We start from the raw sequence: 230686 nt of genomic DNA on the forward strand, positions 1-230686 counted from the left end.
CCAGGTGTGCCCGCACTCCACAACACCAGCGTGGAGCCCACCGCCATGAATTCCCAGAACAGAAACACAGTCACCAGATCACCGGCCAGGGTGACACCTACTGCCGACCCGGCATACAAAAACGCCGCCGGAATCTCAAGCTTGCTGGTTTGGCCCAGAGCAAACAAGCCGCCCACGGCACTCATGAGCAAGAAGATGGTGGCAAACAGCCGTGAGAGTTTGTCCACCACGAGTGGCGCCAGTGTGTAGTCAAGCCACTGCACTTGCCAGAGTTTGCCCTCGGGCAGCAGCCACAGGGCGACCAAGGCCAGAATAGGCACACCCAGCACGGCGCTGTTGCGTGCTGTGCCACGCAGCAGCGGCAGCAGCATGGCCCCCAGGATCAGCACCAAGGCCGGGTGCACAAAGAAGCTGATTCCGATGGTGTTACTCATCGGACTCATCCTCGGCGTAATGGGTGTCAGGGCGCTTCAACAGCAGCCCCAAACCCTTGGCCACCAAGATCATCAGCAGGCAGGCGAAAAAACCAAAAGCAGCGTTGAAGCCCGGCCAGTTTTCAATCTCAAAATGGGGATGCAGGTCGACAAAAAAGCCCGCCAGCACCGTCAGTGCCAGTACCACGAGAAAGCCGCGCCAAAGCTGCTTCACGTGACGTGGGTCGTCCAGCCAATGCTCGTATTTCATGGTGCAACCAACAACTGGTGAGCGAGTGCCAGCGGCACATCGGGGAAAAAGAACAGCGCCACCGTACCAGTGGCAGTCAGGGTCAGGGCCATCACAATCGGCCAGGGCGCTTCACCATGGGGGTGGGCCTGTGCCTCGGCGGACAGTGGTCGGAAAAAAGCGCGGTAAATGATGGGCAGGAAATACCCGGCGTTGAGCAGGGTCGACAGCAACACCACCGCCAAGGCCACCCAAGCCTCCTGACTCACAGCGCCCGACACCAGGTACCACTTGCTGACAAAACCAGCGGCTGGTGGCAAACCGATCATGGACAACACGCCAATAGCGAAGGCGCCCATGGTCCAGGGCATGCGTCGGCCGATGCCATTCAATTGACTGACCTCGGTCTTGTGTGCTGCGGTGTAAATGGAGCCGGCGGCAAAAAACAGCGTGATCTTGCCAAAGGCGTGGGCGGCGATATGTAATGCTGCCCCGACCACGGAGAGTGGCGCCAAGATGGCGACGGCCAGGATGATGTAAGACAACTGGCTCACGGTGGAATAGGCTAGGCGGCGCTTCAGATTGTCGGCCGAGAGCGCCACCACCGATGCCGCCACGATGGTGAAGCCCGAGATGGCCACCAGCCAGTCGGTGGCCCCCACGAGAGCGTCCAGACCAAAAACGTAGATCACCACCTTGATCACCGAGAACACACCGGCTTTGACCACCGCCACCGCATGCAGCAGGGCGGACACCGGCGTGGGCGCCACCATGGCTGCTGGCAACCAGCGGTGAAAAGGCATCAGTGCCGCCTTGCCAATCCCGAACATGAAGAGGGCCAGCAAAATAGCCACAGCACCTTTGTCCATGCCTGCGGGCAAGATGCCCCCGAGTCGGAAATCGGTGGTGCCGCTGACATGCCAGACATAGATGACAGCGGGCAGCAGGAACAACACCGATGTCCCCATCAAGATGCCGAGGTAGGTGCGCCCACCTTGTTTCGCCTTGTCAGTACCCGCATGGGTCACCAGCGGATAGGTGATCAGGGTCAGCACCTCATAAAAGAGGAACAGGGTCCACAAATTGGCGGCAAAAGCGATGGCCAGGGCCGCGCCAATCGCCAAGGCAAAGAACACGTAAAACCGGGTTTGGTTCGCCTCCACATTGCCGCGCATGTACCCAATCGAGTAGATCGAATTGATGATCCACAGGCCCGAGGCCACCAGCGCGAACAACATGCCCAAAGGCTCAACCCTGAACGCCACGGGCAGACCCGGCAAGGGCTCGGTCAGAAGCCATTCAGGGCGCTGACCCGCCAGCACCGGGGCCAGCAATTGCGCTACGCAGAAAAACAGCAGCCCAGCCGTGACCAGGGTCACCGTTTCACGCAGGTTGGGTTTTTTCCTGGCCAGCACGATGCCTACAGCACCCACCAGGGGCAACACCAGCGCCGCAAGAATGAACATGTTCGCGTTCATTGAACCACCCTGATCAGTTGCTGCGCCGCATCGGCTGCTGTGCCAACTGTGAAGGACGTGTCAAAACCAAACCACAGGGTGGCCAACACCAGCAGCCAGGCCGGGATCAGGGTCGACAGCGGCGGCTCGTGAGCCTCGCTGTGTGCAGGCGGTGCCCGGAAATAAGCCACTTCGACAAAACGCCAAACATAGGCCACAGCCAGCAGCGAACTCAGCACAATGGCTCCCACCAGCCAGAACTGTCCCTTTTCCATGGCTGCCAGAATCAGGTACCACTTGCTGATGAAGCCGACGGTGCCAGGTACACCAATCAGTGACAGCCCGGCCACGACGATGCCAAGACAGGTCAGTGGCATACGTTTCGCCAGCCCATTGAGGCGATCAAAACTTGGTGCGGGAGGTATGGCTCCATTTTTTGTCAAACCCAGCACCATGGCGCCAATCAGCAGAAAAATCGCGCCCTTGGCCAGCCCGTGGTTGAACAGATGCACGATGGAGGCGGTCAAACCACTGACCGAGTCAAACGACAGACCCAAGGTGATGTAGCCGATTTGCCCCACACTCGAATAGGCAAACAGGCGCTTGAGGTTGTCCTGAAAAATGGCGATGAAGCTGGCCGCAAACATGGCCAGCAGCGACAGGCCCAGCATGATCTTGGGCAAGGGTAACTTGTCAAAAATCAGGCTCTCACCAAAGACCGTGAAGTAAAACCGGATCAACACATACACGGCGACCTTGGTCGCTGTTGCGGCAAGAAAGGCTGTCACCGCCGATGGCGCATAGGTGTAGGCGTTGGGCAACCACTGATGCAGGGGGAACAACGCGAGTTTGAGCGAGATGCCCACGGTGATAAATGCCAGTGCTGCCAACACCGGCTTGCTGCTCTGAACGTCACGCAGGCGAATAGCCATGTCGGCCAGATTGAGCGTACCTGTCGTCAGGTACAGAAAACCGATGCCGATCACAATGAAGGTGGCACCAATACTGCCCATGATCAGGTAACGATAAGACGCTGCCAGTGCCCGGCGATCACGCCCCAGCGCAATCAGCACATAGGTGGACAGCGAGGACACCTCCAGAAAGACAAAAATATTGAACGCGTCGCCGGTGATCGTGATGCCCAGCAGACCGGTGAGGCACAGCCCGAACATCGCGTAATACAGGTAGTGCACGTTGCGGGGGATTTCACGGGCAATACTGGCCCGACCCCAGGGCAACACGATGGCGGCCATGCCCGATACCAGCAGCAGCACAAAGCTCGACAGCCTATCAACACGGTATTCAATACCCCACGGGGGTGCCCAGCTACCCAGGTGGTAGGAAATGGTGCCGCTGGCATCCACCTGGAACCAGAGGGCAATGGCGGTTGCAAAAGCCAGCCAGGCACCTGCGGTCACCAGGCCAAAGGCCAGCCCGCCATGGCGCAGTAACACGGCCAAGGGCGCGGACATCAGCGGCACAATGACCTGCAACGCTGGCAGATGCTGAGCCAGGGTCACGCCACATTCCCTTCGGACTCATCCGCCTGGTTGTCCAGATCGGTGATGTCATCTTCTTCAATGCTCCCGTAGGCTTCACGGATGCGTACCGCCAGTGCCAGCCCCAGCGCCATGGTGGCCACACCCACCACGATGGCTGTCAGAATCAGGACGTGGGGCAATGGGTTGGAGTACACCGAGTACTGCGCAGACAAAATCGGCGCTGTGCCCCCCAGCAGCTTGCCGGGGATGATGTAGAGCAGGTAGACCGAGGTCTGGAAGACAGACAAGCCCACCAGTTTTTTGATCAGGTTGCCACGAGCAATCACGATGAACAAACCTGTCACCATCAAAAAAACCGTGACGATGTAGCCGAAATGGTTGAGAAACTGACTCAGCATCATCATTCGTCGCTCGGGCCATCAGCGTGTCCGCGCGATGCGAACATGTAGAAAATCTTCAGCATCACCCCACTGACGGTGACAGCGACACCCACCTCAACCCAGAAAATACCGCGGTGCTGGCCGTGCACTGGGTCATGCGCCAGCACCGAGTAGTCCAGGAAATTGCCTCCCAGCAGCAAGCCGGCAACCCCGACGCCCGCGTAGATCAACACACCTGCGGCGAGCATGGTTTCCACCAACCAATCCGGCATCACCTTGCGGGTGTTGACCAGGCCAAAGATCAGCGCATACAAGACCATACCGGCCGCAAAAATGACACCCGCCTGAAAGCCCCCACCCGGGCCAAAATCCCCATGAAACTGCACGTACAGGGCAAAAAGCAGAATGAAGGGAATCAACAGCTTGCCGACAATGCGCAAGACCAAGTCACTTTTCATCACGACCCCGATTGTTCCCACGGCGCCGCAGCAAGGCGATGATGCCGGCACCCGCCGTGAACACCACCGTTGTTTCTCCAAGCGTGTCATAACCGCGAAAACTCGCCAGCACTGCGGTGACCACATTGGGCACATCCACTTCGTTTTGCAAGTAACGTGGCACAACCTGCTGATGGATGGCGGCTTGCGGATCAGCAAAGTCTGGCAGACCCAGACCGCCATAGATCAGAAGCGCCGCTGTCGACAAGGACAGTGCCAGCGCAAGCCAGGGCTTGTGCGCGGGCCGTGCCTCATGACTGCGACACAAATACAGCGCACCTAACAACAGCACGGTTGACACCCCCGCACCCACGGCAGCCTCTGTCATGGCGACGTCCACCGCATCCAGGGCCACCAGCACCAGGGCCATCAGAAAGCTGTAGACGCCAGACAGCACCACCACCGCAAACAGGTTGCGCGACCTGGCCATGATCAGCGCGGTGACCACCATGAACACGAGTACCACGTGAATGATCAAGGTTTCGATGGCAGCCTCGCTTCGTTCGACAACACCGGCTTCACACCCCGAAAGAAGGCCGACCTTGCCAAGGCATGACTGACAGTGGGGCTGACAAAGAAGATCAGCACACCCATCATCACCAGTTTGACGGTGACCAGGGTCAACCCGCCCAAGAACATCAACCCCAGAAGAATGAACCCGACGCCGAGTGTTTCGGTCACACTGGCAGCGTGCATGCGGGTGTAGAAGTCGGGCATGCGCAACAGCCCAAGGCTCCCAACCAGGCAAAAAAAGCCGCCGATCAGCAGGAAAAATCCGCTGAGCACATGGGTTGCGTCGATCATGAGCCTCCGTCGGTTTTGGTGGGTGGGAAGTCGTCCCCGCCCAGGTCGCCTTGACGCATGAACTTCAACACCGCAAACATGCCGATGGCGTTGAGCAATCCATAGGTCAGGGCCAGATCCAGAAAGTCTGGCCGCCCGCTCAGAAACCCCAATACCGCCAACAGCAGCATGGCCACGGTGCCCACGGTATTGGCCGCCTGTAGGCGGTCAAACACCGAGGGGCCCAAAGCAGCCCTCACCAATGCCATAGCGATGGTGACCAACAGAGCAATGGCGGCAACCGAGAGCAAACTAACGCCCCTCCAATGCAAGACAGCGGCGGTCCATGTCGCTACCGGCCAGCCCGCAGGCATTGCTTTGTGTGAGCGCATGCACCAGAAATCGGTGTGGCTCCACCTCGACGGCAATCGTGCCAGGCGTCAGGGTGATCGAATTGGCATGGATCACCAACCCGACATCGGATGTTTGTGAAGGTTTGAATTCAACCAGCGCAGGAGAAATGGGCAGTGCCGGATTCAGAATCCGTTTGGAGACATCCCAACCGGACTTGATGATCTCTATCAGCAACCAGGGTATATACGACAGAGCGGCAGGCCAGACCAGATGCATCGACCGACCGGCATGGTCAGCCCGGTTCATGCGCCGGGCAAGGAGGCCAATGGCGATGGCACATCCCGCACCAGCGGCCACAAGGAACGGCGTGAACATGCCTGACAACAGCAACCAAAACACAAAAAGAGACAAGAACGCACCGACTAGACGAAACATCCGCGCATCGTAGCCAGGGGACGCCGTTTTGAAAATGAGGGATCAAACGTAAGTGGAATGACAAAAAATCTCAGTATCTTGCGGAGGAAAAAACTCAGACAAATCAATGCACTTGCTTATCTATACGTGATTCACGTACGTGTCATTCCCAGTTACATCTTGGGCCTTGCTCAAGCAAAATAACCCTTTGTTGTTCTCGAGAAACCGATCTTGTCTATTTCTCCTACGCCGCAGCTTGGCGGGCGTCATGTCCTGATCCTGATCTTTGGCTATATCGCGCTGGATTGGGTGAGTTATATCCACGCGCTCCATGGTCTCAATATCACCCCGTGGAGCCCCGCGCCAGCCTTGGGTCTGGTGTTCCTGATTCGGTTTGGCAAAAAGGCCGTATTGCCCTTGATGCTGTCGATTTTGCTGGCCGATCTTTGGGTACGCCAGTTGTCGGCGCCATTGCCCGGCGCCATCGGAATGTCCGGGCTGTTGGCGCTAGGTTACTGGGGCATTGCAGAGGGGATGCGACGCAGGTTGGGGCATCTGGACATCTCCAGGATCCGTCAGGGTTTGCTGGAATGGGTCAGCATCATTGCGCTGGGAACACTGGTTGTCAGTCTGCTGTTTGTCTCGCTGCAGTTTTGGCGGGGCCTCATTCCGGCTGGTGGCTGGCTCCAGGCACTGGTCCACTACTGGGTGGGGGATGGTGTTGGCATCTTGATCACCATGCCGATGATCTGGATGCTGCACGATGATCGTGGTAGGGCACATATCGCCAGTCTGCTTCGGTCAAAACACACCTGGATCTACCTGATGGGTACTGGCATGGCCATGTGGGTGGCTTTTGGGCACGGTGATCATGGGCAGGCCAGCTATTTTTATGTCCTGTTCCTGCCGGTGGCGTGGGCCGCAGCGCGGCAAGGCTTGTCAGGCGCGGTGTTCAGTGCCGTGGTGGTCCAGATCGGCATCATTGGCTCGGTGCAGTTGCAGGGGTTCCCGGCCATCACGGTCCTGGAAATCCAGATATTGATGGTGGCACTGGTGTTGTTTGGCTTTTTCATGGGCATTGTGATCGATGAAAAACAACGGGTCAGTTTGGAGTTGCGGGAGTCTTTGCGTCTGGCTGCGGCAGGAGAGATGGCTGGGGCCCTGGCCCACGAGCTCAACCAGCCACTTTCGGCCTTAACAACCTACGGCGCGGCCTGCGAAAAGCTGATTGAACGAGGCGCATCGACCGAGCAGTTGCGAGACACCGTCTCTCGCATGGTGGAGGAGTCCTACCGGGCCGCCGAGGTTCTGCGGCGGCTGCGGGATTTTTTTCGCAGTGGCGCCACCCGGTTGGAACCGGTCCAGCTCGATACCCTGCTGCGCCAGGCCAGTGCCCCTTTTTTGGCCAAGTCGCAGAGCCTGGGTATTGACTTGATTGTGGACGTTGGGCCGCCATGCACCTTGCTGGCCGACAGTCTCCAGCTGGGGGTTGTTTTTCGCAACCTGCTGTCCAACGCGGTCGATGCGGTGTCAACCCAGCCAGCGGGGCAGCGCCACATCATCCTGTCAGCCGCGCCTGCTGGTGCAGGACGGGTCAGGATTTGTGTCGAAGACAGCGGAGACGGCTTGTCGGCTGAGTCGGTGGTGGCGTCATTCGAGGCCTTTCAATCCACCAAGTCAAACGGACTGGGGCTGGGGCTGTCCATCAGCCGTGCGATGGTTGAGGCGCACGGCGGCAGCCTGCGAGCGGAAATCGCCGATTTTGGCCTGTTCATTGTGGAGCTACCCACAGGAGGAGACACTGAAAATGACACGCAGCATCTACATCGTTGAGGACGATCCATCGGTTCGGGATTCATTGAGTCTGCTGCTTGGACTCGAAGGCTACACCGTGGCACTTTTCGCCAATTCAGAGAGTTTGCTCAAGGCCTACAAGCCGAGCTGGCGTGGTTGTTTCCTGATCGACATTCGTATGCCCGATATGGATGGCCTCTCCCTGCAAAAGCACTTGCTGAACATGCGCTGCCAGATGCCCGTCATTGTGATGACCGGACACGGCGACGTCTTTTCTGCCCGCGAGGCCTTTCGTGCACACGCGGTGGATTTTTTGGAAAAACCGATTGACCACGAAAAACTCAGAGTCGCTCTGGACGATGCCTTCACGCGCTTGTCCGAAAGCCAGCATGTCAAGGAGCAGGAACTGGGACTGGAACACCTCTTGTCGAGCCTGACACCGCGTGAAAAAGAAGTCATGGACCTGGTGGTTGCAGGCAAACACAACCGTGAGATCGCCGACCAGCTGGGCATCAGCGTGCGTACGCTCGAAGTCCACAAGTCCCGCATGATGAGCAAGCTCAACGTCAACGGCATTTCACAGCTGGTGAGGCTCAGTCTGGGTTTGAGCAGCACCAACAGCGCATAAAAGCACAGCTCGCCCCGAGCTTGCCCGCACACGCGCCAGATCTCAGCGGCTGCGCCCGCCCTTGTAAGCCGCCTTTTGGGTCTGTTGCTGTACACCGCCCACGCCTTTGGCCTGGGCCAGGCGGGCCATCGAGGTGGCGGCGTGGGCGTGGGTGATGGCCAGGCCCAGGGCATCGGCTGCATCTGGTCCGGGCAGGCCGGGTAACACCAGCAGGCGGCGCACCATTTCCTGGATCTGGGTCTTGTCGGCACGGCCATAACCCACCACCGCCTGTTTCATCTGCAAGGCGGTGTATTCGGCCACCGGCAGGTCGGCCGACACCAGCGCCGTCACGATGGCGCCACGCGCCTGACCCAGCAGCAGGGTGGACTGCGGGTTGACGTTGACAAACACAATCTCGACCGAGGCCGCATCTGGCTGATACCGTGCCACCACCTCGCGCACGCCGTCAAACAGCACCTTCAGGCGTGCGGGCAGCTGGTCTTTTTCGATGTGGATGGTGCTGATGGTGCCGCTGGCCACATAACTCAGCGTGCCGCCATCGCTGTCCACCACACCAAAACCGGTGGTGCGCAGGCCCGGGTCAATGCCGAGGATTCTCATGGTGATGGGGCTCTGGTTTGCTGCAGGATATATAGCTATCTGCCCTTATTGAATAAGGGCTATAGCTTGAAATACCATCTGGCGGAGTAGAAAAACACGGGCGCTGCAAAACACAGCGCGTCGATGTGGTCAAGCATACCGCCTGCGCCAGTGACGGCGGTGCGCTGGCCGCGCCACATCGGGATGCCCCGGTCGCGTTTGAGCGCCTTCATCACCAGGTGCCCCATGCTGCCTGCGGCACACGCAATGAAAGACAGCGCAAACGCCTGGCCCGGCACAAAGGGGGTGATGCCCGACAACAAGGCTCCCATCAGGCTGCCTGCGGCCATGCCTGCACGCCAGGCGCGCCAGATGAAGCTCTGGCTGATGGCGGGCACCGCCGGGCGTTTGCCCAGTTGCATCAAACGGTGTGACACCAGGTGCTGGGTGACCATGCAGGTCTGCACCACCAGCACCAGAAACAGCACCAGAAATGCGTTTTGGTGGTTGTAGTGCGGGAACTTGAGCAGCAGCAGCGCCGGCACATGGCTCATGCCGTAGATACACACCATGATGCCCCACTGCAGCTTGGCGTTGCGCTCCAGAAACTGTTTGGGGTCGTTGGCCAGCACGCTGGTCACTGGCAGCGCCAGAAACACATACACCGGGATGAACACCGTGAACAGCGCCACCTGCCCGGTGCCCACCAGCCAATACTGGCACGGCAGGATGACAAAAAACGCCAACACCAGGCTACGGTGGTCCCCATGGCGGGTGGGTGAGAGTGTCAGAAACTCGCGCAGCGCAAAAAACGAACCCAGCGCAAACAAGACCAGGCGCGAGATGTCCCCGGCCAGCCAGGCCAGCCAGAACACAAACACCAGCAGCCAGCTGGTTTTGAGCAGCTGGGTCAGCCGGTCGAGCTCGTCGCGGTGTTGTGCGCCCTGCTGCGGGTCATCAAACTCGCGCATGGAGCGCAAAAAAATCACCAGCCCGCCGACCATCAGCAGGCCAAACACGATGATGAACAGCGCACCGATCTGTTCGGTGGGGTTGAGGTTTCTCAGGGCCCGATGCATGGTTCTGACACTTTCAAACGTCGCGCAGCGCCAGCACCGCCAGGCGGGCACGCTGCAAAAAAGTTGGGCAGTCTTCGCCGGGCAAGACCTGCATCGGCACCCCAAAGGTCACCGAACACAGCACCGGCACCGGCACCACCTCACCCTTGGGCATGACTCGCTGCACATTGTTGATCCAGGCCGGTACCAGCTCCACCTCGGGGAACTTGAGCGCCAGGTTGTAGAGCCCCGCCTTGAAGGCCTGGGGTTCGTCGGCAAAACCGCGGGTGCCCTCGGGAAACAGGATCAGAGAGTCGCCATTGCTCATGGCCTCGATCAGCGGCTCCAGCGGGTCCTCACTGGCCTGGCGATCACGTGACACGTAGATCACATTGAACACCGCACTGGTGAGCCAGTGTTTGAACGGGGTGCGTGTCCAGTAGTCGCGCGCCGCCACCGCACGGGTGTTGTGGCGCAGCTCCTTGGGCAGCGCGGCCCAGATCATCACCAGGTCGGCATGGCTCTGGTGGTTGGCGAAATAGATGCGCTGCAAGGCCTTGGGCGGGCAGCCCCACCAGCGCGCCTGGGAGCCGGTCAGGATGCGGATCAGCCCGAGCAGGAAATAACTCACGAGCACCGCCACCCAGTCGAGCACAACACGTTTCATCATGACAAAGTTTCCGTTACCGCCGTGTGTGCCGGGTCAGGGCAGTTCGGCGTTGTCCAGCCGGTTGGCGATCACCCGGGCCCGCCCGGCCACATAACTGGAGTTGGGCAGCTTCTCGAAATACTTCGGGCGCGGCAACATCACCGCCAGCCGCGCCGCCTCGTAACTGCTGAGCTGGGCCGCGGGTTTGCGAAAGTAGTGCTGGGCTGCGGCCTCGGCGCCAAACACACCGTCACCCCACTCGACGTTGTTGAGGTAGATCTCGAGGATGCGCTGTTTGTCGAGCATCGCCTCCAGCAGCAGGGTCAGCGCAAATTCCTGGCCCTTGCGCAACAAGGTGCGTTCACCCGACAACAACAGGTTTTTGGCCAGCTGCTGGGTGATGGTGGAGCCACCAATCACCTTGGGCGCTTTCACGGGTTTGGGTGGTGTTGCGGCGGCGTGGGCCGGGTTTTTGCTGGCTGAGCGGGCCTGGGCCTTGGCCGCTTGTTCCTGGGCCTTGGCCAGGCGTTGTTCGGCGAGGGCGTTTTTTTGCCAGGCTTTCTCAAGCGCGTCCCAGTCGACGCCGTCGTGGTTGACAAAACCATCGTCCTCGCTGGCAATCACCGCCCGTTTGAGGTGGTTGGAGATGGCGCTGTAGGGCACCCATTGCTGGCGCCAGCGCAGTTCACCCTTTTCCGTGAGCAGACGCCAGGCCTCCGAGCGTTCAAACGCGGTCGACTGCGGGTCGATCACCAGCATGGCTGCAATCCGGACCACAAAAAACAGCTGCAGCAGCAGGCCCGCCAGCAGCACCAAGAACAGCCATCGCCACAACGCCTTCATGTCACTCAGATACCCATGTGTGCCCGCAGTTCAGCCAGCACCTGCGCCGCAGGCGGCATCACACCGCGCCAGATGGCAAAAGCCTCGGCGGCCTGTGCCACCAGCATGCCCAGACCGTCGCGCGGCACCGCACCGTGGCTGTGTGCCCAGTCCAGGAAGGGTTTGGCAGCGGCGCCGTACATCATGTCGTAGGCCAGTGCGCCGGGCGCCAGCACATGCGCGCTCACCGGGACGCCGTGGCCACCCAGGCTGCTCGCTGTGCCGTTGATGATGATGTCGAATTGTGCCTCTAGCCCTTTTAGATCTTGGGCTAGTAGCTCTACATTGTGTAGCGCGGCGAGGGGCAGGTGGCGCGCCACCAGCTGTTCGGCTTTGGGCAGGGTGCGGTTGGCCACGCAGATCTGGGCGGGCTGGGCTTGGATCAGCGGGCCCAGCACGCCCGCAGCGGCCCCGCCGGCCCCCATCAGCAACACGCGCTTGGCTTTGAGCGACACCCCGGCGTTTTGTTCGATATCGTCGACGAGACCAATGCCGTCGGTGTTGTCGCCCAGGATCTGCCCGGGTTTGAAGCTCAGGTGGTTGCAGGCCTGGGCCAGCTTGGCACGTTCGCTGGTGTGGGTGGCCAGCAGGGCCGCCTCAAACTTGAACGGCACGGTGATGTTGCAGCCGTGCCCGCCTTCGTCGATGAAGGCCTGCACACTGCCGGGAAAATGGTCCAGCGGGATCTCCCGCTTGGTGTAGAGCATGTCCTGCCCGGTGAGTTCGGCAAAGCGGGTGTGGATCCAGGGCGACTGGCTGTGCGCCACCGGGTGGCCCATCACGCAGTAGAGGTCGGTGCTCATGGGGGAGGTCTTTCTTGAGGGAGACGGTGTCTCAAGGGGCATTGAGCCGGGTTTGCAGGGTGTCGTCGCGGGTGAACTTGAAGCGTGACACCACCGCAATCTGGTCGGCCTGGCGGCGCATCTCGCGGTTGAAGTTGCCAAACGGCCCGGCGCTTTTGGCAATGGCCTGGGCGCGCCGGTCCAGCAGTTTGTTGCCCGAGCTTTGCACCACCTCGGTGGCCAACACTTTGCCATCGTGATTGACGGTGACGATCATGGTCAGCTCGCCATAGAGCTTCTGGCCATTGGCCTCGGGGAAATTCTCTGTGCCTTTGTCTTCGATGGCGCGACGCAGCCGGTCGTAGTAGATGGCGTAGACCGCTTCACGCGTGGCCGGGCTGATGTAGCGCTTTTTCGGGCGCTCGTTTTCCATCTGGATACGCCGCTCGATCTCGGCCAGCAGGTCAATCAGCTGGCGGCGTTTTTCCTCGCGCTGGATATCGTCGGGGCTGAGTTTTTGTTGCAGCGGGTCGGTCGGCGGCATCGCGGCCAGCACCGATTTGACCTTGGACAACAACACCCTCTGCTGCTCCTGCATTTCGCGCACCTGGCGTTCGCGGTCGTGTTCGCTGGCCTCACCGGGCATCGCCACCAGGGCGGGCGGCAGCGGGCTGGTGGCGCGGCCCTTGGCCGCATCACCGCCACCGGCCATGTTGGCTTGGGCGATGGCGCGTGCCTTGCTCGGTTTTTCGTTGGTCTGGGCGTTGACCAGGATCACCTCCAGCGGGGTGTCTTCAAACACCCGGTTGAAGGCCTCGGGGTCGACCACCCGCACCGTCAGCAGCGCGGCGTGCACGGCAATGGACACGCCCAGGGCGAGTTGGAGGGTGCTGAAAGACCGCAGTTTCACGGGGCGGAATTATCGCCGGGTGCCGGGTCGCCTTCGCCCAGGTCCACCGCAATCGCAATCGGGCCGGCCAGGGTGTCGTCGTCGGACTCGTCGTCTGGCGCCTCGGCCGTGTCGCCTGCGCTTTTGTCGTCCGGGCCACCGTCGAGTCGCGCGGTCACGGTGCCGTGGATGTCGAGCGAGACCTCGTCGATGTCACCCAGGCGCACCATCACCTGCGCCCAGCGTGGCAGGCCCTGGGCACCAGCCACCGGCAACACCAGCGGCAGGTGGTCGGCGCGCACCAGGTTGTCCTTGAACAGGCTCGCGGGCAGCTCGGTGATGCCTTGCTGTTGCACATATTTGAGCACCCAGAAACGCTCCATCGCGTTCTGGAAGCCGTTGTAGGCGGCGTAGGTGGCATCAAAGCTGGAGATGATCGAAAACAGCTCGGCGTCCTTGGGTTTGAACGGCGCGGCCAGCGCGGCGGTGTGCCCAAAGCGCGCGCAGGCAATGATCTGCCACTGGTTGACCAGGTCGGTGTAACGGCGCAGCGGCGAGCTGCTCCAGGCGTAACTCTTCACCCCGATCCCGGCGTGCGGCAGCGCCTTGGTGCCCATGCGCACCTTGACACCTGGCGCCAGGCTGGCCTGGCTGCGGTAAATGCCAGGCACGCCCAGGTCTGCCATCCAGCTGCCCCAGCTGCTGTTGGCCAGAATCATCGCCTCGGAGACGATCAAATCCAGCGGTGCGCCACGCTGGCGCACACTGATCTCGACCTGTTCATCACCCTTGGGCTCGGCGCCGTTGTTGCCGACCAAGCGGTAGTTGTAGTCAGGCCGGTTGAAGGTCTCGGGTTTGCCACGCACGACTTCGCGCTTGGCTTTGAGGTCTTTGGCGAGCCGGTGTAAAAAAGAGAGCGACTCGCGCTTATCCAATAAGGGCTTAGGGTCGATTTCATGCTCAAAGGCCGGGTTTTCCAGCCAGTCGGTGGTGACCACCGCGTCGAGCTGATCGTGGCGCAGGTTGGCTTCGATAAAGACGCGCTCAAGCTTCGTTTCGCTGCTTTTGATCTCGAGCGTGGCCTCATCCAACGTGACATACAGCGACACCGCCGGGCAGTTCTGCCCCTCCATCAAGGTGTAGGCCTGCACCACCTCGTCGGGCAACATGGTGATCTTGTAACCGGGCATGTAGACGGTGGACAGCCGGGCGCGGCCCAGCTGGTCGATTGCGCTGCCGGGCTGGATCGCCAGACCGGGTGCCGCGATGTGGATGCCCAGCAGCACCGTGCCACTGCCCAAGCCTTGTACCGACAGGGCGTCGTCAATTTCGGTGGTGGCCGAGTCGTCGATGGAGAACGCGCGTGCGCTGGAGAGCGGCAACTCGTCGGTGATGCGCGGTGCTTCGAGTTTGGGGAAAGCCGTGCCTTTGGGAAAGTTTTCCAGCAAGAAGCGTTTCCAGTGGAACTGGTAGGGCGAGTCGATGGCGCCCGCCTTGATCAGCAGCTCCAGCGGGCCCAGATGGGTGGCGCGGGATGCTTCCACCACCGCCTTGTATTCGGGCGCGTTTTTGTCGGGTTTGAACAGAATTTTGTAGAGCTGTTCACGGATCGCGGCCGGGCAGGACCCTGCGCTGAGCTCCTTGACCCAGGCCTCGATCTGCAGCGCAATCTGTTTCTTTTTCTCGATGGCGGCCAGCGCCTGTGCCAGGATCTCTTTGGTGGCCTTGCGAAAACGCCCTTTGCCCGCACGGCGGAAATAGTGCGGCGCCTCAAACAGCGCCAGCAGCATGCCGGCCTGTTCACTCAGGGTGGCTTGTTCAGAAAAATAGTCGCGCGCGAGCTCGGCAAAACCAAACTCGTCTTCGGGGGCAAATTCCCAGGCCATGTCGAGTTCAATGCCGCTGGCCACGGCCTGGGCGGAGGCCATCAGCTGGGCCGGTTCGGGCTTCTCAAACTTGAGCAGGATGTTGGCCGCTTTGACCTTGACACGTTTGCCGCTGTCGAGCTCGACCTGCGCCGAGGCGTCGGCCTCGGACAGGATCCGGCCAGCGAGGAATTTGCCGGTTTCTTCAAATAATAGGTGCATGCGCCGGATTGTCCCATGGGTGCCTGCTGTCTGGCCTGGGGTCTGACTTGCGTAGGCGTATATTGGCCGGACAAGCTTTGCACCAAGCTCCCGCACCAGAAAGGACAAGCATGAACGAGCGCATCAGCCAGCTACTGGCCCAAATGGCCACTCTGGAGGCCGAACTGGTCACCGCGATGCACGAGCAGCAAAGTCGCATGTTTTTCCAGATCAAGGGCAAACGTGTCGAGTTTGAGGGTTCGGTCAAAGCCGCGCACCGCAAGCTCAAGATGAATTTTTTCAGATGGCTGGTGAGTTTTCGCCCACAAAACCTGATCACCGGCCCGATCATCTACGGCATGATTGTTCCGCTGGTGCTGCTGGACCTGTGTGTCAGCTTCTACCAGTGGAGCTGCTTTCCGATTTACGGCATCACCAAGGTGCGCCGCGCCGACTACCTGGTGTTTGACCGCCGCCAGCTGCAGTATCTGAACTTCATCGAGAAGTTTCACTGCACCTACTGCGAATACGGCAACGGGCTGGTGGGTTATTGGCGAGAGATTTTGGCGCGCACCGAAGCCTATTTCTGCCCGATCAAACACGCCAAAAAAGTCTTAGGCACCCATGCCCGCTACAGCCAGTTTCTGGACTATGGCGACGCCACCGACTACGAGGCGCGGCTGGAGGCGATCCGGGTATCTCTGGGCAAACTCAAATAGCCCGCGTCTGAGCGTTCCGGGCGGCGCACCATTCGGCTCAGTCTGATGCGTCTTGAGTGAACACCGCAGGCAGCTTGGTCGGGGCGGTGATGCGCAGCTGTTTGTTGACGTTTTCCTGGCCAAACACCACCTCGACGGCCGACACACTGACCCCAAACAACGGCGCCAGAAAACGCACCATGTGGTCTGTGGCTTTGCCACCCAGCGGTTTGGCGGTCACGCTGACCTTGAGCTGGGTGCCGTGGGGTTTGCCAATCGCGTCCTTGGCCGCACTGGGTTTGCCCAGGATGTTGACCACCAGAACGTTGCCGTCCCAGGCAAAAAAGGAGTCGCCAGTGATGTTTCTGATCTGGCCCCGGCTCATGGGGCAAAACCCAGCACCACACGGCGGGTGCTGGCAGACTTTTTCTCGATCTTGGTGACGATGACCGGGCCAATTTCCGCCGTGTTGGCCACATGGGTGCCGCCGCAGGGTTGCAGATCAATCAAGGTCTCGTCGCCAATCCGTATCGTGCGGATCTGTCCACTGCCGCGCGGTGGTTGCACCGACATGCTTTTCACCAGCGCCGGGTTGGCATCGAGTTCGGCATCGGTGATGGCGCCCACCGTCACCGGGTGGGCGGCGCCCACCAGCTTGGCTATTTCGGCTGTCAAAACCTCTTTGTCCAGCGCGTCGGTCATGTTGAAGTCCAGCCGCGCGTAGTCGGGGGTGATGGAGCAGCCGTTCACCAGCTGCGGCACGATGTGGCACAACAAATGGGTGGCGGTGTGGAAACGCATCATCCGGTGGCGCCGCGCCCAGTCGATGCGTGCCGTCACGCAGTCGCCCACCACGAGTTTGGTTTGCTCTTGAGTTAATAGCTGCTCAAGCACGTCTGGCGAGGGCAGGTGGCAGATTTCTTGTGTAAAGCTGCCATCCTCGGCCTTGCCCTTGCGGGTGTCCACGATGGTGATTTCGGTGCCATCGGCCAGCACTATCACACCACTGTCCCCCGCCTGACCACCACCCAGCGGGTAAAACACGGTGCGGTCCAGCACAATGCCCTGCGGTGTGATCGCAGTCACTGTGGCGGAGGTCTCTGTCAGATAAGCGTCGGTGCGGAAGATGTCTTGTGTCATCCGCACATGATACTGAAGCGTGACCCACGCGCCCAGCAGCTGAATTGGCCTCGTACACTTGTCACCCTTGGGTTGAACCCACCTTTTTTCTGAATTTTCACTATGTCTCAGTTTCCCGCCTGCCCCCAATGCACCTTAGACAACACCTACCCGGATGGGGACAACTACATCTGCCCGGACTGTGGCTTCGAGTGGCCCCAAACCGCTGCGGTGGACGAGGGTGAGGCCACCAGCGGTCCGGTGGTGGACGCCAATGGCAACCCGCTGGCCAGTGGTGACACGGTGATCCTGATCAAGGACCTGAAGGTCAAGGGCTCGTCGATCGTGCTCAAAAAAGGCACCAAGATCAAAGGCATCCGCCTGCCCGAAGGCGCGGGTGACCACGAGGTCGATTGCAAGACCGACCAGGGCGCCTTCATGCTCAAGGCCGAGTTCATGAAAAAGGCCTGAACTGCCTGCGACTTCCTCTTAATCAGCACCCACCATGAGCACCTTTTCACGCTACTGGGCCGACCTGAGTACCCGTGACTTTGCCGCCTTGTTGGCCAGTGGCGAGGCGGCGCGCACCATCGCGGTGTTGCCGGTGGCCGCCATCGAGCAGCATGGGCCGCATTTGCCGGTGAGTGTGGACTCGGTGCTGGCGAACGGCATCGTGGCAGCAAGCTTGCCGCACTTGGCCCCAGACCTGCCGGTGCTGTTTTTGCCGACCCAGGCCATGGGACTGAGTCCTGAACATGCCCGCTTCCCCGGCACGCTGACCCTCAAAAACGAGACCATTCTGCGGCTGTGGACCGACATCGGCGAGTCTGTCGCCGCCAGCGGCATCACCAAGCTGGTGCTGTTCAACACCCATGGTGGCCATGTGAGTGTGATGGACCTGGTGGCGCGCGATCTGCGTGCACGGCTGGACATGCTGGTGTACAGCGTGAGCTGGTTCAATCTGCCGCTGCGTGATACCCAAGGGCAAGACGTGAACGCCTTGTTCTCTGCTGATGAGCACCGCTTTGGCATCCACGCCGGTGACATCGAAACCTCGATGATGCTGGCGCTGGACCCAGCGCATGTGGTGATGGATCAGGCGCAGAACTTCGCGTCCACCTCACACACCCGCGCCCAGCAATTTGAGATTCTGGGTAATGGCAAAAGCGCCAAGCTGGGTTGGCAGATGCAGGACTACAACCCGGCGGGTGCGGTGGGCAACGCCGCCGCTGCTACGGCCGACAAGGGTCACGCGCTGGTAGATGCCGCTGGCCGGGCGCTGGCGCAGCTGCTGGCTGAAATCGATCAGTTGCCGCCAGACACCCTGACGAACCGGACCGCCCCGCGCTGACTTTCCCCATGCTTGCTTACGATTTGTTGGCGCTGGGCGCCGCCGCCTGCTGGGCGATGGGCAGTGTGATGTCGGTCACACCCTCGCGCCACCTCGGGGCGTTTGCCTTCACCCGCTGGCGCATGGCCATGGTGGCGGTGATGTTGTGGTCGGTGGTGGCCGTAACCGGTGGCTGGTGCGGTTTTGGGCTGGAGGCCTGGGGCGCGATGGCCATCAGTGGGCTGATCGGTATTTTTGTCGGTGACACCGCCTTGTTTGCGGCCATGAACAGCCTGGGGCCACGCCGCGCCGGGGTGTTGTTCGCCACCCATGCGGCTTTCAGCGCGGCGTTGGGCTTTTGGCTGCTGGACGAGCGCATGAGTGTGCAGGCCTTGGTGGGTGCGGCACTGACGCTGGCCGGGGTGATGACCGCGATGGCCCTGGGCCGACGCAAGGACGAAAACCACGCCTGGGAGGTCGACCGTGGCCATGTCGGGCTGGGCGTGGCGCTGGCGCTGCTGGCCGCCTTGTGCCAGGCGGTGGGTTCGCTGGTGGCCAAACCGGTGATGGCTTTGCAGGTGGACCCGATGATGGCCTCGGCGGTGCGGGTGACGGTGGCCACCGCCGCGCATGGGGTGCTGCTGCTCTCAGGTTTTCGGGCGGCGCGCGCCACCACAGCGCCGACGGCGCGCGTGCTGTTGCAGACCGGGCTCAACGGTTTTGTCGCCATGGGGGTGGGCATGACGCTGGTGCTGCTGGCGCTGGAAAAGGGCGATGTGGGCATGGTCGCGATCCTGTCCTCGGTCTCGCCGATCTTGGTGTTGCCCTTGTTGTGGTTCCAGCTCAAACGTGCGCCAGCACCGGGTGCCTGGCTGGGGGCGCTGATGACGGTGGTGGGCACCGGGCTGCTGCTCTGGCGCTGACCACGGTTTTAGAGCTTGTCATCTAGTTTATTTGTTGCGGTGCAGCAAAAAGTGCTTGTTTTGGGCTTGGGTGTCCCTATAATTTAGTCATGCTGCACTGCAACATAAGTTTGCAAAGCATCCCTGGTTCATCAACCTCTTCCTGAAAGACGCCGCCATGTTTATCACCGCTGACCAAATCACCGCCGCCAACAAGACCAACCTGGACGCTGTCACCGGCCTGTCCACCAAGGCCTTCTCTGGCTTCGAAAAACTGGTTGAACTCAATCTGGCCGCTGCCAAAGCGGTACTGACCGAGTCCTTCAGCCACGCCCAAAGCCTGCTGGCAGCCAAAGACCTGCAGCAAGTGATGGCCTTGCAATCCGGTCTGATTGGCCCCAGCGCTGAAAAAGCAGCTGCCTACAGCCGCCACGTGTACGGCATCACAGTTGAAACCAGTGCCGAGTTCACCAAGGCATTTGAAGCCCAGGCCGCAGAGAGCCAAAAGACTTTCACCAAGGCCATTGACAGCCTGGCCAAGAACGCACCGGCTGGCACCGAGTCGGCCGTGGCGGTGCTCAAAAGCGCTCTGGCATCCAGCCAAAACGCCATCGAGTCGGCCCAAAGCACCGCCAAAAAGGCACTCGCCCTGGCTGAAAGCAATGTCGCTGCGGTCACCGAACACGCCCTGAGCGCCGCCGCTGCGGTCAGCAAAAAGGCCTGATGTGCCGCAGGCCTCGTGCCTGTCGGCCCACGCGGACACAAAAAAAGCACCTTCGGGTGCTTTTTTCGTGTCTGATGCAAGCGTAGCGTCGGGTGGGTCTACTCCGAGAGCATGGCCTTGGCCTGCCTGACACGCAGGTTGGCGGGCATGGTCAGTGTGGCCCGGTCCCATTTTTCGAGGGTCAAGATCTGGTCCAGACAGTCCTGCAGGTGGGCATGGGCGTGGATCGCGCTTTGGGCAATGGTCTGGTGCACCTCGGACTGGTTGTCCGGGTCGTTGATGCAGTGGTACTGGTAGCGGTAGAGGGCGCGGAGTTTGCGGATGGCATCGGCCACCTGCGCCGGGCAGGCGCACATGTAAATCAGGCCTTCATCAACGATTTTTTCCAAATCGCGGTCGGTAAATCGTTCTTGGTAGTCCATGTTTGTGTTGCTCTGAGTGCTTTCCATGAACAGCAGTTTGCGCCGACACCGGTGCTGAAGTGTGGCGCGCACTGCCAGTCAGCAACTTTGATTTTGCATCCTTGTGATGTTGTTGGGGTCACTTTTTGGTGACCATCACCTGAAAAATCACCGCACCCGGGCCATCCCAGGCGCTTTTTGGGTGCAGGTCTACAGCGTCACCGTCCCGTCGATACAGGTCACCACATCGCCCCCCACCCAGACCTGGCCTTGGCCGTCTTGTGACACCATCACCTGGCCGTGTCGCCCCAGGCAGGTGCCCTGGGTGGCGATGTAGCTACTGGGGGCCAGCCCCTCGGTGATGAGCCACTGGGCCAGGCTGGCGTTGAGGCTGCCCGTGACTGGGTCTTCGTTGACACCGATCGGTGCCGCAAAAGCGCGCACCTGTGCCTGGGCCACACCCGGGGCTGCGCCGGGTGTGCTGGTGCGTGGACCAAAGGCGCGTGCCTCGCGGTTGGAGCGCGCTATCAGTGGTGTAGCTGTTGACCCTTGATCTATATGGGCTACACCCACTTTTTGCCCCAAAGCCTTGAGCGCGGCGTGGTCAGGCTCCAGCGCCAGAAGCAGCTCCTCGTCATCGAGCAACAGGCCCAACCACAGTGGCCCGTTGTTGAGCAACTGGCTGGCCAGAATGTGCTGCGGCGCCAAGCCGAGTGCGGCGCTGACATCGGCCAGCAGTTGGGCACTGGGCAGACTGCGTTGCAACGGCGGCGCGGCAAAAACCAGGCGGCGGCCATCGCGGCGGATGCGCACCAGCCCCTGGCCACATTCCTGCACCACATGGTCAGGTGACTTGGGCTGGCCACCCGCTTGCAGCCAGGCGTGGCAGGTGCCCAGTGTCGGGTGACCAGCAAACGGCAACTCACCACCGGGCGTGAAGATGCGCACCTGGTAGTCGGCACCTTTTGCCGCAGCTTCTGGCGTGGGTGGCAGCAAAAAAGTGGTCTCGGACAGGTTGGTCCAGCGTGCAAAGTGCTGCATGTCGCTGGAGTCCAGCCCCGAGCCGTCCAACACCACGGCCAGCGGGTTGCCGAGGTAGGCGGTGTCGGTGAAAACGTCGACTTGTTTGAAGGCTCTGGTGATCATGGGCACAACTCCAAGGTGTCAAGCCAGGGGCAAGTCCAGCACCCCCCGAGTTGCCGGGCGGGCCATGATCTGGGCATACCAGCGTTCCAGGTTGGGCAACTCTGGGCGGGTTTGGGGCAGGCCAAACCAGCGGTGTACATCACAGGCCACCGGGATGTCGGCCATGCCGAAGCTGTCACCCCCCACGTAGGCGCGTTGTGACAGATGCTGGTCCAGCAGTAGCAGCAACGGGGTCATGGTGGCCACCGACTTGGTGATCACACTCTGGTCGCGCTGCTCTGGCGCGGTGCGAAACCACTGGATGAAGGCCGGGCTGCCGGCGGGGTTGAGGCTGGTTTGTTGCCAGTCCATCCAGCGTTCGGCATCAAAACGCGCGGCCAGCTCCTGCGGGTACAAGGCCGGGGCGTAGCGTGCACACAGGTAACGCACGATCACGTTGGACTCCCACAACACCAGCTCACCGTCCTGCAGCGTGGGCACCTGGGCGTTGGGGTTCAGGCGCAGGTAGTCAAAGGTTTTCACCACCCCAAAAGTCAGGCCCGCGTCGGTGCGGGTGAAGGGCACACCGGTTTCCTGGGCGGCCCAGACCACCTTGCGCACGTTGATGGAGCTCAACCGTCCCCAGATGTGCACCATGTTTATGCTCCTGTCTGTTGTTGCGCGATGGCGCGGGCCAGTGCCGCCACCCCACGATGGATCTCTTCGACACTGGGTGTCACAAAACTCAGGCGCAGTGTGCGCTCGTCGCCGTGATCGGCGTAAAACGGCGCGCCCGGCACAAAGGCCACGCCTTGGTCCACCGCGAGGGGCAGCAGGTCCACCGCACGTTGGCCCTGGGGCAGGCGTGCCCACAAGAACATGCCACCGGCCGGGCAGTTCCAGGTGAGGCGGCTGTCGAGCGTGGCCGCACTGGCCTGGGTGGGCACGGGGCCAAAGTGCTGCGCCAGCGCCTCCAGCATCGCATCACGCTGGGCCTTGTAGAGCGCACGGATCTTGGGCACATGGCGATCCAGAAAACCGCCTTGCATCACCTGGGCAATCATGCGCTGGTTAAAGCCCGGGCTGTGTAAATCGGCCGCCTGTTTGGCCTCCAGCAGTTTGGGGTAGACCGCTTTGGGTGCCACCAGAAAACCGAGGCGCAGCCCGGGTGCCAGCACTTTGGAGAAAGATCCCAGGTAGATGCAGCCGTCCGGGTTGCGGGCGGTCAGGGGCGCAGGGGGTGGGGTGTCAAACCACAGGTCGCCGTAGGGGTTGTCCTCGATCAGCGGCAGGTTCAGCTCGGCAGCGACTGTGCTGAGCGCAGCGCGGCGGGCCTCACTCATGGTGTTGCCGGTCGGGTTCTGGAAATTGGGCAACACATAGAGGAAACGCGCCCCGGCGGCCTTGGTCCGCAGGTCGCTGATGTCCACACCTTGCTCATCGCTGGCCACACTCACCACGTCCGGTTCCATCGGGATAAAGGCCGACACCGCCCCCAGATAGGTCGGCGACTCCACCAGAATCTTGCTGCCCGCATCCACCAGCACCTTGGCCACCAGGTCCAGCCCCTGCTGGCTGCCGGTGGTGATCAGCACCTGCGCCGGGTCCACCTCCCAGGTGTGGCCCGCTGCGGCGGCCTTGGTCCGCAGTTGTTCGGCCACCATCTGGCGCAGCGGGGCGAAACCTTCGCTGGCGGCGTATTGCAGTGCACCCGCCGCGTCGTCCTTGAGCACCTGGGCGCAGGCGGCCTCAAACTCGGCCACCGGGAAGGTTTTGCTCGACGGCAGGCCACCGGCAAAACTGATGATGCCGGGGCGCTCGGTCACTTTCAGGATCTCACGGATCACCGACGGGTTCATGCGCTCGGCGCGGCGGGCGAGTTGCCAGGGTGAGTTCAGACAATCTGGGGGCAGGGGTGCGTTCATACAGGTTCCTTTGAGGCGACGAGGGTAACAACAACAGGGGCAGGCCTGGCAAAACGCCTGCCCAGAAAAACGGTGGTGATCACGGCCAGGGCAAAGCCCAGGGTGGCCAGTTCCAGCGGCTCACCCAACAAGGGCACGGCGGCCAGGATACTCAAAAATGGTTGTAACAGCTGGGTCTGGCTCACGCGCAGTGCGCCACCCATCGCCATGCCGCGGTACCAGGCAAAAAAACCGGCCCACATCGAAAACACACCCACGTACACCAGGCCCAGCCAGGCTGAGCTGGGCACGCTGTGGCTGGGCCAGGTCAGCAGCGCACCGGGCACGGTGAGTGGCAGCGCCATCACACAGACCCAGCAGATCACCCGCTCGGCGCCCAATGCATGCGTCACCTGCGCACCGTAAACATAGCCCACCGAGGCAGATAACACCGCACCCAGCAGCAACAGGTCGGCCCAGGCCAGGCCAAAACCGTGGCCCTGGCTGTGGCTGCGCCACAACACAAACACCAGCACCAGGCCACTGCCCAGCGCGGCAAACAACCAAAAACCCAGCCGCGCCCGCTGGTGCAACACCAGAGCGGCCACCGCCGCCGTGCTCAGCGGCAGCAGCGCGGTGATCACCGCCGCGTGGCCGGAGCTGACATGCAACAACGCAAACCCCAGCAGCAGCGGGTAACCGATGGCATTGCCCAACAGCGCCATCACCAGCGGCTTGCGCTGCGCCGGGGTGGGCAGGGGCGAGCGGGTGGCCAGCAAAAACACCAGGGACAAGGCCCCTGCCAGCACCGCCCGCCCAAAGGTCACAAACCAGGGCGAGAGGTAAGGCGCCTGCGCGGTGCCGGTGGCCAGGCGCGTCATCGGCAGCGTCACCGCAAAGATGGCAACACCCAGCACACCGAGCCACATGCCCAGGGTTTCGTGGTGGGTGTTTTTCAAAAGCAAACTTTCAAGACAGCGCCCACAACGCAGCGCTGCGGGCGTGCAGGGCGGTGGTGTCAAACAGAGGCAGGCTGAGGTGCTGTGGCTGCAGGCTCATGGCCAGTTCGGTGCAACCCAGGATGATGGCTTGTGCGCCCTGCGCTTGTAGTTGCGCGGCAATGTGCTGCAGGGTGTGTTGCGAGCCCGCTTGCACCTGGCCCAGGCACAACTCATCAAAGATGATCCGGTGCACCTCGTTGCGCGCCTCAGGCGGCGGTGTGAGCACCGTCAGGCCAAAACGGCTCTCGAGGCGGGCGCGGTAAAAGTCCTGCTCCATCGTGAAACGGGTGCCCAGCAGCCCGACAGTGTTCAGCCCGGCTTGTTGAATGGCCTGTGCGGTTGGGTCGGCGATGTGCAACAAGGGGATGTCGACCGCAGCCTCGATGGCCGGGGCCACCTTGTGCATGGTGTTGGTGCAGAGCACCAGCGCGTCGGCCCCGGCGTGCGCCAGCTTGCGCGCCACATCTGCCAGCAAAGCGCCCGCCGCATCCCATTGACCGCTTGCCTGCAGTTGCGCAATCTCGGCAAAGTCCACGCTGTACAGGATCAGTTTGGCCGAATGCAAGCCCCCCAAGGTTTCTTTCACCGTTTGGTTGATGTGCTGGTAATAAGGCAGCGTGGACTCCCAGCTCATGCCACCGATCAGGCCCAGCGTTTTCATGGGTGTGCTCCATTTGTCATAGCTATTGGTCCTTTTGTCGTAAGGGCTGGAGGCAAATTTGGCTTGAATCCTGCTGATCCGTGCAGCATCGTGCCGTCACAGCGCGGCGCTTGGGGTGGTGATCAGCGGGGGGAGAAAAGCCCATCATGGCCACAAATGTAGTGCCAAAAACAATACAGCTGCAGTACACTTAAAAAGACATTTCAGACTACTGTATTGTCTGTATTGGCAACACAGCTGCCGCCACCGTGTGGTGGCAAGCCAGCTGGGTTGAAGTGTTGGCAACCTTGGAGGGAGTACACACGATGTTGGTCAGAACCCGGTCACAGTCCTTGTCCGCACAACTCGCGGCGCGCCTGGCAGAGCGCATCAACAGCGGTCTGCTGGCTGCGGGTAGCCGCCTGCCTTCGGTGCGTTTGTGTGCGCAGCAGCAGGACGTGAGCCCGAGCACGGTGGTGGCGGCCTACGACCAGTTGCTGGCGCAGGGCCTGGTGGAGGCCCACAAAAACCGCGGCTTTTTTGTCAGAAATCGCACGCTGGCCCTTGTAGATAAAGGGCAGGTTGCTACAAAAAATGTGGATCTGATGCCGCCCGGTGCCAGCTCGGTTGGCAGCGTTTTTGCGGCGCAGCATGTGCCGGTCAACGCCACCGCACTGATCCGTGGCATGTTCCAGCGTGGCAGCGACAAACCCCAGCCCGGCCTGGGCGCCTTCCCGCCGGACTGGCTGGAGACCGGTTTTTTGCCCGCCGCCATCCGCCGTGTCAGCAGTGGTGCGCAGCTGCGCGCCTTGTCGCTGCAGTATGGTGAACCCGCCGGAGACTCGGGGCTGCGCCAGGCGCTCTCGGCCCGGCTGGCGGCGCTGGCGATTCCGGCCACCGCGCAGCAGATCATCACCACCGTGGGGGCCACCCACGCGCTCGACATCGTCAGCCGCACCCTGCTGCGCACCGGTGACTGTGTGATGGTGGAGGAGCCCGGCTGGGCCATCGAGTTTGCCCGGCTCGACGCCCTGGGCATGCGCATCCTGCCGGTGCCACGCGGGCCGGACGGGCCGGACCTGGCGGTGATGGCGCGGTACTGTGAGTTGCACCAACCCAAGCTCTTTGTCAGCGTCAGTGTCTTGCACAACCCGACCGGTTTTTGCCTGAGCCCGGGCAGTGCGCACCGCTTGTTGCAGTTGGCCAGCGCGCACAACTTTGTGATTGTGGAGGACGACACCTACAGCCACCTGGCGCCCGAACACGCCACCCGGCTGAGTGCGCTGGACGGTCTGCAGCGCACCATCTACGTCAGTGGTTTCTCCAAAATCCTGGCGCCCGGCTGGCGCATCGGTTTTCTCGCCGCACCCACCCATCTGTACGAACAACTGCTCGACACCAAGCTGCTGGCCACCCTGACCACCCCGGCGCTGCTCGAGAAAGCGCTGGCCTGGTGCATCGAACAGGGCCAGCTGCGCCGCCATGCCCAGCAGGTGCGCACCCGGCTGGCCCAGGCGCGGGGGCGCAGTGCGACGCTGGCGCTGGCGGCGGGGTGCCACTTTGTCGCGCCACCGGCGGGCCTGTTTGGCTGGGTCGACACCGGGGTCGACACCGACGCGCTGGCACAACGCATGCTGGACCTGGGTTACCTGCTGGCGCCGGGCTCGCTGTTTCATGCCAATCGGGCGCCCGGCACGCTGATGCGCATCAACTTCTGCACCACACAGGACGCGGTGTTCTGGCAGGTGTTTCAGGAGATGCGCGCCAGCTTGTGAGCAGGAAAGCTTGATCTGCAGCAACAGCAACAAGGGTAAGCCCGCATTGTTTGGGTGTTTTATTAATTAACAATTAATTAATTCGGGTGGCGCTGTGCGTCTGCCTGGATCGATTTTCAGGAGTGGACATGGTCAAACGAATCCCGACAGCGCTTGCCGTGTTGTGCCTGCTGGCTGGTAGATGCGTGCTGGCGGGTGAGGTGGAGGTGCTGCACTGGTGGACCTCGGGCGGCGAGGCCCGGTCCATGGCCGAGTTGAAGAGGACCATGCAGGCCCAGGGCCACAGCTGGAAAGACTTTGCGGTGGCCGGGGGCGGTGGTGACAACGCCATGACCGTGCTCAAAAGCCGCGTGATCGCGGGCAACCCGCCCGCAGCCGCCCAGATCAAGGGTCCGGCGATCCAGGAGTGGGCGAACGAGGGCGTGCTGGCCAACCTGGATGCCACCGCCAAAGCCGAAAAGTGGGACAGCCTGCTGCCACCGGTGGTGGCCAACGGCATGAAATACCGGGGCAGTTATGTGGCCGCACCGGTCAATGTGCACCGCGTCAACTGGATCTGGGCCAACACGGCGGTGCTCAAAAAGGCCGGTGTGGCAGGCATGCCCAAGACCTGGGACGAGTTTTTTGCCGCCGCAGACAAGGTCAGAAAAGCCGGTTTGATCCCGTTGGCGCATGGCGGGCAGAACTGGCAGGACCTCACCGTCTTCGAGTCGGTGCTGCTGGGGGTGGGTGGGCCTAAGTTTTACCAGGACGCGCTGGTCAAGCTCGACCCTGCCGCCCTGAACAGCCCGACCATGGCCAAGTCGCTGGAAACCTTTCGCAGGCTCAAGGCCTACACCGACCCGGCCGCCCCGGGGCGCGACTGGAACCTGGCCACCGCACTGCTGATCCAGAACAAGGCCGCCTTCCAGATCATGGGGGACTGGGCCAAGGGAGAGTTCAGCGCCGCAGGCAAGTTGCCCGGCAAGGACTACCTGTGTGCCGCCGCGCCGGGCAGCACCAATGCCTACACCTTCAATCTGGACTCGTTTGTCATGTTCAAGCTCAAAAGCGCCGGGGCGCAACAAGCCCAGGCCGATCTGGCGGCCGCCCTCATGGGCACCACCTTCCAGCAGACGTTTAACCTGAGCAAGGGCTCGATTCCGGTGCGCCTGGGCATGGACATGAGCAAGTTTGACGACTGCGCCAAGCTGTCTGCCAGAGACTTTGCCACCTCTGGCAGGGCGGGCTCCCTGGTGCCATCCATTTCCCACGGCATGGCGGTCAAACCCGCCATCGAGGGCGCGATCAAAGACGCGGTGAGCCAGTTCTGGAACAACGACAAGATCAGCGTGGCCGAGGGTGTCAAAAGCATCGCCAAGGCGGCGGCGACGCAGTGAATCGAGCACACATGTTGAGACAACGGTTTTTGCGGCGTTTGCTCCCGGCGATGGTTGGTGGCGTTGGTGGTGATCGCCCGCTGCAGGGCTGGGGTATGTGTCACCGCTCATGTCCCCCGCCCTGCGGGCTCCTCCTTGACTTCGCTATGACACGCACCCCATCCCTGCAGCTGACAGCGTGGTGTGCAAGTCTGGCAACTCCAGCGTATCGGACCGAGTGGGTTGGGTGTTCTGCGAAGCGAGGTAAAGGGGGAGGCCGAAGGCCGGAGGACACGAGCGCAGCAGAGCACCCAGCCCGCGCGGTCTTGTGCAGACGCAGCGCGAACAGGCCCTCCAGGCTCGGCACAGTGTGCTGCCTATGAAGTCCCTTGAAAACCTATTGCCCAAACTGGTGGTTGCGCCAGGCTTTGTGCTGGGGTTTGCCTTCATCTACGGGCTGATGATCTGGAACGGTGTGCTGTCGGTCACCAACTCACGCATGTTGCCCAACTACGATGAGTTTGTTGGGCTGGAACAGTATGTGCGCCTGTGGGACATGGAACGCTGGCACGTTGCGCTCCAAAACCTGGTTCTTTTCAGCCTGCTGTATGTGGGCGGCTCGATGCTGCTGGGCCTGCTGCTGGCGGTGTTTCTGGACCAGAAGATCAGGGGTGAAGGCGTGTTACGCACCATCTACCTGTACCCCATGGCGCTGTCCTTCATCGTCACCGGCACCGCCTGGAAATGGATTCTGAACCCCAGCCTGGGCCTGGAGAAACTTTTGCACGACCTGGGCTGGACATCGTTCGGTTTTGACTGGCTGGTGCAGAGCGACACCGCCATTTACTGCGTGGTGATCGCCGGCATCTGGCAGTCCACCGGTTTTGCCATGGCCCTGTTCCTGGCGGGCCTGCGGGGTATTGATGACAACATCATCAAGGCCGCGCAGATCGACGGCGCCAGCTTGCCGCGCATTTACTGGCGCATCATCCTGCCGATGTTGCGCCCGGTGGTGTTCTCGACCATTCTGGTCTTGTCCCATCTGGCGATCAAGGCGTTTGACCTGGTGATGGCGCTCACCGCGGGCGGGCCGGGTTATGCGTCGGACCTGCCCGCCACCTTCATGTACACCATGAGTTTCACGCGTGGCCAGATTGGCCTGGGGGCAGCCAGCGCCACCATGATGCTGGCCACTGTGGCGGCTATCGTGGTGCCTTACCTTTACAGCGAGCTGCGCGAAAAAAGATGAGCCCCCTGAGCCGCTTCGCGTCTTCCCCCCTGACGGGGGGACGCACCCTATGGCCAGGCGTAGCCAGTTCCATGGGTGCTCCCACACATACCCCATGCTCGGGCAAAGACGCATGAATGCCAAATTGTTGCTGTTGTCGCGTCTGCTGGTGTACGGCGTGTTGCTGCTGGCGGCGCTGTTTTTTCTGGCGCCTTTGTATGTGATGTTGGTCACCAGCTTCAAAGATGCCGAGCAAATCCGTTCCGGCAACCTGGTGAGTTTGCCGAAAGGGCTGAACCTGGATGCTTGGCGGTTGGCCTGGTCCAGCGCCTGCACCGGGGTCGACTGCCGGGGTCTGCAACCCTATTTTTTGAACTCGGTGACGATGGTGGTGCCTGCGGTGCTGATCTCCACCGCCTGGGGCGCGGTCAACGGGTATGTGCTGAGTCTGTGGCGTTTCAGGGGCTCGGAGTTCTTGTTTGGCTTGCTGCTGTTTGGTGTGTTCATGCCGTTCCAGGTGGTGCTGTTGCCGATGAGCCAGGTGCTGGGGGATCTGGGCCTGTCGAGCTCGGTGTTCGGGCTGGTGCTGGTGCACAGCCTGGCGGGCATGGCGGGCACCACGCTGTTTTTCCGCAACTACTACAGCGCCATCCCGCGCGAGCTGGTCAACGCCGCACGTCTGGACGGTGCGGGTTTCTGGCGCATCTTCTGGCGCATCGTGTTGCCGATGTCCACACCGATTTTGATGGTGACGCTGATCTGGCAGTTCACCAACATCTGGAACGATTTCCTGTTTGGGGTGGCCTTCAGCGGTGCCGACAGCCAGCCGATCACGGTGGGCCTCAACAACCTGGCCAACACCAGCAGCAGCGTCAAGAACTACAACGTGGACATGGCCGCCGCCATCATTGCCGGCCTGCCCACCATGCTGGTCTATGTGCTGGCTGGCCAGTATTTCGTCAAAGGCTTGACTGCTGGTGCCGTCAAAGGATAAGAACATGGCAGCTTCACTCCACATTGCGGGCATTCGCAAGGTGTTCGGCAAAGGTCCCCGCGCGATTGAGGTGCTCAGCCACATCAACATCGATGTGGCGCCGGGCGAGTTTCTGATTCTGGTCGGGCCCTCGGGCTGTGGCAAATCGACCCTGCTCAACATCCTGGCCGGGCTGGAGGCGCCCACCGAAGGGGAGTTGTGGATCGGTGGCAAAAACGTGGTCGACATGCCACCGGCGCAGCGCGACATCGCCATGGTGTTCCAGAGTTATGCGCTGTACCCGACCATGAATGTGGCGCAGAACATCGGCTTTGCGCTCGAGATGCGCAAGATCCCGCTCGATGTGCGCACCCGCCGTATCCACGAGGTGGCCGCCTTGCTGCAGATCAAGCACCTGCTGGAGCGCCGCCCGGCGCAGCTCTCGGGTGGTCAGCGCCAGCGGGTGGCCATGGGCCGGGCGCTCGCGCGTGACCCGCAGCTGTTCCTGTTTGACGAGCCGCTCTCCAACCTGGACGCCAAGTTGCGCGTGGAGATGCGTGCCGAGATCAAACGCCTGCACCTGCTCAGCGGCATCACCAGCGTGTATGTGACGCACGACCAGATCGAGGCCATGACGCTGGGCAGCCGCATCGCGGTGTTGAAGGACGGCACACTGCAGCAGATTGGCACCCCCTACGAGATTTACCGCCAGCCAGTCAACACCTATGTGGCCGGGTTCATTGGTTCACCCACTATGAATTTCATAACAGGTAACGCAAGTGGTACAAGGGCTGATGGCCAATTTTCCTTTGAAGGAGGGGTTTTGCAGCTGCCCGCACCGGTGGCCGGGGCGGTGACCCTGGGCCAGCGCCCGGAGCACATCCACCTGGCTGATGATGCGCCCTGGCGCGGTGAGGTCACGCTGGTGGAGCCGACCGGCGCTGACACCTATGTGGTGGTCCAAACTGGTGCCGGGCTGATCAATGTGCGTGTGCCGCCGAGCACCCCGGTGGCCGTGGGTGACAACGTGGGCCTGACCATCAGCAGCCGCCACAACAACTGGTTTGATGTCCAGACCGGTGTGCGACTCGGCTAAGGTGAACACCTGGCCCGCCGCCTGGCTCAGAGCGCGGCGTTGACGGTAGGTGGGTGGACGTGGATCTGGCCACAGATCTGTTCAAACTCGGCCGCACTCACCGGCCTCGAGAAGAAATAACCCTGGCCAAAGTCACACCCCGCTGCGGCCAGCAGCGCGCGCTGCTGCTCGGTCTCGATGCCCTCGGCCACCACCTGGATGCCCAGCGCATGCGCCATCGCGATGATGCCTTGGCACAGCGCCAGGTTGGTGGACTGCGGCGCCAGTTGGCGCACAAACGACTGGTCGATCTTGATCACGTCGATGTGGAACTTCTGCAGATAGGCCAGCGACGAGTAGCCGGTGCCAAAGTCGTCCAGCGAGACCTGGATCCCGTCATCCCCCATGGCCAGCAGCTGTTCGGTCACCCCGGCGCTGGTGGACAGCAGCAGGCCCTCGGTGATCTCCACCACGATGCTGTCGCCACCGAGCCCGCGTGCACGTAGCTGCTCGATCCAGGGTGTGGCTTGTGGGTCAGGGTTTTCAAACTGCACCGGTGACTTGTTGATGCTGATCTGGAAGTGCGGGTGCAGCTGGGTGCGCCAGGCCTGCACCTGGTCGGCCGCCTGCTGGAATACCCATTCACCCAGGGCACCAATCAGCCCACTGCTTTCGGCCACCGGGATGAATTCACCCGGGTTGATCAGGCCGCGTGTCGGGTGTTGCCAGCGCAACAAGGCCTCGGCCTTGTGGATGACCCCCGTGGCTAGGGTCACGATCGGCTGGTACACCACCCGGAACTGCTGCTCAACCAGCGCCAAGCGCATGTCCCGGGTGAGCTGGGCCCGCCACTGGGCGGCTTCTTGCAACGCGGGTGTGAAAAAGCTGAAGCGGTTGCGCCCGGCGGCTTTGGCCACATAGAGCGCCTGGTCCGCATTTTTGAGCAGGCCTTCAATCTCCAGCGCATCATCGGGGTAAACCGTGACACCGATGCTGGCCGAAATGAACACCTGGTCGAGCCCCAACTGGAACACCCCGCCGAGCGAGCCCAGCAACTTGTGCAACACCGCTTCCAGGTCAGCCACCTGCGGCAGTTCGGTCACGATCACCATGAATTCGTCACCCCCCATGCGCGCTACGGTGTCAACTTCGCGCAGGCAGTGGCTGATGCGTTGGGCGGCCTCGGTCAGCAGCAGGTCGCCGCGGTCATGGCCCAGGGTGTCGTTGACTTCCTTGAAGCGGTCCAGGTCGATGAACAGCAGCGCCAGTTTCAGCCCATCCCGTCGGCATTGCTTCATCTCCTGCGCCAGACGTTCACGCATCAGGCGGCGGTTGGGCAAACCGGTCAGCGTGTCAAAGTGGGCCTGTTGCCAGATGGTGGCCTCGGCCGCCTTGCGTTCGCTGATGTCGGTGTGGGTGCCAATCATGCGCAAGGCGCGGCCCTGGGCGTCCCGGCTGATGACCATGCCGCGCGATAACACCCATTTCCAGCTGCCGTCTTTGCACAACACGCGGTGTTCGTTGCTGTAGGTGGCGGTGAGCCCGTCCAGGTGGGCTTGGCGGTCGCGCCGCACCCGCTCCAGGTCGTCGGGATGGGTGTGTCGGTCACGGTCTGCCAGGCTGGCCCGCAGGTCACCCTCCTCAAAACCGTACATGCGCAGCAGGCCTGGCGACAGGTACTCTTCGCCGGTGGGTACGGTCAGGTCCCACAGGCCGTCGCCAGTGCTCTCCAGTGCCAGGCGCCAGCGTTCTTCGTTGGTCTGCAGCGCTTGTTTGGCGCGGAAGTAGTCGGTGACGTCGGCAAAGGTGCGCACCATGCCACCGTCTTCCAAGACCTTGCTTTTGACCTCGAGCATGCGGCCTTGGCGTGTCTCGCGCACATAGTGGGCCGGAGGTTCACCCAGGCCGTCGCTGCGCACGTAGGCGCGTGCGTTCTCACTCACAAACAGCTCACGTTCACCAAAGTCACCCCGATTGAGCTGAAACGCACTGAACTGCGTCAAGGTGGGGCGGGTCATCAATAACTCAGGGGGCACCTCCAGTAACTCACACACACGTGGGTTAAAGCCGACGATGCGCTTGTTGGCATCCAGCAGAAAAATGCCCTGGCTGATGTTGTCCAACGTGGTCTGCAGCATGCTGGACTTCTCGTGCAACTCGGCATTGAGCCTGGCCAGCTCCTGCTCGGTGGCTTTGCTCTGGGAGATGTCGGTGTGGGTGCCCATCATGCGCAGTGGCTGGCCATCGGCACTGCGGGCAACCATCATGCCGCGGGTGGCAATCCATTTCCAGCTGCCGTCCTTGCAGCGCAAGCGCATGTCGACGGCGAAGTAGGGTGCCTGGCCACGTTGGCAGGCGTTGGCCTGGGCTTCCAAGTGATCGATATCGTCCGGGTGAATGAGAGCCACAAACGTCGGGTAGTCCAGCTTCAGTTCATCGCCGGCGTAACCAATCAAATGCTCCCACTGCGGTGAATGGGTTTGCTGGCCGGTGACCAGGTTCCAGTCCCAGAAGCCAGCACCAGAACCCAGCAGCGCCAGCCGCCAGGGGTTGTTGTCCTCCTCTGTGCTTTGGGGGTCAACCGCACTCGGCATGGTGCTTTTCACCACGGTGGACGGGGTCGGGTTGACGGCTGGATGTTTCACTGGCGGCTGTGGTGGAGGCTATCCAGTCTGAGGAATGGCAACGTGGGCTTCACGACAATTCAGTATCTCATGAGCTCAGCGCGCGTCCCGCAGTGAAGGTCAAGCGGCCAAACTCAAGGCTCGGGCGCAGGGGGTGTGGTGATGCGTGGCAACAACAGCTGCACCCGCAGACCATGGGGCTGCGCCGCCAGCGCCAGGGCCTGCCCACCGTGGCGCAGGGCAATCTCTTTCACAATGGCCAGGCCCAGCCCGCAGCCGCCCGGCAACTCGTTGGCGCGCCAGAACCGGTTGAACACCTGCGGCAAGTCCTGTTCAGACACCCCGACGCCGTTGTCTTGGACCTCCAGCACCACCTGGTCGGCTACGGTGCGGGCACTCAGGGTCACCTCCGCGCCCGGGCCGGCATAGGTCAGGGCGTTGTCGATCAGGTTGCTCAAGGCTTCGTGCAAGAGCAGGGCTGCACCAGCCACCATCAGGTGCTCTTCGCCTTCATAACCCAGGTCGATGTTCTGTTTGAGAGCGCGTGGTGTCCACTCGCGTGCCACCTCGCGCGCCAGCGCCGCCACATCCAGCGGTTGCAGCTTGACCTCGACCTCGTTGCGCGCCAGTGACAGCAACTGGTGCACCAGGTGGGCACTGCGCTGGGCGCCTGAGAGCACCTTGTTGAGCCGGTCCTGTCGCGCCTGCGGGTCGGTCTCGGTCAGGGCCAGCTCGGTCTGGCTGATCAAACCCGCCAGCGGGGTGCGCAGCTGGTGCGCCGCATCGTTGAGAAAACGTTTTTCCTGGCTCAGGCTGCGTCGTACCGCCGACAGCAGCTGGTTCACCGCCGTCGCCAGGGCATGGACCTCTTGCGGGGCTTGTGTCAGCTCGATCGGCGACAGCGCGTGCACGCTGAGCGACTGGCGGTCACCCAGCTGCGCCTGCAGGCGTTTGAGCGGCTGCAGCCCGCGCGAGATACCGGCGTAGACCAGAAAACTCATCAATGCCACCAGCAGCATCAGCGGTGCCAGCATGTCGGCAATCAGCTCACTGGTCAGGCGTTGTTGCAGGGCCAGGCTTTTGGCCACCTGCACGCGCAGGCGTTGCGGCGCATCGGCCTCGCCGTAGTCCAGCTCCAGCAGGGCCAGGCGCATCGGTTTGCCATCGATGTGGGTGGTGTAGAGCAGGGCGTCACGGCTGTTGGCCGCCACCGTGATGGCGGGGTCGGGCAGCTTGGCGTTGCCCAGCAAAAAATGCCCGGGTGGGCTCGACACCATGTAGCTGACTCGGTCTTGCGGGTCCTGTTCGATGATGTCCTGCGCCGCACGCGGAAAGTCGATCAAGAGCCCGGAGCCAATCGGTTTGACCTGGCGTGCCAGCGAACGCACTGACTGGGTCAGCGACTGGTCGGTGGCTTTTTCGGCGTAACTCAGGGCGATACGGTAGGCCAGTGCGCCACCCACCAAAAACAGCACCAGTTGGGGCAGTAGCAGCCACAGCAGAAGCTGGCGTTTGAGTGACAGACCCTGCCCGGCAGGTCTGGCCTCGGTGTTCATTGCGGCGTGGTTTCCAGCATGTAGCCGAGGCCGCGCACATTGCGGATGTTCAGGCCCGAGTCGACCAGTTTGCGGCGCAGGCGGTGGATGTAGACCTCCAGTGCGTTCGAGGCGGAACTCAGGCTGTCGCCGGGTTCGGCCTGCCAGGTTTCCAGCACATCCTCACGGCTGACCACCCGCCCGGCGTGGGTCACCAGCAGCGACAGCAGGGCCCATTCACGCTGGGTCAGGTCCAGCGGCTCGTCCCCCAGCCAGGCTTGTGGCAGGGTGGCGTCGACCCGCAGGCGCCGGGTGCTTTGGCTGGCCACTTCCAGGCTGCCACCAAAGGCCGGCAGCGCGGCACGGCGCAGGAGCGCGCCGAGCCGGGCCTGCAATTCGGCCATGTCGAAGGGTTTGGTCAGGTAGTCGTCGGCACCTGCGTTGAGGCCCTGTACCCGGTCATCCACATCGTCGCGTGCAGTCAGGATCAGCACCGGCAGCGCGGGCAGACGTTTGCGCAACCAGCGCAGCAGTTCCATGCCACTGATCTTGGGCAGGCCCAGATCCAGCACCACACCGTCAAAGCGGTCGGACTCCAGCAGCCGTTGTGCCAGTTCGCCATCGGCCGCCGTGGTCACTGCATGACCGAGTTGACGAAGCTGGGCGCTTAAACCATCACGCAGCAGTTCGTCGTCTTCAATAATCAGCAAACTTGACATGTTGCAAGCATAACCCAGCGGATTTCGCCCAAGTTTGATCTGTGAGGGGTTTTCTGGCCGGTGTGTCAGTCTGTGCAGCGCCCACGGTGCCCGGTTTCAGTCGGGCAGGGCGGCAAACACCGCCGCGACCCGGGCCTGGTGCATCAGTTCACCAATTTTTGGGCCGCTAGCTCCCGTATTCATTGCTTTTTTAGCTATCTCTTTTGTATCAACGTCTTGCATCAGCGCCAGCACCTTCAGCAGCCGTGGGCGCTGTGGGTAGCGGGCCTGCGCATGCCCGAGTCGGCCACGGGCATCACATTCGCAGGCCAGCAGCATCTCGGCAAAACGCTGCGGTTTTCGCAGCGCGTCGCAGCGTTCCAGCAGACGCACCAGGGCGCTGGCGCTGACATCGGTGCTGCGGTGGATGTTGCTGTGTTCCCGCGCCACCACGTCGGCGAGTTCGCGGCATTCGGTGGGCACACGCAGGCGCTCACAGACCCCTTTCAGCAACCGGGCGCTGCGCTCTTCATGGCCGATGTGGCGCGGTAACACGTCGGCCGGGGTGTTGCCCTTGCCCAGGTCGTGGCACAGGCAGGCAAAACGCACCGGCAGCGGGGCTTGCAGGCGCGCGGCCATGTCCAGCACCATCATCAGGTGTACACCGGTGTCGACCTCGGGGTGGTAGTCGGCGCGCTGGGGCACGCCCCACAGGCGATCCACCTCGGGCAGCAAGCGCGCCAGCGCGCCACAGTCGCGCAGCACCGCGAACATGCGTGAAGGTGTGGCCTCCATCAGCCCGCGTGAGATTTCCTGCCAGATGCGTTCTGGCACCAGGTGATCCACCTCGCCGTCTTCCACCATCTCACACATCAGCGCCTGGGTTTCAGGTGCCACGGTGAAGTCGGCAAACCGTGCAGCAAAACGGGCCACCCGCAGGATACGCACCGGGTCTTCGCGAAACGCCGGGCTGACGTGGCGAAACACTTTGGCCGCCAGGTCCTGCTGGCCGTGGAACGGGTCAATCAGGGTGGTTTTAGTATCAAACTGGCCGTTGGCCCTTATGGCATATGGGTGAGTAGCTATGGCGTTGATAGTGATGTCACGCCTGGCCAGATCGTCTTCGAGTGTCACGTCGGGTGCGGCGTGGATGACAAAGCCGTGGTAGCCGGGCGCGGTTTTGCGCTCGGTGCGTGCCAGAGCGTATTCCTCGTGGCTTTGTGGGTGTAAAAACACCGGGAAGTCTTTGCCCACTGGCACATAGCCCTGGTCAAGCATAGCCTGCGGCGTGGCGCCCACCACCACCCAGTCGCGGTCACTCACCGGCAAGCCCAACAGGGCATCGCGCACCGCACCACCTACAAGGAAGATTTTCATGGCCGCAGTTTACTGAGCTTAGGCGCCGTCAGACACGGCTTTCGCCGCTTTAGAATGTTACAAATCCGGCACAAGAACCGGTCAACTTTGGTAAGAAAGTGAGCAGGGCGGATGGTGATGTCGACATGTCGGTGGAATCTGTTCTGGCGCAGTGGCTTGTTTCTGTTGGCCGCTGTGCTGCCTTGGCTGTCGCAGGCACAGTCCTTGGCCAAACCGGTGGGGCCTGTCATCCTGACCATCAGCGGGAACATCGCGCACAAAAACTCGGCCAATGCCGCCGTGTTTGACGCGGCCATGGTGGATGCGATGGCCGTGAGTCAGATCAAAACGTCCGCATTCTGGCGCAAAGGGTTGCGTACCTTCACCGGGCCGTCTCTCCAATCCGTGCTGGCGCTGGTGGGTGCCAAAGGCCAGTCGCTGCGCTTGATCGCCCTGGACAACTATGAGGTGCGTGTTCCCATTCAGGACGTGACGCAATTCAACCCGGTGCTTGCCCGAAAAATTGACGGGGTGAGCTTGAAAGTCAAGGACCAAGGCCCCCTGTTCTTGATCTACCCTTTTGACGATCTGCCCGAGCTTAAAAGTGAGGTCCATTACGGACGATCCGTCTGGCACCTGACACAGATGGTGGTGGAATGAGTTGCCCGGGGCTTTGAAGTGACAGCCTGGTTGCTTGGATGGTTGCGCTGTGAAGGTGATGTCAAGGCGAGCGCCCGGGTAAGGCGCGGGGCCTTGGTGATCTTTTTGCTGATCTTGCTGGGTATTCCCATTTTTGGATGGCTTCAAGACCGGCAGGCACACAGCCTGGAGCGTTTGACCCGCCCAAGCTTCAGCGGTTTTGAATGGAATGCTTTCAAGCTTGAACTGCGGGTCTTGTCTTTGCGCAGTGCCTTGTTTGAAGCACTGATGCGGCCGGATGCGCCGCAACTGATCGAGCGGGCGAGCACCCAGTACAACCTGTTTTTCGCACAGTTTTCGATGATTGACAACGGTGCGAGCCGGGAAACGATGCAGGACGCGCCCATCTTTCAGACGGTGTTGGCGCAAGCGCAGGCCTTGATCAAGCAAGCCGATCCGGTGCTTGAATCGGTGAGTCCAGTGCCCGATTACCCCGCCATGCAGCGGCTGTTGGACCAGGTCGACAGTTTGCACATCAATGTGCATCGTCTCGTCATTGAGGCCCATGAACGACGTTATTTGCAGTCAAGCCAACTGATCCAAGAGGTGACCGGCCTCGGTAACTACCTTCTTGTGCTGTCGTCTGTTGTGCTTGTGCTGGGGATCGGCTGGGGTGTCTCAGCCATGCGCAACTTGAGCCTGACTTTGCAGCGGCAGCAGCAGTTCAAAGAGTTGTACCTGCATTCGAGTTTTCATGCCTCACACGACTTTCTGACCGGTTTGGCCAACCGCAGACTGCTCTACGACCAGTTGCAACACGCCCTGGCCAGCAGCAAGCGGCACAACGCCCATGGTGCCGTCATCTTGATTGACCTCGACAATTTCAAGCCCATCAACGACACCTATGGCCATGATGCCGGGGACATGTTGCTGGTTGAAGTGGCCAAACGGATGAAGAACTGTGTGCGTGATGTAGATACGGTCGCCCGGCTGGGGGGTGACGAGTTTGCGGTCTTGCTCGGGCAGATCGATGGCCCGGCGGCGGATGTGAATGGCACCGTCAGCATGGTCTCGCAGAAGCTGCTTGACGCCTTGTCAGCCCCCTATCTGCTGACCCCGTTGGGTCAGAAAGCCGAGCCAGGCGGTATTCGTCACGTGTGTACGGCCAGCGTGGGTGTTGCGGTGTTTTTCAGGGACGAGCTCAATGCCGATCAAATTATCAAAGTTGCTGATGCCGCCATGTACCGCGCCAAGCAACTTGGCGGAAACCGCATCGAACTGGCGACTTAAGCCTATGGCTTGTTGGCCTGGCTGGCCAAGCGGTACGGCTCTTCAAAGTCCAGAAAATCCTGCTCGGCGCAGGCACCATCGATCCAGGCTTGAACGCCTGCCAGGGCGCAGACGCGCTGCACATAGGTCGCGATGTCCTCTGGCAACGGCAGCGCATAGGTGAGCAGGCGGGTGCAAATTGGCGCAAAGTAGGCATCGGCCACTGTGAAGTGGCCAAACAGCAGCGGTCCGCCGTGTGCCTGTAGCAGCGGTCGCCACATCTCAATCAGGCGCGCTACATCGGCACGCACACCGGGCTGGTCGCGCCAGAGCAGGGCGCCGGTGTCGGGCAGGTGGGCTTCGATGTTCATCGGGCAGTGGTTGCGCAGGCTGGTGAAGCCGCTGTGCATCTCGGCGCAGATGCTGCGCGCCCGGGCTCGCGCCGCCTTGTTGGTCGGCCACAGCTGTTTGTCGGGAAACTGCTCGGCAACATACTCTGCAATCGCCAGGGTGTCCCACACCACCAGATCACCGTCCACCAGCACCGGCACCTTGCCGGTAGGCGAAATCGGTTTGAGCGCCGCCTTGAATTGCGAGTCGGGTGTGAAGGCGTCAAAACGCACCATCACCTCCTCAAACGGGATACCCGCCTGTTGGAGCAGCACCCAGGGCCGCATCGACCAAGACGAGTAGTTTTTGTTACCGATATAGAGTTGGATCATGGCAGGTCGCGGTTGTCTGGTGTGCTGATGTCGGCTGGGCCAATGTGCCCCAGCCGTGCCTTGAGGGACTGGGTCTGCCCGGTGATCATGGCGGCGTAAATGGTGGTGTTGGCCAGCACTTTCTTGACGTAATCACGGGTCTCGGTGAACGGGATGTTCTCCGCCCAGATGGCGGCTTCTACCGACGGGCTGCCTGCCTGACCGCGCCAGATACGTGGGCGCCCTGGCCCGGCGTTGTAGGCCGCTGCTGCCAGAGGCATGGAGCCAGCAAAATCGTCCAGCACCAGCTTGAGGTAGCCGGTGCCAATGGCGATGTTGGTGTCGCGGTCGTTGAGTTGCAGGGGGTTGAAGTTGCTCAAGCCAATTTTTTTGGCGGTCCAGCGCGCGGTGGCGGGCATCACCTGCATCAGGCCTGAGGCGCCCACGCCTGAGCGCGCATCGGTGATGAAACGGCTTTCCTGGCGGATCAGGCCGTACACATAGGCCGGGTCGAGGTTGATGCTGCGGCTGCGTTCAATCACCGCCTGGCGGTAGGGCATCGGGAAACGTTGCACCAGATCGATCACGTTGCGGGTGCGCTCACTGGTGTTGATGCAGCGGTCCCACACTGCGTTTTGGCAGGCCAGATCAGCGGCGGCCAGCAGCTCGCGGTCATTCATGCCGCCGGGGGCATGCAAATTGGTGCTGTAGTTCCACTCACGCACACCCTCGCTGCGCAGGCCCAGGGCGATGGCTTTGAGGGCGCGTTGCAGCCCTGGGTTAGCCTGTGCGCGGTCTTTTTCCTGGGCGGTCAGTGGCGTGGGAGCGAGTGGTGGCGTGATTGGCTGGCCCAGTTCTTCCAGGGCCAGCAAAGGGTAAAAACCGCGCACGCTGGCAATGCTTTGCAGCAACTGGCGCGCCTGTGTCTGCTCAGCCTGGCTTTGGCCCGGTTGCATCAAGGCGCGGGCACGCCAGTAGACCCAGGTGGGGTCGCTGGCGGCGTCCGGGCTCATGGCGTTGATGGTCTGCAGCGCGTCATGCCATTGGTGCTGGCGCAAAGCGGCGCGGGTGCGCCAGGCCAGATGTTCGTCACTCATGGCCTCGGGGCTGGCGTGTTGGAAATAGGCCAAGGCGCTATCAGAGAGTTTTTGTGCGGCTTGTTTGCCAATCGCGCCCCAGGCCCAGGCACGCTGGGCGTAGGTGAGATGTTTGCTCCAGCGCTGCTCCAGCGCCTGGGCCGCGCTGTCGGGCGCTGTGTCGGCCCAGCGGATCAGCGCCAGCACCGCCAGCTCCTGGTTCAGGCGTTGGTTGGACACCGGGCGTTTGATGAGAATTGTCTCGGGTTTTTTCAGGGCATCAGCCAGGGCTGCGCTGGCGTCGGGCGCCACGATGGCGACCACCTGGCGTGCCGCATCGAGCTGGCGCGCCTCCACCAGCAGCCGTGCCTTGCGCCAGACATCGGCCTCGGACAGCTGGCCCGCGGCAAAGTGGCTTTGCGCGGCCAGGGTGCAGCCGTCACCCGCATCCTTGGCTGCATACCACTGGGCTTTGACCTCGTCAGCCAGGTCCACCTTGGCCAGGATGTTCTCCATGGCCAGGGTGTAACAACGCACCTCGCGGTCATCGTTCATACGGAAGTCGGGCGCGGCCTCGGCAAAACGCGCCCAGTCGCGGCGCTGGCCCAGCAGCAGCAGCCAGTCGTTGCGCAGGCGGTCCTCCTGGTAGGTGCCGCGGTACTGGTTAAAAAATATGTTGACCTCGTCCGACGTGGCGGTGTCCAGCCGGGCGCGCAGGGTCCAATACGCGGCCCAGGGTGCCAGCATGTGGCTTTGGGCCTGCGGTTGCAAGGCGGCTAGTCGGGTACTGTCGCCTTTTCTGAAAGCTTGCTGCATGTCCAGCAAAACGTTATCGGCCGAGGTTTGGGCGTGAAGCATTGGCGCCGCGAGTAATCCGGCGGCACCAATCAATGTCAAAATCGTCTTGAACTGCATGTGGAGATTATGAATAACTCTGATGAACAACGTGCGCAGGACAAAAAGGCCCTGCGCCAACAGCTTCTCGAACAACGCCTGCACCTGCCAGACCGCGAACAGCGGGTGGCCTTGTTGCGGCGTGTCATGCGCATCTGGCTGGTGGGTCGGCCCGACACGGTGATTGGTGCCTATTGGCCGATCAAGGGGGAATTCAACCCGCTACCGGCCCTCCATCGCTGGAAAGAAGACGGCGAACTGGTCGAGCGTCCTCAGCTGCGCAAGATTGGACTGCCAGTAGTCGACAAAGTTCACAAGACCATGACCTTTCATGCCTGGTACCCAGGCTGCCCGATGGAAGACGACGCCTACGGCATCCCCAAACCCAAGGACACCGAGGTGATCACACCCACGCTGCTGTTTGTGGCCTGTGTCGGTTACGCACCCGGTGGTTACCGGCTGGGTTATGGCGGCGGTTTTTATGACCGCATGCTGGCTTCACTCAACCCCCGGCCGTTCACCGTTGGGCTGGGTTTTGGCACCGACTTTTTGCCCGACTTTGAACCCGAGCCCCATGACATGCCACTCGACGCCATCCTCAACGACCACGGTGTGGTCTGGCCGGTGTGAACGGTCTGCCCCGCGCCCTCTGATGACAAGGGCACCACGGCCATGACTTCCGCGCTCCTGATCATTGATGTGCAGCACGCCCTATGTAGGGGTGACGATGCTGCTTTTGACATTGCGTCTGTGATTGATCGCATCAACCGTGTGTCAGCGCAGGCCCGCTCGGTGGGTGCGCCTGTGATCCTGATCCAGCACGAAGAGGCCGATGGGCCGCTGCAGCACGGTGCCGATGGCTGGCAGCTCGATGCCCGCCTACAGCTGTCGGACGCCGACCTGCGGCTTCACAAAACCGCCTGTGATTCGTTTTACCAGACCAAGCTGCAGGACCTGCTGCTGTCACACGCGGTGGACCACCTGGTGGTGTGTGGCCTGCAAAGCGAGTTTTGTGTCGACTCCACCGTGCGTGCCGCACTGGCCCGGGGCTACCCGGTGACCCTGGTGGCCGACGGCCACAGCACCGTGGACAACGCTGTACTGACTGCGGCGCAGATCTCTGCCCACCACAACACCACGCTGGCCAATTTGGGCAGTTTTGGCCCGCGCGTGACACCCGTCCCGGCGGCTGAGCTGCGCTTGGGCGCCTGAGCGCGTCAGCACTCCACGATATTCACGGCGAGCCCGCCGCGTGAGGTTTCCTTGTACTTGGTCTTCATGTCGGCGCCGGTCTCGCGCATGGTCTTGATGACCTTGTCGAGCGAGACCACATGCTGGCCGTCGCCCTGCAGCGCCATGCGGGCGGCGTTGATGGCCTTGACCGCGCCCATGGCATTGCGTTCGATACACGGCACCTGCACCAGGCCACCCACCGGATCACAGGTCAGGCCCAGGTTGTGCTCCATGCCGATCTCGGCGGCGTTTTCGACCTGCTCCGGCGTGCCACCCATCACCGCCGCCAGGCCCGCAGCCGCCATCGAACAGGCCACACCCACCTCACCCTGGCAGCCCACCTCGGCGCCGCTGATCGATGCGTTGAGTTTGTAGAGGATGCCGATGGCGGCTGCGGTCATCAGGAAGTTGTCCACATTGTCCTGGCCGCCTGCGCTGGTGTTTTGGCCGCGCGATGGCAACACAAAACGGTCGCAGTAATGCAGCACCGCCGGGATCACGCCCGCTGCGCCATTGGTGGGCGCGGTGACCACGCGGCCACCGGCGGCGTTTTCCTCGTTCACCGCAAAGGCGTAGACGTTGACCCAGTCCAGCACACTCAAGGGGTCGGCCAGGGTGCGCTCGGCACGTTCGCGCAACTGCGCGGCCAGCATCGGCGCGCGGCGCTGCACCTTGTACGGGCCGGGCAGGGTGCCGCTGTGGCTCAGGCCGCGTTGCACACACTCGCGCATCACGCGCCAGATGGTGTGTAAGCCGCTGTGGATGGCCTCGTCACTGCGCCAGGTGCGCTCGTTGGCCCACATGACCTGGCTGATGCTGTAGCCTGTTTGCTTGCAGATCAATAGCAACTCGTCCCCGCTGGTAAAGGGGTAGGGCACTTTTTGGTACTCAGTCAACACAGCCTCGTTGGCGGCGCCTGCGGTCACCACAAAACCGCCGCCCACACTCAAATACTTGGCGGACTTGAGTGTCTGGCCCTGGGCATCGAGGGCCGTGAACTTCATGCCATTGGGGTGCTCGGCCAGGGCTTCGCGCCGGTACATCAGCACATGTTCACGCTCGATGAATGGAATCGGGTGCTGGCCCAGCACATTCAGTGAACGGCTGCTGCGCACACCGGCAATCAGGCTGGGCACCGCGTCCACATCCACCGTGTCAGGTGCGTGGCCCATCAGGCCCAGCATCACCGCCACGTCGGAGCCGTGGCCTTTGCCGGTGGCGCCGAGTGAGCCGTAGAGTTCGCAGCAGATGCTGGTGGTCTGCGCCAACACACCCTCCGTTTGCAAGGCAGCAACAAACAGGCGCGCGGCACGCATTGGGCCCACGGTGTGGGAGCTGCTGGGGCCGATGCCCACTTTGAAAAGGTCAAAAACGCTGATAGCCATGGGGTGATCTTAGGTGGGTTCAGCGCGGCGCTGACAGCGTACGCAGGTCGAGTTCATAAGCCTGGAGTCGGCTCACCATCTGCTGCCGCTGCGCCGGGCTGGCGCTGTTGTGCAACTGGGCAAAGCTGGCGCAGTTGGCCTGGGTGAAAGCCTCCAGATTGGCGCGGTAGACCGGGTTGGGCGAGTCGAGCAGGCGCTGTTGCAGGGCATGCAGCCGCGCCTGCGCTTGGCTGGCGCTGTCACCGCCCTGCACAAGCGCTTGCAGCGTTTGCCGCAGGTCCTGGTGGCGGCGCAGCATCTCGGCTTCGGCCTGCACCACGTCATAGGGGTTGGCCAGCACACTGCTGGTCAGCAGGCTGCGTTGTGAGTCACTCAGGCGGCCGTAAAAACTTTCGCTGCGTTCGATCAGGCGCTCGGCACGGCGTTTGGTCAGCTTGGCCGGGCTGATCTGAACCCACTCTTCGCGCCAGGCCTGTTCTCGTTTGTCCAGTTGGTGGGCCAGGTGTTGCATTTGCGCGGGAGTGAGTTGCCGCACCAGGGTGGCCAGGCCGGGCTCGGCCTGGGTCAGCACCACCTGCAGGTGCGCTTTGAGCTGGTCGATGACTTGGCAGGTGAACTGCGGTGTGGTGTCATGCAGGGCCTGGGTCTGCAGCGAGGCCAGCAGCTTGGCCAGTTGCGGCAGCTCCTGGCTGCGGTGCCAGCTGTGCAGGGTGTCCAGGTCTCGGCGCAGCGCCACACTCTGGGCATCGTTGAGGTCAAAGTAACTGTCCACCCACCAATACGCCAGGCTGGGTAACTGGTCGTACCCCAGGCGCACCATGCTGCAGGCGCCCAGCAGCAGCACGGTCAGCGTCACCAGCAGGGCGCGGATAATGCGAAAAAACGGCAAACGACTCAACGCGGAGCTTGGCATGGCAATCACTCAGACACTTTTTACAGACACACCGCTGGACGTGGTGATCATGGCAGCGGGCAAAGGCACCCGGATGAAAAGCAAACTTCCCAAAGTGTTGCATCTTTTGGCCGGACGTGCCTTGGTGCAGCATGTGGTGGACACTGCCGCCGAGTTGCAAGCCCGTCAGGTGACCGTGATCACCGGTCACGGCGCTCCTGAAGTTGAAGCGGCTTTATCAACGGTGACAAGGGCTACAGGCCAATTGGATATCAATTTTGTGCGCCAGGAGCCTCAACTCGGCACCGGCCATGCCATCCAGCAGGCGGTGCCGGTGTTGCGTGACGATGGTCTGGTGGTGGTGCTCTCAGGTGACGTGCCGCTGACCCAAGCCGACACCTTGACGCAGCTGATCAGCGCCTGTGCTGGTGACAAACTCGCGCTGCTGACCATCGACTTTGCCAACCCCACGGGGTATGGCCGCATCGTGCGCAAGGGCGACGCGGTGCAAGCCATCGTCGAGCAAAAAGACGCCAGCGCCGCGCAACTCAAGATCACCGAGGTTTACAGCGGCATCATGGCGGTGCCTGCCAAACAGCTCAAAAGTTGGCTGGCGCGGCTCGACAACAAAAACGCCCAGGGTGAGTACTACCTGACCGATATCGTCAAGTTTGCGGTGGCCGATGGTTTTCCGGTGGTGGCGCACAAAATCAGCGACGCGGCCCAGGTGGCCGGTGTCAACAGTCCGGTGCAGCTGGCTGAGCTGGAGCGCACCTACCAAAAACGTGTGGCGCTGCAGCTGATGGAGCAGGGTGTGCGCCTGGCCGACCCGTCGCGCCTGGATGTGCGCGGCACATTGACCTGTGCGCAGGACGTGGCCATTGATGTGAACTGTGTGTTTGAAGGTTTGGTCAGCCTGGGTGAGGGCGTGCACATTGGCCCCAACTGCGTGATCAAAAACGCCAGCATCGCCGCCGGTGCGGTGATCCACCCCTTCACCCACATCGAGGGGGGTGAGCCCGGCAGCAAAAATGCCATCGAGGTCGGTCCGGGCGCGTTGATCGGTCCGTTTGCCCGCCTGCGCCCAGGCGCCAAGCTGGGCGCCGAGGTGCACATCGGCAACTTTGTCGAGGTCAAAAACTCCACCCTGGCCAAAGGCGCCAAGGCCAACCACCTGGCCTACCTGGGTGACGCCACCGTGGGTGAACGTGTCAACTACGGCGCAGGCAGCATCACCGCCAACTACGACGGCGCCAACAAACACCGCACCGTGATCGAGGCCGATGTGCACATTGGCAGCAACTGTGTGCTGATTGCACCGGTGACGATTGGCGCGGGAGGCACCGTGGGCGGCGGCTCGACCCTGTCCAAAGACGCGCCACCGCTGGCGCTCACCGTGGCGCGCGCGCGCCAGGTCAGCATCCCCAACTGGAAACGCCCTGCCAAGAAATGAGCGTGGCCAGCGACTCACCAACCCCCCAAGACCTGACCGAGCAGCTGGCGCAGTTGCAGTGTCAGTTGGATGCCAGCCGCGCCGAATTGCAGGAGTTCACCTATGTCGTGTCACACGACCTGCGCGCGCCACTGCGCCACATCCACGCCTACGCCCAGATCATTGCCGAAGACTGGCCCGACCTGCCGGACGATCTGGCCAGCCACCTGGGCACCATCCGCCAGGCGGCGCAGCTGCTGACCCGTCAGCTTGACGGTTTGGCGCAACTGTCACGGCTTGGCACACAAGTGATCGACCTGCAGCCAGTGTCTGTGGGTGCGCTGGCGCGTGAGGTGGCCGACGAGTTGGTGGCACTGCACCCGGATGTCGATGTGTTGTGGCAACTGGCAGGCGATGTGCCTCCGGTGCTGGCCGACCCGTGCCTGCTGCGCCAAGTGTTGCAGCAGCTGCTGGGCAATGCCCTCAAATTCAGCCGGGGCCGATGCCCGGCCCAGATTGCCCTGGGCTGGCAGTTTGAGCCCGCGCCATCTGCAGAGGCCGAGGCCGCTGCACCCGCAGGCATCCGCCTGACCCTGCGTGACAACGGTGTAGGTTTCAGGCCCGAGCAGGCGCAGGCGCTGTTCAAGGTGTTTGGCCGCTTGCATCCGGCGTGTGAATTTGAAGGCCTGGGGCTGGGCCTGCTGTTATGCCGCCGCATTCTGGAGCGCCTGGGCGGCGCAATCCAGATCACAGCCACGCCAGACCAGGGTTGTGAGGTCGCCGTGTGCCTGCCTGTGGCACCGGATCACTCTTGAATCCATAGCTACTGGCCCTTTTTATATAAGGGCTAGAGGCCCAAAAGGCTTATAAGTTAGAGCGACTCCGGTAAAGGCAGACTAGCGCCGAACTTGCTGCGTTTGAGGCTGAAAAAACTCTTCACATTGCGCACATTGGCATCTGCGGTGAACAGCTGCTGGGTCAGCGCCAAATAGTCGGGCATGTTGGCGGCGTGTACCACCAGGCAAAAGTCCGGCCCGGGGGAGACACGGTAACACTGCTGCACCGCGTCGATGGGCGCCACGCGCTGCTCAAAGACCTCCAGCGCGGCCTGGTCCTGGCGGTCCAGCGTGATCTCGACCACCGCTGTGAGCCCGTGGCCAAGCTCGCTGGCGAGTTTGTCGGTGCTGAGCACCGCGATCTCGCGCTCGATCAAGCCGGTGTCTTTGAGGCGTTTGACCCGGCGCAGGCAGGTCGGCGGCGACACATGGACCCGCTCGGCCAGTTCCTGGTTAGTCAAAGCCGTGTTGGTTTGCAGCTGGGCGAGTAACTGCAGATCGATGTTGTCGAGTGTCAGGGCGCTCATGGGGCGGGTCGCTTCAAGAGTTTTTGGCGCAACATGGGCCACAGCAGGTTGAGCGCCAGCCCGGCCATCACCAGCGCGGCGGCACCCAGTTTCCAGGGCGGCAGGCTCTCACCGAGCCACCAGGCCGAACAACCCATGCCAAACAGCGGCACCAACAGCGCCATCGGGGTGATGGTGGCCGCGCTGTAACGGCTCAGCAGCCAGCCCCAGGCGGCGTAACCAAAGATCGAATTCCCCCATGCTTGCCAGGCCACGGCAGCCCAGGCCACGCCATCGGCGTGTTGCAGCCCGGCCAGCAGTGCAGGCCAGCCCTCTACCCACAGCGACAAAACAGCCAGCGGCGGCACCGCAAACAGACTGGACCACACCACATAAGCCACCATGTTGATGCGCCCGGCAGCGCGGCTCACCAGGTTGCCACCCGCCCAGGACAAGGCCGCCAGCAGCACCAACCCCAGGCCCAGCAGCGTGGTGCTGCCGTCGGTGTGGGCCACGATCACCCCCAGGCCACTGGCCGCCAGCAGCAGCGCCAGCCATTGCACCCGCTGCAGGGTTTCACCCGCCAGCGCCATCGCCAGCCCGATCGTGAAAAACACTTGAACCTGGATCACCAGCGAGGCCAGACCCGGCGAAATGTGCCCGTTCATCGCCACAAACAGCAGCCCGAACTGCCCCACACCAATCAGCAGCCCGTAAGCCGCCAGATTGCGCCAGGGCACCGCCGGGCGCGGTATCAAAAACACCATCGGTACAACCACCACACAAAAACGCAAGGTGGCAAACAGCAGCGGCGGCATCTGGCCCAAGGCCAGCTTGATCACCACAAAATTGCTGCCCCACACCGCCACCACGGCCAGCGCCAACAAAAAATGGCGTAGAGAAAGTGATTTATTCATTCATGAAAACTCTGTTTATGAAATATTTAAACACACATCATGTTTTGTGAAATATACAGTCAAAAAAATCGACAAATAGACTGCATATTTCTTGTTTGAGCTTCTACGATGCAGTCCATCACTTTTTGGAGCAGCTTATGTGTGGCATCGTCGGTGCAGTATCCCAGCAAAACATCGTTCCTATTTTGGTGCAGGGCCTGTCGCGCCTGGAGTACCGGGGCTATGACTCCTGTGGTGTGGCGGTGTACGCCAACGGCCTGCAACGCGCTCGCAGCACCGCCCGTGTGTCGGAGTTGATGGACCAGATCGCCACCACCCATTTGCAAGGCAGCACCGGCATCGCCCACACCCGCTGGGCCACCCATGGCGCACCAGCGGTGCACAACGCCCACCCCCATTTCAGCCATGGCCCTGGGGCTGACGCTGCCAGCCGCCCGGGGCGCATTGCGCTAGTGCACAACGGCATCATTGAAAACCATGACGAGTTGCGTGCCAGCCTGCAGGCCAAGGGTTATGTGTTTCAGAGCCAGACCGACACCGAAGTCATCGCCCACCTGGTGGACAGCCTGTATGACGGTGATGTGTTTGAGGCCGTCAAAGCCGCGCTGGGTTCGCTGCGTGGTGCCTACGCCATTGCGGTGTTCTGCAAGGACGAGCCGCACCGCCTGATTGGCGCGCGCGCTGGCTCACCGCTGATTCTGGGTGTGGGGCCGGACCACCAGGCGCACTACCTGGCCAGTGATGCCATGGCGCTGGCTGGCGTCACCGACCAGATCGTGTACCTGGAAGAGGGCGACGTGGTCGACATCCAGCTTGGTAAATACTGGCTGGTGGACAAAAGCTTCAAGTCCCTGACCCCGGCCCAGCGCCCGGTCAAAACCGTGCATGCCCACAGCGGCGCGGCCGAGCTGGGCCCGTACCGCCACTACATGCAAAAAGAGATTTTTGAGCAGCCGCGCGCCATTGCCGACACCCTGGAAGGCGTCAACCACATCCAGCCCGAGTTGTTTGATGGCGCGAACGCCAGCGCCGCGCGCGTGTTCAAGGAGGTTGACTCGGTGCTGATCCTGGCCTGTGGCACCAGCTACTACAGCGGCTGCACCGCCAAATACTGGCTCGAGAGCATCGCCAAAATCCCGACCCAGGTCGAGGTGGCCAGCGAATACCGCTACCGTGACTCGGTGCCGAATCCGCGCACCCTGGTGGTCACCATCACCCAGTCGGGCGAAACCGCCGACACCCTGGCCGCGCTGCGCCACGCGCAAAACCTGGGCACTTTGCACACCCTGACCATTTGCAACGTGTCCACCAGCGCCATGGTGCGCGAGTGTGAGCTGGCCTACATCACCCGCGCCGGCGTCGAGATTGGTGTGGCCTCTACCAAGGCCTTCACCGCGCAGCTGGCCGGACTGTTTTTGCTGACCCTGGCGCTAGCGCAATCACGTGGCTTGCTGAGCGATGCAGAGGAAGCGCGCCACATCAAGGCCATGCGCCACCTGCCCGCCGCGCTGCAGTCGGTGCTGGCGCTGGAGCCGCAGGTGATCGCCTGGGCGCAAGACTTTGCCGCCAAGGAAAACGCACTGTTCCTGGGCCGGGGCCTGCACTACCCGATTGCGCTGGAAGGCGCCCTCAAACTCAAGGAAATCAGCTACATCCACGCCGAAGCCTACCCGGCCGGTGAACTCAAACATGGCCCGCTGGCACTGGTGACCAGCGCCATGCCGGTGGTCACCGTGGCGCCCAATGACGCGCTGCTGGAAAAGCTCAAGAGCAACATGCACGAGGTGCGCGCGCGCGGCGGTGTGTTGTATGTGCTGGCCGACGCCGACTCCAAGATCGAAAGCGCCGAGGGCCTGCATGTGATTCGTATGCCCGAAAACTATGGCGAGCTGTCACCCATGCTGCACGTGGTGCCGCTGCAATTGCTGGCGTATCACACCGCTTGTGCGCGGGGGACGGATGTCGATAAGCCACGCAATTTGGCGAAGTCGGTGACGGTGGAATAGGCCCCCGCGTTGGGCCTGATAACTGTTGACATCAAATAAAGTTCTATCCCAACAAATAAAGACCTATCGTAACAAATAAAATGCTATCCTAATTTGGAGGCGAAGCACTATTGAGCGTGTCAAAATTGAGCGCCCCAGGTGTTCACGGCTTGCAGGTTTCACGGAATTTTTTACTGGTGTAAAAATCAGTAAAACCGAGAAGAATTCTGTCTTCAAGTCACCCATGAGGTTTTCATGATACGGTCAATACGCCGAGCCGACATTCATTGGCTTATTTTGAGGTACCCATTGATTTGGGTAGTTTGATCCATGGCGAAACACGAGCCACCTGTGACAAGTTTTCGCCTCGAAAATCTACTGACATTAGCGTCTGATCGCATGAAGGCAGATCTTCGCGAAAGGCTGATAGCTCACCCTGGGGAGCTCGGTACGGACCGCGAGGAAGTTATTCGATCATTTCTCCGTGCCTATCTACCGAAACGATTCGAAATCTCGACTGGGTTCGTCTTTGATGCCAACGGTACCGTGAGCAAGCAGGTCGACATAATCATTGCAGATTTGTCTGTCTGTGCCCACTTCGAAACTGCTGGCGGGACACGGTACTATCCGTGCGAGTCAGTGGTGGCTGTAGGCCAAGTCAAATCATCACTTACCTCGGTAAAGAAGTTCCATGACGCCTTGGAAAATCTGGAATCGGTAAAATCCCTCGACAGGTCTGCTCGCGGCCGAGCGTTTGATATTCGTTTCAACGAAAAAATTGACCAAAAGTCAAATCATCTTCACCAAATTTTCAGCTTTGTGTTGGTGACTGGCAGGACGATTTCCGACGCTGCTATCCAAGGGCAGTTTCTTGACCACATCATTTCCCGTGAACCGCATCTTTGGCCGAATGTTTTTCTCGCGTTGGATCGGTACCTCGTCACCTTCTGCTGTGACGACGGTGTGTGTCCAAACCCCATGCACGCACGCGGGATAGCACTTCAACAGGCTAAAGATTCACCTGATTTAGTGATGAGGTTCTTCCTCCTGCTTGGCCGATCTATCGAGGTAACCCGTATTTCTGGTCTGCCCTATTGGGAGTATCTCAATACCGCACACGAATGGACTGCTGAAATCATATATTCATCTACTGATGATCCCCCCCCATTCCTGTCTGCCCTCATCAAGGTGTAGCGCTAAAAGCTCGGTTTTTTATCATACGCACCGGCATCCGGGCTGCTTGTCACTTTTACAGACTTAAATATTAGTTAACAGACTTTAATAGCAAAACCATTTGGATGGTTTCATTGCTGTCGTAACTATCTGGTCCTGGCCAGCGTCAAGAATGCGTCGACAGCATCAGCGGCGTTGATGACTTCTTGACGCGGTATATTGGGTGCACTAGGGTGCGAGTATGGATTCATCACCACGTCTTTCATGAGCTCAAGCTGATGCAGGGCAGCATCCCAATCAACCTTTGAGACAGCGGGTGAACCCTGCCACGTCTTTAGGCCGTTCAAAAGGTCTTGCGCTTTGTGATCAGTCAAATCCTGCTTGTAAGAAAGTTTGACGCTCTTCAGCTCACATGCGGCACGCAGTCCAGTCTCAAACGCTTGACGTACATAGTTGGCGGCGGCCTCTACATAACCTTGGGCCAATAATTCGCGGGCCTTCTGCAATAACGCAGGCGCGGGGCGGTTTTGCGTTCTACGCACTATGGGCATTGGGGCTGTAGCTCCTTGGTCACCCTCATACACTTCGTAGCAAGTCCAGCCGCTGGGCAAATGCTGACGCGCCAAGTCAAACCAGCCACGGTCATGAGTCAGCAGCACGATCTGCCATTCAGGAAAGTTGTCTTTCAGCACATTGAGAACAGGTAAGCGATTCGAATGGTCTAGTCCCACCAGCACATCGTCCAACACCAGTAACTTTAAGTGGGGCGTGGTCCGTGGCGTGCAGGCCAACCGGGCACCAAGGTAAAGAGCCAGACCGAGTGCTGACAAGCGGGCTTCATTCAGATAGTTTTGTGGCCGTTCGACATCAAGACCTCGGTACGAAATTTTGAGCCCGATCATTTTGTCTACGAAGGCTTTGTCCCGCGAAGCTTTTGCCCCGTTATAGCGAACACCCGCAAAAGGCAAATCCACCAATTGCAGACTATTTGGAGAAAGTTTATGCAAAATAGCCGCTGCTTCGGGCAAAAGTAGGGTGATAGCGCGCTTCGTAGCAGCGTTGAATTGGGTGCAAGCATTTAGAGCATTGCTAACCAATCTGGGGGAATTTACGGTGGGCAGGTTACGCTGGACAGCCTGCCACAATTCCCAGATTGTCCTGTTAGTGGCCAAATCAACAAATCCGGCCAACAGTTCTGACACCATCGGGTAAAACAGATTAATCGCATCATCGCCATGCTTGTAGTTGGTGGCGAGCAGACTGCGATAGTCAAGCATGGCACTGAACTTGGCGGCTTCTTTGACCTTTGCATTGACTGGCGCGGTGTGACCAGGATGAACTGGTACTGCAAATGGCCCATTTTGCGCACTCCCGAACACCATGCGTGTGGGCTTATCGCTGACCCCAATTGTCCAGGCAGCGGTGGAGCTGTCAGTGAACGCCACCTGCACACGGACATTGCCGATGCTTTCACTTGAAAACGAGTTGCGCAAGCTTAGTAGGCTGGGCGGTGTGTCGTTGCTGAACATGCCCCGAAGCGCGTGAAACAGCGAGCTCTTGCCACTTCCGTTCTCTCCATAAACCAGAAGATTCTTGCCATCCAGCTCAAACGTGGCGGGTGCCGGACCGGGGAAGGCGCGAAAATCATTGAGGCTAAGTGTTTTAATCTTCACTTTGCTGCAGCCGGTATGCCTTGCCGAATTTGCTCAACCATTCGTGCCGTTCGCGGGCAACCAAGCCAAGGGGGTACAAGTTGTACCCCAGTCAGCGTCTGAGTTTTGGTCAGGCTTGCAGGTTCCGCGCCTGCCGTTGCTTTTTTATTCATGTTGCTTCCCTTTTTTGCTCCCTATGCTTTTGATAGCCTTTTGCGCAAATTCCACCTGGGCTAGCGGCCTATTTCATGACTGTCCTTCAATCAGGCGCACTACCTCCAGCGTTTGCAGCTCAAACAGTTGGCCGTAGATGGGGTGGCGGGGGTGGAAGATTTCGGTGGCTTTGGCTTGTGCGTCCATGCCGTCGTGGACGCCCGCTGCGGTGCAGGCGTCGAACAGGCGGATGTTTTTGACTTGCAGCTCTTCGGGGAAGAAAAGTTCGTAGACCAGTCCGTTGAGGAGGCGTTCGTATTCGGGAGCTGCCACACCGGTAAGAATTGTCTGAACGACGATTTCCACAGTAGTACGCTGATCGAAATTGGCATTAGGAATGGGCAGGGACTCTAGTGCCTCTGGCTGAACCTCATAAAACCCGCCCTGTTTACCAACAAAAACGCACTTGGAGAAAAACGCTGACACGGCAGAATTCAGAAGTCCAAGCAGAAACAAGGAATTACTTCCAACGTTGAAAAAGTACGAAGTGTTACCCAGAAAACTACCAGTTTTGTCAAGACAAAAAGTGGGCGCGATTGAGACTTTGGTCGAAACGATTTTGGGTTGAGCAAAGTCCTCCCAATAAGCGATGTTGTCCTGAATTTCATGCCAATCGTAAGACCCAGGTTTTCGACCAGGCCAAGCACCTTGCTCTTTGTCATTCCACGCTTCAGGCTTGGGTTTGAGCTGCGTTTGAAATGTCTTCAGGTGTGCTTTGACTGCCGGATAAGCATCGATGTCGATTCCTCGCCTAGTGAAAATGAGCCAAATATCGCTAGATCCAGCGCGCCAGCGACTAATGTCTTTTCCACGCAAATAGGGCTTTATCAGTTCAGCGGACTTCGGGTCTTGCTCAATAAGTTGCGCCCGAGTATTGGTATCAATAACGAACGCATCGTTGAAACCCGTAGTCACGCCACGATAGATGCGTGCGCCCGCCGACTGACGAAGTGATGTGCCAGTTTTACGAAGGCGCTCCAGCAACCGGCGCTTTTTTGGTTGTTCAAGTTGCCAGCCACCGGGCTTGAGTTCATTTTGCGGCACAGCAAATCGTTCGGCGGCAAACACGACAGGAAAATCGCTAACGCGGTAGTTCTCATTCGTGCTGTCCCAGTTCAATACCGCCAACTCGTTCTTCACATCACTCAACGGCACCGCTTTGTCGCGCTTGGTGGCAATGACAATGGTGGGGTAAGCCAGCGCGTCAAACACGGCCTCGTCACCAAAGTCGATGATTTGGCGCAGCTCGGTGTGCGTGACCATGTATTCGCGCAGGGCTGTGCCGTATTTGGCGCGGAACCATTTGTTGCTAGTGATGAAGCTCAGACAGCCGTGGGGGTTGAGTAGCTGGAACGAACGCTCATAAAAGTACACAAACAAGTCTGCTGTGCCACTGAAGGTGGCGTAGTGCGGCTTGAAGCGGGGTTTGTCGTCTTTGATGGACTCTTGCCGCACATAGGGCGGGTTGCCAATGACGATGTCAAAGCCGCTCTGAAAACCAAACATCCACTCGGGGTCAAAAAAGTCAGCATGGCGGTTCTGGTCAAACGGGTCCCAGGCGGTCATGCGTTCGGCATCGCCGGGCTTCAGTGTCAGCTCGGCCTTGAGCAGCGTGGCCAGCTCATCACGCAGGCGCAAAATTTTCTCTTTGCGTTTACGCTTATCGGCAAAGCGTTTGGCCGCAAAGTGGCTGGCATTGGCATCGCGCAGCTCGGCTTCTTTCTCAGCCACCTCGGGGTTGGCCAACAGGTCTTTCTGCACGCCGCTGCGCGGAATCGGTAGCAGGGTGTTGGCGGCGACGATCTTGGTTTCCAGATTGGGCAGCGGTGTCAATCGCTGGTGATCAGTGCTCAGCTTTTGCTCCACCACCAGGCTGATAAAGAAGCGCAGCTTGGCAATCTGCACGGCGATGGGTTGAATGTCCACGCCGTACAGGCATTTTTCGATCAGGTAGAGCTTGCGGGCGTAGTCGGCATAGTCAGGGTCGGCAAAGTCAGCATCAAACTTTTCCAGTGTTGCCAGGGCGGCGGTGGTTTGCTCGTCGCGCAGGGTGGGATCACGCAGCTTCTTGGCGCTGGCAAGCTGCTCTGCCAGTGGGGCACGGTTTTGGGCTTTCCAGAGCGCGTTGTCGGGGTCGAGCTTACGCAGCACGGCCACCAGTTTTTGCAGCATGCCCATGGGAAAGGCGCCGGAGCCGCAGGCGGGGTCGAGCACACGCAGGCGCTCTATGGCCGCGATGATTATTTGCGTTTCTTCGGCTGAAAAATCGTGGCCAGTTTGCCGGTAACTGAGCAGGCGGCGCAGACGGTCACCCAAAACGTTATCTGGCCCCCTCACTGCCGGGTAGCCAGGCATGGGGTTGGCGGCGACAGCGTCAAGGTGCAGCTCCAGATCGCCGGGGCCAGCCTCAAGGTCAAGCAACCCATTTGCTACAAATTGTGCGGCTGATTGCGCAGGTTCTACGTGGGCTGCAGCCGATATTGGCCTTTCCAGGTAACAAACCAGGGCTTCGTCCACCATGTAGTCCACCACCTCACGCGGGGTGTAGAAGGAGCCGCTTTTTTTGCGCGCGGTGGTTTTGGTGTCGGGGTTGTAGCTGGCGAGCAGGTTCTCAAAGACCTTGCCCAGCAGCTCGGGGTCTAGGGCCACTTCTTCTTCAACCGGCGTGTTTTCTTCGATGGTGAACTTGTAGCTGTCAAAAATCTTGAGCAGGCCGCGCGGTTTGTATTTGCGGTTTTTGGTGCCGAACACGTCGTTCAGGTCCACCTCGTCGGCACCATCGCCAAAGAACAGTTCGTTGGGGATGTGCATGGGGTTCTCGTCGCGTTCCGAGAAACCATCTACCCGTAGCACGGTTTGCTTGCCTTCGGTAACGATCAACCCTGCCAGCGTGGGGTCACGCTTGGCGTCCTCTGGCGTGACCAGTTTGTCCAAGCACTCGAACAGGCCACCATTCAAAAACGGCACCTTGCGGAACAGCGCCAGCGCGGCGTCTGGGTCTTTGAAATCACCTTTATAGCGGTAGGCGGTGTGGATCAGATATTTGTCCATCCGCTTGGGGCCAGCAGTGGCGCGCCACACGCGCTGCTTGTTGCCGTCTTCATCTTCATCCGCCGTTTCGGTATTGAGGGTGGCGAAAAACAGGTTTTGCAGAATGGCTTTGTAATAGTTGCCTTGTGCGCCGTGCTGGTGGGGCGGCGTGTTCAGCAGCGCCGCCAAAGCCTTTTCGTCAAACAGGGCGGCGGGCACCAAGTGCTTTTCCTTGAGAAACCAGACAAAGATAAGCCGGGTAAGCAGGCGTATCAGTGCGACCGTGGGGCGATTGTTAGTCGTTGGGTCATCTGACTTCTCCAGAGGCTGGCCTTTGGGGAACACCACGCCCGTGCGTGCGAGGATGGCCCAGTAGTACCACTCGGCCAGGTCTTTGTAAAAGCGGTCATTCAGTGCTTTGACATCCAGCACCTTGAGCCAGGCTTCATACAGCTTGTCGAAGCTGGAGGGGACGTACTTCGCGTCCACCTCAGTCAACGCCATGCTTTCTAGAATGCGCAGGTGAGCGGCGTGGGGGGTGCCCAGATCAATGTCTTTGATGACGGAGACTTTGCCTTCAATCACATCCTGCGACGCATCGCGTTTGTTGGCCCGGCGGTGGATCACCGAAATGGACAGAAGTGGTGTGCCATCTTCCCGCGGGTGGCGAAACAACAGAACAGCGGGCATGGGGAACAGGCGATTGACCTCGCGCGTGAGCGCGGCCAGGCGGGTGCGCGACCATGCGCCAGGTTTCAAATCCAGCGCCAAGAAGACAAAGCTCTCCACCAGCCATGCCTGCACACCCCCTGTGTCAGTCAATAGGCTCATTTGCCCAGCAGCCAAAGCGGGCAGTTCGTCATTGGTGAGTTGGAACAGGAAAGCGGCGCTTTGCCACTCGGCCAGGCTGGCATGTACGGGGTTGAGCTGCTTGCTACCACCCAGCAGGTTTTCAACTTCTTTGGCAAACGCTTGGGGTTGGGTGGGCAGCTCTAGTGTTTTGTGGCTGGCATAACCCAGTTTGCCAAGCAATGCGGTTGCGCTAGTGCGTAGATCGCCAGTGGCCAAGGTGTGCAGCGCGGCTTGAAGCTCTGCGCGTAGAAGCTTGCCGCTCATGCTGGGCTACCCAGTGATGGCTGGATCACCAGCCAAGTGATGAGTTCAAAGTCGTTGTTACTTTTCACCGCCCTGCTTGCATCCATGAGTTTGCCGCCACGGCTTGTAAACAGGTTAGCAGCGTTTTTTCGGGTGAATTGGGCCACGATGGCGGCCACAGTTTTGTCCAGTAGTGCGGAGTACGCGCTCATGTCTTGCCCATGGCGGGTTTGCTCGTCAAACAGTTTGCACAGGTCGGTATAAGGTTCTGTCTTGCCCTGACAGAGGACGCGGAAAATTTCCAGCACTTGCTTGGGTGCAGCAAAGTTGTAGCGCACCACGCCATCAGCCTGTATGTAGACCAAGAAATACGGGCTCAATGGGTTGACCGTTTGGTTATTCGTTTCAACACCCTGCGCCGCCTTGTGCTGTTGCTGGCGCAGGCAATAAATAACGCCGGGCTTGACAGAGGCATGCTCGGTGCTGGCGGGCACAACACCGTACAGGCCGTAAGGCGCGTCTTGCAACTTGGTGCGGTTGGCATCCACATAGTTACTCAGGTCCATACGGAAGTCGTCCAGGCTGAACTCATTCAGCGCCACGGATTCATTGAAGTCTTCCAAGTCCAGCACCTCGTCTTTCAGGCGCATGAGTTGCTTGTCGCGGTACTTCAGATCTTGGTGAATTAACTCTTCAAGTTCCGCATTGGTCAACACGTTGTCTTCATTGGTGGCAGAAATATCTACCAATGCCATGCGCGCCTCAACCCGGTTTTTGAGGTTGATGTACTTATTTAAGTCTGGCGTAGGCCAGAAGTTGACGAGCTGAATGGTGTCGTTCGGGCTACCGATGCGGTCAATACGGCCAAAGCGTTGAATGATGCGCACCGGATTCCAGTGGATGTCGTAGTTGACCAGTAAGTCGCAATCTTGCAGGTTTTGGCCCTCAGAGATGCAGTCGGTGGCAATCAGAATGTCAATCTCTCCGTCTTGCGGCATCTTGGACATCTTGGCACGCTGCTTGGCGCGCGGTGCAAAGTTGGTCAGTATCTGGTTGAACTCGGCCGGACCAAAAGTGGAGCGGTTGGGACGTGCACCGCCAGACACCAGCGCAATGTGGCTGCGCAGAGTTGTGCTGGCCCAGGGCTCCAGTTGCTCATATAGATAGGCTGCTGTGTCTGCAAAGGCGCAGAACACGATGATCTTGCGATTGGATTCACCACGGATATTTGTGGTGGGCGTTGTGACCTTGGCTTCGATGATGTCTTTGAGTTCCGCCAGCTTGGCATCGCGCTCGGGCGTAACGCCGCCAGCACTTTCTGCAAGCATGGAAAGCTGCCGTTTGTCGGTGGCCAGATCTGCCAGCCAATCGTCCACACGCATGTGCTCCAAGCGGTATTTAAGGCTACCCACCTCAAAGGCTTCACGCAGTTCCTCGTCTTCTTCGGCCTCCATCAAAAACAGCGTAGCTTGCAGGTCCTGCGCTTTGCCGTCGCGCAGTTTTTGGTAGGCTTTCAGTCGCTCTTCCAAGTCTTCGATCTTGCTAACTGTGCGCTCCATGGTGATGGCGAACGATTTGACTGAGCTTTCCAGTCGTTTCAAGAAGTTCACCTTCATCATGCCGATCAAAAACTTTTCACGGTTCTCCTGGCTGAAATTGCGTACATTGGTTTCGCCCTGGTACTGGTCCTTGAATTGGGGCAGCACATAAATGGAGGGTTTGAAAAGAGCCAGTTGGTACTTTTCAATCTCTTCATTTAACTTGTCGTAGGTGGGGAAACGGCCCTTGCTATCAATCTCTGAATACTTGGAAATCGGTTTGGCACGTTTGGGGAATTTGCCGATTTGCGCGATGGAGGCGCGGTAGTATTTTTGGATGTGCTTGCGGGAGCGGGCGATGGTCAGCTCATCCAGCAAGGTGAAGAACCCAGCGGGCAGCCCGTCCATCAGGTCTTTGGGGTCACGTTCACCAGGAAGTTTTGCCCACGCAGAAAAGGTTTTTTGTGCAGTGTCTAACGTTTGTTTGATGCTGGCAATGCCCGTGGTCGGCATCAGGGCATGATCGCGTCCCTCGGACACAAGGTAAAGCTGGTTGCGCAGGTCTTTCAAGTCGTTGTTGACCGGCGTGGCCGACAGCAGCATCACCTTGGTTTTTACCCCCGCCTGGATGATGTCTTGCATCAGCTTTTCATATCGACTCTTTTTGTCGTCCTTACCTTTGACGTTGTTTCGGAAGTTGTGCGATTCATCAATCACCACCAAATCGAAGTTGCCCCAGTTAATGGCACCAATGTCAACGTCTCCAGCCTTTCCAGAATCACGAGACAGGTCGGTGTGGGACAGCACCATGTAGCTGAACCGGTCGCGAACGAAGGGGTTGAGCTCGGTCATGTTGCTGCCGAGGTAAACCGTCCAGTTCTCTCGCAGCTTTTTGGGACACAGCACCAGCACGCGGTGGTTGCGCAGCTCAAAGTATTTGATGACGGCCAGCGCGGAATATGTTTTTCCCAAGCCAACGCTATCGGCCAGGATGCAGCCGTTGTGAGTGTTGATTTTCTGAACAGCGCCCTTGACACCGTCTTTTTGGAATTCAAAAAGGGTTTTCCAGATTTCGGTGTCGGTGATGGCGGTGTTGTCAAAAAACTGGGCGTGCTCCTCCTGCCCAGACAGGAACTTTTCAAAGACGTGGAACAGAGTCTTGAAGTAGATGAACTCAGGGGAATGGTCCACGTAGAGCTGCGCCAGATACTCCAGCACTTTGGCTTTGACATCTTCGACCAGCGCGGTGTCTGACCACAATTCATCAAACCAAGCTTTCAGGTCGGATCGGTCACGGTCACTATCGACCACCATGTTCAACTCGATATTCGGTGCAGCAGACAGGCCTAAACCGCGCTGGGTGAAGTTGGAACTGCCCATCAGAGCGTGTTCGCGTCGACCGTCGTCGATGTGGTACAGCTTGCCATGCAGCAAGTTGGCTTCGCGGATGGAACGGACTTCGACCTTGTTGGTGATCCATTCGGCACAGCGGCGGGCGACTTCCTTTTGCTGAAGGCGGTTGGCAAGTTCCAAACCTTCGTCTTCAATCTTGAAGGCCTTTTTGTCGGTCTTCTCGGGGTCTAGTGTCTGAATGAACTTTGGCTCACCGAACAGGAACTGGAGGGATTCGATCCCGTCGAGCTGATCGCTGAGGGCTTCGTAGGCATAAATGGTGAAGTAGGCCGACACGACTGAAAGGCGGCTGCCGTTGCTGGCCTTCTCTTTCAGGAATTCTGCGACTTTGCCCCTAGTCCTGTTGTCTCTGATACCTGATTTCAAGTGAATCCCTTTGTGATGCGGTACCAGATGTTGCACATATCGAAACTGCGACATCAAGTTTTTTGGTTTTTACTTTCTTGTGATCGGTACTGTACTGCACTGCACAAAAATCCAACTGAGGAACGAATGCATGGGGAGCCTAGCTACGAAGCAATCATTCTCTTGGCCTTCGCTACGAGCTTGAAGGGCTTGATATCTGGTGCCGCCACCGTTGAGTTGCTGTCTGTTTCAGGCATTTTACTAAGGTGGTCGAAGAGGCCGTTGGTGGAACATTGGCACTTGAAGTGCTGCGCGCATTGAGTGACGCTCAAATATAGGTTGTCGGTGCCGACGATGATCTGACGCTATTGCGTACACTTCGTCATAAAAAATGCAGGGGAAAAGATGGAAAAGGTCTTCATACCAAGCTCTTACGATGGTCGTGAGCAGGCTTGGATCAAGCACCAGCTTTTGCAAAGCTATTTTGAAAAACTGATACTGATCATTGGAATGTCTCCTCAACGTGATCGTTCGGTTGAGATTTGCTATGTGGATTGTTTTGCTGGACCTTGGGGCGATGAGTCTGAGAGCTTGGAAAGCACATCTATCGCCATTTCATTGCGCACGATGGCCATATGCCGACAAAAGCTGGCAAAGTTGAACGTTCAAGCCACAATGCGGGCTTTATATATTGAGAAAGACCCCAAGGCATTCGGGCGGCTATCGCAGTATTTAGACGTCGCCACTCCTGCAGGTGTGGATGCAAAGTGCAAACAAGGTGATTTTTTGGATCTCCGAGAGCAAATATTGGATTGGTGCGGCCCATCTGCTTTCGTGTTTTTTTTCATCGACCCCAAGGGATGGAAAACTGTGGGGATTGATAAGCTTAAACCACTGCTCAAACGCCCTCGATCCGAATTTTTGATTAACTTCATTTACGACTTCATCAATCGTACAGCTTCGATGCCAGCGTGGCAGTTCGAGATTTCGGAGTTCCTTGGTGTATCAATGGATGTGGTTCAACGTCTGGACGGGCTACGCCCAAATGAACGAGAGCGCCTGCTTCTAGACAGTTATCGGGCCGGTCTCAAGCGAAATCGGCCATTTTCGAAGCAGAAATTCAGACCTAGAACTGCATATGTTCGAGTTCTTGATCCAAGCCGAGATAGACCTAAATATCATTTAGTCTACTTAACCAATCACCCCAAGGGGGTTATCGAGTTCATGGAAATTTCGCAGGGAGTAGACCTGGTTCAGCAGCAGGTGCGAGCCAACAAACGATATGAGATTCGAGAGTTACAAACGGGAATGCTGGATATGTTCTCCGACGAACCGGATACGAACACCCAGATCGTGCAGGTAAATGCACAGGATGTCGATAGCTATTGGTTCCGCTATCTCGAAAATGGTTCCAGATCCATTGGTGAGGAGGAATTTGCCGATATATTGGAGCAGACGGATTGGATGCCGGGTGATTTGCAATCTTCTCTAGTGCGTTTAATACGCTCTGGTCAGTTGCGTAACTTAGATGCGGTGAATTCTAGGCCCAAACGCCCATTGCATATCGAAAATGCCGAACGCCTAGAGCTGATACCAAATGTGCGGTATCCTCGATAGACAACGCTTGAGCTTTCATGGTGGTCATTTTTAGCACATTCTGAAGTTGTCTTGGCAATTTGATATTTTGTCAAATCAAGGTAATTTGTTTGGACGGCTCAATGACATCGTTAAGACTAAACGTTTTATTTGTGGATCTCCTGACTGTACAACCATCTTTGGAAACAATAACGATATTTTTTGAAGCATGCAATTGACGCGTGGCTTCCATTAAATGGTTTTCTGCCGCAGTTGAGTTGGTTACGCAGTTTTGAAAAATGTCAGCAAGACGAGTCGGTTTGTCGAGTTTGTATATGGTTTGTCCAAAATGTTCTCGCACTCCATTTATGCAAGCTTCCCGTGACCCTTCTCCTGAGAATTCAAAAGTTTCCTGTCCTGTGTAGTCGCTATCTTTATTTGCATTGTAGCCAAGGACAAATATTCCAGGATCCAATTCATGCCCGAATTCAGTTGCATGTTCCCAATGCAATGATTTCATGACTGCATGCGCACGATATGAATTCGACAGGTGAATTAACCAATAGCCCCAAGAATTCAGTCCAATAGGTTTGACAAAGAATAGAGTCATATACTTTGCACCTGTTTCTGATTTAATACCGTTCGCAACGTATCGCTGTAATGTTTTTCGCCATTCTTGCTTCTGAGTTGCTTTGAGTAGTCTTAGATTTTCCCATGGAATATATTTATCTAAACCGATGTTTTCTAAAGGCTTTCGGTTAGCCGCCCTGTCTGATAAATATGTTGTTAGATTGTCAACGTTAAACGTCATGACAACCTCCGCGCCCTTCAGCGTTTGTAGGATGTTAGCTATTTGGGGAAGCGGTATGTCTTTATAACTGTATTGATCCAATAGAAATAAAGCGTGTTCGCCCATTTTTCGCTGCTGAACTTTTTGAATAACGTATGGGAGTGCCTGAAGAAATTCTTTCGTAATAATTTCAGTTTTGTTGTAGTCAATTAGATCAATGGCATTTTCATCACTCTTTGCATTTATAAAATATCTGAGATAGTTTGTTGTATCCGGAGAAATGTCGATGAATGAATACTCCACATTGACATTGCGTGGAATGCGCCTATTCTGATTAAGATGTATTCTGGCTTCACGTATCGCCCGCATCATCAAGACTGGTGAACCATCTACCTGGCCCCCATCCTCTGCTAGGTAACAACCTCCACCGCAAAATCCATCAACAATGGAAAGTCGAAGTTCTGGAATGTTTGCTTGCGCCATTAACGTCAGAACATATTTTCTTACATATTCCTCAATAATGGTGTGTTTGGTTTGACTGTGTCGATCGAGAAGTGGAGGAGGAGACCCAATCCTCCAAAAGTATTTTCTGTCAGTCATTTATATCAATTGTTGTATTGTCGGCATTGCATCCCAAGTACGGCCATTTAGCTCTCTTCCATTTTGCTTTTTAGCTCGCTTTTTGCCGTCAGCACCCCATCCCCCCCATTGCTTAAAGAAGAATGCAACGCCAGCCGCTTCGCATTGTTCGTGGATGTCATCCACCCATTCCTGCTTCATCGGACGTGCTTTAGGACCAGATTCGCCTCCAACAATTACCCAGTGTATGCCTGTTAGATCTAGGGTGCCAACGTCTTGGAGTAGTGGCTCTACAGACAGAAACCGAATGGATGCGTTAATTTTGCGAAGATGGGCAATTCGGGGAACGCCATGCTTTCGATCTTCAACAGACACGCCCATCCATGCGTTGGACGGTGCGGTTTTTCCTTGGAGGTACTCGGCCATACGAGCGCTGCGCTTGGTCAGTATCTGGAATGTATGTTGCTTGGCCTGCGCGACAACCTCAAATACCTGATCGATATAGGCGAACGTCACGTCCTCATGAAATAGATCGGACATCGAATTTACAAAATAGGTCGTCGGAGTTTTTCGCTTCAATGGGTCTTGAAGTCGCTGAGGCAGCATGGTTAGTTCAAACCCATTTTCATACCCTGGTGTTTTCATCGCCTGTAAACGAGCTGCCATACCTTCAGCGTAGCAATGTTTGCATCCTGGAGACACTTTGGTGCATCCAACAGTCGGATTCCACGTGCGTTCTGTCCATTCTATTTTACTGATAGTAGTCATTTTTTACTCCTTTTTTTCATGCCACTGGCGTATAACTTTCACCACTTCTTGATCGTCCAAACTCGCCAAAAGATTCAGTAGCGCTTTCATCGCAAGTGGCGCATTAGTTCCCCTCTGGTATTCCATATACGTCCGATAACGAACGCCAATTCGTTCGGCCATTTCTTTCTGCGTGACTCGTCTTTTCTCCTTGGCTTCAACTAAGGAATGCGCTCCACGTATTAGCTCTTTTAATTCCACAGAAACCCTCGTTGCAATGACTCATTTCCAGATTAAAACATTATTTTGTAAAAATGTCAATAAATATATCCATTTTGTTCATAAAAATGTATATTTAATGCATAAATATGTACTTATAAGATGGGTGTCTATGTGGTGAGGTATGAAAATCATCAACACTGGAGCACTGTTTCCGTGAGCCGCGAGTGTGTATTCAGCGTGGCAATGTTTCAGGACAACGTTGTGCGGCGCAGCACGTGTAATGCATTCATGGCATTTCAGAAGAATCGTGCAGTGAATTGTTATTGATACACCTCACCAATTGCTAAACAGGGCATCGTCAATCGGGCGGCATATGCAACGTAGAATCCGCCGCAGGAGGTGGCAATGCGGTGGCAAAGCGAAGATACAGTTTCGACGAAGACAAGCTTTCTCGCTTCCTGAAAGAGGCCCGTGGACACGGGCACGGAAAGGACTATCGACCCTGGCTCACGATTCAGGATGTGTCGTCACTGGGCCGATCTTCCCGGATCCACAGTCGCAAAACCGACCGCGAACACCACTTGTTGTCAGACATCGAAACGGCGATGTTCTTGTTGCTTGATTGGTCCGATTCTGTGACCGACATCCGTGAACAGTTTCCGCTGGATCGGGACGAGACGCGACGCATTGCTGCCGACATGGGTGTGCGACACCCGGCCGATACACAGAGCCGAACCGACATCGTGATGACTACAGACTTTGTGGTGAATGTGCAAACCGGCGACACGAACACGCTGGCTGCACGATCCGTAAAGCCAGCAAGTGAACTTGACAAGGTCCGTATTCTTGAGAAGCAAGAAATTGAGCGCCGTTATTGGCACGTCAAGGGCGTTGATTGGGGTCTTGTGACCAATTTGGACCTGCCCGCTCAACGCATCAAGAATCTTCGCTGGTTGCACGAAATGCAGTCGCTGCAACATATGATGGCACCGCACCCAGACTACTGGGATGACCGGTGCAGCAGATTCCTGGCCTGCTTGCCGCAGGCGACCGGAATGTCCAACAAACAGTTTGTCCGGCTTCTGGAAAGCACACAGGGCTTTGCCAATGGCGAAGCCCTGACGGTTATACGGCATCTCGCTGCCAACAAACGGATCGCTATTGATCTCGATGCCAAGTTCGATATGCAAGGGCAGGTGGATTCGTTCATTGTTGCGGCTCAGTACGCTGCGGATCAGTCGCCCCGGAAGATAGCCTGATGCTGTTGCAAAATGATCTGATTGAGTACGGTGACCCGCTCGCCCGCACGATTCGGTTATTGTGGCTTAATCCAACGCAGTCTGTCGGGTTCGCCATCGACATCAACGCACACGATGCTGCGCCTGAGCTGGTGCAGTTGCACGCCCTGCAAAACGATCTGCAATCAGGACGTTCCAGGCTGCTGACAGCCGATCCCTATCTGACCATTGTGGAAGAAACATCTTTGCCTGAGCTGCGTAAACGCAGGCGAGACCACGCCTGGCAAATTGTTGAAGGTTTGGTTTGTGATGAGCCTGAGATCTACTACCCCAGGCACCGGGCGAAACGGGTTGCTGATTGTGTTGCTGCGGGGTGGACAACGAGAGCCACGATTTACCTGTATCTGCGCCGCTATTGGCAACGCGGCCAAACGCCAAATGCTTTGATTCCCGACTTTGCCAAATCGGGTGGCAAGGGCAAGGCACGGACCGCAAACGTGGACATCAAGCGTGGCCGTCCGCGCAAGCTGGGCGAATTGCCCGGCCTCAATGTTGACGAAGACATCCGCCAAGTTTTTCGGGTTGCCGTGGCACGCTACTACACCACCCAGATCAAGTTCACATTGCGGGGTGCGTACGACCAGATGATCAAAGACTTTTTCTGTGATCGTACGATTGACCCGGAAACTGGCCGTGTTACTCATGCCCCGAATGGAGACGTTTTGGCCAGCGGCTTTCCCAGCTTCGGCCAGTTCAATTACTGGCTGGAACAAGATCATGACCGACTGGACATCAAGCGAGAACGCTTGCGACCACGCATCTATGACAAGGATCTGCGTGGTTTGCTTGGCACCTCGACAGCGGAGGTCTGGGGCCCAGGTGCGCGCTACCAGATTGACGCGACGATAGCCGACGTGTACCTGGTTTCGCGCACAGACCGTAATAAGATCATTGGTCGCCCCGTGCTCTACGTCGTAATCGACGTATTCAGTCGAATGATTGTCGGCATCTACGTAGGCCTCGAAGGGCCATCATGGGTTGGGGCCATGATGGCTTTGGCCAACACGGCCTCCGACAAACAGGCCTTCTGTATGCAAAGTGGCCGCGAAATTGAAGTTGAGGACTGGCCTTGTCACCACCTGCCCGCCACGATTTTGGGTGACCGGGGTGAAATCGAAGGGCGCATGATAGAAACGTTGATCAACAACTTCAACGTCACAGTCGAAAGTGCGGCGGCCTACCGCGCCGACTGGAAGGGCATTGTTGAGCAACGATTCCGTCTGATCCCTGCCAAGTTCAAGCCCTATGTGCCGGGATACATCGACGTGGACTACCGCGCGCGTGGTGGCAAAGACTATCGACTTGATGCCGTACTCGACCTTGACCAATTTACCCAGATCGTCATCGAGTGCGTGCTGTATTACAACAATCACCATGAACTGAAACGATACGACAAGGACCGTGACCTAGCAGCCGACAACATTCCAACTGTACCCATTGACCTTTGGAATTGGGGTATAGCCAACCGTAGCGGAAGTCTCCGCCAATACCCAGAAGAATTGGTTCGTTTCAGTCTGCTGCCGTTGGAGGAAGCCACGGTTACGCTCAATGGCGTTCGGCTGAGAGGCCTTTTCTACACTTGCCAAAGGGCCTTGGAGGAACGTTGGTTCGATAGGGCGCGCCAGCGTGGCAACTGGAAGGTGACAGTCTCCTTTGACCCGCGCAACCTGGATGAAATCTACCTGCACGATCCAGTGGCGCCGATGCAGTTTCAGGTCTGCCAGTTGACCGAGAGAAGTCGGGCACATCGCCAAATATCGGTATGGGAACTCGGGCAAATGCAAGATACAGAAAAGCAGATATCGGCGAAACGGCAACCGCGTCAGCAACTGGCCGCAGCCGACTTGTCGGCCAGCATCGAAGGGATTGTGTCAGGTGCCGTAAAGCAGAAGGGTGAACCCAGCACCGAGAGTGCGGCCAAACGCACAAGAAACATCCGCGTTAACCGTGCCAACGAGAAGCAACTCAATCGAGGCGCTGAGACTTTTCGCTTCCAGGCAGATCCGTCAAGCCCGGCTTCCGGCAAGAGCGCTGATGTTCTTCAATTCCCAAGTGCAGCACCCGATGACTACAGCGAGCCCGATATCACTGAAATCTTAGGCAGCACTCCAAGCCATGACGACAAGCCCTGAAACACCCGCATCTTCGTTGCCCGAGTACGAAGGCAATCCCTTCATCGCACGCCTCCCGCCACTGCGGTCACAACTGCAGTTGTTGGACGCTCTGGCAGCCCGGCCGGAATACCATGCGCAGGAGCGAGGTTACGCAGCCAGCCTGCGCAAGCACTGCATCATGCGGTTGGGGCGTTATTTCGAGCCGTTGGAGCGTCAGATCCAGCTTGCTGATCGCTTTGGCATGCTCCTTCGCCAGGGCTACATCGGTCGCAATCCTCTCACCCACGACTACATTCGTCATCTGCAAAATGGTGCCGAACGCATCGAAGCCAAGTCACTGACGATCCCGACTCGCCAGCCGGTCGAAAATACTGCTACCAGCTTCGCGCTGGCTGGCTGCTCTGGCATCGGCAAGTCCAAGGCTATCGAGAAGGTGCTGCACCAGTACCCTCAGTGCATTCAGCACACAGACCCTTTCAGCCTGGTGCAAATCACATGGCTGAAACTGGACTGCCCGCACCAGGGGTCTCCCAAGCAGCTTTGTATCAACTTCTTCTCGGCTGTGGATCGGCTGGTCGGTACCAACTATTTCAATTGGTACGGCAGCCGCCGCGCGAGCGTGGACGAGATGATGGTGCACATGGCGCATGTTGCCAACCTTCATGCCTTGGGCGTGCTGGTAATCGACGAAATTCAACATCTGAACAAGACCAAGATCGGCCCGGATGCATTGCTGAATTTTTTGGTCACGCTCGTGAACACCATCGGCGTGCCCGTGATCCTGATTGGTACGCTCAGTGCGATTCCGCTGTTGCAGGAGAATTTTCGTCAGGCCCGACGCGCCAGTGGGCTGGGTTCACTGATCTGGGATCGCATGCCAAAGGGCAAGGCCTGGGACTACTTCATCAGCCAACTCTGGCAGTATCAATGGACACGTGTGCCCACGGAGATCAGTTCTGAGATTCGGGATGTTCTTTACGATGAGAGTCAGGGCATCCTGGACATCGTTGTCAAACTTTTCATGCTGGCACAGTTGCGGGTGGTCAGTATCGGTGAGGTGAGGCACGGTCCAGAAGTTCTGACGGCTGAGTTGTTACGCAAAGTGGCCCGAGAAGACTTTCGCGTTGTTCGGCCGATGCTGGATGCATTGCGTGCGAACGATACCAAAGCATTATTAAAGTACGATGATCTGTTGCCCTTGCAAGCCCATGTGAATCAGGTATTGGCTTCGGCGGTGGCGACACCGGCAAACATGGAGCGAATGCCTGCTGCCGCAGAGCATGTTGACGCGCCAATGCAAGACGACGGCACCGATTCAATACGCAAGGCCTTGAGTTCGCTTGGCATAGCCGACGATGTGGCGCATGTTTTGGTCAGCGAAGCGAGAGCCCTGAATCCGTCTGCCGATCCATTGCTGTTGATGGCCACGATCTCCGAACGCCTGGCGCAGCGCCCGGTGAAAGTGCGAAAACGTCAGTCGCCGAAGCTTTCAAAGGTTGTTGCACCACTTGCACAGGACTTGCGCCACGTTGTGGCGATCGGCAAAAAGGCCGGTCAATCCGGCTACCAATCGCTGCTGGCTGCCGGTCTGGTGAAGCCGCCGTTACTTGATCTTGCGGCGTGATGGTGACCAATGCTTGCATACTTCCCAAAGTTCTACCCCGGAGAGTTACTGTACAGCGTGCTGGCACGCTACTACCTGCATGTCGGGGCACCAGGACCGATGCACACGCTGGATACTTTGTTTGGCAACCGAAAGGTTATCGCCACTTTTGACTTGCCGGGACATCTCCAGTCTCTGGCTGATCGAGTTCCGTCAGATCAAGGTTTGAGCGTGGACCGCATTATTGACACACTCACACTGTTTCCCTACTTCACTGCGTTCGAACCTCCGGTGCGGCAGGAAAAGACTCGTGATGCAATGCGGAGCGGTACTATCGACGGGCTGCATGTGCGCCTTGGGCTGTCGGCGTTTCGTATTGGACGCAACCAACGGCTACGCTTTTGTCCAGAGTGTGCTTTAAGGATGAAGTCGGCGCATGGTGAACTGTGGTGGTGTCGAGATCATCAGTTGCCTGGCGTCCTGGTCTGTCCAGAACATGCTTGCCTACTGCTGGACAGCACGGTCTCGTTTCTGCAATTCAGTCGGCACGAGTTTGTCGCGGCGACGCAGGAAACTTGTCCACCACATGCCCGGCCAGCGGCGCCCGTGGTGGATCAAGCATGTTTGACACACCTGCATCGTGTGGCTCGACGTAGCTCTGATTTATTGTGCAGCCCACCGGCTCCGCGTACTTTGTCGCGTTGGACTACGTTTTATCGTAGTCAGATGCTCGAAGTCGGCTTGGCCAAGTCGGTTTCGACGATGGATCAACACCGCTTTGATTGTGAGTTTCGCAATTTCTATGGCTGCGTTCTGGATCTGTTGCCCTCCGTGATGGACGGCGGCGATTTTGCTGGTGACTGGCTGGCTTCAATGGTACGCAAGCATCGCAAAGCCAATCATCCTCTGTATCACGTACTGCTCCAGGATTTCCTGGCGCAGCGGGCGCGACCGGTATCGCCGTTTGGTGCTGGACCTTGGCCCTGCATTAACCCCTTGGCAAAGCATCGTTCACATTCGCCGATCAAGACCTTTACCCAACATCGAAACCACGGTAGCAGGGTGGGTGTGTTTTCCTGCATCTGCGGCTATGTCTACACCCGGTGCCTCGACTCGCACACAGGTACGTTGGGGTTGCCTCGTTTTCTGCACTATGGCCCACTTCTGGAACCTGTGTTGCGTCAACTTGTGATGGCAAGCACTGGGCTGAGAGAGGTCGGTCGATCACTGGGACTAGATCCGAAGACCGTGGTGCGCTTGGCAAGCGAGTTGGGCATTGCTGTTTCGTGGAAACCCACGTTATTTGACAAGCGGCAGCGAGTGACACCGAAAGTGGCGGTGCAATGCGTGTCCCCGTCATCGCACCTCAGCCCCGCAGTATCAGCAACTCGCGATATCTCAAGTCGAACCCGCTGTGACTGGCCTGAGATTGATGATGCCTGGGCTGCGAAGCTTAACGCATGGGTCGGCACTGTTCATGCGGAGAATCCACCGGTGCGCATCACTGTTGCTGAACTGGAGCGTCGACTTAACCTGCGTGGCTGGTTGCTCAAGCGGCGACATCGTTTGCCGCAGACGATGGCATTCCTGGCGCGAGTCGTTGAGACCACTGAGGCCTTCCAACTGCGCCGCATTCATTGGGCCATCGTCGAATTGGAGCGGTGTGGCGCTCAAGTCAAAGCATGGCAGGTCATGCGTAAAGCGGGCCTGCGCTCGACCAGTCTGGTTGTAATCAATGCAATCCTCGATGCTGCGCCCATCCCCTCGCGCATGGCTGCATGAGCCGGTTATTTTTTCGGCAGCTTGCCAAGCTTGGCCCAGAACAAGTCGAGTTGTACTGGCTTGCTGGCCTTTTTGAGGAGGAGAATGCGTGGTTCATCCGTGCCGTGATGCGCGGCATGGAGTCGAATCGGTATAGCATGGTTTCATTGCCTATTGGTCTGGCGCCATTGCTTTCGCTAGGGCATGTCTTTTCGGAAGGCGAGATGCTGTCATTGCCTGCACGCGGCATACATGGCAACGCGACAGTCATGGATATGTCTGACTATGAGGAAATTACCTCCGCTGATATCCCGCCAGAGCTTTATTCATTTGGTGGGAAGGGAGTCGGCATCCAACGACTGCTCCGGTATCGCACGGGGCACGGAGAGGTCCTGATTCCTTCCTTCGAACTGATCCGCTACCTTTTCCTGCACAACCGCACCCTGGCGAACGCCGTCATACGCCCCGGTGCATTGAACCTGCTGTTTCACCCCGAAGTCCCAGGCTACCGACGGGAGTTGAAGTTGCGCTTCACATCGCGGATCCCCAAAAGTTGCTTGTCGCGCCACTTTGCACAGGAGTTTGCGTGGATCGCGCTTGATCCCGATGCACGACGGGCTTGGGATAGCGTCTGCCTTCAAAGCCAGGGCAAGCAGTACGTGACCTTCACGCCGCCGCCACTTAGGGAGTCGGAATGGATGTTTAGGGGCGTTCAGTATGGTCATCTATGGTTGGTGCTCGAACTACTGCATCTGACCGGCAAGAACCACCCTTGCGACGAATTGCACTACGGTCACCCTTCCATGAAGGAAGTAATTCACAGCGCGGGTGAAAATGGCAAAAAACCAGATGCGGATTCCGACGACGAAGACGGTGACACGTCGAGGGAGCACGTTACCTACGACTACGAACTTGATGATGGGCAGGATGGGGCCAAAGCCGGAGGACAGAAGACGAAGGACACTTATTCAAAGCAATCCGACTTTGATCGAAGTATCACAGTCGAAAAATTGCTGATCAAAGTGGACAGGCCGGGTGGTGTGCAAACGAATGAAACTGTTCCCGCAACGGGCCCGCGTTCCGAGATACGCAAGACCATCAAAGTCAGTTCGGGTGAACAAAGCCTCAGTGCAAAGCTGCCATCACTTGAGTTCAAGTTGCTGACGCCTGCAGCGTGGGATTGCATTGGTGATCTGGAGGCGCTGGCTGGCACGGTGAGGCATATGGCGAACAGGCTGCCTTGGGTCCGTTTCGCAATGTCACTCTGTCAACTCAAGGCGGGACGGGTGTTTTCGATGGCGAATCGAAAGCCGCGGGTAGCACTTGTGGTGATAATAATGCCTCCAGATAACCCTTCAATCGTGTTGTTGGATGTAGATCGAACAGGCGATGTCGCACTGTCAATGGTTGCATTGCACTTCCATCGCTATTCGTCGTTTGACGTGGTCGAGGCTTCGGTCAAACGGGCACTGGACGGCTTGGTCGATGGTAGCGGTCACTGGGATCATAAGATTGAGCGTGAATTGACCGATATTTGCGGATGCGAACGATTGCCCAAGATGCTGACTCCGAGGAGCGACGCCAATATACGGGGGCAGACGGCTTTGTGGGCGATGAAATTGCTGCGCAGGCTGGGACTGGAGGTCGTACCCAGTGATTCCGAATGAGGATAGGACTTTATTTTGTGCATTTGAGATGCATGTGGCGGTAGTTGAGCAACTTAGGATGGAACTTTTTATTCCCGATCAAAGGCAAGCATCTATATAAATCAACAGGTTAGCGACGTTTTAAGATAGAACTTTATTTGTCGCTAACAATAACTTGTTCCAAGTATTGAAGTCCGTCAAAAGATGGCCGTTTATCCGCGCAAATGAAGTCCTAAACAAGAGCCCAACATATGCGGGTTTGCTCAGTCTTGGAAATTGGTGACCATTTCCAATATTCGCATAAACATCAACTTTTTGTTTTGTTCAGCAGGATGCCATCCATGGACATCATGGAGGGCTTGAAGTAAGCCTTCAAGCGCGTCGCGAGAAAACTCACTTTTGAAATGACTATATCCGCAAAGCCAATTGAGAGATCAATCGCACGGATAATCAGAATATGGATTATCTGTGCGAAATCGCTGCCTTATTGATGAGAAATGTGCGCATCTAGTTTTGAGGAAATGGGGTCATGCTCAATCACCTGAAGTTAAAAAATGTCGGCCCGGCGCCAAGCATGGAACTTACCTTTGGGCAGCGACTAAACCTGATCACGGGTGATAACGGACTTGGTAAGAGCTTTCTTTTAGACATTGCCTGGTGGGCATTGACCAGAAAGTGGCCTTCAGAAATCAACCCACGCCTTACTTCTGGCAAGAGGGCGCTTCCTAGCAGTGAAAAACTTGCGACGATCGGTTTTGCCTTTGCTGGTAAAAGTCGAGTCGAAGACTATGAGAGCAGCTATCTGCCGCGTGACGAGGCCTGGACGGGCCGACCAGGCCGGCCCGCCAACCCGGGGCTGGTTTTTTACGCCATGGCAGATGGCAGTTTTGCTGTGTGGGACCCAGTTCGTAACTATTGGCGCACCCAAGACGGGGTGGATGTGCAAGACCGCATCCCCGCTTATGTTTTCAGTCCCGCAGAAGTTTGGGACGGGTTGCTCGGCAAGGACGGCAAGCCGCTTTGCCTGGGCTTGGTGATGGACTGGGCGGGCTGGCAGAAGGAAAACAGCTCGGCGTTTGAGAGCCTTCAAGCTGTCTTGAAGGCCATGTCCCCCTCAGACAAAGAGCGCTTGACTGTAGGCGAACTGACGCGTGTCAGCCTGGACGATGCGCGGGACATTCCCACCATCCGCATGCCCTACGGACAAGACGTGGCCGTACTGCATGCATCTGCCGGCATGCGGCGCATCCTAGCACTGGCATATTTGTTGGTTTGGACATGGGAAGAGCATTGCAAAGCGGCGAAACTGTTACGAGAGGAGCCAACCAATCAGGTGGTGTTTCTCATTGACGAGGTGGAGTCGCATTTGCACCCACAGTGGCAGCGCCAAATCATTCCAGCCCTACTGGCAGTGGCGCGTACGCTCATCAAAAAGGCCGAAATCCAGGTCATCACCGCCACGCATTCGCCTCTGGTGATGGCCTCGGTAGAGCCCCTTTTTGATGCGAAGCGGGATGCATGGTTCGACTTGGATCTTGAGCGTAGGAAGGTCGTGTTGCGCCAACGTGAATTCGAGAAGCACGGCAGTGCGGCCAGTTGGTTGGTCAGCGAGGCATTTGACCTCCAAAGTGGTCGTGCGTTGGAGTATGAAGACTTGGTGAAGAGGGCTGCGGCCTTGTTGGAGCAAGATGCCCCGAGTGCCGACCGAATCAACGCGATGAATGCAAAACTCGTGGAGGCGCTCAACCCAACTGATGACTTCCTGTTCAACTGGCGTTATGTTTGTAAGAAGAAGGGTTGGCTTGAATGATTCCAGTGCAGTTACAGCCGGAGCCCATTGATTTTGATATGGAGGTCCGACAGAAGGGATTGGCCTGGATAGCTCAAAAGGGGTTCACATTTAATGCCCCAGCCCCAAAAGGGACCAAATTTCCCGCCTATTGGTCCCACTCGAATAGGCAGTTGTGGACAGCCTATTCGGGCGTTTGCGCTTACTTGGCCATCTACTTTGAATGGGTCACTGGTGCCAGCTCAACAGACCACTTCGTTGCAAAGTCAAAGGATGCTGCACAAGCCTACGAATGGGGCAACTACCGACTGTCGTGCTTGGGGCCGAACCGGAACAAGAACAAGTATGAGGATGTGCTTGATCCCATCGGGCTGGTGCCAAATACGTTCGAACTCGTCTTGACCACTGGTCAAATTCGTCCAGGTCGCGCACTGACCGACAAGGCAGATATCGCAGCGGCTCGCAAATCCATTACCAGGCTGAAATTGGATAGCACATACCATCGCGAGATGCGAATGACGCACTACGCGCGGTACCTGAGAAACAAGGACGTGCAAACGTTGAGGGAGCTTTCTCCATTCGTTTGGTATGAAGCTGATCGTCAGGGGTTGCTGTGAAAGCTTGTCAAGCATTCATCGGGGTGGTGCTGCCGACCAATAACTGAGCCAGGTGTTGCCGCCGACAAGCGGAAGGAGTTGGTATCGGTAAATGCCCGTCGCCAGTAACTGGCGTCGGGCAGTAGGCGGGGCCGCGCTCAATCCTCGAGGCTCACCCCCAAGGCAGCCAGCTTCTTGGCATACGAGTCCCTGCGTTTGGCTGCCTTTGCTGCTGCTTCTGTGGCCGCTTGGATGGCCTTGGGACCCTTTTGCGCAGCAGCTTTGATCAATCCGAACTTGTGCGCAGCATCTGCCTGCGCCCGCTTGAAAGTGGCGATGAGTTCGGTATGGGCAACGGGTGGATTCACAGGTACTCCCCTATCTGATAGCGCATTTTCTGGACTTTTTCGCACCCATCGCCGCGCAAGGCAGGATGACGGCATGGGGCTTCGAGTGATTGGCTTTAAAGCTTGACGTTGGTGCGCAGCAAGGCTGTTCTCAATTCTCGAGTAGCAGGTTTTGAAACGTCCACCTGTTGAACAGCCAGGTCGAACGGTGAGCCTGGCCTGATACTGGTTGGCAGTATCTTTTTGGTGGGATTCGCAGCGGGGTAGGTGCCCTGACCCGGACACATGCGAACGGAAAATCCGAACTCATCGAGTACGCCTTTTGCATACAACTCCGCCAATTGTTGAAACGTCACGAAGGTTGAGCGTTTCACTTCTTTGAGCCCTGGCTCACGAATATCACGAACGATCTCGAATTTGCCCTGCGTGTCTCGCTGCGTATCGGTAAACGGATGCAGCAAGAAGGTCTGACGAACCCCATTCTGTTTGGACACCCGTGTGTGTTCGACAGCGATATCAGTTAACAGCATTTTGTGTTCCTCCTTTTTTATGCCAGAGCTTGCCTCGCCGCAAAAGAAAAGGGGAGCCGTTGGGCTCCCCTTGACTGGCAACGAAGACAATCAGGCCAGCACAGTCTTCAGGTAGGCCGCAATGGCATCATCCTGGCAGTTGGCGAAGAAATACTCTTGGAACTTGTCGCCAGCGATGGCAGCCTTCAACAGGTCTTGGTCGATTTCTTTCAGGACGGTCAGCATGTCCTTGCAGGAAACGGCCTTCACTTGCGACAGGATGCCCCGGTTTTTTGCCATGATGGCTGCACGCTCTTTGGGGTAGCCCAGACCGCGTTCGCCTTCAAACAGTTTGCGATAGCAATCTTGCAGGTTCAGTTCGGCAGCCCAGCCAAAGCCTTTGGCGTAAGGCATAGAGATGGCATTGCCGTCGTTGATCTGGCCAAACAGGAATGCGTCCGTCGGGTCGATCACCAGACCACACTGCACGCCGGGCATGGCGTTACAGGCCAGCATGGCGCCCATACCGGTACCACAGCCAGTCACCACAAAATCAGCGGCCTTGGAGTTGAGCAAAATGGCGGCCAGCACGCCGTTCATCACGTAGGTGAGCTGCGCCTTGTCATCAGCCGCGTACATGCCATAGTTGAAAACGGTGTGTCCCATTGGCTCGACGACAGTCTTGAGTGCATTGAAGATGATGTCGTTCTTGGCGGCTTGGCTGTTTTCATTGATCAGGGCGATTTTCATTGTCATTGCTTTCATGCAGATTAAATAGCAGCCGATTTTACGCGGCCTCACCTTTTGCCAGATGAACAAAGACGTTGTTCTTTGCAAGCACCCGAGGGGTCGATGTGATTACCGAGCGTTTTCCGGTCGGACCGCCAAGGCCACAACCGCCACACCTGCAGCGACCACCAAGGCGTCTTCGATCAAACCGCTGCGGGTCTGCCCGATGCGGGCCATTTCGAGCTTACGGCCTGCCAGCGTCGCATAAGCACGTGGTACGGCGGTTGTAATAGCTACTGAGCTGCCAGTTTCCAGCGTTGTGTGCGACGGGACAAAAACTCAAATGCGCAGTCAGTGGTAATGGCAAGAAGACCCGTGAGCAGGGCGCCTTGAAGAACGTAGGGCGTATTAAAACCACTCAGACCAATGATGATCGGCGAACCCAGGTTTTGGGCACCCACAGTAGCGGCTATGGCAGCGGTGCCAATATTGATCGTGACCGAGGTGCGTATCCCCGCCAGAATCACTGGGGCGGCCAGCGGCACTTCGACAGATCGAAAGACCTGCCACTGGCTCAAGCCGAGGCCCCTGGCCGCATCCACCACAGCTTCCGGTGTGGAGTCCAGCCCCGCGATCACGGCTTGCAACATTGGCAACAGACCGTATAGAGCCAGTGCAATGTAGGCAGGCCGTTCGCCAAATCCGATCAGAGGCACGGCCAATGCCAGCACGGCCACCGGCGGGAAGGTTTGGCCCATGGCCACCAGCGACTCCACCGTGCTTTGGTATTCGCGCCCACCCGCGCGAGTGACCCATATGCCAGCAGCCAGCGCCAATACCAAGGCAGAACCGCTAGAAACCAGCACCAGCGCCACATGGGCGCCCAGCAGGTTGATGAAGGACTCTTGCCGGTACATGGGCCGTTCTTGCATGGCAAACAAGCGGTGAAATACCGGCTCCAACTCCGTCATGAACAGCGCAAGCAGGATGAGCAGCGTGACCAGAACGACCGTCGTTCTCAGGCTGTTGTCTGCTGCTGGCCGTTTTTTCATGCGGACTGATCCTTGGTTGGATCGGCATCTTTTCGGGGGAGCAATAAATCGGAAAAGTGCATTTCTCCGGCGTGACTGCCGTTGGTGTTGATCACTGGCAGGATCGGCGTGCCTTGCACGATGAAGGCAGAAAGTGCCTCTCTCAGACTGGCATCAACGGAAATCGCTTTGCCACCCGTTGGATGTCCTGGACGCAGATGTTCGCGAACAGACCCGAGCCCCAAACGCTTGATGCCCAGTTCGGCACGCCCCAGGAAGTCCACCACAAAATCACTGGCCGGGTGTGAGAACAAATCAAGTGGTGTGCCATCTTGAACGATTTGCCCGTCCTTCAATAACACCACGCGACTGGCAAGAAAGAGCGCTTCATCGATGTCATGGGTGACCATCACAATGGTTTTGCCTGCGAGCGCATGAATGCGCTTGAGTTCTCGCTGCATCACGATGCGGGTCACCGGGTCCAGTGCGCCAAAGGGCTCATCCATCAACAGAATCTCTGGGTCTGCAGCCAGGGCACGGGCGACACCTACACGCTGTTGTTGACCGCCCGACAGTTCATGCGGGTAGCGCTTGGCGAACTCGGCGGGTGGCAACTGCAGCAGCTCCAAAAGCTCATGAACCCGAGCTCTGATTTTGTCTTTGGGCCAGGCCAGCAAGCGCGGCACGGTAGCGATATTTTTTTCGACAGTCCAATGTGGGAACAAGCCCACCGACTGAATGGCATAACCCATGCGCCTGCGCAAATCTTCGGGTGTGAAATCACGGATCTCGCGGCCTGCGAAGCGGATGCGACCCCGGTCATGTTCCACCAAGCGGTTGATCATGCGCAAGGTGGTGGACTTGCCCGAGCCCGACGGCCCAATCAGGACCACAAACTCGCCTTGCCCAATCGACAAATTCAAATTGGCAACGGCAGGGTGTTCACCATAAGCCTTGCTGACATTGTCAAATTCAATCATGGCCTATGCTCGAACCCAAGGGCGGGAGAGGGCCGTCAGCATGGTGAAAACACCGTTGGCCAGCCAGGTCAACACCACGATGGGGATCAAGGCCAGCACCACCAGATCCAGCGCGCTGCTAAACAAGCCCTCAAACATCAAAGAACCGAGTCCGCCCGCACCAATCAGGGCGGCAACTGCGGTCAAGCCAATGGTTTGAATCAGCATCACTTTCAGACCCGACAGAATCACCGGAAACGCCAGCGGCAACTCCACCTGCCAGAACAATTGGCTGTTTGACAAGCCCATGGCTTTGCCGGATTCGGTCAAGGCCTGTGGCAGTTGGCTGAGTCCTTCGCTGGTGCTTCGTGTCAACGGCAGCAGCGAGTACAAGGTCAATGCGATCACAGCAGGTGCCAGACCTATTCCCTGTAAACCCCAGGCGGGCAGCAAGGGGAACAATTTCCCCAACCATGCCAGCACAGCGATCAACAAACCGAACAGGGCAATGGAAGGAATGGTCTGGACAAGGTTCAACAGGGGAAAGACTCGGCTGGCCCAAGCGGGATGCCGGTGAATGGCCACCCCCAGGGGCAAACCCATCACCAAGGTGAAAAAAGTGACGAGGGAGATGATATGAATGTGTTGCCCAAGTGCTCGCCAAAAATCGTCTTGGCGGTTGGCGAATTCTTTGAGTAGAGACAGGCTGTCAAGTGTGCCGCAGGCCAGCAGCCCCAACAACCCTGCAAGCACAGACAACCAGTAGAGGTAGCGTGCCCATGTTGTGGCCCGAACACGCCGCAAGGCATCGTTTGCGGCTAGCCACGCGATCAGTACCGTCAGCCAGTAGCCACTCGACAAAGCAATGCGGCCCAAACCGTCGGTCTGTGTGTTCGCTACGGCCGCAAATTGTCCCGACATGGCAGTCAAATACCATGAGCCAGAAGCAAGAGCCACCAATACAAATGCAGAAAAAAAACTCTGCCAAGACCTGTGGCAGAGTCCAACAATGGCGGCGACGAAGACCAAGCTCAGCGCCAGCAGGCTCTCTTTCCAGAGAGAGCCCGTTGATTCAGAAACTGTCCAAAGGCTCAGCCCTTGGCCGCTAAGCAAACGGTTTGGGGCTGCACTGACCAGCGGCAGGCCAGTCAGAACCAGCAAGGCAAGCAGCACCAAAATCACCAGGGAAGACGGTTTGGAGAAACGCGACATGGGTGCAGGCATTGGCCATGTTCAGCTCTTGAGAAGGCCTTTGGCTTTCAAGTAATCGGCAGCAACTTTCTTGGCATCCTGGCCTTCAAGCGCAATCTTCGCATTGAGGGACTGCAGTGTTGGGCCGTCCAAGGTTTTGAAAACAGGCGCCAATATGTCTTTTATTTTGGGGTTCTTTGCAAGGACGGACTCTCGAATGATGGGGGCCGGTGCGTAAACAGGTTGGATGCCCTTGGGGTCGTCAAGAATCACCAAGCCCAGAGCGGCAACGGGCCCATCTGTTCCATAGGCCATTGCCGCGTTCACGCCAGAGGTGTTTTCGGCGGCCGCCTTGATCGTCACGGACGTGTCCCCGCCAGCCAGGGTTAGCAACTGATCCTGACTGAGTTTGAAACCGTAGGCGGTCTGGAAAGCGGGGAGGGCGTCCGAGCGTTCAATGAATTCAGCCGATGCTGCAAGCTTGAACTTGCCGCCACTGGACAGCCAGCGGCCCAAGTCTGCCAGCGTCTTGAGCTTGTTGGTGTTGGCCACGTCTTTGCGGATCGCAATGGCCCAGGTGTTGTTGGCTGGTGCCGCAGCCAGCCAGGTAATCTTGTTCACCTCAGAGTCGAGTTTGTTGACCAGATCAAAACCAGCTTGGGCATTTCTCCAGGCAGGATTTTTCTCGTCCGAAAAAAAGAAGGCCCCATTGCCGGTGTATTCGGGATAGATGTCGATTTCCCCTGCGACGAGAGCACTGCGCACTATTTTTGTATTGCCCAGTCGTACCTTGTTTTCAGTCTTGATGCCGTGAGCTTCCAGTACCTGAACAATAATGTTGCCGAGTAAGGCACCCTCTGTGTCGATTTTGGAGCCGACGCGCACCGGTGCATCTTGTGCCCAGATAGACGTTGTGAGCAGCGCTGACGTCAACGAAACCAAGGTCAACGCCCGACGTGAAATTGAAGCTGTCATGTTGTGTCCTTGTTGAAGTGAAATACATCGGAATCGAACCAGGTCGTCGCAAACGGTAGCGAATCCACCAAGCGTAGCCGGGTATCCAAAAACCTCCGTTTTGATCCAAATAACCAGTACGGCCGGCGTGGCAATGGGTAGAGATCTGGTACCAAGGCAACTCCGGACGCGCGTGGTGTACCTCATGGTAGTTGTTATTGAGATAGAGCAGGCGCCAGGGATTTGCTCTTTTGCAACATGGGCGGGAGGTTGTGAAAAGCTACCGTCACTGGCTGCATGGAATCCCCCGTTCTGGCTCTACCTTGGCGCTGCAAAGATCCCTAAGCTTCGCGCCAAGTATTGTCCTGGAGCCCATCTTGTTGAACGTATTTCCGCCAGTCACCGAAGCCACTTTGGCCGCCTTTAGCCACGCCTGGAACCAGCATGATGTGGAGGCACTGATGTCTTTCATGACAGAGGACTGCGTGTTTGAAACCGCAGCAGGGCCAGAGGCTTTTGGCAGCCGCCATGTCGGCAGCGAAGCGGTGCGCCGTGCCTTTGCCGCCGCCTGGCAGGCCGTGCCCGATGCGCAGTGGCTGAACGGCCAACACTTTGTGCAGGGTGACTTTGGTGTTTCGCAATGGACCTTTGTCGGCACGGGGCTTGACGGCAGCCGTATCGAAACCGACGGTGTCGACGTTTTTGCATTCAAGGACGGCAAGATCCAGAGCAAGAAGGCCTTTCGCAAGGCACGCCCTAGTAGTCCCGCAAAGGCCTGAGCCATGACCACAAGCGCCAGCCAAGCCTACAACCCGCACTACGACCCACTGGTTGCCAAAGACCCCGGCACCGGCAGCCACTATGCGCCCACCTATTGGGTGGCCAGCGCGGGGGCGCCGCCGGACGATGATGGCCCCCTGGTGGGCGACACCGTGGCCGATGTGGTGGTCATCGGCGCCGGTTCCACCGGCATGTCAACCGCGCTGTATCTGGCACAGGAGCACGGTATCCAGGCGGTGGTGTTGGAGGCCAATCTGTCTGCCTGGGGCTGCTCTAGCCGCAGCGGCGGCCAGGGGCAAAACGCCAGTGGGCGGCTCACTCGCTCGCAGTGGATCGAGCGCTGGGGCCTGGATGTAGCCAAGAAAATGGACACCGAAATCCGCACCGGGTTCGAGAACTTTAAGGCGCTGACCAGCGGTATTGACTGTGATGCGATTGACGGCGGGCACCTGTACCTGGCCCATCGCGCCAAAAAGCTGGACTACCTGCGAAACGAAACCCGTGTGCGGCGCGAGATATTTGGTTATGACACCCAGCTGCTCAGTGCCGACGAAGTGCGCCGCAACTATTGTGATGAACGCGAACAGCTGGGCGCGATGAAAGAACCAGAAGGGGTGGGCATTCACCCGCTCAAGTTCACCTTCGGCCTGATCCGCAAGGCACGCGCCCTGGGTGTCAAGCTGCATCCGGCCAGCCCGGTGCAAGGCTGGGAGACCGGCGCCGATGGCATCCATACCTTGCGCACGCCTACTGGCAGCGTGCGTGCCAAGCGCGTGGCGGTTTGTACCGGCGGCTACACCGGCCAGGCCTTGAGCCCGCACACCCGCGACAAGATCCTGCCCATCCTGTCCAACTCGATGGTGACCCGGCCACTCACCAGTGCCGAGCTGGCAGCCACGAATTTTTGCTCGCACACGTTTCTGACCGACACCCGCACCCTTCGGTTTTATTACCGACTGCTGAAAGACAATCGCCTGCAGATCGGCAGCCGCAGCGCCATCAGTGGTGCCGACGCGCAAGATCCGGTCCACCTCAAGCTGCTGACCGACGCCATTGCGCGCAAGTTTCCGCCGCTTGCGGGCATACAGATTGACTACTCGTGGTGGGGTTGGGTCGATGTCAGCCATGACCTGATGCCCCGCATTGCCCGCCCAGACCCACAGCAAACGGTGTGGTATGCCGTGGGTTATGGTGGCAACGGCGTGTCTTTTTCCACCTGGGCTGGCAAGCGCCTGGCCGAGCGTGTGGCGGGCAAAGACGCGGGGCAGGCGGTGTTTTCACTGCCCATCTACAACTCGCCGCTGGAGTACCCCAATCTGTTCAACGCGGTGCGTTCACAGGCTTTTGCCCCGTTTCGTCGCTTTGGCCAGTACTTCTTGTACAAGTGGTATTGGCTGCGGGACGAGAAGCTGTAGATCAGGCTGATTCACCACCACGCTTGAGGCGTCGATGCCATGGCCCGGCGTGGTGAACGGCGCTGAGGTTAAGGTCCAAATATGGCCTTAGCCCTTATTCTGATTGGGTAATGTGCTCTTGTTTTTGGTGCTTTTGGCGTTGGCTGCTCAAGCTTTGGCGAGAAGTGACACAAAGCGTCCACCCATCTGGTTCACCACCAGCCCCAGAAATACCGCCGCTGTGCCCAGCAATTGCAGCTGACTGAGTTGTTCACCAAAAGCCAAGTAAGCGGCCAGCAGGCCGACCACCGGCACCAGCAGCGAGAACGGTGCCACCCGGCCTGCTGGAAAACGTTTGAGCAAGCCGGTCCACAGCGTGTACGCGAGCAAGGTGGCCAGCAGCGCCAGAAAGGCCACCGCCAGACACTGGCGCAGCGTGAGGTGCAACAGGGTCTGCAGCGTGGGCTGGACACCATCCAGGGCAAAGGCCAGGCCCAGAAACGGGAGGATGGGCACCAGACTGCTCCAGACGATGAAGGCGAACGGGTCATAGGCGGGTGATACTCGGCCCATGAAGCGCACCACCAGATTGGAGGTGGCCCACATCAGCGCTGCGCCCAGCGTGAAAAAGAAGCCAATCAGCGTCATCTGCCCAGGCTGGCTGCCGTGCACGGTGGCTAACAGTACCAGACCCATGGCCGCCAGCAAAAGGCCCAGCCACTGGTAAGCGCGGGCGCGTTCACCCAGACAGGGCACGGCAAGCAGCAGGGTAAAAAAAGCCTGTGCCTGCATCACCACCGAGGCCATGCCCGCCGTCATGCCCAATGAGATGCCGGTGAACAGCAGACCAAACTGGCCCACGCCTTGTACCAGTCCGTACAGCACAACAAAGCGCCAGGGCACCTTGGGACGGCGCACCCACACCAAAAAAGGCAAGGACGCAGCGGCAAAGCGCAGTGCGCCCAGCAGCATCGGGCCCAGACCGGGCAGCCCGACCTTCATGACCACAAAGTTGAGACCCCAGATCACCACCACGGCCAAGGCCGTCAGGTAGTCCAGTCGTGAGAAGGCGTGGTTATCGGACATCAGGCAGTGGGACAGTACAGGACCTGAAGGTGTAAGAAGGCATGTGTGGGTCTCGAAGTGGCGCCATCGTGGGCATCTGACGAGCTTATTGAAACCACCCGGCCCGACCAAGAGCCAGATGTTGCCTACCTGCCATGCCAGCGGGCAGTTCGTACCGCACCCGTGCACCGCAATGAGAGCGCACGTGGCACCTTGATCGTGCTTGTGGTGCGATAGTTGCTTGGTTCTCGACGTCATGACACGCACTCACCGCACCCCAAAAGAACCCATGTCTGCTGAACCGCCCGACACCAGCACACCACAATGGGAACAGTTGTTCCGTCTGCCTGACCGGGCTGGCGGTATGTCGCTGCAGGCCAGTTTGCGCGGCTGCATCGTGCAGGCCATTCTGACCGGGCGGCTCACGCCGGGCACGGCCTTGCCCTCGTCGCGCGTGCTCTCGCAGTTGTTGGCGCTGAGTCGCAACACCGTGACGGCGGCCTACCAGCAGTTGATGGATGACGGTTATCTGGAGTCGCGCCTGCGCAGCGGCGTCTTCGTGGCCTTGAACGCACGGCCACTGATGGTTGACTTGGCTGCGGCCAGCAATGACCCGTTTCGCGGACCTCAGGAACGCGTCGAACTGGCGCCCGACTGGAGCGCGCGCGTGGTACGTTCGCGGGGACACGAGCGCAGTCTGAGCAAACCTGCGCGCTGGCAGGACTACCCCTATCCGTTTGTCTATGGGGCCAGTGATGACAAGAGCTTTCCCATAGAGGGCTTTCGCGAGTGCTGTGCGCTCACCACCAGTCGTGCCCAGTTGCCAGAGTGGACGCATGACCTGGAGTCTGCCGACGTGGCGCATCTGGTTGCACAAATCCGCCAGCGTTTGCTGCCTGCGCGGGGTGTGTTCGCTTTGCCAGAAGAAATCCTCATCACCAGCGGTTCACAACATGCCTACAGCTTGCTGGCCGAAGCCCTGTTTGACACACAGACCCGTGTTGGCCTGGAGGAGCCCGGTCACCCGCATGCGCGCAACAGCATGGCGACACGCGCCCCACGCTTTTTGGGCATTGAGGTGGATGAGCAAGGCCTGGTCGTCGAAGGGCTACCAGAGCTTGACTATGTGTTTGTCACGCCATCACACCAAAGCCCCAGCACCCATGTGATGAGTCTGGAACGTCGTCAATGGCTGTTGCGCAAGGCCGAGTTGCAGAACTTTGTCATCATCGAAGATGACTACGAGGCCGAGAATCTGTATGAAGGCACACCCATGCCAGCGCTCAAAAGCCTGGACCAGACGGGGCGCGTGGTGTATGTCGGCTCCATCTCCAAAAGCCTGTCGTCTGCACTGCGTCTGGGGTTCATCGTGGCGTCCAAAGAGTTGATTGGAGCCCTGCGCCAAACCCGTCACGCCATGTTGCGCCACCCCAGCGCTTTTCTGCAGCACACCTATGCCATGTACCTGTCGCTCGGTCACCATGAAACCCACGCCCGGCGGGTGAATGCCGAGATGCTGCAACGCCTGGTTCGTGTGGGTGAGGCCTTGCAGCAGCACCTGCCAGCGTTTCGGTTTCAGCTGCCGCATGGTGGCGCCTCACTCTGGGTGGAGGCGCCATCACATATCGACTCGACGGCGTTGGCCCAGGTGGCCCAACAGTTTGGTGTGCTGATTGAGCCGGGTGAGGTGTTTTTTATGCAGCCGCCCAAACCCTGCGCGTTTTTCAGGTTACGCATCTCGTCGATTGGCCTGGGCCAGATTGATGCAGGCATTGCCGCTCTGGCCCGCGCTGTCAAAACGCTGGAGACGCGCCAGCCTTCTTGCGGCTGATGCTGTCGGCCAGCACACACAGAATTTCAAATGCCATGGTGGCTGCCACCAAAGCGGTGTTGCCACTGGGATCAAACGGGGGCGAGACTTCCACCACGTCACCCCCAATCAGGTTCAGACCCTGCAGGCCGCGCACCAGGCGCTGTGCTTCCAGCGTGGTCAGGCCGCCAATTTCAGGGGTGCCGGTACCTGGGGCGTAGACCGGGTCGAGTGCGTCCACGTCAAAACTGACGTAGGTCTCGCCATCACCAACCACGCGACGGGCTTCGGCGATCACGGCCTCGATGCCCATTTGGTGGAATTCTTCGATGTCGATGACACGTATGCTTTGCTCCTGGCCCCAGGTGTCTTCGGCATCGTTGTAGAGGGCGCCACGTATGCCGATCTGAACCGTGCGTTTGGGGTCCAACACACCTTCTTCGATGGCGCGCCTGAACGGTGTGCCATGTGTGTATTTGAAACCACCGAAATAGCCGTCCCAAGTGTCCGTATGGGCGTCAAAGTGCACCATGCCGACCGGGCCGTTCTTGGCCAGCGTGCGCAAAATCGGCAGGCTCACCAGATGGTCGCCGCCAATCGACAGTGGCGCAATACCGGCGGCCTGCAGTTTGTTGAAAAAACCTTCAATGCGCGCCAGTGAATCCATCAGGTCCACCGGGTTGACAGGTGTGTCGCCCAAGTCAGCGCAATTGCAAATCGAGAAAGGTTTGATGCCGCTGGCGCGGTTGACATTGCGCACCATGGTTGAGATGTCGCGCACCTGACGCGGCCCGTGGCGTGCGCCGGGTCGGTTGGTGGTGCCGCCATCCCAGGGCACACCTACCAGGCCGATGTCCACCTCCTGGAACATGGCGTCGTCCATCGCGACCAGGGGCAGGCGCATGAGTGTGGCGACGCCAGCAAAGCGTGGCATGACGGAGCCGGTGATGGGGTGAAATGGATTGGTTGACATATGTGATTCCTTGTGTGATTCGGTTTGTAACCTGTCATGAGCAGGTGGTATGAGGCCAGACTTTGCCAAGTGATGGTGCCAGTGGGTGCCAGCGCCTTCCTAATGCAGTGCAGTGCATGCTTTTGGGTGCACTTGGCTTGTGCGGCCCTAGGGTTTGAGCCGCGGGCTGGACACCATCAGGCTCAGAATTTCAAACAGCATTTGCGCACCGGCCTGGGCCGTGTTGGTGCTGCTGTCGTACTGGGGCGCTACCTCGACCACGTCGCCCCCACAGATCGCCAAACCTTTGAGTCCATGCAATATTTCCAGCGCTTCGCGGGTGGTCATGCCGCCGATTTCCGGTGTGCCGGTGCCCGGAGCAAAGGCCGGGTCCAGCCCATCAATGTCAAAGGTGATATAGACCGGTCCGTCCCCGACAACTTCGCGTGCCATGCGCACAATTTCGGCTGTGCCCAGGCGCGAGATGTCTTCGGCGTGCACCACAGTCATGCCTGAGTCTTTGGAGAATTCCCACAGGTATTCGGACGAGCCGCGGATGCCAATCTGAATGCAGCGCGTGGGGTCAAGCACCCCATCCAGCACCGCCAAACGGAACGGGCCACCATGGTGAAAGCGGGTTTGGTCAAACTCACCGCCAGTGTCGCAATGGGCGTCGAAATGGATCAGGCCCACGGGCTGTTGACGACCGATGGCCTTGAGGATGGGGTAGGTGATCGAGTGGTCACCACCCACCGAGAGGGGTATCACACCCTGGTCTACAACCTGCTGGTACCAGGCCTCGATGTCCTCAATACTCATGGGCAGGCTATAGCGGCTGCGAAACGGCACATCGCCCACATCGGCCACACGCAGGCTGTGCACCGGTGCGCAGTCAAGCACATGGTTGTAGGGGCCAATGCGCTCAATCGTTCGCAGGGCACGCGGGCCAAAGCGTGCACCGGGCCGATTGCTGGCGCCCAGGTCCATCGGCACACCCATCAGTGCTACCTGCAGATCACCAAAGTCGGGTTTGGTGCCATCCACGGCGCGTAGCGGTGCGGCCAATAGCGAAGGCACACCGGCATACGGTGCCGCACGGGTGCCGCCCTCCGAAAAAATGCTGGCGGCCACCTGGGCAAAACGCGGGTCGTGCATGTCTGCCGCCGTGCCGCTGTACTTGGCGCGCAGTGCGTCCAACTGTGCTTTGTTCAAGGCCATAGAAATCTCGCTTTGTTGGTTGTTTGGAGTAGGGCACCAGACGCAAGGATTGTTCCAGCGCAAGGCAATTCAACCCAATGGCTGGGTCTTGAAGTGGCTTGGCACGCAGTTTGCGTTGATGTAGGTCAATGATTTCAAAGAAACCTACTTCATGAAACTGGATTTGTTCAAGTCACTTTGGGGCTGGCAGGGTGACTGGAGTCACTGCGCCGAACAAGTTCGCCAGATGGGCGCAACGGGTGTAGAGGCGCGCATGCCGCTTAACGGCACAGAGGCACGCACCATGGCCCATAACCTCAAGCAGCAGGGGCTGCAATACATCGCCGTGGTGTTTACCGGGGGTGACGTGGTGCCCGATCAGGGGTGGAAGGCGCAGCAACATCTGGACCGCTTGCAATTGGCCCTGGATACGGCTGGGATCCTGCAGCCCAGGTTTTTGAATGTGCTGGCGGGCAACGACCGCTGGCCTTTGGCGCAGCAAGTAGATTTTTTTGGCCGGGCGCAGGTTTTGGCTGATGTCGCTGGTGTGGTTTGTAGCTTCGAGACACATCGGGGCAGCTCGCTCTACAGCCCGTGGGTCACGCTGGCCTTGATTGAGCAGCTGCCGCAACTGCGTTTTACCGCTGACATCAGCCACTGGGTGGTGGTTTGCGAGCGTTTGCTCAACGATGCTCAGGACGATTTGCAGCCCTTTATTGATCGGGTGCATCACACCCAGGCGCGTGTTGGCTACGACCAGGGGCCGCAGGTGCCCCATGTGCAAGCGCCTGAGTACGCCAAGGAGCTGGCCTTTCATCAACAGGTCTGGCAGGCGATCTGGGTGTCCCACCGCGCTCGCGGTTACCACGGCAGCACCTTAACGCCCGAATTCGGCCCGGATGGGTATACCCATTTGCTGCCGTTTACCAGGATGCCAGTTGCCGACCTGTGGGACTTGAACCTGGGCATGGCCCAGACCCAGCGCAGGCATTTTGATGCTTGGATCGACACACTTCAGGAGTCTGCATGAGTACAGCTGTTTCCCCCGTGCGTGGAGATTTTTCGAGCCTGCCCTTGGTCAATGTGCGGGGATTGTTCAGCGCTGATGTGGACGAACGCCAGGCAGTGGCCCGTGCCATTGGAGAGGCGGCACGCACCGTTGGCTTTTTCTACATCACGGGGCACGGTATAGCGGCCCAGGAGATTGCAGCGTTGCGGACCGCCGCCGCCGATTTTTATGCCAGAGACCTGGACTGGAAGATGCGTTATTACATCGGTCTTGGTCGTGGCCACAAAGGTTTTGTCCCGGAGGGGGAAGAGGTCTACAGCGCGGGCAAGCCGGACCACAAAGAGGCTTACGACATTGGCTTTGAGGCGGCAGATGACCACCCCATGGTGTTGGCAGGGCTGCCACTGATTGGCGGCAACAAATGGCCCGAGCTGCCTGGTTTCAAGACGGCGGTGCAAACCTATTACGCCGCAGTGTTTGATCTGGGTCTGCATCTGTTGCGCGCTTTTGCCTTGGCACTGGGGCAAGAAGAAAACGCTTTTGATGCCTATGTGACCTGCCCGCCCAGCAAGCTGCGCCTGATTCACTACCCGGTGGACAGCAGCGCCGAAGACACGCCCGGTATCGGTGCACATACCGACTACGAATGTTTTACCTTGCTTCTGGCTGATCAACCCGGACTGGAGGTGCTCAACAACCGTGGCCAGTGGATTGATGCGCCCCCTTTGACGATCGATGGTGAAGAAGCTTATGTGATCAACGTGGGTGACATGTTGGAGGTGATGACCGCTGGCGCCTTTGTTGCCACCTCACATCGGGTACGCAAGGTCAAGCACGAGCGCTACTCCTTCCCGCTGTTTTTTGCCTGTGATTACGGCACGCGGATACGCCCGCTGCCGCAGTTTGCACGTGCCGACGCCTCACCCTTGTATGAGGAGCTGAGCATTGGCGAGCACATGTGGAGCATGGCGATGCAGACCTACCGTTATCTGGGTGAGAAGCGCCGCTTGGGTGAGCTGCAATTGCCTGACGGCGCACGCCAGCCGTCCAGCTTTGGCAACTTTCTCAAGGAGGGCGCCAACACCGATCACCCGACCCAGACTGTTTGATGGACTCCGAACCCCGTATCGATGCGAGGCCAGACCGACCAACCCGATTTCTTCAACGCGCTTCTCTTTCTCAACCCTTAGGAGTTTTCACCATGTTCAAGCTTTCCACCACGGCACGTCGCATTGGCTTGTCCCTGTCTTTTGGCACCTTGCTGCTGGGCGCCGCCCTGCATGTACAGGCCCAAGTTGCGGTGCCCGGCACCATCAAGGTTGCCCTGGAGGCCTCCTACCCTCCCTTCGAGTCGTATGAGGGTGACAAGATCGTCGGCTTCGACCCGGAATTAACGGTGCTGCTGTCGCGTGAGATGAAACTCAAGCCTGTCATCACCGACACCAAATTCGCCAGTCTGGTGCTGGGCCTGGGCAGTGGTCAGCATGATGCTGTGATCTCTGGCCTGTACATCACCGCCGAGCGCCTGGCCATTGCCGACGCCGTGCCTTACGCTGGCATGGGCGCCCTGATCATGGCCAGCAAAGATGGGGTGCAGCCCAAGACCGAGAACGATCTGTGTGGTGTCAAGGTCGGTCTGCAGTCGGGCACCAGCTGGGTGAAAAAACTCCAGACCCTGTCCACCGACTACTGCGTCCCCAACGGCAAGCCACCAGTCACGGTGGCCGAGTTCCCGACCGCGCCTGAAGTGTCCCAGGCCTTGATGTCCAAAAACGTGCAGGCCCAGATTGAAGTGGCCGCTGCAGCCAAGGCTTTTGCCGCCAAGAGCAATGGCCGCATTGTGGTCAGCTCGCCTGCCACGGTGTACCCGCAAATTCTGGGGATCTATGTGAAAAAGGGCAACACCGCACTGCTGAAGGAGTTCGAGAAAGCCATGCTTGCGATCCACAAGACCGGTGAATACGACGCCCTGATCAAGAAGTACGACTTGACGCCTGTCGCCGCCAAGTAATTTGCCCGCCGCATACCGAGGATTTCCATGGAACTGAACTGGACTTATTTTTTCTCGCTCTTTTCAATGGCGATGTTCTGGCGTGCGGTGGTCACCGTGGTGGAGTTGGGCACCCTGTCCTGGCTGATAGGCCTGGGGCTGGGTTTTGGTGTGGCCAGCGCCGAGTTGTCCAGTTTGACCGTTCTGCGCTACGTGGCCAAGGTCTACGTTTGGTTTTTTCGCAGCGTGCCTCTGCTGGTGTTGTTGGTCTTTGTGTTCAACATGCCGCAGATATTTCCATCAGCCGGACCGTTGCTGGCCATTCCTTTCATCTCGGGCCTGATCTCTTTGGTGTTGACGGAAACCGCCTACATGGCCGAGATCCACCGCGGCGGCCTGATATCGGTGTCCAAGGGGCAGCGCGAAGCCGGTCGAGCCTTGGGGCTGGGATTTCTGGGTATTCAGGCGCGCATTGTGGTGCCGCAAGCCTTTCGTATTTCCCTGCCGACGCTGGTCAACGAATATGTCACCGTGATCAAGCTGACCTCACTGGTCTCGGTGATTTCTCTGCCCGAGCTGCTGATGACCGGGCAACGCCTCTACAGCCAGAATTTTCTGGTGATGGAAACCTTGCTTGCTGTGGCGGTGTATTACGTGTTGATCGTTTCGGTGTTTGGTGCCGCCTTCCACTGGCTGGAGCGTCGGCTGGATCTGCAGCGTCGCCAACCAAGCACGCTGGATGACAGCCGGTGTGCACAGTTGCGTGCCAGTCTGGCGACGCCAGCCCTTGTTCATGCGTCTGGCCCCGAGCCCGGTGCCCCATTGGCACTGGAGATGTGCAATATCACCAAGCGTTATGGTGAGCACACGGTGCTTGATGACATCCATTTGAGAGTGGCCGCAGGTGACGTGATTTGCCTGATTGGGCCTTCAGGTTCGGGGAAAACGTCCTTGATTCGCACCATCAATGCACTCGAACCTATCCAAACTGGCGAGATCATCCTGTTTGGGGAAAGTTACCTGAAGGCGGGCGACAACCCGCATGACCGCAGTGTGCGCGCTGGCGTACGGCGCATTGGCATGGTGTTCCAGAACTTCAATTTGTTTCCCCATCTCACGGTACTGGACAACATCCTGATGGCACCACACTACCACCGTGCAGCAGACCCAGCCCAGATGCGCGATGTGGCACTGGGCCTGCTGGACAAGGTCGGCTTGTTGGCCCATGCCTACAAGTACCCGCACCAGCTCTCGGGTGGCCAGCAGCAGCGTGTGGCGATTGCCAGAGCCTTGGCCTTGCAGCCCGACATCATGTTATTTGATGAACCCACCTCGGCGCTGGACCCGGAACTGGTGGGCGATGTGCTCAAGGTGATCCAGAGCCTGGCCAAGGAGGGGATGACCATGCTGATCGTGACACATGAAATGGAATTTGCGCTCAATATTTCAGACCGCGTGGTGTTCATGGAAGGGGGGCATTTGAAACTGGACGTATCGCCTGAGGTGTTGCGCAGCCAACCCAATCCAAATGAAATATTGCAACGCGTGCGCAAATTCATGGGTCTGTCCAGCGCCGCAGACAGTACCGGAGGCCAAGCATGAACACGACCATCGGTGCCGCAGACGAGACCCGGCTGCGCCAAGACCTGGCGGCAGCCTATCGACTGGCTGCGCGCTTTGGCTGGGACGACACGCTCTACACCCACTTCTCGGTGCGTTTGCCTTCCCGCGACGGTCACGAGCGGTTTTTGCTCAACCCCTTCGGCCTGATGTTTGACGAGGTGCGGGCCAGTGACCTGATTGTGGTGGACATGCAGGGCCACATCGTGCAGGGTGATGCCAAACTCAACCCGGCTGGCTTCACCATCCACAGTGCAGTGCACATGGCGCGAGAAGACGCACATTGCGTGATCCACACCCACACTCTGGCCGGTATGGCGGTGGCGGCTTGTGAGCGTGGCCTGTTGCAGTTGAATCAGATCTCTGCCGAGTTTTATGAAGGTGTTGGTTACCACGCTTATGAAGGTGTTGCCACCAACCTGGAGGAGCGCCGCCGCATCCAGGCGGCCTTGGGCGACAAGGCTGCCTTGATCTTGCGCCACCACGGTTTACTCAGTGTGGGGCCCGCGGTCGCTGATGCGTTCTATGTGATGTATTACCTGAACCGTGCCTGCGAAATCCAGTTGGCATGTGCGCAGTTGGCCGCTTTACACAGCAGCGCCGGTGCGGTGACCGAAATCCCGCCCGCAGTGAGTGAGCATGTGCGCCAGCAGTTGCTGCGTGCGCAGCACGAGCGCCCGCTGATCTGGGCTGCCTGGCTGCGCCAGTTGGACCGCAGCGACGCCAGCTACAAGAACTAAGGCGAACACACTGATGCCGACCCTGCTGGTTTGCAGCGCCACCGACAACTTGCGGGTTCTCGCCGATAAGATGGCTGACGAAGCTCGCTTGCGCATGCCGGACCTGAAAGTGATCCTGTGGCCCGAGCCCTTTGACCCCACTGATGTGTTGGCGGTAGCCGCCTGGCATCCCCCAGAGGGTTTGTTCGGCCATCTGCCCAATCTGAGACTGGTGGCGTCCATTGGTGCCGGTGTTGAGCACATCCTGCGTTGCCCGGATCTGCCCGCCAGCGTGCCCATCACGCGTATCGTGGACGAAGAGCAAGCCAGTGGCATGGCTCAGTACATGTTGTGGGCCGCCCTGCATTTCCACCGTGGATTTGACCAGATGGCCGCGCAGCAGCACCAAAGTCTGTGGCGTATGCCGCCCCAAACACCAGCCTGTGACTTCACGGTGGGCATCATGGGACTCGGTCGCATGGGTCTGCAGGTTGCAACCTGCTTGCACGGTGCGGGTTTTGCGGTGTCTGCCTGGTCTCGTCGTACCCACACCGTGCCAGGCATCTCCACTTGTGCGGGGGAAGCTGCGCTGGCAGGCTTTCTGTCAAGGCTGGACCTGGTGATTTGCCTGTTGCCGCTCACAGCGCAAACGCGGGGCCTGTGCAGCGCGGATTTTTTCGCCCGCATGAAGCCTGGTGCTGCTTTTGTGAATGCCGGGCGAGGTGAACATGTGGTGATGGCTGACCTGCTGGCAGCGCTTGATAGCGGCCAGTTACGTGGCGCCTTGCTGGATGTGTTCGACACCGAACCCTTGTCTGCCACGGACCCCTTGTGGGCCCATCCAGGACTCATCATCACCCCTCACATGGCTTCCTCTGCCTCTGATCGAACGATCGTCCGGCAGGTGCTTGACAACACCTGCAAGGTCGGCCTAGGCCATGTGCCAGAGCATGTGATGGATCGAGACGCAGGTTATTGAGTCTGTTGGTACCTGATGGAGTCCGGTCAGACGGTTTCCGCAGCTTGTTCCCGTTGTGCATTTTTGGGCATGACCACCGATGACTCCTTAGCCGCTGTCCATGCGCTGCACATCTCTGGGGGCAAAGAGCTTTTGCGGTTCATCAAATCATGTTGGGCAAATAACTCGGCAATCCAGTCCACAAAGACGCGTACCTTGTTGCTGAGGTGCCGGTTTGGCGGATAGACGATGTAGATCGGTTTGGCTTCGGTGCACCAGCCGGTGAACAAGGGCTCCAGAACACCGCTGCTGATGTGCTGCTGCACCATGAATGTCGAGGTAAACAGGACGCCCAGACCCGACAGACCCGCCACGACAGCCGCGCTGGAGTCATTCACCGCGAGTTGGTGTTGCCCGCCAACCTCAACCAGCTCGCCATCTTTTTGCATCTTGAGAGAAAACAGTTTGCCTGTCAGCGGCGACATATAGCCAATCATTTGATGTTCGTTTTTGAGTTCGTCCGGGTGTTGCGGCACACCATGGCGCTTAAGGTAGGCCGGTGAAGCACACGCCATGATGTAGAACTCCCCAATCCGCCGAGCCACCAACGATTGGTCGGTGATGGCGCCAGCGCGGACCACGCAGTCCACGTTCTCCGCCAGGAGATCGACCGGTCGGTCGCTGACGCCCAGATGCAACTGGATGTCTGGATAACGCGCGTAAAAGTCCGGCAGCGACGGAATGATGACGGCCAGGCCCAGGGACGATGGAATATCTACCTTCAATTTGCCACGCGGGCTGGCTTTGGCACGTGACATGCTGGCCTCAAGCTCATGCACCTCGTCCAGCAATCGGCAGGCTTGCTCGTAGTAGGACGCGCCATCAACGGTCACGGTGACTTTGCGGGTTGTCCGATTGAGCAACTTGGTTTCCAGCTCTTTTTCCAGATCCTGGATCAGGCGGGTGACCGTGGCTTTGGGCAGGTGCATCGAATCGGCGGCTTTGGTAAAGGTACCTGCCTCCACGACACGTACAAAAGCCTGCATGGCAGAGAACTTATCCATGGAAATCCTGTTGGGTTGAGGACTCACCTCAAACGGTTGAACGGTCAGGCCGCTACCAAGGTGGGTTGATTGTTTCTTTTGTGAAACAAAGTATAAGTAAATGGGCTATTTATTGTTTTGCCTGGTGACTTTACATTCTGCCGCATCGCAACAAATGGGTGCCGCCTGACGGCTCAACCTGATGCAAAGCCTTCACACCACCGCTCCAGAGATGTCTGCCGACCAGCTGCAAGAGGTGGATACACAGATCAACATTTTGCTGAATCGACCCTTGGCTGTGCGCATCTACCGCCTGCGCAAGGCTATGGTCGCCGCTGGGCCAACACCCTTGGTGATCCATTTTCATGGAGGTGCTTTTGTGGCCGGTTCACTCGATACCGGCTCCTGCATTGCGCGCCTGTTGGCCCAGGCCGGGGCGGTTGTTGTGTCGATCGACTATCCGCTGGCACCTGCCCAGCCTTTTCCTCAGGCGGTCGAGGCCGGATATGCGGCGCTGTTGTGGGCCTGGAAAACCCGCCACAAGCTGGTGGGTAAGGATGCGTTGTTTTTTGTCGCGGGTGAAGAAGCCGGGGGCAACTTGGCTGCCGCCGTCGCCCTGATGGCGCGCGACCAGCAGCATCCCGCATTGGCCGGGCAAATTTTGCTGTCTCCCATGTTGGACCCCTGCATGGCCACCGCGTCCTTGCGCCGTGCAGATGCCGGCCAAGTTGGCTGCCCTTGGGCCGATGGCTGGCATCAGTACCTATCGCGCCTGGACCAGGCCTGCCATCCCTATGCGGCACCGGGTACCGCTTTGCGCCTGTCTGCGCTACCACCGACTTTGTTACTGACTGCGCAAGATGACCCCTTGCGTGACGAATCGCTGGCCTATGCCAAACGCCTGCGTGGCGCCGGGCGCCTGGTGCATGCCGCTGTGTTGCCTGGCCCAACCGGTTGGCCGGGCAGCTGTTTGCAGCCCACCAGACATGAAGCGAGTTGGGCGTCTGCCGTGCAGCAACAGTTTGGCGATTTTTTCCAGAGTTTTTCAGGTCGTGTGGCGGAGGAATCCTCATACAAGCCCGTTTGTTCGCTCCCTGTTTCAGTTTCTTAATTTCACTTTTCGAGGATATTTACCATGCCAAACCTTCTACTCACTACTTCCCGACACCGTCTGCTGGCCGTTGCTTTGGCCGTTCTGGCCGTGGTGGGCGTTGCTGCCACCGTGCTGGGTGTCTCCAGCTCCCAAGCCCAACCCGGCACACCGGCCCAGGCGCCGGCAACACCGGTTTCTGTGGCCACCGTCGTGCAAAGCGAGGTGGCCGCCTGGGACGAGTTTTCAGGCCGACTCGAGGCCGTGGAGCGGGTTGACATCCGCTCGCAAGTGGCTGGAACACTCCAGGCCGTGCACTTCCGTGAAGGTGCGCTGGTCAAAAAGGGGGAGTTGCTGCTGAGCATTGACCCGGCGCCGTATGCCGCCGACGTGCAGCGTGCCGAGGCTCAGGTGATGGCCGCCCAGGCCCGGGTTGCACAAGCCAGGGGTGAGCAGGAACGTTCACAGCGTCTCTGGAGTGAACAGGCGATCTCCAAACGTGAACTTGATGAACGTGTCAACGGCCAGCGTGAAGCCGATGCCAATTTGCGTGCGGCCCAGGCGGCCTTGCAGACAGCCCAACTTAGCTTGGGTTACACGCAGCTTCGGGCACCCGTGGCGGGGCGCGTCGGCAAGCTGGAAGTGACGGTGGGCAATCTGGTTGCTGCCGGCCCTGGTGCGCAGGTGTTGACCACTCTGGTATCGGTCAGCCCGATTTATGCGAGTTTTGACGCCGACGAGCAGGTGGTCGCCAAAGCATTAAAAGACGTTGGAGTGAAGGGTGTGCGCAAGCTCGACCGGATCCCCGTGCAAATGGGCACGGCGGCCAGCACCGACACACCTTTTGAAGGTCGTCTGCAACTGGTGGACAACCAGGTGGATCCCAAAAGCGGCACGATCCGCGCCCGGGCCGTGTTCGATAACCCGGACGGCCAGCTGATGCCCGGCCAGTTTGCACGCATTCGCATGGGCCAGTCCACACAGGGGGTGGCGTTGTTGATCAATGAACGTGCAGTGGGCACCGATCAGAACAAAAAATTCGTGCTGGTGGTCGGCGCCGACAACAAGGCGATCTACCGCGAGATCAGCTTGGGCGCCTCCGTCAATGGTCTGCGCATCGTCAAACAGGGGCTGGAGGCCAATGAGCGCATTGTTGTCAACGGCCTGCAGCGTATTCGTCCGGGCTCGCTGGTTGCGCCACAGCTCGTGGAAATGAGTGCCAAGGCTGAGCTGAGCAAGCCCGTGTTGGTGGCAGCGAAGTCATGAACGGACATCTAAACCTGAGCCCGCCATTTGCCCGAACAAGAAACACCCCATGAATCTTTCCAAATTTTTTATCGACCGCCCTATTTTTGCTGGCGTGTTGTCCTTGCTGATCTTGCTTGCCGGTCTGGTCGCGTTGCGTGGCCTGCCTATCTCGGAGTATCCCGCGGTAGCACCGCCAACGGTGGTGGTGCGCGCCCAGTACCCGGGTGCCAACCCGAAGGTGATTGCAGAGACCGTGGCTACACCGCTGGAGGAGTCCATCAACGGAGTGGAGGACATGCTCTACATGAACAGCCAGGCCACCACCGACGGGGTGATGACGCTGTCTGTCACCTTCAAGTTGGGAACCGACCCCGACAAAGCGCAGCAGATGGTGCAAAACCGCGTCGCGCAGGCCGAGCCGCGTTTGCCCGAAGAGGTGCGGCGTCTGGGGGTGAGCACGGTCAAGAGTTCGCCCAATATCACGATGGTGGTGCACCTGGTGTCGCCCAATGACCGCTACGACATCACCTACCTGCGCAATTACGCTGTGCTCAATATCAAGGACAGGTTGGCGCGTATTCAAGGTGTGGGTCAAGTGCAGGTGTTTGGCGGTGGCGATTACGCCATGCGCGTCTGGCTGGACCCCCAGAAAGTCGCACAACGTGGTCTCTCTGCCAGTGACGTGGTGGCCGCCATCCGTGGCCAGAACATCCAGGCGGCGGCTGGTGTTGTGGGTGCCTCACCCGGTTTGGAGGGTGTGGACATGCAACTGTCAATCAACGCCCAGGGTCGTTTGCAAAATGAAGAAGAGTTTGGCGACATCATTGTCAAGACGGGTGCGGACGGCGCCGTCACGCGGTTGCGCGACATTGCACGCCTGGAGCTGGGGGCTGCTGACTACGCGCTGCGTTCTCTGCTGAACAACAAGCAGGCCGTGGGTATGGGCGTGTTCCAGGCGCCGGGTTCCAACTCGCTGGACATCTCCGCAGAAGTCCGCCAAACGATGGAAGAGCTTGGCAAAAACATGCCAGAAGGTGTGGAGTACCGTATTGCGTATGACCCGACACAGTTTGTGCGTGCATCGATCACCTCGGTGATCCACACCTTGCTCGAAGCGATTGCGCTGGTGGTGCTGGTGGTGATTTTGTTTTTGCAAACCTGGCGCGCATCCATCATTCCGCTGCTGGCGGTGCCGGTGTCGGTGGTTGGCACGTTTGCGGTATTGCATCTTCTGGGTTTTTCCATCAACGCGCTCAGTCTGTTCGGGCTGGTGCTGGCCATTGGTATTGTGGTGGATGACGCCATCGTGGTGGTTGAAAACGTGGAGCGCAATATCGAAAGCGGCTTGACCCCGCGCGAGGCCACCTACCGTGCCATGCGCGAGGTGTCGGGCCCCATCATTGCAATCGCCTTGGTGCTGGTGGCGGTGTTTGTGCCGCTGGCATTTATCAGTGGCTTGACCGGTCAGTTCTATCGCCAGTTTGCGGTGACGATTGCGATCTCGACCGTGATCTCGGCGATCAACTCGCTGACCTTGTCGCCCGCGCTTGCAGCCTTGTTGCTCAAGGGAACCGATGCACCCAAAGATGCGCTGGCGCGTGGCATCGACAAAGTGTTCGGCCGCTTCTTTGCTAGCTTCAACCGTCTGTTCAAGCGCGGTGCAGAGGGCTACAGCACGGGGGTGACGGGCGCGATTTCGCGCAAGGGCATGATGCTGGTGATGTACATGGTGCTGGTTGGCGCAACGGTTGGCATCTTCAAGCTGGTGCCCGGCGGTTTTGTGCCCGCACAGGACAAGCAGTACTTGATTGGGTTTGCGCAGCTGCCGGACGGTGCGACGCTGGACCGCACCGAAGACGTGATCCAACGCATGGGTGAACTCATGAAGCAGAACCCGAACGTGGAAGACGCCATTGCCTTCCCGGGCCTGTCGATCAACGGGTTTACCAACAGCTCCAACTCAGGCATTGTGTTTGCCACGCTCAAGCCCTTTGCCGAACGCAGCCGCCAAGACCAGAGCGGTGGTGCGGTTGCGGGGCAACTCAACCAGGCCTTTGGCAGCATCCAGGATGCCTTCATTGTGATGTTCCCGCCACCACCGGTGGAGGGCCTGGGGACAACAGGCGGCTTCAAGCTGCAGCTGGAGGACCGAGCCTCACTCGGTTACGACGCGATGGATACGGCGGTCAAGGCTTTTATGGCCAAGGTCTCGCAAGCACCCGAGCTGGCTGGCAGCTTCACCAGCTGGCAGGTCAATGTGCCGCAGTTGTATGCAGACATTGACCGCACCAAGGCGCGTCAGCTGAATGTGCCGGTGACGGACATTTTCGACACCATGCAGATCTACCTCGGCAGCCTGTATGCCAACGACTTCAACAAGTTTGGCCGCACCTACAGTGTGCGTGTGCAGGCCGACGCGGCCTACCGGGCGCGGGCTGAAGATGTGGGCCTGCTCAAGGTCCGCTCGACCACCGGTGAGATGGTGCCGCTGTCGGCGCTGATGAAGGTGCAATCCAGTTTTGGCCCTGAGCGTGCCATGCGCTACAACGGTTATCTCTCTGCCGACGTGAGCGGTGGCCCGGCGCCGGGTTATTCGTCGGGCCAGGCCCAGGCAGCGGTGGAGCGTATCGCGGCCGAGACCTTGCCCCCAGGCATCGGCTTTGAGTGGACGGAGCTGACCTACCAGGAGATCCTGGCGGGTGACTCTTCCGTGCTGGTGTTTCCGCTGGCCATTTTGCTGGTGTTCCTGGTGCTGGCGGCGCAGTATGAAAGCCTGACCTTGCCTATTGCAATCATTCTGATTGTGCCGATGAGCTTGTTGGCCGCGATGACCGGCGTGTGGCTGTCGGGCGGTGAGAACAACGTGTTTACCCAGATCGGGCTCATGGTGCTGGTTGGGCTGTCTGCCAAAAACGCCATTCTGATTGTGGAGTTTGCCCGCGAGCTTGAGTTTGCCGACCGGACACCGGTGCAGGCCGCCATTGAAGCCAGCCGCCTGCGCTTGCGCCCCATTCTGATGACCTCCATGGCCTTTGTGATGGGTGTGTTGCCGCTGGTGCTGTCCACCGGGGCGGGGGCAGAAATGCGCTCGGCCATGGGGGTGGCGGTGTTCTTCGGGATGATTGGTGTGACAGCGTTTGGCCTGTTTCTCACACCTGTTTTTTACGTGGTTCTGCGCCGTCTCGCGGGCAACCGACCGCTCAAATTACATGGCGAAGTGCCCCATCTGGACGGTTTTGCAGGCAGCCATGCCGCTGGCGGGCCAGCCGGTCATGCCCAGCCCGCAGCAGCCATCGGATACCACGAATAACAAGACATGACACCCAAGGAGTTCCTCATGAACCAGTTCCTCTTAAAGCGACATCTTGCACTGCTGCCGCTGCTTGCCGCACTGGTGCTGGCTGGCTGTGCCACTGGCACGGTGATCCCGCCATCCAGCCTGCCAACCGCGCCCGCCGCGTTCAAGGAAAACGGCGGCACGGTCACCTCAACCCACACGCCAGCCACCACGGTGAGCGCGCCAGGACAGACGCAAGGCCTGTGGTGGCAGGTCTTTGCCGATCCGCTGCTTGATCAGCTGGTTGAGCAAGCCAACCGCAACAACAACAGCATTCAAGTCGCGGCCGCCAGACTGGCCCAGGCACGCGCTTTGGCAGGTCTGACGGATGCCAACCGCGCGCTCCAGGTGGGGCTTAGCACCGGTGTGGCACGCCAGAACAACAACACAACGGCCAACACCCCGCAGACGCTGGTCAGCACCGGCCTCAACCTGTCTTACGAGGTGGACCTGTTTGGCAAGCTCTCGGCAGCATCCGATGCCGCCTCGCTGGACGCCACCTCGCGCGATGCACTCTTGCGCAGCACACAACTGCTGGTCCAAGCCGAAGTCACCCAGACCTATCTGAGCCTGCGTGCTACGGACAGCGAGCGGACCTTGGTGCGCGATACCTTGCAGGCCTACCGCAACACCTTGCAGCTCACCGAAGTGCGTTACAGGGAAGGGGATGTGGCAGAGCTGGATGTGGCGCGAGTGCGGTCCGAAGTGGCATCCACAGAATCCGACGTGCTGGCGTTGGACCAGCGCCGTGCCCAACTGGAGCACGCCCTGGCCGTTCTGGTCGGTGAGCTTGCCTCCAACTTCTCTGTACCGCCCACCCAATGGGCGACGGCCTTGCCCGCCATACCGGCGGGTGTGCCAAGTACCGTGTTGACACGCAGGCCCGATATCTCTGCAGCCCAAAGCAGCATGCAGGCCGCCCAAGCACGCGTTGGTGTGGCCAAAGCCGCCTGGTTCCCGAGCTTTTCATTAACGGCCAATGGCGGCTATGCCGCGCCCGAGATCAAGGACTTGTTCTCGCTGTCTACCCGGGCCTGGGGTGTGGGCGCATTGCTCTCGCTGCCTGTGTTTGACGGCGGCAAGCGTGAGGCGGGTCTGTCAAGCGCCAATGCCGAACTCGACATGGCACTGGCCAGCTACCGTGAGCAGGTGCTGGTCGCGTTCCGGGAGGTGGAAGACCAGCTGTCTTCATTGCGGCTGCTGGCCGAACAGTCTGAGGCGCAGTCGCGCTCGGTGGCATCCAGCAGCCGCGCCACCCAGCTGTCGGGCGCTCGCTATCGCAATGGTTTTGTCAGTCAACTTGAACTGCTGGACGCGCAGCGCAGCGAACTGCGCAACCGCCGCCAGGCACTTCAAGTGCGTGCCGCGCAATACCAGGCCACGGTGGGGCTGATCCGCGCATTGGGAGGGGGCTGGGTTTGACGAAAACGGTTGGGTGCTGTGATGGCTCTGTCGCAAGGGGCTGTCCACCTACACCGGTTCTCAGGACGGAATGGGCGAGCGGCAACCTCGCCGCTCGCCTGGCGCCACGCGAATCAAGGCCTTGAATCACTCTACTAAACATAGCTATATGCCCTTTTGGGATAAGGGCTAGAGGCTGTTTTGGCATATAAAAGACGGCGGGTTGTCGAAACCGCTGCCGTGCCAGAAGTTCATCCGCGTAAGGTGTGAATTCCGCATGCACGCCAGGTGCGTTCGTGGCAGGCGGCGGTCAACAGGCCAAGCCTCGTCACCCTTCAGTCATCAGCCCCAGCGCATCCTGACAGGGCTCCAGCTCCGTGCCTCTTACCGGCGTTGCTTTCGCCAAGGCCATCCACACCGAAAACGGCAGCTGGCTCACCATGCGCTTGGGCGCCATACGCAGCACCTCCAGCTGGCTGTTCTGCAGCACCATCACCCCACACTCCAGCGGAATTTCGTTGGCCTTGGCAATCGGGTAACCACTGCGGTCACAGCCCAGCACATACCAGCACTGGCCACCCACATCCAGATAAGCCGACCGTTTGTCGAGGCGTTTGATGTCGCCCAGCAAATCAGCGCGGCTGACCTTGATCTCGTGCACGATGGGCTCCAGGTATTCCTGGCGTGAGCTGTTGCGGATTGAGAAGACATCGGGCTGGCACAGCTTCCAGCGTGATTGCTCTTCAGACTCCCCCGGCACCTTGGCGCGCAGGCTCAACCCGGTCCAGACCAAGCGACCATCACGCAGCATGGCCTGCACCACCTTGTCCACTAGTGCCTCGTGTGCCGAGCGGGCCTGGCGGTTGCCCTGGGTGGCCTGGGCCAGGTGGGTGATGCCCGCATCGGTGAGTGCAACCAGGGGGTGCCCTGCGTCGCTGTTGGTGCGCCTGAGCAGCCCGGCTGCCAGCAGTTCAACTTCCACCACATCTTGATACGGCCAACCCGCCGAGCGGTACACCTCCCGCAGGCGTTGGGCGTGAACCCGTTTCAGGGGGATCGGCAGGTCTGCAACTGTTGCCGGGGTGGGGCTGTTTGATAGGGCCGCTGCCTGGGTGCCGATTTCGGCTTTTGGCTTGGCTTTGACTCTGGTTTTGCTGGAAGGTTTGACGGGTGTGTCAGCGGCCGTGCTGGCCTGCGGGCCGCTTTCCTTGGCCGTCTCTGCCCCTGGGGCCTGGCTCAAAGCGGTGTTCGGGTTGGGGGTGGATGATGCGGGGCGCATACAAATACTGTTAATGTGTACAGTATAAAAGAAAGCCCGCTGTGTTGACCAGCCTGCTGCCTATGTTTTAAGCAGTCCCCGCCAGATCAAGCGGGGCGCGGCTTTGGCGACTTGTTCAAGCCTTTATCCACAGCTTTGGGCCCAGTCTGCGGGGACAACTTGTCAGAACAGAGGTTCAGCTGCGGAGCCTGGATGTTTACGGCGCGTCGTCCGGCTCAGCATCGGTCACCAGATACTGCTTCACCAGGTCAAAAAAGCGGTCGTAAAAAGCGTCTGAAACAACGGTCTCACTGCCGACCTTGACCATCGACTCACTGCTTGAGCTAAACGGCAGCGAGACGGAGCCAATGGCACTCACGCCCACACTGGCCGAGTTATTGCTTTTCTTGAGCGCATAACGGTCTTGCAAAGCGGTGACGAACCCAAGGCTGACTTTCCCGTCTTTGCTGTCGGGTACACACACCACCCGGATTTCCAGCTGCAAGTGTGATTCGCCATCGGGTTGGAAACTTTTCTGTCCCGTGACCAGGTCGTCACGGGTGATGTTGGTGATGTAGCCCTGGCTCAGCAAGGCCCTTCTGGCGGCTTCACAGGTCTGCGCCGGGGTGCTGTCAAACAGCCGTGAGTAGGTCGAGGTGGAGCCGAACTTTTCCTGCAGCGGGAACTTCTTCAAGGATGTGCCACACGCGGTCAGCATACTTGACAAGCTCACCAGGCCCACCAGCCAGAGCGTGGCACGGCGTCGTATCCATGACAATTTCAAAGCCAATCTCTCCTATATCCTTGAGGCATCAAAACAGGTTACCACAGCACCTATTGTGGCTGTCCTCCGGTGACGGAATCACGCTGGCCGCTGCCAACCCGATGTTCAGGAGGCGCAGAACTGTGTTGAAGACGCGTGCATCATTTAGCCAGTTTTGCCAACAGCTGTGGCACCTCAAAAACGGCCCGATTTTGCATCTGGCGGACGTTGTTTTGCCATCTGGGCAGATCTCGCACCATCTCATACACGGCCGAGCGCACACCGCGAAAACTGTTTAACACCAGCCCCAGCCCGTTGTGGCGAACCCACTGGGTATTCCACCGCTCTTGAGGCATGGTCCAGGCATTGCAGGTGATCACAACGGGCAGCCCCATATGCACCGCCTCACTGAGGCTGCCCGGCCCAGGTTTGCCAATGAAGAAGTCCGCCAGACGCATCCAGTACGCCATGTCATCGGTGAACTCGACCACCACATGGGGGGCCTGGGTGGTCATGGCGCGCAAGGATTGGGCCAGCGCTGTATTTTTGCCGCAGACCAGAATCAGCGGTGTGTCCACCAGACGGGTCGCGATGGTCTTCATCACTTCCGAACCATAACCGCCAAACATCACCAGCCCCACAGCCTGTTTGCCAAAAAAACCATGCTTGAACCGCTCGATCCAGCGGTCTGTGGCAGAAGGTTCGTAAAACCGGGGTGACAGGATCATGCCGGAGCTTTGATGAACACGCTGGGCTGCACAGCCTGCCGACATCGCCTGTTGGGCCGCATAAGCTGTGCCGCACACCAGCTGCTGGGGCTGGTCCGGCTCGACCCAGAATGCCGGTGGATGGTCTGCCATGTCGGTGAGCACGGTCACGTAAGGCGTGCTGGGCACGGCCAATTTCAAGCTTTCACACAAGGCACGATTGAAGTTGGGTATCACTGACACGACCATGTCGGGCCGGGCATCGCGCCAATAAGCACACATCCGCTTGACCATCGCCTGGTGCCCCAGTCTGATCAACATCTGCAGCAATTTGAGCTCCAGCGACATGCCCAGGGTCATGCCGTGCGCCAGTTGTTTGTTGTAGATGTCTTCCGGCTGGAACCCCAGTGTTTTGGCAAACAGGCTGCAGGGGTCAAGGATGTCGAACAAGTGCACCAGCCGCACCTGCCAGCCTTGGCCGTGCATGACCTGCTGCAAGGCTGTTGCGGCGGCGCGGTGCCCACCCCCGGCATTGAAGTAGATGATGTCGACGCGGGTTTTGGCTGACCCGGGGTGGGCCGTATCAAGGTCAGAGGCGGTCAGCAATGGCTTGTTACCGATCACGGCGCCGACCCGGGGCGACGCCTTGCAGTTGGCCTAAGCTCATCTTTGCCATGTTTGCGGATGTTGTGCTGCCTCTGGCCAGTCCGCGTAGGCGATTTCTGTCGAGGTGATGAACCCCATGGTCAAGTGGTTGCTGAAAGCCCCGAGCCAGCTGAGACACAACATCACAAAGTCGGATCGATCACACATGGGGAGTCTCGGTGCACAACAAGGCGATCAGTGTGCCTCTTGTCTGTGAAGCTTGTGTGACAGCTTCCGGTGGGCGGAGCCAGCCCGGCACCCGTGTTCGCCCCAAGCTGGCAGAATCGCCCGTCCTGACTTTTCCGCTCATCCTGGTGCCCGTCCATCAGGATGGGCTGGTTTCCTTTTACCCACCTTGTTTTCCCCATGACTTCTTCCCCCCAAGGCACACTTGGCATTGACTTCGGCACCTCCAACTCGGCCATCGCCTGGGCCGACCCGCTGGGTGAGGCCCGCCACCTCTGCCTGGAGGGGCAAGCCACCGCCATGCCGACCGCCGTGTTCTACAACTCAGAAGACCTGAGCACCCACTTTGGTCGTGACGCGGTGGCGCAGTACCTGGGTGGTACACCCGGGCGGTTGATGCGTTCGCTCAAAAGCCTACTGGGCAGCCCTTTGCTGCAGGAGACCACGGTGATTAACCACCGGCAGGTCAGTTTTCAGGACATCATCGCCACCTTTCTGGCCACCTTGCGCGAGCGCGCCACCCAGTCGTTGGGTGCGTCTCCCCAGCGTGTGGTGATGGGCCGCCCGGTGCATTTTGTCGACGATGACCCGGTGCGAGATGCCCAGGCCGAGGCCTCACTGCGGCAGGCTGCCCAATCCGTCGGCTTTGATGAGGTGACGTTCCAGCTGGAGCCGATTGCTGCTGCGCTGGACTACGAGCGTCGCCTGCAGCGTGAGTCGGTGGTGCTGGTTGTGGACATTGGCGGCGGCACCTCCGACTTCACCGTGGTGCGGCTGGGGCCACAACGCAAAACGCGGCCGGATCGGACCAGCGACATCCTGGCCACCACCGGTGTACACATTGGGGGTACCGACTATGACCAGAAACTGAGTCTGGAGCAGCTGATGCCGATGCTGGGTTACCGTCATCTGGGGCCGCAGCAGCGCGAGGTGCCGAGCCGCATCTTTTTTGATCTGTCCACCTGGCATCTGATCAACTGGCTGTACCAGTCGCGCGCGCTGAGCCAGGCGCGTGAGTTGCGCAGCAACTATGCCGACCCACATTTACACCAGCGCCTGATGAAGGTGCTCAACCACCGGTTCGGCCACCAGATGGCGCATGAGCTGGAGCTGGCCAAAATCCGCTGCTCAGACCTCAACGACATCACGCAGGTCGATCTGTCGTTTGTGGAGCCTGGTTTTGAAGTGCAGATGGCGCCCGAGGACATGCGTGAGCATCTGGCCACCTTGCTGAGCCGGGTGGTGGCCTGTGCACGAGACTGTGTGGCGCGTGCCGGTATCACCGACGCTGCGCTGGACGCGATTTACCTGACCGGTGGCTCGTCGGCCCTGCGGCCTTTTCAGGCGGCGTTGCGGGCCGAGTTTCCCGGTGTGCCCCTGGTCGAGGGGGATCTGTTTGGTGGGGTGGCGGCCGGTCTGGCCTATTCCCAGGGCCGGACCTGAGAGGGCAGGGGGCACATCACGCGCTGGTTCGTGTGATGGGAGGCAAAAAAACGGCGAGCCAGAAGCTCGCCGTGTGCAGATATCGCCCCGTTGGTTGGCCGGAGCGTCAAGGGAACCTTACTCGTGCGCCAGCTCCCAGCGGTCGGGCGAGCGCCACAGGCGAGAGCGCAGCAACTCGCGCTCAAAGGTGAACTCCTTGGGCAGTCGGTCGCGGAAGCGGTCAAACAGCTCTTCGTGGGCATGGGCTTCGGCGGTGCCGGCTTCCCGGCCCACGGCCATCAGGTCGTAGAAACTGTCGCTGGAGAAGTCCAGACCCGTCCAGTCGATGTCCTCAAAGCGGGGCATCCAGCCAATCGGGCTTTCCACCGCACAAGCCTGGCCATGCACGCGCCCGGCAATCCACTTCAGCACCCGCAGGTTGTCGCCAAAACCAGGCCAGATGAACTTGCCTTCGTCGTTTTTGCGGAACCAGTTGACGCGGAAGATGCGTGGTGGGTTGCTGACATTGCGCCCCACATTGAGCCAATGTGAGAAGTAGTCGGCCATGTTGTAGCCACAGAACGGTAGCATGGCCATCGGGTCGCGCCGGGTGGCCACCACCCCAATCGCCGCAGCGGTGGCTTCCGAGCCCATGGTGGCGGCCAGGTAAACGCCGTGCGCCCAGTTGAAGGACTGGAACACCAGCGGCATTTCCTTGCTGGCGCGGCCACCAAAGATGAAGGCCGCGACCGGCACACCTGCGGGGTTTTCCCAGTCAGGGTCAATCGACGGGCATTGGCTGGCAGGCGCGGTGAAGCGCGAATTGGCATGCGCTGCTGGGCGGCCACAGCCAGGGGTCCAGTCCTTGCCTTGCCAGTCGATGCAGTGCTCGGGGGCGGGGCCGTCCATGCCTTCCCACCAGACATCACCGTCGTCGGTCAGCGCCACATTGGAGAAGATCGAGTTCTTCGTCATGGTCAACATGGCGTTGGCGTTGGACGAGTAGTTGGTGCCTGGGGCCACGCCAAAGAAACCGGCCTCAGGGTTGATGGCGCGCAGGGAGCCGTCAGGGCCTTTTTTGATCCAGGCGATGTCGTCACCCACGGTGGTGACCTTCCAGCCCTCCATGCCCTTGGGCGGGCGCAGCATGGCCAGGTTGGTCTTGCCACAGGCGCTGGGGAACGCCGCGGCGATGTAGGTTTTTTGACCTTCCGGTGACTCCAGACCCGAGATCAGCATGTGTTCAGCCAGCCAGCCTTCCTTGCGGGCGATGGCCGAGGCAATACGCAGGGCCAGGCATTTTTTGCCCAGCAGCGCGTTGCCACCGTAGCCCGAGCCATACGACCAGATTTCGGTGGTGTCTGGGAAATGGGCGATGTACTTCTTGGCAATATCGGGCTCACACGGCCAGGTCGAGTCTTTTTGGCCTGGGGAGAGCGGTGCGCCGACCGAGTGCATACACGGGATGAAGGCGCCGTTACCCAGCACGTCCAGCACCTTGGCACCCATGCGCGTCATGATGCGCATATTGGTCACCACGTAGGCGCTGTCGGTGATTTGCACACCGATCTTGGCAATGGGCGAGCCCAGCGGCCCCATGCTGAACGGGATCACATACATGGTGCGCCCGGTCATGCAGTTGGTGAACACATTCTTCAAAGTGGCGCGCATTTCCTCTGGTGCGGCCCAGTTGTTGGTGGGGCCTGCCTCGTCTTTGGTGGCAGAGCAGATGAAGGTGCGCTCTTCGACACGGGCCACATCCGAGGGATGGGTGCGGGCGAGGAAGCTGTTGGGGCGTTTGTCGGGATTGAGGCGGATGAAGGTGCCTGCGGCCACCATTTCCTCACACAAGCGGTCGTACTCTTCCTGCGAACCATCACACCACACCACGCGGTCAGGTTTACACAGTTCGGCCATGTCACTGACCCATGTGAGAAGCTTCTCGTTGCTCGTATTCGCCGGGGAACCCGTGGATTTGCCACTCATTGAACGACTCCTTGCAGTTAAAAAAACTTGTCTCCCGGAGGTCGTACCCGTGTGCGGCTCCAGGTCTCTGATGCGCGACGTTATTAATTAATTGTTAATAATTATGGCGCAAGCCTCATCTTTGCACAAGTCCAGCACTTTGTGCAGTATGGTTTTGATCCAAGTCAGATGGATGACAAACAGGCGCTCACCAACCTGACTCGGTCAAGCGCTGTTCTGGGTCGGGGAGAGTCCCAACAAGACGGCATGGCTAAAAGCGGGCCCCGTCGGTGCACTGGAGCACAGACAGCCCAGTCCCCCCGCCCCTAGCATGCGCGGCAACTATGAACGACGGCCTGCCATCCGCCCCAAGCACTGCACAGCCCCCATGGGGGATGCTGCAGCGCCTTGGCCGTCAGTCTTGTGACGCGTTGGCGCAAGTGATGGCATTGCTTGGTTTTTTGGGGGAAAACGTGATGGCGCTGCTGGGCTGGGTGCTGCACCCACGGCGCATTCGCTGGCGCCCCATTTTGTTTAACCTGCGCAGCGCGGGGTTCGATGCGCTGCCGATTGTTGGGCTGCTGTCGTTCCTGCTGGGTATTGTGGTGGCGTACCAGGGGGCCGACCAGCTGCGCCAATACGGCGCCAATATTTTTGTCGCGGACCTGGTGGGCCTGTCCATGTTGCGCGAATTTGCGCCCTTGATGACGGCCATCATCATTGCCGGGCGCTCCGGCTCGGCCTATGCGGCACAAATCGGCACCATGTCGGTGACGCAGGAGATTGATGCCATGCGCACCATCGGCATCGCCCCGCTGGAGATGCTGGTGCTGCCCAAACTCCTGGCCCTGGTGCTGGCGCTGCCGCTGCTGACCGTGTTTGCCGATGTCTCAGGTGTGCTGGGCGGCATGTTGATGGCCCGGGCCCAGCTGGGTGTGGGTTTTGCTGAGTTTCTGGACCGCTTCTCCAAAGCGGTCAGTGTCACCACCTACCTGGTGGGTATTGGCAAGGCGCCGATTTTTGCCGCCATCATTGTCATGGTCGGCTGTTTCCAGGGTTTTCGCACGCGGGGTGGTGCGGACAGTGTGGGCATACACACCACCCGTGCTGTGGTGCAGTCCATCTTTGTGGTGATTGTGGCCGATGCCCTGTTTTCGGTGGCCTTCAGCATGCTGGACCTGTGACATGACCACCGATACGCCCGAGACGGTGCTTGAAATGCAACAGGTGGTGACACGTTTTGGCCAGCATGTGGTGCACAAGGACATCAACCTGGCCGTGCGCCGCGCCGAAGTGTTTGCCGTGATTGGCGGCAGCGGCACCGGCAAATCAACCCTGCTGCGTGAAATGATCTTGTTGCAGACACCCAATGCGGGTCACATCCGGGTGCTGGGGGTGGACCTGGCCAACATCAGCGACGCCGCAGCGCTGGCACTGCGCCAGCGTTTTGGGGTGCTGTTTCAGCAGGGCGGGCTGTTTGGCTCACTCACGGTGCTTGAAAACATTGGCTTGCCACTGCGTGAGCATCGCCAGCTGGACAACCGCCAGGTGGATGCCCTGGCGGCCGAGAAGCTGGCTGCTGTTGGCCTCGCCCCAGAGGTGGCCCGCCAATACCCGTCCGAACTCAGTGGGGGCATGTTGAAACGCGCCGCGCTGGCCCGTGCCCTGGTGCTGGAGCCTGAGCTGCTGTTTCTGGACGAGCCCACCGCCGGGCTGGACCCGCAAAGCGCCGCCGGTATTGATGAGCTGGTACTGCGCTTGTGTGACACCCTGGGGCTGACGGTGGTCATGATCACCCATGACCTGGACCTGCTGTGGCAGGTGGCAGACCGGGTGGCGGTGTTGGCGGATGGCAGGGTGCAGGCGATTGGCTCGATGGCCGAGCTGGCCGCGATGAGCGACCCCGCCATACGCCCTTTTTTTGACGGGCCGAGGGCGCGCGCCGCCGCCGCACAGGCCTGTTTTACCCAACGGGAGACATCATCGAAACCAAAGTGAACTATGCGCTGGTGGGCGCCTTTGTGCTGCTGCTGGGCAGCCTGCTGGTGGCCGGTGTCCTGTGGCTGGCCTCGGGAGGCGCCTGGCAGAAAAAGTACGAGCTGTATCAGGCGGTGCTGGCGGAGTCGGTGGCCGGGCTCAACCTCAACGCGCCCGTCAAATACAACGGTGTCGATGTGGGCAAGGTGCAGGCCATCCTGCTCGACAGCAGCAACCCCAAAAACGTCAACCTGCTGTTTGCCATCGAGCAAGGCACCCCCGTCAAAGAAGACACCCTGGCGGTGCTGAAGACCCAGGGCCTCACCGGCATTGCTTATGTGGAGCTCAGTGGTGGCAGCCTGGCCTCGCCGGTGTTGCTGGCCAAGGCGGGTGCGCGCTACCCGGTGATCCGCAGCTCGCCGTCGTTGTCGGCACGACTGGAAAACGTGTTATCGAGCGTGTTGGCCAAGCTCGACAGCACCTCCACCAACCTCAACGCGATCCTCAGCAAAGACAACCAGGCCGCCTTTCACAACACGCTGGCCGACATGGCGATCATCACACGCACCCTGGCTGCGCGCAAAGACAGCATCGATACCGCGCTGGTGGACGGCGCCCGCACCATGAAAAATGCCTCGGTGGCCAGCGCCGGCCTCAACGACTTGGTGCAGCGCCTGGCGCGCAGCGCCGACGCAGTGGCCCTGATGGGCACCGAGGTGGCCAAAACCAGCGCCGGTGCGGGCCAGACCATTGGTGCGGTGGGGGCCGATGTGCAGCGTTTTGGGGCGGAAACCTTGCCCGAACTGCAGCGTTTGTTGGCCGAGCTGAGTAACTTGAGCCGTTCACTCACCGAGCTCACCGAACAAACCCGGCGCAACCCCAGCGGCCTTATTTTTGGACACCCCGCCGTGGTCAATGGCCCCGGCGAATCAGGCGACACACCATGACCCATCACGTTCTGAACCAGAAGTCCCCGGCCCAAGGGCTGCTGCGTCTGCTGCTGGTGGCAGCGCTGTTCACACTCTCGGCCTGTGGTGCGCTGCGCCCGACCCCCACCCAGGCCCCGACCTTGTACCTGCTGGCAGGTCTGCCCGGCCCAGTGGCAACACCTGCCTCAGGTGCGGCGGTGACACCACCGTTGCCCACGCTGCTGGTTACCCCAACGCGGGCGGCATCGGGGTTTGACAGCCAGCGCATCATCTATGTGCGTGACGACCAGACCCTGGCATTTTTTGCACACAGCGAGTGGGTCGACCCACCGGCGCGTATGTTGGGGCACTTGCTGGTGGCCGCGCTGGACCACACCGGCGCGTTTGGCCCCGTGGTGCTGACACCTGCGGGTGTGTCGGGTGACTTGCGGCTGGACACCCAGATCATCCGTTTGCAGCAGAACTTTCACAACACGCCGAGCCGGGTGCAGTTCAGCCTGCGTGCCTACTTGACGGATGAAAAAACCCGCCGTGTTCTGGCCTGGCACGAGTTCAGCGCCGAGGCAGACGCCACCAGCGACAACGCACAAGCCGGTGTGACGGCCGCGAACCAGGTGGTGCAGGAGGTGCTGGCGCAGCTGGCGCTATTTGTCGCCTCAGCATCCCGCTTGCCACCAACAGACTGAACGGTTTGTGAGGCCGCTGCTGGAGCGGTGCTTGACCAAGCCGGGAGCTTGGATGATCTCGACAAAGACCGCTGCCAGCCCGGGGCGACAGGTGGCGCCCTAGAATCATCGGCCCCAACCTTTGCCACCTCACCCGGAAACACCATCCATGACCCAGGGAACCATCCGCATTCGCGGTGCACGCCAGCACAACCTCAAGAACCTGGACCTGGACATCCGTACCGGTGAACTCACCGTGGTCACCGGCCCGAGCGGCTCGGGCAAGTCCAGCCTGGTGTTTGACACCTTGTTCGCCGAAGGCCAGCGTCGTTATGTGGAGACCTTCAGCGCCTATGCGCGCCAGTTTCTGGATCGTATGGACAAACCCGCCGTCGACAAGGTCGACGGTGTGCCGCCTGCCATCGCCATCGACCAGACCAACCCGGTGCGCTCCAGCCGCTCCACCGTGGGCACGATGACCGAGCTCAACGACCATCTGAAGCTCTTGTTCGCGCGCGCTGCCCAACTCTTTGATAGCGCCACTGCCCAGCCGGTGCGCCATGACACCCCGGAGACGATTTATGCCGACATCCAGGCCCGCGCCCTGGCGCTGGCCAATGCCGGTGGTTTTGAGGGCGTCCAGGCTGCTGACGATGTCCGGCTCGCCATCACCTTCCCGGTGGAGTTGCCTGCCAGCGCCACACCCGAAGAGGTGGAGCAATGGCTGTCGGTCAGCGGTTTCACCAAGGTGCAGGCGCAGCGTGATGTGGAGCAGCGCAAGCTGCTCGACGTGGTGGCCGACCGTTTCCGACTGGGCGCTGCCGAGCGTGCCCGCGTGTTGGAGGCGATTGAAGTCGCCCTCAAACACGGCGGGGGTCGCCTCAGTGTATATGTGTTAAATCAGCCTCTAGCCCTTATCAATCAAGGGCAGGTAGCTGCAGATTCAGGAGTGGATGCTGCGCCCGAGATCTGGCGCTTTTCCACCGGCCTGCATTGCCCGGACAGCAACCTGCGCTACACCGAGCCGATTGCCTCGATGTTTTCGTTCAACTCGGCAGTGGGTGCCTGTGACAGCTGCCGAGGTTTTGGCCGGGTCATCGGGGTCGACTACAGCTTGGTGATCCCGAACGACAAACTGACCTTGCGCTCTGGCGCCATCAAACCGTTCCAGACCCCGGCCTGGGCCGAATGCCAGGACGACCTGATGCGCCATGCCGAAACCCACGGCATTCCGCGCGACACCTCCTGGAACAAGCTCAGCCCCGAGCAACAGCATTGGGTGATCCATGGTGAACCCAGCTATCGCGACGGCCAGTGGAACAAGAAGTGGTTTGGCGTCAAACGCTTTTTTGAGTACCTTGAAACCAAGGCCTACAAGATGCACATCCGGGTGCTGCTGTCCAAGTACCGCAGCTACACCGAATGCCCGACCTGCACCGGCGCCCGGCTCAAGACCGAGAGCCTGCTCTGGCGCATTGGCTCCCAGGTCCAGGCCGACGCGGTGCTGGACCCCGCCAAGCGTTTTCTGCCTGCCGGTGTGTCATGGTCACGCGCGCAGCTGGAGGCATTGCCGGGCCTGTGCCTGCATGACCTGATGCTGCTGCCGATTGACCGGCTGCGCCGCTTTTTTGACAGCATGCAACTCGCCCAAGTGGCCCAGGTGAGCGCAGGCGCTGGCAACGAGGCAGATGCCAAAACCCTCAAGCTGCTGCTTGAAGAAATCTGCACCCGCCTGCAATACCTGAGTGAGGTCGGCATTGGGTACCTGACGCTGGACCGCCAAAGCCGCACCCTCAGTGGCGGTGAGGTGCAGCGTATCAACCTGACCACCGCACTGGGCACCTCGCTGGTGAACACCTTGTTTGTGCTGGATGAGCCCAGCATAGGCCTGCACCCGCGCGACATGCACCGCATCATCGTGGCCATGCAGCGCCTGCGTGACGCGGGCAACACCCTGGTGGTGGTGGAGCACGACCCAGCGGTGATGTTCGCCGCCGACCGCATGATCGACATGGGCCCCGGCCCTGGCCAACTGGGCGGGCAAATTGTGTTTGACGGCAGCACCAATGACTTGCGCAATGCCGATACGCTGACTGGCGCGTACCTGGGTGGGCGCAAGCAGGTGGGCATGGGTTTCAAGCGGCTGGTGGCAAGCAGCACGCCACGTCTGATTCTGGAAGGCGCCAGTGACCACAATCTCAAAAACGTCTCGGTTGAGATCCCGTTGCAGCGCCTGGTGTGTATCACAGGCGTCTCCGGCTCGGGCAAATCCACGCTGATCCAGGACACGTTGGCACCGGCGCTGTTGCGCCACTTCGGCAAAGCCACAGATACGCCCGGCGCTTTTGAGCGCCTGCTCGGTGCCGAGCAGCTCAGCGACGTGGTGTTTGTTGACCAGTCGCCGATTGGCAAAACCGCACGTTCCAACCCGGTCAGTTATGTCGGCGCTTGGGACACGATTCGCGAGATTTTTGCCAACGCGCCGTTGGCGCAGCAACGCGGCTACACCGCCACCAAGTTCAGCTTCAACAATGGCGACGGCCGCTGCCCCACCTGCGGTGGCTCGGGTTTTGAGCATGTGGAGATGCAGTTCCTGAGCGACGTGTACCTGCGTTGCCCGGACTGCGATGGCAAACGGTACCGCCCGGAAATCCTCGAGATCAGCATTGAGCGTGGTGGGCGCGTTGTTAATGTGGCCGATGTGCTGGACCTTACTGTCAGTGAAGCCGCAGCCTTGTTCAAGGACGACCGTGAGGTGATCCGTGCGTTGCAGCCCATCGTCGATGTGGGGCTGGAATACGTCAAGCTCGGTCAGCCGGTGCCCACGCTCAGTGGGGGTGAAGCCCAGCGCTTGAAGCTGGCCGGTTTCCTGGCCGAGGCGGCCAAGAGCAGCAGCGCCAGCCGCCAGGCCTTGGCGCGCAAAGGGGTGTTGTTCATGTTTGATGAGCCCACCACCGGGCTGCATTTTGACGACATCGCCAAGCTGATGCGGGCGTTGCGCAAGTTGCTCGACGCGGGCCATTCGCTGCTGGTGATTGAGCACAACCTGGATGTGATCCGTGCATCCGATTGGCTGATTGACCTGGGCCCTGAGGGGGGTGACGCGGGTGGTGAGGTGGTGGCCTTTGGTACACCTGAGGATGTGATGCTGCATGCCAGTTCCCACACGGGTCAAGCGCTGCGTGAGTACGCAGCACAGATGGGGGTGGTGCATGAGGTGGCTGAGGCTTCGGTCAAGTATTTGTCTGTGGTGCGCGCTCCCGGAGCTGGGCTGAGGCCGGGTTCCTCAGACGTCAGCTTCGCTGCCTCGACATCGTCACCCGGCCTCAGCCCAGCCCCGGCGGGTTCGCGGACGAGCGGCGTTCCTGTCGCCGGGTCAGACGCCATTCAGATCATCAATGCGCGTGAGCACAACCTCAAGGGTCTGAGTGTCAACATCCCGCGTGGCCAGTTCACCGTGGTCACCGGGGTCAGCGGCTCGGGCAAATCGACGCTGGCGTTTGACATTTTGTTCAACGAAGGCCAGCGCCGTTATCTGGAAAGCCTCAACGCCTACGCCCGCAGCATCGTGCAACCGGCTGGGCGGCCTGAGGTGGACGCGGTTTACGGCATCCCGCCCACGGTGGCGATTGAGCAGCGGCTAAGCCGGGGCGGGCGCAAGTCCACCGTGGGTACCACCACCGAGGTCTGGCACTTTTTGCGGCTGTTGTTTGTCAAACTCGGCACCCAGCATTGCATCCATGACGGCACGCCAGTGGCGCCGCAAACGCCGGAGAGCATTGCCGCGCAGTTGATGAAAACCTACCGCGGCCAGCACATCGGCTTGCTGGCGCCGCTGGTGATGAACCGCAAAGGCGTCTATACCGAGCTGGCCGACTGGGCGCGCCCGCGTGGGTTCACCCATCTGCGGGTGGATGGCAACTTTTTGCCGACCACCAACTTCCCGCGCCTGGACCGCTTCAAGGAACACACCATCGAGCTGCCAGTGTTCAGCCTGGACGTGACGCCTGAGAACGAAACCCTGTTGCGCCAGGCCCTGGCCGAAACCTTGCAGCATGGCAAGGGTGTCTTGCATGTTTTGTCCGATCTGGATGGCCTGTCGGAGGCGATGCAGGCGGGCACTTCGACGGCGGGTATTGGCCGTTTGAGCGTGTTTTCCACCCTGCGCGCCTGCCCGGTGTGCAGCACCAGTTACGCCGAGCTGGACCCGCGCCTGTTCAGTTACAACAGCAAACACGGCTGGTGCCCGGACTGCGTGGGCACCGGCCTCAAACTCAGCCGTGAGCAGCGTAAGGTGTTTGACGACTCGGTGCGCGACGATGAAACCAAAGGCCGTGAACAAACCTTTGTTGAGGCCGATGTGGAAGACCTGGTGGATGTCGTCTGCCCCAGCTGCAACGGCACACGGCTCAACGCCACTGCGCGGGCGGTCAAGTTTGGCCTGCAACTGGCCACCGACGCCACGTCTGGCGTAGCGGCCAAAACCGCCATCGACGGCATTGGCATCACCGAACTGGCACGCCTGAGCGTGACCGACATGCGTGTGTGGGTCGAGACCTTGCAGGTGCTGGGCCGTATGAGCCAGCGCGAGACCGAAATCGCGCGTGACTTGGTGCCCGAGATTCTGGGGCGGCTCAAGTTCCTGGAACAGGTCGGCCTGGGTTACCTGACGCTGGACCGGGGCGCGCCCACGTTGAGCGGCGGCGAGGCGCAGCGCATCCGGCTGGCGGCGCAGCTTGGCAGCAATTTGCAAGGGGTCTGCTATGTGCTGGACGAGCCAACCATCGGCTTGCACGCACGCGACAACCAGATTTTGCTGGGCGCCTTGCAAACGCTGAGCGACCAGGGCAACACCCTCGTGGTGGTGGAGCATGACGAGGACACCATCCGCCACGCTGACCACATCATCGACATCGGCCCGAGCGCCGGCAAACGCGGTGGGCGGCTGGTGGCCGAAGGTTCGGTGGCCGACATTCAGGACGCCGAAGAGTCGCAGACCGGGCGTTATCTGTTGCACGCCATGCGCCATCCGGTGCAGGCGCGGCGGGTGATACTTGCTGCGGAATCAGTAGCTGTTGGCCCAGGTGATAAAAGGGTTGGAGGCCAATTGGATGCCAATGCGCAGGAAACCTTGGCGGTTGATGCCAACCCGTTGCCCAGCGAACCCGCATCTGCTGATAGCGCCTTGGCGGCTGCAGCTGGTGATGCCAAATTTGTGTTTGTGCCTGCGCCCAAGAAAACGAAGACGGCCAAACGGTTGCCCGTGGACCCGAACGTGGTGGAGCCCTACATCCAGCAGTGGATCACTGTCACCGGGGCCCATTTACACAACCTGCAAAACGTCACCGTCCAGGTGCCGCTCAAACGCCTGGTCGCGGTGACCGGTGTGTCCGGCTCCGGCAAGTCCACGCTGGCGCGGGATGTGTTGCTGGCCAATGTGCAAACGGCGGTCCATAAACGCAGTACCAAGGCCGGGCGGGACGCGCTGGAAGCAGGCGAGCAAATCGCCTGGACCGGTTGTGAACAGGTCAGCGGCTACGAGTCTGTGGACCGGGTCCTCGAAGTGGACCAAACCCCAATTGGCAAAACACCGCGCTCTTGCCCGGCCACCTACATCGGTTTCTGGGACACCATCCGCAAACTGTTTGCCGACACGCTGGAGGCCAAGGCACGCGGTTACGCGGCCAACCGTTTCAGCTTCAATACCGGCGAGGGCCGTTGCCCGAGTTGTGAAGGCCAGGGCATCCGCACCATCGCCATGAGCTTCTTGCCCGATGTGAAGGTGTTGTGTGAAACCTGCAAGGGCGCGCGTTTTAACCCCGAAACCCAGGCCGTCACCTGGCGTGGCAAGAACATTGGCGACGTGTTGCGGATGGAGGTCGATGAAGCGGTGGACTTCTTCGCCGCCATGCCGGTCATCGCCCACCCGCTGCAACTGCTCAAGGATGTGGGCCTGGGTTACCTGACGCTGGGCCAACCGTCACCGACGCTCAGCGGCGGCGAGGCGCAGCGCATCAAACTCGTCACCGAGCTGTCCAAGGTGCGCGACGACATCACCCGGCGCGGCCAGAAGGCGCCGCACACCCTGTATGTGCTCGACGAACCCACGGTGGGTCTGCACATGGCAGACGTGGAAAAACTCATCAAGGTCTTGCACCGCTTGGTGGACGGCGGCCACAGCGTGGTGGTCATCGAACACGACCTGGATGTGATCGCCGAGGCCGACTGGGTGATTGACCTCGGGCCCGATGGCGGCACCGCCGGTGGTCAGGTGGTGGCTGCTGCCCCGCCCGAAGCGGTGGTCAAGCTGGGCACCCACACCGGCAAGGCGCTCCAAGCGGTGCTGGCGCGGTGAGAGCTTGCGCCAGCAGGGGAAACGCTCAAGAAATCGGCCGTAAAGCCGCTTGAACCCTTGTTTTTATTGATCATGAAGCTACCAAAAGAGTAGCGATTGCACTTTTCCAAATGACTCGCCCACGTTACCTCCCCGACAACTTCACCCTGGCCCTGCTGGGCAGCATTGGCCTCGCCAGTTTTCTGCCGGTGCGCGGTTATGCGGCGCAGGGTTTTGAGTGGCTCACCACTGCGGCCATTGCCCTGCTGTTTTTCTTGCACGGCGCCAAGTTGTCGCGTGCGGCGGTGGTGGCGGGTATGAGCCATTGGCGGCTGCATCTGCTGGTGTTTGCCTGCACCTTTGTGTTGTTTCCCATTTTTGGGATGCTGCTCAAGCCTTTGTTCAGTATCGTGCTGACGCCTGACCTGGCGGTGGGCATGTTGTTTCTGTGCACCTTGCCCGCCACCGTGCAGTCGGCGATTGCGTTCACGGCCATGGCTCGGGGCAATGTGGCCGCGGCGGTGTGCAGCGCCTCGGCTTCCAGTCTGCTCGGGGTCTTCATCACGCCGCTGCTGGTGAGCTGGCTGGTGGTGTCGGGCGGGGTATCGGGTACTGGCAATCTGGACGCCGTGGGCCGCATCATGCTGCAGCTGCTGCTGCCTTTTGTACTGGGCCAGTTGCTGCAGCCCTGGATTGGCGACTTTGTGCGGCGCCACGCCAGCGGGCTCAAGCTGGTGGACCAGGGCTCCATTCTGCTGGTGGTCTACACCGCGTTCAGTGCGGCGGTGATCGAGGGCCTGTGGCAGCAGGTGCCGCTGCCGATCTTGCTCAGCCTGGCGGTCACCTGTTGTCTGCTGCTGGCGCTCTCCTTGGCCATGACCACCTGGGCCAGCCGCGCACTGGGGTTCAGCAAAGAGGACGAGATCGCCATCGTCTTCTGCGGCTCCAAAAAAAGCCTGGCCAGCGGTGTACCCATGGCCAAGGTGCTGTTCGCCGCCCACACCGTGGGGGTACTGTTGTTGCCGATCATGCTGTTCCACCAGATCCAGCTGATGGTCTGCGCCGTGCTGGCGCAGCGCTACGCCAAGAGGGGCGGCTAAATCCACTTGCTGCCCACCGGCGCGAGGCGGGCGTTGCTATTAATAACAAAGCTGCAAGTGGATGCAGCATAAGGGCTGCAGACCGGTTTTCTTGTGACCTAGAATGTAAACACAGGAGGAAGCCGGGGCATGACGCCAGAGCAGAAAGCCAGAGTCAGCATCGACACGCTGCTAGCTGCGGCCGGCTGGCACGTCTGCCATGTCCCCCGCGCCAACCTCCATGCCGCCACTGGCGTGGCCTTCCGCGAAGTCGAAGCCGAGGTCGACGCCAAGCTCCAGCGCGCGCAGGCGCTGCGGCAGGCCACTCTTGCTAAAACGCTCGCAGCCACATGAAACCGCCAATCTATCTCAAGCTTTTCGAGAAATCCGTTGCGGCTATTACGTCAGCGGTTGAGATCTATAACAAGCCGGGCTTTCAGTACAGGGATGAAACGTTTGCACTGTTGGCGCTGAACGCATGGGAACTGATCCTTAAAGCGCGGGTCGTCCAAGTCGATCCAAATAAACAGAAGGCGATTCACGTCTATCAGCGCAGACCAACAAAGTCGGGTGTTCTGGGCACAAAAGAGTACTTGGAGCGCGGGCGTTCTGGAAATCCGAAAACCATAGGGATACGCAAGGCAATTGAAAAGCTGGATGCCCATGCACCGTCCAAGTTGCCTGATGCGGTAAAGAACAACATCGAAGCCTTGATGGAAGTCCGGGATTGCTCAGCTCACTTTTTTTCACCATCCATGGCGCTACGTAGGCAACTGCTGGAGGTCGGTACTGCGGCGGTACGGAATTTTGTTTGGTATGGGCGGCGATGGTTTAAGAAAGACTTGTCGGAGCACCTTCAAATTCTTTTGCCTATCGGCTTTGTGAATACGGGTGGTTCAATCGTGGTGTCCTCTGCTGAGGAAAAAAACCTGTTGGCTTGTATCAGCGATCTGGCACAGTCGTCAGCAGCGACTGAAACAAATGATCTTCGCTTTCAGACATCAATTGAAGTGCAAATCAAGAAGACAGGTGCAGAGAACACGCCGACCGTGAAGATCACGAACGATCCAACGGCAATACCAGTATTCTTGACTGAGGAAAATCTTGCTCAGAACTATCCTTGGACCTATGACGAAGTGACTGCGCGTTGCAAAGCTCGGTACTCTGATTTCAAAGCAGCGAAGAAGTATCACGACCTGCGAAAAGTTTTGGCTGAAGATTCAAAGTTATATCGACTTCGTTTGCTTGATCCAACGAATCCTAAAGGGATCAAGAAGCCGTTTTACAGCACGAACGTGCTGGCCTTTTTTGATAAACATTACACGTTGAAGTGACCTTTTGACCATGTTCAATATAAAGGGGGACAGTTTTGCTTGCGCCTGCAATTCGTGGTGTGATTTTGGGAGAGCTTGTCCGCTATTTGCTGAGTCTGGTCGGTTAACGTGATTGAACCTCTACTTGCGATAGAGGCGTCTTATTTTGGAATGCTTCAGGGTAAGTGGCCTATGCATTTGCTTGCAGGGAATTCACTACCTCTGGCATTGTTTGCTACTCGTGATGAGGTGGCTTGCTGTGTTTATGGGCGAGAGAGTGACCGTTGGTGGTTTTCGCCCGTCGATGTTACCGAAGGTAGTTTCGAGTGGTTCCTGCTTGATTCATGGCCGAAGCGCCAATGGCCGTATCGAGTGGAAGGATGCGAACGCGCGCACGCTGAAGGCATTGGAAGAGGCTGAGGCAGGTTAGTAGTTTTGCTTCTGTTGTGATAGCTTCTTGGCCCCATCTCACAAGGGCTAAAGGCCAATTTCATTCATGAATTGCATCTACTTGGGTTTTTGGTTAAAGTAAGGAATCCTTACTTTCTGTCAAATGCCATGCTCGCCAAAATCACCTCCAAGAACCAGCTCACGCTGCCCAAGAGCGTGACGCAGGCCGTGGGTGCCACGGAATACTTTGATGTGGAAGCCCGTGCCGGGCAGATCATCCTGACGCCCGTGCGCATCCAGCGCGGGGACGCCGTCCGGGCCAAGTTGGCGGAGTTGGATTTGACGGACGCCGATATTGCCGACGCAGTGGCCTGGGCCAGAGCGCCCCAGGCCGCGCCAGCCATGGCTGCCGAGCCGGTGGCGCCCTATGCTGTTAACCCCGCGAAGACCAGGAAACCGGTTGGCAAAAAGGCCCAGACCAAAGCATGAGCGCCCCAGTGCGCGTGGTGTTGGACACCAATGTCGTCTTGTCTGCGCTGGTGTTTGGCGGCGGGGCGGCCGGGCGTGTGCGGCGTGCGTGGCAGCAAGGGGCATTCTTGCCATTGGCCAGCACCGCCACGGTACAGGAGCTGGTGCGGGTGTTGGCGTACCCCAAGTTCCACCTGCCGCAAGCCGAGCAAGAAGAGTTGCTGGCCGACTACCTGCCGTACACAAAGACAGTGCGTATTCCCCAACCGCCACCACAGGTGCCAGAGTGCCGCGATACGCAGGATGAGCCGTTCATGCATTTGGCGGCGGCAGGCAAGGCGCACGTGCTGGTGTCTGGCGACCGCGATTTGCTGTCCATTGCCGCAGAGTTTGAGCAGGCAAGCGGCTGCCCGATTTTGACCTTGGACGCTTTTTGCAAGACCTACTGTGATGTGTAACTTCTTGCTCAAGGACGATTCATTGACTGACCGTGTGACGGATCAGGCCACTGCGGCGGGACCAGATCTGCGCCTAGATACCAACCACTTCATTTGAAAGAACGCCCAATGTTGACCTACTACAACCATTTGCACAGCCAGCACCAAGGCAAGCTGGAGATGTTTCGTGGCCAGTTGGTGCCGTGTTTTGAGGTGCCCGCACGGGTGGACCATGTGCTGGCGGAGTTGAAGGTGCGCAAGCTTGGTCCCATCTTGCCGCCCGAGCCTTTTGATGACAGCGCGTTATTGGGCGTGCACAGCCAGCGTTACCTGGATTTTTTGGCCGGTGCCTGGGACGAGTGGGTGGCGCTGGACCCGGCCAACGCTCAGCGTGACGCGCTGCCCTCGGTGTGGCCGGTGCGCAGCCTGCGCTCGGATGTGTTGCCTGCCAACTTCGCCGCCCGCATGGGCCTGTTTTCGATGGATGCGGGCACCCCGCTGACCGAAGGCACCTGGGACGCCGCCCGCGCCGGTGCCGACTGTGCCTTGAGTGCGGCGCTGGCGGTGGCTGGGGGTGAGCGTGCTGCGTTTGCTTTGACGCGCCCACCTGGTCACCATGCGGGTGCAGACTTTTTTGGCGGGTATTGTTTTGTGAACAACGCCGCCCTGGCCGCGCAGGCCTTGCGTGAGCAGGGCCTGGATCGGGTGGCGATTCTGGACATCGACTACCACCACGGCAACGGCACCCAGGCCATTTTTTACGAGCGGCCTGACGTGTACTTCACCAGCATCCATGGTGACCCCCACACCGAGTACCCGTTTTACCTGGGGTATGCCGACGAGTTGGGTGCAGGTGCCGGGCTGGGTTTTAACCGCAACTGGCCGCTGCCGCGTGGCACCGGGTTTGAGGTCTGGCGGGCCACCTTGCAGCAGGCCTTGGCGGGTATTGCCGAGTTTGGCGCGCAGGCGCTGGTGGTGTCGCTGGGCATGGATACCTTTGTGGGTGACCCGATTTCGGGCTTCTCACTGCAGAGTGCCGACTACCTGCAGGTCGGTGAGGACTTGGCCAAAGCGGGCTTGCCCACGGTGTTTGTGTTTGAAGGTGGTTACGCGGTCGCCGAGGTGGGCACCAACGCGGTCAACGTGCTGCAAGGCTTTGATCAGGCCACCAATCATTCATAACCATATCGCCAGGCCCTTTAGATATAAGGGCTAGAGGCTGATTTTGCCCTGAGTCCAGGGCGGGGTGGGGCGTTCGTCAGCCGGGTGTTGATGAGGGCCGGGGCAAAACCACGGTGGCCACCAGACCGCCGCTGGTCCCGTTCTTGAGCCGCACCTCACCGTGCAGGCGGCGTGCGATGTCGTTGGCAATCGACAGCCCCAGGCCCACCCCGCCGCTGTGGCGGTTGCGGGAGCCTTCGGCGCGGAAGAACGGTGTCAGTGCCCGGTTCAGGTCGGCCGCGGCCATGCCGGGGCCGGGGTCGCTGACCTCGATACACAGCTGGTTAGCCTCTTCAAAACAGCGCACCCGGGCCGAGCCGCCGTAACGCACCGCGTTGTCGACGATGTTGCTGATGCAGCGGCGCAGCGCCTGCGCCTGGGTCAGCAGGGGTGCCACCGGGCTGGATTGCTCAGGTTCAACCAGGGTCACCGGGTGGCCCCAGGACTGGTAGTCGTCAACCAGACTGCTTAGCAAGGAACCCACATCAAGCAACACCATCGGTTCCCCCGAGGCCACACCGCGCAGGTGGTCCAGCGTGGCGGTGATCATGGTGTTCATCTCAGTGATGTCGCGCTGGAAACACAGGCGCTGTTCGGCATCCTGCAGGCTTTCGGCGCGTAGCGCCATACGCGTCAGCGGGGTGCGCAGGTCGTGTGAGACGGCGGCCACAAAGCTGTCGCGTTCGCTCAGTTGCTGGCAGATCTGGGCTTGCATCTGGTTGAAGACACGGGTGGCTTCACGGCACTCGTCGCTGCCTTGTTCCACCAGTGGCGCGCGGTGGATGTCGCGTCCCAGCTCACGCGCGGCGTCGGCCAATTGGCGCACCGGCTGCGCCAGCCAGCGTGCGCCAATCCAGGCCGCCACCATCAGTGCCAGCAGCCGTATCCCGATGTCCAGCCACAAACCCAGATGGGCTAGGCTGGGTGCTTCTCCGGGGCGCGGTGGCGGTGGGCCCATGTTGGGGCCGGTGAACGGGCCGGGTGGTGGCCCGGGGGGCGGGCCGTTGGGCATGGGGCCAAACAAGCTTGGGCCAACCTCAAACATCAGTTTGATCGCCAGCGCCTGGCTGATCAACACCGCCACACACAGCAGCAGGGCCAGGCGGCCAAACAGTGTGCTCGGCACCAGCCGACGCAGCAGCCCGATCAGCCGAAGTTTCACGCGACCTGACCCCGCTCAACCGGGGCGGTAAACAGGTAACCGCGACCCCGGATGGTTTTGATCATGTCGGCCCCGTCGGGCGAGCCAGCCAATTTCTGGCGCAGCCGTGACACCAGCAGGTCAATGCTGCGCTCACCGGCGCCAGCCACATGGCCATGGGCGAGTTCGATCAGCTGGTCGCGGCTCAGCAAACGCCGAGGGGTGTGCAAGAAGCTGCACAGCAGACGAAATTCGGCATTGGACAGGGCCACGGTGACACCGCTGGGTGCGTGCAGGCTGTGGTTCTCCGGGTTGAGCTTCCAACCGTTGAAACAAATCACATGGCCGCCGTCACGTCCTTTGATGGTGTTGTGGGTATTGGCACGGCGCAGCACCGACTGGATGCGGGCCACCAGCTCACGGGGCTCAAACGGCTTGGTGACATAGTCGTCAGCGCCGTTCTCCAGGCCCAGCACCCGGTCAAAATGGTCGGCGCGGGCGGTCAGCATGATCACCGGGATGGGTGAGTGTTGCCTGACTTCGCGTGTCAGGCTCAGGCCGTCGGTACCGGGCAACATCACATCCATCACGATCAGGTCGATGCGGTGGCGCTCCAGCTGGCGGCGCATGCTGTCGGCATCACATGCCACATGGGTCACAAAGCCATAGGGCACCAGATAATCGGCCAGCAGGCGATTGATATCTTCGTCGTCGTCGACAATCAGTACCTGAAATTTGGAAGTCATCTTGAAGGCATAAATGGGCTGATTGTAGGTTTGTCATTTGCACCTATTTGTGCCGATGCCTTTCTGCGGGACATTCTGGGTATGTATTGTGTTTTATGTCCAAACAGATACAAAGTCGACATATTCCATTCACATATTCACCCGGGTTCAGTCACGCAGGGCTGAGCGCAATTCCGTGGCCTGGCCCAGCAGTTTCATTTTGAGCCCGGAATCGGCCGGCCGGTCGCCCAGCCAGATGTTGAGCAAAGCCTTGTAAAACGCCAAGTCGCGCAGTGGGGTGGTCAGCGGTTTGTTGTTGAGCTCCACCAGCGTGCCGGTGCCGGGCACCCAGTCCAGCGTCAGAGTGTCGCCCTTGCGCAGGCCGTTGGACTGGCGTTCAATGGCCTGACCCAGGCGCATCATGTTGTCCAGGATGTGCGCCGGTACCGAGGCGCTCTCGGTCACCGCATACTGGCGCAACTCGTCGTTGAACTCTGCACCGCTGACGTCCCGCAACATGGCAATCAACAGCCTTTTGGGGCCCTCGCCATGCAAGACCTCGCGGGTGGTGTCCTGGCGGTTGGGCAGGTACAGGCCCAGGGCGTAGACCTTGAAGATCAAACGCATGCTGATGCCCGCCCCGTTGAGCCTGAGGTTTTTGCCGGCCACCTGGACCGACTCCTCCAGCGCCACACCGTCCATCTGCAGCGCGGCCGTGGCAGGCAGGCTGGCAGCCAGCCAGGACGCCGCTGTCAAGGTGGTTTTGAGAAATGTGAACATGGTTTTTTCCTTGAACCCATTACCAAACGGACAGGGTTCTGCTGAGCACCTTTTGCAGCCAGGTGCGTGAGGCAATCTCGGACGAGTCGCCCTGCGCCACCACTTCCAGGCGGGCATTCACCACATCGCTGGACTGAATGACATTGCCGTCCCGGATGTCACGCGGGTCGATCACACCTGAAAAGCGCAGGGTGCTGCCGCCCCCGTGCAGGGCAATGCTGCGTTGACCCGCCACCACCAGGTTGCCATTGGCCAGCACATTGATCACCGAGGCGGCGAGTTGGCCGGTGAAACTGCTGTCGTTTTTGGCGGTGCCGTTGCCCTTGAAGGAGCTGCTGCCGGAGGCGGTGGCATCCTGGTTGAAGATGCCTGCCAGAGGGGAGTCCTCCCGAACGCCGGGTCCTTTGGACTTCAAGGACGTTTCCCGGCTGGCATCTTCCTTAACGGTGTCGCTGGCACTGAGTTTCTCCGAGATGTTCACCTTGACGGTGTCACCAATCGCGCGGGGTTTTTGCCGTCCGGTAAAGAGTGAGCCTGAACTGGCCTGGAACAGAGAGCCGGTGGTGACACGTTCCAGATTCGCCGGGCGGGCGATCGGCAGGGCCGACAGTGGCCCGGGTACGGTGGTGGTGGGTGCACTGGCACAGCCCAGCAACAGGCTGCTCAGGCTGAGTACCGCCAGCAGAGGGCGGGCAATGGGGGCGATCATGATTGCTCCTTGGCTGGCTGGGTTGGTCGCTTGACTGGCTGCACCCCGGTGACCAGGACACTGACCACGGGTGCCAGCTTGTCCTGGGTCGAGGCCCATTTGCTGGTGAGGAAACCATCATCCAAGCGGTAGTGGCTGCTGGACAACACCCGACCTCGGTCGGTCTGCAAGGTCAGGGCGGCTTGGCTGATGTAGGCCTGATAACGCTCTGAATAGGGGGATATTCCCCACTCCATTTGGGCGCTGTAACGCAACCAGACCGGGCAATGGGGTGCGTTGATGGCGTTTTCATAAACCCGGCTGTCAATCCGGTGGGCACGCAGTGCCAGTTGCAGGGCGGGCACCACATCGGCGGTCTGGGTTTGCGGGTTGTATTCGATACACAAGCTGGTAAAACGGGCATGGGCGTGGTAGACCGTGTCACTGGCCTCGCCCGGCTCTGTCTGCAGGGAGCTGAAGGCCAACTGACCGGTGGCTTTGGTCAGCTCCCAAAGTGGCAAGGGACTCAGGATGGAGCAGCCCGACAAGGACAGGCTCGCCACCGCCAGTGCCACGGTGTGTCTGCGGGCAGCCATGTCAAACCATTTCGCTGAAGGTTTGTTTAACCGCCGCCGCGCCCAAGTTGGCGTACTCCGAGATGCTGCTGGCGACTGAGCTCATGCCATCTGCCACCGAGGAGGCCGCATCACCGACGCCGTCCACAACCGATTCGGTTGCCTCGCTGATGCCATCGGCCATCGAGGTGGCGGTTTCGCTGATGGCGTCCACACTGTTTTGCGCCAGGTCGGAGATGTCGGTGTACAGCTCGGTCAAGCCGTTCTCCACACTGTCAGCCGCATCAGCGATGGCGTTCCCGGCATCGCTGAAGGCGTCACCAACGGCGTCGAAACCCTCGCCAGCGAGTTCACTGAGTTTGTTCAGGCTCTCGGCGCTGAAGGTGACAACGGCGCTGGCGGCATCGCTGATCTCATTGGCCACCGACGAGCCATAGGCCTTGGCAGAGTCGTAGACGGAAGACGTGGAACTGAGGGCCGTCGACGACGGCATATAAGAAGTCACCGAGCTGATATTACTCACAATCATCTCCTGGGGTTAAGTGGAAAAGGTGAGGAAATATTAGGGCTGCTGGTGAATGCTTAGCTTTTTATAAAAAGCATCAAAACGAGATACCTCGGTGCTTGAAAATAACTCCTTCATCCAAAGTTATTAAATTGGATATATTCGATGCCATCACTTAACGCGATGCATATCTATTGGATAAATTGTTTCTGGTTGGACACAAAAGTATCGCCAAGGGGTCGACGTGTGAGGGCGAACAGGCCCGCTGCAAGGGGCCAACGCAGGATGCGTCGGTGATCACCCCAGCTTGGGGGCGTTTGAGTGGCCGACCCCAGCAGCTCAGGCTTCCAGCCGGTAGTGCAGGCGCAAGTGCTGTTTGAACTGCTTGATGATCAGCAAAGCGTCCTTGAGCAGGTCGCGGTCGAGGGTGCCCAGGGTGTTGAGCTCAATCAGGTTGCTGATGGGTTGCCCGAGGGACTGTTGGCGCAGGTTGTTGCGCAGTTTCATTGCCATCAGCAAGTGCAGGGTTTCCACCAGATCACGCACCAGCGTTGTCGGTAACACCTGCCGGTGGGCCAGTTCCTGCAGGCGCTCGACCGTGCCCAGTAAGTCCAGTCGATGCTCCAGGGCCAGGGCGCGGGTGCCGTGCACGATCGGGAAGGTGCCGATTTTTTTCAGGTCAAAAGTCTCTGGCCCGCTGACCTGCAATTTGGTGATGCGGCTCCACCAACCTTGTGTGGGCTCGGCAAACTGGTCAATGGCGCTGGCCATGCGGGCCATGTAAGACAGGCTGCCGGTGGCCAGATTCAGAGCATGTTCGCGGGCGTTGGTCAGCAGCGAGGCGTCGCCAGAAATGGCCCGGGCATCCAGAAAAATGGCCAGGTTCATCTTGCCTTCAGGGTCCGCGTTAAACAACCACTGGCCAATGGTCTCGCGAAAAGCCGCCAGGGGTTGGCACCACAGCGGGTTGGTGATCATGATGTTGCCCGGGCAAGGCGGGTAACCAAAGGTCAGCAGGGCGGCACTGAATTGGCCGGTGATGCTGGCCAGATCCGCACAGCTGTAGCCATCGCGCAGCAGCAGGGCGTTATCCTGGTCGGTCTTGAGGATTTGTTCACTGCGGCCCTCGCTGCCCATCACCAGCAGGCAACTGTTTTGCAACAGCTCAGGCGGTGCCAGTAGCGACCACAGCCTGGCAAAAATCTGGCCATTGAGTTCACTCACCAGTTTGGAGATGATCTCGATGCGCATGCCACCACGCTGCAGCATCTTGATCGAATCGTCCACCTGAATCGCCGCTGCGCGCAAGTCATCCACCGAGCGCGCCTGTTCCACCTGCAGCGTGATCAGGTGCGAGTGGTTGGACATGAAACTCATCAGATCGAGCTGGCTCAGCAGGCCCAGAACGGTGTCGCCGTCTTTCACCAGCACCCGGTGTACCCGGTGCCGCAGCATGATCAGCAGGGCCTCAAACAGCTCCGCCTCTGGCCCCAGTGTGATTAGATCAAAACGGGCCACATCCCTTATGGGCAATAGGTGGGGTGCTACAGGTTTTAATAAAGCGTCACGCAGGTCGGTGGTCGTGAACATGCCGATGCGTTCGACCCCCTGCTGCACATCACGCACCAGCGCGTTGGTTAATTTGTGCTGAGCCAGCAGGCGACACACCGCCACCACGTCGAGCTGACCGTCGACATAAAAGGGTTTTTGCAAATAGGCGTCTTTGACGCGCACCAGCATCAGCGACATCAGTTCGCGGTTGTGGTCAATGTCCTGGTCATTGGCCAGATCGGCGGCCATGGTGGCAAACACCCGGGCACTGAAACGCGGGTTGTTGGCCAGCAACGGCATCAGGGTGGTTTTGGGGATCTGCCAGGCCAACACATCGTCCAGGGCCACCACACTGGCATGGTTGCGCTCGGTCAGCAACGCACGCCAGCTGATGGACTCGCCCGACGTCAACACATGCACATGTTCATCTTCTTGCAGCTGGGCATGCCCGTCACGGATCACCCACAGATGCTGGGGTGTGCTGTCGGGCACCAGCAACCGGTCTCCGGCGGTGATGCGCACATGCAACGCCACCTCGCGCAGCCGGGTTTGTTCGGTGGCGCTCAGCTCGTTGAAGGGTGCGGTATCAAAAGGAAAAATGAAAGACACGGTAGCTTTCAATCAAAAAAAGGGCTGCAGACAGTAGCGCCAGCAGCCCTTTGAACGGATGACCTCGCTAGCCAAAGAGGCTGAGGCGAGGCTTTATCTGTCGTCAGTGGCCGGACGCACCTGAGGCACCGATGCCGGTTTCCGAGCGCACTTGCTGCGCCAGGAAACCATCGCGGTCTTTGGCAGCACGTGCACTCTTGTCAAGCACCGAAAACAGCCAGATGCCAACAAAACCGATGGTCATCGAGAACAGCGCCGGTGAGGTGTACGGGAACAGGGCCGAACCTTTGGGGTTACCCAGCGTGGCTTCCCACACCGAAGGTGACACCACCGTCAGGGCAACGGATGAGATCAGGCCCAGAAAGCCACCGATCACCGCACCTTTGGTGGTGCAATCTTTCCACAGCACCGACATGAACAACACCGGGAAGTTGGCCGAGGCCGCAATCGCGAAGGCCAGCGACACCATGAAGGCGATGTTTTGCTTCTCGAACACGATGCCCAGCGTCACCGCCAGAATGCCCAGGCAAATGGTGGTGATTTTGGAGATGCGCAACTCGTCGGCACTGTTGGCCTTGCCTTGTTTGATCACGGTGGCGTAAATGTCATGCGACACAGCGGACGCCCCTGAGAGGGTTAGGCCCGCCACCACCGCCAGAATCGTGGCAAAAGCCACCGCCGAGATGAAGCCCAGGAACACATTGCCACCCACGGCGTTGGCCAGGTGGATCGCCGCCATGTTGCCGCCGCCACGCAGACCACCCTTGACCGGGTCAAGAAACTCGGGGTTGGTCAGCACAAAAGTGATTGCACCAAAACCAATGATGAAGGTCAGCAGGTAGAAGTAGCCGATCCAGCCGGTGGCCCACATCACCGAACTGCGTGCCGCTTTGGCACTGGGCACGGTGAAGAAACGCATCAGGATGTGGGGCAGGCCAGCGGTACCAAACATCAGCGCCATACCAAAGCTGATGGCCGAGATCGGGTCCTTCACAAAGTTGCCCGGTCCCATGATCGACTGGCCGGCCGCTGCTGCCACTTCGGCAATCTTGCCGTCTTTGAGCGCCAGGTCGGTCTTGATCTGTACCGCAGAGGCAAACATGGCTTCGGGGCTGAAGCCGAAATGCCACAACACCGACAGCGCCATGAAGGACGCCCCACCCAGCAGCAAACAGGCCTTGATGATCTGCACCCAGGTGGTGGCGGTCATGCCACCAAACAACACGTAGACCATCATCAGTGCGCCGACGATGATCACCGCAATGTAGTACTCCAGACCAAACAACAGCTTGATCAGCTGGCCTGCACCCACCATCTGGGCGATCAGGTAAAACGCCACCACCACCAGCGTGCCCGAGGCCGCAAAAATGCGGATCGGTTTTTGCTCGAAGCGAAAGGCCGCCACGTCAGCAAAGGTGAACTTGCCCAGGTTGCGCAGACGCTCGGCCATCAGGAAGGTGATGACGGGCCAGCCCACCAGGAAACCGATGGAGTAGATCAGGCCGTCGAACCCGCTGGCCATCACCGCCGCAGAAATACCCAGGAAGGATGCCGCCGACATGTAGTCGCCAGCAATCGCCAGACCGTTCTGAAAGCCGGTGATGCCGCCACCTGCGGTGTAAAAGTCAGCGGCCGATTTGGTTTTGGCGGCTGCCCACTTGGTGATGAACAGCGTCATGACCACAAAGGCGCCAAACATGCTGATGGCCGTCCAGTTCGTTGCCTGTTGTTGCGCCTGGCCCAGATCGGCGCCCGCAGACCAGGCGGCCGCCGACACGCCAAGCAGCGCTGCCAAGATGGCAATTTGTCGGGTGGTATCGTTTTTGAACCTCATTTCAGCACCGCCTTGGTAATTTCTGCTGTCAGATCGTCGTATTCGCTGTTGGCGCGACGCACATAAATGGCGGTGATGAGCACCGTGAACACAATGACACCAAAACCAATCGGGATACCGATGGTCATGACACCCGCACCGAGTTTGGTGGCCAGGAACTCCTTGTTAAATGCCACCAGCACAATGAAGCCGTAGTAGACGATCATCATCGCCCAGGTCAGCGTCCAGCCAAAGCTGCTGCGCTTGGCTTTGAGCTCCTGGTATTTCGGGTGGCTGATCACCCGCTGTATCAAATCGTCTTGCATGGGTTGTCTCCGGATTGTTGCTGTGATGGGGCTAGGCTAAGTGGCACGACTTACCCATTACTGACCTCTTTCTCCCGCGCACCATCTTTACGCCAGTGTTTACCCTAAGTTGTTGGTTTTCAAGGCAATTTCATAAGAAAACTGTAAGGAATGGCCGCGACAGTCACCAACGCAAAAGCGCGGGAACAGGTCGCGCAATGTATGTGTGTAGCCTCGACGCTGCACTACTTAAATCAATCGAGGAGACTTCATGAAGCATGACTACGATAGTGGTGCCTACTGGAAGGAGACCCTGAAACTGCTGAGGAATGTGCTGATCCTCTGGTTTCTGGTGTCCTTCGGGGCGGGCATTCTGTTTGTTGAATTTTTCAACCAATTCCACCTGGGTGGCTACCCGCTGGGTTTCTGGTTTGCACACCAGGGCTCCATCTACTTCTTTGTGGCTCAGATTTTTTATTACGCCTGGCGTATGAACAATCTGGACATCAAGTTTGACGTTCACGAAGACTGAGGGCTACAAGATGGATCTTCAAACCACAATTTATCTGATGGTGGGTCTGAGCTTTGCGCTCTACATCGGCATTGCCGTCTGGGCACGTGCCGGCTCCACCAGTGAGTTTTACTCGGCGGGCGGCTCAGTCCATCCGGTGCTCAACGGTATGGCCACCGGCGCCGACTGGATGTCGGCGGCGTCCTTCATCTCCATGGCGGGCCTGATCGCCAACATGGGCTACGGCGGCGGTCTGTTCCTGATGGGCTGGACTGGTGGTTATGTGCTGCTGGCCATGTTGCTGGCACCGTATCTGCGCAAGTTCGGAAAATTCACCGTGCCTCAGTTCATCGGTGACCGCTTCTACTCCAAGGGCGCAGCCATGATCGCGGTGATCTGCCTGCTGACCGCGTCGCTGACCTACATCATTGGTCAGATGACAGGGGTGGGGGTGGCGTTCTCGCGCTTCCTGGGCGTGTCCAGCGACGTGGGTATTTATGTTGGTATGGGCATCGTGTTCCTGTACGCGGTGTTTGGCGGCATGAAAGGCATCACCTACACCCAGGTGGCGCAGTACATCGTGCTGATTTTGGCCTACACCATCCCGGCGATCTTTATCTCTCTGCAACTCACCGGCAACTTCCTGCCGCAGTTGGGGCTGGGGGCTGACCTGACCGGTACCGACATGTCCTTGTTGGCCAAACTGGACTCCGTGGTGACTGACCTCGGTTTTGGCAAGTACACCACCACCACAGCGGGCAGCACGCTCAACATGTTCATGTACACCCTGTCGCTGATGATCGGAACCGCCGGTTTGCCCCACGTGATCATGCGATTCTTCACGGTGCCCACCGTCAAGGACGCACGCTCCTCTGCGGGCTGGGCACTGGTGTTTATTGCCATCCTCTACACCACTGCACCCGCCGTGGCGGCCATGGCCAAACTGAACCTGCACTCCACCGTGAACACGGCCGTAGTCAAGGGCGGTGACTTGTATGCCCCTGAAGCCTCGATCAAGGCGGACGAACGTCCGGACTGGATGAAGCGTTGGGAAAAGACGGGTCTGTTGAAGTTTGAGGACAAAAATGGCGACGGCCGTATCCAGTACTACAACGACGCAACCAAAAATGACGCCGCCAAAGCCAAGGCCGCCGCCGCAGGCTGGAAAGGCAATGAGCTGACCGTGAACGCCGACATCATTGTGCTGGCCAACCCGGAAATTGCGTTGCTGCCCAACTGGGTGATTGGTCTGGTGGCTGCGGGTGGTCTGGCCGCCGCGCTGTCCACGGCTGCTGGCTTGCTGATGGCGATTTCTGCCGCTGTATCGCACGACCTGATCAAGAACATCTTCATGCCCAGCATCTCTGAGAAGGGTGAGCTGTTGGCGGGCAAGGTGGCGATGGCGGTGGCGATTGTGATCTCTGGTTGGCTCGGCTTGAATCCGCCAGGATTCGCGGCGGGGACAGTGGCACTGGCCTTTGGTATTGCGGCGTCCTCGTTGTTCCCGGCGATCATGATGGGCATTTTCTCGAAGAAGATGAACAAAGAAGGCGCCATGGCCGGCATGTTGGCGGGCTTGTTCATCACCTTGTTCTATGTGTTTGCACACAAGGGCATTTTCTTCATCAAAGGCACCGACTTCTTGCCGCTGATTGGTGGCGCCAACCCATTCTTTGGCATCACCCCTGAAGCATTCGGCGCGGTGGGTGCTTTGGTGAACTTTGCGGTGGCCTTCCTGGTGGACAAGGTCACGGCGGAACCGCCCGAGCACATCCAGCACATGGTCGAGTCGGTGCGTGTGCCACGTGGCTCCAAGCTGGTGGACGGTGCCCACTGACCGCTGTGTTTGATTGACACGGGTCGCTGGCTTGTTTGCCGCAGGCCAGTTTGACAAAGCAAGCCCTGTCAGCCATGCTGGCGGGGCTTTTTTTCAGAACTGGCACAAGCCAGCCCAGCGTTTCAGTGACGCACATGACGTGCAGGTTTTTCAGATTCTTGACTGGTATTGGAGGGTGTGAATGGTTTTCGACATCAGCGTCGCCATGACGTGGATTTTGTTTTTGGCACTGTTTCCGATCGGGTTTTTCTGGTTGCGTCGGGCTTGGCGCATCACCGTGCGGCGAGATTTCTCCGAAGTGGCCACCAAGCGCGGCGAGGCACCACCCGATGCCCCCAAATGGGCACCTTATGAGATGGCCATCAATTTGGTGGCAGGTGGCGTGATCGCCTGCGTGGTGGTGGCGGTGATTCTGGGCGAATGGGACTACAGCACCTGGAGTGCGGTGGCTGGTAGCACCATCTGGTGCAAGTTTTTTGCCAGCTTTGCCCTGAGCCGCCATGCACACGCCAAGTGGGGTAAGGCCAAGGTCTGAGCCCGGGAGTTCCATGAAGCCCATCGACCGCCGCCTGTTGCTGGCCATTGTGGTCATTGGCCTGGCCACCATCGTCTGGCTGGCGCTGACCATGGGCCTGATCACCTCGACCCTGGCGCCAGAACAGCGGGCGCTGATCACCGAGCAACTGGCGCCACGTCTGGCGCTGATTGGGTTGACCTGGGGGATGGGGTTGGTGTTGATTGCCGCCACTTTGCGTTGGTTGTTCCGGCGTTACGCCAGCGCCCCGGCACGTTTGCTGGAGCAAACCCGGGTGTTGTTGGCCGCAGACCAGGCCGCACCGATGCAGCACCAGGGCACCCAGGAAACGCAGGAACTGGCGCAGGTGGTGTTCCAACTGGCCAGCCAGCGTGACCAGTTACGCCACGAGATGGCCAGCCAGGTGGCCCAAGCCAGCCTGGGCATCCAGCAGGAAAAAGACCGCCTGGCGGCCCTGATGGCCGAGCTGACCCAAAGTGTGGTGGTGTGTAACCTGGACGGCCGTATCCTGCTCTACAACAACCGGGCGCGGCTGCAGTTTCGCACTTTGTCCAATGTGCCCGCGCTGGCCGGTGGTGCTGAACTGGTGGGTATTGGCCGCTCGATCTACGCGGTGTTTGACCGTGCCCTGGTGGCGCACGCCATCGACAGTATCCAGCAGCGCCTGCTGCGTGGTGCCGCCAACCCGTCGGCCCAGTTTGTCACGAGCACGACCGCCGGCCAGCTGCTCAAGGTGCAGATGGCGCCGGTGCGCACCAGCAATACCGACGACGCCAACAACGCGCTGAGCGGATTTGTGCTGATGCTGGACAACGTGACCCGGGCCTTTGAGGAAGAAAAGCGGCGCGATCAGATGCTGCATACGCTCACCCAGGGCTGCCGCGCCTCACTGGCGGGCATGAAAACCGCATTGGCCACGCTGGAGGCCTCGGAGCTCACAGGTGAGCCCCGCTCGCGTCAGCGCCAGATCCTGCACGACGAGATGAACAGCATGGCCCAGCGCATCACCGACCTGGACAAGCAGGCCAGCCATAGCCAGAGCACCCGCTGGCCATTGGAGGAGATGCTGGGTGCCGACATGTTGCTGGTGGCGCAACAACGCATTCAGAAACACTGCCAGCGCACGGTGTCACTGGAGCAGCTCGACGACAGCCTGTGGCTGCGGGTGGACAGCTATAGCCTGATCCAGGCGCTGGTGTATCTGTCGGCACGGCTGGTGGATGAGTTCGATGTCAGGTTCCTGCGTCTGCGCTTGTTCTCAGAGAACGGCGTGGCCAAGCTCGACCTGATCTGGACCGACCAGGTGATGAGCACCGAAACCGTGATGATCTGGCAGATGGACAGCATGCAGATGGGCGCCGAGAGCACCCGTTTGAGTGTGCGCGATGTGGTCGAGCGCCATGGGGGTGAGCTGATCTTTGCGCGCGAACGGGTGCGCCACGAGGCCTTCTTCCGTTTTGCCCTACCCCAGGTGAATGTGCAGGACCTGCCCGAGACCGCCACCCTGGGGCACAGCAACAGCCGCCCTGAGTATTACGACTTCGATCTGTTCCAGAGCACCGACCAGACCAGCGCATTGGATGACCGCCGTCTGAGTGAGCTGGCCTACACCGTGTTTGACACCGAGACCACCGGCCTGAACCCGTCCGAGGGCGATGAGATCATCCAGATCGGCGCCACCCGTTGTGTCAACGGCAAACTGCTGCGCCAGGAGAGTTTTGAGCAACTGGTCAACCCCGGGCGACTGATCCCGGCAGCCACCATCCCGATCCACGGCATCACCCAGGAGATGGTCCGTGGTCAGCCCCGCATCACCGAGGTGTTGCCCGCGTTTCACCGCTTTGCCAGCGACACCGTGCTGGTGGCACACAACGCGGCGTTTGACATGAAGTTCCTGCAGCTCCAGGAAGCCGCCACCGACCTGAAGTTTGACCAGCCGGTGCTCGACACCTTGTTACTCTCAGCCGTGGTGCACCCGGCCCAGGAGTCTCACCGGCTCGAGGCGATTGCCGAGCGCTTCAACATCACCGTGCTGGGCCGCCACACCGCGCTGGGCGATGCCTTGGTGACCGCCGAGGTCTGGCTCAGGTTGATCCCGCTGCTGCAGGCCATGGGCATCCACACCCTGCGCCAGGCGCGTGAGGCGGCACAAAGCACCTATTACGCGCGGCTTAAGTACTGAAAACTTGTGCCCGTTCAATCGGATTGAGCAAGAGGTTGCATGTTGGCTTGAGGTGCTATTGTTAGTGGAGCTATCAGCCCTTTTGAAATAAGGGCTAGAGGCTAAAAACGTCCGCCGGCGTAACGTTTGCTCAGCACCTCTTGCAGGGTCTGCACCACCCCAAACGCCTCTTTGAGCTGGCTACGTTCAAAGTTGGACAGCTCTTCTAGGGCCAGGAAGTTGTCGGGTGCCTGGCCCTGGGCCGTTTGGCGTGCCTGGTGGGCCAGGCGCAGCTTGCCCAGAAACTCCAGCGCGTCGCGCAGGTCACGCGCACTTTGTTCGCTGACCTGCCCGGCATTGGCTGAGAGCGCCAGTCGGTCATGTGTGTTGGCCGCAGACACCCCGGCCGCCAGCGCGTAGATGCGCGCCAGATCCACGATCGGCACGATGCCACTGTGTTTGAGGTCGATGGTGTGGGGATGGTCGCCACCTTTGCTCAGGGTGATGTTGCCAAACAAGCCCAGCGGCGGGCGGTGTTTGAGTGCGTTGCTGACCATGTGTGCCAGAAACAGGCTGTTGCCCCGGGTCAGTGTCAGCACGTCCTGCCGCAATGTCTCCAGCAGCTCGGTTTGGCCGTGGATGCCGCGCAAATCAAAAAACACACAGGTCAGCATCAGCGCCCTGGGCTTGGGCTGGTTGACCCATTTGTGAAAGTACTCGGCCCAGACCCGGCGTGGTTGGCGCCAGGTGTCCGTCATAGCCATCATCTCACCGGGGCAATGGATGTAGCCGCAGGCCGCCAGGCCGTCACACACTTTTTGGGAGAACTGCTTGAAATAGTCGCCATGGCTGGCCTCGTCAAAACCGTCGTCCAGGATCAGGCAGTTGTCCTGGTCGGACTTGGCGGTCTGCTCGTTGCGGGCCTGGCTGCCCGCCGCAACCCAAAGGTAGGGCAGGGGTGGCGGGCCAAGTGCCTGCTCCGCCAGCTGGATCAGCCGCACGGTCAAAGCGTCGGTGATGGCGGTGATGATGTGGCCGGTGCTGTAGGCGTTGGCGTCGGCGTCCACCAACTGCTGCTGCAGCTGTTTGACACGGGCCGTGAGTGTTTGCAGGCCCTCCAGCGTGGTCTGTTGGTAAATGTCGGAGGCCAGGTGCACCGGAGAGGCGCGGTGTTGTTCGGTCAGGTTGGTGGTGGTGACCATGCCGATCAGTTCACTGCCATCCAGCACCGGCAGATGGTGGATGTGGTGGCGCGCCATCAGCAGCAGGGCTTCGAACGTGGGGCTGTTGGCCTGCACCGTTTGCAGGCTGCGGCTGGCGATGTTGACCACCGGCTGGTTCACATCCAGGGCGTTCGCCACCACTTTGTTGCGCAGGTCGCGGTCGGTCACCAGGCCCAACAGCTGGCCGTGCTCTACCAGCAGTACGGAGGACACACCGTGTTCGCGCATCAGCTGGGCGGTGGCCTGGATGCTGGTGTCGGGCGTCAGGCTGATGGGCCTGCGCTGCACCAGCGTCCGGACCGGGGCGCTGATCTGGTTCAAGGCTTTGGCCGCCGTTTGCCGGGTGTCGGGCTGGGCACTCTGCTGCATCACCGATGGGAAGAAGTACAACAGCGCCGGGTGTTTGGTGCACAGGCTTTGCAGCAACTCCGGCGCCAGCCAGGCCAGCTCGCAGTCGGTCAGCGCGGTGGCTTGCCAGGCCCGCAACTGTTGTTGAGGTGTGGCCCCATAACCCAGCATCTGCCCGCGCCCCAGGCGCACGGACAGGCCCAGGTCCGGGTCCTGCAACTGCACCTCGCCGTGCAACACCAGTCCCAGGCGGCTGCCCAGTTGGCCCTGGGCCAGCAGCACCGTGTCAGCTGAAACACTTTGCAGCTGGGCCTGGGCTTCCAGACTTTTGAGCGTTTTGACCGGCAAGTTTTGCCAGGCGGGGTGCTGTGCCCACAGGGCGGTCAGCGGGTGGGTCTGGGCGCTGGTGGAGGTGCTGGGCATGGTGTGGCGCAGGACGCTGTGGGGTGGATCAAACGGCGGTCAGTGTCTGGCCTGGCGCCCGCCGTGGCCAAATTTGAGGATACGTGTGGCAATCACCGTCTCCGTCAGGAAACACAACAACGCCAGCAAAAAGCTGCCCACCCCCGACAGGAACAGCACGGTGGCCACCTTGAAACTCTCGATTTCGGTGGTTTCACCGAGAAACAGCGCCATGATGGTCAGTCCGATCTGGATCGCACACAAGGTCAGCAGGCCAATACAGACGTTCACCAGGTTGCCGCGTTTGCGCAGCTGTTTGAGCTCGGCGATGATGGTTGGCATCGGGCAGTCGTGAGGAGCGGCTTCGATACGGCCCTCCAGCAGGCGGGCGCGGTCGATGATGCGTGCCAGCCGCCCGGCCACGGTGCCAATCATGCCAGCCACCGCGGTGAGTAAAAACACCGGCGCCACCGCCAGCTGGATACCGTGCGAGACGGCGCTGACATCTGTTGCAAAAAACATCTTGCCTCCCGAGGAGTCAGGTCAAACCACGTGGTGAAACTGTCAAAAACGCCGGGCATGGCGCACCAGTGCCCAGCAGGCGGCCAGTGCCAGCAGACTCAGCAGCAGCGGGAAACCCAGCGCGGGTGACCACTCGATCAACGCGCCAGACAGTGCCGACGCCATCAGCCCGCCCAAAGTGTAGGTCAGCACCAGCACTGCGGTGCTGTTGACCAGGGTCAGCCCTTTTTCGCGGGCACCGATGTCGACCATGGCCAGGGTGTAGAGCGCACCACCCGCCGCACCCCAGACCGCCACCATGGGCCAGACCAGAACCTTGGCGCCGCTGACCCAGGGCAGCAGCAGGGTCGACAGCAGGATCATTGCGGCACACACCGCCATCAGCGTGCGTCTGCCTTGTGCCGGGTTGGCAAAACGGTCGGCCAGCATGCCCGAGGGCAGGGCGATCAGGGTGCCACCGGCCCCACTGACGGCCACCAGCAGGGTCGCGGCGCTGGCGCCCAGGCCCAGTGACAGCCCGTACAGCGGCAGGATTGAGGCCAGGCCCAGCTCAAAAAAGCCACCCAGAAAACCGGCCAGCATGATCACCGGGTGGGCCAGCACTGCCTGCCACAGCCCGCGCAGGCCCACGCTGGCGCTGTGGCTGTCGTGGTCGGGCGGCAGGCGCGGGATCAACGCCGTCCAGGCCAGGCCGATGACCAGCAGCGCCACCACCAGCCACAAGGCCACGTTGTTGTCGGGCCCAACCCAGGCCAGCAAGGTGGGGCCAATCACAAAGGTCAGCCCAACCAACGTGGCATAAGTGCCTATGTAGCGCCCGATGTTGCGCGGCGGTGCAAATTCGGCAATGAAGGCCTCGGCCAGCACCCAGCGCAGGCCACCGGTGATGCCCGCAGCCAGTTCCAGCACAAACCAGACCCACACCACATCGGTCAGCATAAAACCCAGCGCCGCGATGATCGGCACGGTCGATGCCACCCACATGGTTTGGCGCCGCCCCACACGCCGGATCAGCTGCGAGGCAAACGGCGTCATGACAAAAATGCCGAGCCAGGTGGTGGCGGCAAACAGGCCCGCCAGGGTGGTCGAGACCTGCACGTTTTTCAGCATTAGCAGCATCAGCGGGCTGAGCATGAAGATGCCCGATAGCTGGAACAGGGTCGAGCCAAACACCGCCAGCAGGCCGACCGGTGAGCCCTGGTTGGGTGCAGAAAGAGCTGGGTGATTTGCGCTCATACCTGCCTCAGGCCAGGCGTGCCTGCAGGATCGCCTGGGCCATCTCGGCAAAACCGGCGCCGCGTTCACCCACAGTCTCATAACGCGGCCAGTGTTGCAACTGGCCATCAAAGTTGTGGATGTTGGCCACACCCACGCTGTGCGGGAAATGTTGAAACATCAGCTGGTCGTTGGTCGAGTCACCCACATAGACCCAGCGATCCAGCTCATCGTCAAGGTTGCGATGAAACAGGGTGGCCACCATCCAGCGTGCAGCTGCAAGCTTGTTGTGCGAGCCGTACCAGCCGTTGATGTGGATGCTGCTGACGGTGGCCTGCATGCCCTCTGACTGCATCAGCGCCACCACCTGCGCCACCTTGTCCGGCGCCAGCGTTGTGTGTTCTGCGTGGTCGATGGCGATGTCGGTCTCGCGCCCGGCGCTGTCTTGTGAGAGCGTCGTGCCGAGGATCTCAGACAGGATGCGCTGGGCCACTTGCTGTAGCTTCTGCGTGTTGATGACCCGCTCGGCGGCTTCGATGTAATATATTTTTGATAGCTGTTGACCCTGATCTAATAAGTGCTGGTGGCCATTTTGGCTTAGAAGTGTTGGCGCAAAGGCGACACCGCCGTTTTCCGCCACCATCGCGTCCACCGCCCAGGCCGGCAAGCCGCGGGCGACATCGCCGTACGCATGGGGTTCACACCAGCCAATCGGCCGCCCGGTGATCGGAATCACAACCAGCCCGGCGGCTTTGAGGTCTGCCAGCGCCTGCAAGGCATCTGGCGTGATGGCCTGATGGGTGGTCAGGGTGTCGTCGATGTCGGTGAACACACCGATGATGCCCCGGCGCTGCGCCAGCGGCCAACTGGACAGCGGCAGCATCGGGTCGGGCATGTTAGCCAGCGCTTTGCAGCGCCAGCCCGGCATGTTCGCGCAGCGGATGGAAGTGGATCTTGGGGAAACGTTCCTGCGCCAAGCGCACATCGTACGGGCTGGTGCACAGGTAGGCCAGGGTGTCGGCGGCGTCGCGCGCCATACGCTGCGGGTAGGCGTTGACAAAGTCCTTGAGTTCCTGCGGCGTGTCAGCCGTGATCCAGCGCGCGCCGGTGTACTGGCTGTTTTCGAGCCGCACATCGGCATCGTATTCACTCTTGAGCCGGTGTTGCACCACCTCAAACTGCAGCTGGCCGACCGCGCCGAGCAACATGTTGCCGCCCATCTCGGGGCGGAATACCTGGATCGCGCCTTCTTCACCGAGCTGCGCCAGACCCTGTTGCAGCTGTTTGGTGCGTAACGGGTTTTTCAGGATCACGGTGTTGAACATTTCCGGCGCAAAAAACGGCAGGCCGGTGAACAGCAGGTTGACCGAGCCGTCTGTGATGGTGTCGCCCAGCTGCACGCCACCGTGGGTGGTGAAGCCGACGATGTCGCCCGCGTAGGCTTCTTCCACTGCCTCACGGCGCTGGCTCATGAAGGTGACCACACTGGTCGGGCGCAGTTCCTTGGCGGTGCGCATCACTTTGAGTTTCATACCCGGGGTGTATTTGCCGCTGGCCATACGCACAAAAGCGATGCGGTCGCGGTGGTTGGCGTCCATGTTGGCCTGCACCTTGAACACCACACCACTGAAGGCGCCGTCCTCAGGCTGCACCTGTTTGATGACAGGCTGCTTGTTGACAATGAAGCTGCTGGTACGGGCACCGGGTGAGGGGGCCAGGTCCACCAGCGCGTCGAGCACCTCCATCACACCGAAGTTGTTGACGCCCGAGCCAAAAAACACCGGGGTCTGTTTGCCCGCCAGGAAAGCTTCGCGGTCAAACGTTGGGGAGGCGCCGGTGGCCAGTTCCATACTCTCGAGTGCGGTGAGCCACTCGCTACCGAAGCGCGCTTCCAGCGCGGCCGGGTCAGACAGGGGCATGGCGTCGAAGTCGTGCGGCAGGCGCTCCGACCCGGACTCAAACACCGTCATGATCTGGGTGCGCAGGTTGATGATGCCGCCAAAGGTTTTGCCCTGACCGACCGGCCAAGTCATCGGCACACAAGGCATACCCAGCTCACGCTCGACCTCGTCGAGGATGTCGAGGGGGTCGCGCACCTCGCGGTCCATCTTGTTGACGAAGGTGATGATGGGTGTGTCGCGCTGGCGGCAGACCTCGATCAGGCGGCGGGTCTGCGACTCCACCCCGTTGGCCGCGTCGATCACCATCAGCGCCGAGTCCACCGCCGTCAGCACCCGGTAGGTGTCTTCGGAAAAGTCCTTGTGGCCGGGGGTGTCGAGCAGGTTGACCACGTGGTCGCGGTAAACCATTTGCATCACGCTGGAGGCCACCGAGATGCCGCGTTGTTTTTCAATTTCCATCCAGTCGCTGGTGGCGTGGCGCGTGGCCTTGCGGGCTTTCACCGAGCCGGCGATCTGGATCGCGCCCGAGAACAGCAACAGTTTTTCGGTCAGCGTGGTTTTACCCGCGTCAGGGTGGGAAATGATGGCAAAAGTGCGGCGGCGGCGGGTTTCAAAAGCGTAAGTCACAGGAGATTCTCAGGTCGGCAGCGTTGGGCTGGGTCGGGCTTTTGACTGGGCTCAATCGGCGAAAGGCCGCTTTCATTGAGCCACGTCAATCTGAAGCGGTTTATATCCATTTTAAAGGGCCTTGGCCTCTGTTCCCCGTCGGCTATTGGTGCTAAATTCAAAGTGCTGTTGTGAAGCCCATGGCCCAGCCACAGCGACCTTTCGTGCACCTTTTTTTGTAGCTTTCTAGGCAACAGCCGCTTCGGATACACAGCACCATGGCCATTCAAAACCTGCCCACCCAAGTCTTTGCCGGGCAGCGCCCAGGCACCTCCGGCCTTCGTAAAAAAGTGGCTGTTTTTATACAGCCCAGGTACCTGGAGAACTTTGTCCAGGCGCTGTTGGATGTGCTCAATGGTCTGGCGCCAGATGGCCAGGTTGGCACCGCACTGCATGGCCAGACGCTGGTTCTTGGGGGCGACGGGCGTTTCTTCAACCGGGTGGCTGTCCAGACCATTTTGAAGCTGGCAGCAGCCAATGGCGTGCAGCGGGTGTTGTTGGGCCAAGGCGGCATTTTGTCGACCCCGGCGGTCAGTGCGGTGATCCGGCGGCGACAGGCGTTTGGTGGCATCGTGCTCTCGGCCAGCCATAACCCGGGCGGGCCTGACGGTGACTTTGGCATCAAGTACAACGCCAGCAATGGCGGGCCGGCCAATGAAACCCTGACCGAAGCGGTGTATGCGCGCACGCAGGTCCTGAGCCAGTTGCGCATCAGTGATGCGCCAGACATCGACATCAACACCCTGGGCAGCTGCCAGATCGAGCAAATGCAGGTGGAAGTGATCGACCCGGTGGCCGACTATGTGGCCGTCATGCGCGACCTGTTTGACTTCGACATGCTGCGTGGTTTGTTCAAGCAGGGGTTCACCCTGCGTGTGGACGCGATGAACGCAGTGGGCGGTCCGTATGCCAAGGCCATTTTGGAGGGCGAATTGGGCGCGCCAGCGGGCAGCGTGGTGAATGCCGTGCCGCTGGAGGATTTTGGCGGCCTGCACCCTGACCCCAACCCGGTCAATGCCGAAGACCTGATTGCCCACATGAGCGCCGCAGCTGCGCCTGATCTTGGTGCGGCGATGGACGGGGATGCGGACCGCAACATGGTGCTCGGGCGCCACTTTGTGGTGACACCCTCAGACAGCCTGGCGCTGATGACGGCGCATGCCCGGCTGATTCCAGGTTACCGCGATGGCCTGCTGGGCGTGGCGCGTTCGATGCCCACCTCGGCGGCGGTGGACCGGGTGGCCAAGGCGCTGGGCATGGACTGTTTTGAGACCCCCACCGGCTGGAAGTTTTTTGGCAATTTGCTCGATGCCGGGCGCGTCACCCTGTGTGGTGAGGAGAGTTATGGCACCGGCTCCAGCCATGTGCGTGAAAAAGATGGTTTGTGGGCCATTCTGTTCTGGCTGAGTTTGCAGGGCGCCACCGGCCGCTCGGTGGAGTCGCTGGTGCGTGAACATTGGGCCACCTATGGCCGCAACTATTACTCCCGGCATGACTACGAGGCCATCCCCACCGAGGTGGCCGATGGGCTGATGTCGGCTCTGCGTGCCGCCTTGCCCGGGCTGCAGGGGGCGCAGTTGGGTGCACGCACTGTGGTGGTCGCCGATGACTTCGCCTACACCGATCCGGTCGATGGCTCGGTGTCCGCCAAGCAGGGCGTAAGGCTCATTTTTGACGATGGCGCGCGCGTCATCTTCCGTCTTTCAGGCACAGGCACCGAGGGCGCCACGCTGCGCATTTACCTCGAAAACTACGAGGCCGATGTGAGTCGACAGGACCAACCAGTCCAGGCGGCTCTCGCAGACCTGATCGCAGTTGCAGAGCAGGTCGCCGGTGTGCGTGAGCGCACTGGCATGGCCGGTCCGACTGTTGCCACCTGATGGCTGATTCCTTGGCATTCCTTCACTTTGAAAGCGAGTTGAACCTATGTTGAACGAGACGGAACGGGCCCCTGAAACGCACCAACTGGTGCGCCACACAGTGGCATTGGTGCTGGCCGGTGGGCGAGGAACCCGGCTCAAACAGCTCACGGACTCCCGCGCCAAGCCGGCCGTTTATTTTGGGGGCAAGTTCCGCATCATCGACTTTGCTTTGTCCAACTGCTTGAACTCCGGCATCCGGCGTATGGCGGTGGTCACCCAGTACAAGTCGCACTCGCTGATGCGTCATATGCAGCGTGGCTGGAGTTTTTTGCGCGCTGAACTCAATGAGATGGTGGATCTGCTGCCCGCGCAGCAGCGCGCCGGGGAAGAACATTGGTACCGCGGCACGGCCGATGCCATTTTTCAGAATCTGGACATCATCCGCTCCAGCAACCCCAAATACATCGTGATTCTGGCGGGTGACCATGTCTACAAAATGGACTACTCGATCATGGTCCGAGACCATGTGATGCATGGCGCAGGCTGCACCGTGGGGTGTATCGAAGTACCGCGTGCCGAAGCCAGTGCGTTTGGCGTGATGGCGGTCAACGAGACGCGGCGCATCACGGCCTTTGTCGAGAAGCCGGTAGATCCGCCGCCGATGCCTGGCAACGATGCGGTGTCGCTGGCCAGCATGGGGATTTATGTGTTTGATGCCGAGTACCTTTACCAGCTGCTGGAGGCAGACCTGGACAACCCTGCATCCGAGCACGATTTTGGCAAAAACGTGATTCCTGCGGCAGTGGCAGAGGGGCAGGCGCTGGCGCACCCGTTTGGCCTGTCTTGTGTGTCGCGTGTGTCGGGTTCCCAGCCGTATTGGCGCGATGTGGGCACGATAGATGCTTTCTGGTCAGCCAATCTGGATTTGGCCTCGACGGTGCCTGAACTCGATATTTACGACACCGACTGGCCGGTCTGGACCTACCAGCGTCAGCTGCCACCCGCCAAGTTTGTCCCCGACAGCTTGGGTCAGAATGGGGTGTCTGTGAACACGCTGGTGTCTGGCGGTTGTATTGTGTCGGGATCGTATGTGGCACATTCGGTGCTGTTCTCGGAGGTGCGGGTGCATTCCTTCTGCCGCGTTGAAGAAGCGGTGGTGTTGCCCGATGTCACCATCCAGCGCAACTGCCGTTTGCGCCGTGTGGTGATCGACCGGGGCTGTGTGGTTCCCGAGGGATTGGTGGTGGGTGAAGACCCGGCGCTGGATGCGCAAAGGTTTGAGCGCACCGAAGGAGGCGTGGTGTTGATCACACCTGCGATGTTGGCCAAGCTTTAAGTTATAGAAGAGTTTTCTCAATGAATGTGTTGCAAGTCAGTGCCGAGATTTTTCCCCTGCTGAAAACGGGAGGGCTTGCGGACATCGCAGGGGCTTTGCCCGGGGCTTTGCAGTCGGTGGGCTGCCAGGTGCGTGTGGTGTTGCCCGGTTTCCCTACCATCCTGGCGGATCTGTCTGACGACTGGGTGCTGGCGGAGTTGACCGCGCCCTGGGGTGAACGCTTGCAGCTTCGGCAAGGCAAACTGCGCACCTTGGGGCTGGACGCCTATGTGATCGATTTGCCGCATCTGTATGACCGGCCTGGTAGTCCGTATGAGGATGTGTGGCGTCAGCCCTATGCCGACAACCACCGGCGCTTTGCGCTGCTGGGCTGGGTGGCGGCGCAGCTTGCGCATGGGCTCGATCCCCATTGGCAGCCCCAGGTGGTGCACAGCCATGACTGGCACGCGGGCTTGACCTCTGCCTACATGGCGTTTTTGCCACACCGTTCGCCGCGTGTGGGTACGGTGTTCACCATCCACAACCTCGCCTACCAGGGTGTGTTTTCGCCAGCCTGTTTTTACGAGCTGGGTTTGCCGCATGCTGCTTTTGCTTTGAATGGTGTCGAGTTTTATGGCCAGGTGTCTTTTATGAAGGCCGGCTTGTACTACGCAGACCACATCACCACGGTCAGCCCAACCTACGCGCGCGAGATTCAGACGCATGAACAAGGCTGCGGGTTTGATGGTCTGCTGCGTACCCGCTCAGCGGCCTTGTCGGGCATCTTGAATGCGGTGGACGATGCGGTGTGGAACCCCGCGATAGATCCCTATGTGAGTGAAACCTTTGATGCAGACAACATCGCAGGCAAGGCGCGCTGCAAGGCCGCCTTGCAGCAAGAACTGGGGCTGACGGTGCAGTCCGAGGCGCCCTTGTTTGGTGTGGTGAGTCGCCTCACGGGTCAAAAAGGTTTGCATTTGGTGCTGGGTGCGGTGGATGCCCTCCTGGCCCGTGGTGGGCAACTGGTGGTCTTGGGCACAGGTGAGCCCCATCTGGAGTCACTCTTCAAGGCCAAAGCGGAACAACATCCCCACGCTGTGTCGGTGCGTATTGGTTATGACGAGACCTATGCCCACCGGATTTTTGCGGCCACCGATGTGACGCTGGTGCCTTCGCAGTTTGAGCCCTGTGGCCTGACGCAGATGTATGGTCTGAAGTACGGCAGTCTGCCGCTGGTCCACCGGGTGGGTGGGCTGGCCGACACGGTGGTCGACTGTTCCCTGGAAAACATGGACGAGGGTCGCGCCAACGGCTTTGTGTTCAACAACTTCAACCAGCAGGCGCTGGAGCGCGCCATGGCACGTGCCTTTGCGCTCTACGCCCGCAAAAACGAGTGGGAGAAGGTGCGTGACTGCGGCATGCGCCAGGATCTGGGCTGGCAAAGTGCCGCCCGTCAGTACCTGACTCTGTACCAACATTTGTACGCGTGAGTTTTTTTGTCTGTGAAGGGGGCGAGCTGGCTTGGCGCCAGAAGCCCCGTTCTCTTTTGTTGGAACAACCGAATGCCTAGTTCTTTGATGGATCTGCGTCGTGCTGGTGTGGTGTTGCATCCCACCTCCTTGCCTGGCCCGCATGGCTCAGGTGACCTGGGTCCCAACGCCTACTATTTTGTGGACTGGTTGAACAAGGCCGGGCAGACGCTGTGGCAAACCCTGCCCTTGGGGCCGGTGGGGCCGGGGTTTTCCCCCTATATGGGCAGTTCGGTGTTTGCTGGCAACCCGATGTTGGTGGCCTTCGAACCGTTGGCCGAGCGCGGCTGGTTGGCTGCCAGCAGCTTGCAGGTCGAGTTTGATGATGTGAAGGTGGACTACCCTGAAGTGTTGCCCTGGCGCATGGCCAGGTTGCGCGAAGCGTTTGCCGGGTTTGTCGCCACGGCGACGCCACATGAGCATGACGCTCAGGCGCACTGGGTGGCCTCACAGCAGATCTGGCTGGAAGACTATGCGCTGTTCATGGCGCTGGACCAGGCCTACGCCCCTCTGTTGTGGCCACAATGGCCACAGCCCCTGGCGCAACGTGAGCCTGCCGCACTGGCCGAGGCACGACGGGTGTTCGCTGATGAACTGGCGTTTTGGCGCTTTGTGCAATGGCAGTTTGACAGCCAGTGGCAAGCGCTCAAGTCGTATGCCCACAGCCAGGGTGTGTTGATGGTGGGTGACTTGCCGATTTTTGTGGCGCACCACGGCGCAGATTGTTGGGCGCGGCCGGATCTGTATTTGCTCGACGCCAGTGGCCAGCCGCGTGTGGTGGCTGGGGTGCCGCCTGACTTTTTCTCGGCCACAGGGCAGCGCTGGGGCAACCCCTTGTACAACTGGGAAACCATGCAGGCGGACGGCTACCAGTGGTGGGTGGAGCGAGTCAGGCGACAGCTGGCCTTGGCCGATGTGATCCGTATCGACCACTTCCGGGGGTTCATGGATTATTGGGAAATCCCGGCAGATGAACCCACCGCCGTCAAAGGGCGTTGGCAAGACGGGCCGGGGGATGCCTTGTTTGAGGCGTTGACCCAGGCGCTAGGCCCGTTACCCATCATTGCGGAAGACCTGGGCATCATCACCGATGCGGTGGTGCGCTTGCGTGAGCGCACGGGTTTTCCGGGCATGCGGGTGTTGCAATTTGCGTTCTCGGGGGATGCACATCACCCGTTTTTGCCACACAACTTTGAGCCCAATACCGTGGTCTATACCGGTACCCACGACAACGACACGGTGCTGGGTTGGTGGGCCAATTGCAGCGCCCATGAGCGGGCCTTTGCGCAACGTTACCTGGATGTTCAGGACACAGACCTGACCTGGGCTTTGTTACGTGCGGCCGCCATGTCAGTGGCCCGCCTGTCCCTGTGCCAGTTCCAGGATGTGCTGGAGCTGGGCTCCGAACACCGCATGAATGTGCCAGGCACCACCTCGGGCTGCTGGACGTGGCGTTTTTCTTGGGACTGGGTTACCCCACAGGCCTCGGTGCGCCTGGCACACATCACGGCGGCCAGCGCCCGCGTTGGTTTCGAGCGGCTGGATTTGTCGGCCTGATACCCCCAGGCAAGCCAGCCACGCCGGGCGTGCTTGTCAAGTGCGTGTGACGATCTGCTGAAGCAGCAGCAGGCTGTGTGCTGCCACCGGCAATTCGGAGGTGCCCGCACCCTGCCAGTCGGCCAAACCCAGGGGGTGGCTGGTGTCGAGCAGGCCTTGCCAATGGCCCCTGGGCAGCACAAAGTGCTCGGGATGCGCGGCATTGTTGACCAGCAACATCAAGGGGGATCCAGAGCCGCCGGGCTTGCCGATCAGACAGCCCAAGGCGCGGCGTTGTGGCAACTGCCAAGCCGATCCCTGCAGCACACTGCCATCGGCGTTCCACCAGGACAGGTCATAAATGCCCTCGGCATCGGCAATACCGCTGTACCAGACATTGGCAAACGGCAGGAAACGCTGGCGCAGACTGATCACATGCCGGGTAAATGCCAGCAAATCCGTATCCACCTCCGCCCAGTTGATCCAGGTGGCGGCGTTGTCCTGACAGTAGGGGTTGTTGTTGCCACCCTGTGAGTGCCCCAGTTCGTCGCCAGCACTTAGCATGGGTGTGCCTTGTGCCAGCAGGTTGGTCGCCAACAAGGCACGTTGCAGCAATTGCCGAAGTTTCTGGACCTGGGCGTCGCTGCTGGGGCCTTCCTCGCCGCAGTTGAAATTGAGGTTGTTGCCTTGGCCATCGCGGTTGTTTTCACCGTTGGCCAGGTTGTGGCGGTGGTTGTAGCTCAACAGATCCAGCAGGGTGAAACCATCGTGAGAAATCACATAGTTGACCGACTCGGATGGCTCGCGTCGGCGCGCCTGGTACAAGTCCGAGGAACCACACAGCCGCATCGCAAATTCGCCCAGTGTGCCGCCACTGCCTGCTGCATGGGGGGAGGCCACGCTCTGCACCCAAAAACGGCGCATGCCATCGCGGAAATGGTCGTTCCACTCCAGCCAGCCACGTGGAAACTGGCCCACCTGGTAACCACCTGGGCCGATGTCCCAGGGCTCCGCAATCATCTTGACGCGACACAGCACGGGGTCCTGGGCGACGGCTGCGAAAAATGCGGCCTGCGCAGAAAAACCGCTGTCGGTGCGCCCCAGGACGGTGGCCAGGTCAAAACGGAAGCCATCGACGTGCATCTCGCTGACCCAATAACGCAGACTGTCCATCACCAGCTGCAGCACCCGGGGGTGCCGAATGTCCAAGGTGTTGCCGCAGCCACTGAAATTTTCGTAATGGTTCAGGTCGTTCGGTACCAGTCGGTAATAGCTGAGGTTGTCCAGCCCGCGAAAACTCAGCGTGGGGCCGTTGTGGTCTGCCTCGGCGGTGTGGTTGTAGACCACATCGAGGATCACCTCCAGGCCAGCCGCATGCAGGTTGCGTACCATGCTGCGAAATTCGTCACGCGGGGACTGCCCACCTTGCCCACTCGCCAATCGCGGGTTCGGGCAGAAAAAGCCCAGGGTGTTGTAGCCCCAGTAATTGCTCAGGCCCATGTCGATCAGCCGCTCTTCACTGAGGTGGTAATGCACAGGCAGCAGGCTGACGGCGGTGACCCCCAGGGTCTTCAGGTGCTGGATGGCGGCGGGGTGCCCCAAACCGGCAAAGGTGCCACGCAGCTTCTCCGGGATATCCGGGTGGGTTTGGGTGAGCCCCTTGACGTGGCACTCGTAAATGACGGAATTGGCCAGAGGAATCGCCGGAGGACGGTCGTTTTTCCAGTCGAACGTGTCATGCACGACCCGCGCCTTGAGCGCCATCGCCGCGTTGTCCCGGGTGTCCAGATGGCGGGGGTGCATCCGATCCGGGCCGAAGTGTTCGTCGGCCCAGATGAACTCACCCACAATCTCACGTGCATAGGGGTCCAGCAGCAATTTCGATGCATCGAATCGGTGACCACGGTCTGGCCGCCAGGGTCCCGACGCACGCAAGCCATAAACCAAGCCAGGTTGGGCGTTGGGCAGATAACCATGCCAGATGTCACCGGTGCGACCGCGCAAACGTAGTCTGGCCAGTTCCTGGGTGCCATGGCTGTCAAACAGGCACAAGTCGATCACTTGAGCATGTGTTGAGAACACGGCAAAGTTGATGCCCTTCCCGTCAAAATGGGCGCCCAGCGGCCACGCTTGCCCCAGTTGTGTTGCTGAGGTATTTAAGCGGTCCATTTCAGGAACACCGTGGACAGAGGGGGAACGGTCAATGTGATCGAGTTCAATTTGCCTTGCCAGGGGATGGCGTCCGTCAGGTTGCCTGTGGCCAGTGTGCAGACATTGCTGCCACCGTACGCCGCCCAGTCGGTGTTCAGCAGCTCCTGGTAGCAGCCCGGTCGTGGTACACCCAGCCGGTAGTCTGTCCAGACGTTGGGGGTGAAGTTGCACAGCACCACCACAAAACTGGCTTGATCTTCCGCCCAGCGAATGAAGCTCAGCAGCGAGCGCTGGTTGTCAGCGTGGTCAATCCACTCGAAGCCGGCCGGCACAAAGTCTTGCTGGTAGAGCGCCGGTGTGGCGCGATAGAGGTGGTTGAGGTCGCGCATCAGGCACTGCACGCCAGCATGCTGGGGGTTGTCCAGCAGATGCCAATCCAGGCTCTGGTCATGGTTCCACTCGCGCTCCTGCGCAAACTCACAACCCATGAACAACAGCTTTTTGCCGGGGTGGCCAAACATGTAGCCCAGAAACGCGCGTACGTTGGCAAACTGTTGCCAGCGGTCTCCCGGCATCTTGTTCAGCAGGGAGCCCTTGCCGTGGACCACTTCGTCGTGCGAGATCGGCAAAACAAAGTTTTCGTTGAACGCGTAGACCAGACTGAAGGTCATCTCGCCCTGGTGGTGCTGGCGGTAAATTGGATCGCGCGCCATATACGCCAGGCTGTCGTGCATCCAGCCCATGTTCCACTTGTAATGGAAACCCAGGCCACCCGCAAAGGTCGGGCGTGACACAGCCGGGTAGGCGGTGGACTCTTCGGCCAAGGTAATGGCCTGTTCGCGCTCTACCCCCACCACCTCGTTCATGCGTTTCAGGAAAGAAATGGCTTCCAGGTTTTCCCGGCCACCGTAGATGTTGGGAATCCACTGGCCGTCCTGGCGGCTGTAGTCGCGGTACAACATGGACGCCACGGCGTCCACACGCAGACCATCCACGCCAAAACGCTCCAGCCAGTACAGGGCATTGCCCACCAAAAAGTTGCGAACCTCGGTGCGGCCCAGGTTGTAGATCAGGGTGTTCCAGTCGTTGTGGAAGCCTTCACGCGGGTCGGCGTATTCGTACAAATGGGTGCCATCAAAGTTGGCCAGGCCATGGGCGTCGGTCGGGAAGTGGGCCGGAACCCAGTCCAAGATCAGGCCAATGCCAGCCTCATGGCAGCGGGTCACCAGTCGGCCAAAACCCGCAGCGTCGCCAAAACGGGCGGTGGGAGCGTACAGCCCGATCGGTTGATAACCCCAGGAGCCATCAAACGGGTGCTCGCTAACGGGCAACAGCTCCAGATGAGTGAAGCCCATGTCTTTGGCATAGGGAACCAGCGTGTCCGCGAGTTCATCCCAGTTGAGCCAGCGGTTGCCATCTTCGGTGACGCGTCGCCACGAGCCCAGATGTACCTCATAAATGCTCACTGGCGCATCCAACGCATTGGCGATTTTGCGTGCCGGGGACGGGTTCACCATCTCCGGCAATTGCCCTACAACACTGGCGGTGGCGGGGCGTAACTCCGACTGCAGCGCATACGGGTCGGCACGTGCGGGCAGCACTTGCCCGTGTTGGGTGCGCACCTCGTATTTGTACAGCGCGCCGATATCCACGCCGGGCAGGAACAGTTCCCAGACACCACATTCGCGCCGCAAACGCATTGGGTGGCGCCGCCCATCCCAAAAATTGAAGTCTCCCACCACACTGACGCGCGATGCATTGGGCGCCCAGACGGCAAAACGGGTGCCAGAGACACCTTCCATGGTGCAGGCCTGTGCGCCCAACACCTCAAAGGGCCGCAAATGGGTGCCTTCACCCAGCAGCCAGACATCCATCTCGCCCAGTACCAAAGGAAAGCGGTAAGGGTCTTCCAGCCGACTGCTCAGGCCGCTGGCCCACTGCACCTGCAGCTGGTACGGGGCTTCGCGCCGGGCGCTGATCAGGCCTTCAAAAAAGCCATCGGCATGTAACTGTGTCAACTCGCCCAGGGCCGCGCCATCCGGGCTGAGCACGGTCACCGATTTGGCGGATGGCAGGAAGCAGCGCACTGAAGTCTTGCCTCCTTTGCTGCGGTGTGGCCCCAAGATGGCGAAAGGGTCGCTGTGGCTGCCTCGACAAACCCGGTCGATATCGTGGGATGACAACATAAAAAAATCTTTCGTGAGACAGCAAGCTGTCTGGCTTTCTGATGCACCAGCCCTATCAATAGGGGGCTGGTGTCACGCGCCAGATTTGGCGAGCATACTCCCCAATTGTGCGGTCCGACGAGAAAACACCCATGCCCGCCACATCGGCAATCGCACGCTGGCTCCACAGCTCAGGCTGGCGGTAAACACCATCAACCTGTTGCTGTGTGGCAACATAGGACGCATAGTCTGCCAGCAGCAGGTAATGGTCACCACCCCACACCAGCGAGTTGATCAGGGCGCTGTAACGGCCCGGCTCATCGGGTGAAAACTCCCCCTCACCAATGGCATTGAGCACCGCCTTGAGTGTCGGGTTGCCCTCGTAATAATTCAGCGGGTGATAACCGGTGACACGCAGATCACGAACCTCAGGCGTTTTCAGGCCGAAGATAAAAATGTTGTCATCACCCACGTTCTGGCGGATCTCGATGTTGGCGCCATCGTCGGTGCCAATCGTCAGTGCGCCATTGAGTGCCAACTTCATGTTGCCGGTGCCCGAGGCCTCGGTGCCTGCTGTTGAAATCTGCTCGGACAAATCAGCGCCCGGCATGATGATCTCTGCCACCGACACGCCGTAGTTCGGGATAAACACCACCTTGAGCTTGTCGCCGATACGTTCGTCATTGTTGACAGTCAAGCCCACATCGTGGATCAGGCGGATGATGGATTTGGCCGCCACATAACTCGATGCGGCCTTGCCCGCAAAAATCACGGTGCGCGGCACCCAGGGTGCATCCGGGTTGGCCAGAATGGCTTGGTAGCGGGTCACCACGTGCAGCACGTTGAGCAACTGGCGTTTGTACTCGTGGATACGTTTGACCTGCACGTCAAACAGACTGTCAGGGCTGACCACCACGCCGGTGGTTTCTTTGATGAGATGGGCCAGGCGCACCTTGTTGTAGCGCTTGATGGCCCGGAACTGCTCTCTGAAAGCCGCATCACCCTGGTGCTCTTTGAGGCCTTGCAACTGGTTCAGATCAAGCCGCCAGCCTGAGCCCAGGCTGGCATCCAGCAGCTTGGACAGGCTTGGGTTGGCCTGGGCCAGCCAACGCCTGGGGGTCACACCATTGGTCATGTTGGTGAAGCGGTGTGGCCACAGGGAAGCAAAGTCGGTGAAGATGGTGCGCACCAGCAACTCCGAGTGCAGCGCCGATACCCCGTTGATCTGATGGCTGCCCACCACACTCAGGTGCGCCATACGCACGCGGCGTTCACCGGTCTCGTCAATGAGCGACAGGCGTTTGAGGAACTCCTGGTCACCCGGGCGAAAACGTGCGGCCTGGTCCAGAAACTCCTTGTTGATGCGAAAAATGATTTCCAGATGACGCGGCAGCACATGCTGGATCAGCGACACCGGCCAGGTTTCCAGCGCCTCGGGCATCAAGGTGTGGTTGGTGTACGAGAAAGTTTTGCCACACAGTGCCCAGGCTTTGTCCCACAGCATGTCGTGTTCATCACACAAGATACGCATCAACTCGGCTACACCAATGGCGGGGTGGGTGTCGTTGAGGTGGATGGCAACATGTTCAGCCAGGTTGTCCAGGGTGTGGTGCTCATCCAGGTGCCGTTTGATCAGATCCTGCATGGATGCGGCGACAAAGAAATACTCCTGCTTGAGCCGCAACTCACGCCCGGCCGGGGTACTGTCATTGGGGTAGAGCACCCACGAGATGTTCTCGTACTCGTTTTTGGCAGCCGCAGCACGTGCATAGTCGCCGGTGTTGAAGGCACCCAGGTCGATGTGGTCAGGTGCCACCGCCTTCCACAGGCGCAGGGTGCTGACTTTGTGGGTGCCGTGCCCTGGCACCACCATGTCGTAGGCCTTGGCAGCCACTTCGCCGGCATGTTTCCAGACCACCTTGCCATCCTCATGGGCCACCCAGCCACCAAAACGCACCGGGTAGGTGAGCTCGGCCCGGGGGAACTCCCAGGGGGTACCATCTTTGAGCCAGGAGTCCGGGTACTCCACCTGGTTGCCGCCCTGAATTTCCTGGGCAAACATGCCGTATTCGTAACGAATGCCATAACCAAACGAGGGCAGGCCGAGGGTGGCCATCGAGTCGAGGAAACAGGCCGCCAGGCGACCCAGGCCGCCGTTGCCCAAGGCGGCATCGGGCTCACATCCGGTCAGGTCTTCCAGATTGTTGGCGTGTTGCAGCGCACCGGCCGCCGCACCCTCGGTGAGATTGAGCGCGGCCAGGGCGTTGGACAGGGTGCGCCCCATCAGGAACTCCATCGACAGGTACACCACCCGTCGGGCTTTGTGTTTGCGTTCTTCCCGCTGGGTGTGCACCCAGCGCTCGGACAGTTGCGCCCGTGCCACTTGCGCCACGGCCTGCATCATCTCGCTGCTCGACGCAGCCCCGGGATCTGCGCCGACCGTGTGCAGCAAATGGCTGTTGATGTCCTTGCTGATATCGGGGCTTTGGGGTTTGGCGAGGGTGTTCAAGGGCATTCCTTTGGTGGGTTCACGAACGGGTTCGTTTGAGGGTCTATTTTGCATGCTGAGGATCACAAATCATGCACAGAAGTTACTGAGTGGTTACCTAGCAATTTGCCGGCCAGTTTGCGAGTCTCTGGGTGACCCTGTGGCGCTGAAGTGCCAAATACCTATAATCGCGCACTTCCGAGGAGCGTTGCAGCTCACACTGATGGCTCAAACATCGTGCTGAGTGAGGCTCGGACCCCGCTGTTGTTTTTTGCACAGCGTTTCACAACGGCGCTCACCCACCGTTCGTGTGTGGTGAGTCTTTTTCCCAGATTCACTTCTCACGGCGGTGCTTGTCACCTTAACTTTTGGAGTGAACCATGAGCGCTAAAAAACCTGTTGCAAGCAAACCTGCCGCCAGCAAACCTGATTACGTGATCGCCGACATCGGCCTGGCCGCCTGGGGCCGCAAAGAACTCAACATCGCCGAGACCGAAATGCCTGGCCTGATGGCCATCCGTGAAGAGTTCGCCAAAGAGCAGCCGCTCAAAGGTGCACGCATCACCGGCAGCCTGCACATGACGATCCAGACCGCGGTGTTGATCGAAACCCTGACGGCATTGGGCGCACAAGTGCGCTGGGCCTCGTGCAATATCTTCTCGACCCAAGACCACGCCGCCGCCGCCATCGCTGCACAGGGTGTGCCGGTGTTTGCGATCAAAGGTGAAACCCTGGCCGACTACTGGGACTACACCCACCGCATTTTTGAATTCGACGGCAAAAAAGGCACAGCTGCCGAAGGCCCGAACATGATCCTCGATGACGGTGGTGATGCCACCTTGCTGATGCACCTGGGCACCAAGGCCGAGAAGAATCCCAAGCTGCTGGACAACCCCACCAGCGAAGAAGAAACCTGCTTGTACGCCGCCATCAAGGCCAAGCTCAAGCAAGACCCGACCTGGTACAGCCGCCGCCTCAAAAACATCATCGGTGTGACCGAAGAAACCACCACCGGTGTGCACCGCCTCAACGACATGAGCGCCAAGGGTGAACTGATGCTGCGCGCCATCAACGTGAATGACTCTGTGACCAAGAGCAAGTTTGACAACCTGTACGGTTGCCGCGAATCTCTGGTGGATGCCATCAAACGCGCCACCGACGTGATGATTGCTGGCAAGGTCGCCTGCGTGGTCGGTTATGGTGACGTGGGCAAGGGTTCCGCCCAAGCGCTGCGTGCTTTGTCGGCCCAGGTCTGGGTGGTCGAGATCGACCCGATCAACGCGCTGCAAGCCGCCATGGAAGGTTACAAGGTTGTTACCACCGAATATGCCGCTGACAAGTGCGATATTTTTGTGACCTGCACCGGCAACAAGAACGTCATCACCTACAAGCACATGGAGGCCATGAAAGACCAGGCCATCGTCTGCAACATTGGCCACTTTGACAACGAAATCGACGTGGCTTCGCTCGACAAGTGCAAGTGGGAAGAGATCAAGCCGCAGGTGGACCATGTGATCTTCCCGGCCAAGGGTAAGAAACCGTCCAAACGCATCATTCTGCTGGCCAAGGGCCGTCTGGTGAACCTGGGCTGTGGCACCGGCCACCCGAGCTTTGTCATGTCGTCCAGCTTTGCCAACCAGACCATTGCGCAGATTGAACTGTTCACCAAACCCAAGGCCTACAAGGTTGGCAAGGTGTACGTGTTGCCCAAGCTGCTCGACGAAAAAGTGGCACGCCTGCACCTGAAAAAGGTCGGCGCGATGCTCAGCGAGCTGACCGACGAACAAGCCGCCTACATTGGCGTCGACAAAGCCGGCCCGTACAAGGCCGACACGTATAGGTATTGAACCACCCCCGAAGCGCCTGCGGCGCTTCCCCCTCAAGGGGGCGATACCAGCCGACCGGCGAAGCCGGTTCGACGGTATCCCACGGTTGAAGGGCGAGGCTGTGGTGTTTAACTTGGAGATGTATGCGAATTGACCAACTGCTGGTGCAACGTGGCCTGGCCAGCACCCGATCCCAGGCCCAGCGCCTGATTTCGGGTGGGGTGCAATGGTTACACGGCGACGTGTGGCGCAAGGTCGCCAAAAACGGTGACGATGTGCCGCCAGATGCCGAGCTGCAGCTGCTGGACGACGCCGAGGCGCGTTATGTGTCGCGCGGTGGCCTCAAGCTGGAGGCGGCGCTCAAACACGTTGGCCTGTCGGTGGCCGGCCTGCAATGCCTGGACGTGGGCCAAAGCACCGGTGGTTTCACCGACTGCCTGTTGCAACACGGCGCAAGCTTTGTGGTGGGGGTGGATGTGGGCACTGCCCAGCTGCACCCCCAGTTGCGTGCTGACCCGCGTGTGTTGTGTGTCGAGGGTGTCAATGCACGTGCACTCGATGCTTCTGATTTGGTAGCTTCTTACCAAGACAGTACGGGGGCTGAGGGGCAGTTTTATCTGGAAGACGACGACCTGGACGACGAAGCCGAGGTAGAGCGTGAACCGCATGAGGTGGACGACGACACCGCATCGGCAGAGAGCGACTTTGTGCCCGAGTTTGACCTGATCGTGGCCGACCTGTCCTTCATGTCGCAGACCCTGGTGTTGCCCGCCGTGGTGCCACTGCTCAAGGCCGGTGGCACGCTGCTGACCCTGGTCAAGCCGCAGTTTGAATTGCAACCCGGCCAGGTCGGCAAGGGCGGCATTGTCAAAGACGCCGCGATGTACGCCCTGGTCGAGCAGCGTCTGCGCGACAGCTGTGCCGAGCTGGGCCTGAGCGTGACCCACTGGTTTGATTCCCCGATAACCGGAGGCGACGGCAACCGCGAATTTTTCATCTGCGCTCGCCAGCCGGGTGCGGCTGAGTAACTTGAAATCTTGTGACCCGCTGCCCGCCAGGCTAGGCTGACAGCGCGGTTCACACCACTTTGTAAAGGCGTGTCATGACCGCTTCTTCACGACTCCCTGTCAGCATTGAATTTTTTCCACCCAAAACCCCAGAAGGGGTGGAAAAACTGCGTCTGGTACGCCAGGCCCTGTATGCGCTGAAGCCCGAGTTTTGCTCGGTGACCTTTGGCGCGGGCGGCTCCACCCAAGAAGGCACCTTCAACACCGTGCGCGACATCCTGGCCGAGGGCGCCTCAGCCGCGTCCCACCTCTCATGTATCGGTGCCACCCGCGCCGGTGTGCGCGAACAGCTGGCCACCCTGCAAGCCATGGGTGTCAAGCGCCTGGTGGCCCTGCGCGGTGATTTGCCCAGTGGTTATGGCGCGGGCGGTGAGTTCCAGTACGCCAGCGACCTGGTGGCCTTCATCCGGGCCGAGACCGGCGACAGCTTCCACATCGAGGTGGCGGCCTACCCGGAAATCCACCCCCAGGCCAAGTCTGCCGAGAGTGACCTCCAGGCCTTTGCCAGCAAGGTGCAGGCTGGCGCCAACTCGGCCATTACCCAGTATTTCTACAGCGCTGACGCCTACTTCCGTTTTGTCGAAGATGCCGACGCGCTGGGTGTGACGGTGCCGGTGGTGCCGGGCATCATGCCCATCACCAGCTCCACCCAACTGATGCGTTTCAGCGACGCCTGCGGCGCCGAGATCCCACGCTGGATCCGGCTGCGCCTGCAAGGTTTTGGCGACGACACCGCCTCCATCAAAGCCTTTGGCCTGGATGTGGTGACCGACCTGTGTGAACAGCTTCGCGCCGGTGGCGCGCCATCCCTGCATTTCTACACCATGAACCAGAGTGCGGCGGTGCTGGAGATTTGTGACCGGCTGGGGCTCTGATCTTGTTTTGATAGCTGCTTGCCCTTGATTCATAAGGGCTAGAGGCTGTTTTGACCATGACTCCCGTTCGCAGCTCACTCGCGGTTGGGCAACGGATTTGGGGCGATTGTGGTGGCAGGGGATGGGTTGGGGCGGCGGCCTCATACTGCCAAATGCGCAGAAATCGGCCGCCAGCCCAGCCCAACCCATCCCCTGCTGGCGAGCGACGGTGGTGTGCCAGCAAAAAATTGAGTGCAAGCTAAGACGTAATTGTTGGTCAGCAGCCGGAGCTGACATTCAACCATCAGTCCAGCAAGCGCATCGAGCGGACTTTTAGCACCAATTGCGGCAACTCCGTGGATCGTTTGCGAACGGTTGAGGTGTTGGCTGGGGTCAGGCAGTTGCCTGCACCCGGCACGCTGGGTTGGCCACAGGAACGGGGGCCACCGTGAGCGATGGGCAGGCGTCTGAAATCAGCCGGGGGTTTGCACGCTGTTCATGCGGCTAGCGGGGCGGGGTTGTGCGTGACACCGCCAAAGCCTTGCACATAACCCGAAAGCTGGGTCGTCTTGGTTCTATTGGGTGCTGATTTGCATGTGAACTGCGTCGCCTGCTGACAGATCCGCGCCGCTGCCCCAGTATGATCTGAATCCACAAACAGGGCCAAAGCTTTCAATCCCCTAATACCACCGCTCACACAGGCGGTTCAGTCCAACATAGTTTATCTGCCGCAGGAGGTGTCTATGGTATGTGCAATCTTTGCGGCGCGGCAGATAAGCGCTGATCGTTAGACGTCATAGTTCATGCAGCGACTGCAATTTGTTCTCTTCCAAGCAGACGAAGCAGCAAACCTTCTACGAGCTTCATCACAGCCTCGGCTTAGAACCGCTTTGCTGCTTCTGGATAACAGCATTGAGCTACTACTCGATCGGTGGATCGAGGATCAGCTTCAGCAAGAAGAGATTCAACGAAAGATTCAGACTCGGGCCATGGAAGCCGGAATCCCAAGGAATCATCCGCAGTTTGCGGACCTGCTGTCTCAGAAGTTCCTCACAGCAGATGAGACAAGGCAGGTCGCAAGGTTCTTCGACGAGAAGCTAAAGTTCGCCTCCGTAAAGAGAGGCAAGATCACTGCTGAAGTTGCCGCTGTTCTCTCGCACATTCATCGCTATCGAAACGAGAGCTATCACGGTGGACGAGTCAGGCCCGGCATTCTTCGCACGACCGTCGCGATTCAGCTGCACTTGGTATGTAATCTTGTCCAATCACTAAAACCTGGCTCCGTCGGTTATTCGTCAGGTGACGATTTCTCTTGGCTGAAAGAGCGATTTGATCTCTCTCCGGGAGAACTTTGGCGCGACCAAACGTTGAACCAGGTACTGCGGGAGATTATGGAGGTCGCCGAACAAACTCCCGATAACATGCGCAGAGCATTGGCAGAGAATCTTGCCGCACGGATAGAAGCGCTCGACGACACTATTGATTTCATTTCGAGCGAAACAAGTCTGGGCAAGACCGCAGCAGAGGTCATTGCGGCAGCACACTCGTTTGTTCAGAAGAAGCTCGCGAGTGACCCCACCTACCCGCCGCCGCCACGAGGGATAGAGAAGTCAATTTCTGAATCTCATATCGAACTGGCCCGATCCATTCCTAGCTTGCTGCTAGGCAAGGAAAGTAGCGTGGAAGCGTTTAATGCTTTTGCATCTGCAGATGCATCACTCGACCTCGTCGAATACGTTCTAGGTCAGCTAGCGGTCGCCATCGAGCTGCAGATCCAGTTGGAGATTGACCTTGCGCGCGGAAAATGACATCTAACCTTTCCATGGAGAGCCCGCTTCCTGGAAAGCCTATCAGCGCCTCTCATGTCAAACGTTAAAGCCCAAAACCATAGGGTCTGGATGACCGCTGTCTGAAAATTGGGCTGTCAGTTTCCAGTCTCGAACTGCCTGTTCTCCACCTTCGACGCATCCAGAGTTGTTGAAGGCGGGTGGTGGGGTTGCCGGGCGCAGAACCCATTCGCGTGATGAGACCGGTGGCGCACCATCTTCAGGGACAACACCCGAACAAGACGCCCACTCAAGCCGTTGCCCGCGAGGGGGCCGGAGAACGGTAACCCCGCCGCCCGCCTGGCGCGACCTGATCCGGCATCAGAGGCTGGATGTTAATAAAATCAGCCTCTAGCCCTTATTCAATAAGGGTGGAGAGCTATAAATGAAATAGCGACCCGAAGAACCCCGGGCCACACCCATTAGCGCCCGTACACATCCTCAAAACGCACGATGTCATCCTCACCCAGGTAGGAGCCGGACTGCACCTCGATCATCTCCAGCGCGACCCGGCCCGGGTTCTCCAGGCGGTGGGTGGTGCCCAGCGGGATGAAGGTGGATTGGTTTTCCGAGAGCAAAAACACCTCTTCGCCTTTGGTGATGCGTGCGGTGCCGCTGACCACAATCCAGTGCTCGGCGCGGTGGTGGTGCATCTGCAGGCTCAGAACACCACCCGGTTTGACCACAATTCGCTTGACCTGGAAGCGCTCGCCCCGGTCCACACCGTCGTACGAACCCCAGGGCCGGAACACCTTGCGGTGGATGCTGCCCTCAGGGCGCTTTTGCGCCTTGAGCTGGTCCACAATCTTTTTGACGTCTTGCGTCTTGTCCTTGTGCGACACCAGGATCGCGTCGGCAGTTTCGATCACCACCAGGTCACGCACACCGACACAGGCCACCAGGCGGCCTTCGGACAGGGCCAGGGTGTTTTCGCAGTCCTGCAGCAGCACATCGCCCTGTGCCACGTTGCCAGAGCCGTCCTTGGGCAGCACCTGCCACAGCGCGTCCCAGGCGCCCACGTCGGACCAGCCTGCGTTGAGCGGCAACACCACACCGGCGGGCAGTGTGCTGCTGCTGGTGTTGGCGGCAATGCGTTCCATCACCGCGTAGTCGATCGAGTCGCTGGGGCAGGCAGCAAACAGCTCTTTGCCCACGCGCACAAACTCACCGTCCGTCTGGCCAGCCTCCCAGGCGGCCTGGCAGGCGGCCAGGATGTCGGCGCGGCAGACCCCCAGGGCTGACAGCCAGACCGAGGCGCGCATCATGAACAGGCCGCTGTTCCACAGGTAGTTGCCCGCGTCCAGGTAAGACTGGGCGGTGGCCAGGTCGGGTTTTTCGACAAAACGGGCGATGCTGCGCGCGGCGGCGTCGGCGCTGCCAAACGGGGCACCGGTCTGGATGTAGCCGTAACCCGTTTCAGGTGCATCGGGGGTGATGCCAAAGGTGACCACCGCGCCTGCGTCGGCCAGTGCCGCACCCCGGCTGACCACGTCCTGGAACGCTGCCGCGTTGGTGATGACATGGTCGGCGGGCATCACCAGCAGCACCGGGTCTGCGCCATCTTTTGAGGCGGCCAAGGCTGCCAGTGTGAGTGCTGGCGCCGTATTTCTGCCACAAGGCTCCAGCACCACGGTGCCACTTTCACCGAGCAGGCGCAGCTGCTCAGCAATCACAAAACGGTACTCTTCGTTGCACACCACCATCGGTGTGGTCAGGCTCACGCCCGGGGTGCCGATGACACGGCGCACGGTGGCCTGCAGGAGCGAGTCCTGGCCAACCAGGCTCAGCAACTGTTTGGGGTATTTTTCGCGGGACAGGGGCCACAGGCGGGTGCCGGAGCCACCGGACAAAACCACGGGCTGAACGAGGACAGGTGTGTTCATACGGTAAGACGGATGGATGTGAATGTTCAGAGGACCTCGGCTCAGGCGCGGGAATCGCCCCAGCGCAATTGCGCGGTTTCATCACCGCGGTAGAGGGTTTCGCCGGACTGGTCGACACAGTAGGTGGGCGAGACGATCATTTCCTTGAAGGTCATGTCGGCGGCAATGCGGGTGTATTCGAACAGGATGCTGCGCACCACCTTGGCGCCTGAGCGGATGTGGCAACCGTGGCCGATCCAGCTCGGGCCAATGATGCTGGCGCCGGGTTCGATGCGCACGCTCGAGCCAATGTAGACCGGGCCTTCGATGGTGACCTGGTCCCATGGGATTTGGGTGTTCAGGCCGACCCAGATGCCGGGTTTGACCTCGCGCCCAGGCATGTTCATCTGCGCCACCTCGCCGCGCAACACACGCTGCAACACGGCCCAGTAGTCGCTCACGCGGCCGATGTCGATCCAGTTGAAAAAACGTTTCTGCGCAAAAAACGGCGCCTTGCTCTCCACCAATTGCGGGAACAGTTGTGAGCCGATGTCATAGACCTGGCCGGGCGGAATCAGCTTGAGCACCTCGGGCTCGAAAATGTAGATGCCGGTGCTGGCGGCCGTGGATTTGGCCTCGGAGGGCTTGGGTTTTTCCTGGAACGACAGGATCTGGCCGTTGTCATCGGCCACCACCATGCCGTAGTTCTCCACCTCGCTCAAGGGCACATCGAGTGTCACCACGCTGGCAATCGCGCCTTTGAGTTTGTGCTCGGCGAGCGCTGCGCCAATGTCCAGGTCGATGATGGCGTCGCCACACAGCACCAGGGTGGTTTCGTCGAAGAAGCCGCTGAAGTCCTGGATGCGGCGCATGCCCCCGGCCGAGCCGAAGGGTTTGGGCGTGACCTCGCCGTGTTCACGCACACCTTCGTAGGCGTAACCAATTTGCACACCCCAGCGGTGGCCGTCACCAAAATACTGCTCGATCTTGTGGTGGTTAAACGCCACGTTGACCATGATCTCCTTGATGCCGTAGCTGGCCAGGTGTTCGATCAGGTACTCCATCACCGGTTTGCCCAGGATCGGGATCATCGGTTTGGGCAAATCCTTGGTGAGTGGTCGTACCCGGGTGCCCTGTCCGGCGGCCAGAATCATGCCTTTAGCCATGGTGAAAACCTCTGCTTGTCATTGTTAAAAACTCCCGAAAAAGGATGAATTACGCCGCCGTGCCATACCCTTGCGGGTTGGCGTTTTGCCAGCGCCAGCTGTCGGCGCACATGGCCTGCAGGTCACGCTGGGCCTGCCAGCCCAGCAGGGCCTTGGCGTAGGCCGGGTCGGCGTAACAGGCGGCCACGTCACCCGGGCGGCGTGGTGAGATCTGGTAGGGCACGGGTTTGCCGCTGGCGGCCTCAAAGGCATGCACCATGTCAAGCACGCTGTAGCCAATGCCGGTGCCCAGGTTGACGGCAAAACTTTTGCCATCACGCTGCAGGGTTTGCAGCGCGGCCAGATGGCCCAGGGCCAGGTCCACCACATGGATGTAGTCGCGCACACCGGTGCCGTCGGGGGTGGGGTAGTCATTGCCCCAGACGTTCAAAAACGCCCGTTTGCCAATGGCCACCTGGGCCACAAAAGGCATCAGGTTGTTGGGCACACCTTGCGGGTCTTCCCCAATCAGGCCGCTGGCGTGGGCGCCCACCGGGTTGAAATAACGCAGGATGCCGATCTGCCAGCTGGGGTCGCTGTGGGCGAGTTCACGCAGCATGTTTTCGATCACCAGCTTGGTCTGGCCGTAGGGGTTGGTGGCCGAGAGCGGGTGGTCTTCGGTGAGTGGCAGGCGCTGTGGGTCGCCATACACGGTGGCCGAGGAGCTGAACACCAGCGTTTTCACCTTGCAGGCCTGCATGGCCTCCAACAGCTTCACGGTGCCCAGCACATTGTTGTCGTAATACCGCAGCGGCTGCGCCACCGACTCACCCACCGCCTTGAGCCCGGCAAAGTGGATGACCGCGTTGGCACCACTGGCCTGCAGCGCCGTCTGCAGGGCCGCCTGGTCGCGGATGTCCCCTTCGATGAAGCTCAGCTTTTTGCCAGTGATGCGTTCCACCCGGGCCAAGGCCTCGGGCTGGCTGTTGGAGAAGTTGTCAAACACCGTCACCTGGTGGCCTGCATTGAGCAACTCCACGCACGTGTGTGAGCCGATGTAACCGGCGCCGCCTGTGATGAAAATCATGATCGGTTGACCTGAAAGTGGTGACCTTTGGAGTTTAGACGGTCTGTGTGACCGTCTTTTGCGCCTCACGGCCACCGTTGTGGGCGCCTGTCTTGCGCTACGCTATGCGCCACAAGCAATCTGTTGGAGATGATGATGTCTTTTGTTGTTCATGGCCGTGCGTTTGCGCACATAGCCACGTTTCACCCCGAAATCACCGCCTTGCGGCGCGATTTACATGCCCACCCGGAACTCGGTTTTGAAGAGGTCTACACCGCCGCGCGGGTCAAACAGGCCTTGCAGTTGTGTGGTGTGGACGAAATCCACACCGGCATTGGAAAAACCGGCCTGGTGGCGGTGATCCGGGGCCAGCGCCAGAGCTCTGGCCGCATGATCGGCCTGCGTGCCGACATGGACGCGCTGGCGATGGCCGAGCACAACGACTTTGCCTGGAAGTCGTCCAAGCCTGGCCTGATGCACGGCTGTGGTCACGACGGCCACACCGCGATGTTGGTGGGCGCCGCCCGTTACCTGGCCGAGACGCGCCGTTTTGACGGCACGGCCGTGCTGATTTTCCAGCCCGGCGAAGAGGGTTATGCCGGTGCCCAGGAAATGATCAACGATGGGCTGTTTGAGCGTTTTCCGGTGCAGTCGGTTTACGGCATGCACAACTGGCCCGCGATGCGCCCGGGCACCATCGGCCTGAACCCGGGGCCGATGATGGCGGCGGCAGACCGCGTCACCATCGAGATCACCGGCAAAGGTGGCCACGGCGCCCACCCCTACCAGACCATTGACCCGGTGCTGGTGGCAGGCCACATCATCACCGGGGTGCAGAGCATCGTGTCGCGCAACGTCAAGCCGGTGGACAGCGCGGTGATCAGCCTGTGTGCGTTGCAGGCCGGCGACGTGAATGCCATGAGTGTGATCCCCGGCAGCGCCACCCTGGTGGGCACGGTGCGTACCTTCACCGCTGCGGTGCAGTCCTTGGTAGAACGGCGCCTGCAGGAGCTGTGCAGCGGTGTGGCGCAGGCCTTTGGCGCCCATGCCGTGGTGACTTACGAGCGCATGTACCCGGCCACCATCAACACCGCGCCTGAGGCCCGTTTTGCAGGTGATGTGGCCGAGAGCCTGGTGGGTGCGGCCAACCTGGTGCGTGATCTGGAGCCCAGCATGGGCGCCGAAGACTTTTCGTTCATGCTGCGTGTGAAACCTGGCGCCTACATGCGGCTCGGGCAAGGCGCTGAGAACGGGCTGGGCAGCTGCTATCTGCACAACAGCCGCTACGACTTCAACGACGAGGTCTTGCCGCTGGGTGCTGCCCTGCACGCCAGCCTGGTGGAGCAGGGTATGCCGTTGGTTACCGCTTAATGCTGCGTAATAAATAGCTACTAGCCCTTTATCTATAAGGGCTGGAGGCTCAAAAGGTTTGTAAGCTAGGCGTAGCGCTTGTTGCGCAGGTTGTTCTTCATCTCACGCAGCAGCGGCTGCAATTTCTCGCTGCCAATGCGCAGGGCCAGGCAGGTGGCCAGAATGTCAACAATCATCAGGTGCAACAGGCGCGACACCATCGGGCTGTAGCGCTCGTAACCCTCCGGGTGGTCGGCGGCCACATGGATGTCGCCAGCGCTGGCCAGTGGTGAGCCGCTGGCGGTGATGACGATGGCGATGGCGCCGTTTTTGCGGGCAATGTCACAGGCGTCCATCAGATCGCGGGTGCGTCCCGAGTTGCTGATCACCAGCACACAGTCGCCGCGTTGCATCAGGGAGGCACTCATCACCTGCATGTGGCCGTCGCTGTTGGCCACGCCGTGGATACCCAGGCGGAAGAATTTGTGCTGCGCATCGCGCGCCACGATGCCTGAGTTGCCGACACCAAAAAACTCGATGCGCCGCCCGGCGTGGTAGGTGGCTGTGAGGGCGTCCACGGCGCGCTCAATCGCGCTGGCCGAGGCGTCGTTGCGGTATTTGAGGAAGGCCGCCACCGTGTTGTCGATCACCTTGACCATGATGTCGCTGGTTTTGTCGTCGGCGTCCACACTGCGGTGGATGTAGGGCACACCTTCACTGACGCTGCCCGCGAGCTTGTGTTTGAAGTCGCTCAGACCGTCGTAACCGACACTGCGGCAAAAACGCACCACCGTGGGTTTGCTGACATGGGCGCGGTCCGCCAGCTCACTCACCGGCATCAGTGTGAAGCCGCGTGGGTCACTCAGCACCAGTTTGCCCACACGTTGTTCGGCGGGTGCCAAAGAGGGCAGAGAGGCGCGGATACGGTCAAGCATGGTGTAACTCCAGAATCAGCATTCTTCGCTCCAGCAGGAGCCGTCGCGCGCGATCATGGCGCTGGTGGCGCTCGGCCCCCAGGTGCCGCTGGCGTAGGGGCGCGGGCCCTGGGTGTCGTTGCGCCAGTGGTCGATGATGGGCTCGACCCAGCGCCAGGCTTCTTCCTGCTCGTCGCTGCGCACAAAGAGGTTCAGGCGGCCGTCCATCACGTCAAGCAACAGGCGTTCATACGCGCCCACACGTTCGGCGCCAAAACGTTTGTCAAAGTCCAGGTCCAGGTGCACCGGCGCCAGGTTGTTGGAGTTCTGGCGTTTGTCCTGGGCCTGAGCCAGCAGGTGCAACTCCAGCCCGTCCTTGGGTTGCAGGTTGATCACCAGCCGGTTCGCCATGCCGATCTGCGAGTTGAAGATGGCGTGGGGGGTGGGCCGGAAGTTCACCACAATGCGGGAATCGCGGCCCGCCAGGCGTTTGCCGGTGCGGATGTAAAACGGCACACCGGCCCAGCGCCAGTTCATGATTTCGGTGCGCAGTGCGACAAAGGTTTCGGTGTTGCTGCTGGGGCTCACGCCCAGTTCTTCGCGGTAACCCGGCACCGCCTGGCCCGCAATGGCGCCTGCGCTGTACTGGCCGCGGATCACGTCCTGTGCCAGGGTTTCCGTGGTCCAGGGTTTGAGGGAGCGCAGCACCTTGAGCTTCTCGTCGCGAATCGCGTCGGCGTGGGAGTTGATCGGCGGCTCCATGCCAATCGCACACAGCAGTTGCAGGGCATGGTTTTGCACCATGTCGCGCAGCGCACCGGTGGTCTCATAAAAGGCACCACGTTTTTCCACACCCAGCTCTTCGGCAATCGTGATCTGGATGTTGGCAATGTGTTCACGCCGCCACAGCGGCTCAAACAAGGCGTTGCCAAAACGCAGGGCAAACAGGTTCTGCACCGCTGGTTTGCCCAGGTAATGGTCAATGCGGTAGATCTGTTGCTCAGAAAACACCTGGCCCACCGTGTGGTTGATCGCGCGGTTGCTGGCCAGGTCGTGGCCCAGCGGTTTTTCCAGCACGATGCGGGTGTGCGGCGTGTTCAGGCCAGCGGCGCGAAGTTGTTCCGCAATGGTGGCGAACAGGTTGGGCGCAGTCGCCAGGTACATCACCACGGTGTCGGCCTGGCGCTGGTCCAGTTTGTTTTTCAGGAAGCTGTAGTGCTCGGGCTTGGACAAGTCCATGCTGACAAATTCCAGCAGCGCGGCGAAGCGGTCGAACTCTTCGCTGCTGGGGCGTTTTTCGAGCTCCACATCGCCAAAACGCGAGGCGATCAGGGCGCGGTAGCGCTCGTCGCTCAAGTCATCTCGGCCAATACCAATGATGCGCACACCGGCGGGCAGGGTGCCGTGTTTGAAGGCCTGGAACAAGGCGGGCATCAGCTTGCGCCAGCACAGATCGCCGGTGCCACCAAAAAGGACTAGGTCAAAACTCATAAGGCTGAAAGTGAGAGTGGTCGGATGAGTCGTGACTGTAACTTCGTTTCATCAAAGCTCGTAACCGGGTAACAATTTTGCGCAAGAAGCCCATGTTGTTGGCGTTTCCCCGATGCGCGTGCCCCAAAAATGGGATTACAGTGATGCCGTCACCAAACGGTAATTTATTTGTAGCGAATCTGTCATGACAACTTGGACCACCAACCTGGGTTTGTTTGCCCATCCAGGTGCAGACACCAGGGTGCACATGATTCGGGCTGTTTGGCACCCCTTCGCTTTCCCGTTCCCTATCCCGCCCAAGCGCAGGCTGCTGATGGGTGGGGCGGTCGCTCTTTGGCCGCAGCAAGACCTGGACGGGCACCATTTTTTTGAGGAGCTGATATGAAAAAACTGTTCGTTGTGTCGGTGCTGGCCGCTGCCAGTGGGTTTGTCCAAGCGCAAACCGTGAACGTGATTTGTTCGGTGCAAGCCGAATGGTGCAACATGATTGGCACCGTCTATGCCAAAACCACGGGAACCAAAATCAATGTCTCAATGAAGGGTTCCGGTGAGGCGCTGGCCCAGCTGATTGCTGAGAAAGACAACCCCAAGACCGACATCTGGTTTGGTGGCACCGGTGACCCGCATCTGCAGGCCGCCGAGCTGGGGCTGAGCCTGGAGTACAAATCACCGACCTTGCCCCAGCTGCAGAGCTGGGCCCAGCAGCAAGCGCAACAGTCGGGCTTCCGCACCGTGGGTATTTATTCCGGGCCGCTCGGCTTTGGTTACAACACCGAGCTGTTGGCCAAGAAAAAAATGCAGCCCCCCAAGACCTGGGCCGACCTGCTCAACCCAGCGCTCAAGGGCGACATCCAGTCCGCCAACCCGGCTTCGAGCGGCACCGCCTACACCATGGTGGCCACGCTGGTGCAGTTGATGGGGGAAGACAAGGCGTTTGAGTACCTGAAAAAGCTGCATGCCAACATCAGCCAGTACACCCGCAGTGGCACCGGCCCGATCAAGGCCGTGGCACGTGGTGAAACCATGGTGTCGATCAGTTTTGTGCACGACGCTCCGGGCGAAAAGATGAATGGTTTCCCGATCGAGGCGGTGACGCCAACCGACGGCACCGGTGCCGAAATTGGCTCGATGAGCATCATCAAGGGTGCGCGCAATATGGATGCCGCCAAGAAGTTCTACGAGTGGGCGCTGACACCGGCGGCCCAGGAAATGGCGGCTGCGGCCAAGCAGTTCCAGGTGCCCTCCAACAAGGCGGCCAAGGTCGACCCCCGGGTGCCGGACTTCAAGAAAATCAAGTTCATCAACTACGACTACGCCAAATACGGCGCCTCGGCTGAGCGCAAGCGCCTGATTGCCCGCTGGGAAAAGGAAGTGAATTCCCTGCCGCGTTGAACCTGCCCTGCCAGTTCAAACCCTGGGCGCAGCGGGTCTTGCGCCCGGTCTGGCGGCGGCGCTGAGCGCCGCCTTGTGTGATTTACCGTGAGCTTCTTGTGAACAAACATCCCAATCAGGCGATCCGCCTCTGGCTCGTCCTTGGCCTGCTGGCCTATCTTTTGTTGCCGTGGTACGCCATCCAGGACACTGCCTGGTACAGCGTTTTGCCACAGATTTTTGCGGGCCCGGACACCGCCAATGGCCTGGTGCAAACCGTGGTGCATGGCCGTGTCTGGCTGGGCCTGGGCCTGGTCGGCTTGGGGCTGTGCGCCGTTAGTCTGTGGCTGCCGGCAGGCAGGTCACAAAGTGGCTGGCTGCTGGGTGGGGGCTTGCTGGGTTTTGTGGGGCTGCTGGCCAGTGGTTTCATGATTGGCGCCCGGGGCTGGTCGTTTGCCGCGTTGAACACGCAATTTGGTGAGTTGGCGGTCAACCAGTACGGCATTGGCATGGGTGCTTTCATCGCCTTGCTGGCGCTGGTGATGCTCACCGCGTTTGGGCTGGCGCGCCGGGGCTATTTCAAGGGGGATATGTTCATCGCCTCGTCGGTGCTGGGCTGCTCGGTGCTGCTGCTGCTGTTCATCGCCTTTCCGGTGACCAAGGCACTCTACGGTGCGTTCCTCAACGAAGAAGGCCACTGGGCCTGGTCGGCGATTTTTGAGCGCATCGGCAACGAGCGCGTCTGGGGCCTGGGCTGTGTGAGTGGTGGCACGCGTTGTGGGGTGGCCTGGAACACCTTGTTCCTGGCGCTGCTGACCGCCACCGGCACGGTGATTCTGGGCACCATGATGGCCCTCTTGGCTGAGCGCAGTGCCGGGCCACGGGTGCAGACACCGCTGCGTGTGGTGGCGCTGCTGCCGATCATCACGCCGCCGTTTGTGGTGGGTCTGGGCCTGATCCTGTTGTTTGGCCGGGCCGGAGTGGTCAACCAGTTTCTGGAATATGCGTTTGACTTGCCACCCACCCGCTGGTTCTACGGTTTGTTTGGCATCTGGATTGCCCAGCTGTTTGCTTTCACACCGATTGCCTTCATGATCATGCGGGGTGTGGTGCAAGGGGTGGCGCCGAGTATGGAAGAAGCTGCACAGACCTTGCGTGCCAGCCGCACCAAAACCTTTTTCACCGTGACCCTGCCGTTGCTCAAGCCCGGCCTGGCCAACGCTTTTTTGGTGGGATTTATTGAGAGCATTGCCGACTTTGGCAACCCGATTGTGGTGGGCGGGCAGTTCTCGGTGTTGTCGACCGACATCTTTTTTGCCATTGTGGGCGCCCAGTATGACCAGGGCAAGGCGGCCTCGCTGGCCTGGATTCTGACGATGTTTGCGCTGGCGGTGTTTGCGATGCAACGCGCTCTGCTGGGCAAACAGAACTACACCACCGTCAGCGGCAAGGGCGACGCCGGTATCCCGATGGCCCTGCCCGACGGCGTGCGCCGGGTGCTCAACGCGGTGGTCTACCCCTGGCTGGCGTTCACCGTGGTGGTTTACCTGTTTGCTTTTGCCGGTGGTTTTGTGCAGACCTGGGGCCGCGACTACACCTTGACCCTGGCCCACTTCAACACCGCGTTTGGCTTGGAGTGGGGCGACTTTGGGCTGGTCTGGGCGGGTACCGCCTGGAACTCCTTTTTCACCACCGTCAAGCTCGCCGGGCTGGCCGCACCGATGACCGCAGCTGTGGGCCTGCTGATTGCCTACCTGTTGGCGCGGACCGAGTTCCGCGGTCAGGGCGGTTTTGAATTTGTGGCCCTGCTGGCTTTTGCTATTCCCGGCACGGTGCTTGGGGTGAGTTACATCCTGGCCTTCAATGTGCCGCCAGTGGAGCTGACCGGCACCGGGCTGATCATTGTGCTGTCGTTCATGTTCCGCAATCTGCCGGTGGGTGTGCGGGCCGGTACCGCCGCCTTCAAACAGCTCGACAAGTCGCTTGACGAGGCGTCGGTGATGTTACGCGCCTCGACCTTGCAGACATTGCGCCATGTGGTCTTGCCCTTGCTCAAACCGGCGCTGGTGGCCGCGCTGGTTTACAGCTTTGTGCGCGCCATGACCACGGTGAGTGCGGTGATCTTTTTGGTGACCGCTGAGAACGAGCTGGCCACCTCGTACATCATTGGCCGAGTGGGCAACGGCGACTACGGTGTGGCGCTGGCTTATTGCACCGTGTTAATCATCCTGATGTCGGCGGCGATTGCACTGATCCAGTTCTTGGTGGGTGAACGCAAACTGGGCCGCCGCAAGATCGGCCTGAAGCCGCCCGCCATCGCAGCCCACTAATTTCCTGAGAGACAAGCATGACTTACGGCGTTGAATTCAAAAATATCACCAAACGGTATGGCATCGACAAACGTGCGCCACTGGTGATCAAAGGGGTGGATTTCGAGATTGAGCAAGGCTCGCTCACCACCATTCTGGGACCCTCCGGCTGTGGCAAAACCACGGTCTTGCGCATGATCGCCGGGTTGGAGACCCCCACCAGCGGGCAGATTCTGATGTTGGGCAAGGACGTCACCACCCTCGGACCGGCGGACCGCAATGTCAGCATGATGTTCCAGAGCTACGCGCTGTTTCCGCACATGAACGTGCTGGAAAACGTGATGTATGGCCTCAAGATGTCCGGCATCGAGAAGGTTGAGGCCGCGCGGCGTGCGGTGGAGACCCTGGGCAATGTGGGTCTGGTCGGTTATGACGACCGCCTGCCCAGCGAGTTGTCAGGCGGCCAGCAGCAGCGTGTGGCGCTGGCGCGTGCCCTGGTGCTGGAGCCCGGTGTCTTGTTGTTTGACGAACCCCTGAGCAACCTGGACGCGCGCCTGCGCCGTGAAATGCGCGAAGAAATCCGCAGCTTGCAGCAGCGCCTGCGCCTCACCGTGGCCTATGTCACCCATGACCAGAGTGAGGCGTTGGCGGTGAGTGACCAGATCATCGTCATGGACGATGGCCTGATTGCCCAGCGCGGCACACCCCAAGACATGTATGAGCGTCCGAGCAGCGAGTTTGTGGCCGGTTTTATGGGCGAGGCGATGTTGTTTCCTGGGGTGGCTGACGCCGCTGGCATGGTGCAGCTGGGGCCGCTGCAGATCCATTCGCGCCAGACCGTGCCTGCGGGCCAGGTCAAGGTGGCGGTGCGGCCCGAGGCCTGGTACATCCACCACGATGGCAGCGGCCTGCCTGCCACCTTGCGCAAGCTGGCCTACCTGGGCAGCTTTTTTGAATACACCTTTGACACCGCGCTCGGGCCGATTTTTGTGGTCTCGCCCGATTTGACCGATGTGCTGGCGCTGGGCGCCGAGGTGGGGCTGACGCTGGCCGACCACGGCGTGTCGGTGGTGCAGGCCAGCTGACTTGTCCGGGCTCGCATTCGCGCTGATCCTGGTCGGCGCGCTGATCCACGCCGGCTGGAACATCGTCGCCAAGAAGGCGCAGGGGGACGCCCGTTTCACGTTCTTCAGCTGCATCATCATGGCGGTGGTCTGGTCGCCGCTGGCGCTTTGGCTCGGCTGGGAGGTGATGCCGCTGTGGGGGCTGACCGAGTGGTTGTTCATCGCGGCCAGCGGTTTTGTGCACTGGGTGTACTTTGTCTGCCTGCTCACCGGCTACCGCAAAAGTGATTTGACCGTGGTCTACCCGCTGGCACGCGGTAGTGGGCCGCTGCTGTCCTCGTTTGTCGCGGTGGTGGTGTTTGGTGAACGCCTGAGTGCCCTGGGTGTGGTCGGCATTGTCGGTGTGGTGGCGGGGGTGTTTCTGATTGCTGGTGGGCCGGGGCTGTTCAAGGCCGCACACGACCCGGCTCGGCGTGAGCGGGTGTTGGCCGGGGTGTTCTGGGGGTTGCTGACTGGTGCCCTGATTGCCGCCTACACGGTGCTCGATGCTTATGCGGTCAAGGTGATTGCGCTGTCCCCGATCCTGTTTGACTACTGGTGCAACATCCTGCGCCTGCCTTATGCCGTGGTGCCGGTGCTGCGCAACCGGGCCGAGGCCTGGCGGTTGTGGCAGCTTCAGTGGCGCTACGCGCTGGTGGTGGCGGTGTTCAGCCCGATGGCTTATGTGTGTGTGTTATTTGCAGTGCGTCTGGCACCGGTCAGCCATGTGGCCCCGGCGCGTGAGGTCAGCATGTTGTTTGCGGCCTTGATTGGTGGGCACCTGCTCGGTGAGGGGGATCGGGGCTCGCGGATTGTGGGGGCGCTGGCGATTGCACTGGGGGTGATGGCCCTGGCTTTGGGCTGAGCTATACAAGTTTTGTTATGGCTTGTGTCGTAGAAACTGTGGTAAGCGGGCGATGAAGTGGGGTCAAATGCCGTAATAATCCGTTCATGAACCAACTCAACGCCCTCAAACAATTCACCACCGTGGTTGCCGACACTGGCGACTTCAAGCAGATCGAGGCCTACCAGCCAACAGATGCCACCACCAACCCGTCCTTGATCCTCAAGGCCGTGCAAAAGGCCGAGTACCGGTCGCTGCTGACCGACACCGCCACCCGCTTCCAAGGCCGTGCGCTCGATGAGATCACCGACCGCCTGCTGGTGCGTTTTGGTTGCGAGATTTTGTCCATCGTGCCGGGTCGTGTCTCGACCGAAGTGGATGCCCGTTTGAGCTTTGACACCAACGCCACCATCACCCGTGCCGAGCGCATCATTGCGCTGTACCAGGCCGAAGGCATCCACATCGACCGCGTGTTGATCAAGGTCGCCTCCACCTGGGAAGGCATCCAGGCCGCTGCCGAGCTGGAGCGCCGTGGCATCCACACCAACCTGACTTTGTTGTTCGCGTTCTGCCAGGCCGTGGCTTGTGGCCAGGCCAAGGTGCAATTGATCTCGCCGTTTGTTGGCCGCATTTACGACTGGTACAAAAAATCGGCTGGCGCTGCCTGGGTCGAAGCCGACAACACCGGTGTCAATGATCCCGGCGTCAAGTCGGTGGCGCAGATCTTCAACTACTACAAAAAGTTTGGCATCAAAACCGAGGTGATGGGCGCCAGCTTCCGCAATGTGGGCCAGATCACGGCACTGGCTGGCTGTGACCTGCTGACCATCAGTCCCGACCTGCTGGCCACGTTGGCAGAGACCGAAGCACCGCTGGCCAAGGCACTGGATGCCCAGGCCGCTCAGTCGATGGACATGGAGCCGGTGAATTTTGACGAAGCCTCCTTCCGCTTTGCGCTGAACCAGGACGCGATGGCGACCGAAAAACTGTCTGAGGGCATCCGCGCCTTCTGTGCCGACGCCGTCAAACTGGATCAACTCTTGCTCGGACATTAAGCATGAACACCACACGTTGCGACCGCACACCCAGCTGGGCGGCGCTGCAGGCCCGGTTTGAAACCAGCGGGCGCAGTTTTGACCTGCGTCCCGAGTTTGCGGCGGACCCCCAGCGTTTTGCCAGCTTCAGCCAAAGTGCGCCGCACGTGTTTGCCGACCTGTCCAAAAACCTGATCGACGAGGCCACCCAGGCCTTGTTGCTCGATCTGGCGCGTCAAAGCGGGTTGGAGTCGCACCGTGATGCGATGTTTGCCGGTGCCAAGATCAACAGCACCGAGCAGCGTGCTGTGATGCATTGGTTATTGAGAAATCCGCCTCTAGCCCTTGTGGATCAAGGGCGAGAAGATATCAAAAATGTAGCGACTGAGTTGGCCCAGGTGCATGCCACGCTGGACGCCATGCTGGCCTATGCCGAGGCTGTGCGGGCCGACGCCGACATCACCGATGTGGTGAACATCGGCATTGGTGGCTCCGACCTGGGGCCGCAGATGGCGGTGCTGGCGCTCGACGAATTTGTGACACCGGGCAAACGTTTTCACTTTGTCTCGAATGTAGACGGGCATGAACTGGCGGCGGTGCTCAAGAAGGTCAAGGTCGAGAGCACCTTGTTCCTGATCGCTAGCAAAACCTTCACCACGATCGAGACCATGACCAACGCGCACAGCGCCAAGGCATGGTTTGAGGCGCAGGGTGGCACCCACATCGCGCGGCATTTTGCGGCGCTCACCACCAATGTGGCGGCCGCCAACAGTTTTGGCATCAGCACCACCTTTGGCTTCTGGGACTGGGTGGGCGGGCGTTATTCGGTCTGGTCGGCGATTGGCCTGCCGTTGGCGATTGCCATTGGTGCGCCCGGTTTCCGTGAATTTCTGGCCGGTGCACACGACATGGACGAGCATTTCCGCACGGCCCCGCTGGCGCAGAACCTGCCGGTGCGCTTAGGGCTGTTGGATGTCTGGTACCGCAACTTCCACGGCTTCACCAGCCGCAGTGTGGCGCCTTACCACTGCGCCCTGAAACGTTACCCGGCTTACCTGCAACAGCTGGAGATGGAAAGCAACGGCAAACGGGTTGATGCCAGCGGCGAGGCCTTGCCTTTTTCGACCTCTCCCGTGGTGTGGGGTGAACCAGGTACCAATGGCCAGCACGCCTACTTCCAGATGCTGCACCAGGGCACCGACGTGGTGCCGGTGGAGTTTGTGGCGGTCAAGAAACCACAGCACAGCCTGCCTGGCCACCACACCCTGCTGCTGGCCAATGTGCTGGCCCAGGCGCAGGCGCTGATGTTGGGCAAAACCGATGCCGGTGGCCACAAACATTTCACCGGCAACCGGCCCAGCACCTTCCTGTTGCTCGACGAGCTGACCCCGACTTCGCTGGGTGCGCTGATTGCCTTGCAGGAACACCGTGTGTTTGTCTCGGGCAGCCTGTGGGGCATCAACAGCTTTGACCAGTGGGGTGTGGAGCTCGGCAAGGTCTTGGCCAAGGACGTCGAGGCTCGTCTGCTCAGTGGCGACACAGCGGGGCTGGACGGCTCCACAGCGGGCCTGCTGGCCCGTTTGCAGGCTTGACCCCACACGCGGTGTTGTTGGACACAACACCGCGCTCTGCCAACGGCAGAGGCCCGAGCCGCCCGGCGCGGGCCCAGCAGCTTCATCCCATGGCGTTAACAAGGATGTGTTCGTGAACATTGTTTTTGACTTTGGTGCGGTGTTATTCACCTGGCAACCCGGCACCTTGCTGATGCAGACTTTCCCGCAGCGTGTGCGCACACCCGACGAGGCCGCGCAGCTGGCGCACCAGGTGTTTGGCCATGCCGACTGGCACGACTTTGACCGAGGCCTGCTGGAAACCGATGCGGTGGTGGCACGCACCGCCCAGCGGCTGGACTTGCCGCAGCAGGACTTGGCGGCCCTGGTGCAGGGCATTGGTGAACGCTTGACGGTGATGTCGGAGTCACTGGCGGTGCTGACGCAGTTGCACCAGCGCCGTCTGGCATGCGATGGTGTGAGCGGTTTGTATTTCCTGTCCAACATGCCGGTGCTTTATGCCCGTTATCTGGAGCAACATCACCCGTTTTTGCAGTGGTTTGACGGCGGTATTTTTTCAGGGGATGTGCTGCAGATCAAACCGGACCCAGCCATTTACCAACTGCTGCAAAGCCGCTACAGCCTGGCTCCCGACAGCACCGTGTTCATCGACGACCTCAAACACAACATCACGACCGCCCAGTCACTGGGTTGGCACGGCATCCACTTCACTTCAGCGCAGCAGTTGCAAACGGATTTGGCCCTGCTGGGCTTGTAGCGCGTCCACATGGTCTGAAAGGCAGGTGTTCCCGCTAGCGACGTAGTGCCGACTCAGGTGTGACGTTATAAGGAAAAACAGCCTCTAGCCCTTATGGGTCAAGGGCGAGTAGCTTCTGAAACCATAGTAAAAACCCTCGCAGAGTTTGCACTCTGCGGGGGTTTTTGATGGTGAGTCGAGTGCCTTAAAAGCCACTCGACGCCGCATGGTGATCTACAGCTAGGCGTTTGGGCGCAGACAGTACCAGAGGTACGGCAAGCCCAAACAACGACGCTGTAGGTCGCCAGGCAAGGAGCTCTTACATGCCCATGCCACCCATGCCGCCCATACCACCCATGTCAGGCATGCCGCCAGCAGGTGCGTCGTCCTTCGGAGACTCGGACACCATGCATTCGGTGGTCAACATCAAAGAGGCCACAGACGCTGCGTTTTGCAGGGCGGTGCGGGTCACCTTGGTCGGGTCCAGGATACCCATTTCGATCATGTCGCCATAGGTGTCGTTGGCAGCGTTGAAGCCGTAGTTGCCCTTGCCAGCCAACACAGCGTTCACCACCACAGAGGCTTCGCCACCGGCGTTGAACACGATTTCGCGCAGAGGCGCTTCGATGGCCTTGAGCACCAGCTTGATGCCGGCGTCTTGGTCAGCGTTGTCACCCTTGATCTCACCAGCAGCTTGCTTGGCGCGCAGCAGAGCCACGCCACCACCAGCCACAATGCCTTCTTCCACAGCAGCGCGGGTAGCGTGCAGGGCGTCTTCGACGCGGGCTTTCTTTTCCTTCATTTCGACTTCGGTGGCAGCGCCAACTTTGATCACGGCCACACCGCCAGCCAACTTGGCCACGCGTTCTTGCAGTTTTTCACGGTCGTAGTCGGAAGTCGCTTCTTCGATTTGCACGCGCACTTGTTTGACGCGGGCTTCGATGTCAGCAGCGGGGCCTGCGCCGTCGATGATGATGGTGTTTTCTTTGCCCACTTCGATGCGCTTGGCAGAGCCGAGGTCAGCCAAAGTCACTTTTTCGAGTGTCAGGCCCACTTCTTCAGCGATGACCTTGCCACCGGTCAGGATGGCGATGTCTTCCAACATGGCCTTGCGACGATCACCAAAACCAGGCGCCTTGACAGCCACAACCTTCAAAATGCCACGGATGGTGTTCACCACCAGAGTTGCCAGGGCTTCGCCTTCGACATCTTCAGCAATGATCAACAGCGGACGGCCGCTCTTGGCGACTTGTTCCAGGGTGGGCAACAGGTCACGGATGTTGCTGATCTTCTTGTCGTACAACAGCACAAACGGGTTGTCCAGCAAAGCGGATTGTTTTTCTTGGCTGTTAATGAAGTAGGGCGACAGGTAACCACGGTCAAACTGCATGCCTTCAACGACGTCGAGTTCGTTTTGCAGGCTCTTGCCGTCTTCCACGGTGATCACGCCTTCTTTACCAACCTTGTCCATCGCGTTGGCGATGATTTCGCCAATGGAGGCGTCAGAGTTGGCAGAAATCGAGCCGACTTGGGCGATTTCCTTGGAGGTGGTGGTGGGCTTGGAAGCCTTCTTCAGCTCTTCGATCAGGGCGGTCACAGCCTTGTCGATGCCGCGCTTCAGATCCATCGGGTTCATACCGGCGGCAACGTACTTCATGCCTTCGCGCACAATGGCTTGGGCCAACACGGTAGCGGTGGTGGTGCCGTCGCCAGCGTTGTCAGAAGTCTTGGAAGCAACTTCCTTGACCATCTGCGCACCCATGTTTTGCAGCTTGTCTTTGAGTTCGATTTCCTTGGCCACGGACACACCGTCCTTGGTCACGGTGGGGGCGCCGAACGAGCGCTCCAACACCACATTGCGGCCCTTGGGGCCCAGGGTCACTTTGACCGCGTTGGCCAAAATGTTCACGCCTTCAACCATGCGTGCGCGGGCTTCGCCGCCAAAAATAACGTCTTTTGCTGCCATGTTATGACTCCAGAATATTTAAGTGAAATGAGTCGCTAGCCCGCATGAATCAAGCGTGACCAGCTATCTATTTGGTATTGAGTGCTTACTTCTCGACGACTGCGAACAGGTCGTCTTCTTTCATCACCAGCAGTTCGTCGCCATCGACCTTGACGGTCTGGCCGCTGTACTTGCCAAACAACACGCGGTCACCGACCTTCACGCTCATCGCGCCGAGTTCGCCCTTGTCGTTCTTCTTGCCAGGGCCAACGGCCAGCACTTCACCTTGATCAGGCTTTTCAGCAGCACTGTCAGGGATCACGATGCCGGAAGCGGTGCGGGTTTCGTTTTCAACGCGCTTGACAATCACGCGGTCGTGCAGGGGACGAAGTTTCATAAAGATCTCCTAAAGTTTTGAAACAAGGTTTAAAACGCAAACGCCAGCTGCGGCAGCGGGCTGTTGTTGTCTTGAAGAGATGTGTGTTCATCACACCGTGCTGTTAGCACTCATCTCTATCGAGTGCTAATGATAAGGGCGTTTGAAAGCTTTTCAAGAGCTAGGCTGACATTTCCCTTGTGTTTGTCAGGTGGCATGTGTCGAGTTGTCGAGTTTCAGCTAACTCAATAGTTTTCTCACTTAACTCGATAGTGATGCCCCCGGATTCGAAGTTCAGCCAGCGCTGACGTTTAGGGGCGTGAAGCGGCCAGGCGTTCAGGAAACCTAAATGCCATCGGCCGTGTCTTTGAAATTGTGGGCGTCCGGATTGGGCCAGTTGCTGTCAGTCGCGAATGACCGCTGTCCGGCAGCCAAATGACTCTGTCAATTTGCCCCATCAGTAATCCATCCCTTTCAGCAGGGGGCGCCTGGAATGCTAACGGATCAAGGCTGGGTTTTCGCCATTCCCGATGCAACAAGTCAAAGAGAAAACTGGTCAATCAGATGTCTGTCTGCTCGGCGAGCTCCAGTGCATCTTCGACTTCGATTCCCAGATAACGCACCGTGCTCTCGATTTTGGTGTGGCCCAGCAGCAGTTGCACTGCCCGAAGGTTCTTGGTTCGGCGATAGATCAGGGTCGCTTTGGTTCTGCGCATGGAATGGGTTCCATATTGGGCAGGATCTAAACCGATCTCCTTAATCCAACTGTCCAAAATTCGGGCGTACTGTCGCGTGCCCAGATGTGGTGATTCATGAACGCGGCTCGGAAACAAGTAGTCGTCCGCCTTCAGTGATGACTCTTTGATCCAGGTCTCGACCGCTTCACGAGTAGGCTGTGTGATTTCAAACTGAACCGGCAATGATGTTTTTTGTTGCAAGACGATGGCGCGGGTCGAGACGCGATCACCATGACAGATGTCATTGACGCGCAATTTCACCAAATCGCAGGCCCTGAGTTTGCTATCCAGCCCCAGATCAAACAACGCCAGTTCTCGAGTCCTTTTGTTGAGCTGTAGTCGAATCCTGATGGCCCAGATGTCTTTGAGCTTGAGAGGTGACTTTTGACCAACAATTTTTCCCTTGTTCCATGGAATCTTGGCAGGCGAAGCGGTTGTAGTGTCCACAATGATCTCCTAAAAGTTGGGGGAGAACAACTGTGGACCGGTTGTGCGAATAGTCAATTCGATCCGGCCGTGGAATGCCGGACAGCTGACATTGGCCATCGGCTTGTCGGTGCCCACAAGAGCCATTCGACTTTCGCAACTACCTGCTACAAAGCGGACGGTCAAACGATGGCAGTAAGGCAATGTCTTGCATGATTGATTGCACCGTGGGCATCGCATCGCAAAAGCGTTCACACGGCTTCAAATGCTTGCCCATGGATCTGGATCCAAGCCTGGGTTCTCACGTTTGAACCGGAATTCCTCATGATCAGATAGAAAATCACCGCATCGCTGAAACGCGCGGCAATCTGATTGTGAACGCGGTGATGGTTGTCGATGAGGCTGCAGAAATGCTTCCTCCATGTGCTAAGACGATGGACTTGGCAATTGCCAGACCGAGGCCAGTTCCGTCACGGCGTTGACGTGCAGTGTCAACTCTGAAAAATCGATCAAAAATACGTTCCAGATATTCCTCTGGGATGAAATCACCTGTGTTTTCAATTCGCATTAACACCCAATCGGATTCCTGCGAAATGCAAACATTAATCGATCCATTTGGTGCCGAATGTCGAATGGCATTGGACATAATATTCCCGATGGCCCGCCTCAACATAAACCTGTCGGCATTCACGATCGCGTCACCTTCAAGGATGAGCCGTAATCCCTTTTCTTCCGCCACAGCATCATAGTAATCAAAGAGAGCTTTGATCTCCTGAGCCAGCGTAATTGAGGTACAGCTTGATGCCGTCAAACTGTTTTCGGACTTGGCTAACAAAAGCATGTCAGAAATCATCCGGGTCATATGATCCAATTCTTCGGCGTTCGATTCAAGAACGCTACGGTACTCATCGGCACTGCGCATTCGCGTTAACGAGACCTGGGTCTCTGTCATCAGGTTACTGACCGGCGTACGTAGTTCATGCGCAATGTCGGAAGAAAAATCGGATAGGCGCTCAAAGGCTTCTTCAAGACGGGCCAGCATGTCATTGAGTGACTGCGCAAGTTCCTCTAGCTCGACTGGCACTGAATCAACCTTTACACGTCGATTGAGCTGTTGAGCCGTTACAACCTGAGCTTGATCGCGCATGGCGCGCAGGGGTTGCAGTCCACGTCTTACAGCAACCCATCCAAGCAAGCCGCTAAAAGCAGCAGCAATTGCGACAAACAGCCATAAGGTTTGCACGAACGACTGCATGTATGCCAAGTGATGCATGATGTCCATGGATGTCGCCACGATGACCTTAACTCCGGGATCAGTACCAATCGACACCTCATCGGCAATGCCCCGATACGACTGCTCACCAGACTGCCACCTGAAAGGTTTGTTCGGGTGATTGGCGGCGCTTGACATGACCAATTCTTTGGGGAAAGTAGCGTCAGGTGTGGAAAAGATCGTCTCGCCCTTTGCGTCATACACGATCAAGTCCAAACCATAGTGGCCGACGAGTGCATCATTTAGAACTTGCGTAATCTGTTGGCGATCACTTGGTGAGTCAAATTTTTCAAAGGTATGACGAGTCAATGTCATTTTGGCCGTCAAAACCTCCATATCCTGTTCTTCAAAGTGCTTTTCAACCGTTGAGGAAATGACAAACCCGAGTGTCATTAGAACCACGGTAGAAGTAATCGCAAATAGTAAAGTCAGCTCCAGCGTGATTGATCTTTTTCTGTTCAGGCGCAATCTGGATTCTCCAAAACATAGCCCATTCCGCGAATTGTGCGTATGAGCTTGGGTTCGAAATCGTCATCTACCTTGGCGCGCAAACGTCGCATTGCAACTTCGATCACATTGGTGTCAGAGTCAAAATTCATATCCCACACTTGAGAGGCAATCAACGAGCGCGGCAACACCTCGCCCTGGCGGCGTAAAAGCAGTTCAAGTAGTGCGAACTCTTTGGCTGTGAGGTCAATGCGCTTTCCAGCACGGGTAACCCGACGACGCATCAAATCAAGATGCAAATTGGATGCCTCCAAGAAGTCCGCGGCAGAAACCTTGGATCCTCTGCGCAAAAGGGTTCGAACACGGGCTAGCAGTTCTGAGAACGCAAACGGTTTGACCAAATAGTCATCGGCTCCGAGCTCTAGGCCCTTCACTCGATCATCAACATGATCGCGGGCCGTCAAAAACAGCACTGGAATATCCTTGCCTGAGCGTCGAATGCCTGCCAACACCCCCCATCCATCTATGCCCGGCAGCATCACATCCAGTATGACCAAGTCGTAATCTTCAGTGAGTGCGCTGTGTAAACCGTCTGTCCCGTTGCGCAACAGATCTGTGACAAACCCCGCTTCAAGCAAACCTTGTTTGAGGTAATCCCCGGTCTTTTGCTCATCTTCAACTATTAAGATTTTCATGGCGTCCCTTCAATGTTTTCTAATCTGGTGCCATTTTCGATTGCAACAGTCCCGTAGATGTACAGATAACAAGAATGTAATATTCGGCTCATCGAACTGTTAGGTGGCAACGGTCACACTTCATCTTTTACTCATTGCATGTTGATGTGAAAGGAAATGGTTTGACTAAAAATTCAAATGTGAACCGGCGGGAAATGGTCGTTGGCGTTCTTGTGTTGCCTTGGGTGACCACTCAAGCGGCACCTTCGCGTGAGTTGATCGAGGTGTGGAAGACGCCAACCTGTGGTTGTTGTAAAGACTGGATTTCGCACTTGGAAAAAGAAGGTTTTGATGTCAAGACCTACATGGTGAGCGAGTCAGCCAAAACTGCTCAGCGAAGCAAGATCGGCATTCCAGAAAAATTGGGCTCCTGTCATACAGCGCTCGTTAAGGGCTATGCCCTTGAGGGCCATGTGCCAGGACGCGACATCCGTCGCTTGTTAATCGAGCGACCGCGTGCAGTTGGATTGGCGGTTCCGGGTATGCCGGTTGGCTCACCTGGTATGGACGGCCCTGAATACGGGGGCCGAAAAGATCCTTACAACGTTCTGTTGGTTCAGCGCGATGGATCTTCCTCTGTTTTTCATGCCTATTCATGAGCACAAGTCGCCCGCAACAGCAACGGTTCTCCCTATTTTGGTCAATTGTGCTTCGAGCTCGGGAGTGATACATGAAGCCCAATGCGCCAGGTATCCGCACTGGGCGATTGCATCATGTCAGTTACTTGATTGGCTGTAGCTCTGTGACGATCAACTGGCCATTTTCGTGAAGAGCCATGAAGCGCACCTTGTCTCCAGCCTTTACCATGTCGAGCATGGACTTGTCTCTGGCCACAAAAACCATGGTCATTGGAGGCATCTCAAGGTGTTTAATCTCACCATGCTTGATAGTGAGTTTTCCCGCTTCTTTATCGATTTTTCGAACTTCCCCGTCTGTCAAGCTAGGCTTTGCAGACATATCCATTGTGTTGTGGTCTGGGGACGTCTGTGCAAAAACTGAGCCAAAAAATAGGGACGGCAGGGTTATGGCTATTGCAGCCAGCAAAGGTTTCGTTTGTTTCATGAAGTATTTCCTGAAAAGGTAATAGTCAAAGGACCGATAGCGAGTTGACCTTACTTGGCGGCTACGATGACGCGGCCTTTCATACCTGCCTCGAAGTGCCCTGGGTGCAGACACGCAAAATTGATGGTGTCCGCCTTTGTGAATTGCCATATCACATCTCCCTGCTTGCCCGGTGCCAGACTGATCTTGTTCGGCTCGTCGTGTTCCATATCGGGAAACTTCTTCATGACCTCGTAGTGTTCCAGCAGTTCCTTTTCTGTTCCCAGGCTGAATTCATGTTTGACGCCATCGGTGTTTTTTAAGACAAAGCGGATCGTTTCCCCCTTTTTGACCCGAATTTCAGAGGGTTTGAAGCGCATGCCGTTCATCATCTCCATTTCGATCGTACGGTTGACTTTGGAAGCGACTCCGGGTTTTCCAGTGGGCGAATCACCATGTCCTCCAGCGTGAGATCCCGAGGCCAATGCGGCAGAAGATGCTGCAAGCAATGCGATGGAAACCAGTGTGGAAGACTTCGACAGGAGGAGTTTTGCAAATTTCATGTTTACTTATTTAATGGAGGGTTGATAACGCTGAAAAAATTGAGCGACAAATGGCTTTGGCGGCGTTTTACAGTTAGTGCGACACTCCTTTGCCACTGGGCTTGATGGCGCTTGCAGCAGCAGGCGCAGTCTCGGTACTGCCAGTTGGGCGTGCGGTCTGTGGTGTGGTGCCATTCCACTCGTAAGCCACGGTGCCGGCTGGAAACTTATAGTGTCCGGGGTCGCTGTAATCCCCTGGTTTCTGGTCCTTACGCACCTTGAACACGGTGAACATACCGCCCATCTCCAGCGGTCCAAACTGACCGGTGCCGGTCATCATGGGAGCCGTGTTGTCTGGGATGGGCATCTGCATTTCGCCCATATCGGCCATGCCGCGCTCGCCCATCAGCATGTAATCAGGTGCCACTTTCTGGATTTTCCCGACCAGCCCGCGGTGATCCACACCGATCATCGTTGGTACGGCGTGCCCCATGGCGTTCATTGTGTGGTGGCTTTTGTGGCAATGCATGGCCCAATCACCTTCTTCGTCAGCAAGCAGTTCAATCTGGCGCATCTGCCCTACCGCCAAATCGGTGGTGACTTCATACCAGCGCGTGCCGGGCGGCGTCGGGCCACCGTCGGTGCCGGTGACCAGAAACTCATGGCCATGCAGATGGATCGGGTGGTTGGTCATGGTGAGATTGCCAACCCGAATGCGAACGCGGTCGTTCAGGCGCACGTTCAAGCTGTCGATGGCCGGGAAAACGCGGCTGTTCCAACACCAGATATTGAAGTCGGTCATGGTGTTGATCTTGGGTGTCTTGCTGCCAGGCTCCACGTCAAAAGCATTGAGGAGAAAACAGAAGTCCCGGTCCACCTCGCTGATGTACGGGTGTTTGGCCTTCGGGTGCGTCACCCACATGCCCATCATGCCCATAGCCATTTGCACCATCTCATCCGCGTGGGGGTGGTACATGAAGGTGCCTGGCCTACGCGCCTCGAACTCGTAGACAAAGGTCTTGCCCATAGGAATGGCGCGCTGGGTCAGCCCGCCGACACCGTCCATGCCGTTGGGCAAGCGCTGGCCATGCCAGTGGATGGTGGTGTGCTCAGGCAATTTGTTGGTGACAAAAATGCGCACGCGGTCACCTTCCACCACCTCGATGGTCGGACCCGGACTTTGACCGTTGTAGCCCCACATGTTGACCTTGAACCCTGGGGATACCTCTCGCACCACCGGTTCGGCCACCAAGTGAAACTCCTTGACTCCGTTGTTCATGCGCCAGGGCAAGGTCCAGCCGTTTAGGGTGACAACCGGGTTATAGGGTCTTCCCGTGGTAGGGATCAACGGAGGTGCCGTTTCCACCGAAGTCTGGATGACCGGCTCAGGCAAGCCCGCCAGCGCCGAGCGCGCCACAGCCAAGCCAGCCACCGATGCGGCAGCGCCGGCGAAAAATTGTCGACGTGAGTTGAGATGCATGTTCTTCATTCCTTCTTATTAGTGCGCAGCGGGTGCGGCAGTGTCGCCACCACCGCCCAGCGATACAAAACTTTCTGGTTCACCGCCTTGCAGCACCCACTGCAAGTCGGCCTCGGCGATCCAGAAGTCACGCCGAGCACCTATGGCGTCGATCACGGCCTGTGACTGATTGCGAGATTCATCCAGCAAATCCCAAACACTGCTCAACATCCCGTTGTAGTGCAGGAGAGTTTCCTCGCTGATGAATTCGCGCACCTTTAGCACCTCATCCCGCGTGCCTTTGACCAATGCGTGGCTGGCCTGATATGCGGCCAGCGCCAATTCGACGTTGGATTGGTTGCGTATGCCTTCAGCAATTGGCAGTTGCGCTTGTATCGCCGTTACCTTTTTCCGCCATTCATCGCGTGGGACAAGTTGTGGGGGCACATCTGGCAGGGAATCGGGTAGCGTCACATGCGTGTATTGACCTCTTAAACCCAGTAGCTTTATCAAACCAGCCTGAGCCTGGTCCGCTGTGTATTGGGCGCGTACCAGATTCATTTTGGCGGTTGACTGGGCCAGTTGCATCTGAGTCTGTTGCAGCTTGCTCCAATTGCCCACGTTGACCATGCGCCTGCCCAATTCATTTGCAGCTTCGGTAGCATCCAGGGCTGCACGGTACTGCGCCAGAGCTTGACGTGTGGCAACCGCTTGCAACCAGGCTTTTCGCCCTTGTACGGCCACCTCCAGCACCTCGTCCATACCGTCCACTTTGCGCTGAAGGCTGGGGTCAACTTCTGTCCAGCGGCCCGTCACGATATGTGCCACAGTGGCCGTGTCAAGACGAGTCAACGACCGAGCCAAATCGCGGTGAGCTCGCCAAGCCTGACGAGTAATATCTTCTATCGTTAGCAGCTTGAGCCCATTGGCGACCTGCCCTTGTGTTGTCGAGGGCGACTCATTGGCTTTTTCCCATTTGAGTACATCCGCATGGCCTCGCTTGAGTTGCCCCACCGCATCGTTTGCATTTCGCCAGTCTGTGCCCGAGTCGGGAGCAGTCGTCTGTGCTGACAATGTCAATGGAATCGACACGAAACCCAAAACCATAACTGGCCACACATGTTTTATTTTAAGTTTGAGAGTCACTATTTAACTTCCTTTTGATGTGGATCAAACAGTTCTTATTGTGCGGGCTAACAAATGTCATTTGAATGTCTCGAAAATTACATAGTCGTAATGTTCATCAGTGATGTGTTAAATCCGACAATAGAAAATTCACTAAAAAATGGCGTTGCTTGCACGCACCTGATCATCAGATCGGGCTGCCATTGAAGCTGTTGGCGTGGGTTGTGTCGGCGAATGCACTGAATGATGTGCAATCACGTCAAGTCGCTTTGAGGCTTCAACTTGCTGCTGACCGATTTGCATAACAAAAGTGACTGTCTGTAGTGCATTAGCTTCTCAGAAGTCCGGGGGGGGCGGATCAAGACCGCGAGCTCTGATCACAAGTGCTTATTTCCGATGTCGGAAAAACCGGCATCGGTGACACCGTTGTTGTCAAACCGGGCGACGTAGTCGAAACCGCGCCCAATCGAGCCAGCGTTTCCCCCTTTGGGGTGTTTCATGGGTCTTTCGTCCCCCTATCGCGCCCTCATGGACGCACCTTTGCCATCAACCACACTCGACTGAGATAGATGTTGGTCAGTGCCAGAGCAGTAAATACCCGTGTCGCATTCTTTTGCAATCCGCGGTATCGCACCTTGCCAAATCCCCACAGCCGCTTGACCACAGCAAAGACATGCTCCACGCGTGAGCGGATTTTTTGGATATGTTGCGGTTCTTGGCGCAAATCGCCTCAACGACAACCCCAGCGCGGCGACTGCGCTGATTGGTGAAGTCTTTGGCCTTGGGTGCGGCACTGTGGATCAGCTCCTTCTGGCTGGCATAGGCACTGTCGCCATAGACGCGTTGCTCGCAGCCATGCAATAAATCTGGCAGTCGGTGTTTGCAATGAATCATGCAAATCACGGGCCAGGTTGGGACTAAATCAGCATTGCCTTAGTCAGAAAGACCGAATAAAGAATGCGGGTGGAGGTGCGACATCTTGTTCTAGGACGCATTTGTGGCTTCCTGACGCTCCAAGATGTAGATTGCACCCCGAAATTTACTTGCGGGTTTCCGATTTCTTTTGCGTGAAGAGTCTAGCAACTTCGTTACCAGACATGGAGATTGTTTTTCCGTCGCTGGTTTCCATTGATACGCCGTCCTTCATGTAAACGATTTTCCCCATTGAATCTTCCATGGACATCTTGCCGTCCTTGTAATGGTGCATCGTGGTTCCATCCTTGAGTTGCACGGACTGCACGATGGCGGCATCACCTTTTGAGACATCTGGACCTGCGGCAACAGCCGACAGAGCGGTAGCGACAAGACTCAAGGCGATCAGCGATTTGCGAATAGACATGATAAAACTCCATTTTGATGATATCGGTGCCCTGTTGAGTTCTTCAGTAGGGCCAGTGATGCAACTGCTGCATCACAGGGGTTAATGTAGAACTCGGGTACTGTCAGCAGCATGACCCAGAAATTACAGATATGTAGGATTTGGGTCATAAGCCGAATATCATGGAGTTTTCTTGCTGTCTTGCGTGATCGTGAAACGCGGGCAGAATTAACAACACCCACCCGCCAGGTCATCCAAAATTGGGCAGTCAGGTCGTTCATTGTCTGGGCAATGTGTTAGCAGCGAAGCCAAGGTCCGTTGCATGGACTGCATGGCCTCAATGCGTACGGCCAAGTCCTCAACATGCTTTTGTGCAACGCGTTTGACACTGGCACTTGCACGCGTTCGGTTGCGCCACAATCCCACCAGTTCCGCAATCTCGATCATGGAAAACCCAAGTTCCCGCCCGCGTTTGATGAACTGCAGAGTGCGCACATCTGCCTCGCCATATTGACGGTAACCGCTGTCTGTACGTGCCACTGGAGCCAGTAAACCCAGTCCTTCATAGTGCCTGATCATCTTGGCCGACACCTTGGAAAGACGCGCTGCGACACCAATTGTCACCGGCCAAACGGTGCCAACCAAGTCAGCAGTGACCTTTATGTCAGCTTTCATTGGACGACGATATAGCCTTCGTCCGTGATGGCCTTGGAAATCAGTTCAGGCGCACACGTGGAAACCACCTCCACCTTATTGAGGTGTCGATCAATCGTCACTTCGGCTTTTGGATCAATCCCTTTGACGGCACGAGCGACTGCTTTTTCACAATGGCCACATGTCATGCCCGTGACGGTGAAAGATTGGTTCATAAAAACTCCTTTTAAACATTGGAAAGCATAGCTTGAAGCCTCCCACCATGGGAAGGTCAAGGGTTAGAAGCATGGAATCTTTGTGCTTGACCTTGCCACAGTGTCAAGGATTACGCTTGCCGGCATGACTACTTATCCAACACAATCAATCGTCACTACTATTTCTGAACCAGTGGACATAGGCATAGGGGGCATGACTTGCGCCTCTTGCGTTTCAAGAGTCGAAAAGGCGCTCAGAAAAGTGCCAGGCGTTCAAGATGCCACCGTCAACTTGGCTACCGAGTCGGCCCGCATTTTGGCAGCACCAGGTGTGCACATGCAGGCGCTCCTGCGCCGTGCCGTGCGCGACGCTGGCTACGAACCTCGGGCCGCCGAGGCGGGTCTAGATGCTCAAGAAGCTTCACCTTGGTTGGGCTTTATGCCTGTGGCCATCGGACTGTTTCTGTCTATGCCGCTGACCGCTCCCATGCTGGGTGATTTGTTCGGACAGCACTGGATGCTGCCCCCGTGGTGGCAATTTTTACTGGCAACACCCGTGCAGTTCGGCCTTGGGGCACGCTTTTACAGGGCGGGCTGGCACGCACTCAAGGCCCGAACCGGCAACATGGACTTGTTGGTATCTATTGGCACGACAGCAGGTTGGGCGTTGTCGGTGTGGTTGTGGTTGACGGCCGAAGCAGGTGCCGTGGTTCATCTTTACTTCGAAGGCTCAGCGATTGTTATCACGCTTGTGTTGCTGGGCAAGTGGCTCGAAGTCCGTGCCAAGTGGCAAACAACCTCCGCCATACGCGCACTCCATGCGCTACGCCCCAACATGGCTCATCTGCTGGGGTTGGACGGCGAAGTGGATGTTCCCGTGGCTGAGGTGCTTGTCAGTGACAAACTGGTGGTCAAGCCTGGCGAACGTTTTCCGGTTGATGGAACGCTGTTTGAAGGGCATACCGAGGTGGACGAGTCCATGCTCACAGGCGAGCCCCTTCCCGTAACCAAAGACGTGGGCGCAGCCCTCACCGGTGGTTCAATCAATGGCGAAGGGCGCATCGTGATGCAAGTCGGCGCAGTAGGCAACGAAACCGTGTTGTCCCACATCATCCGGCTGGTGGAGGACGCGCAAGCTGCCAAAGCACCGATCCAGCGGATGGTGGATCAGGTCAGTGCGGTATTTGTTCCAGTGGTTCTGGTGCTGGCAGTCGCCACTCTGCTGGGCTGGTGGCTGACAGGGCATTCGTTTGAGCTCGCAGTGATTCGCGCGGTGGCTGTGCTGGTGATTGCATGCCCCTGCGCATTGGGCCTGGCTACACCAGCAGCCATCATGGCGGGCACTGGCGTGGCTGCCAGGCATGGCATTTTGATCAAGGATGCCCAGGCCCTTGAGTTGGCCCACAAGGTTGATGTGGTTGCGTTTGACAAAACTGGCACGCTGACAGTAGGTAGACCCAAATTGACGAGCCTGTTCCCGTTGCATGGGATCTCCGAGGACGAAGTGCTGCAGATAGCAGCAAGTGTGCAAAGCGGTAGCGAGCATCCACTGGCGCGTGCTGTGGTGGCAAGAGCTCAAGAGTGTGGACAAGTGTTCGAAGCTCCCGAGAGTGTTCGCTCAATCGCCGGTCGAGGCACCGAGGGTGCGGTGGGTGCGCGTAATTTCTTGATTGGTAGCCTGAGATGGATGGAAGAACTCAATGTTGACACCCTCGCAGTGAAATCGCTGGCTGTTGAGTGGCAGAGCCAGGGTGCCACTGTTTCTGCGATTGCTGAGCGCACGGCACAAGGCTTGACTCTGCGAGCAGTAATGGCGTTTGGAGATGAACCCAAGCCTGGAGCGAAGGAAGCGCTCGCCACGTTGCGGCGACGCGGTATCAAAACCGTGATGATTTCTGGTGACAACCAAGGTGCTGCCGAAGTTATGGCACGTCGCCTTGGCTTGCGACCAGAGGATGGTGAAGTCATGGCGGAAGTGCTGCCAGGCGAAAAGGCCGCCAGGGTCATGGCCCTCAAAGAGGGCGGTTATACCGTTGCCATGGTGGGCGATGGAGTTAACGACGCTCCTGCACTTGCCGTTGCGGATGTTGGCTTGGCAATGGGCAACGGCACCGATGTTGCAATGCACGCAGCAGGGATCACCCTCATGCGAGGCGATCCCACGCTAGTCGTTGCCTCGCTGGATATTTCAGATAAGACCGTTGCCAAAATTCGTCAAAATCTATTCTGGGCGTTTGCCTATAACGTTGCAGGCATTCCTTTGGCGGCGTTCGGCTTTTTAAGCCCAGTCATGGCCGGTGCCGCAATGGCTTTGAGCTCGGTCAGCGTGATGAGTAATGCACTGCTACTAAAGCGTTGGAAACCGGACAAACAATAGGTTTTTATGCTGCGCAAAGCTGCTCTTCACACCTGCATATTCATGACATCTGTATATGCCTGGACAACCCTGTTGCGTACCTGCAAGGTCGCCTGAAACGCGACATTTGATTTAACACCTGCCAACATGGTTTGCTCAAGGCTAACGGTTGGATTTTCGAGGGTGAACGCCGTGGTAAGTCGCCCAGACTCTTTTTGAAGATTGCTTGTTGAACTCAAGGCCTGCACCAGAGCATCCTGAAATCCGGTTTCAGATGAACCCTGACTTTTGCGGAGCGGTGGATTTAGATCCACGACAGCACGTATTAATTCGGGTGACTTGATTGTGAGGTTCATGAGCATGCCTATAGGCTGCAAATCGGCTGAGTTGAGGGCAAGTGCCCAACCGCCCAGTGCGCACGGCACTGGGCTCTAATGCGGGCAAAACCTCTTGGGTACGCCTGCACCGGTCAGTACCCTAGTTGCGGTTGTGTTTATAAATGCCTTGGGCCAGCTTAGCTACCTCGTCTCCTTTCATGGTGATCGATTGACCGTCTGCTGTTTCCATCGTTGTGCCTTCTTGCATGCGCACGGCTTTTCCGAACTGACTTTCCATGGCCATCTTGCCGTCTTTGAACTGATACACAGTTGAGCCGTCCTTGAGTTGGGTGGACTTCACGACATCGGTGTTGTCCAAAGCGAAAGCCGACAAAGCGGGCAACACAAGACTCAGAACCAGAATGGATTTACGAATTGACATGATAAAACTCCTTCAAGATGATTGCAGTTCTCCCCGAAGTTTCTCGGGGACTGGTGACGCAACTGCTGCATCACTGGTGTTAATGTAGAAGTCCAACCCCAACAAAGGCATGACCGCAAAATTACAAAAAGGACGCCTAAAGAAAGTTTTCGGATCACATTGACGGGTTCTGAAAAACGACATCAAGCATCGCGAACGTTTTCCGGTTGATGGAACGTTGTTTGAGGGGCATACCGAGGTGGACGAATCCATGCTCACTGGCGAGCCCCTTCCCGTAGCCAAAGACGTGGGCACAGCCCTCACAGGTGGCTCAATCAATGGCGAAGGGCGCATCGTGATGCAGGTCGGCGCAGTAGGCAGCGAAACCGTGTTGTCCCACATCATCCGGGTGGTGGAGGACGCGCAAGCTGCCAAAGCACCGATCCAGCGGATGGTCTATCAGTTCAGCGCGGTATTTGTTCCAGTGGTTCTGGTGCTGGCAGTCGTCATTCTGCTGACATGGCATTCGTTTGTGTGTGGTGAGTAATGCACTACTGTTAAAGCGATGGAAGGCTGCACAGTGAAGCGTGGAAGTGGTGACGAAGTGCTCTTGAAATTTTGCAGAACATGACACCCCATGTGCCTGGCGAACCACTAAAGCCGAGCAGATCGCAACCGCAGTGCATTGCCAATAACCGACACCGAACTAAAGCTCATTGCCAAGGCAGCAATCATAGGTGACAGTACCCAACCGGTGAAGGGATAGAGGACCCCAGCAGCCACGGGGATGCCCAGTGCGTTGTACAGGAATGCAAACATCAGGTTCTGTTTCATGTTGCCGACAGTGGCATTTGAGAGTGCCAGGGCGATAGAAATGCCACGCAAATCCCCCTTGACCAGAGTGACCTGAGCGCTGTTCATTGCCACATCAGTTCCCGTTCCCATTGCAATTCCCACATTGGCTTTTGCCAGGGCCGGGGCATCATTGATGCCGTCACCCGCCATGGCCACGATACGGCCGTCCTTTTGCAGCTGCTCGACCAAATTGAGTTTGTCTTGAGGCTTGACCTCCCCATGTACTTCATCGATGCCGAGCTTTGCGCCAACTGCTTTGGCCGTGGTCAGACCGTCACCCGTTGCCATCACAATGCGGATGCCTGATGCCTTGAGTGTCCTGAGGGCCTCCATCGAACTGGTCTTGATGGGATCGGAGACCGCGAGCAATCCGGCGAGCTTTCCATCAACGGCAAGGTGCATGACGCTGGCACCTTCGGTCCGCAGGGCTTCAGCCTGTCCTTTCAACTCATCCACCGCAATCTTCATTTGCTGCATCAGAGTAGTATTTCCCAAGACCAAATGTTTTCCTGCAACTTGGCCTTGCACACCAATGCCAGAGCCTGATTCAAAGTTCTCTGGCTTTTCCAATATGAGTTTGCGATCACGCGCGGCGGTCACAATGGCTGCCGCCAAAGGATGTTCGCTTCCCTGATCAAGGCTTGCGGCAAGACGCAAAACTTCGTCAGCTTCGTACCCAGCACTCGGCACCGTCTTTTCAAAACTTGGGTGCCCTTCTGTCAGAGTACCGGTTTTATCGATGATCAGGGTGTCGATCTTGCGCAGGTTTTCAATGGCTGCGGCGTCGCGAAACAGTATTCCCTGCGTCGCCCCTTTCCCAGTGGCCACCATGATCGACATGGGTGTGGCCAGCCCCAGTGCGCAGGGGCAAGCGATGATCAATACGGCGACGGCGTTGATCAATCCGTACACCCAGCTTGGCTCAGGACCCCAAAGCCCCCAACCAATGAAAGTGAGCATGGCGATGCTTACAACTGCCACGACAAAGTACCCAGCGACCTCATCCGCCATGCGCTGCATCGGAGCCCTAGAGCGTTGGGCCTGTGCGACCATTTGAACGATTTGGGACAGGACGGTGTCAGACCCGATTTTTTCAGCCTTCATCACCAACGCGCCACTGGTGTTCAGCGTTGCACCAATGATCTTGTCGCCCACGCGTTTGGTAACAGGCAGAGGTTCGCCAGTCAACATGGACTCATCGAGTGCACTGCTGCCTTCAGTGACGATGCCATCGACTGGAACCTTTTCGCCCGGGCGCACCCGCAACAAGTCACCCAGATGAACATGCGAGAGTTCAATGTCCTCCTCGGTGCCATCGGTTTTCACACGGCGCGCCGTTTTTGGTGCCAGTCCCAGCAGCGATTTGATTGCCGCTGAAGTCTGGGAACGCGCCTTGAGTTCCAGCATTTGCCCCAAAAGTGTCAGTGAAATGATGACCGCAGCCGCTTCAAAATAGACAGCCACCCGGCCCATGGAGATGAATGAATCCGGAAATACACCTGGCACAATGGTCGCCACCACGCTGTAGAGGTACGCTGCTCCAGTGCCAAGACCAATCAATGTCCACATATTGGGACTGCGGTTCATGACGGACTCTGCACCGCGTACAAAAAACGGCCATCCCGCCCACAGGACGATGGGCGTTGCCAGCGCAAATTCGACCCAACTCTGCACCGTCATATCCATCCACTGCAGGCGATGGCCCACCATCGCCAGCACAAAAACCACGGCAGTGAGAGGCAGCGTCCACCAAAAACGCCGCTGAAAGTCTTGCAGCTCTGAATTTTCCTCATCATCGAGCGCAGGCATCAGGGGTTCCAGCGTCATCCCACATTTCGGGCAGTTGCCTGGATGATCCTGGCGAATTTCGGGGTGCATGGGGCAGGTGTAAATCGTCCCTGCAACCGTTGGTGCAGCGGCCGTTTTGGCAGTGGGTTCCCCCATGTACTGCATGGGAGCGGCATCGAATTTCGTTTTGCACTTGGGGCCGCAAAAGAAGAACGTACGACCCATATGCTTGGATCGGTGAAAGGACTGGTCCGTCACCGTCATACCGCACACGGGATCCTTCAGAGCCTCAGTGCTGCCTTTTTCGGTGCTATTGTCTGCTTGAGGCACAGCGCTCCCGGCGCCATGGTGGTGCGCATGCGCGTGTTCGTCGTGTTGGTGGGTATTCATAGTATTTCTGCAATGTTTGTCAGGTCAACAAGACCGGGGCATCGGGAAGCTCGTTAACGCGCGCTTCCTGCGCTGGGAAATACGCTCCGATCAGGTTGGCAAGTGCCGCAATGCCCTGCAATGCGCCGGCTTGGAACGCGGCACTGGAAAACGCCTTTTGCATGTCATGGCAGATGGCGGCCCAAGTTTCATTGCCAGCTTTGGCATGGATTCCCCGGTCTGCAACGATTTCAACCGCATGGTCTGCCAGCAAAACGTAAATCAGGACACCGTTGTTGTGCTCGGTGTCCCAGACTCGCAGTTGGGAGAACACTTCAAGGGCGCGCTCGCGCGAGGATTGGCCCTTGAGCAAGCGCATGCCGTCCAGACCACCTTCCACGGCAAATCGAATCTCGCCGCCATGCTGTTGTTCGCTGGACTGGATCGCTTGCTCTATGGCGCGCAGGCTCTGTGGCGTGAAGGCCCGGTGCAACTGCCAATCGGTAAACAGCAGGTGTCGCATAAAACGCTGGATATGCATGGCTACCACCTTCCCGACGCGCCGCCGCCGCCGAAACCACCACCGCCACCCCGGAATCCGCCACCGCCGAATCCACCTCGACCACCACCAGAATAGCCTCCGACGCCACGAAGCAGTGTGCCTGCTCCAATCAATGTGACAAACATGGAAGCAATACCGGCCAAGATGGCATAAAGCAAGGTCCCAATCAACATCCAGGCAAGGCCAGTCACGATGGCCCCCGTGATCAAGGACCCACCAAACTTTCCAACGACATGGCGCAGCACACCGCCAACTCCCAGGGCCACAATGAACAGAAATGGCACGAACTGCCGAAGACTCTGATCGTTCCCTCTTGGGTTGCTCTGGGTTGCCGGTAGAGGTTCACCATCCACCACCTGCATGATCTGCGCCGTGCCGGCTTGCACACCGCCGTAGAAATCACCTTGCTTGAAGCGCGGCACGATGGTCTCGCTGATGATGCGCTTGCTGACGATGTCTGACAGTGCGCCTTCCAGGCCATAGCCCACTTCGATGCGTACGGTGCGATCGTCCTTTGCCACCACCAGAATGACGCCGTCATCTACCTTCTTGCGCCCCAGCTTCCATTGCTCGGCCACCCGCAAGGCATATTGCTCAATGCCTTCGGGCAGCGTGGTGGCAAGCATCAGCACGGCCAATTGCGTGCCTTTGCGCGCTTCAAAGGCAGTCAATGCTTGTTCGAGCTGGGCTTTCTGCTCCTGCGTGAGCGTGCTGCTCTGGTCGGTGACGTGTCCCACCAAGGGAGGCACTGCGACCTGTGCATCGGCAAGTCCTGGAACGAACAATGCAAACGTCAGCCAGACAGCAAGACACCCGCGGTGCATCGCCCCTTTGATGGTCATTTTGTGACTCCGGATGCAGCGCCTTTTGGCGCAGCCGCTGGGCGGTCAAAGCTGACGGACGGCGGCTTGGAGATTTCCTTCTCGTTCTCCACCGTGAAATTGGCTTTTTCTTTGTATCCAAACACCATTGCAGTCAGATTCGATGGGAATGACCTCACCGTCACGTTGTACTCCTGAACTGATTTGATGTACCGGTTGCGGGCGACCGTGATGCGGTTTTCTGTGCCCTCCAGCTGCGCCTGCAAATCCCTGAATGCCTGGTTGGCTTTGAGATTGGGGTAGTTCTCGGATACCACCAGCAGGCGCGACAGGGCTCCCGACAATTGGCCTTGTGCCTGTTGGAACTTCTGAAAAGCAGCGGGATCGTTGATCAGCTCAGGAGTCGCCTGTATGGACGTTGCCTTTGAGCGTGCCTCGACCACTTTGATCAACGTGTCTTGCTCAAACTGGGTCTCGCCCTTCACGGTGCTGACCAGGTTGGGTACCAGATCCGATCGACGCTGATACTGGTTCAGCACCTCAGCCCAGCTGGCCTTGATCTGCTCGTCGGTGCTCTGAAAGCTGTTGTATCCACAGCCCGTCAACCCAAGGATCGTGGCAGACACGATGAAGATGAGAAGTTTGCGCATTTTTTGTGCCTCCGATATAAAAGAAAGATGCCAGCGTTATGCGCAGCAGCAGGCGACTTTGTTATCCAGGCTGGACGGGCACCCAGATGTCTTCGAGAATCCAGAAGAGACCACACGTGTGCGGCCACTTGCCAGATCCACCTCCACACGAGTTACACCAGGAACAGCTTGCAATGCTGTCGTGACATGTTTCACGCACGATTCGCATGTGATGTCGTGAACCCTCAAATCACCTTCGATTCCCTTTTTTCTATTTTGCGAAACAATCCCAGTAGCTCCACATGGCTCAGCCACCAGATGTCGCAGACGACTGATGAAAGTGCGGAAAAAAACGTGGCGTCTGCTGGGCGTAACGCGTATACATCTCGCCAAATTGCGACCGCATCTCTGCCTCTTCGGTGACTGCCAAGCGCCCATACATCGTTAGCAAGACTGGAAACATCAACAGGGTTAACAAGGTCGGCCATTGCAATAGGAAGCCAAAGAGAATCAGGACAAAGGCCACATATTGCGGATGACGGATACGGGCGTAAGGTCCCGCCGTTGCCAATACGTGCCTGCGTTGGGCGTGGTACAGCACATTCCAAGCACTCGACAACAGGTAGAAACCCAGGCCCAGGAAGATATAACTCGCAATATGAAGAGGCCCCCAATGAGGATCACCCTTTTCGCCCAGCAGTGTGGACCATAAATGTCCAGCGTCATGGGTCAGGATGTCCAAGCCAGGGTATTTGGTTTGCAACCAACCGGACAGAAGATAGATGGTCAATGGGAACCCGTACATCTCCACAAACAGGGCCACGATAAAGGCAGAGAACGCACTAAACGTTCTCCAATCCCTGGCCGTTGCGGGTTTGAAGAAGCTGTAGCCAAACATGATGAAAATCGCTGAATTGAAGATCACCAACGTCCACAACCCATAGGCAGGTTGATCATGGCTCATGCTGATTCTCCCGGCCGCGGATTGCTCGATTTGCTGGAATCATCAATGGGTGGACCGCCACCTTGACCGTGACCATGAGCTCCGTGTCCGTGGTGCATGAAGACATGCATCAAGGGACATGCCAACAAGAGCAGCCAGGGCAAAGCTCCTGCAACATGAGCCAGGTGCTCCGTCAACAAGTAATACGCAGCTGCTGCGCCAATCACCAATAGTCCCACGGCGTATCGGGAACTCCAAAAGCTTGGCGGTTGGTCTGGGGTTTCATGGTCATGGTCCATGATTGGGCTCCTTACTTTGCGGGATCGTCAGGAAGGCGATCCATCATCATTTGCATCATGGAAGTCATCATTTCCATGCGCTTTTCCATTATCTCGGGGTGGGCCATCATGTCCAAGGGCACACGCCCTTTGTTTGCGCCAGAGTCCGTGCTGCCCATGCCTTTCATGCCACCCATGGAGGCCATCGAACCCATCATGTTCATGCCGTCTTGCATGGCCTTCGCGTGATCAGCCATAAGCGCGTTGCGTTCTTCCGGTGTTTTTGCCGCCATCATCTTTTCATGCATCTCGCGCATAACTTTCATTTGGCTATCCATAGCGGCCATCGATTCCTTGACCAATGCTTTCGGCTTGGCTACAGCCGCCTTTTTTACAGAATCAGCCGGATGATGTTGAACATGTTGGGCGTCCGTTTGCGCATAGGCGCCAAATGCAGCGGCAGCCATAACTAGAGGCAGAACAGTTTGACGAAAAGTTGTCATTTGAAACTCCGGTTGGTGGAAATGGGTAATGCCAATGCCATGCCCAAATTGGTGAGCAGTGCGAGTGAAGCAGTCAGAGCGCCAAGCGTCCGTGCGCTAAGCAACTTATTGAAAGCTTTCGCTGGATGGAAAAGTTCAATATCGACAAGTGGAGGATTCCGCATGTGAATTCCTTTGCACCTCGCCCAGACGTTGTTTGAAGATGGCCTCTTGGTTACCACACTTGCACCAGATCATGATGCGGTGCTGAAATGTCCGCATCACTCCTGGTTACGGGCTCGTTAGCGGCGGTTTTCCAATTTGACGTAGTAAGCCAGCCTGCCGACCTCATCCCCGTTCATGGTGATTGTTTGACCATTCGCGGTTTCCATCGCTGCGCCTTCTTGCATGCGAACAACTTTTCCAAACTTGTTTTCCATGGCCATCTTGCCGTCTTTAAACTGATGCACGATAGCGCCGTCCTTGAGTTGGGTGGACTTCACAATATCCTGATTGGTCACTGCGAATGCAGACAGGGCAGGCAAAGCAAGACTCAGAACCAGAATGGATTTACGAATTGACATGATAAAACTCCTTCAAGATGATTGCAGTTCTCCCCGAAGTTTCTCGGGGACCGGTGACGCAACTGCTGCATCACTGGTGTTAATGTAGAAGTCCAACCCCAACAAAGGCATGACCGCAAAATTACAAAAAAGACACCTAAAGAAAGTTTTCGAATCACATTGACGGGTTCTGAAAAACACGAACGTCTCGGTGGATTAATGCTCTTCCTCCACGCCGGCTTATGCACTCAGTCTCAGTTGGAAAACGCTCAAGTGCCAAGTCTGAGTTCATAGATGCATGAAGGCAACAGCCCAGATGCGGTCTCAAAGACTTTGTGTCTTTGCCAGGTAATCGGTTAGTCAACGACGATATCCAGAAGTGCGAATTTCGTCAGAGTCAGTCAGATCAATCAAATTGCCTTCTTCACTGTCGTCTTAATGCCAACAGCTGATTGAAATAGAAAGTCGAGCATGAGATTTCGAAGATGACACAAATGTAATTTTCGGGTCAACTTGTTGTTCGTTTCGGCGGTTCAAAATCGGACATCCAATTTCACAAAGGAGTTCCCTCATGAACGCTCGTTCTTTTTTCACCTTGATTCTGGCTGTTGCTGGAGTGGGATTTTCGACACTTGGCTTGGCGCAAATGGATCACGGCAGTATGAAGGGCGGTGCCATGGCTGGTGGCAGCATGCAGGGAAGCGCTGCCACCATGGCGGCCCAACATGGCGCCGACACCAGCATGGCTGAAGGCACGGTCAAGCGGGTCGACAAGACAAAGGGAACAGTGACCCTGGCGCATGGGTCGGTGAACGGCATGCCGCCCATGACCATGGCCTACAAGGTCAAGGACATCACTTGGCTCGACAAGATGCAGGTCGGACAAAAGATTCGCTTTGCCACCGACCCCGCCGACGGAGGCATGACCGTGCTGCGTTTTGAAGCATTGAAATAACTGATACAAGTTTTATGCGCTGGTCAAGGTTCTGGTGGCTGCGCACCAACAATGCCGGTTTGAAGTCATACTGCAATCTCTGCATGCCAGCCAAGATACCTGGATGATCATCCACACGGTCGATGGGCAATGCATCGGCCCCTTGCTGCAAAACCTGGGATTGAACCTGGCTCGCCTGTAAAACGACGCGACTGCCCTTGAAGTAACGGCCTTGGCCACGTGTGATCTGGCGGATGCCCAAACTCTGAAAGTGACGATGACGCCGTGGTATTTTGTCAACGGCAAACCGCTGCCACAGTTCGGTTTTGACGAGTTAATGAAGCTCGTCGAAGACGCACTCGCCCAACATCTATAGGATCATTATGAAAGACATTTTTCAATCGGCTGCCTTATTGACGCTGCTGGCCTGGGGCAGTGCTGCACCTGTGCTGGCACAGGAGACCTTGCCCGGCGCCCAGCTCGAAGGTTTGCTGGCCATCGCCAAAGCGAGCAACCCGGACTACGCCAGCATGCGCAAGGAAGCCCAAGCCGCCAGCGAGCGAGTCGTTATGGCCGGCGCCTTGATGGACCCGAAATTCCGGGTGGAATGGATGGACATCACCAAGGGCGGTTCGCAATCAGCCACGCTGTTGCCCAACGATACCGGCAGCACCGTCTACACCTTCATGCAAGACCTGCCCTGGTGGGGAAAACGAGATTTGAAGCGTGCCATTGCTGGTCAAGAGGCACAAGCTGTTGATGGCAAGGCACAAGGGACTTGGGCGGAACTGGCCGCCAAAGTGAAAACCACCCATGCCCAGCGTTACTTTCTGTACAACACCAGGAAACTCACACAGGAATTACTCGACCTGACCAACCGCTTGTCCAATGTGGCCCAGGTGCGCTACGCCGGAGGGTTGGCCATGCAGCAGGATGCCATTCGCGCCCAGGTGGAGCAAACCACCATACAAACTGAATTGGTGGCACTAGAAAGCGAAGCCCGCCAGGCCGACGCACGGCTTAACGCCTTGTTGGCGCGGCCATCCAGCGCACCTTTGGCTGCTCCTGAGCGTCTGTCAGTGCTGCCTGCTGCGGCCTCGCTCGATGCCGATTCGTTGTTGGAGCGGGTGCGCCAGCGTAATCCGCAGCTCTTCTCAGAGGACGCGCGTATCAGGGCGGCAGAGCTGTCTCGTGAGCTGAGCCTGAAGAACCGCTACCCGGACTTCACGCTGGCCATCACGCCCACGCAAATGCAGAGCCGCGTAACCGAGTGGGGTCTGATGCTGGAGATGAACATTCCACTGCAACAGGGCACACGACGCGCTCAGGAGCGTGAGGCCCAAGCCATGCTGGCGGCAGCTCAGTCACGTCGTGAGGCTGTGGCTAACCAAGTCGCATCCGATTTGTCTGAAAACCTGGCTGGCATGCAAGCGGCGCAAAGGACCGAGGAACTTTTGAAGACCAGCTTGTTGCCACAGGCCGAATTGACTTTTCAGGCGGCCTTGGCGGGATACGAAAACGGCAAACTCGACTTTGCAACTCTGCTGGACGCACAGCGGCAAATTCGCCAGGCCCGCTTGGGACAACTGAAGGCGCAAGTTGACGCACAGATGCGTTTGGCTGAGATTGAAAAGCTTTTGGGAGAAGAATTATGAAATCAGGTGCAGCTATCTCTGTAGGTGTGATCGCTTTGGTTGCTGCCGTGGGCAGTGGTTATTGGTTAGGACAGTCGGGCAAGGCAGCACAACATGCGCCAACTGCCGCAGTTCAGTCCACAGGCGCACCAGATACCCCCAAACAGCCAAAACTGTTGTACTACCGCAATCCGATGGGCTTACCCGACACCTCGCCGGTGCCCAAAAAAGACCCGATGGGCATGGACTACATCGCTGTGTTTGAGGGCGCCTCCACCGACGACAGCGCTGCATCGCCGAATCAAGTCAACATCAGCACCCAGAAGGTCCAAAAACTTGGCGTGCGTGCCGAAGCTGCCCAGCTGCGCAGCCTGGATCGGACCATTCATGCCGCCGGCCGCGTGGAGCCCGATGAACGCCGCATTGCGATGATCTCGCCCAAGTTTGAAGGTTATGTCGAACGCTTGCATGTCAATGTGACCGGCCAGTTCGTCGCCAAGGGTCAGCCGCTGTTCGAGGTCTACAGCCCCGAACTGGTGTCGGCGCAGCGTGAATATGCGATCGCGGTTCAGGGCGCCGCGTCACTCAAGGGTGCCGACAGCTCGGCACAGTTGGGCATGGGGCGACTGGTCGAATCGAGCCTGCAGCGGCTCAAGAACTGGGATATTTCCGAGGAGCAGATCAAGACCCTGGTGGCCTCTGGTGAAATCAGACGCACGATGACTTTTCGCTCACCGGTGTCGGGCATCGTGACTGAAAAGAAGGCGGTGCAGGGTATGCGTTTCATGCCCGGCGACGCGCTTTATCAGGTGTCCGATTTGTCGGCCGTCTGGGTGGTGGCGGATGTGTTTGAGCAAGATCTGGGACTGGTCAGGACCGGCGCCAAAGCGCAGGTCAGGATCACCGCTTACCCCGACAAGCTGTTCGAGGGAAAGGTGACTTATGTCTACCCCACACTTAAAGCAGAAACGCGAACGGTGCCGGTGCGGGTGGAGATGGCTAACCCAGGCGGACTGCTCAAGCCCGGAATGTTTGCCCAGATGGAACTTCAAGTCTCGGACAAAGCTCAGGCGGTGACTGTACCGGTGTCGGCGGTGATCGACAGCGGTACCCGGCAAATTGTCTTGGTCCAGCTCAAAGAGGGCCGCTTCGAGCCGCGCGAGGTCAAACTCGGTGCGCGCAGCGACACCTATGTCGAAGTGATCGACGGGGTCAAGGAAGGTGAGCAGGTGGTGGTTGCGGCCAACTTCCTGATTGATGCCGAAAGCAATCTCAAGGCCGCAATAGGTGGCTTCGCGGGCGCAGCAACACCCAATTCTGCGGCACCGGCCGCATCTGGTGCAGCCGGCCCGGCCAGCGCCGGTCATCAGGCGCAAGGCACGGTCGAAGAGGTAGATGCCAAGTCCGGTACGGTCAGCATTGCCCACGGTCCCATTGCCAGCCTCAAATGGCCAGCGATGACGATGGAGTTCAACGTGGCCAACGAGGCATTGCTCAAAACACTTAAGCCAGGTGCCAAAGTGGCAGTCGAGTTTGTCGAGCGTCAGCCCGGGGAGTGGGTGATCACCAGCGTCAAGCCTTTGGCAGACAACAAAGCAGCCGGTTCAACCGCCAGCAGCGTGCATTCCGGCCATTAACGGGAAACGCCATGTTGTCAAAAATCATCGACTGGTCAGGCCGCAACCGTTTCCTGGTGCTGCTGGCCACCTTGTTCATCGTCGCGGGCGGGGTGTTTGCGGTACTGCGCACGCCGATTGACGCTCTGCCCGACTTGTCGGACGTGCAGGTCATCGTCTACACCGAGGTGCCCGGCCAGGCGCCGCAGGTGGTGGAAGACCAAGTGACCTACCCGCTGACCAGCGCCATGTTGTCGGTGCCTAAATCGAAAGTGGTACGCGGCTTCTCGTTTTTTGGCGCGTCGTTTGTCTACATCATCTTTGAAGATGGCACCGACATCTACTGGGCTCGCTCACGGGTGCTGGAGTACCTGAACTTTGCCTCAGGCCGTATGCCCAAGGGCGTCACGCCACAGATCGGGCCGGACGCCACCGGCGTTGGCTGGGTCTACGAATACGCGTTGATCGCCAAGAACAAAACCCTGGCCGAGCTGCGCAGCATCCAGGACTGGTATGTGCGTTACCAGCTGACCAAGGCACACGGTGTGGCCGAGGTGGCGTCGATTGGTGGCTTTGTCCAGACCTATCAGGTGACCGTCGACCCGGTCAAGCTGCGTTCCTACGGCATTCCGCTGATGAAGGTGGCGCAGGTGATTCGCGACTCGAACCGCGATGTGGGGGGCCGTGCGGTCGAGATGGCCGAGACCGAGTACATGGTGCGTGGCAAAGGCTATCTGCGTGGCAAAGGCGACATCGAGATGCTGGTGGTCAAGGCCGACAAGGGCACACCGGTGCTGATTCGTGACATTGCCCGTGTGGAACTGGTGCCCGACGAGCGCCGTGGCTTGACGGAACTCAATGGTGAGGGCGAAGTGGTCTCAGGCATTGCCATGGCGCGTTACGGTGAAAACGCGCTGGAAGTCATCGCCAACCTCAAAGACAAGATTGCCGAGATTGGCCCGGGCCTGCCCGAAGGGGTGACAGTGCAGGCGGTGTATGACCGCTCCGAGCTGATCTACCGCGCCATTGACACCCTCAAACGAACACTGCTGGAAGAATCGCTGATCGTTGCCGCCGTGTGTATCGTCTTTCTGCTGCATGTGCGCAGCGCCTTGGTAGCGATTCTGATGCTGCCAGTGGGCATTCTGATGGCGTTTATCGCCATGCGGTTGCTGGGCATGAGCTCGAATCTGATGAGCCTGGGCGGCATTGCGATTGCCATCGGCGCGATGATTGACGCGGCGATTGTGATGATCGAGAACGCCCATAAACACCTGGAGCGCCTGCCCGAAAACCACAGCACGCATGACCGTTTTGAGGCCATGCTGGCTGCCTGCAAGGAGGTTGGCCCGGCGCTGTTTTTCTCGCTGCTGATCATCACCGTGTCGTTTTTACCGGTGTTTGCACTGGAAGGGCAGGAGGGGCGGCTGTTCTCGCCGTTGGCCTACACCAAGACCTTTTCCATGGCCAGTGCGGCGCTGCTGTCGGTGACGCTGGTGCCGGTGCTGATGCTGCTGTTTATCCGCGGCAAGGTGATGCCCGAGTCCAAAAATCCAGTGAACCGGTTTCTGATCTGGGTCTACCGGCCAATCATCACCGGCGTGATGCGTTGGAAAAAAGTGACCATCTTCCTGGCACTGTTGACACTGCTGGTTTCCTGGTATCCGGCCTCCAGGTTGGGTTCTGAATTCATGCCCACGCTCAACGAAGGCAGCCTGCTCTACATGCCAGCTTCGTTGCCCGGCATGTCGATCACCAAGGCCGCTGAGTTGTTACAAACGCAGGACAAGATCATCAAGAGTTTCCCCGAGGTGGCCTCGGTTTTTGGCAAGGCAGGGCGCGCCAACACCGCCACCGACCCGGCACCGACCGAGATGTTCGAGACCGTGATCAACCTCAAACCCGAATCCGAATGGCGTGCCGGTCTGACCATGGACAAGTTGATTGCCGAGATGGACAAGGCGCTGCAGTTCCCCGGTGTGGCCAACTCCTGGACCATGCCAATCAAGGCCCGCATCGACATGTTGTCCACCGGCATCCGCACGCCGATTGGCATCAAGGTGTTTGGCAAGGACCTGATTGAAATGGAAAAGCTGGCCCGGCAGATCGAAGCCGTGGTCAAGACCGTGCCGGGCACCAGCAGTGCCTTTGCCGAGCGCATCACCGGCGGCTTTTACCTCAACATCGAACCCGATCGCACGCAGTTGGCGCGGTACGGCCTGGCCGTGGGCGACCTGCTTGACGTGGTTGGCAGCGCCTTGGGGGGGGAGATGGTGACAACGACGGTCGAGGGCCGGGAACGCTTTGGCGTGACGGTGCGTTACCCGCGTGAATTACGTGGCGACCCGCAGCAAATCGCACGTGAGGTGCTGGTGCCAACCATGGATGGCGCGATGATCCCGCTGGGACAATTGGCCAAGGTAGTGGTGGCCAAGGGCGCACCGGGCATCCGGACCGAAAATGCTCTTTTGTCGGCCTACATCTATGTTGACATCCGCGACCGTGACATTGGCGGTTATGTGCATGACGCTAAAAAAGCCGTGGCCGAGCAGGTGACCTTCCCAAGTGGTTATTACGCCACCTGGAGCGGCCAGTTCGAGAACATGGAGCGCGCCATCGAGAAAATGAAGGTGGTGATTCCGGTCACGCTGCTGATCATCTTCCTGCTGCTGTACCTGAATTTCCGGCGCATCACCGAGACGCTGATCGTGATGCTCTCGGTGCCATTTGCCCTGGTGGGTGGTATCTGGCTGATGTGGGCGCTGGGCTACAACCTGTCGGTGGCGGTGGCGGTGGGCTTCATCGCGCTGGCCGGTGTGGCCGCCGAGACCGGCGTGATCATGCTGATCTACCTCGACCATGCCTGGGAGGCTATCAAGGTTAAATGCCGTGCAGAAGGGCGCGAGCCTGCCGTTGGTGATCTTTACGAAGCGGTGATGGAAGGCGCTGTCGAGCGCGTGCGGCCCAAGATGATGACGGTGGTGGCGATCATGGCTGGCCTGCTTCCCATCATGTGGGGCACCGGCACCGGCTCTGAAGTCATGAGTCGTATCGCCGCGCCGATGGTCGGCGGCATGTTGTCAAGCACGGTGCTGACGCTGGCGGTGATTCCTGCGATCTACGCGCTGGTCAAACAGTGGCGGTTAAAGAGGGGGTTGGAGGGCTAATCGTTCACCCTGAAGTTTGAAACCACTGGCCTTCTTCAGTTAGATTTATTTTCAAGCATGAATCAAATTGGATATGGCAGTGCTCTGAGTGAGATGTGTCCTGTGCCAGGCAGAGATACTTCAACAAGTGGACTTTAATCTGGGAGGGAATTTTGATTTTGGCATCTCGATACCGGCCATTGTTGAGCCTCAATTCCTGGTCGAGACACGACTACCACTTTAAAGATTGGGTCTCCCGCAAGCGGTCATTGCGGGTCTGCTGATTCCCATCAGCGAATGTCAGCTTTCCGGCGTTGAAATCGCCAGAGGCTAAGACCGCAATGGGTCGAAACTTGCTGGTGATCCCAAAAGTTGACTGGCTCCAACGGAGTCTCAAACCGTCTTCCAGTGGGCAATAACAAGAGATAGCCACAGTCGTGTTCAACGCCAGTCAGCGCGTTTTCACGCCTATTTAAGCTCTGGCGGGGTGGGGGCGATTGCACCGAAATAGGCACCATGCCCTCAGGCAAGAACACTCGGCTGTGCATGTTCTGCGGATCGTCAGAGTAACTCACCCGCTTGTTCACGAACCGTATCCATTCGCCGTGTAGCACCAGATTCCTGCGTTCACCCTAGTGCATTAACTTGAACGCGTCGTTGAAAAGCCAAGTGATTCAACTTCGCAATTACAAGAGATGCTGCCCACAAAAAGTTGTCAGTAATAACAAACTGATGTCACCTCTTGTCTCATCTTGGAATGCCCTATTTCTTTTGCTGCAAAAGATGTTTTGTATATTAATTAATGAAGTAGTCAATATGCATTATTAAATTTACATGCAGTGATCTTTGGACTAATTTTGATCTAAATGTGTTAAATCTCAGATTTATTTCTAGAATATCTTGGAATGAGTGCGAAGCTGATTTAATATCTCGTATATGAAGTCCACTGAAATCCCGGCTGTCAAGTTTGCTGAAATCCGAGATTTGTTTGCACAAAGCGGAATCAGCTGTAGTGAGTGGGCAAGGCAGAACAATGTTGATCGACGCACTCTCTACGCTGTTCTGAGCGGAAAGAGTAGGTGCCTCAGAGGGGAAAGCTACAAAATAGCTGTGCTTTTGGGCTTGCGCCCCCAGTCTTGCAAAGACTTGAGCTGTGACGTTATTGCCCAGCCTGTTCCGCAGATATCGATCGCTGATCAACAGCCCGTTGCTGCAAAAAAACCAATTCAACCGTTATTCAATTGGTCTTGGGCGCTATCGGTCAGCAACTACCGACTCAATCAAATATGAGTGCTAGCCACCAGCTCACTTGCGGTGCCAGCACGTCTATTGGTTCCCCAATCAGTATTGGGGCCTACCCTATTAATCATGGCTTGTGGTTAGTCCACTTGCAATTTATGAGTATGCCCAAAGAGTCGTATCGGACCCAGAAAGAAAGGAGACTACCCCCCTAAAAGCAAAACGCCAACCACCCATTACGAATGATCGGCGCATGCCAGAAGCTGGATTAAGAGCTCCCTCAGGTTTAGAGGCCCTGAGAAAGTATCTCTCCAGTGGATGACTGTGTCAAGTCGTTTTTCACAGGACCACTAACTATTCAAAAAAGTAGCCCATTTTTAGGAGAGATACATGCCTGCAGCACGCAAGGTCGTCACACGTTCGCCCAAACGCAACGTAGGACTGATCAACTGTCCGTGGTTCCAGGATCGGCCAATTGAACACGAAAGTCGCTTGGAAAAGCACTTCGTGCTCAGGGCCATCCTGTTTCCCGGGCTCACATTCATCCAGCACCAACCCTTCCACATGACGCTTGTGGAACACGGTAAGCGCTACACCCCGGACTTCTTACTCACTTTTTCCAATGGAGAAAAGGTCGTGATTGAAGTCAAGCGAGCAGAGCGCGTCAAAGAGGCAAAGGACCGTTTTGATGAGATTTCCAGACTGTGTCAGGTGGCCGGGTTTCGCTATTTTGTGGTCCATCAAGGACAAATCGAAGGGCAGCGCAGAGCGGAGCGGGCGCTTCTGATTCGCCGATATGCCATGCATCACCTTGATCCGGCGCTTGTGCGAGAGGCAGTGGCCCATGTCAGCCAGCGTAACAAAGGCATATCCATCAAGCGTTTCAAGAAGGACCTCTGTCTTTCGCAAGAGCAGTTGCTTTCTTTTGTCGCCCATCGCCATGTTGTCTTGAGCAAAGACTTGCTCATCAGCGACGACGACCTGTTATTCGCCCCCAATTTGGAGATCAAAAATGCGTCAGTTCAGTTTGGAAGTTGGTTTGGTTGTGCGGCGTGGGTCCCAACAGCTGGAGTTTCTCAGGTTGTTGGAGGGCAACAAGGTTCAGTTTCAAGACCAGCGGACCCACTTTGTGCAGACCATGAAATTGTCGACCTTCTACGCGGAGGTGATGTCTAAAAAGATACAGCCGGTCATCGGCGATTGTTCAGATGAAACAAACACAAGTGGGGAGAGCAAACCTCCAGAGCTGATATTTGACATCGCATCGCTGGGTGCCAAGGATCAGTCTCGCCTTGAGCGGTGTATCAACTGGGTGAAAGCCCTGCGAAAACGTGGCATCACCAGAGGGCAAGTAGATCGGATCGGTAAGGCAACACCCGAAATCGCCACTGCCCTGGGGGACAAATCGCCCCCGGCACCATTGACTTTAGCTGTGTGGATGCGCAAGTACGATCTTTCATGCGGTAGCCCCGCCGCGCTTTTGTCTGGGAACAGGCATCGGCGACGTAATCGCAGGTTGCCGTCCTTGGTCGAAGAGGTAATCCAAAAAAGGCTGCGCAGCGTCTATCTAACGACGGCGCGCCATACCTTGCGTCATGCGCACGAGCAGATCTTGCTGGAGCTCAAGAAACTGGTTCAGGCCAAAAAGCTCGAGGAAGACCAGTCTCGTGTCAGTCTCGCCACAGTGAGCCGCCGCCTATCTGAGTTTGGGGCCTATGAGCGTGCGAAGGCTCGCTATGGTGCTGGCTATGCACGGCCCCTGTTCCGTACATCTGTTGAGGGTACCCTGGCGGTGCGCGCCATGCAGCGTTTGCAGTGCGACCACGCATTGTTGAACTGGGTGGTAATCTGTGACCGCACGGGTTTACCTTTGGGACGGCCCACTTTGACCATCATTGTGGACGCCATGAGTGGCTACGTTGTTGGTCTGTACGTGTCTTTCTATGGTCCTGGTATCACCAGCGTGCTCAACGTTGTTAAGAACGCGATTCAGCCAAAAGATGATTTGGCCCGCGCAGCAGGCGCCAAGCAACCCTGGATTGCCTTTGGTATCGGAGAAACACTGGTCTTGGACAACGGCATGGAGTTTCATGCTCGGGTGTTCCAACTGGCTGCCTGGGAGCTCGGTATCGACCTGGAATACTGCCGCGTTCGCTCACCATGGCTCAAGCCGCATGTCGAACGTTTCTTTGCCAACTTGGACTACTTTTCTTTGGCAAGGGGGCGCATTCGAAAGCCGGAAGCCAACGTTTTGCAGCTCGATCCAAAAAAAGACGCAGCGATCCTGTTCAGCGATCTTGTTCGTGGGTTGATCAAGTTTGTTGTGGACGTTTACCCGTTTGAGCTCAATGAACGTAAGTTGGTAACCCCATTTGCGGCGTTCCAAGACAGCTTCAATAGCTTGCGTCCACCGACATTTCAATGGTCAATGGACCAACTGGATCTGATCGCAGCGATGCGCAAGGACTTGACTGTGGGGCCTGGTGGCGTAAGTTTGCCTGGCATTTCTTATTCATCCAGCGCTGTGCTGGCTATGAAAAAAGAGGTGGGGCATACCTTCAAAACCGGCGTGAAATGGAATCCAGACAACTTGTCTTTCATCTACTTGCAGCACCCGGTGAACAAAGACTGGTTGCCCGTCCCGAGCCTGCGGCCTGACTACACAAACGGGTTGTCCTGGAACCAGCATCGCCTGATTCGCAAGCATGCCCGTGAAAAACACGTCAGAGGTGGCGGTGTGGATCAACTTTTGTTGGCGCGCCAAGAGTTGCATGAACTGTGGATGAACGGCATTGCCCGCAGCAATCGATCACAGGACACCCGCACTGCTGCCAAGTTCTCTGGTCTTTCTTCCAACCAGATTTTGCTGCCAGACCAGACGTTGGCACCGCATCTACCCGCATCCAAGATGCTGAGCCAAGAGGACTACGTCTTTCCTGCTGAAAACGACATTCAATCTTTCGAGACTTTTGTGATGAGGAACCCAACATGATGACAACCGTGTGTGACGACGATGATGACCGTTTCGAGTTTTCTTCCGAAGACCGTGAAATGGAGGCCAGACGGCTAAAAATGTACTCTGATAAGGCTCTCAAAATTGGGCTGCCTGTTGACCAGATGTTCATCAACCACCCGGCGTTCTCGGACGCCTTGGCGGCGCTGGACCGGATTTTCCAGTTATCGACCAAGGTCGACATGCCCCACGGCATGCGTCTGATCGGGTCGTCTGGGACTGGCAAGACGTCCTTGTTGAAGTACTTTCAGCGCTCACTGCCCAAATCGTCGCTGTTTGCGGAAGGTCTAGGCGCCATTTATGTGCGTGTACCGATGAATGTGTCCACGCCATACCTGGTCAGCCGATTGCTGCGCATCTACGGCTACCCATTCAGGCGGGTCACTTGGGATGCCATGGAGCAGCGCATTACTGTTCTGCTGGAAGCCATTCGGCAAAAGGGCACGCAACTCATCATGTTTGATGAGGCCCACAACCTGGCACCCATGCCAGGCCGAAAGAAATCTTCACAGGAGGAGGGTACCTCGCCAACGGATTTCATTCGTCTTCTGATGGATGAGGCGCTGATTGGCACGGTCTTCTCTGGCATCAACGCCCTGGAGGGGTTTGCTGAGTTGGACCAAGCCTTGGCCAGTCGTGTGGTTGGGTGTCATCGGTTGGATCTGTTTAAGTACGACGCCACCTGGATTGGTCTGCTCAGAGGATTTGTTCAGCAGTCCAACCAGTTTGATATCCACGTGCTTTTGGAGAAGGAGGTTTCCCTGAAGCTCTTCAAGGTGACAGAGGGCAACCTTCGCAGCTTGAAGCGGTTGTTGACAGAGATTGTGCTGGTGGCCGTGGACAGTGGAGCCGCGAAAGCGGAGATTTTCCACATCCAGAAGGCGTACAGCTTGATCTATGGTGCGGCTTCCCTGAAGGAGAACCCATTTGGTCCAGTGTCGGCATAGTTTGCCGGTAGGGTGTTCGGCGCAGCAGGGTGAGAGCGGAATGGGCTTCCTGCTGCGCTGCGCCACTGCGAACGGGGTGAGCCTGCATGGTCTTCGAGACTTGTGTGGGATTTCCTCTGTTCGCACGATCTGGAGTTCAGACGCCGCCAGCTTGGCGGGGGTGTTGGCGATCCCTGCCCATGAGCTTCAGGACATCCTGGTTGACAAGCGAAAGCACATGGATGCCCTGGCCTATCGGGTCGGTGGACAGATCATTCTGCGAACAGAACTGTTGAGGCTCTCCAAGCCACAAGTTTGTGTGGCCTGTGTTCACCGTGACGGGTATTGCAAGGCTTTGTGGGACTCTCGGCTATACACCGTTTGTCACATACATCGGACCCCCATGGTGGAGCAGTGCAAAGTCTGTGGCAGTCCTTTGCGCTGGCATCGACCAGCGGTGGATGTTTGCCAATGTGGTGCCTATTTGCAATCCGATCATGATCAGGTTATGCATCCAGACGCTTCGGAAGTATGGGTGGCCGGTCGCATTGCCAACTATTTTGCGAGTGGCTGTCGGTTTGAGGGAATGTCAGGTGCCCTGCCGACATGGATGGTTGAGCTGTCGCTTGATGGCTTTTTGGCGTTGATACAGGCCTTCGGCGTGCAGTTGCAGCCTCACCAGAAGGTGGTCAATGCCAGTGTTGCGAAGATGCCTGTGGAATTCTGGCGTGGCGTGTGTTGTCGCGCAGTTCAGCGGTTATCGGATTACACCGTGTCAAAGGACACCAAGCAGTTGTCCCCCTGGATCTGGGAGGGCGGCCTGGAGAGTTTGGCACTGTCATTTGTGCGCCATGCTGACCAGCAAGTCGCCATCAAGCTATTGCGTGATGTATTCGGCATCGAAGTCCTTGCAAGGTTTGGGAGCCAACGAACCGTTCTCTGCCAGATGCCGTTGTTTGAGGATTAAAGAGTGGAGTCGCAACAAAGGTTGTATGCCGTGCCAGCACCCATGTCGTTGGAGCTACCGTCGTCCTGGTTGCCTAGAGTGGCGCTGAGTCAGGGGGAGTCATTGAACGGGGTGAAGCGCTTCTTGGGATTTTCTAGACAACCGGATGTCGATCTTGACTTCCTGGCGATGGAGCCTGCTCGTGTTGCCGAGTTGTCTGGCCTTGACGGCGGGGTTTTTGATGAAGCTGCGCGTGTTTTGAGATATGCCCATTCGTTGGAAATGCGCAATCCCATTTTTCTCCAAGAAGGGTCAGCGCCAAGATATCGCTTTTGTATGGAGTGCCTGAAGGGATGCAGAACGCCATATTTCCCGCTTCATTGGCGGATCGACGCTTATAGGGTTTGTGCGGTTCACCGATGTCTGATGGAGGAAAACTGTCCGCACTGCGGGGCCATGGTATGCCCCCTCCAAGACTGGGCCACGTGTGGTGTACGTCGTGGTAGTCACACGTTTGCCAGCCAGTGCCTTCAGTGTTCCAAATTTCTGTGGCGTGGTGTGCCATTAAAAATTGACGCTATCCCAAAACGGGTATTTGCACGCAAGGAGAGACTGCGCTTAATGAATGGGGGAGTCTTTGTCGCATCGATCCTGACGGGGAGATGTTTAATGCCTTTTTCTGGTGATACGGACGCACGCATCTCTTTGCCTCAACTGGAGAGGCAAGGGATGTTCGCGTTGGGTTTGAAGTCTCGAGTTGATCATTTGCGACAGAAAATGGGGGCGTAGATGCCTACGCTGGATGCATCGGAGGGATGCATCACTGTTAACTTTGTGAGTTCGCAGTCTTGCCATTCACAATCAATGACGGCTCAGGCGGTTTTCAACTCCAAACCCTGAGTACCGGAGATCGTTTTGTAACCAACGCTAAGGTGCACCAATGGAAGAGCTTGTTCGCCGTGAAATTTATGGCCCCCAAGGTGCTCAGCAAATCGAAGACATGGGCTCCATTGCGGTGTCGATTGCCAACCGCTGGCAACAAGGCTGGCCAGAGCGTGTTAAGTCCCTGATCGAGGCCCGTATCTATCTGGTCAACTTGGATGCCCAGATCGAACGGGAATTAGAGGCGAGTGCCGGTGCTGTGGATCTCCAGATCCTCACACAAGAGCCACCGATCTGGCAGCCAACAAAACAAAGCGACGTCACGTTCCTTGATGACAATGCGATCTGGCCGCTGCCACTGTTTGTGACCTATCAAGGACCACGCACAGAAGAACAGATGGTCATCGAAACCGCCATGCGCAGACACCAAGCGGCCTTTACCTGGTAACAGAAATGAACAAACCCGAAATTAAACCGATGGAGCGCCGCGTGCGTGAGCTGGTGTTGCTCAACCCTTGGACTTCGACTCTGTACATCTACCGCCTGGACACAACGGGCTTGCATTTGCTGCGAAAGTTGGGGCCGGTTAGTGTTGAGACGGTTGAGCGCAATGGTCGGTGACGACCAAGTTTTGAGACTGCGGATGCCATGCTGGTTTTTTTGGATACGGAATTCACCGATTTTGCAAAACACGATCTGATTAGCCTCGCGCTGGTGGCCGACGACGGGAAGGAGTTTTACGCCGAGCGAACGGACTTCAAACAGGACGAATGCAGCGACTTTGTGCGCAAAGAAGTTTTGCCAGTGCTGCACCGTGTCTCCGGTGCTTCCTGCGACCGCCTACAACTCACAAGGCGGCTGCACGAGTGGTTTGGAAAACTGCCGGAACCTGCCACGCTCATCTTTGACTTTGAAGGGGACTGGCTGCTTTTGGTGTCGACCTTGCTGGACGTGACCCACAAGAAGCTACCGCCCAACGTGGGGGACAAACTCCACTTGGACAGGCGCACCATCGCGCATCCTGTGTTTGACCAGGCAAAGAATGCTACCTATACCCCGCAGTGGCCACCTCACCACGCCCTGGCTGACGCACGTGCGCTGATGGCCGGGTACCACGCCTGGAAGGCCTTCATGGAGCCGATCAAGAGGATTCAAACATGATCCTCTTTCTGGACTTTGATGGTGTCACTCACCCTGAGCCCTATCCCCAGGAATCGGCATTCAATCAACTGGCGCGTGCCAATGCCTTGGTGATGTGCTCAAGAATGAGTACATCGGGTTGATCACGATGTTTTGACGTAGCCCGAATAATCTCAAGCCGCTGCTCTGTAGGTAGCACGCAGGACACTGGCGATGCCTGGCGTAGCTGGTTGCCGCGCTCACTGGTTGATAGCGCTAAATCCCAATCCCGTTCTCGCAGTATCCGCACCCATTCGTCGCGTAGCGGCTTGGAGCGTGCGCTGACATGGGTATCCCACCGTGCCAATCTATCCAGTGCTTGCTGGATCAGCGATTCGTCAGTCCGCATCAGTCCAATTGCCGCAGCTTGCAGCGCGAGGCTTCGGGCGTCTTGTTCCTGATGGTGCATGTCCGCCATTTTGCGTCAGATGTGCAGCGTTCCGCTCGAAGTGCCCGTTAGCCTAACTGGATAATTGGACTGACTGAAGCTGCAGCCGACCCAAAGCAGAACTTGCATGGTTCGGATAAATTGCCTGATACCGGTCATTCAGGAGTGGCCCAGCAGGCGGTTACGATAAAGAGTCGGAATGCAGCGATTACTGTCGTTGGACAACGACAGTTGGAGAGCGGCTCCCGAACCGTTTTAGACACTGGGAGAACTGGTGACTGACGCCTCCACTATGGCCCCGATATCCACCCTTAGGTCTTTGGTTCTGTGAAGCCGTACGAGTCCATAAATCCGACGAGTGTGACCGGAAAAGGCACTTGTCCCGAAGGATTCGAACAGCTCCACGATCCAGAACCGTAGGTGACTCGCAGGTCCTGTGCATCAATTTGAACGATCAGACCCGGCAGAGTCTCGTCGTACGTCTCCTCATAGCGGTATCGAAGTCCTGGCAAGACATCCTTCGAACGTGTCTGCAGTGCCCAGTAAAGCGCGTAGCTGCGCAGCTCCGCGTGATATCCAGACAGCCGCTTGCGCGAAACCAGGTAGATATCATCCGACGCACCTCGGTGTACGAGACGCTCCTTGCAGTAGTCTATGAGGTGGGGCTCGGCGATAACGTACCGACGCCAATCCGTACAAGTCGCCGCGCCAATTAGCACCCTGAGCGAACTACGCGCGTCGCCATCCACGCGATCCAGCAGCGACCTGAAGGATGGTCGTCCGACAACCCTGAACCAGTTTTCAGATCTCTCGCGGTATGTGCCGCCGTCTGCGTTGCAGAAGGAGAACTTGGAAGCTCCGCGCTCGATGAGGTAGTCCTCGATGGACAGCATCGCCCGTTCGAGCAGGTGCTCGGCCGAAGCGCGGATGCCTTCATCAAGCACGGCTCGAGCGCGTTGCGCGTAACGGACAAATGCATCGCGGTCGAGGGGCTCTTCGGGTGCGCCGCTGAAGTCAAGCAGAAAGCCGATCCTTCCTTGGAGATATGGGTGTGACTCGGCTTCGGTGAAGAGCGACTCTCGCGTCGGATCCTCGACGATCAGGCGGGCCTTTCGGATTTCCTCCTTCGCCTGTTCCATGCCGAATCCAGGGATGGCGTCAGCCTTCGACAGCGCGTAGTAGAGATCGCCCGCCTGAGAGGCTAGCGCTTGCACGCCCCTGATGGTGGTGCTCGCCGTGTACACCTCATCGATGCGATGGTTGGCAAGCAGGTTCGAGATCACGCGATCCCACCTCGCCCTCTCAGCCTCCAAGTTGGGCCTATCGGACTTCACCGCGTCACTATTTGCCCAGGCAACGACGCTGAATAGGCGAACCAAGTCGGCATAGTCGCTCGTGGGGGCCAGGGCTCGCTCAAGGGTCTTGATGTCTGCTGGGGAGTTGGGCCTTGAGAGATGCTCCAGGACGATCGATATGACCCGGACCGCTGATACGGCGAATGCACCCTGCGCCTCTAGCTCGCGAAGGGGGATGTATCCGCGAGCCTGGCGCAGCTTCTGAAGCCAATCGACCACGGCCCTCGGGGCCGAGTATCCGCGTTCAAGCCGGATGCAGGCATCGAAGAACGCCATCACGTACATGAATCGCAGGTATAGGTCATCGACGGCGGACGCCACGGCCGCGCTATTCTGCTTCGGGGCAAGCCGCCAGAAGAGGTCCATCCACTTCTGGTCCAGCGCAAGGTCAAAGTCCTTGGACCACGGCTCATTGGTCACGCGCCCAACGAGCCACGCCTTGAAGTTCTCGAACGGCGTCAGCGGCTTGCCGCGGGCGTTCATCTTAATGTATAGGTCGTCCGTCAGGCCAAAGCGTTCCAAGTCGAGGAAATGGAAGGTGACCGGTGGCCGCTCCTCGTCAATAAGGCGCGGGTAGACGCCCTTGGTGATGCCGAACCGGCTGGCAATTGCGTCGAGCGTGGTCATGCACGCCTTCACCGTGGGGTCGCTGCGCCAGGACAGGAAGAACCAGTTGCTGTCGATCAAGACGGCAGACAGCTTGCCGCTCCACTCGCTGCCCCCGGACGGTAGGTCAACCACGGCATTCGCCAATGTGTCGAAGAACTCCAGGGAACTTGGTCGCGTTGCATAGGTGAACCTCGAGCGCCCGCGCTTGGTCCACCGCGCCCTAAAGTCCTCCAACTGCCCTTCGCACATCGCGACGTACCAATGCAACAGGAAGAGGGTTGTGAGCCGCTGTTGTCCGTCGAGTAGAGAGAGCACCTTGCCGCCATCGTCATCGAAGGTCCCATAGATGAAGTCAAGGTCAAGCGATTGCCCGGACTCACCCAGCAACGCGCTGCGGAGCGAAACCAGGAACGCATCGAGGACATCGGCGGACTGTTTGCGACCCTGAGCATAGTCGCGTTGGATGATCGGAATCTCGATCGCATCAATGGCCGAAAATAGCGTAGCGAACGAGTGTTGGTGTGCCTGGCTCATGCTGCGTCTCCGTGCTTCTCGAAGAAGCTGACCAAGGTCGTGACGAGTGCGTTTTGATGCTCCATGGCATCAGTGCGAGTCCACACGAACATTGCGTCGACCTTGCTGCTGTAGTACTTCAGGAAAGCATTCTTCGTGCACAGGGGAACGAAACGTCCCGCCTTATCCAGCGCGATGACACGGCGTCTCTTCATCGGAAAGATGGCATTCCCGTAGCTTCGGTTGGTGCCGGCATCCAGCAATGTCAGGTTGCCCACGCTGTTGTCGACCTCGACATCAGATCCCGGGTCGTATCGATCAATCACGTCGTTGAACGCAGCCTCGAACGCCACGGAATCAAAAGGCTCTTGCTCGCGCAGAGCGCTCAAGCGCTCGGGTAGCGCCTGGTCCAATGCGCTGGCTACGCTGCCCGCTGCCGCCTCTGGCTCGGAGAAGTACTCGATGGCTTGTCCGAGCCATGCCTTTTGCGCATCGACGCGCTGTGGCATGTCCGACTTGACCGATCGAATGTGTTCAAGATCCCACTGCTCACTCTTGAAGTGATCGAAAGGGAACCACGGTCCGCTGTCTCCCAGTTCCAGAAGCGCAGCGATGTTGAACAGAAGAAGCAGGCGACGAATCGACCTCCCATGCGACTCGTAGTCAAACCCGGCGACGCGGTCCTTAACAACGCGAGCCAGCTCCGATCCCGCGACGCGGACGCCTAGGGTTATCCTGAACGCCTCCCCGATGAGCGCCGTCCTGAACGCAGTCTTGGAACCCGACGTTTGGGCGAGTACGCGGATCTGTGCGACCTTTACGTCTTGGCTCAAAAGGAAGCCGACAACGTGATATAGGAACCGATCCCTGTACCACTCGTCGAGCTGCAGGAACATTCGCTTCACCGCATTCCACTCAATGGAAACGTCGTCGCGCTTTTCGGCTAGATGCGCGTTGAATGCAAGGAACATGCTATTGATGTCCCAGGGGGTTGCCGCGCGACCAAGTTCCTCGGCCCGGAGTTGCAGGATGAGCTCGATACGGTTCGCCTCCTGCTGGCGATTCGTTATGAAGTACCAAAATCCTGGCTCCTGCAGGCGGCGCTCGATGTCATCCCAGTCCTGCGCTATTCTGAGCTGCTGCAACTGCTTGGCCCGCGAGCCATCGCTGTCGAAGTTGCTGCCCTTGAGAAACAGCGCCTTCACGAGTTCCGAATTTGTCAGCGCGATCTTGCCCACGTTGAGGCGCGTAAAGACCTCGATAGGTCCGACTGAGTGGTCTACCTCATACCAAATGACCTTGACTTCGTTCAGGAAGGCACCCTGGATGTAGTTGAGGCGGTTGATCCGGGTCTTGAACCACTCGCGGATGGTTTGGTACGCCTGCCAGATGTGGAAGAAGTCGATGTTATCGTCCCGCGCCTTCTCGTTCAGGGACTTCAGGTAGGCTGCGCTGCTCGCCCGGGTCTCGTAGCTGAGAGAAAATATCTCTGAGCGCTCATCCTCGACGAGGCGGTTGTTGAAGAAGGAGAGTACCAGGAAGATAGTTGTCAGTCGCTGCTGCCCGTCAATAAGCTCCCATTGGTCGCCACGCTTTGTCACAACGATCGGCTGAAGGCAGTAGAAGTCCCCCTGCACTGGCTTTGGCCGCTGGGTGAAGGCGGCAACATCGTCGAGCAGCTCAGTCACCTGTCTGGAGGTCCAGCGGTACCCGCGCTGATAAGCTGGGATGAAGAACGACTCCGACATCAGCTCGCTTACCGAGCGCAATAGAAGATCACCAGTGCTCATGCATTTCCCAAGTAGTGAGCGGAGCGAACCCGCGCCGCGAGGTGCACTGTCGATCGGCCGGTGCTTCTCCCCTGAGGCATTCTGCCACTTGTCGCGCGGCCGACATTGCACTTTGTGGGCATCCATCGTTGATCGTAGCTTTGGAATCATCGGTCCAAAAGATGGTCGACCACACTGCGCAAGGGGGCACTGGATTTCGCCCCGTTCCCTAGACAGTTTTCAACTTCCAGCGAGACCACAAACCTGATACTCGCCAACGGTGGCAATTGGCCCGAAGTGATCTCTTCAGTCGACCCAAAGCGGCTATCCGTCGCGCTGGGCCCACAGCCCCACTGTGGAACACAGTTGGGTTCACCGACAGAAAGGCATCAGCTACGCGGACCTGTCAGGAGGGCGTGGCGTCGCGTTCGATGACGGCTCCGCTGCGGCACTCGGCTGGACAAGCCGCTCGGCAGCATCTCTCAGAATCGCGGTGAAGGATTGATTGAAGTGGCCCCGCATGAACAATCGCATGCCAGGGACGATTGGAGGAGGAAATTGGACGATATTCGAAAGCATCCAGCTGAACTCCTCGCAGGCCAACAACGTTTCGTGAACGATCACGCCCAGCGCCGGCTTGAGCGGCACGAGGTCGTTCGGAAATCGCTCATCGTCCCGCCAGACGTTCAAGTCGTTGAAGGGCCGCAGGGACTTAGCGATCATAAATTCGTACTCGCCAGCGAAGATTGTCTGAACCTGAGAGCCATGATGGACGATGTTGTCCCGAAAGCTTCGCAGCAATTCGAAGAAGCCTTGCCACTTCACGTAATAGTCCGCCATTGGGCCGGGCAGACCAAAGCGTCGAGCCAAGATTTCACGGGTGACTGGTTTCCCATCAAAGCGGGTCATCGCGTTGAAGCTGTCCTTTAGTGGCTTCTTTTCGATGGCGGTATCAACCAGCGTTATGGTCTCCCATAGCTCCTTCGCAACTTCCTGCAAGAGGTCGAAGATGCTTCGGCAGACGAGGAAGAGATATTCAATCTCGGAGGCCACCATTCGATTGGATCCAGCGCCGATAGCTAGTTGAGTTGCTTGGAGGTGTTCGATTTTTGCCAGCGAAGCCGACAGGTTAAACAGATCGTCACGGATTCCATTCAAGGCCAATGTCACCTGTGGAAAGCTGGCACGCTGAGACATGAAGTCCAGGAAATGAAAGGCGATATCGTTCGGGTCGGCAGCGTCCTTGGAGAAGTAGAACGACTCAGCGGGCCACGCCTTTATTTCGACAAGCTGATCTCCGGCCTTGATCCAAGTCCGCCAAGCACCAGAATCATGAAACATGAGCGAACCGATGGTGCGCCCATTGAGGTTGGCAACGTCCAGATAGGGAATGGCCGCGAGCTTTTGGATGTCGATGGATGTCATGGATCAATTGAGGCTCGCGGGGAGTTCCGTTGATGCACCAGGCGCGCCAATGTTGAGCAGACGTCGCGGCGCATCAATGCGAGTCGATCGCGGCGTCGCAGACCTTGGTCCGACGACTCCATGTCATGTGCCAGCGCGCAAATAGGCGCACGTTTCACGGCGCAGAATTCAACTTGCATTGCAACGCAATCTCATAGGCTTTCTCGAAGTGCGGCGCGAGTGGTCGCTTCATGGACTGGTGCTGTGTGATGACGGTTGGCTTGTCCGAGTCGCCAAGACGTCCTTTGAAAATTAGCCAAGAGAACAGGTGAGAAGTGGTCTGCGTTAGGGCATGCCCTGAATCCTCGGCGAGCTTGCGCGCCTTCATATCATCGGTGATGACGGCTTGGCCGATCTTCATGGCGAAGGCGATGGAAGACAGCTCACCCTTGCCTAGCTTTTTCCTGCTTTCCAGGATCTTGATGTCCTGCAGGTCGCCGATGTCGCAGGAGTGCGCTGCGAAGCCGCCTCGGGCCTGTTCCTGAGTCAGCCGTCGCATCAGCTCGGTCTCTGCTGGTGATAAGGCCTTTCGCGGCTTGGTCAGGCATTCGTAGCGCACGAAGCTGGTGATGCAGAACTCGCAATGCGCCTCCTTAGCGGCCGAGTACAGTCGAGTCGACGACAGCACGTTCCACACCGAACATGTGTCGGCGACATTGATCAGATGGAATTTCGACGGATCAATGGCCATGGAGCTTCCGGCCATAAAGGTTCGCCAGCTCGTCGAGCTCGCCGTGACTGCACAGCAGGGCTTCGGCCAAACGACCAATGCTGATCACACCAGAGCTAAACCCCTCAAAGCACAGGCCAACGTAGAAGTCCGAGAGGCCAAGCTCTAGGAGGTGAGCCTTACGCAGGCGTTGCGTAGCGTTGAGGATATCGGGCAATTCGGGGTCGAGCTTTGCTTCGCTTGGCACGCGCAATCGGCGGATGCGGTCGTAGTTGGCTTGGTCAATTAGCTGGGCCTCTTTGAGCGCGATGGCGAGCGCGACACAGCTCACTCGCAAATCGTTGGCCCATCGCTGGGTCTCCGCATCGCTCCATTGGTTTGGTGGCGGCAGCTTCTTCAAGAAGACGGGCGGCATCAAAAAACACGATGCGAAGCGATTGGCACGAAGCTCCAAATAGTCCGACCCGCTGGGGCCATCGAAGCTGACACTTGCACCTTGCGCAGAGTCGAATATGGCATGGGCCATTTCGTGAGCAGCACTGAATCGCTGTCGGTAGATGTCTTCGCTGTGGTTGACCAAAGCGCACTTTCCGGCAACCGGATGCATGATGAAAAGGCCGGAGATGTTCGAGTTGCCTAGCTTACGGCGGAAGACATGGACACCGACGCTTCGAAACTCCGCGTAGACATCGCGCGGGACAGCCCGGTCATCGTGTCCCAGAGCAGTGCGCAATCGGGCAGCGGCGGCCTCGCCATGGCCCTTGAAGTAGTCGCCGCTGGGTGAAAAAGCAAAGTCTTTGGGCGGATGCCCCAGCTCCCGCATCAGGAAGTCTTCCGTCTCGCACAAGTAGAGAAAGTCTTGAATGGCCCGTCGATCCTCTTTCTTAAAGTCGTTGCCATGGGCGCGATAGAGCGTCTCGGTTTGCTCGAACGGGGCGACCAGTTCGTTCGAGATGAAGAATTTGAAGTCGCAGCGGTAGTGATCCGCCAGTATCAGCACATCATCGCCCGAGGGTTCTACCTGGCCGGCTTCGATGGCTATCAGTCGTGCGGCGTCAATGCCGGTCGCCGAGGCGACCTCCATGATGGACTCTTTGAGCTGTTCACGATATTTGGCGAGCTTAGAGCCCAAGGTTTTCAGGTTGATGGCCATGGCTCTATATCATAGAGCTGACCGTCGCCGGTGACTGGCTGTGCGGAACGGATTTCCGCTTTGGTTCGGACGTGTCAGTTCTCGGATCGCAAAAGTTGCCGCTGGACACAGTGACGGAGCTGTATCTCTAAAAAGTTTGCATTGGGCGGTACTGCACATCCAACCGCGGAGCTGGGCAATGTCCGGTTTCGGCCTCAACAGTCACTTGTTCGCAAAAGTTGACCGGCAGACACAGCCAAATCCCAACGATGACCTTTGAGTTGATAGCCGCGCATCAATCGAAATTCGAGCGTCTCCCAAGCAGTCGTTGGCCAGCGACCGCAACTGGCCCTCAGCGGTTCTCGGTCGGCTCGTACTCATTGCTCGATAGCAGCCAATGAGAACTGGCTCGTGTGACGGCTACGATAGACAGCCGAAATGCAGCGGAATGAGACAGTCACTGATGTAGCCAACGCGAGCCAGCGTGATCTCCTGAACTGACAAGCAATTGGCCCCAAGCTCCGATTACCTCGCGCTTGCAACGACTTCCTTGTCAACGATGGTCTTGCCTATGGGCGCCAGGGCGATGACTGCAAGTTTCAGGTGCTGAATTCCAAATGGAATGCCAATGATGGTGATGAAGCACAACAGCGCTGAGCCCAAATGCCCAATGGCCAGCCAAATGCCTGCAAAGATGAACCAGATGATGTTGCCAATCATGCCAAGGACACCTGTACCGATGTCGTCCTTGTTGGTTAATGCCTTGCGGCTGATGGCCTCCTTACCGAACGGCAAAAATGCAAACTGACCAATGACAAAGCAGGCCTTGGCCCATGGTATGCCAACAATGGTGATTGCCGCCAAAAGCCCAGCAAGCCACCACCCAAGTCCCATGAAAAGCCCACCAAAAATGAACCACAAAATATTGCCAATGACACCCATTTCAGCTCCAGCATAGTCAGACTAGTGCTTATAAGCATACCCGTACCCGAAGCCATAGACGAACTCGTTGCGTTCTTTGCAATGCCTCGGTAGTTCGCTTTTGAGAGGTCCGATACAGCCTGGCAGCGTCTTTTATTGTTCACTTCAACCAATTTGTCGAGTCTAAATATCGATTTGAATGAAACAAATACCTGCAAATATCGAGTTAGCTGAGACAAGGCTATAGAGCTGCGTGCAACGAATTCTGTAAGTCATTGACCCTGTTGAGTGGGGACTATCGCGTTAGCTGAAACTCGACACTAACTCAATAGTTTTCTCACTTAACTCGATAGTGATGCCCCCGGATTCGAAGTTCAGCCAGCGCGGACGTTTTTGGGTGTGAAGCGACCAGGTATCCAGGAAACCTAAACGCTATCGGCCATGTCTTGGAAATTGTGGGTGCCCGGATGGGGCCAGTTGCTGCCGGTTGCAACTGGCAGGTGATGCAAACCTCTAACTCGCGGCATGCCATGCTGTTCGAACTGCGAGATAAGCAATAAAGAGGTTGGCGCCGATAAAAATGGGCATGGCGAGTACCTGTGCCGCTCCGACACCGGCTACAGCCAACTTGAGGCCGCAAACGGTTGTGGCGGAAATGCCGAACGTGTAAGCCCAATAAGCCGGGGAAAAAGGCTGGGCACCCAGCCACGACCCAAGTCGCAAACCCAGCAAAAGTTGAAACAAACCATAACCCCACATCATCATCAGCCAATGATCGGTGGAGCCAGGATCAAGCATCAGCCAGGCCATGGCACAAACGACAGGTGGTGCAAATTGGATGCCAACAAGCGGTCGCTGCGCCACAGGCAAGCCCTTTGATTGCCACAAGCGTTGAATGACGAGTGACTCCAGCGACAGCCAGGAAAAGACACCGGCGCCCAAGAACAACCAGCCCCAGTCGGGATGCCCGAGACCACCCAGAGCAGCTGCACTGGTGAAGTTACCTGCGACAGTGGGAAGGTAAAGCGTTGGTGCGGTGTCCAGCATATCGCGTCCACCTTGCCAGAGTACGCCGGTGTGCCAGAGAGAAAAAACCACATGCCAAGTGATGCCTGCCACAGCAAGGGTCCATGCCATGGGTCGGGAATAGGGCAATACCGCCAACACCATCAGCAAGGTGGACACAGCGAGCAGGGCTGGTGTGCTTCCTTGCACGGGGTGCCGAAATTCATGGCGAGTGACTTCTGGGTACCTGACCGCTTGGACAAGGTAAAAAACCAGCAGGGTCAGCCAGATAACAGCAGAAAGCAGCAACACCCCCTCCCCGATGAGTGAAGGCATTCCCCACAGCCGACTGGCGATGCGCCAAGCCTGACCAAGACCTGAAAGGCCTAAAACGATGCCAAAAAAAGAAGCGGAAACTGGTGAATGTGCCACTGTATAAATCTTGAAAAATGAGCGAAACGCAGTTGAATTTGGCGCATCTGGTTATCAGATGCAAGGTCACCAAAAGGATGTGAACCAGACCGCATTTTGGCTGACCCATCCAAAGCACCAACTGTCGGCCAGCAGCCAATGCAATTGATGCGGTGAAGACATGGCAGCTTTCGGACGCTGGAGGCTTCAGGCGTTACTTGCGTTTTGGGTCATCACTTGCCGAAGGCCCAAGAAGTTGACTGACGCCAACAGATCTTGGATTTAACCGGTCGATGCAGCGTGGCCAGCTGGTCACCCACACCGCAGGCCCTGCGCACCACGAACGAAGAGGTCCGTCCGCAGACGCTCCCCGCCACGCCACAGGTCAAAGATCGCGACATGGTGCGGGCGAGCATGATCCGAGACCGCATTCTGACGAGCGAGGAGCATCAGAGCGCCACACCACAGCGGCTGGCCCAGGAGCTGGGCGTGAGCGAGAGCACCCTACAACGGCTGTTCAAGGCCACCTATGGCATGTCGGTGATGACTTTCCAGCGCACTGAACGCCTGAATGCGGCCCGTGCGCTCTTGATGGAAGGACGCTTGACCGTCGGCGAGGCGGGTTACCGGGCCGGCTACTCGAGTCTGTCGAACTTCTCCTCGGCCTTTCAGCGCACCTTCGGCTACCCACCGTCGGCCTGTTTGCGGCGATAAGGATTTCAGAATGTGCCGGAGGTTTCGAACATCGGCGCAACCCGTCTGAAAGGCGTTGAGTGTGCGCCTGCTGGCGCAAGCCTGTTGATGGTTTGATGCCTTTCAGATCTGTCCGTCTTCGGCAAATCTGGTCGACATCGGTGCCGACGCCAACACTTCATATTCTGATCAACTCCAATTGAGTGCTGAACTCAGAGAAGTCGCTCCTTTAAACTCGTGCCATGTCCCCCACCCACTTTCTGCCCACGCTCACAA

Annotated in this window: 202 protein-coding genes, 2 pseudogenes and 1 riboswitch (2 of these 205 only partly in view); of the genes and pseudogenes, 93 read left to right on the forward strand and 111 right to left on the reverse strand. The window is 58.7% G+C overall.

Features of this window, described 5'->3' with window-relative positions; translation table 11 throughout:
- The 10 genes in view from FDG13_RS14365 to FDG13_RS14410 are tightly spaced (at most 28 nt apart) and all read right to left on the reverse strand, a layout consistent with a single transcriptional unit that may run on beyond the window.
- Positions 1 to 434: the beginning of a Na(+)/H(+) antiporter subunit D gene (locus FDG13_RS14365; protein ID WP_180129092.1), read on the reverse strand. Its footprint begins 1270 nt before the window's first position; the window shows 434 of its 1704 coding nt (coding positions 1-434); its start codon is at positions 432 to 434; its stop codon lies off the left edge, out of view.
- On the reverse strand, positions 427 to 684 hold the full coding sequence (locus FDG13_RS14370) for a hypothetical protein (protein WP_180129093.1): 258 nt from the start codon (positions 682 to 684) through the stop codon (positions 427 to 429). Before FDG13_RS14370 ends, FDG13_RS14365 begins: the two co-directional genes overlap by 8 nt.
- On the reverse strand, positions 681 to 2141 hold the full coding sequence (locus FDG13_RS14375; RefSeq protein ID WP_180129094.1) for a proton-conducting transporter membrane subunit: 1461 nt from the start codon (positions 2139 to 2141) through the stop codon (positions 681 to 683). Before FDG13_RS14375 ends, FDG13_RS14370 begins: the two co-directional genes overlap by 4 nt.
- Positions 2138 to 3640: a monovalent cation/H+ antiporter subunit D family protein gene (locus FDG13_RS14380; RefSeq protein WP_218942733.1), complete on the reverse strand. Its 1503-nt coding sequence runs from the start codon at positions 3638 to 3640 to the stop codon at positions 2138 to 2140. The genes FDG13_RS14375 and FDG13_RS14380 overlap by 4 nt, the downstream gene beginning before the upstream one ends.
- Complete coding sequence (locus FDG13_RS14385; protein ID WP_180129095.1) at positions 3637 to 4020, reverse strand: cation:proton antiporter subunit C; 384 nt, start codon at positions 4018 to 4020, stop codon at positions 3637 to 3639. The genes FDG13_RS14380 and FDG13_RS14385 overlap by 4 nt, the downstream gene beginning before the upstream one ends.
- 2 nt (positions 4021 to 4022) lie before the next feature.
- The gene (locus tag FDG13_RS14390) at positions 4023 to 4460 is read right to left on the reverse strand and encodes a Na(+)/H(+) antiporter subunit B (protein WP_180129096.1); all 438 of its coding nucleotides are present in this window, start codon (positions 4458 to 4460) and stop codon (positions 4023 to 4025) included.
- Positions 4450 to 4977 carry a DUF4040 domain-containing protein gene (locus FDG13_RS14395; RefSeq protein WP_218942734.1) on the reverse strand — a complete coding sequence of 176 codons (528 nt, stop codon included), beginning with the start codon at positions 4975 to 4977 and terminating at the stop codon, positions 4450 to 4452. The genes FDG13_RS14390 and FDG13_RS14395 overlap by 11 nt, the downstream gene beginning before the upstream one ends.
- Positions 4974 to 5303, reverse strand: coding sequence for a monovalent cation/H(+) antiporter subunit G (gene mnhG / locus FDG13_RS14400; RefSeq protein WP_180129097.1), 330 nt, complete (start codon positions 5301 to 5303; stop codon positions 4974 to 4976). The genes FDG13_RS14395 and mnhG overlap by 4 nt, the downstream gene beginning before the upstream one ends.
- Positions 5300 to 5566 carry a monovalent cation/H+ antiporter complex subunit F gene (locus FDG13_RS14405; RefSeq protein ID WP_218942735.1) on the reverse strand — a complete coding sequence of 89 codons (267 nt, stop codon included), beginning with the start codon at positions 5564 to 5566 and terminating at the stop codon, positions 5300 to 5302. The genes mnhG and FDG13_RS14405 overlap by 4 nt, the downstream gene beginning before the upstream one ends.
- A 28-nt stretch (positions 5567 to 5594) precedes the next feature.
- Positions 5595 to 6071 (reverse strand): Na+/H+ antiporter subunit E, encoded by a 477-nt coding sequence (locus FDG13_RS14410; RefSeq protein WP_180129099.1) that lies wholly within the window; start codon positions 6069 to 6071, stop codon positions 5595 to 5597.
- A gap of 210 nt (positions 6072 to 6281) precedes the next feature.
- Here FDG13_RS14410 and FDG13_RS14415 point away from each other — a divergent pair, with 210 nt between their 5' ends.
- Both FDG13_RS14415 and FDG13_RS14420 read left to right on the forward strand, forming a co-directional pair.
- A complete protein-coding gene (locus tag FDG13_RS14415) occupies positions 6282 to 7883 on the forward strand; it encodes an ATP-binding protein (protein WP_180129100.1) in 1602 nt (533 codons plus the stop codon).
- Positions 7858 to 8472 (forward strand): response regulator transcription factor, encoded by a 615-nt coding sequence (locus FDG13_RS14420; protein WP_180129101.1) that lies wholly within the window; start codon positions 7858 to 7860, stop codon positions 8470 to 8472. The genes FDG13_RS14415 and FDG13_RS14420 overlap by 26 nt, the downstream gene beginning before the upstream one ends.
- A 42-nt stretch (positions 8473 to 8514) precedes the next feature.
- On the opposite strand, the gene ruvC is transcribed toward FDG13_RS14420, so the two are convergent.
- Genes ruvC through FDG13_RS14455 form a run of 7 tightly spaced genes read right to left on the reverse strand, consistent with a single transcriptional unit; the run spans position 8515 to position 15401 of the window.
- Entirely contained in the window at positions 8515 to 9075 is a 561-nt protein-coding gene (gene ruvC, locus FDG13_RS14425) for a crossover junction endodeoxyribonuclease RuvC (protein ID WP_180129102.1), read from the reverse strand.
- 59 nt (positions 9076 to 9134) lie between these two features.
- Positions 9135 to 10133: a phosphatidate cytidylyltransferase gene (locus FDG13_RS14430; protein WP_180129103.1), complete on the reverse strand. Its 999-nt coding sequence runs from the start codon at positions 10131 to 10133 to the stop codon at positions 9135 to 9137.
- A 13-nt stretch (positions 10134 to 10146) separates the two neighbouring features.
- Positions 10147 to 10782, reverse strand: a complete 636-nt coding sequence (locus tag FDG13_RS14435) for a lysophospholipid acyltransferase family protein (RefSeq protein WP_370528228.1) — start codon at positions 10780 to 10782, stop codon at positions 10147 to 10149.
- A 33-nt stretch (positions 10783 to 10815) separates the two neighbouring features.
- On the reverse strand, positions 10816 to 11604 hold the full coding sequence (locus tag FDG13_RS14440; protein ID WP_180129104.1) for a transglycosylase domain-containing protein: 789 nt from the start codon (positions 11602 to 11604) through the stop codon (positions 10816 to 10818).
- 5 nt (positions 11605 to 11609) lie between these two features.
- On the reverse strand, positions 11610 to 12446 hold the full coding sequence (aroE, locus tag FDG13_RS14445; protein ID WP_180129105.1) for a shikimate dehydrogenase: 837 nt from the start codon (positions 12444 to 12446) through the stop codon (positions 11610 to 11612).
- Positions 12447 to 12477: 31 nt separating this feature from the next.
- Positions 12478 to 13329: an energy transducer TonB gene (locus FDG13_RS14450; RefSeq protein ID WP_180129492.1), complete on the reverse strand. Its 852-nt coding sequence runs from the start codon at positions 13327 to 13329 to the stop codon at positions 12478 to 12480.
- A 2-nt stretch (positions 13330 to 13331) separates the two neighbouring features.
- Positions 13332 to 15401, reverse strand: coding sequence for a ribonuclease catalytic domain-containing protein (locus tag FDG13_RS14455; protein ID WP_180129106.1), 2070 nt, complete (start codon positions 15399 to 15401; stop codon positions 13332 to 13334).
- Between the two features lie 110 nt (positions 15402 to 15511).
- Between FDG13_RS14455 and FDG13_RS14460 the strand changes: the two genes are divergently transcribed.
- Positions 15512 to 16099: a hypothetical protein gene (locus FDG13_RS14460; protein ID WP_180129107.1), complete on the forward strand. Its 588-nt coding sequence runs from the start codon at positions 15512 to 15514 to the stop codon at positions 16097 to 16099.
- Positions 16100 to 16136: 37 nt separating this feature from the next.
- Here the strand turns inward: FDG13_RS14460 and FDG13_RS14465 are convergent, their stop codons facing one another.
- Together FDG13_RS14465 and FDG13_RS14470 are read right to left on the reverse strand one after the other, a co-directional pair.
- A complete protein-coding gene (locus FDG13_RS14465; RefSeq protein ID WP_180129108.1) occupies positions 16137 to 16463 on the reverse strand; it encodes a DUF167 family protein in 327 nt (108 codons plus the stop codon).
- Positions 16460 to 17218, reverse strand: a complete 759-nt coding sequence (locus tag FDG13_RS14470) for an alanyl-tRNA editing protein (protein WP_180129109.1) — start codon at positions 17216 to 17218, stop codon at positions 16460 to 16462. Before FDG13_RS14470 ends, FDG13_RS14465 begins: the two co-directional genes overlap by 4 nt.
- Before the next feature lie 102 nt (positions 17219 to 17320).
- Here FDG13_RS14470 and FDG13_RS14475 point away from each other — a divergent pair, with 102 nt between their 5' ends.
- The 4 genes from FDG13_RS14475 (at position 17321) to FDG13_RS14490 (ending at position 20153) form a co-directional block, all read left to right on the forward strand.
- Positions 17321 to 17668: a zinc ribbon domain-containing protein YjdM gene (locus FDG13_RS14475; protein ID WP_180129110.1), complete on the forward strand. Its 348-nt coding sequence runs from the start codon at positions 17321 to 17323 to the stop codon at positions 17666 to 17668.
- Positions 17669 to 17702: 34 nt separating this feature from the next.
- Positions 17703 to 18548, forward strand: coding sequence for a creatininase family protein (locus tag FDG13_RS14480; RefSeq protein WP_180129111.1), 846 nt, complete (start codon positions 17703 to 17705; stop codon positions 18546 to 18548).
- A gap of 8 nt (positions 18549 to 18556) precedes the next feature.
- Positions 18557 to 19450 (forward strand): DMT family transporter, encoded by an 894-nt coding sequence (locus FDG13_RS14485; protein WP_180129112.1) that lies wholly within the window; start codon positions 18557 to 18559, stop codon positions 19448 to 19450.
- Positions 19451 to 19607: 157 nt separating this feature from the next.
- Positions 19608 to 20153, forward strand: coding sequence for a phasin family protein (locus FDG13_RS14490; RefSeq protein WP_180129113.1), 546 nt, complete (start codon positions 19608 to 19610; stop codon positions 20151 to 20153).
- Positions 20154 to 20251: 98 nt separating this feature from the next.
- On the opposite strand, the gene FDG13_RS14495 is transcribed toward FDG13_RS14490, so the two are convergent.
- The 6 genes from FDG13_RS14495 to FDG13_RS14520 form a co-directional block, all read right to left on the reverse strand.
- Entirely contained in the window at positions 20252 to 20575 is a 324-nt protein-coding gene (locus FDG13_RS14495) for a hypothetical protein (protein WP_180129114.1), read from the reverse strand.
- A 189-nt stretch (positions 20576 to 20764) separates the two neighbouring features.
- Positions 20765 to 21700, reverse strand: a complete 936-nt coding sequence (locus FDG13_RS14500; RefSeq protein ID WP_180129115.1) for a PhzF family phenazine biosynthesis protein — start codon at positions 21698 to 21700, stop codon at positions 20765 to 20767.
- Positions 21701 to 21718: 18 nt separating this feature from the next.
- Positions 21719 to 22336, reverse strand: coding sequence for a glutathione S-transferase family protein (locus FDG13_RS14505; protein WP_180129116.1), 618 nt, complete (start codon positions 22334 to 22336; stop codon positions 21719 to 21721).
- Between the two features lie 2 nt (positions 22337 to 22338).
- Positions 22339 to 23604 (reverse strand): PLP-dependent aminotransferase family protein, encoded by a 1266-nt coding sequence (locus tag FDG13_RS14510; RefSeq protein ID WP_180129117.1) that lies wholly within the window; start codon positions 23602 to 23604, stop codon positions 22339 to 22341.
- Positions 23601 to 24512, reverse strand: a complete 912-nt coding sequence (locus FDG13_RS14515; protein ID WP_180129495.1) for a DMT family transporter — start codon at positions 24510 to 24512, stop codon at positions 23601 to 23603. Before FDG13_RS14515 ends, FDG13_RS14510 begins: the two co-directional genes overlap by 4 nt.
- Positions 24513 to 24552: 40 nt before the next feature.
- Entirely contained in the window at positions 24553 to 25245 is a 693-nt protein-coding gene (locus tag FDG13_RS14520) for an aspartate/glutamate racemase family protein (RefSeq protein ID WP_180129118.1), read from the reverse strand.
- 305 nt (positions 25246 to 25550) lie between these two features.
- On the opposite strand from FDG13_RS14520, the gene FDG13_RS14525 reads away from it, so the two are divergent.
- From FDG13_RS14525 to FDG13_RS14545, 5 genes are all read left to right on the forward strand, one after another.
- Complete coding sequence (locus FDG13_RS14525) at positions 25551 to 26999, forward strand: PLP-dependent aminotransferase family protein (RefSeq protein WP_180129119.1); 1449 nt, start codon at positions 25551 to 25553, stop codon at positions 26997 to 26999.
- A gap of 128 nt (positions 27000 to 27127) precedes the next feature.
- Positions 27128 to 28378, forward strand: a complete 1251-nt coding sequence (locus tag FDG13_RS14530) for an ABC transporter substrate-binding protein (protein ID WP_180129120.1) — start codon at positions 27128 to 27130, stop codon at positions 28376 to 28378.
- A 358-nt stretch (positions 28379 to 28736) separates the two neighbouring features.
- The gene (locus FDG13_RS14535) at positions 28737 to 29606 is read left to right on the forward strand and encodes a carbohydrate ABC transporter permease (RefSeq protein ID WP_180129121.1); all 870 of its coding nucleotides are present in this window, start codon (positions 28737 to 28739) and stop codon (positions 29604 to 29606) included.
- Positions 29607 to 29718: 112 nt separating this feature from the next.
- Complete coding sequence (locus tag FDG13_RS14540) at positions 29719 to 30579, forward strand: carbohydrate ABC transporter permease (protein WP_180129122.1); 861 nt, start codon at positions 29719 to 29721, stop codon at positions 30577 to 30579.
- A 4-nt stretch (positions 30580 to 30583) separates the two neighbouring features.
- Complete coding sequence (locus FDG13_RS14545) at positions 30584 to 31654, forward strand: ABC transporter ATP-binding protein (protein ID WP_180129123.1); 1071 nt, start codon at positions 30584 to 30586, stop codon at positions 31652 to 31654.
- A 26-nt stretch (positions 31655 to 31680) separates the two neighbouring features.
- Here FDG13_RS14545 and FDG13_RS14550 read toward each other — a convergent pair whose 3' ends face one another.
- The 4 genes from FDG13_RS14550 to FDG13_RS14570 all read right to left on the reverse strand — a co-directional run bounded on the left by FDG13_RS14550 (position 31681) and on the right by FDG13_RS14570 (position 37867).
- A complete protein-coding gene (locus FDG13_RS14550) occupies positions 31681 to 34278 on the reverse strand; it encodes an EAL domain-containing protein (RefSeq protein WP_218942736.1) in 2598 nt (865 codons plus the stop codon).
- Between the two features lie 113 nt (positions 34279 to 34391).
- On the reverse strand, positions 34392 to 35813 hold the full coding sequence (locus FDG13_RS14560) for a sensor histidine kinase (protein ID WP_180129124.1): 1422 nt from the start codon (positions 35811 to 35813) through the stop codon (positions 34392 to 34394).
- A complete protein-coding gene (locus FDG13_RS14565) occupies positions 35810 to 36511 on the reverse strand; it encodes a response regulator transcription factor (RefSeq protein ID WP_078364341.1) in 702 nt (233 codons plus the stop codon). Before FDG13_RS14565 ends, FDG13_RS14560 begins: the two co-directional genes overlap by 4 nt.
- A gap of 96 nt (positions 36512 to 36607) precedes the next feature.
- Positions 36608 to 37867 (reverse strand): multifunctional CCA addition/repair protein, encoded by a 1260-nt coding sequence (locus FDG13_RS14570; protein ID WP_180129125.1) that lies wholly within the window; start codon positions 37865 to 37867, stop codon positions 36608 to 36610.
- 117 nt (positions 37868 to 37984) lie between these two features.
- Here FDG13_RS14570 and FDG13_RS14575 point away from each other — a divergent pair, with 117 nt between their 5' ends.
- Together FDG13_RS14575 and FDG13_RS14580 are read left to right on the forward strand one after the other, a co-directional pair.
- On the forward strand, positions 37985 to 38506 hold the full coding sequence (locus FDG13_RS14575; RefSeq protein ID WP_180129126.1) for a hypothetical protein: 522 nt from the start codon (positions 37985 to 37987) through the stop codon (positions 38504 to 38506).
- Positions 38507 to 38602: 96 nt separating this feature from the next.
- Complete coding sequence (locus tag FDG13_RS14580) at positions 38603 to 39775, forward strand: diguanylate cyclase domain-containing protein (protein WP_370528235.1); 1173 nt, start codon at positions 38603 to 38605, stop codon at positions 39773 to 39775.
- A gap of 2 nt (positions 39776 to 39777) precedes the next feature.
- Here the strand turns inward: FDG13_RS14580 and FDG13_RS14585 are convergent, their stop codons facing one another.
- The gene (locus FDG13_RS14585) at positions 39778 to 40476 is read right to left on the reverse strand and encodes a glutathione S-transferase family protein (RefSeq protein ID WP_180129128.1); all 699 of its coding nucleotides are present in this window, start codon (positions 40474 to 40476) and stop codon (positions 39778 to 39780) included.
- Positions 40473 to 42446, reverse strand: coding sequence for a lytic transglycosylase domain-containing protein (locus FDG13_RS14590; RefSeq protein WP_180129129.1), 1974 nt, complete (start codon positions 42444 to 42446; stop codon positions 40473 to 40475). Before FDG13_RS14590 ends, FDG13_RS14585 begins: the two co-directional genes overlap by 4 nt.
- A 9-nt stretch (positions 42447 to 42455) precedes the next feature.
- Here FDG13_RS14590 and FDG13_RS14595 point away from each other — a divergent pair, with 9 nt between their 5' ends.
- The gene (locus FDG13_RS14595) at positions 42456 to 43055 is read left to right on the forward strand and encodes a 5-formyltetrahydrofolate cyclo-ligase (protein WP_180129130.1); all 600 of its coding nucleotides are present in this window, start codon (positions 42456 to 42458) and stop codon (positions 43053 to 43055) included.
- Positions 43056 to 43097: 42 nt separating this feature from the next.
- Positions 43098 to 43637 carry a cysteine hydrolase family protein gene (locus tag FDG13_RS14600; protein ID WP_180129131.1) on the forward strand — a complete coding sequence of 180 codons (540 nt, stop codon included), beginning with the start codon at positions 43098 to 43100 and terminating at the stop codon, positions 43635 to 43637.
- Between the two features lie 5 nt (positions 43638 to 43642).
- Here FDG13_RS14600 and FDG13_RS14605 read toward each other — a convergent pair whose 3' ends face one another.
- Both FDG13_RS14605 and FDG13_RS14610 read right to left on the reverse strand, forming a co-directional pair.
- On the reverse strand, positions 43643 to 45043 hold the full coding sequence (locus FDG13_RS14605; protein ID WP_180129132.1) for an L-serine ammonia-lyase: 1401 nt from the start codon (positions 45041 to 45043) through the stop codon (positions 43643 to 43645).
- Positions 45044 to 45062: 19 nt separating this feature from the next.
- Complete coding sequence (locus FDG13_RS14610) at positions 45063 to 45956, reverse strand: DUF6279 family lipoprotein (protein WP_180129133.1); 894 nt, start codon at positions 45954 to 45956, stop codon at positions 45063 to 45065.
- Here FDG13_RS14610 and glmU point away from each other — a divergent pair.
- Together glmU and FDG13_RS14620 are read left to right on the forward strand one after the other, a co-directional pair.
- The gene (gene glmU / locus FDG13_RS14615) at positions 45955 to 47388 is read left to right on the forward strand and encodes a bifunctional UDP-N-acetylglucosamine diphosphorylase/glucosamine-1-phosphate N-acetyltransferase GlmU (RefSeq protein ID WP_180129134.1); all 1434 of its coding nucleotides are present in this window, start codon (positions 45955 to 45957) and stop codon (positions 47386 to 47388) included. The genes FDG13_RS14610 and glmU overlap by 2 nt on opposite strands.
- A gap of 2 nt (positions 47389 to 47390) precedes the next feature.
- Entirely contained in the window at positions 47391 to 48182 is a 792-nt protein-coding gene (locus tag FDG13_RS14620; protein ID WP_180129135.1) for an ATP-binding protein, read from the forward strand.
- A 56-nt stretch (positions 48183 to 48238) separates the two neighbouring features.
- Here the strand turns inward: FDG13_RS14620 and FDG13_RS14625 are convergent, their stop codons facing one another.
- The gene (locus tag FDG13_RS14625) at positions 48239 to 48730 is read right to left on the reverse strand and encodes an Lrp/AsnC family transcriptional regulator (RefSeq protein WP_180129136.1); all 492 of its coding nucleotides are present in this window, start codon (positions 48728 to 48730) and stop codon (positions 48239 to 48241) included.
- Entirely contained in the window at positions 48727 to 49626 is a 900-nt protein-coding gene (locus tag FDG13_RS14630; protein WP_180129137.1) for an EamA family transporter, read from the reverse strand. Before FDG13_RS14630 ends, FDG13_RS14625 begins: the two co-directional genes overlap by 4 nt.
- A 137-nt stretch (positions 49627 to 49763) precedes the next feature.
- Between FDG13_RS14630 and glmS the strand changes: the two genes are divergently transcribed.
- Positions 49764 to 51632: a glutamine--fructose-6-phosphate transaminase (isomerizing) gene (glmS, locus tag FDG13_RS14635; RefSeq protein WP_180129138.1), complete on the forward strand. Its 1869-nt coding sequence runs from the start codon at positions 49764 to 49766 to the stop codon at positions 51630 to 51632.
- Between the two features lie 330 nt (positions 51633 to 51962).
- Positions 51963 to 52805, forward strand: a complete 843-nt coding sequence (locus FDG13_RS14640; protein ID WP_180129139.1) for a DUF6602 domain-containing protein — start codon at positions 51963 to 51965, stop codon at positions 52803 to 52805.
- Positions 52806 to 52930: 125 nt separating this feature from the next.
- On the opposite strand, the gene FDG13_RS14645 is transcribed toward FDG13_RS14640, so the two are convergent.
- From FDG13_RS14645 to FDG13_RS14655, 3 genes are all read right to left on the reverse strand, one after another.
- Positions 52931 to 54457, reverse strand: coding sequence for an ATP-binding protein (locus FDG13_RS14645; RefSeq protein WP_180129140.1), 1527 nt, complete (start codon positions 54455 to 54457; stop codon positions 52931 to 52933).
- 225 nt (positions 54458 to 54682) lie between these two features.
- Positions 54683 to 58795 (reverse strand): Eco57I restriction-modification methylase domain-containing protein, encoded by a 4113-nt coding sequence (locus FDG13_RS14650; protein WP_180129141.1) that lies wholly within the window; start codon positions 58793 to 58795, stop codon positions 54683 to 54685.
- Positions 58792 to 62091: a helicase-related protein gene (locus FDG13_RS14655; RefSeq protein ID WP_218942737.1), complete on the reverse strand. Its 3300-nt coding sequence runs from the start codon at positions 62089 to 62091 to the stop codon at positions 58792 to 58794. Before FDG13_RS14655 ends, FDG13_RS14650 begins: the two co-directional genes overlap by 4 nt.
- A gap of 384 nt (positions 62092 to 62475) precedes the next feature.
- Between FDG13_RS14655 and tcmP the strand changes: the two genes are divergently transcribed.
- A complete protein-coding gene (gene tcmP / locus FDG13_RS14660) occupies positions 62476 to 63687 on the forward strand; it encodes a three-Cys-motif partner protein TcmP (protein WP_180129143.1) in 1212 nt (403 codons plus the stop codon).
- Between the two features lie 70 nt (positions 63688 to 63757).
- On the opposite strand, the gene FDG13_RS14665 is transcribed toward tcmP, so the two are convergent.
- Genes FDG13_RS14665 through FDG13_RS14675 form a run of 3 tightly spaced genes read right to left on the reverse strand, consistent with a single transcriptional unit; the run spans position 63758 to position 66022 of the window.
- Positions 63758 to 65035 carry a three-Cys-motif partner protein TcmP gene (locus FDG13_RS14665; protein WP_180129144.1) on the reverse strand — a complete coding sequence of 426 codons (1278 nt, stop codon included), beginning with the start codon at positions 65033 to 65035 and terminating at the stop codon, positions 63758 to 63760.
- Positions 65036 to 65782, reverse strand: a complete 747-nt coding sequence (locus tag FDG13_RS14670) for a DUF5131 family protein (protein ID WP_180129145.1) — start codon at positions 65780 to 65782, stop codon at positions 65036 to 65038.
- Between the two features lie 3 nt (positions 65783 to 65785).
- On the reverse strand, positions 65786 to 66022 hold the full coding sequence (locus FDG13_RS14675; RefSeq protein WP_180129146.1) for an XRE family transcriptional regulator: 237 nt from the start codon (positions 66020 to 66022) through the stop codon (positions 65786 to 65788).
- A gap of 542 nt (positions 66023 to 66564) precedes the next feature.
- Here FDG13_RS14675 and FDG13_RS14680 point away from each other — a divergent pair.
- The 7 genes from FDG13_RS14680 to FDG13_RS14710 all read left to right on the forward strand — a co-directional run bounded on the left by FDG13_RS14680 (position 66565) and on the right by FDG13_RS14710 (position 76811).
- The gene (locus tag FDG13_RS14680) at positions 66565 to 67242 is read left to right on the forward strand and encodes a TnsA endonuclease N-terminal domain-containing protein (RefSeq protein ID WP_218942738.1); all 678 of its coding nucleotides are present in this window, start codon (positions 66565 to 66567) and stop codon (positions 67240 to 67242) included.
- Entirely contained in the window at positions 67242 to 69413 is a 2172-nt protein-coding gene (locus FDG13_RS14685; RefSeq protein WP_180129147.1) for a Mu transposase C-terminal domain-containing protein, read from the forward strand. Before FDG13_RS14680 ends, FDG13_RS14685 begins: the two co-directional genes overlap by 1 nt.
- Positions 69397 to 71019, forward strand: a complete 1623-nt coding sequence (locus tag FDG13_RS14690; RefSeq protein ID WP_180129148.1) for an ATP-binding protein — start codon at positions 69397 to 69399, stop codon at positions 71017 to 71019. Before FDG13_RS14685 ends, FDG13_RS14690 begins: the two co-directional genes overlap by 17 nt.
- A 9-nt stretch (positions 71020 to 71028) precedes the next feature.
- Positions 71029 to 72780: a TnsD family Tn7-like transposition protein gene (locus FDG13_RS14695; RefSeq protein WP_180129149.1), complete on the forward strand. Its 1752-nt coding sequence runs from the start codon at positions 71029 to 71031 to the stop codon at positions 72778 to 72780.
- Entirely contained in the window at positions 72777 to 74426 is a 1650-nt protein-coding gene (locus FDG13_RS14700) for a hypothetical protein (RefSeq protein WP_180129150.1), read from the forward strand. Before FDG13_RS14695 ends, FDG13_RS14700 begins: the two co-directional genes overlap by 4 nt.
- A gap of 508 nt (positions 74427 to 74934) precedes the next feature.
- A complete protein-coding gene (locus tag FDG13_RS14705) occupies positions 74935 to 76215 on the forward strand; it encodes an AAA family ATPase (RefSeq protein ID WP_180129151.1) in 1281 nt (426 codons plus the stop codon).
- Between the two features lie 185 nt (positions 76216 to 76400).
- Positions 76401 to 76811 (forward strand): hypothetical protein, encoded by a 411-nt coding sequence (locus FDG13_RS14710; RefSeq protein ID WP_218942739.1) that lies wholly within the window; start codon positions 76401 to 76403, stop codon positions 76809 to 76811.
- 137 nt (positions 76812 to 76948) lie between these two features.
- Here FDG13_RS14710 and FDG13_RS14715 read toward each other — a convergent pair whose 3' ends face one another.
- The 6 genes from FDG13_RS14715 to FDG13_RS14740 all read right to left on the reverse strand — a co-directional run bounded on the left by FDG13_RS14715 (position 76949) and on the right by FDG13_RS14740 (position 81286).
- On the reverse strand, positions 76949 to 77158 hold the full coding sequence (locus FDG13_RS14715; RefSeq protein ID WP_180129153.1) for a hypothetical protein: 210 nt from the start codon (positions 77156 to 77158) through the stop codon (positions 76949 to 76951).
- 95 nt (positions 77159 to 77253) lie between these two features.
- Positions 77254 to 77667: a hypothetical protein gene (locus FDG13_RS14720; RefSeq protein WP_180129154.1), complete on the reverse strand. Its 414-nt coding sequence runs from the start codon at positions 77665 to 77667 to the stop codon at positions 77254 to 77256.
- 90 nt (positions 77668 to 77757) lie between these two features.
- On the reverse strand, positions 77758 to 78465 hold the full coding sequence (locus tag FDG13_RS14725; protein ID WP_304621516.1) for an RpiB/LacA/LacB family sugar-phosphate isomerase: 708 nt from the start codon (positions 78463 to 78465) through the stop codon (positions 77758 to 77760).
- A gap of 203 nt (positions 78466 to 78668) precedes the next feature.
- Positions 78669 to 79427, reverse strand: coding sequence for an ABC transporter permease (locus FDG13_RS14730; protein ID WP_304621517.1), 759 nt, complete (start codon positions 79425 to 79427; stop codon positions 78669 to 78671).
- Positions 79424 to 80386, reverse strand: a complete 963-nt coding sequence (locus FDG13_RS14735) for an ABC transporter ATP-binding protein (protein ID WP_180129155.1) — start codon at positions 80384 to 80386, stop codon at positions 79424 to 79426. Before FDG13_RS14735 ends, FDG13_RS14730 begins: the two co-directional genes overlap by 4 nt.
- 3 nt (positions 80387 to 80389) lie before the next feature.
- The gene (locus tag FDG13_RS14740; RefSeq protein WP_180129156.1) at positions 80390 to 81286 is read right to left on the reverse strand and encodes an ABC transporter permease; all 897 of its coding nucleotides are present in this window, start codon (positions 81284 to 81286) and stop codon (positions 80390 to 80392) included.
- Between FDG13_RS14740 and FDG13_RS14745 the strand changes: the two genes are divergently transcribed.
- Positions 81285 to 81632 carry a hypothetical protein gene (locus FDG13_RS14745; RefSeq protein ID WP_180129157.1) on the forward strand — a complete coding sequence of 116 codons (348 nt, stop codon included), beginning with the start codon at positions 81285 to 81287 and terminating at the stop codon, positions 81630 to 81632. The genes FDG13_RS14740 and FDG13_RS14745 overlap by 2 nt on opposite strands.
- Here FDG13_RS14745 and FDG13_RS14750 read toward each other — a convergent pair.
- Positions 81599 to 82531 (reverse strand): ABC transporter substrate-binding protein, encoded by a 933-nt coding sequence (locus tag FDG13_RS14750; RefSeq protein ID WP_180129158.1) that lies wholly within the window; start codon positions 82529 to 82531, stop codon positions 81599 to 81601. The genes FDG13_RS14745 and FDG13_RS14750 overlap by 34 nt on opposite strands.
- A gap of 356 nt (positions 82532 to 82887) precedes the next feature.
- On the opposite strand from FDG13_RS14750, the gene FDG13_RS14755 reads away from it, so the two are divergent.
- Entirely contained in the window at positions 82888 to 83289 is a 402-nt protein-coding gene (locus FDG13_RS14755) for a nuclear transport factor 2 family protein (protein ID WP_255435265.1), read from the forward strand.
- Positions 83290 to 83292: 3 nt separating this feature from the next.
- Positions 83293 to 84705 (forward strand): FAD-binding oxidoreductase, encoded by a 1413-nt coding sequence (locus tag FDG13_RS14760; protein ID WP_180129159.1) that lies wholly within the window; start codon positions 83293 to 83295, stop codon positions 84703 to 84705.
- Positions 84706 to 84852: 147 nt separating this feature from the next.
- On the opposite strand, the gene FDG13_RS14765 is transcribed toward FDG13_RS14760, so the two are convergent.
- Positions 84853 to 85770, reverse strand: coding sequence for an EamA family transporter (locus tag FDG13_RS14765; protein ID WP_180129160.1), 918 nt, complete (start codon positions 85768 to 85770; stop codon positions 84853 to 84855).
- Between the two features lie 268 nt (positions 85771 to 86038).
- On the opposite strand from FDG13_RS14765, the gene FDG13_RS14770 reads away from it, so the two are divergent.
- On the forward strand, positions 86039 to 87580 hold the full coding sequence (locus tag FDG13_RS14770) for a PLP-dependent aminotransferase family protein (RefSeq protein ID WP_180129161.1): 1542 nt from the start codon (positions 86039 to 86041) through the stop codon (positions 87578 to 87580).
- Here FDG13_RS14770 and speB (FDG13_RS14775) read toward each other — a convergent pair.
- The gene (gene speB / locus FDG13_RS14775) at positions 87543 to 88532 is read right to left on the reverse strand and encodes an agmatinase (RefSeq protein ID WP_180129162.1); all 990 of its coding nucleotides are present in this window, start codon (positions 88530 to 88532) and stop codon (positions 87543 to 87545) included. The two genes, FDG13_RS14770 and speB (FDG13_RS14775), sit on opposite strands and share 38 nt — an antisense overlap.
- A gap of 147 nt (positions 88533 to 88679) precedes the next feature.
- A complete protein-coding gene (speB, locus tag FDG13_RS14780) occupies positions 88680 to 89729 on the reverse strand; it encodes an agmatinase (protein WP_180129163.1) in 1050 nt (349 codons plus the stop codon).
- A 151-nt stretch (positions 89730 to 89880) separates the two neighbouring features.
- On the opposite strand from speB (FDG13_RS14780), the gene FDG13_RS14785 reads away from it, so the two are divergent.
- From FDG13_RS14785 to FDG13_RS14810, 6 genes are all read left to right on the forward strand, one after another.
- Entirely contained in the window at positions 89881 to 90738 is an 858-nt protein-coding gene (locus FDG13_RS14785) for a sugar phosphate isomerase/epimerase (RefSeq protein ID WP_180129164.1), read from the forward strand.
- Positions 90735 to 91826, forward strand: coding sequence for an isopenicillin N synthase family oxygenase (locus FDG13_RS14790; protein WP_180129165.1), 1092 nt, complete (start codon positions 90735 to 90737; stop codon positions 91824 to 91826). The genes FDG13_RS14785 and FDG13_RS14790 overlap by 4 nt, the downstream gene beginning before the upstream one ends.
- A gap of 92 nt (positions 91827 to 91918) precedes the next feature.
- Positions 91919 to 92728 carry a transporter substrate-binding domain-containing protein gene (locus tag FDG13_RS14795; RefSeq protein WP_180129166.1) on the forward strand — a complete coding sequence of 270 codons (810 nt, stop codon included), beginning with the start codon at positions 91919 to 91921 and terminating at the stop codon, positions 92726 to 92728.
- A gap of 27 nt (positions 92729 to 92755) precedes the next feature.
- Positions 92756 to 94309, forward strand: a complete 1554-nt coding sequence (locus FDG13_RS14800) for an amino acid ABC transporter permease/ATP-binding protein (protein WP_180129167.1) — start codon at positions 92756 to 92758, stop codon at positions 94307 to 94309.
- A complete protein-coding gene (locus FDG13_RS14805; RefSeq protein ID WP_180129168.1) occupies positions 94306 to 95067 on the forward strand; it encodes a class II aldolase/adducin family protein in 762 nt (253 codons plus the stop codon). The genes FDG13_RS14800 and FDG13_RS14805 overlap by 4 nt, the downstream gene beginning before the upstream one ends.
- Before the next feature lie 13 nt (positions 95068 to 95080).
- Complete coding sequence (locus FDG13_RS14810; RefSeq protein ID WP_180129169.1) at positions 95081 to 96025, forward strand: glyoxylate/hydroxypyruvate reductase A; 945 nt, start codon at positions 95081 to 95083, stop codon at positions 96023 to 96025.
- Between the two features lie 26 nt (positions 96026 to 96051).
- On the opposite strand, the gene FDG13_RS14815 is transcribed toward FDG13_RS14810, so the two are convergent.
- Positions 96052 to 97068, reverse strand: coding sequence for a LysR family transcriptional regulator (locus tag FDG13_RS14815; protein WP_180129170.1), 1017 nt, complete (start codon positions 97066 to 97068; stop codon positions 96052 to 96054).
- A 181-nt stretch (positions 97069 to 97249) separates the two neighbouring features.
- Between FDG13_RS14815 and FDG13_RS14820 the strand changes: the two genes are divergently transcribed.
- Genes FDG13_RS14820 through FDG13_RS14835 form a run of 4 tightly spaced genes read left to right on the forward strand, consistent with a single transcriptional unit; the run spans position 97250 to position 104144 of the window.
- Entirely contained in the window at positions 97250 to 98158 is a 909-nt protein-coding gene (locus tag FDG13_RS14820) for an alpha/beta hydrolase (RefSeq protein ID WP_180129171.1), read from the forward strand.
- A 24-nt stretch (positions 98159 to 98182) separates the two neighbouring features.
- Complete coding sequence (locus FDG13_RS14825) at positions 98183 to 99403, forward strand: efflux RND transporter periplasmic adaptor subunit (RefSeq protein ID WP_180129172.1); 1221 nt, start codon at positions 98183 to 98185, stop codon at positions 99401 to 99403.
- Between the two features lie 49 nt (positions 99404 to 99452).
- A complete protein-coding gene (locus tag FDG13_RS14830; RefSeq protein WP_180129173.1) occupies positions 99453 to 102695 on the forward strand; it encodes an efflux RND transporter permease subunit in 3243 nt (1080 codons plus the stop codon).
- 27 nt (positions 102696 to 102722) lie between these two features.
- Entirely contained in the window at positions 102723 to 104144 is a 1422-nt protein-coding gene (locus FDG13_RS14835; protein WP_180129174.1) for an efflux transporter outer membrane subunit, read from the forward strand.
- 307 nt (positions 104145 to 104451) lie between these two features.
- Here the strand turns inward: FDG13_RS14835 and FDG13_RS14840 are convergent, their stop codons facing one another.
- The 3 genes from FDG13_RS14840 to FDG13_RS14850 form a co-directional block, all read right to left on the reverse strand.
- Positions 104452 to 105402: a hypothetical protein gene (locus FDG13_RS14840; protein WP_255435266.1), complete on the reverse strand. Its 951-nt coding sequence runs from the start codon at positions 105400 to 105402 to the stop codon at positions 104452 to 104454.
- A gap of 196 nt (positions 105403 to 105598) precedes the next feature.
- Positions 105599 to 106099 carry a DUF2242 domain-containing protein gene (locus FDG13_RS14845; protein WP_180129509.1) on the reverse strand — a complete coding sequence of 167 codons (501 nt, stop codon included), beginning with the start codon at positions 106097 to 106099 and terminating at the stop codon, positions 105599 to 105601.
- Between the two features lie 206 nt (positions 106100 to 106305).
- Complete coding sequence (locus FDG13_RS14850) at positions 106306 to 107457, reverse strand: glycosyltransferase (protein WP_255435267.1); 1152 nt, start codon at positions 107455 to 107457, stop codon at positions 106306 to 106308.
- A 405-nt stretch (positions 107458 to 107862) separates the two neighbouring features.
- On the opposite strand from FDG13_RS14850, the gene FDG13_RS14855 reads away from it, so the two are divergent.
- Entirely contained in the window at positions 107863 to 109125 is a 1263-nt protein-coding gene (locus FDG13_RS14855) for an Hsp70 family protein (RefSeq protein WP_180129175.1), read from the forward strand.
- 117 nt (positions 109126 to 109242) lie between these two features.
- Here the strand turns inward: FDG13_RS14855 and FDG13_RS14860 are convergent, their stop codons facing one another.
- Positions 109243 to 111090 (reverse strand): phosphoenolpyruvate carboxykinase (GTP), encoded by a 1848-nt coding sequence (locus FDG13_RS14860; RefSeq protein WP_180129176.1) that lies wholly within the window; start codon positions 111088 to 111090, stop codon positions 109243 to 109245.
- A 422-nt stretch (positions 111091 to 111512) separates the two neighbouring features.
- Here FDG13_RS14860 and FDG13_RS14865 point away from each other — a divergent pair, with 422 nt between their 5' ends.
- The 11 genes from FDG13_RS14865 to FDG13_RS14915 all read left to right on the forward strand — a co-directional run bounded on the left by FDG13_RS14865 (position 111513) and on the right by FDG13_RS14915 (position 125843).
- Complete coding sequence (locus FDG13_RS14865) at positions 111513 to 112253, forward strand: ABC transporter permease (RefSeq protein ID WP_255435268.1); 741 nt, start codon at positions 111513 to 111515, stop codon at positions 112251 to 112253.
- A gap of 1 nt (position 112254) precedes the next feature.
- Positions 112255 to 113067 (forward strand): ABC transporter ATP-binding protein, encoded by an 813-nt coding sequence (locus tag FDG13_RS14870; RefSeq protein WP_180129178.1) that lies wholly within the window; start codon positions 112255 to 112257, stop codon positions 113065 to 113067.
- A complete protein-coding gene (locus tag FDG13_RS14875) occupies positions 113064 to 113993 on the forward strand; it encodes an MlaD family protein (protein WP_218942740.1) in 930 nt (309 codons plus the stop codon). The genes FDG13_RS14870 and FDG13_RS14875 overlap by 4 nt, the downstream gene beginning before the upstream one ends.
- Positions 113990 to 114661, forward strand: a complete 672-nt coding sequence (locus FDG13_RS14880; protein ID WP_180129179.1) for an ABC-type transport auxiliary lipoprotein family protein — start codon at positions 113990 to 113992, stop codon at positions 114659 to 114661. The genes FDG13_RS14875 and FDG13_RS14880 overlap by 4 nt, the downstream gene beginning before the upstream one ends.
- 148 nt (positions 114662 to 114809) lie before the next feature.
- Positions 114810 to 120995: an excinuclease ABC subunit UvrA gene (gene uvrA / locus FDG13_RS14885; protein WP_180129180.1), complete on the forward strand. Its 6186-nt coding sequence runs from the start codon at positions 114810 to 114812 to the stop codon at positions 120993 to 120995.
- A 110-nt stretch (positions 120996 to 121105) separates the two neighbouring features.
- Positions 121106 to 122074, forward strand: coding sequence for a bile acid:sodium symporter family protein (locus FDG13_RS14890; protein ID WP_180129181.1), 969 nt, complete (start codon positions 121106 to 121108; stop codon positions 122072 to 122074).
- 129 nt (positions 122075 to 122203) lie between these two features.
- Positions 122204 to 122407 carry a hypothetical protein gene (locus tag FDG13_RS14895; RefSeq protein ID WP_180129182.1) on the forward strand — a complete coding sequence of 68 codons (204 nt, stop codon included), beginning with the start codon at positions 122204 to 122206 and terminating at the stop codon, positions 122405 to 122407.
- Positions 122404 to 123387 (forward strand): DUF3644 domain-containing protein, encoded by a 984-nt coding sequence (locus FDG13_RS14900; RefSeq protein ID WP_180129184.1) that lies wholly within the window; start codon positions 122404 to 122406, stop codon positions 123385 to 123387. Before FDG13_RS14895 ends, FDG13_RS14900 begins: the two co-directional genes overlap by 4 nt.
- A 537-nt stretch (positions 123388 to 123924) precedes the next feature.
- Positions 123925 to 124245 carry an AbrB/MazE/SpoVT family DNA-binding domain-containing protein gene (locus tag FDG13_RS14905; RefSeq protein ID WP_255435269.1) on the forward strand — a complete coding sequence of 107 codons (321 nt, stop codon included), beginning with the start codon at positions 123925 to 123927 and terminating at the stop codon, positions 124243 to 124245.
- Positions 124242 to 124682, forward strand: a complete 441-nt coding sequence (locus FDG13_RS14910; RefSeq protein ID WP_180129185.1) for a putative toxin-antitoxin system toxin component, PIN family — start codon at positions 124242 to 124244, stop codon at positions 124680 to 124682. The genes FDG13_RS14905 and FDG13_RS14910 overlap by 4 nt, the downstream gene beginning before the upstream one ends.
- Before the next feature lie 108 nt (positions 124683 to 124790).
- Complete coding sequence (locus FDG13_RS14915) at positions 124791 to 125843, forward strand: histone deacetylase family protein (protein WP_180129186.1); 1053 nt, start codon at positions 124791 to 124793, stop codon at positions 125841 to 125843.
- Positions 125844 to 125919: 76 nt separating this feature from the next.
- Here FDG13_RS14915 and FDG13_RS14920 read toward each other — a convergent pair whose 3' ends face one another.
- The 9 genes from FDG13_RS14920 to FDG13_RS14960 form a co-directional block, all read right to left on the reverse strand.
- The gene (locus FDG13_RS14920) at positions 125920 to 127044 is read right to left on the reverse strand and encodes an ATP-binding protein (protein ID WP_370528229.1); all 1125 of its coding nucleotides are present in this window, start codon (positions 127042 to 127044) and stop codon (positions 125920 to 125922) included.
- On the reverse strand, positions 127041 to 127769 hold the full coding sequence (locus tag FDG13_RS14925) for a response regulator transcription factor (protein ID WP_180129187.1): 729 nt from the start codon (positions 127767 to 127769) through the stop codon (positions 127041 to 127043). The genes FDG13_RS14920 and FDG13_RS14925 overlap by 4 nt, the downstream gene beginning before the upstream one ends.
- A 147-nt stretch (positions 127770 to 127916) precedes the next feature.
- Complete coding sequence (locus tag FDG13_RS14930) at positions 127917 to 128528, reverse strand: chalcone isomerase family protein (RefSeq protein ID WP_180129189.1); 612 nt, start codon at positions 128526 to 128528, stop codon at positions 127917 to 127919.
- 19 nt (positions 128529 to 128547) lie between these two features.
- Positions 128548 to 129237: a flagellar basal body L-ring protein FlgH gene (locus FDG13_RS14935; protein ID WP_180129191.1), complete on the reverse strand. Its 690-nt coding sequence runs from the start codon at positions 129235 to 129237 to the stop codon at positions 128548 to 128550.
- Positions 129234 to 129812: a cell division protein FtsI gene (locus tag FDG13_RS14940; RefSeq protein WP_180129193.1), complete on the reverse strand. Its 579-nt coding sequence runs from the start codon at positions 129810 to 129812 to the stop codon at positions 129234 to 129236. The genes FDG13_RS14935 and FDG13_RS14940 overlap by 4 nt, the downstream gene beginning before the upstream one ends.
- Position 129813: 1 nt before the next feature.
- Positions 129814 to 130314, reverse strand: a complete 501-nt coding sequence (locus FDG13_RS14945) for a hypothetical protein (protein WP_180129195.1) — start codon at positions 130312 to 130314, stop codon at positions 129814 to 129816.
- A gap of 321 nt (positions 130315 to 130635) precedes the next feature.
- The gene (locus tag FDG13_RS14950; RefSeq protein WP_180129198.1) at positions 130636 to 132456 is read right to left on the reverse strand and encodes a DUF294 nucleotidyltransferase-like domain-containing protein; all 1821 of its coding nucleotides are present in this window, start codon (positions 132454 to 132456) and stop codon (positions 130636 to 130638) included.
- 103 nt (positions 132457 to 132559) lie between these two features.
- The gene (locus tag FDG13_RS14955; protein ID WP_180129201.1) at positions 132560 to 134290 is read right to left on the reverse strand and encodes a cation acetate symporter; all 1731 of its coding nucleotides are present in this window, start codon (positions 134288 to 134290) and stop codon (positions 132560 to 132562) included.
- Complete coding sequence (locus FDG13_RS14960; RefSeq protein WP_180129204.1) at positions 134287 to 134595, reverse strand: DUF485 domain-containing protein; 309 nt, start codon at positions 134593 to 134595, stop codon at positions 134287 to 134289. The genes FDG13_RS14955 and FDG13_RS14960 overlap by 4 nt, the downstream gene beginning before the upstream one ends.
- A gap of 250 nt (positions 134596 to 134845) precedes the next feature.
- Between FDG13_RS14960 and FDG13_RS14965 the strand changes: the two genes are divergently transcribed.
- The 4 genes from FDG13_RS14965 to FDG13_RS14980 all read left to right on the forward strand — a co-directional run bounded on the left by FDG13_RS14965 (position 134846) and on the right by FDG13_RS14980 (position 139639).
- A complete protein-coding gene (locus tag FDG13_RS14965) occupies positions 134846 to 135106 on the forward strand; it encodes a DUF4212 domain-containing protein (RefSeq protein WP_180129207.1) in 261 nt (86 codons plus the stop codon).
- Positions 135107 to 135116: 10 nt separating this feature from the next.
- The gene (locus FDG13_RS14970; protein ID WP_180129209.1) at positions 135117 to 136922 is read left to right on the forward strand and encodes a sodium:solute symporter family protein; all 1806 of its coding nucleotides are present in this window, start codon (positions 135117 to 135119) and stop codon (positions 136920 to 136922) included.
- A gap of 181 nt (positions 136923 to 137103) precedes the next feature.
- Positions 137104 to 137457, forward strand: a complete 354-nt coding sequence (locus FDG13_RS14975) for a hypothetical protein (RefSeq protein ID WP_180129212.1) — start codon at positions 137104 to 137106, stop codon at positions 137455 to 137457.
- 13 nt (positions 137458 to 137470) lie between these two features.
- Positions 137471 to 139639: a 3'-5' exonuclease gene (locus FDG13_RS14980; RefSeq protein WP_180129215.1), complete on the forward strand. Its 2169-nt coding sequence runs from the start codon at positions 137471 to 137473 to the stop codon at positions 139637 to 139639.
- A gap of 101 nt (positions 139640 to 139740) precedes the next feature.
- On the opposite strand, the gene FDG13_RS14985 is transcribed toward FDG13_RS14980, so the two are convergent.
- The 5 genes from FDG13_RS14985 to FDG13_RS15005 are packed head-to-tail and all read right to left on the reverse strand — an operon-like array spanning position 139741 to position 145856.
- Positions 139741 to 141612: a putative nucleotidyltransferase substrate binding domain-containing protein gene (locus FDG13_RS14985; protein ID WP_180129218.1), complete on the reverse strand. Its 1872-nt coding sequence runs from the start codon at positions 141610 to 141612 to the stop codon at positions 139741 to 139743.
- A 39-nt stretch (positions 141613 to 141651) separates the two neighbouring features.
- The gene (locus FDG13_RS14990; RefSeq protein WP_180129220.1) at positions 141652 to 142113 is read right to left on the reverse strand and encodes a DUF2721 domain-containing protein; all 462 of its coding nucleotides are present in this window, start codon (positions 142111 to 142113) and stop codon (positions 141652 to 141654) included.
- Between the two features lie 42 nt (positions 142114 to 142155).
- The gene (locus FDG13_RS14995; RefSeq protein WP_180129223.1) at positions 142156 to 143349 is read right to left on the reverse strand and encodes an MFS transporter; all 1194 of its coding nucleotides are present in this window, start codon (positions 143347 to 143349) and stop codon (positions 142156 to 142158) included.
- A gap of 7 nt (positions 143350 to 143356) precedes the next feature.
- Positions 143357 to 144211 carry an HAD-IIB family hydrolase gene (locus FDG13_RS15000; RefSeq protein ID WP_180129520.1) on the reverse strand — a complete coding sequence of 285 codons (855 nt, stop codon included), beginning with the start codon at positions 144209 to 144211 and terminating at the stop codon, positions 143357 to 143359.
- 13 nt (positions 144212 to 144224) lie between these two features.
- On the reverse strand, positions 144225 to 145856 hold the full coding sequence (locus FDG13_RS15005) for a peptide chain release factor 3 (RefSeq protein WP_180129225.1): 1632 nt from the start codon (positions 145854 to 145856) through the stop codon (positions 144225 to 144227).
- 257 nt (positions 145857 to 146113) lie between these two features.
- Here FDG13_RS15005 and FDG13_RS15010 point away from each other — a divergent pair, with 257 nt between their 5' ends.
- The 4 genes from FDG13_RS15010 (at position 146114) to malQ (ending at position 152158) form a co-directional block, all read left to right on the forward strand.
- On the forward strand, positions 146114 to 147775 hold the full coding sequence (locus FDG13_RS15010; RefSeq protein ID WP_180129228.1) for an alpha-D-glucose phosphate-specific phosphoglucomutase: 1662 nt from the start codon (positions 146114 to 146116) through the stop codon (positions 147773 to 147775).
- Between the two features lie 46 nt (positions 147776 to 147821).
- Positions 147822 to 149093 (forward strand): glucose-1-phosphate adenylyltransferase, encoded by a 1272-nt coding sequence (gene glgC / locus FDG13_RS15015; RefSeq protein ID WP_180129231.1) that lies wholly within the window; start codon positions 147822 to 147824, stop codon positions 149091 to 149093.
- Positions 149094 to 149113: 20 nt separating this feature from the next.
- Positions 149114 to 150562, forward strand: coding sequence for a glycogen synthase GlgA (gene glgA, locus FDG13_RS15020; protein ID WP_180129234.1), 1449 nt, complete (start codon positions 149114 to 149116; stop codon positions 150560 to 150562).
- Positions 150563 to 150634: 72 nt separating this feature from the next.
- Positions 150635 to 152158, forward strand: coding sequence for a 4-alpha-glucanotransferase (gene malQ / locus FDG13_RS15025; protein ID WP_255435270.1), 1524 nt, complete (start codon positions 150635 to 150637; stop codon positions 152156 to 152158).
- A 36-nt stretch (positions 152159 to 152194) separates the two neighbouring features.
- Here the strand turns inward: malQ and glgX are convergent, their stop codons facing one another.
- The 3 genes from glgX to FDG13_RS15040 are packed head-to-tail and all read right to left on the reverse strand — an operon-like array spanning position 152195 to position 158968.
- Positions 152195 to 154306: a glycogen debranching protein GlgX gene (glgX, locus tag FDG13_RS15030; protein WP_180129237.1), complete on the reverse strand. Its 2112-nt coding sequence runs from the start codon at positions 154304 to 154306 to the stop codon at positions 152195 to 152197.
- Positions 154294 to 156474, reverse strand: a complete 2181-nt coding sequence (gene glgB / locus FDG13_RS15035; RefSeq protein WP_180129242.1) for a 1,4-alpha-glucan branching protein GlgB — start codon at positions 156472 to 156474, stop codon at positions 154294 to 154296. Before glgB ends, glgX begins: the two co-directional genes overlap by 13 nt.
- A 55-nt stretch (positions 156475 to 156529) precedes the next feature.
- Positions 156530 to 158968 carry a glycogen/starch/alpha-glucan phosphorylase gene (locus FDG13_RS15040; RefSeq protein WP_180129245.1) on the reverse strand — a complete coding sequence of 813 codons (2439 nt, stop codon included), beginning with the start codon at positions 158966 to 158968 and terminating at the stop codon, positions 156530 to 156532.
- Positions 158969 to 159135: 167 nt separating this feature from the next.
- Positions 159136 to 159245, forward strand: a riboswitch (S-adenosyl-L-homocysteine riboswitch).
- Positions 159246 to 159321: 76 nt separating this feature from the next.
- On the opposite strand from FDG13_RS15040, the gene ahcY reads away from it, so the two are divergent.
- From ahcY to FDG13_RS15060, 4 genes are all read left to right on the forward strand, one after another.
- Positions 159322 to 160788 carry an adenosylhomocysteinase gene (gene ahcY / locus FDG13_RS15045; protein WP_180129247.1) on the forward strand — a complete coding sequence of 489 codons (1467 nt, stop codon included), beginning with the start codon at positions 159322 to 159324 and terminating at the stop codon, positions 160786 to 160788.
- A gap of 122 nt (positions 160789 to 160910) precedes the next feature.
- A complete protein-coding gene (locus FDG13_RS15050) occupies positions 160911 to 161795 on the forward strand; it encodes a TlyA family RNA methyltransferase (protein ID WP_180129249.1) in 885 nt (294 codons plus the stop codon).
- Between the two features lie 74 nt (positions 161796 to 161869).
- Entirely contained in the window at positions 161870 to 162709 is an 840-nt protein-coding gene (gene metF, locus FDG13_RS15055; RefSeq protein ID WP_180129251.1) for a methylenetetrahydrofolate reductase [NAD(P)H], read from the forward strand.
- A gap of 782 nt (positions 162710 to 163491) precedes the next feature.
- Positions 163492 to 164496 carry a hypothetical protein gene (locus FDG13_RS15060; RefSeq protein WP_180129253.1) on the forward strand — a complete coding sequence of 335 codons (1005 nt, stop codon included), beginning with the start codon at positions 163492 to 163494 and terminating at the stop codon, positions 164494 to 164496.
- A 440-nt stretch (positions 164497 to 164936) separates the two neighbouring features.
- On the opposite strand, the gene FDG13_RS15065 is transcribed toward FDG13_RS15060, so the two are convergent.
- From FDG13_RS15065 to galE, 3 genes are read right to left on the reverse strand one after another with little or no spacing between them, the layout of a single operon-like run.
- The gene (locus FDG13_RS15065; protein ID WP_180129256.1) at positions 164937 to 166397 is read right to left on the reverse strand and encodes a mannose-1-phosphate guanylyltransferase/mannose-6-phosphate isomerase; all 1461 of its coding nucleotides are present in this window, start codon (positions 166395 to 166397) and stop codon (positions 164937 to 164939) included.
- A 41-nt stretch (positions 166398 to 166438) separates the two neighbouring features.
- Positions 166439 to 167542: a sugar phosphate nucleotidyltransferase gene (locus FDG13_RS15070; protein WP_180129258.1), complete on the reverse strand. Its 1104-nt coding sequence runs from the start codon at positions 167540 to 167542 to the stop codon at positions 166439 to 166441.
- A 49-nt stretch (positions 167543 to 167591) separates the two neighbouring features.
- Entirely contained in the window at positions 167592 to 168611 is a 1020-nt protein-coding gene (gene galE / locus FDG13_RS15075) for a UDP-glucose 4-epimerase GalE (protein WP_370528236.1), read from the reverse strand.
- Positions 168612 to 168743: 132 nt separating this feature from the next.
- Between galE and FDG13_RS15080 the strand changes: the two genes are divergently transcribed.
- Positions 168744 to 169958: a M20 aminoacylase family protein gene (locus FDG13_RS15080; protein ID WP_255435272.1), complete on the forward strand. Its 1215-nt coding sequence runs from the start codon at positions 168744 to 168746 to the stop codon at positions 169956 to 169958.
- Between the two features lie 65 nt (positions 169959 to 170023).
- On the opposite strand, the gene FDG13_RS15085 is transcribed toward FDG13_RS15080, so the two are convergent.
- Together FDG13_RS15085 and zwf are read right to left on the reverse strand one after the other, a co-directional pair.
- Positions 170024 to 170872, reverse strand: coding sequence for a MurR/RpiR family transcriptional regulator (locus FDG13_RS15085; protein WP_180129266.1), 849 nt, complete (start codon positions 170870 to 170872; stop codon positions 170024 to 170026).
- A gap of 15 nt (positions 170873 to 170887) precedes the next feature.
- On the reverse strand, positions 170888 to 172342 hold the full coding sequence (zwf, locus tag FDG13_RS15090; RefSeq protein ID WP_180129269.1) for a glucose-6-phosphate dehydrogenase: 1455 nt from the start codon (positions 172340 to 172342) through the stop codon (positions 170888 to 170890).
- 381 nt (positions 172343 to 172723) lie between these two features.
- On the opposite strand from zwf, the gene FDG13_RS15095 reads away from it, so the two are divergent.
- From FDG13_RS15095 to FDG13_RS15125, 7 genes are all read left to right on the forward strand, one after another.
- Positions 172724 to 173734 (forward strand): ABC transporter substrate-binding protein, encoded by a 1011-nt coding sequence (locus FDG13_RS15095; protein ID WP_180129272.1) that lies wholly within the window; start codon positions 172724 to 172726, stop codon positions 173732 to 173734.
- 98 nt (positions 173735 to 173832) lie between these two features.
- On the forward strand, positions 173833 to 176043 hold the full coding sequence (locus FDG13_RS15100) for an iron ABC transporter permease (protein WP_180129275.1): 2211 nt from the start codon (positions 173833 to 173835) through the stop codon (positions 176041 to 176043).
- 17 nt (positions 176044 to 176060) lie between these two features.
- The gene (locus FDG13_RS15105) at positions 176061 to 177107 is read left to right on the forward strand and encodes an ABC transporter ATP-binding protein (protein ID WP_180129277.1); all 1047 of its coding nucleotides are present in this window, start codon (positions 176061 to 176063) and stop codon (positions 177105 to 177107) included.
- Position 177108: 1 nt separating this feature from the next.
- Entirely contained in the window at positions 177109 to 177990 is an 882-nt protein-coding gene (locus tag FDG13_RS15110; RefSeq protein WP_180129279.1) for an EamA family transporter, read from the forward strand.
- 86 nt (positions 177991 to 178076) lie between these two features.
- On the forward strand, positions 178077 to 179024 hold the full coding sequence (gene tal / locus FDG13_RS15115) for a transaldolase (protein ID WP_180129282.1): 948 nt from the start codon (positions 178077 to 178079) through the stop codon (positions 179022 to 179024).
- Between the two features lie 2 nt (positions 179025 to 179026).
- Complete coding sequence (pgi, locus tag FDG13_RS15120; protein WP_180129284.1) at positions 179027 to 180595, forward strand: glucose-6-phosphate isomerase; 1569 nt, start codon at positions 179027 to 179029, stop codon at positions 180593 to 180595.
- 112 nt (positions 180596 to 180707) lie between these two features.
- Positions 180708 to 181331 carry an HAD family phosphatase gene (locus FDG13_RS15125; RefSeq protein WP_180129286.1) on the forward strand — a complete coding sequence of 208 codons (624 nt, stop codon included), beginning with the start codon at positions 180708 to 180710 and terminating at the stop codon, positions 181329 to 181331.
- A gap of 298 nt (positions 181332 to 181629) precedes the next feature.
- On the opposite strand, the gene groL is transcribed toward FDG13_RS15125, so the two are convergent.
- The 5 genes from groL to FDG13_RS15150 all read right to left on the reverse strand — a co-directional run bounded on the left by groL (position 181630) and on the right by FDG13_RS15150 (position 187209).
- Positions 181630 to 183276 (reverse strand): chaperonin GroEL, encoded by a 1647-nt coding sequence (gene groL, locus FDG13_RS15130; protein ID WP_078364255.1) that lies wholly within the window; start codon positions 183274 to 183276, stop codon positions 181630 to 181632.
- 85 nt (positions 183277 to 183361) lie between these two features.
- Complete coding sequence (locus FDG13_RS15135) at positions 183362 to 183652, reverse strand: co-chaperone GroES (RefSeq protein ID WP_078364254.1); 291 nt, start codon at positions 183650 to 183652, stop codon at positions 183362 to 183364.
- Positions 183653 to 184191: 539 nt separating this feature from the next.
- Positions 184192 to 184815, reverse strand: a complete 624-nt coding sequence (locus FDG13_RS15140; protein ID WP_078363141.1) for a tyrosine-type recombinase/integrase — start codon at positions 184813 to 184815, stop codon at positions 184192 to 184194.
- A gap of 319 nt (positions 184816 to 185134) precedes the next feature.
- Entirely contained in the window at positions 185135 to 186535 is a 1401-nt protein-coding gene (locus FDG13_RS15145; protein WP_255435273.1) for a heavy metal sensor histidine kinase, read from the reverse strand.
- A complete protein-coding gene (locus FDG13_RS15150; protein WP_180129289.1) occupies positions 186526 to 187209 on the reverse strand; it encodes a heavy metal response regulator transcription factor in 684 nt (227 codons plus the stop codon). The genes FDG13_RS15145 and FDG13_RS15150 overlap by 10 nt, the downstream gene beginning before the upstream one ends.
- Before the next feature lie 194 nt (positions 187210 to 187403).
- On the opposite strand from FDG13_RS15150, the gene FDG13_RS15155 reads away from it, so the two are divergent.
- Positions 187404 to 187847, forward strand: a complete 444-nt coding sequence (locus FDG13_RS15155; RefSeq protein WP_180129529.1) for a DUF411 domain-containing protein — start codon at positions 187404 to 187406, stop codon at positions 187845 to 187847.
- A gap of 121 nt (positions 187848 to 187968) precedes the next feature.
- Here FDG13_RS15155 and FDG13_RS15160 read toward each other — a convergent pair whose 3' ends face one another.
- The 9 genes and pseudogenes from FDG13_RS15160 to FDG13_RS15195 all read right to left on the reverse strand — a co-directional run bounded on the left by FDG13_RS15160 (position 187969) and on the right by FDG13_RS15195 (position 193602).
- Positions 187969 to 188310: a copper-binding protein gene (locus FDG13_RS15160; RefSeq protein WP_180129291.1), complete on the reverse strand. Its 342-nt coding sequence runs from the start codon at positions 188308 to 188310 to the stop codon at positions 187969 to 187971.
- 50 nt (positions 188311 to 188360) lie between these two features.
- Positions 188361 to 188852 carry a plastocyanin/azurin family copper-binding protein gene (locus tag FDG13_RS15165; protein ID WP_078363146.1) on the reverse strand — a complete coding sequence of 164 codons (492 nt, stop codon included), beginning with the start codon at positions 188850 to 188852 and terminating at the stop codon, positions 188361 to 188363.
- Positions 188853 to 188925: 73 nt separating this feature from the next.
- Positions 188926 to 190311 carry a multicopper oxidase family protein gene (locus tag FDG13_RS15170; protein ID WP_180129294.1) on the reverse strand — a complete coding sequence of 462 codons (1386 nt, stop codon included), beginning with the start codon at positions 190309 to 190311 and terminating at the stop codon, positions 188926 to 188928.
- Positions 190312 to 190329: 18 nt separating this feature from the next.
- On the reverse strand, positions 190330 to 191436 hold the full coding sequence (locus FDG13_RS15175; protein ID WP_180129297.1) for a TolC family protein: 1107 nt from the start codon (positions 191434 to 191436) through the stop codon (positions 190330 to 190332).
- A gap of 356 nt (positions 191437 to 191792) precedes the next feature.
- Positions 191793 to 191915, reverse strand: coding sequence for a hypothetical protein (locus tag FDG13_RS21175; RefSeq protein WP_255435274.1), 123 nt, complete (start codon positions 191913 to 191915; stop codon positions 191793 to 191795).
- A gap of 26 nt (positions 191916 to 191941) precedes the next feature.
- A pseudogene (locus tag FDG13_RS21180) lies at positions 191942 to 192109 on the reverse strand (transposase); the annotation flags it as partial.
- A gap of 345 nt (positions 192110 to 192454) precedes the next feature.
- The gene (locus tag FDG13_RS15185) at positions 192455 to 192754 is read right to left on the reverse strand and encodes a CopK family periplasmic copper-binding protein (protein ID WP_180129300.1); all 300 of its coding nucleotides are present in this window, start codon (positions 192752 to 192754) and stop codon (positions 192455 to 192457) included.
- A gap of 207 nt (positions 192755 to 192961) precedes the next feature.
- The gene (locus tag FDG13_RS15190) at positions 192962 to 193408 is read right to left on the reverse strand and encodes a MerR family DNA-binding protein (protein ID WP_078363149.1); all 447 of its coding nucleotides are present in this window, start codon (positions 193406 to 193408) and stop codon (positions 192962 to 192964) included.
- Positions 193405 to 193602, reverse strand: coding sequence for a heavy-metal-associated domain-containing protein (locus tag FDG13_RS15195; RefSeq protein ID WP_078363150.1), 198 nt, complete (start codon positions 193600 to 193602; stop codon positions 193405 to 193407). The genes FDG13_RS15190 and FDG13_RS15195 overlap by 4 nt, the downstream gene beginning before the upstream one ends.
- Positions 193603 to 193726: 124 nt before the next feature.
- Between FDG13_RS15195 and FDG13_RS15200 the strand changes: the two genes are divergently transcribed.
- A complete protein-coding gene (locus FDG13_RS15200) occupies positions 193727 to 195958 on the forward strand; it encodes a cation-translocating P-type ATPase (protein ID WP_180129303.1) in 2232 nt (743 codons plus the stop codon).
- 26 nt (positions 195959 to 195984) lie between these two features.
- Here the strand turns inward: FDG13_RS15200 and fliE are convergent, their stop codons facing one another.
- Both fliE and FDG13_RS15210 read right to left on the reverse strand, forming a co-directional pair.
- Positions 195985 to 196293: a flagellar hook-basal body complex protein FliE gene (fliE, locus tag FDG13_RS15205; protein ID WP_078366692.1), complete on the reverse strand. Its 309-nt coding sequence runs from the start codon at positions 196291 to 196293 to the stop codon at positions 195985 to 195987.
- Between the two features lie 121 nt (positions 196294 to 196414).
- Positions 196415 to 196696, reverse strand: a complete 282-nt coding sequence (locus tag FDG13_RS15210; RefSeq protein ID WP_078363151.1) for a CopK family periplasmic copper-binding protein — start codon at positions 196694 to 196696, stop codon at positions 196415 to 196417.
- Between the two features lie 193 nt (positions 196697 to 196889).
- Here FDG13_RS15210 and FDG13_RS15215 point away from each other — a divergent pair.
- Positions 196890 to 197198 (forward strand): annotated as a pseudogene (locus FDG13_RS15215) (copper-transporting ATPase); the annotation flags it as partial.
- A 131-nt stretch (positions 197199 to 197329) separates the two neighbouring features.
- On the opposite strand, the gene FDG13_RS15220 reads toward FDG13_RS15215, so the two are convergent.
- The 9 genes from FDG13_RS15220 to FDG13_RS15260 all read right to left on the reverse strand — a co-directional run bounded on the left by FDG13_RS15220 (position 197330) and on the right by FDG13_RS15260 (position 203986).
- Positions 197330 to 199708: a heavy metal translocating P-type ATPase gene (locus FDG13_RS15220; protein ID WP_078363153.1), complete on the reverse strand. Its 2379-nt coding sequence runs from the start codon at positions 199706 to 199708 to the stop codon at positions 197330 to 197332.
- A gap of 19 nt (positions 199709 to 199727) precedes the next feature.
- Positions 199728 to 200228 carry a TPM domain-containing protein gene (locus tag FDG13_RS15225; protein WP_078363154.1) on the reverse strand — a complete coding sequence of 167 codons (501 nt, stop codon included), beginning with the start codon at positions 200226 to 200228 and terminating at the stop codon, positions 199728 to 199730.
- A gap of 2 nt (positions 200229 to 200230) precedes the next feature.
- On the reverse strand, positions 200231 to 201091 hold the full coding sequence (locus FDG13_RS15230) for a YgcG family protein (RefSeq protein ID WP_255435275.1): 861 nt from the start codon (positions 201089 to 201091) through the stop codon (positions 200231 to 200233).
- On the reverse strand, positions 201088 to 201720 hold the full coding sequence (locus tag FDG13_RS15235) for a LemA family protein (protein ID WP_180129306.1): 633 nt from the start codon (positions 201718 to 201720) through the stop codon (positions 201088 to 201090). Before FDG13_RS15235 ends, FDG13_RS15230 begins: the two co-directional genes overlap by 4 nt.
- 36 nt (positions 201721 to 201756) lie before the next feature.
- Positions 201757 to 202014 carry a heavy-metal-associated domain-containing protein gene (locus FDG13_RS15240; RefSeq protein ID WP_370528230.1) on the reverse strand — a complete coding sequence of 86 codons (258 nt, stop codon included), beginning with the start codon at positions 202012 to 202014 and terminating at the stop codon, positions 201757 to 201759.
- Positions 202007 to 202663: an isoprenylcysteine carboxylmethyltransferase family protein gene (locus FDG13_RS15245; RefSeq protein ID WP_078363156.1), complete on the reverse strand. Its 657-nt coding sequence runs from the start codon at positions 202661 to 202663 to the stop codon at positions 202007 to 202009. The genes FDG13_RS15240 and FDG13_RS15245 overlap by 8 nt, the downstream gene beginning before the upstream one ends.
- Positions 202660 to 202941, reverse strand: a complete 282-nt coding sequence (locus FDG13_RS15250) for a DUF2933 domain-containing protein (protein ID WP_078363157.1) — start codon at positions 202939 to 202941, stop codon at positions 202660 to 202662. Before FDG13_RS15250 ends, FDG13_RS15245 begins: the two co-directional genes overlap by 4 nt.
- 11 nt (positions 202942 to 202952) lie before the next feature.
- Positions 202953 to 203423 (reverse strand): hypothetical protein, encoded by a 471-nt coding sequence (locus FDG13_RS15255; RefSeq protein WP_180129310.1) that lies wholly within the window; start codon positions 203421 to 203423, stop codon positions 202953 to 202955.
- Positions 203424 to 203704: 281 nt separating this feature from the next.
- Positions 203705 to 203986: a CopK family periplasmic copper-binding protein gene (locus FDG13_RS15260; RefSeq protein WP_143541539.1), complete on the reverse strand. Its 282-nt coding sequence runs from the start codon at positions 203984 to 203986 to the stop codon at positions 203705 to 203707.
- Between the two features lie 550 nt (positions 203987 to 204536).
- Between FDG13_RS15260 and FDG13_RS15265 the strand changes: the two genes are divergently transcribed.
- The 14 genes from FDG13_RS15265 (at position 204537) to FDG13_RS15330 (ending at position 219462) form a co-directional block, all read left to right on the forward strand.
- The gene (locus tag FDG13_RS15265; protein WP_180129313.1) at positions 204537 to 204920 is read left to right on the forward strand and encodes a copper-binding protein; all 384 of its coding nucleotides are present in this window, start codon (positions 204537 to 204539) and stop codon (positions 204918 to 204920) included.
- A gap of 211 nt (positions 204921 to 205131) precedes the next feature.
- The gene (locus tag FDG13_RS15270; protein WP_158081208.1) at positions 205132 to 205275 is read left to right on the forward strand and encodes a hypothetical protein; all 144 of its coding nucleotides are present in this window, start codon (positions 205132 to 205134) and stop codon (positions 205273 to 205275) included.
- A gap of 7 nt (positions 205276 to 205282) precedes the next feature.
- Positions 205283 to 206554 (forward strand): TolC family protein, encoded by a 1272-nt coding sequence (locus tag FDG13_RS15275; RefSeq protein WP_180129315.1) that lies wholly within the window; start codon positions 205283 to 205285, stop codon positions 206552 to 206554.
- Complete coding sequence (locus FDG13_RS15280) at positions 206551 to 208170, forward strand: efflux RND transporter periplasmic adaptor subunit (RefSeq protein ID WP_180129330.1); 1620 nt, start codon at positions 206551 to 206553, stop codon at positions 208168 to 208170. The genes FDG13_RS15275 and FDG13_RS15280 overlap by 4 nt, the downstream gene beginning before the upstream one ends.
- Before the next feature lie 11 nt (positions 208171 to 208181).
- Entirely contained in the window at positions 208182 to 211316 is a 3135-nt protein-coding gene (locus tag FDG13_RS15285; protein ID WP_180129332.1) for an efflux RND transporter permease subunit, read from the forward strand.
- 915 nt (positions 211317 to 212231) lie between these two features.
- A complete protein-coding gene (locus FDG13_RS21385; protein WP_180129335.1) occupies positions 212232 to 212585 on the forward strand; it encodes a DNA-binding protein in 354 nt (117 codons plus the stop codon).
- A gap of 339 nt (positions 212586 to 212924) precedes the next feature.
- Positions 212925 to 213710 (forward strand): TnsA endonuclease N-terminal domain-containing protein, encoded by a 786-nt coding sequence (locus FDG13_RS15295; protein WP_180129339.1) that lies wholly within the window; start codon positions 212925 to 212927, stop codon positions 213708 to 213710.
- Complete coding sequence (locus FDG13_RS15300; RefSeq protein ID WP_180129342.1) at positions 213673 to 215526, forward strand: DDE-type integrase/transposase/recombinase; 1854 nt, start codon at positions 213673 to 213675, stop codon at positions 215524 to 215526. Before FDG13_RS15295 ends, FDG13_RS15300 begins: the two co-directional genes overlap by 38 nt.
- Complete coding sequence (locus FDG13_RS15305) at positions 215523 to 216494, forward strand: TniB family NTP-binding protein (protein ID WP_180129346.1); 972 nt, start codon at positions 215523 to 215525, stop codon at positions 216492 to 216494. The genes FDG13_RS15300 and FDG13_RS15305 overlap by 4 nt, the downstream gene beginning before the upstream one ends.
- Before the next feature lies 1 nt (position 216495).
- Positions 216496 to 217440, forward strand: coding sequence for a TniQ family protein (locus FDG13_RS15310; protein WP_255435289.1), 945 nt, complete (start codon positions 216496 to 216498; stop codon positions 217438 to 217440).
- Between the two features lie 42 nt (positions 217441 to 217482).
- A complete protein-coding gene (locus FDG13_RS21390; protein ID WP_370528237.1) occupies positions 217483 to 218208 on the forward strand; it encodes a TniQ family protein in 726 nt (241 codons plus the stop codon).
- A gap of 151 nt (positions 218209 to 218359) precedes the next feature.
- A complete protein-coding gene (locus tag FDG13_RS15320) occupies positions 218360 to 218749 on the forward strand; it encodes a hypothetical protein (RefSeq protein ID WP_180129355.1) in 390 nt (129 codons plus the stop codon).
- Positions 218750 to 218754: 5 nt separating this feature from the next.
- A complete protein-coding gene (locus FDG13_RS15325) occupies positions 218755 to 218922 on the forward strand; it encodes a hypothetical protein (protein WP_180129358.1) in 168 nt (55 codons plus the stop codon).
- A 27-nt stretch (positions 218923 to 218949) separates the two neighbouring features.
- On the forward strand, positions 218950 to 219462 hold the full coding sequence (locus FDG13_RS15330) for a hypothetical protein (protein ID WP_180129360.1): 513 nt from the start codon (positions 218950 to 218952) through the stop codon (positions 219460 to 219462).
- Between the two features lie 64 nt (positions 219463 to 219526).
- On the opposite strand, the gene FDG13_RS15335 is transcribed toward FDG13_RS15330, so the two are convergent.
- The 8 genes from FDG13_RS15335 to tehA all read right to left on the reverse strand — a co-directional run bounded on the left by FDG13_RS15335 (position 219527) and on the right by tehA (position 229738).
- On the reverse strand, positions 219527 to 219889 hold the full coding sequence (locus FDG13_RS15335; protein ID WP_180129364.1) for a hypothetical protein: 363 nt from the start codon (positions 219887 to 219889) through the stop codon (positions 219527 to 219529).
- 290 nt (positions 219890 to 220179) lie between these two features.
- Entirely contained in the window at positions 220180 to 222366 is a 2187-nt protein-coding gene (locus FDG13_RS15340) for a DUF262 domain-containing protein (protein WP_180129365.1), read from the reverse strand.
- A complete protein-coding gene (locus FDG13_RS15345; protein ID WP_180129368.1) occupies positions 222363 to 224135 on the reverse strand; it encodes a DUF262 domain-containing protein in 1773 nt (590 codons plus the stop codon). The genes FDG13_RS15340 and FDG13_RS15345 overlap by 4 nt, the downstream gene beginning before the upstream one ends.
- A gap of 372 nt (positions 224136 to 224507) precedes the next feature.
- Entirely contained in the window at positions 224508 to 225539 is a 1032-nt protein-coding gene (locus FDG13_RS15350; protein WP_180129370.1) for a hypothetical protein, read from the reverse strand.
- Between the two features lie 154 nt (positions 225540 to 225693).
- Complete coding sequence (locus FDG13_RS15355; RefSeq protein WP_180129372.1) at positions 225694 to 226269, reverse strand: hypothetical protein; 576 nt, start codon at positions 226267 to 226269, stop codon at positions 225694 to 225696.
- Positions 226259 to 227401: an XRE family transcriptional regulator gene (locus FDG13_RS15360; protein WP_218942742.1), complete on the reverse strand. Its 1143-nt coding sequence runs from the start codon at positions 227399 to 227401 to the stop codon at positions 226259 to 226261. The genes FDG13_RS15355 and FDG13_RS15360 overlap by 11 nt, the downstream gene beginning before the upstream one ends.
- Before the next feature lie 504 nt (positions 227402 to 227905).
- A complete protein-coding gene (locus tag FDG13_RS15365; RefSeq protein ID WP_180129374.1) occupies positions 227906 to 228322 on the reverse strand; it encodes a YccF domain-containing protein in 417 nt (138 codons plus the stop codon).
- Positions 228323 to 228814: 492 nt separating this feature from the next.
- Positions 228815 to 229738 carry a dicarboxylate transporter/tellurite-resistance protein TehA gene (gene tehA, locus FDG13_RS15370; RefSeq protein WP_180129376.1) on the reverse strand — a complete coding sequence of 308 codons (924 nt, stop codon included), beginning with the start codon at positions 229736 to 229738 and terminating at the stop codon, positions 228815 to 228817.
- A 255-nt stretch (positions 229739 to 229993) separates the two neighbouring features.
- Here tehA and FDG13_RS15375 point away from each other — a divergent pair, with 255 nt between their 5' ends.
- Together FDG13_RS15375 and FDG13_RS15380 are read left to right on the forward strand one after the other, a co-directional pair.
- Entirely contained in the window at positions 229994 to 230431 is a 438-nt protein-coding gene (locus FDG13_RS15375; protein WP_180129379.1) for a helix-turn-helix transcriptional regulator, read from the forward strand.
- Between the two features lie 221 nt (positions 230432 to 230652).
- On the forward strand, positions 230653 to 230686 hold the 5' portion of the coding sequence (locus tag FDG13_RS15380) for a DUF1653 domain-containing protein (RefSeq protein WP_180129381.1). The gene runs 719 nt beyond the window's last position; only the first 34 of its 753 coding nucleotides appear in the window; its start codon is at positions 230653 to 230655; the stop codon falls past the right edge of the window.

The sequence above is a fragment of the Rhodoferax sp. BLA1 genome (genome assembly GCF_013416775.1).
Classification (GTDB): Bacteria; Pseudomonadota; Gammaproteobacteria; order Burkholderiales; family Burkholderiaceae_C; genus Rhodoferax.

Bases quoted from the DNA above. Each gene is read 5' to 3' on its own strand.
- FDG13_RS14370 (WP_180129093.1), bottom strand. From the start codon at position 684: ATGAAATACGAGCATTGGCTGGACGACCCACGTCACGTGAAGCAGCTT.
- FDG13_RS14375 (WP_180129094.1), bottom strand. From the start codon at position 2,141: ATGAACGCGAACATGTTCATTCTTGCGGCGCTGGTGTTGCCCCTGGTG.
- FDG13_RS14385 (WP_180129095.1), bottom strand. From the start codon at position 4,020: ATGCTGAGTCAGTTTCTCAACCATTTCGGCTACATCGTCACGGTTTTT.
- FDG13_RS14390 (WP_180129096.1), bottom strand. From the start codon at position 4,460: ATGAAAAGTGACTTGGTCTTGCGCATTGTCGGCAAGCTGTTGATTCCC.
- mnhG (WP_180129097.1), bottom strand. From the start codon at position 5,303: ATGATCGACGCAACCCATGTGCTCAGCGGATTTTTCCTGCTGATCGGC.
- FDG13_RS14410 (WP_180129099.1), bottom strand. From the start codon at position 6,071: ATGTTTCGTCTAGTCGGTGCGTTCTTGTCTCTTTTTGTGTTTTGGTTG.
- FDG13_RS14420 (WP_180129101.1), top strand. From the start codon at position 7,858: ATGACACGCAGCATCTACATCGTTGAGGACGATCCATCGGTTCGGGAT.
- ruvC (WP_180129102.1), bottom strand. From the start codon at position 9,075: ATGAGAATCCTCGGCATTGACCCGGGCCTGCGCACCACCGGTTTTGGT.
- FDG13_RS14430 (WP_180129103.1), bottom strand. From the start codon at position 10,133: ATGCATCGGGCCCTGAGAAACCTCAACCCCACCGAACAGATCGGTGCG.
- FDG13_RS14435 (WP_370528228.1), bottom strand. From the start codon at position 10,782: ATGATGAAACGTGTTGTGCTCGACTGGGTGGCGGTGCTCGTGAGTTAT.
- FDG13_RS14440 (WP_180129104.1), bottom strand. From the start codon at position 11,604: ATGAAGGCGTTGTGGCGATGGCTGTTCTTGGTGCTGCTGGCGGGCCTG.
- aroE (WP_180129105.1), bottom strand. From the start codon at position 12,446: ATGAGCACCGACCTCTACTGCGTGATGGGCCACCCGGTGGCGCACAGC.
- FDG13_RS14455 (WP_180129106.1), bottom strand. From the start codon at position 15,401: ATGCACCTATTATTTGAAGAAACCGGCAAATTCCTCGCTGGCCGGATC.
- FDG13_RS14460 (WP_180129107.1), top strand. From the start codon at position 15,512: ATGAACGAGCGCATCAGCCAGCTACTGGCCCAAATGGCCACTCTGGAG.
- FDG13_RS14465 (WP_180129108.1), bottom strand. From the start codon at position 16,463: ATGAGCCGGGGCCAGATCAGAAACATCACTGGCGACTCCTTTTTTGCC.
- FDG13_RS14470 (WP_180129109.1), bottom strand. From the start codon at position 17,218: ATGACACAAGACATCTTCCGCACCGACGCTTATCTGACAGAGACCTCC.
- FDG13_RS14475 (WP_180129110.1), top strand. From the start codon at position 17,321: ATGTCTCAGTTTCCCGCCTGCCCCCAATGCACCTTAGACAACACCTAC.
- FDG13_RS14480 (WP_180129111.1), top strand. From the start codon at position 17,703: ATGAGCACCTTTTCACGCTACTGGGCCGACCTGAGTACCCGTGACTTT.
- FDG13_RS14485 (WP_180129112.1), top strand. From the start codon at position 18,557: ATGCTTGCTTACGATTTGTTGGCGCTGGGCGCCGCCGCCTGCTGGGCG.
- FDG13_RS14490 (WP_180129113.1), top strand. From the start codon at position 19,608: ATGTTTATCACCGCTGACCAAATCACCGCCGCCAACAAGACCAACCTG.
- FDG13_RS14495 (WP_180129114.1), bottom strand. From the start codon at position 20,575: ATGGACTACCAAGAACGATTTACCGACCGCGATTTGGAAAAAATCGTT.
- FDG13_RS14500 (WP_180129115.1), bottom strand. From the start codon at position 21,700: ATGATCACCAGAGCCTTCAAACAAGTCGACGTTTTCACCGACACCGCC.
- FDG13_RS14505 (WP_180129116.1), bottom strand. From the start codon at position 22,336: ATGGTGCACATCTGGGGACGGTTGAGCTCCATCAACGTGCGCAAGGTG.
- FDG13_RS14510 (WP_180129117.1), bottom strand. From the start codon at position 23,604: ATGAACGCACCCCTGCCCCCAGATTGTCTGAACTCACCCTGGCAACTC.
- FDG13_RS14515 (WP_180129495.1), bottom strand. From the start codon at position 24,512: ATGTGGCTCGGTGTGCTGGGTGTTGCCATCTTTGCGGTGACGCTGCCG.
- FDG13_RS14520 (WP_180129118.1), bottom strand. From the start codon at position 25,245: ATGAAAACGCTGGGCCTGATCGGTGGCATGAGCTGGGAGTCCACGCTG.
- FDG13_RS14525 (WP_180129119.1), top strand. From the start codon at position 25,551: ATGTTGGTCAGAACCCGGTCACAGTCCTTGTCCGCACAACTCGCGGCG.
- FDG13_RS14530 (WP_180129120.1), top strand. From the start codon at position 27,128: ATGGTCAAACGAATCCCGACAGCGCTTGCCGTGTTGTGCCTGCTGGCT.
- FDG13_RS14535 (WP_180129121.1), top strand. From the start codon at position 28,737: ATGAAGTCCCTTGAAAACCTATTGCCCAAACTGGTGGTTGCGCCAGGC.
- FDG13_RS14540 (WP_180129122.1), top strand. From the start codon at position 29,719: ATGAATGCCAAATTGTTGCTGTTGTCGCGTCTGCTGGTGTACGGCGTG.
- FDG13_RS14545 (WP_180129123.1), top strand. From the start codon at position 30,584: ATGGCAGCTTCACTCCACATTGCGGGCATTCGCAAGGTGTTCGGCAAA.
- FDG13_RS14560 (WP_180129124.1), bottom strand. From the start codon at position 35,813: ATGAACACCGAGGCCAGACCTGCCGGGCAGGGTCTGTCACTCAAACGC.
- FDG13_RS14565 (WP_078364341.1), bottom strand. From the start codon at position 36,511: ATGTCAAGTTTGCTGATTATTGAAGACGACGAACTGCTGCGTGATGGT.
- FDG13_RS14570 (WP_180129125.1), bottom strand. From the start codon at position 37,867: ATGAAAATCTTCCTTGTAGGTGGTGCGGTGCGCGATGCCCTGTTGGGC.
- FDG13_RS14575 (WP_180129126.1), top strand. From the start codon at position 37,985: ATGTCGACATGTCGGTGGAATCTGTTCTGGCGCAGTGGCTTGTTTCTG.
- FDG13_RS14585 (WP_180129128.1), bottom strand. From the start codon at position 40,476: ATGATCCAACTCTATATCGGTAACAAAAACTACTCGTCTTGGTCGATG.
- FDG13_RS14590 (WP_180129129.1), bottom strand. From the start codon at position 42,446: ATGCAGTTCAAGACGATTTTGACATTGATTGGTGCCGCCGGATTACTC.
- FDG13_RS14595 (WP_180129130.1), top strand. From the start codon at position 42,456: ATGAATAACTCTGATGAACAACGTGCGCAGGACAAAAAGGCCCTGCGC.
- FDG13_RS14600 (WP_180129131.1), top strand. From the start codon at position 43,098: ATGACTTCCGCGCTCCTGATCATTGATGTGCAGCACGCCCTATGTAGG.
- FDG13_RS14605 (WP_180129132.1), bottom strand. From the start codon at position 45,043: ATGGCTATCAGCGTTTTTGACCTTTTCAAAGTGGGCATCGGCCCCAGC.
- glmU (WP_180129134.1), top strand. From the start codon at position 45,955: ATGGCAATCACTCAGACACTTTTTACAGACACACCGCTGGACGTGGTG.
- FDG13_RS14610 (WP_180129133.1), bottom strand. From the start codon at position 45,956: ATGCCAAGCTCCGCGTTGAGTCGTTTGCCGTTTTTTCGCATTATCCGC.
- FDG13_RS14625 (WP_180129136.1), bottom strand. From the start codon at position 48,730: ATGAGCGCCCTGACACTCGACAACATCGATCTGCAGTTACTCGCCCAG.
- FDG13_RS14630 (WP_180129137.1), bottom strand. From the start codon at position 49,626: ATGAATAAATCACTTTCTCTACGCCATTTTTTGTTGGCGCTGGCCGTG.
- glmS (WP_180129138.1), top strand. From the start codon at position 49,764: ATGTGTGGCATCGTCGGTGCAGTATCCCAGCAAAACATCGTTCCTATT.
- FDG13_RS14650 (WP_180129141.1), bottom strand. From the start codon at position 58,795: ATGAGCGGCAAGCTTCTACGCGCAGAGCTTCAAGCCGCGCTGCACACC.
- tcmP (WP_180129143.1), top strand. From the start codon at position 62,476: ATGGAAAAGGTCTTCATACCAAGCTCTTACGATGGTCGTGAGCAGGCT.
- FDG13_RS14665 (WP_180129144.1), bottom strand. From the start codon at position 65,035: ATGACTGACAGAAAATACTTTTGGAGGATTGGGTCTCCTCCTCCACTT.
- FDG13_RS14670 (WP_180129145.1), bottom strand. From the start codon at position 65,782: ATGACTACTATCAGTAAAATAGAATGGACAGAACGCACGTGGAATCCG.
- FDG13_RS14685 (WP_180129147.1), top strand. From the start codon at position 67,242: ATGCTGTTGCAAAATGATCTGATTGAGTACGGTGACCCGCTCGCCCGC.
- FDG13_RS14690 (WP_180129148.1), top strand. From the start codon at position 69,397: ATGACGACAAGCCCTGAAACACCCGCATCTTCGTTGCCCGAGTACGAA.
- FDG13_RS14695 (WP_180129149.1), top strand. From the start codon at position 71,029: ATGCTTGCATACTTCCCAAAGTTCTACCCCGGAGAGTTACTGTACAGC.
- FDG13_RS14700 (WP_180129150.1), top strand. From the start codon at position 72,777: ATGAGCCGGTTATTTTTTCGGCAGCTTGCCAAGCTTGGCCCAGAACAA.
- FDG13_RS14705 (WP_180129151.1), top strand. From the start codon at position 74,935: ATGCTCAATCACCTGAAGTTAAAAAATGTCGGCCCGGCGCCAAGCATG.
- FDG13_RS14720 (WP_180129154.1), bottom strand. From the start codon at position 77,667: ATGCTGTTAACTGATATCGCTGTCGAACACACACGGGTGTCCAAACAG.
- FDG13_RS14730 (WP_304621517.1), bottom strand. From the start codon at position 79,427: ATGAAAAAACGGCCAGCAGCAGACAACAGCCTGAGAACGACGGTCGTT.
- FDG13_RS14735 (WP_180129155.1), bottom strand. From the start codon at position 80,386: ATGATTGAATTTGACAATGTCAGCAAGGCTTATGGTGAACACCCTGCC.
- FDG13_RS14745 (WP_180129157.1), top strand. From the start codon at position 81,285: ATGGCAGTCAAATACCATGAGCCAGAAGCAAGAGCCACCAATACAAAT.
- FDG13_RS14740 (WP_180129156.1), bottom strand. From the start codon at position 81,286: ATGTCGGGACAATTTGCGGCCGTAGCGAACACACAGACCGACGGTTTG.
- FDG13_RS14750 (WP_180129158.1), bottom strand. From the start codon at position 82,531: ATGACAGCTTCAATTTCACGTCGGGCGTTGACCTTGGTTTCGTTGACG.
- FDG13_RS14760 (WP_180129159.1), top strand. From the start codon at position 83,293: ATGACCACAAGCGCCAGCCAAGCCTACAACCCGCACTACGACCCACTG.
- FDG13_RS14765 (WP_180129160.1), bottom strand. From the start codon at position 85,770: ATGTCCGATAACCACGCCTTCTCACGACTGGACTACCTGACGGCCTTG.
- FDG13_RS14770 (WP_180129161.1), top strand. From the start codon at position 86,039: ATGTCTGCTGAACCGCCCGACACCAGCACACCACAATGGGAACAGTTG.
- speB (WP_180129162.1), bottom strand. From the start codon at position 88,532: ATGTCAACCAATCCATTTCACCCCATCACCGGCTCCGTCATGCCACGC.
- speB (WP_180129163.1), bottom strand. From the start codon at position 89,729: ATGGCCTTGAACAAAGCACAGTTGGACGCACTGCGCGCCAAGTACAGC.
- FDG13_RS14785 (WP_180129164.1), top strand. From the start codon at position 89,881: ATGAAACTGGATTTGTTCAAGTCACTTTGGGGCTGGCAGGGTGACTGG.
- FDG13_RS14790 (WP_180129165.1), top strand. From the start codon at position 90,735: ATGAGTACAGCTGTTTCCCCCGTGCGTGGAGATTTTTCGAGCCTGCCC.
- FDG13_RS14795 (WP_180129166.1), top strand. From the start codon at position 91,919: ATGTTCAAGCTTTCCACCACGGCACGTCGCATTGGCTTGTCCCTGTCT.
- FDG13_RS14800 (WP_180129167.1), top strand. From the start codon at position 92,756: ATGGAACTGAACTGGACTTATTTTTTCTCGCTCTTTTCAATGGCGATG.
- FDG13_RS14805 (WP_180129168.1), top strand. From the start codon at position 94,306: ATGAACACGACCATCGGTGCCGCAGACGAGACCCGGCTGCGCCAAGAC.
- FDG13_RS14810 (WP_180129169.1), top strand. From the start codon at position 95,081: ATGCCGACCCTGCTGGTTTGCAGCGCCACCGACAACTTGCGGGTTCTC.
- FDG13_RS14815 (WP_180129170.1), bottom strand. From the start codon at position 97,068: ATGGATAAGTTCTCTGCCATGCAGGCTTTTGTACGTGTCGTGGAGGCA.
- FDG13_RS14820 (WP_180129171.1), top strand. From the start codon at position 97,250: ATGCAAAGCCTTCACACCACCGCTCCAGAGATGTCTGCCGACCAGCTG.
- FDG13_RS14825 (WP_180129172.1), top strand. From the start codon at position 98,183: ATGCCAAACCTTCTACTCACTACTTCCCGACACCGTCTGCTGGCCGTT.
- FDG13_RS14830 (WP_180129173.1), top strand. From the start codon at position 99,453: ATGAATCTTTCCAAATTTTTTATCGACCGCCCTATTTTTGCTGGCGTG.
- FDG13_RS14835 (WP_180129174.1), top strand. From the start codon at position 102,723: ATGAACCAGTTCCTCTTAAAGCGACATCTTGCACTGCTGCCGCTGCTT.
- FDG13_RS14840 (WP_255435266.1), bottom strand. From the start codon at position 105,402: ATGCGCCCCGCATCATCCACCCCCAACCCGAACACCGCTTTGAGCCAG.
- FDG13_RS14845 (WP_180129509.1), bottom strand. From the start codon at position 106,099: ATGCTGACCGCGTGTGGCACATCCTTGAAGAAGTTCCCGCTGCAGGAA.
- FDG13_RS14855 (WP_180129175.1), top strand. From the start codon at position 107,863: ATGACTTCTTCCCCCCAAGGCACACTTGGCATTGACTTCGGCACCTCC.
- FDG13_RS14860 (WP_180129176.1), bottom strand. From the start codon at position 111,090: ATGAGTGGCAAATCCACGGGTTCCCCGGCGAATACGAGCAACGAGAAG.
- FDG13_RS14865 (WP_255435268.1), top strand. From the start codon at position 111,513: ATGGCATTGCTTGGTTTTTTGGGGGAAAACGTGATGGCGCTGCTGGGC.
- FDG13_RS14870 (WP_180129178.1), top strand. From the start codon at position 112,255: ATGACCACCGATACGCCCGAGACGGTGCTTGAAATGCAACAGGTGGTG.
- FDG13_RS14880 (WP_180129179.1), top strand. From the start codon at position 113,990: ATGACCCATCACGTTCTGAACCAGAAGTCCCCGGCCCAAGGGCTGCTG.
- uvrA (WP_180129180.1), top strand. From the start codon at position 114,810: ATGACCCAGGGAACCATCCGCATTCGCGGTGCACGCCAGCACAACCTC.
- FDG13_RS14890 (WP_180129181.1), top strand. From the start codon at position 121,106: ATGACTCGCCCACGTTACCTCCCCGACAACTTCACCCTGGCCCTGCTG.
- FDG13_RS14895 (WP_180129182.1), top strand. From the start codon at position 122,204: ATGACGCCAGAGCAGAAAGCCAGAGTCAGCATCGACACGCTGCTAGCT.
- FDG13_RS14900 (WP_180129184.1), top strand. From the start codon at position 122,404: ATGAAACCGCCAATCTATCTCAAGCTTTTCGAGAAATCCGTTGCGGCT.
- FDG13_RS14905 (WP_255435269.1), top strand. From the start codon at position 123,925: ATGCTCGCCAAAATCACCTCCAAGAACCAGCTCACGCTGCCCAAGAGC.
- FDG13_RS14910 (WP_180129185.1), top strand. From the start codon at position 124,242: ATGAGCGCCCCAGTGCGCGTGGTGTTGGACACCAATGTCGTCTTGTCT.
- FDG13_RS14915 (WP_180129186.1), top strand. From the start codon at position 124,791: ATGTTGACCTACTACAACCATTTGCACAGCCAGCACCAAGGCAAGCTG.
- FDG13_RS14925 (WP_180129187.1), bottom strand. From the start codon at position 127,769: ATGACTTCCAAATTTCAGGTACTGATTGTCGACGACGACGAAGATATC.
- FDG13_RS14930 (WP_180129189.1), bottom strand. From the start codon at position 128,528: ATGTTCACATTTCTCAAAACCACCTTGACAGCGGCGTCCTGGCTGGCT.
- FDG13_RS14935 (WP_180129191.1), bottom strand. From the start codon at position 129,237: ATGATCGCCCCCATTGCCCGCCCTCTGCTGGCGGTACTCAGCCTGAGC.
- FDG13_RS14940 (WP_180129193.1), bottom strand. From the start codon at position 129,812: ATGGCTGCCCGCAGACACACCGTGGCACTGGCGGTGGCGAGCCTGTCC.
- FDG13_RS14955 (WP_180129201.1), bottom strand. From the start codon at position 134,290: ATGAGGTTCAAAAACGATACCACCCGACAAATTGCCATCTTGGCAGCG.
- FDG13_RS14960 (WP_180129204.1), bottom strand. From the start codon at position 134,595: ATGCAAGACGATTTGATACAGCGGGTGATCAGCCACCCGAAATACCAG.
- FDG13_RS14965 (WP_180129207.1), top strand. From the start codon at position 134,846: ATGAAGCATGACTACGATAGTGGTGCCTACTGGAAGGAGACCCTGAAA.
- FDG13_RS14970 (WP_180129209.1), top strand. From the start codon at position 135,117: ATGGATCTTCAAACCACAATTTATCTGATGGTGGGTCTGAGCTTTGCG.
- FDG13_RS14975 (WP_180129212.1), top strand. From the start codon at position 137,104: ATGGTTTTCGACATCAGCGTCGCCATGACGTGGATTTTGTTTTTGGCA.
- FDG13_RS14980 (WP_180129215.1), top strand. From the start codon at position 137,471: ATGAAGCCCATCGACCGCCGCCTGTTGCTGGCCATTGTGGTCATTGGC.
- FDG13_RS14985 (WP_180129218.1), bottom strand. From the start codon at position 141,612: ATGCCCAGCACCTCCACCAGCGCCCAGACCCACCCGCTGACCGCCCTG.
- FDG13_RS14990 (WP_180129220.1), bottom strand. From the start codon at position 142,113: ATGTTTTTTGCAACAGATGTCAGCGCCGTCTCGCACGGTATCCAGCTG.
- FDG13_RS14995 (WP_180129223.1), bottom strand. From the start codon at position 143,349: ATGAGCGCAAATCACCCAGCTCTTTCTGCACCCAACCAGGGCTCACCG.
- FDG13_RS15000 (WP_180129520.1), bottom strand. From the start codon at position 144,211: ATGCTGCCGCTGTCCAGTTGGCCGCTGGCGCAGCGCCGGGGCATCATC.
- FDG13_RS15010 (WP_180129228.1), top strand. From the start codon at position 146,114: ATGGCCATTCAAAACCTGCCCACCCAAGTCTTTGCCGGGCAGCGCCCA.
- glgC (WP_180129231.1), top strand. From the start codon at position 147,822: ATGTTGAACGAGACGGAACGGGCCCCTGAAACGCACCAACTGGTGCGC.
- glgA (WP_180129234.1), top strand. From the start codon at position 149,114: ATGAATGTGTTGCAAGTCAGTGCCGAGATTTTTCCCCTGCTGAAAACG.
- malQ (WP_255435270.1), top strand. From the start codon at position 150,635: ATGCCTAGTTCTTTGATGGATCTGCGTCGTGCTGGTGTGGTGTTGCAT.
- glgX (WP_180129237.1), bottom strand. From the start codon at position 154,306: ATGGACCGCTTAAATACCTCAGCAACACAACTGGGGCAAGCGTGGCCG.
- glgB (WP_180129242.1), bottom strand. From the start codon at position 156,474: ATGTTGTCATCCCACGATATCGACCGGGTTTGTCGAGGCAGCCACAGC.
- FDG13_RS15040 (WP_180129245.1), bottom strand. From the start codon at position 158,968: ATGCCCTTGAACACCCTCGCCAAACCCCAAAGCCCCGATATCAGCAAG.
- ahcY (WP_180129247.1), top strand. From the start codon at position 159,322: ATGAGCGCTAAAAAACCTGTTGCAAGCAAACCTGCCGCCAGCAAACCT.
- FDG13_RS15050 (WP_180129249.1), top strand. From the start codon at position 160,911: ATGCGAATTGACCAACTGCTGGTGCAACGTGGCCTGGCCAGCACCCGA.
- metF (WP_180129251.1), top strand. From the start codon at position 161,870: ATGACCGCTTCTTCACGACTCCCTGTCAGCATTGAATTTTTTCCACCC.
- FDG13_RS15060 (WP_180129253.1), top strand. From the start codon at position 163,492: ATGCAGCGACTGCAATTTGTTCTCTTCCAAGCAGACGAAGCAGCAAAC.
- FDG13_RS15065 (WP_180129256.1), bottom strand. From the start codon at position 166,397: ATGAACACACCTGTCCTCGTTCAGCCCGTGGTTTTGTCCGGTGGCTCC.
- FDG13_RS15070 (WP_180129258.1), bottom strand. From the start codon at position 167,542: ATGGCTAAAGGCATGATTCTGGCCGCCGGACAGGGCACCCGGGTACGA.
- FDG13_RS15080 (WP_255435272.1), top strand. From the start codon at position 168,744: ATGTCTTTTGTTGTTCATGGCCGTGCGTTTGCGCACATAGCCACGTTT.
- FDG13_RS15085 (WP_180129266.1), bottom strand. From the start codon at position 170,872: ATGCTTGACCGTATCCGCGCCTCTCTGCCCTCTTTGGCACCCGCCGAA.
- zwf (WP_180129269.1), bottom strand. From the start codon at position 172,342: ATGAGTTTTGACCTAGTCCTTTTTGGTGGCACCGGCGATCTGTGCTGG.
- FDG13_RS15095 (WP_180129272.1), top strand. From the start codon at position 172,724: ATGAAAAAACTGTTCGTTGTGTCGGTGCTGGCCGCTGCCAGTGGGTTT.
- FDG13_RS15105 (WP_180129277.1), top strand. From the start codon at position 176,061: ATGACTTACGGCGTTGAATTCAAAAATATCACCAAACGGTATGGCATC.
- tal (WP_180129282.1), top strand. From the start codon at position 178,077: ATGAACCAACTCAACGCCCTCAAACAATTCACCACCGTGGTTGCCGAC.
- pgi (WP_180129284.1), top strand. From the start codon at position 179,027: ATGAACACCACACGTTGCGACCGCACACCCAGCTGGGCGGCGCTGCAG.
- groL (WP_078364255.1), bottom strand. From the start codon at position 183,276: ATGGCAGCAAAAGACGTTATTTTTGGCGGCGAAGCCCGCGCACGCATG.
- FDG13_RS15135 (WP_078364254.1), bottom strand. From the start codon at position 183,652: ATGAAACTTCGTCCCCTGCACGACCGCGTGATTGTCAAGCGCGTTGAA.
- FDG13_RS15150 (WP_180129289.1), bottom strand. From the start codon at position 187,209: ATGAAAATCTTAATAGTTGAAGATGAGCAAAAGACCGGGGATTACCTC.
- FDG13_RS15155 (WP_180129529.1), top strand. From the start codon at position 187,404: ATGGTCGTTGGCGTTCTTGTGTTGCCTTGGGTGACCACTCAAGCGGCA.
- FDG13_RS15160 (WP_180129291.1), bottom strand. From the start codon at position 188,310: ATGAAACAAACGAAACCTTTGCTGGCTGCAATAGCCATAACCCTGCCG.
- FDG13_RS15165 (WP_078363146.1), bottom strand. From the start codon at position 188,852: ATGAAATTTGCAAAACTCCTCCTGTCGAAGTCTTCCACACTGGTTTCC.
- FDG13_RS15170 (WP_180129294.1), bottom strand. From the start codon at position 190,311: ATGCATCTCAACTCACGTCGACAATTTTTCGCCGGCGCTGCCGCATCG.
- FDG13_RS21175 (WP_255435274.1), bottom strand. From the start codon at position 191,915: ATGAAACACCCCAAAGGGGGAAACGCTGGCTCGATTGGGCGCGGTTTC.
- FDG13_RS15185 (WP_180129300.1), bottom strand. From the start codon at position 192,754: ATGTCTATTCGCAAATCGCTGATCGCCTTGAGTCTTGTCGCTACCGCT.
- FDG13_RS15190 (WP_078363149.1), bottom strand. From the start codon at position 193,408: ATGAAAGCTGACATAAAGGTCACTGCTGACTTGGTTGGCACCGTTTGG.
- FDG13_RS15195 (WP_078363150.1), bottom strand. From the start codon at position 193,602: ATGAACCAATCTTTCACCGTCACGGGCATGACATGTGGCCATTGTGAA.
- FDG13_RS15200 (WP_180129303.1), top strand. From the start codon at position 193,727: ATGACTACTTATCCAACACAATCAATCGTCACTACTATTTCTGAACCA.
- fliE (WP_078366692.1), bottom strand. From the start codon at position 196,293: ATGAACCTCACAATCAAGTCACCCGAATTAATACGTGCTGTCGTGGAT.
- FDG13_RS15210 (WP_078363151.1), bottom strand. From the start codon at position 196,696: ATGTCAATTCGTAAATCCATTCTGGTTCTGAGTCTTGTGTTGCCCGCT.
- FDG13_RS15220 (WP_078363153.1), bottom strand. From the start codon at position 199,708: ATGAATACCCACCAACACGACGAACACGCGCATGCGCACCACCATGGC.
- FDG13_RS15225 (WP_078363154.1), bottom strand. From the start codon at position 200,228: ATGCATATCCAGCGTTTTATGCGACACCTGCTGTTTACCGATTGGCAG.
- FDG13_RS15230 (WP_255435275.1), bottom strand. From the start codon at position 201,091: ATGACCATCAAAGGGGCGATGCACCGCGGGTGTCTTGCTGTCTGGCTG.
- FDG13_RS15235 (WP_180129306.1), bottom strand. From the start codon at position 201,720: ATGCGCAAACTTCTCATCTTCATCGTGTCTGCCACGATCCTTGGGTTG.
- FDG13_RS15245 (WP_078363156.1), bottom strand. From the start codon at position 202,663: ATGAGCCATGATCAACCTGCCTATGGGTTGTGGACGTTGGTGATCTTC.
- FDG13_RS15250 (WP_078363157.1), bottom strand. From the start codon at position 202,941: ATGGACCATGACCATGAAACCCCAGACCAACCGCCAAGCTTTTGGAGT.
- FDG13_RS15255 (WP_180129310.1), bottom strand. From the start codon at position 203,423: ATGACAACTTTTCGTCAAACTGTTCTGCCTCTAGTTATGGCTGCCGCT.
- FDG13_RS15260 (WP_143541539.1), bottom strand. From the start codon at position 203,986: ATGTCAATTCGTAAATCCATTCTGGTTCTGAGTCTTGCTTTGCCTGCC.
- FDG13_RS15265 (WP_180129313.1), top strand. From the start codon at position 204,537: ATGAACGCTCGTTCTTTTTTCACCTTGATTCTGGCTGTTGCTGGAGTG.
- FDG13_RS15275 (WP_180129315.1), top strand. From the start codon at position 205,283: ATGAAAGACATTTTTCAATCGGCTGCCTTATTGACGCTGCTGGCCTGG.
- FDG13_RS15280 (WP_180129330.1), top strand. From the start codon at position 206,551: ATGAAATCAGGTGCAGCTATCTCTGTAGGTGTGATCGCTTTGGTTGCT.
- FDG13_RS15285 (WP_180129332.1), top strand. From the start codon at position 208,182: ATGTTGTCAAAAATCATCGACTGGTCAGGCCGCAACCGTTTCCTGGTG.
- FDG13_RS21385 (WP_180129335.1), top strand. From the start codon at position 212,232: ATGAAGTCCACTGAAATCCCGGCTGTCAAGTTTGCTGAAATCCGAGAT.
- FDG13_RS15295 (WP_180129339.1), top strand. From the start codon at position 212,925: ATGCCTGCAGCACGCAAGGTCGTCACACGTTCGCCCAAACGCAACGTA.
- FDG13_RS15300 (WP_180129342.1), top strand. From the start codon at position 213,673: ATGAAATTGTCGACCTTCTACGCGGAGGTGATGTCTAAAAAGATACAG.
- FDG13_RS15305 (WP_180129346.1), top strand. From the start codon at position 215,523: ATGATGACAACCGTGTGTGACGACGATGATGACCGTTTCGAGTTTTCT.
- FDG13_RS21390 (WP_370528237.1), top strand. From the start codon at position 217,483: ATGTCGTTGGAGCTACCGTCGTCCTGGTTGCCTAGAGTGGCGCTGAGT.
- FDG13_RS15320 (WP_180129355.1), top strand. From the start codon at position 218,360: ATGGAAGAGCTTGTTCGCCGTGAAATTTATGGCCCCCAAGGTGCTCAG.
- FDG13_RS15325 (WP_180129358.1), top strand. From the start codon at position 218,755: ATGAACAAACCCGAAATTAAACCGATGGAGCGCCGCGTGCGTGAGCTG.
- FDG13_RS15330 (WP_180129360.1), top strand. From the start codon at position 218,950: ATGCTGGTTTTTTTGGATACGGAATTCACCGATTTTGCAAAACACGAT.
- FDG13_RS15335 (WP_180129364.1), bottom strand. From the start codon at position 219,889: ATGCACCATCAGGAACAAGACGCCCGAAGCCTCGCGCTGCAAGCTGCG.
- FDG13_RS15340 (WP_180129365.1), bottom strand. From the start codon at position 222,366: ATGAGCCAGGCACACCAACACTCGTTCGCTACGCTATTTTCGGCCATT.
- FDG13_RS15345 (WP_180129368.1), bottom strand. From the start codon at position 224,135: ATGAGCACTGGTGATCTTCTATTGCGCTCGGTAAGCGAGCTGATGTCG.
- FDG13_RS15350 (WP_180129370.1), bottom strand. From the start codon at position 225,539: ATGACATCCATCGACATCCAAAAGCTCGCGGCCATTCCCTATCTGGAC.
- FDG13_RS15355 (WP_180129372.1), bottom strand. From the start codon at position 226,269: ATGGCCATTGATCCGTCGAAATTCCATCTGATCAATGTCGCCGACACA.
- FDG13_RS15360 (WP_218942742.1), bottom strand. From the start codon at position 227,401: ATGGCCATCAACCTGAAAACCTTGGGCTCTAAGCTCGCCAAATATCGT.
- FDG13_RS15365 (WP_180129374.1), bottom strand. From the start codon at position 228,322: ATGGGTGTCATTGGCAATATTTTGTGGTTCATTTTTGGTGGGCTTTTC.